The following is a 230686-nucleotide window of genomic DNA, read 5'->3' on the forward strand; positions in this document are numbered from 1 at the left end:
ACCTGGTGGCAGACCGAGACCGGCGCCATCATGATCTCCCCCCTACCCGGCGTCACCACCACCAAACCCGGCGCCGCCATGACCCCACTACCCGGCATCAGCGCCCAAGTCGTCGACGAAGAAGGCAAACCCGTCCACCGCGGAGAAACCGAAGCCAACGGCTACCTCGTCCTCGACCAACCCTGGCCGTCGATGCTGCGCGGCATCTGGGGCGACATGCAACGCTTCCGGGAAACCTACTGGCAACGCTTCGCCGCACAAGGCTGGTACTTCGCCGGCGACGGCGCCAAACTCGACACCGACGGCGACCTCTGGATCCTCGGCCGCGTCGACGACGTCATGAACATCTCCGGCCACCGCATCTCCACCGCCGAAGTCGAATCCGCCCTCGTCGCACACCACACCGTCGCCGAAGCCGCCGTCGTCGGCGCCACCGACCCCACCACCGGCCAAGGCATCGTCGCCTTCGTCATCCTCACAGCCCAAGCCCACAACACCGGAACCACACTCATCGACGACCTCAAAACCGAAGTCGCCCGCCACATCAGCCCCATCGCCCGACCCCGCGAAATCCACATCGTCCCCGAACTCCCCAAAACCCGCAGCGGCAAAATCATGCGCCGCCTCCTGCGAGACGTCGCCGAAGGACGCGAACTCGGCGACACCTCCACCCTCGTCGACCCGAAGGTGTTCGAAGCGATCGCCCGCGGGTAACTATGAGAGCGGCGGACCCGGCCACAAGTGATGAGGGGGTCCGGGTCCGCCGCTGGCGCACTACTCCGACTTCGCCAGGCCGTCGCGCACAGGCCGCAGTGCCGATCGAACCGCCGGATGGCAGACAGCCCCGCCCCCGAACCACTCTCGCACCGAGCAGGGTTCGTGAACGATGATTCGGTTGTCGCCGGATGAGCCGGTCGGCCTCGCTCAGGAGCCGCCGAACATCTCCGCCATCCGGCGGTCCATCTCGTCGGGCGGCACGTCCTCCACGTGGGTGGCCACGGTCCACCGGTGCCCCCACGGATCCTCGAACGAGCCGCTGCGGTCACCGTAGAACTGCGTGGTCATCGGCGTGAGCTCCTTGGCGCCCGCGGCCAGTGCGGCGGCGAAGGCGGCGTCGGCGTCCTCGACGTACACATACAGGTTGACGGGGGTGCCGCCGACCGTCTTCGGATCGAGGAAATCCATATCAGGGGCCGGATCGCCGAGCATGACGACGGAATTACCGAACATCAGCTCGCAATGCGCGATCTTGCCGTCCGGGCCGGGCATGCGCATGCGCTCGGTGGCCCCGAAGATGCTCTTGTAGAACTCGATCGCCGCCGCCGCGCCGTCGATCGCCAGCCCCGGCGAGACCACCGGATATCCATCGGGAACGGGTTTGACATCGGACATGATCAACCTCCGGTCGAGGCATTGTGTCGGACCATGCCGAGCCTATTCCCGCCACCGGCGCGATTGGCCGGATCGTCGGAAATCAGGGGCCTGCGACACCCTGTAGCCGACGCACCTGCGCCGCGGTGAGCGCACTGAGCACACCGGGGTCCACCGACTCCGGCGCGGTCACCGCGACCTGCACCAACGTGCTTCCGACCTGAACGATCGCGACGGACGAGCCGAGGGTGAGACCGTCGCTGGTGGCGCGCACCTGGAAGGCTTTGGCGGCTTGGCCCGCGGCGGGCTGGGCGAGCCCGCCGATCCGGTAATCCACCGGGATATCGGTGGCGTCCGCGCCGGAATAGCGCACGCACCGGCGCAGCGTCTCCTGCACGGCCGAGAACGCGCCGCCGAGCGCGTCGTGCGGATAACTCGCCGCGTCGATATCGATGCTGGAGAAATTCGGACCGGCGTATTGCGTGGACGCCTGGGCAAGGGCGCCGGCGTGTTGCGCGCCGATCGGAGTCAGGACTTTCGCGCATTCCGGCGGATTGGTCGCGGACGCGCCGGACGGTGCGATCCCCGTGTCGGCGCGCGTCGGCAGGGCGGTGAAGCCGGACGGCAGGTTCGCCTCGCCGAGCAGCTGGGCGCCCAACCGGCCGGAGTCGGTCTCAGGGCCGGCCGTCACGGGCGCCGCGGCCACCGCCGGGCCCAGCGGCGGCAGTTCCGGGAGTCCGGGGACAGCACTATCGGAGGACCCGCAGCCCGCGGCGAGAGCGACGGACGCCGCCGCGATCGGCAGGCCGGCCGCACGGATCATTCGGTCCACGACACCTGCGTATCGATCGTCTGCCGCAGCGTGCTGTCGCTGTTCGGATCGCGATAGGCCTGGTGACCGCCGACGGTGATGGACCCGGCCACCGGCAACGGCAATCCGAGATCCACCGTGATGGTGCCCGCGCCCTGCATGACGTAGTCCTGGATGTCCAGGGTGCCCGCGTTGTTCGGCAGGTTCCACACCGGCGACTTCGGCTTCTGGGTCACGTGCAGTTCGATGGTGAGCCGGTCTCCTTCGCGCTTGCTCAGCGTCGCGGTGGTCACCTGGTCCAACAGGACACCGCCGGTGACCTCTTGGCGCACCGTCCAGACCGCGCCCTCGCCGACGGGCTGGTCGGGAAAAGCGATCGACCGGTAGACCGCCTGGTAGAACGCCTGCTCGAGGGCGGCGCGGGCGGTGTTGGACGCGTCCGGCGCCGGCTCGAGCCGCAGGGCGGTGATCGCGCCGAGATCGCTGAGGTCGAAGCCCGCGTGCGAGCCGCCGATCTTGGTGAGCGCCTTGGCCAGCGCCGGGTCGGGCGAGGTGACCGTGCCGAGGGTCAGATCTATCCCTTCCGCGGTGGTCTGCGCGGTCATCGGAATGGTGAGCGCCGGGGTGGAGAAGTCGCGCTTGGGCTGGTGATCGATCTGCTGTTCGATGTGGTGCGCGGTGTAGAGGGTGACCCGCTGCACGGTGCCCGCCGGATACTCCGGCCGCAGCAGCGACCGCGGCTCGGCGCCGGCCGATTCGACCGTGGTCACCGCGGCCGCGATCGGCACGGTGACTTCCTTGCCGAGTCCCAGCGGCTCCGTGCCGTCGGACTCGCCGCGCGACTCGGCGCCGTCGCCGCAACCGACACCGAAGGCCGAGAGCCCGACCGCGAGCACCATGAGCAGCACGCCCGAGCGCGCGATCCGCGGAAGGTGGGGGGAAGACAACACCGTCACGTGCATCAGGGTACGACCGCTTCCTGAGTGTCAGCTGGGACATCCGGCCCGTGCGCCGGTCGGCGTGCCGGGCCGGCGCCGACGGCCGCTCCGGCCGGGGCAATCGGACGCGCGCACCGAGCGTGATCGCGCTCGAGAGATGATGGTGCGTGTGAGTGACGACCGGCCGCCCGAGGACATCCCAGCGCACACCTCCGATCCGACGACCTCGTCGGCCCCGCCGCAGCGCCTGCGCACGCTGCTCGTCCTCGCCGCCGTCGTGCTCGGCCTGGATCTGCTCACCAAGACCATCGCGGTCGCGAATCTGACGCCGGGCGATCCGGTGTCGATCGTCGGTGACTTCGCGCGCCTGAGCCTGGTGCGTAATCCGGGCGCGGCGTTCTCCATGGCCACCGGTATGACCTGGTTGCTGACGCTGGTCGCCGCCGCCGTCGTCGTCGGCGTCGTGCGCATCGGCCGCACCCTGCGCTCACTGGCGTGGACGATCGGACTGGGCATGGTGCTCGGCGGGGCGCTCGGCAATCTGATGGACCGGCTGTTCCGCGCCCCCGGCCCGCTGCAAGGCCACGTGGTGGATTTCGTGGCGGTCGGCTGGTGGCCGGTGTTCAACGTCGCGGACTCGGCCATCGTCTGCGGGGCGATCCTGCTGGTGGTGCTCACCGTGTTCGGCTACGAACCGAACGGCACCCGGGTCGGCCACGGCAAGCCCGACAGCGCGAGCGAGGGCAGCGCGGCATGAGGGAGACCAGGACCATGCCCGTCCCCGACGGGCTCGACGGCATGCGCGTCGACGCGGGCTTGGCCCGGCTGCTCGGCCTGTCGCGCACCGCGGTGGCCGCGCTCGCCGAGGAGGGCTCGGTACAACTCGACGGCATCGCCGCGGGCAAGTCCGACCGGCTCACTGCGGGGGCCTGGCTCGAGGTGATCTTCCCCGAGCCGAAACGCGAGCTGACCATTGAGGCCGAACCGGTCGAGGGCATGAAGATCCTCTACGCCGACGACGACATCGTCGCGGTCGACAAGCCGGTCGGCGTGGCCGCGCACACCGGTGTCGGCTGGAGCGGGCCGACCGTCGTGGGCGGGCTCGCCGCGGCGGGATACCGCATCTCCACCTCTGGCGCCCACGAGCGGCAGGGCATCGTGCACCGCCTCGATGTCGGCACCTCCGGTGTCATGGTGGTCGCGCAGTCCGAGCACGCGTACACCGTGCTCAAGCGCGCGTTCAAGCAGCGCACCGTCGACAAGCGGTATCACGCTCTGGTGCAGGGGCATCCGGACCCGAGCAGCGGCACCATCGATGCCCCGATCGGCCGGGCCAGGGGCAACGACTGGAAGTTCGCCGTCACCGCGGACGGGCGACCGAGCATCACCCACTACGACACCGTCGAGGCGTTCCAATCGGCGAGCCTGCTGGACATCCACCTGGAGACCGGCCGCACCCATCAGATCCGGGTGCACTTCTCCGCGATCCGGCACCCCTGCTGCGGCGATCTGACCTACGGCGCGGACCCGCGCCTCGCCGAGCGGCTCAGGCTGCAACGACAGTGGCTGCATGCCCGGTCGCTGGGCTTCCAGCATCCGGCCGACGGCCGCTACCTGGAGATCACCAGCGAGTACCCGGACGACCTGAAACACGCCCTGGACGTCCTGCGCGATGCCTGATCGCCGGCTGTCGCCGTGGCGTGGGGCCGCCCTCGCCGCGGCGGCGGTCGCGCTGATCGCGCTGGTCTTCGCACTCGGCGCGCTGCGTCCGCCGTACCGCGCCGCGGTGTCCACCGACCGGCTCGGGCCCGACCAGGGCGAGCAGGTCGCGGATTATCTCGCCCGTTCCCGTGATTCGTTGCACGCGGGCGGCGAGGGACAGCACTGGGCGTTGGTGTCGTTCACCGAACCCGCGCTTCCCGAGCAGATTCCCGCCTACAGCGGCGGTATGCGCGTCTCTCGAGTGCTCTACCGGGTACCTGTTCCACGCGTGCAAACGCCGCTGGTGACCGTACCCGTACCGGAAGGCGTTGACGCGGCGGTGGATTCGGCCCACTACGCGGCTTGGTTGCTCCCCCGCCCCATGGACGACCGCTCCGCCCGCGTGATCGCCTTCTCGGCCGCGCGACTGCGGGAGGGCTGCGCCTGCGTCGTCGGGCTCGTCGTCCGTGGAACCTCGGCGCGATTGCGGGAACTGGCCGGCCAGAACGGCGTTCGCGCCGTCCAGGCCCTGCCCGAGGACGCAGTGGCGGGGAGCTTCGCGGTGGCCCCGCTGCTGCCCCACTACCGCGACGTCGTCCTGCCCGGCCCCGACGACGGACCCGTCCCCCCACCGTGAGCGGTCCGGCGCGCCGGGCATCTCAGTCCGGCAGGGTGACCACTCCGTCGAGATAGCGGCGGCATCGCCCGAACAGCACCACGCGGTCGCCCGCCAGTTCGCAGCGCAAACTTCCGCCGCGGCGCGAGAGCTGCCTGGCGTGCAACTCCGTGCGGCCGAGCCGCTCGCTCCACAACGGAACCAGTTGAGCGTGCGCCGAACCGGTCACCGGATCCTCCAGGACCCCCACCGCCGGAGCGAAGAAACGGGAGACGAAATCCACCGACTCACCGGGTGCGGTGACGATCGCGCCGCGCGGCAGCGCGGGGAACGCCGACAGCACGGGCGCGGCATCGCGCACTTCCTGCTCGGTCGCCACGACGATCACCTCGTCGGTGCCGGAATACGCGCGCACCGGACGCACTCCCAGCGCCGCGACGAGCGCTGGATCGGGCTGTACCGGAATGCTCGGCACGACCGGCAGATCGAGGACGAACTCGTCGTCGTCGGTGCGGTCGACGTGCAACCAGCCGCTGAGCGTGTAGAAGCTCACCCGATCCTCGCCGGGATGGATGTCGGCCAGGATCTGCGCGGCGCTGGCCAGGGTGGCGTGCCCGCACAGGGTGACCTCCGTCCTCGGCGTGAACCACCGGAGATGGAAAGCGGGCCACTCGCCCGGCGGCGCGCCCGCCTCCGGAGGTAAGCGCGAGGTGTAGAACGCCGTCTCGGCGAGGTTGTTCTCCTCGGCCAGCTGTTGCAGCAACGCATCCGGCAGCCACGACGGGAGCGGCATCACCGCGGCCGGGTTGCCCGAGAACGGTGCGTCGGCGAACGCGTCGATCTGGTGCAGCAGTACCTCCATAGTCTCCAGAAGGTACTCCAACTCTGAATGGCCGCTTCGCACAAGGCTTCTCGTGGCGCGGCTAGTCAGGCGTCCAGTCTGTCAGGCGGCGCCGCCGGGTGAGCTGGGCAGCAGTTGCCGCTTGTCGCCGAGCAGCACCGCGCTCACCCACCAGGCTGCCTCGACCAGCACAATGCCGACCAGGCCGCAGATCACCGCCGCACCGGTGAGCGCGGCGTCGGAGGGATCGAGTTTGAAGAACTCGCGGGTGAACGGAACGGTGAACAGGACGACGTACGCGCCCACCGACACCGCGATCAGCACCACCTTCCACCAGACATACGGCCGCGCGACGATGGCCAGCACCCACACCGCGATCATGATCAGCGTGATGAGCGCGGTGGTGCCCGCCTGGACCTTCTGCTGCTCGGTGGCCTGCGGCCCGGCGTAGGCGATCAGGTACGCAACGAAGGTGGCCACGCCGATCACGACGCCCGACGGGATGGCCAAACGCATGACACGCCCGACGAAGCCGGTGCGGGCACGCTCGTTGTTGGGCGCGAGCGAGAGGATGAACGCCGGAATGCCGATGGTGAACCAGGCCGCGATCGTGACGTGGCGCGGCAGGAACGGATAGCCGATGGGCTCATAGCCGAAGATCTGCGAGCCGACTCCGGCGACCCCGATCAAGAAGGCCAGCAGCACGGAATAGACGGTCTTGGTGAGAAACAGATTGGAAACGCGCTCGATGTTGCCGATGACCCGCCGCCCCTCGCCGACCACATAGGGCAGCGTGGCGAACTTGTTGTCCAGCAGGACGATCTGCGCCACCGCCCTGGTCGCGGGGCTGCCCGAGCCCATGGCCACGCCGATGTCCGAATCCTTCAGCGCCAGAACGTCGTTGACTCCGTCGCCGGTCATCGCCACGGTGTGCCCGCGCGACTGCAGGGCGGACACCATCGCGCGCTTCTGATCGGGACGGACCCGGCCGAAGGTGGTGTTGTGGTCGAGCGCGTCGGCCAGGCCGTCGCGGTCCTGCGGTAGCTCCCGCGCGTCGATCGGGTGGCCGCCGCCCGGCAGGTCGAGCGAGGAGGCCACCGCGCCGACCGACACGGCGTTGTCGCCGGAGATGACCTTGATCTCGACATCCTGGCTCGCGAAGTATTCGAGCGTGGCGCGGGCGTCGGGCCGGATCTTCTGCTCCAGCACGACCAGGGCGGCCGGCCGCACGAGGCCGGGGGCGTCGGGTGCGTCCACCGGACGGTCGCTACGAGCCAGCAGCAGCACGCGCAGGCCGGAAGCGCCGAGTTCCTCGGCGACCCGCGCCTCCGCGGAGTCCGGGGTGAGCAGCACATCCGGCGCGCCGAGCAGCCAGTCGCCGTGCTCGCCGTAGGAGCAGCCGCTCCACTTCTTGGCCGAGGAGAACGGCGCCACGGCGGTGCGCTGCCAGCCGGGACCGTCCGGCAGCCCCTCGGCGATCGCCTGCACGCTCGCGTTCGGCCGCGGATCGTCGGCCGCGAGCGCGGCCAGCACGGCGCGGACCTCGCCGTCGTCGAAGGCCTCCGACGTCTTGATGTCCGACAGCCGCATGCCGATCTCGGTCAGCGTGCCGGTCTTGTCCGCGCACACCACGTCGACCCTGGCCAGCCCCTCGATCGCAGGCAGTTCCTGGACCAGGCACTTGCGCCGGCCCAGCCGCACCACGCCGACCGCGAACGCGATGGACGTCATCAGCACCAGCCCCTCCGGCACCATCGGCACCAGCGCGGCCACCATGCCGGTGACCGCGGGACGCCACGACTCCTTGCTGGAGACCAGCTGGTTGTAGACGCTCAGCAGGCCCGCGGGAACGAGCAGGTAGGTGATGAACTTCAGGATCTTGTCGATACCGCTGCGCAGCTCGGAGTGCACCAGGGTGAACTTGCTCGCCTCCTCCGCCAACCGCGCGGCGTAGGCGTCCCGACCGACCTTGGTGGCGCGGTAGGCGCCGGACCCGGACACCACGTAGCTGCCCGACATCACCGTCGCGCCGACCGGCTTGTCGATCGGGTCCGCCTCGCCGGTGAGCAACGACTCGTCCACCTCGAGCTGTTCGGACTCCTGGATCGTGCCGTCCACGACGATCTGGTCGCCGGGACCGAGCTCGATGAGGTCGTCGAGCACCACCTCGCGCGGCGCGATCTCGACCGACGTGCCGTCGCGGCGGACGGTCGGCTTGGCCTGGCCGACGATCGCGAGCTGGTCCAGGGTGCGTTTCGCGCGGATCTCCTGGATGATGCCGACCGCGCTGTTGGCGACGATCAGCAGGCCGAATATGCCGTCGATGATCGAGCCGGTGGCCAGCACCAGGACGAACAGGACACCGAGGAGGGCGTTGATCCGGGTGAAGACGTTGGCGCGCACGATGTCACGGACCGATCGGCCCGCGCGATCCGGGACATCGTTGGTCAAACCGTCGCGGCGGCGTTGCTCGACCTCGGCCACTGTGAGCCCGGTGGCGCCCGAGGCCTGCACGGTAATCGACATGACCGCAAGGCTACGTGACAACTACTTTCGTCTTCGTGCGGCGAAGCAGGTCCATCCCCGGTGTGACGTTCGGCACGAGCGCGTTCTTCTTGTGGGGACTTTTCCCCGCCTTCTTCGGTTTGCTGGCGTTCGCCAGCCCCGGCGAGGTGCTGGCGCAGCGGATCGTCTGGACGCTGGTCGTGGTGGTCGCGGTGCTCGCGGTGAGCGGGCGGCTGCGCGAGCTGCGCGGCATCGACGCACGCGTCTGGCGGCTGGCGGGCGTCGCCTCCGCCGCGATCGCGGTCAACTGGGGTGTGTACGTCTACGGCGTCACCTCTGGTCACGTCGTGGAGTGCGCGCTCGGGTACTTCATCAACCCTTTGGTCACCGTCGCGTTCGGCGTGGTGATCTTTCGTGAGCGGCTGAGCAGGGCGCAGTGGGCCGCCCTGACGCTCGGCGCGACCGCGGTGGCCGTGCTCACCGTGGACTACGGCAGACCGCCGATCATCGCACTGGCACTGGCCTGTTCCTTCGCCACCTATGGCCTGGTGAAGAAGGTCATCCCGCTGGACGCGCTGCGCGGCATCGCCGCCGAGGGCATCGTCGCCGCGCCGTTCGCGCTGGCGTTCGCGATCGCCTTGGTGATCACCGGGCACAGCCGATTCACCACCGGCGCCGGGCATACCGCGCTGATGGTGGCCACCGGACCGGTGACCCTCGTGCCGCTGTTGCTGTTCGCCGTCGCCGCCCAGCGGGTTCCGCTGTCCACCATGGGCCTGCTGCAATATCTCACCCCCGCCCTGCAGATGGCCTGGGGCGTCGCCGTCGCGCACGAGCCGATGCCCGCCTCCCGCTGGGCCGGTTTCGCCCTGATCTGGGCCGCGCTGGCGATCTTCACCACCGACGCGCTGCTCCGCGCGCGGCGCGGGCGACGCACACCGCGCCATGTCACCACCGAGCCCGGCCCGCACCCGGACGAGACGCGATCCGCGCCGTGAGAAGAGGCCCTGCTACAGACGTAGCAGTCATGCTACGCTTGTAGCATGACTGCGCTACCCGCTCGCGACTTGCGAAATCACACCGCCGAGGTATTGCGCCGCGTCGAGGCAGGCGAGGAGATCGAGATCCTCAAGGACAATCGGCCCGTCGCGAAGATCATCCCGTTACCTCGGCGTCGACAGTGGGTGCCCGCCCCGGAAATCCTTCGCGAACTGGTTCGCCTCGGCCCGGACACCACAGGCCTGCACCAGGATCTCCGTGAGACGCTGACCGATACGACGGACGACTTGCCGTGGTGAAGGCCGAACGCGCACTCGCGGACACCTCGATATTCATAGGTCTCGAGGCAGAGCGTTTCGACCCGGCACGATTCGACGGATACGAGTGGGGTGTTTCGGTCATCACCCTCGGCGAACTACGTCTCGGTGTGCTGCGGGCCGCGAGCCCGGACGTATCGGCCCGCAGGCTGGCGACCTACCAGCTCGCGAAACAGTTCCAGCCACTGGAACTGGACGAGGCCGTCTCGGAGCACTGGGCGCTGCTGGTCGCGCGTCTGCGAGCCGCCGGGCGCAAGGTGCCGATCAACGACAGTTGGATCGCGGCGACCGCGCTGGCACACGATATTCCGATTGTGACCCAGGATGGCGATTACGACGCGATGCCCGACCTGAAGGTGCTGAAGTTGTAGCAGGTTACGAAGCGCGGCGCACCGGCCACGCAGACCGTATCGACGCCGAGCGAACGTTGCCGCGCCGGGGGATCCGGGGGAAAGAAGGCAGGCCGGTCGCCGGGGCGAACCCCGGCGACCGGTCCGTTCGATCGTGCGGACTAAGCGCAGGCCGCCGACTGCTGGCCGAGGTTGGTCAGCATGGTGCAGGCCCACGCCTTCTGGATCTTCCACTTGCCGTTGTCGGCGACGAACGGCACGTCGACGATGTTCTCCTGGCCGTTCAGGATGAACTTGGCCTTCGCGTTCACGCTGTCGCCGAACGAGGTGACGTCGGTGACCTCGATCTTCACGTCGGCGCCCGCCGCGGCCTGGGACAGGCGGTCCGGCAGCGTCGGATCGGCTTCGGCGCCCTGGACGTTGTCCAGCTTCTCGGAGGCGGGGACCGACGGGTCGAGCGCGCGGGCGAGGGCGGTGTTCAGCTCCGCGGGGGTCGGGACCGGAGGCAGGTTCGCGCTCGCGGTCGCCGACGCCTTGGCGCTGGTCGACGTCTTCGCGGCAGGCTTGCTGTCCTTGTCGTCGCCGCAGGCGGTCAGGCCAAGCGCGGCGACGATGGCCAGCCCGGCGATCGCTGTGCGTCCAGTCTTACGAAGCTTCAACTGCTCGTCCTTTGCGTTCGAGAGGTCCGTGTCTGTTCCACCATGGCAGCCGCCACCCGAACCGGCGGCGCTGCACGAGGTCCCAGGCTACCGGCACCGGGCGGCGCCGCCCGGGTCCACACGGGACCGACGAAGGTGGTCGGCAGCGAACGTACGCGCCCGACCGGGGGATGTCGAGCGTCGGCCGGGTCCGTCAGCGCAGACTGTCCAGCGGATCGGCCCGGGTGAGCGCGGCATCGTCGGCGGCGAAGGTGCGCGCGGGACCCGGACCGGTGGAACGGGTTTCGAAGCGGACGGTCACGACGCCGAGCCCCGCGCCCTGCACCCAGCCGTGGCCGTGCTCGGGGTGCGTCACGTCCATGCCGGGATGCCAGACGGCGACGGGCAAGGTGGGCGCGGCGGTATGCGCTGCCTCGCCGATCGCGGGTGGGGGTGCCGGCTCGGGCTGCGGTTCCGCCACGGCGATTTCGGCGGCGGGGCCGCGATCGAGCTCGGGGAACAGCGACTCCTGACGTACCGTGGACAGCCCCCCGTAGCCGACCCCGACGAGGCGGATCGGACCCAGTTCCCGCGGGTCGAGCGCCGAACGCTGGGCGGCGGCGGCGAGGGTGGCCAGGTCCTCGGTGGCGTAGGGCAGGGTGAAGGAGCGGGTGACGATGCTCATATCGGACTTCTTCAGTTTGAGCACCACCGTGCGCGCCGCGCGGCCGTCCCGGGTCAGGCGCCGGTGCGCCGCGGCGGCCATGTCCTCGATGGCCGGACGAAGCTGCTCGAGGCTGACGATGTCGGTCTCGTAGGTGGTCTCGGCGCTGATCTGCTTCGCCTCGGTGCGTTCGGCCACCGGACGGTCATCGATGCCACGCGCCAGCCGGTGCAGCGCCGCGCCCACGCTGCCGCCGAGAATCGACATCGCCTCCGATTCCGGCAAGGCGGCGAAGGCGCCCACGGTCTCGATGCCCAGCGAACGCAATCTGCTCTCCGCGACCGGACCGATGCCCCACAACTTGCGCACCGGCAGACCAGCGAGCAGATGCTGTTGCTCGACCGGCGAGATCACCCGGATCCCATCGGGTTTGGCCAGACCGGAAGCAATCTTCGCGAGCTGTTTCCCGGTGCCCGCCCCGACCGAGGCGGTCAACCCGGTCCGTTCGCGCACCACCGCGCGCAATTCCGCACAGAACGCGTGCACCTGGGCCACCGTCGCGCCCGCCAACTCGGCGGGCTCGCCGAACGCCTCGTCGAACGACAACGTCTCCAGCACCGGTATCCGGCTGCGCAGCGCGTCGAAGACCTGTCCGCTCACCACGCCGTAGACCGCCCCGCGCGGCGGCACCACCACCGCGGTGACGCCGACCAACCGGCGCGCCTGGTGCATCGGCATCGCCGACCGCGCGCCGAACACCCGCGCCTCGTAGCTGGCTCCGGCAACGACGCCGCGCCCTCCGGTCCCACCGACCAGCACCGGCCTGCCGCGCAAGGTCGGCCGGGTCAGCTGCTCGACCGAGGCGAAGAACGCGTCCATGTCGATGTGCAGCACCCAACGCCGGGCGGCGCTGTCCGCGTCGGCGAGCTCCGGAGGATGCTCCGGACTCACCGGGCTTTCGCCGGGTGTTGTCCCGGACCGGGTCGCCGGCGCGGCCGCGCGCTCCACACTCGGCTTCTCGGTACGCACGGCTGCAATGTACGCCCGCCCACCGACACCTGGAGGCAGCGGTGACGCTGTGCGATGGCTGTGCGCTAGCTGCCGGTTGCCTGCCGGTCTCGGTACCGGCTCCGGATGGCCGCCGTTCCGCCGTGGTGGCCTTGATCTGCCCTTTTCCACCGTCGAACGATGTACTGAAGAGTCTCGAATAACCCGCCGACCTACCGCCGGGACGCCACCTGACTCGCGGTCCGATATGTGATGATCGGACCCATGAATATCCGCAAGGCCGTCATCCCGGCCGCTGGTATCGGCTCTCGCCTGCTTCCGCTGACCAAGGCCATCCCCAAGGAGATGCTGCCGGTCGGCGACAAGCCGGTGATCGAGCACACCGTCCGCGAGCTGGTCGCTTCGGGCATCACCGACATCACCATCGTGGTCAGCGGCGGAAAATCATTGATCCAGGATCACTTCCGCCCCAACCCGGCGCTGGTGGCCCAATTGCGCGCGGACGGCAAGACCGCCTTCGCCGACGCGGTCGAGGAGGTCGGCGAGCTGTCCCGGCTCGGCCACATCACCTACCTCGACCAGCACGGGCCCTACGGCAACGGCACCCCGGTGCTCAACGCCGCGCGCAATCTCGGCGACGAGCCGATGCTGGTGCTGTGGCCGGACGACGTATTCGTCGCCGAGGTGCCGCGCGCCCAGCAACTCATCGACGCCTATGAGGCCACCGGAGCCCCCGTCCTCGCACTGATGCCGATGGACCCGTCCGAGTCGCAGCGCTACGGCGTGCCGGTGGTCGCCGACGACCACGGCAACGGCCTGCTGCGCATCACCGGGCTGCGGGAGAAGCCTAAGCCGAAGGACGCGCCGTCGTCCTTCGCCGCGATCGGCGGCTACGTCGTCACCCCCGGCATCATCGAGGAACTGCGCACGCAGACCGAGGCGTGGTACGAGCACCGCACCGGCGAGGTGTATCTCACCGATGCGATCAACGTGCACGCGGCGAACAACCCGGTCTTCGGGCAGGTGATCCGCGGCCGGTGGTACGACACCGGCAACCCGGCCGACTACTTGGTGGCGCAATTCGCCTCGGCGCTGGCGCATGCGCAGTACGGACCGTTGCTGCGCACCCTCGCCGACGGCCTCGACAACTGATCAGCCCGCACCGCAGCCGACAGCGCTGAGCCGCTGTGCCCAGCCGGCCACGGCACTCGGCACATGACGCCGCCGAACAACCTGCACCCGGCCCAGGGTCGGCGCCGACGGGCGATATCGCGGCCCCGACCACACCTGTTGGTCGGGGCCGTTTTCTCCCAGCAGAAGCAGAAGCCGCGATTCGTGACGCAGGTCCTCGATCGGTGCTCAGAAGCGCCGGATGGCGTAGATGTCGAATTGTTCCAGCGGGGTGTAGCCGACCGGCACACCCCAGTCGTAGGCGTTGAGCACCTGGCCCAAACCGGCGTAGATGCCGACATGGGAGCCGTCACTGTTCAGCACGACGATGTCCCCGGGGGAAAGGGAGGCCCGCGGGACCGGCGTGCCCGCCTTCGCCTGCTGCCAGGTGGTCCGCGGAATGCTCACGCCGACCTGTCGGTACGCCCACTGCACCAAGCCCGAGCAGTCCCAGCTGGAGGGGCCGGTCCCGCCCCATTCGTAGGGCTTGCCGATCTGGGTAGTCGCCGCGGCCAGTGCGCCGAGGCCGAACACACTGGGCACCGGCAGGGCGGCCGAGCCGCTGGCGCTGCCGGAGTCGCCACTGCCCGAGGCCGAACCGGACGACGCGCTGCCCGGCCCGCTGCCGGAAGCGCTGCCCGTATCGGCCCAGGCAGGTCCGACGGGCGAGAGGATTGCGATGATCGATAGCGAGAATCCGAGTGCGATGCGGTGCAACGATTTTCTCGGCACGTACTCGCCCCTTCCATGGGCGCGGTTGACTGGCCACCGATCGGCAGCCTGGCTAATACATGGCATCAGCAGCGGTCACCGATGCGGGACCGCGGCCACCCGCGCCGGACGTGTTTCCGGCACGGCCGAATTCCAAGTAAGACAACCCAGAAAGAGAGACTGCCGCCCCCAGCGATCATCTGGGCAACAGCAGCGACATCGCAGATTGTGCCTGGGTTTTCGGCGAATTGTCGGGAATCAGCTAATTCCCAGCATGTGATCTACATCACTTGAGTGCACGCCGCCGAAGTGCCCGCCACGTGCTCGCACTGTGCGGTCTGATGCCGCACCGTCGACCCGGCTCCTGCGCGGTGCGACTGGACGACGAACGTTGCGCCATTCCCGGCGCAGCCTGCGCGGATCACCGAAGCCGGTGTCCGGCTGCGACAGCCGCCACGAGGACCGCGCGAAACGAGAGCCGGGGCGAGACCTTTCGGTCCCGCCCCGGCTCTCCGGTATCCGCCGCTCAGGCCTTGGTGATCCGCGCGCGCACGCCACCCACCAGCTCGGCGGCCGCCGGACCCGCGTCGCCGAAACTCAGCGTGGTGGCGAGGATCTCGCCCGCGATCAGGTCACGGTGGGCCTGGGCCCAGGCGGCCCGGTCCGCGGGGACGTCCAGGACCACGGTGATGCGGTCGGAAACGTCCAGCCCGGAGGACTTCCTGGTCTCCTGGAGGTCACGGATGAGGTCGCGCGCCCAGCCCTCGGCTTCCAGTTCCTCGGTGACCACCGAGTTCAGCACCACCAGGCCCGCGTTCGCGGGCAGCGCGGCGGTCGACTCGGGCTCGGCGGCGACCAGGCGCTGGGTGTACTCCTCGGGCAGCAGGGCGATTCCGGCCGCTCGGACGGTGCCGTCCGCGTCCTCGGACCACTCCCCGGCCTTCACCGCCTTGATCACCGTCTGCACGTCCTTGCCGAGGCGCGGACCCGCGGCGCGGGCGTTGACCACCAGCTCGAACCGGCCGTGCGCGTCCACGTCGGTGGTCAGGTCCACCTTCTTGACGTTGACCTCGTCGGCGACGATGTCGGCGAACGGCGCCAGCCGCTCGGCGTCGGCCGCGGCGATGGTGACCTCCGCCAGCGGCAGCCGCACCCGCAGGTTCTGCGCCTTCCGCAGGCTCAGCACCGTCGAGCACACCACGCGCACCTCGTCCATGGCGGCGACCAACTCCGGGTCGTCCGGCAGCTCCCCCTCCTTCGGCCAGTCGGCCAGGTGCACCGACTCGCCGCCGGTCAGCCCGCGCCAGATCACCTCGGTGATCAGCGGCAGCAACGGCGCCGCCAGCCGGGTGACCACCTCGAGCACCGTGTGCAGGGTGTCCACCGCGTCGCGGTCCTCACTCCAGAACCGCGACCGCGACCGCCGCACATACCAGTTGGTCAGCGCGTCGGCGAACGAGCGCAGTTCCTCGCAGGCGCCCGCGATGTCGTAGACCTCCAGCGCCTCGGTGATGACGTCCCTGGTCCGCGCGAGCTTCGCCAGGATGTAGCGGTCGAGCACGTGCGGCGAGTCGGTCCGCCACACACCCGGCTTCGAGGCGTACAGCTGCAAGAAGGTCCACGCGTTCCACAGCGGCCGCAGCGCGTGACTCACACCCTCGCGGATGCCGCGCTCGGTGACGATGAGATTGCCGCCGCGCAGGATCGGCGAACTCATCAGGAACCAGCGCATCGCGTCCGAGCCGTCCCGGTCGAACACTTCGTTGACGTCCGGGTAGTTGCCCTTGGACTTGCTCATCTTCAGGCCGTCGTCGCCGAGCACGATGCCGTGCGCGGCCACGGTCTTGAACGCCGGGGCATCGAACAGCGCCGTCGCCAGCACGTGCAGCGTGTAGAACCAGCCGCGGGTCTGCCCGTTGTACTCGACGATGAAATCGCCCGGGAAATGGCTGTCGAACCACTCCTTGTTCTCGAACGGGTAGTGCACCTGGGCATACGGCATCGAGCCGGACTCGAACCAGCAGTCCAGCACTTCGGGCACCCGGCGCATGGTCGACCCGCCGGTCGGGTCGTCGGGATTCGGCCGGGTCAGCTCATCGATCATCGGGCGGTGCAGATCGGCAGGGCGCACGCCGAAGTCGCGCTCGAGCTCGTCCAGCGAGCCGTACACGTCCACGCGCGGATAGGCCGGATCGTCGGACACCCACACCGGGATCGGGCTGCCCCAATAGCGGTTGCGGCTGATGTTCCAGTCGCGCGCGCCCTCGAGCCACTTGCCGAACTGGCCGTCGCGGATGTGCTCGGGCACCCAGGTGATCTGCTTGTTCAGCTCGACCATCCGCTCGCGGAACTTCGTGACCGCGACGAACCAGGACGGCACGGCCATGTAGATCAGCGGCTGCCCGGAGCGCCAGCTGTGCGGGTACGAGTGCTCGATGGTCTCGTGCCGCAACAACTTTCCCGCGGCCTTGAGGTCCTTGATGATCACCGGGTTGGCGTCGAACACCATCAGACCCTCGTACGGCGGGACCATCGAGGTGAACTTGCCGCCCGCATCCAGCGGCTGCACCAGCTCGATGCCGTGGGCCGTGGCGACCTCCATGTCCTCCTCACCGAAGGCGGGCGCGAGATGCACGATGCCGGTGCCGGAGTCGGTGGTCACATAATCGGCGGTGAGCACGCGGTGGGCGTTGGGGTGGCCCAGGAAGAAGTCGAACGGCGGGGCGTAGGAGACCTCGGCCAGCGCGGCGCCGTCGAACTCGCCGAGCACCTGCGCGTCCTCGCCGAACTCCCGCGCATAGTGCGAGACCCGTTCGGCCGCGAGCACATAGCGCTTGCCGTCGGCCGCGCGCAGGTGCACATAGCGGACGTCGGGGTGAACGGCGATCGCCAGGTTGGACGGCAGTGTCCACGGTGTCGTGGTCCAGATCAGCGCGTTGGCGCCGTCGAGTTCGTGCAGCGGGTGTTCCGCGGGCACGCGCAGCGCCATATCGACGGTGACCGCCGGATCCTGACGCATCTTGTACGCGTCGTCGAGGCGGGTTTCCTGATTCGACAGCGGCGTCTGCTCGTACCAGCTGTAGGGCAGCACCCGGAAACCCTGATAGATCAGCCCTTTGTCGTACAGCGACTTGAACGCCCACATCACCGACTCCATGAAGTCGGTATCCAGCGTCTTGTAGTCGTTGTCGAAGTCGACCCAGCGGGCCTGGCGGGTCACGTAGTCGCGCCATTCTCCGGTGTATCGCAGCACCGATGTTTTGCAGGCCGCGTTGAATTCCGCGAGGCCCATCGCATCGATCTGTGATTTGTCCGTTATACCCAGCTGCTTTTCGGCTTCGATTTCCGCGGGCAACCCGTGGCAGTCCCATCCGAATCGCCGATCGACCCGCTTGCCGCGCATGGTCTGGAAACGCGGAACGAGATCCTTGACGTATCCGGTGAGCAAATGTCCGTAATGCGGCAGACCGTTGGCAAAGGGCGGCCCGTCATAGAAGACGAATTCCGCTGCGCCGGAACGGTTTTCGATGCTGGCGCGGAAGGTGTCGGCGGCCGCCCACGCGTCGAGCACGCGGCGCTCCATCTCGGGGAACGACGCCCCGTTGCCGACGCTCAGGTCGACGCGCGGGTATGCGCTGTTGCTGGAAGTGTGGTCCGCCATGGCGGATGCGTCTCCTCGTGCCGTGTTCGTTGGCACGGGGACGATGACGGCGCCCGGTGCGCCGAAACCGCGGTACCACCCCGCTTGTCCGGCGTGACGAACACCGGACCTCTCATTCACGAGCTGTGACGGGCTCACCCGTTCGGTTCTACTGAGCGGCCGCCCCGCAGGCCGTGCCGCCGTTCTTCCGAAGGCTCCCCGGTGATAGCCGGATCGACGCCGTATTCATGTTTGATTCTAGCCGCAGCGGTCAACTCAGTTTGTAAGGCAGGTCGGCGCCGGGCCGGTGCGGCCGCCTTCATCGTTTGGCATGACGACCAGGAGGCGGCGGGGAATCACCATCCGGACTCCGTATGGACAAGGCACTCACCAGCAAGAGCATCGCACCGACGACACACACCACGATGCAGCCCCACGCCCAGATCACCGAGCCGGTGGTGAGCGCGGCCACGAGCAGGGCGAAGCCGATCGCGGCAAGGACGAGTGTCAAGACGAGCATGGTGACCCCCAAGGCATGCCGGGCGGCTCGACAGTTCCTCTAACGGTATGCGAACTGCTGTGCTGGGGCGCCGCGCGCTACTTGCCGCCCTTGGCGAAAGAGGCCGGCGCGAGGTTGTTGGCCGTGTTGGCGTCCGCGAAGGCTTCGCCACCGTCGACCGGCACCGCCGAGCCACGGTTCTCCAACTCCTCGAGCTGCGACTCCAGGTACGACTTCAACCGCACGCGGTACTCGCGCTCGAAGGTCTTGAGCTGCTCGATCCGGCTCTCCAGCACGCTGCGCTGCTGAGTGATGGTCGCCATGATCTCGGTGTGCTTGCGCTCGGCGTCGGCCTGCAGCGCGTCGGCCTTCTCCTTGGCCTGGCGCAGCTGGTTGTCCGAGCGGGTCTGCGCGTCCGACAGCATCGCGTCCGACTTCTGGCGGGCGTCGGCGATCATGGCCTCCGACCGCGTCCTGGCGTCTCCGACCAGTCGCTCGGAATTCGCCCGGGCATTCGACAGCAAGCTCTCCGCCTCGGCCTTGGCGTCGCTGGTCAGCCGATCCGCCATCTCCTGGGCGAGGCTGAGCACCTTGGCGGCCTGCAGGTTCGCGTCCGCGCCGGGAGCGTCCTTGGCCACCGGAGCGGCGGGCATCGGAGCGGGCGGCGCGGCGGGAACCGGCGGCTTGATCGGTTCCGGCTGGGGCGGCGGGACCTGCTGAATCGGCGCCTTCACGGTGTTCGCCATCGCCGGACCGCGGTTCTTCTTGGCATCGGCCAGTTCCGCGTCGAGTTCGGCGACCCGCTGGCGCAGATCGGCGTTCTCCTCGATCAGACGCGAGAGCTCCTGCTCCACGAGATCCAGGAACGCGTCGACTTCATCCTCGTTGTAGCCGCGCTTCCCGATCGGCGGTTTGCTGAACGCGACGTTGTGCACATCGGCTGGGGTCAGCGGCATGGAAGGATCCCTTCACGCGTCTTTTGGAGATCTAGCAGATCTAGCAAGCTGTCTACACGGCCCATTCTGTCACACCGGAGCTACCGGTTGCCCGAGCCTGCCCACGATCGACATCAGGATGAAGACGATGAAAAGCAGGACCATTATCGACAGATCCAGGCGAATTCCGCCCAGTGACACGGGGGGTATCAACCGCCGCAGCAGTTTCACCGGAGGGTCGGTGATCGTGAAGATCACCTCCAGGACGACGACCACGACACCGGTAGGACGCCAGTCTCGGGCAAAGCTACGGATGAACTCGACGATCACCCGGCTGATCAGCAACAGCCAGAAGATGAACAGTACGAAGTACAGCACCGCGAACAAGGCCACGACTTCACTCTGCCGTAAAAATCGCGTCGCGCAAAATGCCCGCGCCGCACAACCTGCATCCGGTCTGCTCCACCCCCCAGATCACGACCTTATTTCTGGTTGTAGAAGCCGGTTTCCGCGATGCGCCTGCGTTCTTCCGCTGATACGTCGACGTCCGCCGGTGAGAGCAGGAACACTTTCGTCGCCACCTTGTCGAACGACCCGCGCAGCGCGAAGGCCAGGCCCGCGGCGAAGTCGACCAGCCGCTTGGCGTCGGCGTTGCTCAGATCCACCAGGTCCATGATCACCGGATTGCCCTCGCGGAAACGTTCGCCGATGATGCGAGCCTCGCTGTAGTCGCGCGGGCGCAGCGTCGTGATCTTGGACAAGGGGCCTCCGTCCTCGAAGATCCCGGGCCGCCGCACCGGGGCGGGCTCGGGACGCACGCGCTCCTCCAGCCTGCGCTCTTCCGCGTCGGGGTCGACGGCGAGCGCGCCACGGGTGGCGCCACGCAGCGTCGGCGCGCTCCCACCTGCCCGGAACCGACCCGACGGGGCGGAGTCGATCCGGGTGGGACGGCGGGGCGCGTCGTAGCGGTCGTCGCCGTAGGGCTCGTCGGCGTAGTCGTCGCGCCGCGACACCGAGTAACCCGCCTTGTACGGCGACTTGTAGGCAGGCTCGGGGTAGTCGACGTCGTCGAAACGGCCTGCGCCGTACCGGTCTTCGCCGTAGCGATCGACGTAGCCGTCGCGGTCGGAGTAGTCACGGGGCCGGGGCCGGCGAGCACCTCGCTCGTCCACGCCTCGGGGGGCGCGATCGTCGACGTAGTCGTCTTCGTAATCCTCGAGCGGAACCATGCCGAAGTACGCCTTGAACTTGTGCAGCGTGCTCATTGGTCGACCTTCCTTCGGCCCCGGTGGCGGCCGGGTGTTGAAGTCTTGCTCAGCCCTCTTCAGTTCCCAGCATATGTGTCGAATGTGACTGATGAGGTTTCTTTGCTAGCCCGAGGTTATCGGTCGTATACCCATCAAGGCGGTACCGACACGCACAACCGTCGAACCGTGTTCGATCGCGGATTCGAGATCACCCGACATTCCCGCCGAAAGCTCCGTAGCGTCCGGATGATCGGCGAGCAACAGCGTGTGCAACATCGCAAGTCGCGCAAATGCGGCATCAGACTCCGCCCCCAAGGGCGGAATGGCCATCAGACCCGACAAACGTAATCCCGGAGCTTCCGCAATCCGTCCGGCGAGGGCGGGGAGATCGCCCGCCGCAACGCCCCCTCGGGTGGGGTCGTCATCCAGGCTCACCTGCAGCAACACGCGGACCGGTTCGGTACGATCCCCCGCCTCCAACGCGGCTGTCGCACCCGCGTCAAGAGCGGTTGCCAGCCGTTCGCTGTCTACCGAGTGAACGGTGTGCGCCCAGCGGGCGACAGCGCGTGCTTTGTTCCGCTGCAACCGCCCGATCATGTGCCAGCGGATGCCGGAGAGGTCTTCGTCACGCAGGGCCGCCACCTTGGCGGCGGCCTCCTGCTCCCGCGACTCGCCGAACTCGCGCCTGCCGATCCGATGCAGAATCGCCACATCCGAGGCGGGGAAGAATTTCGTCACCGGCAGCAGCCGCACCGACTCCGGCGACCGGCCCGCCGCGTGACATGCCGCATCGATGCGGGCGAGCAGACCCGCCAGGTTGTCCGACAGCTCGGCGGTCCGCGCCGCGAGCGCCTCGTCCACCGCGGTCTCCGCCTCGGCGCTCATGCCCGCACCCCGCCGGCGCCCGGCATCGCGCGGACGGCGCTTCGCGCGCTCATGCGGAAGCCTCCATCCAGATCACGCTGCCGATCCGGCCGGTCGGCGCGCCGCGACGATGGCTGAACAGGGTCTGATCCTCGATGGTGCAGCGCGGGTCGACCGCGATCGCGGCGACGCCGGCCTCGGTGAGCTGCCGGGAGATGCCCGCTCGCAGGTCCAGGCCAGGGGTGCCGCGGACGGTGGTGGTCGCGCTGCCGGGCAGATGCGCCTCCACGTCGTCGCGCATCGCGGCCGGAACCTCGTACCGGCGACCGGACGCGGCGGGCCCGAGCAAGGCCCCGACCCGCTCCAGGCGTGCGCCGACCGACACCATCGCCTCCAGCACACGCGGCACGATGCCGATGCGTGCGCCGACCCGCCCGGCGTGCACGGCGGCGATCACGCCCGCCGTGTCGTCGGATAGGAGGATGGGCACGCAGTCGGCGCTGAGCGCGACCAGCGCGAGCCCGGGCACGGTGGTGACGAGGGCGTCGGTGACGGGGACCGGCTCGGCGCGCGGGCCGTCGACGATCTCCACGTTGCGGCCGTGGATCTGTTCCATCCAGACCATGCGCTCGGGCGTCAGGCCGATTCCCTCGGCCAGCCGATCGCGGTTGCGCCGCACCGCCGCCGGATCGTCGCCGACGTGGTCGCCGAGATTGAACGAGTCGTAGGGCGGCGCCGAGAAGCCTCCGGACCTGGTCGTGGTGACCCGTCGGACAGTGATGGTCGGCGCGATAGTCATGGCCCCGAGCCTAGTGGCGCTCGGCGAAGGCCGTCGAAATCCCCAGGTAGAGGCCGGATTTTCACCCGGCCGATCGCGCTCGGCCGCTTCGCGCGCCTGCGCTCCCCCGAAATAGCTTGTCGGTCGTCACACTTCGGGACACCGCTCCCCGTGTCCCGCCCGCGCATCCCGGCGCGGGCCGGGATCGCTGTTCCAGCTCGGTCCCGGCCCGCGCCGGAACCGTACTCCTGCGCTCAGCCCCTCCGCATGAACGAGGGCACGTCCACGTCGTCGTCATCGTCGCCGGCGTCCGGCGGCGTGATGTGGGACCGTGAGTTGGTCGTGACCGTCGGCTCGGCCAGCGTGCGTGCTCGTTCGGTGTCGCGGTAGCTCGGGATCGCGCCGCGGCCGGCCGTACCCGCGGTGGACGTGCTCGGCGTGCTGTCGCTGCTACGCGCGGCGATCTCACTGGCGCGGCTCTGCCCGATCTCGCCCGAGCGCGCGGTGCCGATGGTGCTGCGGCCCGACGTCTCGAAAGTGCGCCGGGCAGGCCCGCCGCCGTCGAAGCCAGCCGCGATCACGGTGACCCGCACCTCGTCCCCGAGCGAGTCATCGATCACGGTGCCGAAGATGATGTTGGCCTCGATGTGCGCGGCTTCCTGCACGAGCGACGCCGCCTCGTTGATCTCGAACAAGCCCAGGTCGGACCCGCCCGCGATCGACAGCAGCACGCCGTGCGCACCGTCCATGGACGCTTCCAGCAGCGGCGAATTGATGGCGGACTCGGCCGCTTTCACCGAGCGGCCCTCGCCGCGCGCCGAACCGATACCCATCAGCGCGCTGCCCGCCCCGGACATCACGCTCTTGACGTCGGCGAAGTCGACGTTGATCAGGCCGGGGGTGGTGATCAGGTCGGTGATGCCCTGCACACCGTTGAGCAGCACCTCGTCGGCGGAACGGAACGCGTCCATCAGGCTCACCGCCGCGTCGCCGAGCTGCAGCAGCCGGTCGTTCGGGATGACGATCAGCGTGTCGCAGGACTCGCGCAGCAGGTTGATGCCGACCTCGGCCTGGTTCCCGCGCCGCTTGCCCTCGAAGGAGAACGGACGGGTGACCACGCCGATGGTGAGCGCGCCGAGCTTGCGCGCGATCTGCGCTACGACGGGGGCGCCACCGGTACCGGTGCCACCGCCCTCACCCGCGGTGACGAAGACCATGTCGGCGCCCTTGAGCACCTCTTCGATCTCGTCCTTGTGGTCCTCGGCGGCCTTGCGCCCGACCTCGGGGTCGGCGCCGGCTCCCAGACCGCGGGTCAGTTCACGGCCGACGTCGAGCTTGACGTCGGCGTCGCTCATCAGCAGCGCCTGGGCGTCGGTGTTGACCGCGATGAACTCGACACCTTTGAGTCCCTGCTCGATCATCCGGTTGACGGCATTCACACCGCCGCCGCCGATACCGACGACCTTGATCACCGCAAGGTAGTTGTGCGGGGGCGTCATGGGCTCTCGCCTTCCTTCGATCTAAAGCCTGTCGTTTTCGGATTCTCGGCACGCCGCTCGGGCCCGTTCCGCGGGTGGGGTCGCTGCGAAGAAGCGAACCGCGGTTCGGCAAACCCTAAAGCTCAACCATAGGGTTAGCGTTATGTCAAGTATCCGACTGGTGCGGAACGCTATTCGCAGCCGACGCGATACGCGCGCAGGCGCGCCGAAACGAGAGCCAGAATCTTGCGTGATCCCGCTCGTCTCGCCGCTCCACACGTCGTATGGTGAACGGTTGCCCCCCGGCCCTCTTCTCGGCGCCGGAACCACTTCCGGGCCGCCGAAAATTCCCTGGACGCAATGGGTGTGGATCACTTTACCGTGACCAGATTGGGACTCGAAACATCGAACACCGTTCCGGGGCGTGTCAACAACGGCAACACGACCGCCGCCTTTCGTTCGGCGTCGTTGGTCCCGCCCCAGAGTACCGTGCGACCGTCCTTGAGATTCAGCGAAATATCCGAAATGGACCGTGCGGCAACCTCCTCCACGAGAACCGCCAGCGCAGCAGGCACGATGGCGAGTATGGAGACCGCCGCCGCGGTCAGCGGATCGGCGCCGCCGGGATGATCGGTGATCAACTTCGGCACGCCGATAGGCGCGGTCTCCACCGCGAATTCCACGCCCTCGGCATCCAGCAGATGCGCGCCTTCCGGGCTGTCGTAGAACAACACCGGAACGCGCTCGACGACCGTCACCCGAACCGTGGACGGAAATACGCGCTGCACCCGTGCGGTGCGCACCTTCGGAATGCCCGCCACCCGCCGGGCGATCGCGCTGGTGTCGATTCGCAGCATCGAGCGCCCGGACGGGATTTCGAGCACATCTCGCACCTGTGGTTCGGGTACTGCCACCGCCCCCTCGATCCGCACGGTGCGCACCGAGAGCACCGGGGTGAACCAGGCGAGGGCACAGACCACCGTAAGAACGCACACGCCCAGCAATCCCCACAAGCGAATTCGGCGCCATTCGAGTGCGCCGAACCGATCACTGGCGCGGCGCCCGGCCGCGCGCGCCGACCCGACCCCGCGCACGCCGGGTCACCGTCCGTGCTGGGGACGCGCCCGTAATCCGTCGAGAATTTGGCTGCCCAGCATCGTCACGTCGCCCGCGCCCATGGTGATCACCACGTCGCCCGGCAACGCCAACCCGGCGACCTGGCGCCCGACCCGGGACATATCCGGTTGATAGTGCACCGGTTTCGTCACCGACTGCGCGACCAGCGCGCCGTTCACGCCGGGCAGCGGCTTCTCCCGCGCGCCGTAGACGTCGAGCACGACGACCTCGTCGGCCAGGCTGAGCGCGGCGCCGAAGTCCGCGGCGAAGGTCGCGGTCCGGCTGTAGAGGTGCGGCTGGAAGACCACGATGACCCGTCCCTGCCTGGAGCGGGCGCCGTCGCGGGCCTCCTGCTGAACCAGTTCGGCGGCGGCGCCGAGCACGGCGCGCACCTCCGTCGGGTGGTGGGCGTAATCGTCGAAGACGCGCACGCCGTTCTCCCGTCCGGCGAACTGGAACCGGCGGTGCACACCCCCGAACCCCTCCAGGCCCTGAATGATCTCACCCATATCGGCGCCGGTGGCGTGGGCGGCCAGCAGCGCTCCGAGCGCGTTCAGCGCCATGTGCCTGCCCGGTACCGACAGGCGCAGCGTGCGCGGCGCGGCCTCGTCGGCGAGCTGGAATTGCACGATCCCGCCGACGTCGCGCGGCTCCCAGCTGTGCAACCGCGCGCCCACCGGGACCGGCGCGTCCGCGAGGTCTCCGGAGCCGTAGCCGAGAACGCGGACCTCGCGCCGCGCCAAACGCTCGCCGACCCGCTCGGCCAGCGCGCGCGAGCCCGGATCGTCCAGGCACACCACCAGCAGGCCCCCCGCGGCGACCCGGTCGGCGAAGTCGTCGAATACCTGCACGTAGGCCTCATCGGATCCGAAGAAATCCAGGTGGTCGGACTCGATATTGGTGACAACGGCGACGTCCGGGTCGTACTGCAGCAGTGAGCCGTCGCTCTCGTCGGCCTCCGCCACGAAGATGTCGCCGGTGCCGTGGTGGGCGTTGGTGCCCGCCTCGTTCAGTTCGCCGCCGACCGCGAACGACGGGTCGAACCCGCAGTGCTGCAACGACACGATGAGCATCGAGGTGGTGGAAGTCTTGCCGTGCGTACCGGAGACCAGCAGCGTCCGATGCCCCCGCATCAGCGACGCCAGCACCGTGGGCCGCAGCAGCACCGGGATGTCGCGACGGTTGGCCTCGACGAGTTCCGGATTGGTCTTCGGGATGGCCGCGTACGTGGTGACCACCGCGGTCGGGCCGCCGGGGAGCAGGTCCAAGGCGGTGGCGTCGTGCCCGATCCGCACCTGCGCGCCCCGAGCCCGCAGGGCGAGCACGCCCCGGCTCTCCTTCGCGTCCGACCCCGACACCGCGCCGCCGCGAGCGAGCAGGATCCGGGCGATGCCGGACATACCGGCCCCGCCGATCCCGACCATGTGCACGCGTTCGAGTTCCGGGGGCAGCCCGCTGTGTTCGGTGTCCGGTCCCGCCTGGTCTGCCGTGGTGTCGCTCATCGGCGCGCCACCGCCGCCGCGATCCGCGCCACCTCGTCGGCGGCGTCACGGTGCCCGGCGCCTGCGGCGGCCCGGCCCATCTCGGTCAGCCGTGCGGAGTCCATGAGCAGCCCAATCACCTCATCGATCACGTATTTCGGCGTCAACTCGGAATCGGGGACAATTCTGCCACCGCCCTGGCGCACCACGGGCCGGGCGTTGAGTTCCTGCTCCCCGTTGCCGTGTGGCAGCGGCACGTAGAAGGCGGGCAGCCCGACCGCGGACACCTCCGCGACGGTCATCGCGCCCGATCGGCAGACCACTGCGTCGGCGGCCGCGTAGGCGAGGTCCATCCGGGACAGGTACGGCACCGCGAGGTAACGAGCGCCGTCCCGGCCGCCCGCGGCGGAGTCGCCCAGGTCGAGGATGTTCTTGGGTCCGTGCGCGTGCAGCACCGAAATCCCGGCGGCGGCGAGCTGGGGTGCGGCTCCCGACACCGCCTCGTTCAGGGTGCGCGCTCCCTGCGACCCGCCGAAGACCAGCAACACCGGCCCTTCGGGTGGGAGGCCGAAGTGCGCCCGCGCCTCGGTGCGCAGTGCGGCGCGGTCCAGTCCGGTGATCGATGCGCGCACCGGAATGCCCACCACCTGCGCGTTCGGCAGGCCCGAGTCCGGGACCGCCGCCAGCACCCGCGCCGCGCGGCGGGCGCCGACCTTGTTCGCGATGCCCGCCTTGGCGTTCGCCTCGTGTACCACCACCGGGACCGGGCGCCTGCGGCGCAGCACGCCCGCCCCCGCGGCGAGATACGCCGGAAGCGCCACGTACCCGCCGAAACCGATGATCACGTCGGCCTCGACCGCATCGATGACGGCGCGGGTGGCGGCCACCGAGGCCCGGACCCGTCCAGGCAGCCGCAGCAGATCCATGGTGGGTTTGCGCGGCAACGGGACCGGAGGGATGAGCTCGAGCGGATAGCCGCGTTCGGGAACCAAGCGGGTCTCCAGCCCGCGCTCGGTGCCCAGCGCCGTCACCCGGATCGAATCGTCGAGCCGCCGCAACGCGTCCGCCACCGCCAGTGCCGGTTCGATGTGGCCCGCCGTGCCGCCGCCCGCGACGATTACCGAGATCACCTAGATCTTCCCCGTTCTCTTGCATGGTTGACCGGATAGCTGGGTTCCCAAGCCCTGGTGGCGCGCGCCGAGCTGGTGCCGCGGCTCTCCGGCGAACGCCGCCGCGGCGGTTCGGCGCCGTAGCGCCCGCGCCTGCCGGGCGGCAGTGCCGACGGTCCACGCTCGCCCGCCCGCGGCGCCCGGCCGCGGCGGCCCGAGCCGGACCGAGCCGGTGCGTACACCTCTGGTTTGGGCAACCGCAACAGCCTACTGAAACGACCGTCCTGTCCGGCGTGCAGCGCCGCGACCGCCTCCGGCTCGTGTCTGGCCGCGCTGGCGATGATGCCGAACATGAACAGCGTGATGGCCAGTGACGATCCGCCCGCGGAGACCAGCGGCAGCTGCAACCCGGTGACCGGGAGCAGGCCGACCACATAGCCGATGTTGATCAGTGCCTGCGCGGTGATCCAGGTCGTCGCGGTCGCGGTGAGCAACCGCAGGAACGGATCCACCGACCGGGCCGCGATCCGCAAGCCGGTGTAGACGAACAGCGCGAACAGGCCGAGCACCAGCGCGCAGCCGAGATAGCCGAGTTCCTCGCCGATGATCGCGAAGATGAAGTCGTTGTGCGAATTCGGCAGATAGCTCCACTTGGCGCGGCTCTGTCCCAGGCCGCGTCCCCAGATACCGCCGTCGGCCAGCGAGTACAGCGCCTGCCGGGCCTGGTAGTTGATGCCCTGCGGGTCATCGCCGGGGTTGAAGAACGCGCGCATCCGGTCGGAGCGATAACCGGCGGACAGCGCTAGCACGCCCGCGGCGATCACGCCGGACAGTGCGATCGTCACGAACAGGCGCACCGGCAGGCCGCCGAACCACAGCAACGCGCCGAGCACGACACCCAGCGCGATGGTGGTGGACAGGTTCGGTTGCAGCACCACGAGCAAGCACACCAGCAGACCGGCGGGGACCAGCGGAACCAGGATGTCCTTGAGGCTCGCGCGCTCGGCGCGGCGGGAGGCCAGCAGGTGCGCGCCCCACACCACCAGCGTCACCTTCACGACCTCCGACGGCTGCACCGAGACCGGCCCGAGCACCAGCCAGCGGCGCGCGCCCTGCACCTGCGAACCGATGCCGGGTATCAGCACCAGCAGCAGCGCCAGCACCGACAGCGCGAACAGCGGGAAAGACCACTGCCGCAGCCTGCGCAGGGGAATGCGCAGCGCCAGATAGAACAGCACGGTGCCGACGGCGGCGAACATGGCCTGCTGGATGAACAGCGAGTATGCCGATCCGCCGTCGGCGTAGGCCTCCACGCTGGAGGCCGACAGGACCATCACCAACCCCAGCACGGTGAGCAGGGTGGCGATGGTGACCACCAGATGGAACGACGCGAGCGGCCGCGCCAGCCAGGCCCAGAACCGAGGGACCGCCTCGCGCTTGCGCCGCGCCGATTCCGTCATAGCCGCCGTCCGATGTCACCGTCTTCCAGGGCGTGCACCGCCGCGGCGAAGCTGCGGCCCCGGTGCGTGTAATCGGTGAACATGTCCAATGACGCGGCGGCCGGCGCCAGCAGCACGGTGTCGCCGCGGCGGGCGAAGCCCGCGGCGGCGCGCACGGCCCGCGCCATGACGGCGTCGGCCGCGGCGGTCGGAGACGCTGCGTCACCCATCCCTGCATCGTCTCCCGCGACCAGCTCGACGACCGGGACATCGGGCGCGTGTCGCGCCAGCGCGGCCGCGAACACCGGCGCGTCGGCGCCGATCAGCACCGCCGCGACCAGACGGTCGGCGACCTCTTCGATCATGTCCTCGACGTGAGCGCCCTTGAGCTGGCCACCGGCCACCCAGACCACCTGTGGATGCGCCAGGATCGATGACCGCGCGGCATGCGGATTGGTGGCCTTGGAGTCGTCGACGAAGTCGACTCCGGCCAGTTCGCGCACGAACGCGGCGCGGTGCGGGCCGACCTTGTGCTCGACCAAGCCTTCCCGAACGAACTGCGGCGCGACATCGATCGCCCTGGTCAGGGCCGACGCGGCCAGCGCGTCCGCGACGCCGGCGGGGCCGGGCGGGCTGATGTCGCCGACCTCGGCCAGGATCGCGGCCTTGGTGAACGCGCGGTCGAGCAGTTTGCCGTCGACCACGCCGAGTTCGCCGTCGGCGGGCACCCCGACCCGGAAACCCACGGTCCGCCGGGCCTTGGACTTGCGCGCCAGCGAGGCCGCGACCGGATCGTCCAGGCCGACCACGCCGACCCGGCCGACCAGCGCCCTGGCCTTGGCCGCGGCGTAGGCGTCCAGGCCGCCGTGCCAATCCAGGTGATCCTCGGCGACGTTGAGGACGACACCGGCCTCCGGGCGCACCGACGGCGCCCAGTGCAGCTGGAACGACGACAGCTCGACCGCGAGTACCTGCGGGCCGGGGTTACGCCGCAGCGCGTCCAGGATGGGTAGGCCGATGTTGCCGCAGGCGACGCTGGCGATACCGGCGGCGCGCAGGATCGCGTGGGTCATCTGGGTCGTGGTGGTCTTGCCGTTGGTGCCGGTGACGACCAGCCATTTGCGGACCGGTCCGTAGATCCTGGCCTGATCCACCCACCAAGCGAACTCGACATCGCCCCACACCGGCGTGCCCTCGGCCACCGCGGACGCCAGCACCGGCGAGTCCGGCCGCCAGCCCGGGCTGGTGATCACCAGCGCGAACCGGCTCCAGTCGGTGTTCTCCAGCTCCGCGCCGGTGGCCACGTCCAGTCCGAGGCCTGCGGCCTCGGCCAGGGCCGCGGCGCCGCCGTCGGTGACCACCGGACGCGCGCCGATGTCGCGCAGCGGTTCGACCAGCGAGCGTCCCGACACGCCCCAGCCCGCGACCAGGACGTCGCGACCGCGGAGGAATTCCAGCATGGGCCCGGGTGAGCGCAGTGCTCGCGGAGAATGTTCGACCATCTCGTTCACCCGACCGCGGAGAGGTATTCGCTGTAGAACAGCCCGAGTCCGACCGCGGAGGCCATCGCGGCCAGCAGCCAGAACCTGATGATCACCGTCGTCTCGGCCCATTTGCTGAGCTCGAAGTGATGGTGGAACGGCGCCATCTTGAACAACCGGTTGCGCGTCGTGCGGAAGACCGCGACCTGCAACACCACCGACGCCGTCTCGGCGACGAACAGCGCGCCGATGACGATCATCAGCAGCTCGGTCCGGGTGGTGATGGACAGGCCCGCCAGCAGGCCGCCCAGCGCCAGCGAGCCGGTGTCGCCCATGAAGATCTTGGCCGGGGCCGCGTTCCACCACAGGAACCCGACGCACGCCGCCGCGCCCGCGGCGCAGACCAGGGCGAGATCCAGCGGATCGCGCACGTTGTAGCAGCCGGCCTCCGGCTTGGTCTCGCAGGCGTGGTAGTACTGCCAGAACGTGATGATCACGTAGCCGCCCAGCACCAGACTCATCGATCCGGCGGCCAGACCGTCGAGTCCGTCGGTGAGGTTCACCGCGTTGGACCAGGCGACGACCACGAAGCAGACGAACACCAGGAACACGACCACACCCATGGTCACCGTGCTGATGTCGCGCACGTAGGACAGGTGCCTGCTGGCGGGCGTGAGCCCGCTCGCGCCACGGAACTGCAAGGCGAGAATGCCGAAGATCACGGCCGCCGACAGCTGGCCGAGATACTTGCCCGCCGCGGTCAGGCCCAGATTGCGTTGCTTGCGGATCTTGATGAAGTCGTCGACGAAACCCACCGCGCCCAGGGCCGTGGCCAGGCCGAGCACGAGCAACGCCGACGCCGACGGCCCGTCGGCGTGGTAGCCGATGCCGATCAGGTGGGAGCCCAGGTAACCGGCCCACATGCCGACCAGGATCGCGACGCCGCCCATCGTCGGGGTGCCGCGCTTGGCCTGGTGGCTGGCGGGACCGTCGACCCGAATCTCCTGCCCGAAACCCTGCTTGGCGAACAACCGGATCAGCAAGGGGGTGAGCAGGATCGAGACCGTCAGCGCGATCGCCGCGGCGAAGAGAATCTGTCTCATCCTGCTGCCTCCGTGTCCTGTCCCGGCCCGCTGTTCGCCGCGCCGCCGCGTGCGGCCACGACTCGCGGGTCGGTCAGATGCTCGGCGACCTCCCATAGGCCGACCGACTTCGATGCCTTGACCAGCACCACGTCGCCAGGGACGACTTCCTTCTCCAGCAGTGCGATCGCCGCCTCGATGTCCGGTACGAGGACCGATTCCTCGCCCCACGACCCTTCCATCACCGCCCCTTGATGCAGCGCGCGGGCCGGTCTTCCCGTACCGACGACCACGACCCGGCTGACGTCCAACCGCACCGCGAGCCGCCCGATGGCGTCGTGTTCGATGACCGATTCCTCGCCGAGTTCGGCCATCTCGCCGAGCACCGCCCAGCTGCGCCGCGGCGCCTCGGCCGCGCGGGCCATGCTGACCAGCGCTTTGAGCGCGGCGCGGACGGAGTCCGGATTGGCGTTGTAGGAGTCGTTGACGACGGTGATCCCGTCCGCGGTGGTCCGCACGTCCATCCGTCGCGCGGACGCGGCGCGCGCACCGGACAGCGCCGCGGTCACGGTCTCGAGGTCGGCGCCGCATTCCAGCGCGACCGCGATCGCCGACAGCGCGTTGCCGACCTGGTGCTCGCCGTGCACGGCCAGCCGCACCGGGGCGCTGCCCGCGGGCGTGTGCACGGTGAACGCGGCCCTGGCCTGGTCGTCGAGCCGGACGTCGGTGGCCCGCACGTCGGCGTTCGCGGCCTGCCCGACCGTCACCACCCGCGCCGACGTGCGCGCGGCCATCGCCGCGACCTGGGGATCGTCGGCGTTGAGCACGGCCAGCCCGGTCGGTGGCAGCGCCTCGACCAGCTCGCCCTTGGTTTTCGCGATGGCCTCGCGGCTGCCGAACTCGCCGAGATGCGCGGTGCCGACGTTGAGCACCACACCGATGCTCGGGGGCGCCACCTCGGCCAGCGCGGCGATGTGTCCCGGCCCGCGCGCCGACAGCTCCAGCACCAGGAAGCGGGTCACCGCGTCGGCGCGCAGCGCGGTCCACGGATGACCGAGTTCGTTGTTGAACGAACCCGGCGGGGCCACCACCGCGCCCAGCGGCGCGAGGACGGCGGCCAGCAGGTCCTTGGTGGAGGTCTTGCCGGACGAGCCGGTGACGCCGACGACGGTGAGTCCGCCGTCCGCGGCGAGACGCGACACGCTGGCGCGGGCCAGCGCGGCGAGCGCGGTCAGCACAGCGGCCCCGGAGCCATCCGTGTCATGGCTCAGGGCAACCGAACTCGACGGCACGGCGCCGCGGCTGGGCGTGACCACGACGGCGGGCACGCCCACCGGCCGCGCCGCGAGCACCGCCGCCGCGCCCGCGGCGATCGCCGCGCCCGCGTAGTCGTGGCCGTCGGAGCGCTCGCCCGGCAGCGCCAGGAACAGATCGCCGGAACCGATTCGGCGCGAGTCGAATTCGACCGCACCGGTCACTCGCACCTCCGGGTCTACGACGTCGTGCAGCGTGCCGCCGACGACCTCCGCGATCTCCCGCAGTGTCATCTCGATCATGAAACCGTCAAGTCCTCCGCGTGGTTACCTTGCGGACTGCGTCTTTCCAATGCGGCCGCGAGTACGTCGCGGTCGTCGAAGGGGTGCTTCACGCCCTGGATCTCCTGCCCTGCCTCATGTCCTTTGCCCGCGATCAGCACCACGTCACCGGGGCGCGCCCACTCCACCGCGGCCGCGATCGCTTCCGCGCGGTCACCGATCTCACGCACCTCGCCGCGTTCGTGCTCCGGCACCTGCGACGCACCGGAGAGCACCGCGGCGCGGATGGCCGCCGGGTCCTCGGTGCGCGGGTTGTCGTCGGTGACGATCAGCAGATCGGCGCCTCGCGCGCCCGCGGCGCCCATCAGCGGCCGCTTCGCCGCGTCCCGGTCACCGCCCGCGCCGACCACCACCGCGAGCCGTCCCGCGGTGTCCGCCGCGAGATGTCCACGCAGCGTGGCGATCACCGACTCCAGCGCCGCGGGCTTGTGCGCGTAGTCGATGATCGCCAGGAAGTCCTGTCCGCGCTCCACGCGCTGCATCCGGCCGGGCACGTCCACGGTCGCCAACGCGGGCGCGGCGACCGAGGGTTCGACGCCCGCCGCCGCGCATACCGCGACCGCGAGCAGTCCGTTGGCGATGTTGTAGTGGCCGGGAAGCCGCAGGCGCACAGGGATTTCCCCGTGCGGCCCGGCCGCGGTGAAGTCTTGTTCGCCGCCGTGCGCCGAGACCGCGCCGGTGACGCTCCATGCGGCGGCCCGGGTGGTCGACACGGTGACGGGGTCCGGGAGACCAGCGGCGAGCCGCCGTCCCCAGTCGTCGTCCACACAGACCACCGCGGTGCGCGCCGCGATCGGCGAATCCGGTTCGAACAGCCTGCGTTTGGCGGCGAAGTAGTCCTCGAAGTCGGCGTGGAAGTCGAGGTGATCCTGGGAGAGGTTGGTGAACGCGCCCACCGCGAAACGAACCCCGTCCACCCGGCCCAGCGCCAGCGCGTGGCTGGAGACCTCCATCACCACCGCGTCCACGCCCTGTTCGACCATCAGCGCGAACATCGCGTGCAACTGCGGCGCCTCGGGCGTGGTCAGGGCGCTCGGCACGCGCCTGCCGCCGATCCTGGTCTCGATGGTGCCGATCAGCGCGGTGGACAGCCCCGCGGCGGCCAGTCCCGCCTCCACCAGATAGGAGGTCGTGGTCTTGCCGGAGGTTCCGGTGATCCCGACGATGCGCAGCCGCTCGGAGGGGTTGCCGTAGATCGTCGCCGACAGCTCCCCGAGCACGGCCCTCGGGTTCTCCCGCACCAGCACCGGCACCTCGAGCGGACCGGCCAGCTCCGCACCCGCCGCGTCGGTCAATACCGCGACCGCGCCTCTGGCGACCGCGTCCCGCGCGAAACGCGCGCCGTGCGAGCGTGCGCCCGGCAGCGCGGCGAACAGATCGCCGGGGAGCACGGCGTGCGAGCGCTGCTCGATGCCGGTGACCGACACGCCGCGCGCAGCCGGTTCAGGGCTCGTCACGGCCCCGATGACGGCGGCCAGCGACGCCAGCGGCGTCGAGGGCGAATGCTCTGGCCGTAATGCGCGCGGTTGACCGGACTGCACAGAAACCAGGCTCCTTTCGGGGGCAGCGATCGACGTGTCAGGTTACCGGCGACCGGTCACGGCGGGACCATGCGCCCCATCGCAAAGCCGGGGAGGTCGCCCACCGCACCCTACGGGTTCGTCCGCCCGGTCCGGAGCGCGCCACGCGGCACCCGGGCACGACCGTGCGAGGCCGGTGCGCGCACGGCCTTCCTCCGCTCGCCGCAGGCCCTCGAATACCGCATTTACCTGCTGTTTCCTCCGGACAGATCCGCTGTCTTCGCTGCCGATCCGCCCCGGTCGTACCGAGCGAGCCGACCGGATCACCCGGCCTGCAGGACGAAGTGCCGGGACGGCTGCGGAGACGGCGGTACGCGGTCGCGCTGCAGTGCCCAGGACGCGATGTTGTGGAACAGCGGAGCCACCGAACCGCCTCCGGAGCCGTCGGAACTGCGAACGGGCGCGTCGAGCATGAGTCCGATCACGTACCGCGGGTTCTCCGCGGGAACCATGCCGGCGAAGGTGATCCAGAACGACGACGTGGAGTAGCACCGGCAATTGCGGTCCACCTTCTGCGCGGTGCCGGTCTTGCCCGCCACCTGGTATCCCGTGATGGCCGCGGGCCAGCCGGTGCCGTTCTGGTTGGCGTTCATCGGGTCACGCTGCACCACCGCCTGGAACATCGTCCGCAGCGTGGCGGCGGTCTGCGGGCTCACCACCCGCACGCCGTCCGGCTGGGTCTCCTCGGTGCGGGTGCCGTCCGGCGCGATCTTCGCCCGGACGATGCGTGGCGGAATGCGCACGCCGTCGTTGGCGATGGCCTGGTACATGCCGGCCATTTGCAGCGTGGTCATCGAAAGCCCCTGGCCGATCGGGAGATTGGCGAAGGTGCCGCCGGACCACTGCTCGCGGTCGGGCATCAGGCCCGCGCTCTCTCCCGGCAGACCGATGCCTGTGCGCTGCCCGAGCCCGAACCGGTGCGCCATATCGGCGAAACGGTCTTCGCCCACGCGCTGCGCGAGCATGAGCGTGCCGACATTGGAGGACCTGCCGAAAATGCCCGTGGTCGTATAGGGCTCGACACCGTGCGACCACGCGTCGTGCACGGTGACGCCGGCCATCTGGATCGCGCCGGGCACCTGATGCACCTCGTCCGGATCGGTCAGGCCGTACTCGACGGCCGCGGCGGCCGTGACGATCTTGTTCACCGAGCCGGGCTCGAACACGTCGGTGACCGACGGGTTGCTCAGCTGGGCGTCGGCCCACTTCTGCGGTCCCAGTTCGGGGTTGAACGTGTTGTCGTTGGCCATCGCAAGGACCTGTCCGGTCTTGGCGTCGAGGACGACGGCCGATGCGGCGCCCGCACCCGACAGGTCTTTGGCCTGCTGTACCTGTTGTTGCACGTAGTACTGCAGATCGGAGTCCAGGGTGAGCTCGACGGCGGAGCCGTTGACCGCGGGCTGCTCGTCCCGCCAGCTTCCGGGTATCACCGCGCCGTCGGAGCCGCGATCGTAGGTGTGCGAGCCGTCGGTACCGGCCAGCACGGAGTCCAGCGACGACTCGAGCCCGACCTGCCCGTGGCCGTCCCACCCGACGGCGCCGACGACGTTCGCCGCCAGCGAGCCGCCGGGGTACACCCGCGGGCTCTGGTGATCGGAGCCGACCTGCGGAAACTTCTCGGTGATCTCGCTGGCGATCCTCGGATCCACGTTGCGGGCCAAGTAGACGAACGTCTCGTCACTGCGCAGCTTCGCCAGCAGGTCCGCTTCCGACGGCGCGTCTTTACCCACCTTTTGATGGATGGTGCGCGCGATGTCGCGCAGCCGCTCGTCCGGGTCGGGCGCCTTGTCGTTCTCGGCCTTGGCGTCCGCTAGATCCTGGCGGACCCGGACCGGTTGGAAGGTCAGCGCTTTCGCGGAGACGGTGAAAGCCAGCGACTTGCCGTAACGGTCGGTGATGGGCCCGCGGGTGGCCGGGTCGGGTTGATGGGTGGTGCGCTGACTGGCCGCTTGCGCGGACAGTCCGGGCGCCGCGACGCTCTGCACCCACAGCAGTTGCAGCGCGACCACGGCGAGCGCCACGAGCATCACCACCCGGCCCACGCCGAGGCGCAACCGGAGCGGACCGTCCGGGACAGCTGCCGCGGCTGGGCGCGGCCTGCCCGTGGGCCGCGCCGCACCAGGGCCGCGGCGCCTGCGCGGCGCGGGCCTGGGATGCGTCACTGCGGCGTCCCGTCGGGGCCCGCCTGCGGTTGCGCCGCTTCCACCTGCGGGGAGGCCGCCTCAGGTGGCTGTGGCACGTCGGCAGGCGGCGCGGACGGTCCCGGCTGCGGCGGGGCGACCGGCGCAGGCGGAGTCGGAACCGGGCTTCCCGGAGCGGGCGTCGCGTTGACCTGGGTGTTGTTCTGCGCGCCGGTGTTCGGCTGCCCCGGCGCCGCAGCGCCGGGCGTGGTGGTGACCGGAACCACTCGCTCACCCCAGGGCGACCGCGCCGAAGGTCCGGCGTTCAGCGGCGGCACGGGGGTGCCTTGCGCCGGGGTGGGCTTGCCGATCACCGTGACCGAGCCGTCGGGGCCGACCAGCAGGCGGGCCGGGTCCTTGGCCGGGATCATGCCGAGTTCGCGTGCTCGCGCGGCCAGCTCCGGTGCCGAATCGGCGGCCTCCACCTCACGTTGCAGCGCGGCGCGCTCGTCGGCCAGCCGCCGGTTCGTCGCCCGCGCGTCGCCGAGCTGGTAGCTGTCCTCGGCGGCGCGGGTGGTCAACAGCAAGGTCAGCGCGAGGCCGCAACCGAGCAGGGCGAGGATGGCGGTGACGAACGGGATGCGCGCGGCCATCGCCGAGCGCCGCACGGTGGGCAGAAACACGGTGTCCGAACCGCCCTCCGCACGCGTGCGCCGCCGCGCGTAGGCGCGCTGCGCCGCGCCCGATTTCACCCGCTCGGCCTCTTGGACCCGCCGGGCGACCCGGCTCGGCGCTGCGACGGTCCGCGTCCGCACACTCATCGATTCCCCTCCTCGTTCCTCCCGGGACGCCGGATCGGCACAGCGCGACACTGTCTCATCCGGCCTCCGATATCGCTGCGGGAAATCCGCACCCGGCCGACGCGATGAGGCGTGGCGAACTGCCGGCTCACCCTGCCTCCTGGATCCGCTCGGCGGCGCGCATGCGTACCGGGGCCGCTCGCGGGTTGTCTTCGATCTCCTGCTCGGTCGCCTTCTCCGCGCCGCGGGTCAGCATCCGGAACTCCGGTCCCATGCCGGGCAGCTCCATCGGCAGGTCCACCGGCGTCCTGGACGCGGTGCGCGCGGCGAGCTGCTGCTTGACCACCTTGTCCTCCAGCGACTGGTAGGACATGACGACGATGCGGCCGCCCACACGCAGCGCGGCGAGCGCGGCGGGCAGCGCGGCGCGCAAGGACTCGAGTTCCCCGTTGACCTCCACCCGCAGCGCCTGGAACGTGCGCTTGGCCGGATGCCCGCCGGTGCGGCGCGTGGCCGCGGGAATCGCGGCATAGAGCAACTCCACCAGCTCGGCACTGGTGCGGAACGGTTTGACCTGGCGACGGCGGATCACCTCGGCGGCGATCCGGCTCGCGAAGCGTTCCTCGCCGTAGGTCTTCAGCACCCGGGCCAGGTCACCGTGGCTGTAGGTGTTGAGCACGTCGGCGGCGGTGAGGCCGCCGGTCGGGTCCATCCGCATGTCCAGCGGCGCGTCGACGGAATAGGCGAAGCCACGATCGGCCTCGTCCAGCTGCATCGAGGAGACGCCCAGATCCATCAGGATGGCCGAGACCGACCCGGTGGAAGACAGGCCCGCCTCGGTCAGCGCGTCGGCGATGCCGTCATAGCGAGTGTGCACCAGGGTGATTCGATCCGCGAACGGCTCGAGCCGCTCACGGGCCAGTTTCAACGCGGTGGTGTCCCGGTCGAGCCCGACCAGATGAATGCCCGGATAGGTGCTCAGGAAATGTTCGGCGTGGCCGCCGAGACCGAGGGTGGCGTCGACGTAGACGGCGCCCGGCTCGGCCAAGGCGGGGCCGAGCAGCGCGTCGGCTCGCTCGAGCAGAACCGGAACATGGCGGGGGCCGCGCTGTTCACGGTTCACCTCGACCTCCCGGAGTCCTACCTCGCGTCGTCGCGCACCGCACACGGGTCGCCTTGATACACAATGCTTTCGATACGGATACGAATGCCCCGTGGTCTCTGACCGAACCTCGGCACCTGGCGTCGGGGAAGTACGTCAGGGTCCGCGTCCGGGCAGAGACCGCGTGGCACTCGTGCGCCCGCGGCTAGAAGATTCCGCCCAGCGACTCGTCTCTGGCTTGCGAGAAGTCCTCCTCGTGCTCGGCGAGGTAGGATTCCCACGCCTGCTTATCCCAAATCTCCAGGAAGTCGACCGAACCGATCACGACGCAATCCCTTTTCAGGTTGGCGTAGCGACGATGGTCGGCGGACAACACGATCCGGCCCTGCGCGTCCGGACGTTGTTCGTCCGTTCCGGCCGCGAGTGCCCGGACGAACGCACGGGCCTGCGGATTGCTTCGAGACGCCGCCGCGGCACGCCGGGCGAGCGCGGTGAACTCTTCTTTCGGGTACACGGCAAGGCTGTGGTCCTGCCCCTTCGTGACCATCAACCCTCCCGCCAGATCGTCTCGAAACTTCGCAGGCAACGTAAGTCGCCCCTTGTCGTCCAAGCGAGGTGTGTAGGTACCGAGAAACAACTCGGATACCTCCCTGGTCGATCACCTCGATGGTCGGCTCTTCAGTACTGCGCGCTCCACATTACCCCACTTTCCCCCACTTTCAATCGAAACAAGCGGTGATCTGGCTCCCGACCCAGACGATTCCGCAGGTCATCCCAGCTATCACCGGCGTGGTGAACTTTCGCGAGTTCTGCCGACACGCGCCACCCCCTCGGACAAACGCCCGAAAACACCCAGCAAACCCCCTGGCGGACCGTGCGCGGGGGTCTGGTGGGGGAAGTTCGTGGGGAGGTGTGGGGAAGTGGGGAGCCTGGTTCGAAGATCATCGTCGCGTCGGCGCCCGCACGCGCGAACCGGCGACGCCGCACCGTTGCGGTGCGGCGTCGCCGGTTGTGCTTGAAGTTGTCAGGCTACGGGCGAGTTACTCTTGCTCGAATCGCCTGCGGAAGCGGTCCTCCATACGCTCGGAGAATCCGCCGGACTTGCGCTGACGCCCTCGTCCGCCCGAGGCGCCGGAGGGGGTCTCGCCGCCTGGCCGATCGGTCTTGGCGACGTTCTTGGAGGTGCCCAGCAGCAAGAGCACGCCGGCGCCGAACATCACGATGAACCCGATCAGGCTGATGATCGGGAAGCCGCCGGGCTTCACGGGCGCTGCGATGCCTGCGACGAGGAGAAAAAGGCCGAGGACGAACAACGCCGCGGCCTGGAGTCTGCGACGACTCGAGGTCGAACGAAGCCGTCCGCCGCGGACGGACGAGGCGAACTTGGGATCCTCAGCATAGAGAGCGCTCTCGATCTGTTCGAGCATGCGCTGCTCGTGCTCGGAGAGTGGCACGGTACCTCCCCCGGCACTAGGACGTGGCTGTCGCCTCCGGGTAGGCGACAGATAGCCGACCTTGGCGGCTATCTGTCACCAATGATACGAGTTCGATCAGGGCCAGACCACCTAATGGGCGCAGTCCGACTCAGTCTGTCTTCAGCCGCGCGGGGACGAAGCGAATTACGCCGACTAAGCGGTCATTCCCCCGCTCAATCCCGGAGCAGGTCGCAACCTGGCCGACGCCGCGAGGAGATCTTCCACGTCATGGAGGAATGCCGCCACCCGCGAGGAGAACTCGTCGGCCTCGTGTTCGTCGACATTGCGGTCCAGCCCGGCCTCGAGCGCGGCGCGGATCTCCGAGCGGGCGCTGAAGTAGTCCGCCCACATCACGAACTCGGGCGCGGCGCGTTGCATCAGTACCCACGCGTTGCGCGAGCGCGCCCGGGGGGCGGCATCGGCGCCCGTGAGCGCGATCACCGCGCCCGCGCCGCGCAGGGCCGCCAGGTAGGCGGTGCGGAACCGCTCCCGTGGATCGCGCTCCCCCGCCGCCTGCATGAGCAACCCGTCCGCGCGCTCCAGCAACTTGCCGGCCCGGCCGGGCCGGCCCGGATGTTCCACTCGACCAGACATCGACATCGCCGTCCCTCCACCATCGCGTACCTTGGCCCGTATCCCGTGCTGGAGGCGGGGTCCCCCACCACTTTCCGGCACCACCCGGACCGAACAGGTATTCGAACGTTTGAATTGAGCTTCAATATAGAGACGCCCACCGACAAACTTCCGCGTCCGCGCGACCGACGAGAGCCATGACCGCCGTCAAGCCCAATCACATCCCCGCACCCGCCGTCATCGATCTGTCGGTGGCGGCCCTGCGCTCCCGGCTGCACGACGCGCTGGCGGTCTACGTGGCCGCCATGGACTATCCGCGTGGCACGGAGAACCATCGCGCTCCGATGTGGACCGAACACACCACCCGGCCCGGCTGGCAAGCGGTCGCCGCGGTGCTGCCCGACGACTCCGGCCGGATCGATCTGCGCCGCGCTCCGATCGTGGCGATCGCCTACGGCTATCGCGGCGGCGCGCACCAGTGGTGGCACCAGCAGGTGCACAGCGGGATGCGGCGCTCGGGCTGGCCGGAACACTCCGCGCGTGAACTGCTCTCGGACTACTTCGAACTCACCGAACTGCATGTGCATCCCACCGCGCAGGGCCGCGGCATCGGCGCCACGCTGCTGGAACGCCTGCTGCGCGACCGCACCGAGCGCGCGGTGCTGCTGTCGACGCCCGAGGTCACCGGTGAGGACAACCGCGCCTGGCGGCTGTACCGCAGGCAGGGATTCACCGACGTGATCCGGAATTTCGTGTTCGCGGGCGACAACCGCCCCTTCGCGATCCTCGGCAGGCGGCTGCCGCTGTGAGGGTCACGTGACGGTAGTCGTCGTCGGCTCGGGCCACAACGCCTTGGTCGCCGCGTGCTATCTCGCCCGCGCCGGACACGAGGTCGAGGTACTCGAACGCGACGACGTCCTCGGCGGCGCGGTGTCGACGGTGGAACGGTTCCCCGGCCATCAGGTCGATCGCGGCTCGTCGGCGCATATCATGATCCGCCACACCGGCATCATCGAGGAACTCGAACTCGATCGCTTCGGGCTGCGGTACATCGACTGCGACCCATGGGGTTTCACGCCCGCCCACGCCGGGCGCCCCGCCCTCGTGTTCCACCGTGACCTGGAATCGACCTGCGCGTCGATCGCCGAGGCTTGCGGCCGCGGGGACGCGGCGGCCTATCGCCGGTTCGTCCAGGTGTGGGGACCGCGCAGCGCCCGCGTGATGCGCGCCTTCGGCGGCGGACCCACGCCGGGGAGGCTGGTCCGGTCGTTCTGGGGACTGGACGCCCGAGACGGCGGCAGCGCCCTCTCGCGGGAGTTCCTCCAGTCCGGAGACGCGCTGCTGGACACCTTCTTCGAGGACGAACGATTGAAGGCGTCGCTGGCCTGGTTCGGCGCGCAGTCCGGACCGCCGATGTCGGAGCCGGGCACGGCGCCGATGGTGGGCTTCGCCGCGCTCATGCACACGCTCCCGCCGGGGCGCGCGGTCGGCGGCAGCGGCGCGCTGACCACCGCACTGGTGGCTCGGCTGCGATCCGACGGTGGGGTGGTGACGGCGGGTGACGCGGTGACCGCCCTGCGCCGCGACGGCGATCGCTGGCGGGTGCGCACCGCGTCGGGCCGAGAGCGGCGCGCCGACATCGTGATCGCGGGCAGCCATGTGCTGACCACGCTGGAGCTGCTGCACGACGGCGGTTTCGACGGCGCGGTGCTCGACGACTGGCACAGGCGCATCCGCGTCGGCCCCGGGATCGGAATGGTCGTGCGGGCCGCCACCTCGGCGCTGCCCCACTACCCCGGCAGCCCGGCCGAGCACTCCGCCCGCGGCCTGCAATTGCTGGTGTCCGATCGCGCGCAGCTGCGTCGCGCGCACGGCGCGGCGCTGGCGGGGGACCTGCCGCCGCGACCGGTCGTGCTGGCGATGAGCTTCAGCGCCCTCGACCCGACCATCGCCCCGGCCGGTGAGCATCAGTTGTCACTGTGGGCGCAGTGGCACCCGTACCGGCTGGCCTCCGGCGCCGACTGGGCCGATCTCGCACAGCGGGAAGCCGACCGCATCATCGCCGAAGTCGATTCCTACGCCCCCGGTTTCGCCGAGACGGTGTCGCGCACCCACGTGCAGACGCCGGTGGACCTGGAGCGCGAACTCGGGCTCGTCGGCGGGAACGTCATGCACGTGGAGATGTCGCTGGACCAGATGATGCTGTGGCGGCCGCTCCCGGAACTGGCCGGGCAGCGGGTGCCCGGCGCGCCGGGGCTGTATCTGACGGGCGCGTCCACCCATCCCGGTGGCGGCGTCTCCGGGGCAAGTGGCCGCACGGCCGCCACCCTCGCCCTGCGCGAGATGAACCGGCGCCGGATTTCGCGGTGGCTGCGACGATGACCGACGCTGGCGACCTATCCCTGACGACGCAACGGAATGTCTCCGTGCGGGAGCACCCCCGGGATCCGGGGTACCGCTCGGCGGGCTCTCTCGTGCCCCTCGTCTTCGTCGCGCTGACCATCGTCGCGCAGATCGGTTATCCGTTGACCACCGGCGGCGCACGCGACCGGATCACTGTCGCGATCGTGCTGCTGTGCGCCGGAGCCGCCGTGGCACACGCGACGGTGACCAGGGGATTCCGCTATGCCGTCGGCTTCCTGGTCATCGTGTCCGGCATCGGGCTCGCGGCCGAGGTGATCGGCACCGCGACGGGAATGCCGTTCGGCTGCTACTCGTACGCGACCGACCGGCTCGGTCCCGCCCTGTTCGACGTTCCGTTGATCATCCCGCTGGCGTGGACCGGCGGAATGTACCCGGTATGGGCGGTGGCCGGGATGTTGTCCCGGCACACGGGCGCGCGAATCATGTGGACAGCGGCCGGCGCGGTGGGCTGGGATCTGTTCCTCGATCCGCAGATGGTGGCCGACGGGCAGTGGACCTGGTGTGACACCAGCTCCGGACTGCCCGGACTGGACTGGATTCCGGTGACCAACTACCTGGGATGGTTCGCCGTCGCGCTCGTGATGGGCGCGTTGCTCGCGATCTGGGAGCGCGCGGCGCCGGATCCCCCACGGGCAGGCGGGCAGGCGGTCGCGCTCACCGTCCCCGTGGCCTTGTTCCTGTGGACCTGGCTCGGGTCGGCGCTGGCCCACGCGGTGTTCCTCGACCTGCTGCCGTCCGCCGGTTACGGCTTCGCGGGCCTGGCTGTGCTGGGCGTTCCCCTGCTGGTGGCCGCGGCCCGCGCGCGCCGCCGACCCGGCGCGCCACGCCCGGTGCGGTAGGCCGACGCGCGCGGAGACCGGCGCGTTTCATTCCGGGCGGATGGACTGGCACGATGTCACCCGTGCAGCCGAGTCCCGTCACCACGAAGCCCGATGCTCCGCAGCCGCCGCAGCGGCGGGGTTCACGCCGCGGCGTGCGCGTCGCGGCGGCCGTTCTGCTCGCGGCGATGCTGGCGCCGATGCTCGCGGGCTGCCTGCGGGTTCAGGTATCGATGGGTGTCTCGTCCAACGACCGGGTGTCCGGACGGATCGTCGCCGCCGTGGTGCCCGCCGACCCCGGTGACAAGGGCCCGCAACTGAAGGCGCCCGAGACGCTGGCCGCGAAGGTGCGGGTGGAGCCCTACGCCCAGGACGGGTACTCCGGCAGCCAGGTCTTCTTCGAGGATCTGTCCTTCGGTGAAGTGCAACAGCTCGGCCAGCTGTCCGAGCAGACCCAGGGCATGTTCCAGTTGCAGTTCCAGCGCACCGGCGACCTGGTCGGCCTGACGGGGCGGGTGGATCTGAAATCCGTCCCGCCGCACGGCTCCGACGTGCAGTTCACTATCGCTTTCCCGGCTCGCGTCGCCAAGACCAACGGCAGCCGCGAGGGCGACAACGTGGTCTCCTGGAAGCTCCCGCCCGGCGATGTCTCCACACTGCGCGCCGAGGTCAGCTACGCCGACCCGAACACCCGCTCGTTCGCGGGCTGGGCAGGCATCGTCGGCGGCATCACGCTCGCGGTGGCCGCCATCATCGCCGCGATGGCGTACATGGACCGCAACCCCGCCCCGCCCGGCGCTCCGGAAGTCGGCTTCTCCCTGAGCCGCTGGTGGCGCACGGTGACGCAGAATCGCTGAGCGGCAGGTCGGTGCGGCGGGATAGCGTGGCGCGCATGGTGAGTGCCGACCTGCCGAAGACGTTGCGCGCGAACTCGATCCTGCCCGCCGGCGCTACCGCCGTGGCGGCGCTCGGCGCGGGCATCGCGCTATACAACCGGATCACCGTGCAGCGGCTGGCGAATACCCCTGCGACGGTGATCGAACCGGTCACCGTCTGCGTCCCGGCGCGCAACGAGGCCGGGCGGCTACCCGATCTGATCGGCGACCTGCGCGCCCAGGTCGGCCTACCGCGCATGGCGGTGCGCATCCTCGACGACGCGTCCACCGACGACACCGGCGCCGCGGCCCGCGCGGCGATCGGCGACGACCCTCGTTTCACCCTGCTGCGCACCGAGTCCGACCCGCCGCCCGGCTGGACCGGGAAGGCCGCCGCCTGCGCGCGGCTGGCCGAGGAGGTGTCCACGCCGGTGCTGATCTTCCTGGACGCCGACGTGCGGCTGGCCCCCGCGGCGCTCGCGGCGGCGGTCGGCGCGCTGCGCAGACGAGGAGCGGCGCTGGTCTCGCCTTGGCCGCTGCAAGAAGCGGATTCGATGGCGGAGGCCCTCGTGCAGCCCCTGCTGTGCTGGTCGTGGGCCTCGACGCTGCCGATCGCCGCGGCCGACCGGAGCCTGCGGCCGTCCACGGCGGTGGCCTGCGGCCAGTTCCTGGTGTTCGACAACGCCGTGTACCGCGCTGCGGGTGGCCACGCGGCAGTGGCCGGGAGCGTCACCGAAGACCTCGACATCGCCCGTACGCTGCGACGGGGCGGGCACTCGACCGTTCTGGCGGCCGCGGGACCGCTGGCTCGAACCAGGATGTATCACGGCGCCGCCGAACTGGACGCCGGCTACACCCGGTGGCTCTGGTCGGCCTACGACGGCACGATCACGGGCGGAGCGGCGGTGGGACTGCTTGCCGCCCTTGCCTATTGGGTGCCGCCCGCGGCGGCCGTGCTGGGCCGGGGCTCGGCCCGGCGGACAGGTGTGATCGGCTGGCTCGCCGCCGTCACCGGGCGGCTGCTGGCCCGCTCGACCGAAACCGGCGGTCCGCTGCGAGGCTCCGATGTGCTGGCCGCCGCGGCGCATCCGGCATCAGTGGCGGCGTATCTGCTGTTGTGGGCGCGTTCGCATCGGGCCCGCCGCCGCGGCACGGCGCGCTGGAAAGGTCGCTCGCTCGCTTGAGCCGACCGTGCCGCGGCGGCCGCGACCTCACGGCACCGCGGTGATTCCGACCGTCGGCAGGAAGAAACAGGGCTTGGCGCCGTTCTGAACCGTGCCGAACACCGCGGCCAGCACGGTGCCCTTGCCGGTGTCCACCGGAATCGCACGCACCCCGCCCATCGGGAGGGCCGCGACGAGGAAGTCCCGGATGGCCTGCTCGGCGCCCGGCCGCAGGTCCGCTGGGACGGCCGCGGGAATCATCGCGCGGGCGATCTCCGACAGCGTCCCCATGGCGGCCGTGCCGCTGCGGCCGGTACTCAGGTTCAGCCAGGCGACCTGCATGCCCGCGGTGTTCGGGCCGTCCGGTCCGAGGCCGTAGGGCACGAAGGTGAACATGGCCTGCCCGGATTTGACCGCACTGAGGTCCAGGCCGGGGATCTGCACGGTGTTCTTCGGCCACGGCCCCGGAATGGCGCCCGCGACAGCGGGCGCCAGACCGGCCGTGGTGTTGTCGAGGCAGAACGCGGACGCGGTCGGGTAGGCGAACGGCTGGATGCCGAGCGCACGCAGCGCGTCGACCGCGGCGTGATAGGCGCCGAGCAGGTCACCGGGGGCGGCGATCGGCACGACTTGGTCGGAGAACGCGGGAATGGTCGCATCCGGGGCCGCGAGCGCGGCGCCGGGCCCGGCGAGCACGAGGGCGATCGAACTGGTCGCGACAGCGGACAACTGGGTCAGACGGCGCAATATGGTCACGAAACCTCCTCATCGGCGGAACGATCGAGGGGCACAGTACTCCGGCAAACGCGCCCAGCAGCCGGGATTGCGCACAGCAATTTTGCGGTGAGTCTCGTTTGCCCGGAACGGGAGACTTGCGGGGCCGACCTGCGTCCCGGCCCCTCGGCGAGAACCGTATGCTGCATCGAGCCGCCGACTTTCGGCTGGACGCCCTCGGTGATCACGCGACCGGCGCGCACCCGCGCTCGACAGAGCAGCGCATGCCTGGTTACTACAAAGACCCGATGCGACCGCGTGGGACAAGATCTACGCTCACGGTGATTAGTTCCCTTGTTCCAGCCTTCGCTTGCTGGGCATCATGATTCGGCTCGACCCTGACACCCGCTGACGGGAGGGTTGACGCCAACCATCCAGAGCGACTGAGAGACCTGGCTCGTCGACGTCGCAGCAACCCCCCGGTCACCGGGTGCGGGTGCTTCCGCCGGGACCGATGGAGGAACCGAAGTGCTCGAACCGCGCCGCCGCATTCCCAGCCGACCGTTGCCGACCGGCGTCGCGGACACCGAGTCGTACCAGGGCGAGCTACTCGCCCGCACCGAAGTATCTGGAGTTGCCTCGTGATCCCAACCCGTCACCGAATCGCCGCGCTGGCCTGTGCGCTCGCCGCGGCCGCCACCGTGGCCGCCTGCGGCAGTGATTCGGCCGCGCCAGGCGCCGACGCGGGACCACCGCAGCCGGGCGGCACCTTGCGCTACGGCCTGTCCCAGGCGCCGACCTGCTCGGATCCGGCGCAGGCCGGTACCAACCAGACGCTGTACGTCGCCCGGCAGATCGTGGATTCGCTGACCGACCAGGAACCGGCGACCGGCGAGCTGAAGCCGTGGCTGGCACAACGCTGGGAAGTGAGCCCCGACGCGAAGGTGTTCACCTTCCACCTGGCCGACGGCGTCACCTTCAGCGACGGCACGCCGCTCACCGCGGACTCGGTGCGCAACACCTTCGACTCGATCGTGCGGCTCGGCTCGGGCAAGGCGCCGCTGGGCAGCAGCTATCTCACCAACTACGTCGGCACGACCGCGGTAGACCGGCGCACCGTCCGGGTGGAGTTCAGCAAGCCCAACGCGCAATTCCTCCAGGCGTCCTCGACCACCCAGCTCGGCATCCTGGCCGACGCGACCACGAGCAAGCCCGCCGAGCAGCGCTGCCTCGGCGACAACGTCGGCAGCGGGCCGTTCACCTACGCCGCCTACCGCCAGGACGCGGCGGTGACGCTGGCCAAGCGCACCGGCTACCACTGGGGCTCGGCGGTGTTCGCCCATCGCGGCGAGGCCTACCTGGACAAGATCGAGTTCACCGTCGTGCCCGAATCCGGGGTGCGCACCGGCAGTCTCGCCTCCGGGCAGCTGGACGCGATCAGCGACGCGCTGCCGCAGGACGCCCCGCAGATCGAGGCGGCGGGCGGACGCGTGCTCAGCATCGCCAACCCGGGAATTCCGTTCGGATTGCAACCCAACGTCACCCGCGGTCCGCTGCGCGATCCGGCGGTGCGGCACGCGCTCTTGCCCGCGATCGATCGCAAGCAACTGGTGGACACCGTGCTCGGCCCGCAGTTCGAACCCGCCACCAGCGCGCTGGCCGGCACCACCCCTGGCTACACCGACCTCTCGGCGCACCTGGCCTACGACCCGGCGAAGGCGCGCACCATCCTCGACCAGGCCGGGTGGGCGCCCGGCGCGGACGGCATCCGGACGAAGAACGATGAGCGGTTGAGCTTCTCGGTGCTCTTCAGCCAGGTGTTCGCGGGCAACCAGGCGATCCTTGAACTGGTCCAGCAGCAGCTGCGGCAGGTCGGCGTCGAGCTGAAACTGGACCTGGTGTCGGTGGCGGAGACCACCGCGCGGCAGAACAGCAAGGATTTCGACACCGCCTACTTCAACACCACCCGCGCCGACGGCGACATCCTGCGCACCTCCTTCGGACTCGACGGGCGCAATCTCAATGTCCGCGGCCCGATCTCGTCGCTGGACGACGCGTTGAACGGCCAGCTCGACACGGTGGACCTCACGGCACGAAACGGGTTCATCCGCACCGCGCAACAGCAGGTCCTCGAGGCGGGGTTGTTCATCCCGACCGTCGAGCTGTCCCAGGCCATCGGAGCGGGCCCGAACACGCGGGATCTGAAGTTCGAAGCGTCGGCGCGCTTGCAGTTCTTCGACACCTGGCTGAGCGGACGATAGTCATGGCGCGCTACTCGGCGCTGCGGGTGCTGCAGGCGATTTGGGTGCTGTGGGCGGCGTTCACGCTGTCGTTCGTGGTGCTGTACCTGCTCCCGGCCGATCCGGTCTCGATCGCGGCCGACGGCGGCGGAGCGGGCACACCGGTGGACAAGGCCGCCATCGCCGAATTGCAGGCCCGTTACGGGCTGGATCGGCCGCTGTGGGAACAGTACTTGACCGCACTCGGGCACGCCGTTCGCGGTGATCTCGGGCATTCCATCGCGACCGGGCAACAGGTCACCGGCGCGATCGGCGACGCGCTGCCCGCCACGCTCGAATTGACCGGCGCCGCCCTGCTCTTCGCGGTCGCCGGTGGCGTCTCGCTGGCGTTCGCGGCGACCCATACCCGTCGACCGTGGCTGCGCAACGCCCTGGCGGCGTTGCCGTCGCTGGGCGTCTCGGTGCCGACGTTCTGGACCGGACTGCTTCTGCTGCAGGTGTTCTCGTTCAAGTTGCGCCTGGCGCCCGCGTTCGGCGGGCACGGTTTCGCGGGCACGGTGCTGCCCGCGATCACCCTGGCCCTGCCGATCGGGGCGGTCATCGCGCAAGTGCTCACCGCCGGGCTCGAAACCACCTGGCGCCAGCCGTTCGTCGACGTGGCGCTGGCCAAGGGCGGGTCGCGCTGGTGGGTGCAACGCACGCACGTGCTGCGCCCGGCCAGTGTGCCCGCGTTCACCATCGCGGGCGTCCTGGTCGGCAACATGCTCGCCGGATCGGTGGTGGTGGAGACGGTCTTCGCCCGTCAGGGCGTCGGCCGGCTGACCCAGACCGCGGTGCTGGCGCAGGACATCCCGGTGGTGCAGGGCATCGTGCTGCTCACCTCGGCGGTGTTCGTCAGCGTGAATCTCGCGGTGGACCTGCTGTATCCGCTGCTCGACCCGCGCATCGCGGCCCGCTCCCGCGGCGCGAGCGGCGAGTCCGAGCAGACCGCCGTCGACGCCGCCGAGGAGGCGATCATTCGTGCCTGACATTGCTCCCGCTCCCAGGGACCGCCGCACGCCCGCTCGGCGCGCCGCTGCCCCAGGGGTGAGATCTCGTGGTTGACGTGACCGAGGAACGGCGCGCAGCGGTACTGTCCGGCATCCGGCGACCGACCGTGAGCTGGAAGACGCTGCGCGGCAATGCCGGACTGCTGATCGCGGGGGCGGTCGCGCTGCTGGCGGTGGGATGGGCGCTGGCGCCGTCGGTATTCGCCGGTGGCGACCCGCTGACCGGCGTGCCCGCGCAGAAGTTCCAGGCCCCCAGCGCCGAGCATTGGTTCGGCACCGACAATCTCGGACGCGATCTCTACACCCGGATGGTGCACGGCGCCGGTCTTTCGCTGACCGCCACCTTGTCCGCGGTGGGCATCGCGCTCGTCGCCGGATCGCTGCTGGGACTGCTGGCGGGTTCGACCGGCGGCGTGATCGACGCCGTCCTCATGCGGCTGGTCGATGTGCTGCTGTCGGTCCCCGCGTTGCTGCTGTCGCTGGCGCTGGTGACCGCTCTCGGTTTCGGCACCCGCAACGTGGCCGTCGCGGTGGGCGTTTCGCTGGTGGCCAACTTCGCGCGCGTGATGCGTTCGGAGGTGCTGCGGGTCCGCCAGGCGGTGTACGTGGAGGCAGCCCACGCCGCGGGCGTGCGCTGGTACACGGTGCTGGCCAGGCACGTGCTGCCCAACTCCTATCAGCCCGTGCTCGCCTTGGCCGCGGTCGAATTCGGCATGGCGGTGCTGGCCGTGTCGGCGCTGAGCTTCCTCGGCTACGGCGCGAAGCCGCCCACCCCGGAATGGGGGACGCTGATCTCCGAGGGCCGCAACTACCTCGCGACCGCGTGGTGGATGACCACCCTGCCTGGTTCGGTCATCATCGCCGTCGTACTCGCCGCCCAGCGCCTCGGACGCGCGATCGGGAAGGGAGAACGCGCGTGAGCGCCACGACATCTGCACTGCTGCACGTCGAGGATCTACGGGTGCGTTATCGGTCCGACTCCGGCCCTGTGGCCGCGCTGGACAGTGTGTCGCTCACCGTGGCACGCGGCGAGGTGGTGGCGCTGGTCGGCGAGTCCGGCTCCGGCAAGTCCACGCTCGCCCACGCCGTGATCGGGCTGCTCGGGGCGAACGCCGAGATCGTGGGCGGAAGCGTGACCTTCGACGGCGAGGTGGTCGACACCGGATCCGAACGCGCCATGCGTCGGCTGCGCGGAGCACGCATCGGCTTCGTCCCGCAGGACCCCGGGTTGTCCCTGAACCCCGTCCGGCGCGTCGGCGATCAAGTGGCCGAGGCGCTGCTGGTGCACGGGCTGGCCGGTCGCGCGGCGGCGCGGGCACGGGCGCTGGAACTGCTGGCCGACGCCGGGCTGGACCGGCCGCGACTGCGGGCGACGCAATTCCCGCACCAGTTGTCCGGCGGGCAGCGCCAGCGGGTGCTCATCGCCGCGGCGCTGGCTTGCGCACCGGATCTGGTCATCGCGGACGAACCGACCAGCGCGCTGGACGCGACCGTAGCGCGCCGGGTGCTGGACCGGCTCGCCGAGCAGATCGCGGCGCGCGGTACGGCGGTGCTGCTGATCACCCATGATCTGGCGGTCGCGGCCGAGCGTGCGGACCGGCTGATCGTGCTGAGCGGCGGCGAGGTGGTCGAAAGCGGCGCCACCGCGCAGCTGCTGGCCGCACCGCGCCACCCGTACACCAAGCGGTTGCTGGCCGCTTCACCCGGTCTCGCTCCGGCCGACGGCGACCGCGAGCCCAGGACCCGCGACGGCGCGCCACTGCTGGTCCTGCGCGAGGTGCACAAGACCTTCCGGGCGCACGGCGGCGACACCGTGACGGCGGTGGCCGGGGTTAGCTTCGAACTCGGCCGCGGCGAGACCCTCTCGCTGGTCGGCGAATCCGGATCGGGCAAGTCGACCACCGCGCGGATCGCGTTGCGGCTCACCGAACCCGACCGCGGGGAGGTCGTCTTCGACGGGCAACCCCTGTCGGCGGCTCGCGGTTCGCGACTGCGCGCGCTGCGCAAGCGCTTCCAGGTGGTGTACCAGAATCCGTACGCCTCACTGGATCCGCGCTGGCGGGTGGGCTCGATCATCGAAGAACCGTTGCGCGCGTTCCGGGTCGGCGATCGCGCGCGACGGCGCGACCGGGTGGCGGAGTTGCTCACACAGGTGGCGTTGCCGGCCGGGTTCGCGCAGCGCAGGCCCGCCGAACTGTCCGGAGGACAGCGCCAGCGCGTCGCCATCGCGCGGGCGCTGGCGCTGCATCCCGAGCTGTTGGTACTCGACGAACCGGTCTCCGCGTTGGACGCCTCCGTGCAGGCGCAGATCCTCGAGCTGCTGGACCGCCTCCAGACGGAGTTGTCGCTGAGCTACCTGTTCATCTCGCATGATCTGGCGGTGGTGCGCCGCATCAGCGACCACGTCGCGGTGCTGCGGCACGGCCGCATCGTCGAATCCGGCCGCACCGCCGAGATCTTCGGCACCCCTCGGCACGAGTACACCCGAGAGCTGTTGTCGGCCATACCCGGCGCCGCCGTCACGAATGGCGTTCTCTGATGCCGAAGCCGACCTACCGCCACAGCCGGGTGCTGAACCGGCAGCAGCACTGGGCGCCGTGCCGCAGCCGCCTCGAACCCGCCGTCCCGTCCTCTGCGACCAACCGCCCCCACTCACCGGAGCCCACCACCGGCCACAAGCCGAACACGTGGTGGCACCGACCGAAAAGGATCGCCCTGATGGTGTACTCCGCCTTCAACCGGAAACCGGCCGACACCGACGCCGAACCCCCCGCACCGGACCTCGCGGCCGAGCCCGCCGCCCCCGAAGCCGGTCCGGCCCGCTGGTGGCGCACCCGTCTGCGCGCCCCGCGTGCGGCCGACACCTCCGGTAACGCGCGGGTACACGCGGTCGCACCCGTCCGCGCCGAGCGGGACCGCCGCCTCATCCGGTCCTCGCGTGGCATGCACGCCGCGCTGTGGCAGCAGGCTCTGCTCCTGGCACCCGATGCCGCCGCAGCGGTGACGCATCCGGCGCTGCGGCGGCAGATCGACACCGAAGGCCCGGCCTGATGGCGCGGCCCGACTTCTTCCGCACCCAGAACACCGAAGCCACCTCGCGCGACCACCTCGGCCCGCGCCCTCCCCATCGCATCACCGCCCACGAAGGAGCCGAAGCGTCATGACCACCAGCATCACCAGCGTTTTCGAGACCGAGTGGGCACATTGGCACCACGCGCGCGAGGACCAGTTGCGCGACCCGCTCGGCTTCCTCAGCCTGACCGGCCTGCACTGGCTCACCGACCGCCCTGAACGGCTGCCGGGCCTGCCGGGTACCTGGTGGGTCACCGACGACAAAGTGTTCATCACCGCCCAGCCCGCCGACCGCCTGGAATACGACGGGCTGGGCATCGCGGGCGTGCAGATCGTCACCCCCGCGGAAGGCGCGCCCGGACTGACCGTGCGGCAGGAGAAACGGGTCCTCGAGGTGATCCGCCGCACCGGCCGCTACGCCGTCCGGGTGCACGACCCGGCCGCGCCGGGCCTGCTGAGCTTCGACGGCATCCCGGCCTACCGGCCCGACCCGCGCTGGGTGGTGCCGGGGCGGTTCACACAGTTCGAGCAACAGCGGACCGTGACCACCGGCGCTGTGGTCGAGGGTCTCGAGCACCACCACAGCGCCGCGGGCATCATCGAATTCCGCATCGGCGAGGTGACCGAACGGGTCGTCGCGTTCGGCGACCGGGACGATCTGCGGGTGCTGTTCACCGACGCGACGAGCGGGGTGACGACCTACCCGGCGGCGCGTTCGCTGTCGGTCAGCCGTCCCGACGCGGACGGCACGGTGGTGCTGGACTTCAACCGGGCCGCGAATCTGCCGTGCGCGTTCACCGACTTCGCGACCTGCCCGGTGGCACCCGCGCAGAACCGGCTGCGCGTGGCCATCGAAGCGGGCGAACAGGATCCGCGGCAGGGACGCGCGGCATGAGCGGTCGAGCCGTACCCCTCTCGATCCTGGACCTGTCGCCGATCAGCGCGGGCTCGACCGCGCAGCAGGCGCTGCGCAACACCGTCGATCTGGCCCGGCACGCCGAACGATGGGGCTACCACCGGTACTGGCTGGCCGAACACCACTTCGTCTCGGTGGCCAGCTCCTCCTCGATCACCCTGATCGGGCTGGTGGCGGCGGCCACCGAGCGCATCCGGGTGGGTTCGGCGGCGGTGCAGGTGGGTCATCACACCTCGGCCTCGATCGTGGAGGCGTTCGGCACGATCGACGCGCTGTACCCGGGCCGCCTGGACCTGGGACTGGGACGGTCGGGGCATCGGCGCGGGCAGTTCGGGGCCGAAGCCGCGCGGCCCAAGGGCGGGAAGCCGGTGGTCGACTCGGTGACCGGGCGCACCGAGATCCGTGACGGCGTGGTGGTTCCGCCGCCGTTCGACCCGGGCCGCGTCGTGGACCGGTCGAAGTTCATCGCCTCGGTGGGCGCGTTGCAGCAGCGCGGGGCGCAGCCGCTGGACTTCGCCGAGCAGGTCGACGAGGTGCGCGCCCTGCTGGCGGGTACCTTCGTCAGCCCCGAAGGCGTCGCGCTGCACGCTGTTCCCGGAGAGGGCGCACAGGTGCGGTTGTGGCTGTTCGGCAGCTCGGCGGGCGAGAGCGCGGCGCTGGCGGGACGCCTGGGGCTGCCGTTCGCCGCGGCCTACCACGTGTCGCCGGGCACCGCGCTGGAGGCCATCGAGGCGTATCGCGCGGCATTCCGCCCGTCCACCGAGCTGGCCGAGCCCTATGTGGTGATCTCCGCGGACGTGGTGGTCGCCCAGGACGACGCGACCGCCCGGCGGTTGGCCGCGGGCTATGGCCACTGGGTCTACAGCATTCGCAGCGGCGCGGGCGCGGCCGACTATCCCGATCCGGCGACCGTCTCGCCGCTCACCGCGCAGCAGCGGCGCCTGGTGGACGATCGACTGGCCACCCAGTTCGTGGGTGCGCCGGGCACCGTCGTGGAGCGGCTCGCCGCGCTGCGACGGGTCGCGGGCGCGGACGAACTGCTGGTCACCACGATCACCCATCGGCACGCCGACCGCCTGGAATCGCACCGGCTGCTCGCGGAGGCGTGGGGACTGCGGGCGGCGAGGGCGGCCTGATCCTGTTCCGGCCGGTATGCCCGCGAGCGCACCGGCCGGAGCCGCGCGGCAGGTACGAAGCCGGAGTCAGACGCTGACCGGCGCGGCCGTGACGCCGTAACCGAGGTTGGTCAGCACCTCGCTGGTCGCCTTGGCGAAATTGAGCGTGATGAAGTGCAGGCAGGGCGCGCCCTCGTCGATCAGCCGCTGCGCGATCTCGGTGGCGATCTCGATGCCGACCGCGCGCACCGCCGCGGCGTTCTCCTCGCCGCCTTCGCCCGCCGCCTCGCGCAGCCGGCCCATGACCGAGGCGGGCAGCGGCCTGCCGCACAGTTCCTCGGCGCGCTGCACCGTACGCAGCGAGGTGATCGGCATCAGCTCCGGGATGATCGGCTTGGCGCCTTCGATCGGGTCGAGTTTCACCAGACGATCCCGCAGCCGCAGGTAGTGCTCGACGTCGAAGAACATCTGCGTGATCGAATACTCCGCGCCCGCACGCAGTTTCGCGGCCAGGAACGCGGTGTCGGTCGCCAGGTCGGGCGAACGGTGGTGGCCCTGCGGGAACGAGGCGACGCCGACGTGGAAATCACCGAGGTCGCGCACGATGCGCACCAGCTCCTCGGCATAGGAGACGCCGTCGGGATGCTTGTGCCACTCGCCGAGCGGGTCACCGGGCGGGTCTCCGCGCAAGACCAGGATGTTGCGGATCCCGCAGTCGGCGTACGCGCCGACCAGCGAGCGCAGCTCGGCGACGCTGTGCTCCACCGCGGTCAGGTGCGCGACAGGCAGCAGTGTGGTCTCCTGCGCGAGCTGCCCGGTCACGCGGACGGTGCGGTCGCGGGTGGAGCCGCCCGCGCCGTAGGTCATCGACACGAACGCGGGATGCATGCGCTCGAACTGCCGCACGGCACGCCACAGCCGCGCCTCGGCGGCGGCGTCACGGGGCGGATTGAACTCCACGGAGAACGGCACCGCGCGCTCCCCGTGAGCCCGCAGACTCTGTACGACCGAGGGTGTTCCAGAGACGTTCGGGTGCGTCCGGGACGGCCGGCCAGGGGTCGAGCTGCCCCGCACGTTGTCGAAAGTCACCGGTTCAGTGTAGAGGTGGCCGATGGCGGCCCCGTCGGGTCGCTCGGACGCCCCGCGTATTCTTCGCATCGGGCGGCAAATTCGCCACGCCGAGCGACACGCGCGACCGTTACCGTCCGGCCCCGAATCACCCGCAGCGCCCGGGCACCCTCCGCGACCCCGTGCGTCCACCATCCGCACGACCTTGGAGGCTCCTCTGTCCGCCGCAACAGGGACTCAGACGCCGCGGCCCGCAGTGCCGCAGCCGGGCACGCCCGCCTTCGTCACCGCCGTGGAAGACGCGCTGGCCAGTTTCTTCGCCACCCGACGCCCGACGACCGAACGACTCGGCCCGGTCTTCGTCGAAGCCACCGACACGCTCGAGCAGTTCGTGTTACGCGGCGGGAAACGCACCAGGCCCGCGTTCGCGTGGACCGGATGGCTCGGCGCGGGCGGCGACCCGCACGCCCCCGAGGCCGCCGCGGTGCTCACCACCTGCTCGGCGCTCGAGCTCGTGCAGGCCTGCGCGCTGATCCACGACGACATCATCGATTCCTCCCGCACCCGCCGCCGCTTCCCCACCGTTCACGTCGACTTCGAGCAGCGCCACCGCGACCGCGGGTGGGCGGGCGACTCGGCGCACTTCGGAACCAGCGTCGCCATCCTGGTCGGGGATCTGGCGCTGTCCTGGGCCGACGACATGGTGCACGCTTCCGGCCTCGAGCCCGCGGCCGTCGCCCGATTCGCGCCGGTGTGGGCCGACATGCGCACCGAGGTGCTCGGCGGCCAGCTGCTCGACGTCAACGGCGAGGCGGGCGGCGACGAATCGGTCGAGGCCGCGCTGCGGATCAACCGCTACAAGACCGCCGCCTACACCGTCGAACGCCCGCTGCACCTCGGCGCGGCGATCGCCGCCGCCGACCAAGGACTGATCGACGCCTACCGCACGTTCGGCACCGCCATCGGCATCGCCTTCCAGTTGCGCGACGACCTGCTGGGCGTGTTCGGCGACCCGGCGGTGACCGGCAAGCCCTCCGGTGACGACCTGCGCGAAGGCAAGCGCACCGTGCTGCTGGCCGACGCGCTGCGCCGCGCCGACGAGTCCGACACCGGCGCGGCCGCGTTGCTGCGCTCGAGCATCGGCACCGACCTGAGCGCCGAACAGGTGCAGCGGCTACGCGCGCTGCTCGTCGAGCTCGGCGCGGTCGAGGAGGTGGAACGCCGGATCGCCGAACTGACCGACAGCGGTCTGGCGGCCATCGAGTCCAGCTCGGCGACGTCCGCGGCGAAGGAACGGCTGCGCGCGATGGCGCTGGCCGCTACCAAACGCGCCGCGTGAGCACGTCCGATCGCGCGACGGCAAGGAGACGAACCGAATGAGAACCGTTGCGGGACCTACCGAGCGAGTCGTGGTGGTCGGCGCGGGACTGGCCGGCCTCTCGGCCGCCCTGCATCTCACCGGTGCGGCTCGCACGGTCACGCTGCTCGAGCGAGCCGACCACCCCGGCGGACGGGTCGGACGCTACCGGGGCGGTGACTACGACATCGATTCCGGCGCCACCGTGCTCACCCTGCCCGAGCTGATCACCGACGCGCTCGCCGCCGTCGGCCGGTCCCCGGAGAACTGCGTGCCGCCATTGCGCATCCACCGGCTGGCGCCGGGCTATCACGCACGGTTCGCCGACGGCGCCGAGATCAGGGTGTTCGCCGAGGCCGACGCCATGGCCGCGGAGGTCGAGCGGACTTGCGGCCCGGCCGAGGCTCGGGGATACCGGCGGCTGCGCACCTGGCTGGCCCGGGTGTACGCGGCCGAGTTCACGGAGTTCATGGACACGAACTTCGACTCGCCGCTGGATATGGTGCGAATTCCCGAAAAGCGCCGCGCGCTGGTCGAATTGGCGCGACTCGGCGGCTTCGGCAGGCTCGGCCCGCAGGTCCGCCGGTTCCTGCGTGATCCGCGCCTGGCACGGCTGTTCACCTTCCAGGCCCTGTACGCGGGTCTGCCGCCCGCCCGGGCGCTGGCCGTCTACGGCGCTATTCCGCACATGGACACCTCCCTGGGCGTCTACTTCCCCGAAGGCGGTATGCGGGCGATCGCCGTGGCGCTGGCGCAAGCGTTCACCGAAGCCGGCGGCACGCTGGAACTCGGCGCCGAAGTGGTGGGCATCGACTACGCGGGCCGGCGGGCCCGCCGCGCCCGCACCGCCGACGGCCGCTCGTTCGACTGCGACGCGCTCGTGCTCACCGCCGACCTCGGCTCGCTCGACCGTTTCGGTGTGCGGCCCCGGCGCGGGCTGCGCGCCTCGCCGTCGGCGGTCGTCGCGCACGGCACCGTGCCCGCCGCGGTCGCGGCAGGCTGGCCGGTGCAGGCGCACCACACCATCGAGTTCGGGCAGGCCTGGGACAGCACGTTCGCCGAGATCGCCGCCCGCGGTGGACGCGGCAGGCTGATGAAGGATCCCTCGCTGCTGCTGACCCGGCCCGCCCTGACCGATCCGAGCCTGTTCATCGAACGCGGCGACGGACGGTACGAGCCGTTCTCGTTGCTCGCGCCGTGCCCGAACCTGTCGGCCGCGCCGCTGGACTGGCCGCGGCTCGGGCCCGCCTACCTCCGGGAGCTGCTCACCGTGCTGGAAGCACGCGGCTACCGGGGCATCGCCGAGCACTTCGCCGTCGACCGGCTCGACACGCCTCGCACGTGGTTCGATCACGGAATGCTCGCGGGCACACCGTTCTCCGCGGCCCACCTTTTCCGGCAAACCGGTCCGTTTCGGCCGAGTAATTTCCCCCGTTACCGCGACAACGTGGTCCTTGCCGGTTGTGGCACCACTCCGGGCGTGGGCGTACCGACCGCTCTGCTCTCGGGAAAACTGGCGGCAAACCGCATCGCCCGCGAGATCGGGCGCACTTCGCGTGGAACGCCGCGCACCAGCCGGATAGTGTTCGAGGCGACGCCGTAAACTAAGCGCCGACCTATTCGCTCGCGGTTGCGACCGCCGACCACTCGGGGGGACCGACACCAGATGGCATCCCCCGAAACGCGCACCGCAGAGGCCGCCTCCACCGGTGGCACCCGCCCCTCGCCCGCCTCGGCACGTCGCGAATCGGCCGCCCCCCGTGGTTTCCTGTGGTCGATGCGCGCCTCCGCCGACTTCGCCAGAAGCCCGGAGGGCCATGCCGCCCTGCTCGGGTTCTTCGGCGCGATCATGATCACCTTCGGCGGGTTCGGGGCGGGCAGCGTCCGCAAGCGGGATCCGCTGCTGGAGGCCATGCACCTGTCCTGGCTGCGGTTCGGGCACGGCTACGCGCTGTCGACCATCTGCATCTGGGTCGGCGTGCTGCTCATGGTCACCGCCTGGGTACGGCTCGGGCGCGCCACGATCGGCACGGGCGACCGGACCGGCGCCGGGGTGACGCTCAACGAACTGCGCGCCATCGTCGGCATCTGGATCGCGCCGCTGCTGTTCGCCGTGCCGATGTTCAGCCGCGACGCCTACTCCTACCTCGCCCAGGGCGCGCTGCTGCGCGACGGCTTCGACCCCTATCAGGTAGGACCGGTCGCGAATCCCGGCGTGCTGCTGGACAACGTCAGTCCCGTATGGACCACGACCACCGCGCCCTACGGCCCGGTCTTCCTGCTGCTCGGACGCGCGATCACCGCCGTGACCGGCGACAACGTGGTGGCAGGCACCATCGCGATGCGGCTGGTCATGCTGCCCGGCTTGGCGCTGATGATGTGGGCGGTGCCGTATCTGACCAAGCACCTCGGCGGCAAGCCGACCGTGGCGTTGTGGCTGGCGGTACTCAACCCCCTGGTGCTGATCCACCTGATCGGCGGCGTGCACAACGAGATGCTGATGGTCGGCCTGATGTGCGCGGGCATCGCGCTGGTGCTGGAACGCCACCACGTGGCGGGCATCGTGGTCGTCGCCATCGGCGTGGCCATCAAGGCGACCGCGGGCGTGGCGCTGCCGTTCCTGGTCTGGATCTGGATGCTGCACGAACGCGAACGCCGCGCGGCGCAGCGGGTCGGGCGCGATCCCGAGCACCTGCCCGCGAGCGAGCAACCCGGCGACGCCGCGGAGCCCACCGAGGACATGCCGCATCCGGCGCTGATGTTCGCCAAGATCGCTGGGCTTGGCCTGAGCGTGTTCGCGGTGGTGTTCGTCGCCGCCTCGGCCATCGCCGGCGTCGGTATCGGCTGGCTGACCGCGCTGTCCGGGTCGAAGAAGATCATCAACTGGCTGTCGCTGCCGACCGTGATGGCGCACGCGATCACCTGGATCACGCCGCTGCGGCTGGAGTTGGTACTCGAAGTCACCCGCGCGATGTGCGCGCTGGCCTTGGTCGCCGTGCTGGCCTGGACCTGGTGGCGGTTCCGGCACAGCGAGCGAGAGGCCGTGCTGGGCATCCTGATCGCGTTCGTCGCGATCGTCATCCTCTCCCCCGCCGCGCTGCCCTGGTACTACTCGTGGCCGCTGGCACTGGCCGCCGGGTTCGCGCTGTCCACGACGACGCTGATGACGCTGGTCGGCGTGTGCACCTGGCTCATGCTGGTCTTCCAGCCGGACGGTTCGATCGGCCTGTACAACTTCTGGCACGTCGTCGCCGCCACCTTCGCCGCGGGTGTGGCGGCAATGTCGCTGCGCACGGTGGACCCGCTGCGGCTGCGCGCCGCGCCGCCGGGCAACGTCACGGCCACGCCCGGCGAAGCCACCGCTTCGGCCGCCACCCCATGACCGAAGGCCGCCTACCGGGTTCCGTCCTGCTCCCGCTCGCCTACCGCGAGTGCAGGCAGATCGCCGCCACCCACGGGCGCACCTACTTCCTGGCCACCCGGCTGCTGTCGGCCGAGCGGCGGCCCGCCGTGCACGCGCTGTACGCGTTCGCGCGCATGGTCGACGACGTCGTCGACCGCGCGGGCAGGCCTGCCGTGGCGCCCGAGCGCTCGCCCGCCGCGGAGATCGATCTCATCGAGCGGGATCTGCGAGCGGCGCTCGAGGCGGGCACCGACGAAACGGGCAGCGCCGGCGGTGCGCCGCTGTCTTCTGCCGAGCACTGGTGGACATGGGAAGCCGACCAACGGCCGCGCACTCTCATCCTGGCCGCCGTCATCCACACCATCCACCGGTACGGCATCGCCGCCCAGCACTTCTGGACGTTCCTGGATTCCATGCGGATGGACGCGCCGGGGTCCCCGACCTTCCGCAACCGCTACGCCGGCCTGGGCGAGCTGCGCGAATACATGCGCGGCTCGGCGGCCGCGATCGGTTTGCAACTACTGCCCGTGCTCGGCACGGTCGTCCCGGTGCCGGAGGCCGAGCCGGCCGCCGCCGCGCTGGGCGAAGCGTTCCAGCTGACGAACTTCCTGCGCGATGTCGCGGAGGATCTCGACCGCGACCGGGTCTATCTGCCCGCCGACGCCCTCGCCGCGTTCGGCGTTCACGACGACCTGCTGCGCGAGTGCCGTCGCACCGGGCTGACCGACCCGCGCGTCCGCCGCGCTCTCGCCCACCTCGTCGCGGTCAACCGGGATCTCTACCGCCGCGCCGAACCCGGCATCGACTTGCTCGAACCACGCGTCCGCCCCGCCATCCGCACCGCGGCCACCCTCTACGCCGACATTTTGCACCACATCGAACGCAGCGACTACGCCGTCTTCGACCACCGTGCCGTAGTCCCCCGCCACCACCGCCTCCGCGTCGCCGCCGCCGAATTCACCACAGCCGCCTTGCGCGGCAGATTCGAGCGCTGACCGCTCGGTTCCAGCGCATCCCGCCTATCCGGCGACGACTGCGCGAATCGCCTCCACCACCGTGCTGGACTCCCTGCCCGGGATTCCACCAGAGCCTCTCGAACCGCCCCGAAAACTCGGCTGACCACCGACCAGGAACCTGGTCGCACGGTCACACGCCGCAACGACCACGTCCAGTTCGAATCACGCCAGACCGCTCATTGGCGCGCCGCCCGGCTCGCTTCCGAGCAACCGCGCGCGAGCGACGGGGGGACACGGCTGCGCCGCCAGGGCACGGTCGGCGGCCGGGCTGGTTCGACCGCGAATAAGGAAGCGGTCGCGTCCGGCGCCACCTGCTGCGACTGATTCCGCCGCGTTCGGCCCGGCCGCACGGTCGCGTGCGGTCCGGTCTCACCCGACGCCGAGGCACCGTTCGGCCGGCTTCGCCACCGCCCGAAAACATTCAACCCGGATCCCACGATCACTGCCCACGCAACCACACCAGCGCAAGCACAGGTTTTCGAGCGAAGAGGACCGAGCATTGCCCGTTCGCGGCCCGGCTCCATGGGGGGCCGGGAACACGCCGCGCCCGCGCGGCCGAGAATTCAGATCGGTTCGGCGGCCGCCCGGCGCAGGACTTCGCGGGCCAGTGGGCCGTGCAGGGCATCGATCGGCTTACCGGGGAGGGTGTCGTCTTCGGTGAAGATCCACTCCAGGATCTCCTCGTCGGTGTACTTGGCGTCGCGCATCACGGTGATCAGTCCGGGGAGGGGCTTCACGACCGCGCCGGTGTCGTCGAAGAACCGTTCCGGCACGCCCGCCACGCCGTCTCTGCGGACGGCGATCAGTTGGTGGTCGCGCAGCATCTGGTGCACCCGGGTCACCACCAGCCCGAGTCGGTCGGCCACCTCCGGCAGCGACACCAAGGTCACCGACTGCGGAAGGACGTCGTCACTGCAGGGAAATGCACTCACCCGGACAACGGTAGACGGTCCCCCGCCGCACGTCGTGAGACACCCGGGGTGGTGGGAGTCGATACCATCGTGGGGGCCGCACGGAGCGGCTGATCGCTTTGTGAAAGCCGGAGGACTTCTCTTGATCGGCCAGATGCTGGAAGGGCGCTATCGGATCGATGCGCCGATCGCCCGCGGCGGAATGTCGATGGTCTTCCGCGGGGTCGACACCCGCCTGGACCGGCCGGTCGCCATCAAGGTGATGGATCCGAAGTTCGCCGGCGACCCGCAGTTCCTGTCCCGATTCGAGTTCGAGGCGCGCGCGGTCGCCAAGCTCAAGCATCCGTCGCTGGTCGCGGTGTACGACCAGGGCGTCGACGGCGACCATCCCTTCTTGATCATGGAGCTCGTCGAGGGCGGCACACTGCGCGAACTGCTGCGCGAACGCGGCCCGATGCCGCCACACGCGGTGCGCGCCGTCGCCGAGCCGGTGCTCGCGGCGATCGGCGTCGCGCATTCGGCGGGGCTGGTGCACCGCGACATCAAGCCGGAGAACGTGCTGATCTCCGACGCGGGCGAGGTGAAGATCGCCGATTTCGGCTTGGTGCGCGCGGTGGCCGCTGCGAACACCACGTCGGCGAGCGTCATCCTCGGCACCGCGGCCTATCTGTCTCCCGAGCAGGTCACCAGCGGCTCCGCCGATTCCCGCAGCGACGTCTACTCCTTCGGCGTGCTGATCTTCGAGATGCTCACCGGCCGGGTCCCGTTCACCGGTGACACGTCGATCTCGGTGGCCTACCAGCGCATCGAGAACGACGTGCCGAGCCCGAGCGGATTCATCTCCGGGGTGCCGCCGGAATTCGACGAGCTGGTGGCCAAGGCCACGGCGCGGGAGCCCGCGCACCGGTTCGCGGACGCGAACGAGATGGCGGCCGCGCTGCGGCGGATCGGCGCCGCGCTGCGATTGCCCGCCTATCGGGTGCCCGCGCCGCAGGAGTCCGCCGAACATCTCAGCGCCACCTATCGAGCCGTGTCACCGGATCGCGACGACCAACCGGGTTTCGCCGGAGCGTCGCCACAGGAGCCCCATGCGCCGCAGCCGGTGCAGCACACCAGAGTGGTGACCGCTCAGCGTCCGCGCCTCGACTACAGCCCGCCCGACGACTACGACCGGCCGCAGCCTGTGCGGCAAGCCCAACCCGCACCGCCGTATTCGCCCTACGCCGGCGACCTCAGCCGATCCCGGCGCACGGTGTGGCTGTGGGTGGCCATCGTCGCGATTCTCACGCTGGTGGTCGGTATCGGCGGCTGGTGGCTGGGTTTCGGCCGCTATTCACCGGTCCCGCCGATCGCCGGACTGGAAACCGACAAGGCGGTCGCGACGCTCCAGAACGCGGGGTTCGAGACCGAGATCCGGCAGCGGGCGTCGGACACCATCCCGGTCGGCGGTGTGGTCGGCAGCGACCCGTCGGCCGGATCCAAGATCACCAAAGGGTCCACGGTCGCGGTCCTGATCTCCAATGGCAAGCCCAAGGTGCCGGACGTCAAGCCGGGCGACCAGGCGTCGAAGGTCAACCAGTTGATCCGGGACAACGGGCTGCAACCGGTCGATGCCGGGGAGGAGTCCAGCACCGCACCCAAAGGGTCGGTCTCCAGGGTGGAGCCGAGACCGGGAACCGTGCTGCCGCTCGGCGCGCAGGTGAAGGTCTACCGCAGCAAGGGGTCTCAGCCGGTGAAGGTCCCCGACGTGCGCGGCAAACCGGCCGCCGAGGCCACCAAGATCCTCACCGACGCCGGGATCACCGTCCGGGAGACCCAGATCCAGTTCGACCGCGGCGTCGATGCGGACAAGGCCATCGGCACCCAGCCGGGGGCGGGCGCCACCATCCAATCCGGCGACGGCGTGGTGCTGCTGGTGTCCAATGCGTTGAAGATGCCCGATGTGCGCGGGTGGACCGTCGCCAACGCCCGCGCCAAGCTGGAAAGCCTCGGGTTACAGGTCGAGGTGAAGCAATTGGCGCGGGCCGACAGCTCGCTGGTGGTCTCGCAGACCCCGGCCATCGGAGTCAACATCGAGGCGGGCGACACCGTCACGATCGTGGCGCTGCCCTAGCCGGAAGGCTGCCGCGGTGGTTCAGCGCAGCATCTCGGCGACGAGGAACGCCAGCTCCAGCGACTGCTGGGTGTTCAGCCGGGGGTCGCAGGCGGTCTCGTAGCGACCGGACAGATCGAGGTCGGAGATGTCCTGGGCGCCGCCGAGGCATTCGGTGACGTCCTCTCCGGTGAGCTCGATGTGCATGCCGCCGGGGTGCGTGCCGAGCGCGTGGTGCACCTCGAAGAAGCCCTGCACCTCGTCGACGATGCGGTCGAAGTGGCGGGTCTTGAAGCCGGTGGACGCCTCGTGGGTGTTGCCGTGCATCGGGTCGCACTGCCAGATCACCTGGTGGCCCGTGGCCTGCACCTTCTCGATGATGGGCGGCAGCACGTCGCGAACCTTGCTGTGGCCCATGCGGGACACGATGGTCAGCCTTCCCGGCTCGTTGTTCGGATCCAGCCGCTGCACATATTCCACTGCCTGCTCGGGGGTGGTCGACGGGCCGATCTTCAGGCCGATCGGGTTGGCGACCAGTTCCGCGAACGCGATGTGCGCGCCGTCGAGCTGGCGGGTGCGCTCGCCGATCCACAGGAAGTGCGCGGACAGGTCGTAGAGCACCGGTTCGCCGATCGCGTTCTCGCTCAGGCGCAGCATGGCGCGCTCGTAGTCCAGCACGAGCGCCTCGTGGCTGGCGTAGATGCGGGCCGCCTTCAAGCTCGGGTCGTTGACCCGGCACGCGGTCATGAAGGCCAGGCCGCGGTCGATCTCCTCGGCCAGCGCCTCGTAGCGCGCGCCTGCGGGCGACTTGGCCACGAAATCGCGGTTCCAATCGTGCACCTTGTGCAGGTCGGCCATCCCCGCCCCGGTGAGCGCGCGCACGAGGTTCATCGCGGCGCTGGCGTTGGCGTAGGCCCGGACCAGGCGCGAGGGGTCGTGCTGGCGCAGCGCCTCGTCGGCGATCAGCGAGTTCACCATGTCGCCGCGGTAGGACTTGAGGCCGAGCGCGTCGGTATCCGACGATCGTGGTTTGGCGTACTGGCCCGCGATCCGCGCCACCTTCACCACCGGCAGGCTCGCGCCATAGGTGAGCACGACCGCCATCTGCAGGAGGGTGCGGATGTTGCCGCGAATGTGCGGCTCGGTGTTGTCCGCGAAGGTCTCCGCGCAGTCGCCGCCCTGCATGAGGAACGCCTCGCCCCGGGCGACCTCGGCCAGCTGCCCGCGCAGCTCCTCCACTTCGGCGGGCACGCAGATAGGCGGCACGCTCTCCAGTACGGTGCGCATTTTGGCCGCCTGCTCCGGATCCCAGGACGGCTGCTGCAGCGCAGGTCGCGCCAGCGCGTCGTCCAACCGCCTGCGCAGCTCGACGGGCAGCGGCGGCAGTTCCGGCAGGCGATCGATGGGTACGTCGACGGTCCAGTTCACCAGTCCAGAATACGGACCATCGGCCCTGTGGGGATACCCGGTGGTGGTGGTGGAGTGCCGCACCAAGGTGGCGAAGTTCTCCACCTCATGGGCCCTTGCGGGCGTGGCGGCGCACGTCACCATAGGGTTGCCGGGAACCCGTCACCTGCCGCAACGGCACCGGAAGCCGAGGAGAGACCGATTTCGCTGCGATATTTCTACGACTGCGAATTCATCGAGGACGGAGTGACCATCGATTTGGTCTCCATCGGCGTCGTCTGCGAGGACGGCCGGGAGTTCTACGCGGTGTCCACCGAATTCGATGCCGGACGTGCGGGGCCGTGGGTGCGCAAATTCGTGCTGCCCCGATTGCCTTCGCCGTCTTCTCCGCTCTGGCGCAGCCGGGCCCGGATCCGCGACGAGCTGTACGCGTTCCTGGTGCCACGGCCGACCGTGCAGCCCGAGCTGTGGGCTTGGGTTTCCGCGTACGACCATGTCGCCTTGTGCCAGCTGTGGGGCTCCATGGTCGATCTGCCCAACACGCTTCCGCGCTACACCAACGAGTTGCGCCAGCATTGGGAGGCGTACGGCCGCCCCGAGCTGCCGCCGATCCCGTCGGACGCGCATGACGCGCTGGCCGACGCCCGGCACAATCTGGCCAAGTTCGAAGCCATCGAGGCCGCACGCCGCGCGACGCCACGCCTGTGACACCCGCGGCATGACGCACCACGGCCCCGAGTCGCTTCGACTCGGGGCCGTGGTTCGGGGCGGGCGTCAGTGGCCGTGCTTGCCGTTCGCCGCCTCTTGAGCCCGCTGCAGCACCTTCAGCTGCTTGTGCTCTTCTTCGTGATCGATCTCGAAGTGCCGGTCGCTCTCCTCCTGCGGGTCCGGCCGCAGGAAGCTGCCCGTGCCCGGCCGGCCGGCCGAGCCGAGCTGGTTCATCTTCTTCGGTACCGGCGCGCCCTGGTACTCCAGCGGGATCGGGTGACCGTGCTCGTCCACCGGGCCGAGCGGCTGGTGCACCTCGATGTACTCGCCGTGCGGCAAGCGCTTGATCACGCCGGTCTCGATGCCGTGCTCGAGCACCGCGCGGTCGCTGCGCTGCAAGCCGAGGCAGAACCGGTAAGCGATGTAGTACGCCGCAGGCGGGGCGACGAGCAGACCGATTCGACCGATCCAGGTGGTCGCGTTCAGCGAGATGTCGAACTTCAGCGCGATGATGTCGTTGACGCACGACAAGGTCAGGACCACATAGAACGCGATCGCCATCGAACCGATCGCGGTCCGGACGGGTACGTCACGCGGACGCTGCAACAGGTTGTGATGCGCGCTGCTGTCGCCGGTGAGCCGCTTCTCGATCCACGGGTAGGCGATCAGGACGGCGAACACCAAGCCCATGATCAACGCGACCCAGAACACCGCGGGCACGGTGTAGTTGCCGATGTACAGCTCCCACGGCGGCATCAACCGGGCCATGCCGTCGGTCCACATCATGTAGAAGTCCGGCTGCGAACCCGCCGACACCTGCGAGGGGTTGTAGGGACCCAGGTTCCAGATCGGGTTGATCTGGAACACCCCGCCCATGATGCCCACGATGCCGAGGGTGAAGGCGAAGAACGCGCCCTGGTCGGCGGCGAACACCGGCACGATCCGCGCGCCCACCACGTTGTTCTCCGTGCGCCCCGGGCCGGGGAACTGGGTGTGCTTCTGATACCACACCAGCGCCACGTGCGCGGCGATCAACGCCAGGATGATGCCCGGGAACAGCAGCACGTGCGCGATGTACAAGCGCGGGATGATGATGTCGCCGGGGAAGTCGCCGCCGAACATCAGCCAGTGCATCCACGTGCCGATGATCGGGATCGAGATCGTGATCCCGGAGAACGCCGCCCGCAGACCCGTGCCCGAGAGCAGGTCGTCCGGCAGCGAGTACCCGAAGAAGCCCTCGAACATCGCCAGGATCAGCAGCAGCGAACCGATCACCCAGTTCGCCTCCCGCGGCTTGCGGAACGCGCCGGTGAAGAAGATCCGGAACAGATGCACGATGATCGACGCCGCGAACAGCAGCGCCGCCCAGTGATGCACCTGCCGCACGAACAGGCCGCCACGCACCTCGAACGAGATGTTCAGCGCCGTCTCATACGCCCGTGACATGGTCACACCGCGCAACGGCTGATACGCGCCGTCGTACACGACATGGCTCATCGAAGGATCGAAGAACAGCGTCAGGTAGACGCCCGACAGCAGCAGGATGATGAAGCTGTAGAGCGCGATCTCGCCGAGCAGAAACGACCAATGCGTGGGGAAGACCTTGTTGATCGATCGCTTCATGAACGCCGCGGCGCGATACCGCTCGTCCGCCTCGTTGGCTTGGGCTGCGACAGAAGGACTCATGAACGGCGCTCCCAGTAGGCCGGGCCGAGCGGCTCGATGAAGTCGCCGTTGGCGACCAGGAAGCCCTCAGCGTTGACGGTGATCGGCAGCTGCGGCAGCGCGCGAGCGGCGGGACCGAAGATCGGCTTGCCCCACTCGGTCGCGGAGAACTGCGACTGGTGGCAGGGGCACAGGATCCGGTTGGTCTGCTGCTCGAACAGCGAGGTCGGGCAGCCGAGATGGGTGCAGATCTTCGAGTAGGCGAAGTAGTCGCCGTAGTTGAAGCTCTCCTGCCCCTTACGCTTGATCGCCTTCTGCGCGTCTTCGGTGCGCAGGCGGATCAGCATGACGGCGTTGCGGATACCGCGCAGGGAGTCCAGCGTGGCGTGCTCGTCGCCGCGCCACTTCTCCTTCCACGGGAACACCGTCTCCATCGCGCCCGCGTCCAGATCCTCCGGACGCACCAGCACCACGTCGTCGGGCCGACCGGTGTCGCGGCGGATGTAGATGGTCTCGCCCGGGAAGTCCGGAGTCCAGCCCGAGACCCACAGCGGCGACTTGTCGCCCTTGGCCCAAGGATTCTTGATCAGGCCGCCGACGAACACCAGCAGCGCACCGACGCCGAGCACACCGACGCCCGCGCCCGCGGTGCGGGTGATCATCTTGCGACGACCCAGGGTGGAGGTGTCCAGCGCGTCCTGCAGCTCGGCGACCAGGGTGCGGCGCTCGACCTCCGGCGACGGACCGTCGTGCCGCTGCTGGATGGACAGCTCGGCGGGGATGAACAGCTTGCGGATCAGCACCACCGCGACGCCGATGACCAGTACCGAGATGCCGAAGGTCAGGCCGACCAGCGGGGTGAACAGCGAGTAGGCCACGTGGCCGTCTTCGTTCTTGCCCTTGAACTCCCACGGCCAGAACAGGAACACGCCGACCAGCGCCGCGGCCGCGATGCCCGACACGGCGAACCAGAAGCTCACCGCGCGCTCGGCGCGCTTCTCCGCCCGGGTGCCCGGGATCGGGAAGCGCTCGCGGCGGTAGGCGACGTCGACGCCGTCGCGCTCGGTACCGAGCTTGACCAGCTCCGCGCGCGTCATCTTGTCGAGGTCCGCCTCGGTGGGCTCCGCCGGAGTGGCGTTCACCGGCTGCTCCTTCGACTGCTGCGCGTGGCCCTCATCCGGGCGACCCATGTCGTCTCGCTCCTTATTGCTCATGACCTGTGTCCTTTCGGCATGACCGGGGCGCCCTCCGTGGTCACGCGAGCTGCCTGCTCCGGGCGCTGACCGGTCATGACCGGGATCCGATCCACATCGCGGCGCCGACCACGAGCGTGATACCGACCACCCAGATGGCCAGGCCTTCGGTCGCGGGACCGAAACCACCGAGATCCCAGCCGCCCGGGCTGTGCTCCTCGGTGGCGTTCTTGACGTAGGCGACGATGTCGCGCTTTTCCTCCGGGCTCAGCTGACGGTCGGAGAACTTCGGCATGTTCTGCGGGCCGGTGAGCATGGCGGTGTAGATCTGCTGTTCGCTCGCGGGTCCCAGCGGCGGTGCGAACTTGCCGGAGGACAGCGCGCCGCCGCGTCCGGTGAAGTTGTGGCAGGACGCGCAGTTCATCCGGAACAGCTCCGAGCCGCGGGCGATGTCCTCACCGCGCAGCGACTCCTGGGCGATCTCGCCGTTGGCGTCGCGGATCACGGTCGGGCCGCCACCGTTGGCCGCCACGTACGCGCTCAGCGCGTCGGTCTGGTGGGCGTCGAACTTCGGTGGCTTGCGCTCCGCCTGGGCCTCTTGGGCGGCCATCGGCATGCGGCCGGAGGACACCTGGAAGTAGACGGCGGCCTCGCCGACGCCGATCAGGCTGGGACCGCGGTCGACGACACCCTGCAGGTTCGCGCCGTGGCAGGTGATGCAGGACGTGTCGTAGAGCTGCCTGCCCTCGCGGATCAGCGCGGACTGGTCCTCGTTCGCTGTGGCGCGCTGCGGGTCCGGCGTGAAGGCCGATGCCAGGAAGCCTGCTCCGACGAGGCCCACCAGCAGCGCAAGCCCGCCCGCGATGCGACGGCGAACGCGGCGCTGCCTGCGCGTCTTGCTGGCCTGGCCGTTCCCGTGCGTGGCGGGCTCTGGCGCTGACGGGGGAGATGAACTCATCTGTGTCCCTTTGGAGTAGACGGAACCGACTTGTGCGAAAGATCTTGGGTTCAGCCGCACCCGCTCGGCGGCGCGGCGTCCACGATCAGCGGACGAAGTAGATCGTGGCGAACAACCCGATCCACACGATGTCGACGAAGTGCCAGTAGTAGGAGACGACGATCGCCGCGGTGGCCTGCGCTGGGGTGAACTTGCTCACCTTGGTGCGGGCCAGCAGGAACACGAAGGCGATCAGACCGCCGATGACGTGCAGACCGTGGAAGCCGGTGGTGATGTAGAACACCGAGCCGTAGGAACTGCTGGAGATCGACGTCCCCTCGTGCACCAGGTTCATGTACTCGTAACCCTGGCCGAGGACGAAGAACGTGCCCATCGCCAGCGTGACGACGTACCAACGGCGCAGGCCGAACACGTCACCCTTCTCCGCGGCGAAGACGCCCATCTGGCAGGTGAACGACGACGCGACCAGCACGGCCGTGACCGGCACGGCGAGCTTGAGGTTCAGCTCGGTCGGCTCCGGCGGCCAGTTACCGTTCGCCTGGGCGCGCGCGACGAAATACATCGCGAACAGGCCTGCGAAGAACATCAGCTCGCTCGACAGCCAGATGATGGTACCGACGCTGACCATGTTGGGCCGGTTCAGCGAATGCACACGCTGGGTAATGGCCGATCCTGGGGTCCCTACTGCGGTCGTCACGGGGGTAAGTATGACTCGTCGTAGTACGACGCCAGTACCCGGGTACGAAACTCGTTCCTCCGTGTCGAAAAACGCAGGGAAGGGCGGGTGATCGACCAGGCGGGGCGCAGGCTGAGCTGCGCGGCGGACCCTGGAACCGGTCGCACCCGCGACCGAACGCCCGGTCAGCATGACAGGCCCGGGTAAGGAAAACCTGAGATGGAGACGAATGTGGCAGCACGATTCTGGCGACGGCTGCGGCGGCGGGACCGGAGCACAGCCCTCGAGCTTCACCAGGCTGATCTGGTCGTCGTCGCGTCGAGCTTCGACGACGCGGAGGCGTGTTCGACCGCGCTGGCGCGCGCGACCGACCTGACACCGGACGCACCAGCGGTGCTGCGGCACCACCTGCGCATCCCACCACGGCACATCGAGACCGTCTGCGCGATCGCCGCGCAGGACGGATACACCCCCGCCCCGCACGTCGGCGGACCGGGCACCGACGCACTCGAGACGGTCATCCTGCAGCGGGTCCAACTCCTCGACGCCCTGCACTGCTCGCAGGAGCGCTCGCGCATGGCCGGTCTCGCCCAACGCCACGACGGCACCGCCGACGGTTGGGACGCCTTGCAACCGGGGCCACATCAGCAGGAGCCGTAAGCAGACGGCGGCGCCGTCACCGCCGACGGCGAAACCCGGATCGTGCGATTGCCGACCCGACCACCCACCCCGACCCCCGTTTCCAGCGAAGCGAAACCGAGCGTGTGCCGTTCGCGGCCCGGCTCGCGTCCGATCGGCCGTCGCGTGGGCGACGAAGAAGCAAGTGGCGACCACTCCGGCGCGAGCCACCAAAGCCGCGAACACCCAGCGACCCAGCCTCCGGACAAACCAGCACTGTCCAGCACCCGCCCGAGTGGCGACCGCACACGCCACAGACACCGCCGCCACCCACCCAACAGCCGAACCCACGTCGTGCGCTTACCCCCTCACGGGACCACACCAGCTCGACTCCAGGTTTCGAGCGAAGCGAGACCGAGCATTGTCCGTTCGCGGCCCGGCTCGCGTCCGAGTGGCCGCCGCGTAGGCGACGAAGGAGCAAGCGGCGGTCGCTCGGACGCGAGCCATAAGGGGGCCGCGAACACGCCGCGACGCAGTCGCGGCAAATACAACCCAGCTAGGCTGCTTGCGGACGAAACTGGTGCGCGAACCAGTGTGACGGGAGATGTGTGGAATGAGCGTGCGCAGCTGGCCCCAGGTGCTCGGAATCCTCGCCGACGGTGGCGACCTGGCCGCGGACGACACGGCGTGGGCGATGAACGAGATCATGTCCGACAACGCCACCCCCGCGCAGATCGCCGCGTTCGGCGTCGCGATGAAGATCAAGGGCCCTACGCCCGCCGAGCTGACCGGTCTGGCCGCGGGCATGCTCGACCACGCCCGGCTGGTCCGGATCGATGGCGACGCGGTCGACATCGTAGGCACCGGTGGTGACCGGTCCGGCTCGGTGAACATCTCCACCATGTCCTCGATCGTCGTGGCAGCGGCGGGCATTCCCGTGGTCAAGCACGGCAACCGGGCCGCGTCGTCGAAGAGCGGCGGTGCGGACGTGCTGGAGGCGCTGGGCGTGAAGCTCGCCCTCGGCCCCGAGGCGGTGGCGCGGTGTGTGCGGGAGGTCGGTATCGGCTTCTGCTTCGCGGCGGTGTTCCACCCCGCTCTCCGGTACGCCGGGGCGGCGCGCAGCCAGATCGGCATTCCAACGGTCTTCAACGTGCTCGGGCCGCTGACCAACCCCGCGCAGCCGCGTGCCGGGCTGGTCGGCTGCGCGTTCCCCGAACTGCTGCCGGTGATGGCGGGCGTGTTCGCCGAACGCGGTGCGAGCGCGCTGGTGGTGCGCGGCAACGACGGGCTCGACGAGATCACCACCTCGGACACCACCGAGGCGTGGATCGTCTCGGGCGGCCGGACGCGCCGGACCACCATCGATCCCACTCGCATCGGCGTCCCCCGCGTGGATCTGGACGCGCTGCGCGGCGGTGATGCCGAGGTCAACGCGGGTGTGGCCCGCGATGTGTTCGCCGGTCGCGCCGGCGCGGTACGGGACGCGGTACTGCTGAATTCGGCCGCCGCGATCGTGACCTACGACTGGTCGCGCGGCGCGGGCGATCCGGAGGCGGACCTGCATACCGCGCTCGCCGCCGGCATCGACCGCGCCGCCGAGGCGATCGACACGGGCAGCGCCGCCGCGCTGCTGGAGCGCTGGGCGAAGCTGACGCAGACGCTCGGCGAGGCCTGAACCGGCGCACGGAGCGAGCCGTCACCCGCCGGGCTACTCGCCCAGCGAGAACCCGGCTTCGACTTCGGCGCGCGAGTACGACTTGAACGCGATGTGCGTCGTGGTGCGCACGACGCCCGGCGTCTTGTCGATCCGGCCGGTCACCACCTCGGCTATCTGCTCGTGGTCGCGCACCCGCACGATCGCGATCAAGTCCACGTCACCCGCGCAGGAGTAGACCTCGGCGACGCCCTCGGTGTCCGCGACCGCTTGCGCGGTCTCGGGGATGCGGCCGTTGTCGGCGTGAATCAAGACGATCGCGGTAATCATGGTGCTCAGCCTAAGCGGTCGAGGTAGGCCTGTTCGGTCGGTTGGGCGCGTACCGCCGCATCGGCGAGATCCGCCCAGCCGAGCCACCGCGCCGCGCCGAATATCGGCTCGCGGTATCCCTCGGTGGTCCGCACGATCCGCACCCCGGGCCGCGCCAGCCAGCGCGCGACCAGCGCCACCTCTTCCGGCGAGGCGCCGCGCAACGGTGGGGCGTCGTCCAGGTACGCGGCGGCCTGATCCGAAGCATCGGGGCGCGATCCGACGAGCATCGACGACTCCGACAGCGGCGCCATCTCTCGGGTCGAGCGCGCCGATGCGGCCGGTGTCGAATTCTCTTGCCGCTGTGCGTGCGTCGGGTCGGCGGTGGGCGGATGCGGCGCTGTGGTGCGGTGCGAAGCCTCCGCCCCGGCTGTCACAAGGGGTTCCGTAGTCGGCTCGGCATGGACGTGTCCTAGCGTCGTCTCCCCGGCCGGATGTGCCTCGACGAAAACCCCTGCCGGAACCACGGTCTCGGCGGACGCGACGATCTGTTCCACGATCGGCATCGGCGGCACGCCGCGCGGGGCGGTGCCCGCGCCGGCCAGACGGCCGTACCGGATGACCGCGAACTCCCATCCGCCGTTATCGTCGGGATGCGCGGCGACCAGTTCGGCTATGCGTGCCACCGCGGCCAGTCGCTGTGTACGGCGCAGCGCGCGCACCACCCGGGCCGCGCGGTCGCGCACGCGCGCGGCCGCTTCGAAGTGCTGTGCCCGCGAATGGGTTTCGATGCGATCGAGCATGGAACGGATCGGCGCGTCGCTGCGCCCGGCGAACAGCGCGCGCACGAGCGCGGGCGCGGGGGCGTACTCCGCCATATCCGGCACCCTTCCCCTAGATCCCGCCGGACACCCGCCGACGAGCGTGGGCGGACATTCGTGCACCGCCCTCCGGGACAATCGCGTCGTGCAGGTGCGCAGCCCGGTGAACTCCGCGATGATCAGGCCGAGGTCGGCCGCGTCGTTACGAGAGTTGAACGGTCCCAAGGCGTCCCGCGTGGGTTCCCGCACCACCGAGAACCGGGGGAACGGCTCGTCGGTGAGGGTGAGCCACCAGGCCCGCTTCGGGAACTTGGACCGGCGATTGTAGGGCGGGGTGTGCGCCACCAGCAGCCGCAGTTCGCGCACCCCCGCCTCGAGCGCGTGCGCGCACACCACATGGTCGACCCGGGTCGCCAGCGACACCATTTCCTTCATTCGGCCCCGGGTCTCCGAACCGGTGAAGTAGTTACGGACGCGTCGGCGCAAGTTCACGGCCGTCCCTATATATAGGACTTCATCGGAAGGACCGCGGAACAGATACACGCCCGGACCGGCGGGGAGATCGGCCGCGAGGACGCGTTTGGATCGCTGCCGGGGGGTGACGTCGGGCAGATAGTCGAGCAGCTCGGTGAGACTGTGGACGCCCTGGTTCCCGACTCGTCCGATGAGCGCGTGCAAGACGTCGACGGTCGCACGGGCGTCTTCGAGGGCGCGGTGGGTGGGCTGTGTGGCGGCGCCGAGCAACCGGGCCAGCGAGCTCAATCGCACCGAGGGCGCTTCGTCTCGGCCGAGCACCCGCCGGGCCAGTTTCACGGTGCACAGCACCTGCGCGGCCGGCCACGCGGTGTCGCACTGCGCCGCGGCGGCGCGCAGGAACGCCATGTCGAACCGGGCGTTGTGCGCGACCAGCACCGCGCCCGACGCGAATTCCAGGAAGCCGGGCAGCACCGCCTCGATCCGCGGGGCGGCGTACACCATCGCGGTGGTGATACCGGTGACGTGCACGACGGCGGGCGGTATCGAGCGTCCCGGGTTGACCAACGTCGCGAACTCGCCGAGCACCTCCCCGCCTCGCACCTTGACCGCGCCGATCTCGGTGATGCCGTCCGCCCCGGGACTGGTGCCGGTGGTCTCCAGGTCCACGACCACGAACGTGGTGTCGTAGAGCGGGGTGTCGAGCTCGTCGAAGGCCAGTTGCTGGGCAGCGGCGGGGCGCGGCGCGGGGTCGGACACGGCGTGCAGCGTAGGGCCACGGTCCGACAGGAACGGGGCGTCCCAGCGCGCCCTGATATGCCCGAATGACATCGGGGGGATTCGAGCGCGATACCCGGGAAATGATCTAGAAATGCGCAAATGAGATCTAGATCACAAATCAGAGAAATCTGTATCAAACATTGCGGCGAGTCCATCGAAATGAGAGTGATCCAGGCCGGGCGTGTCGGCCGCCGGTGGCCCTACAGCGTACAAACCGGCGACCATAGTGCGATTTACGGCCAATTTTCCTCTGCGACCTGCCTAAACGCTCGCCAGACCACCGCGCGGCGACCAGCCGGTTCCACCCACTGCATCCGGCTGCGGAGCGGGCCTACTTCTCGCGATTTCGCAGTCGTTATCTTTTCGTGATGCGCTGGGACGCATCTCACACCGAATCGACCGCCAATTGTTGAGCGACTCCTTTTCGCATTCCCTCTGCCTTTACAAATCACCGTGATGTGTTCGTAACCTTTTCGAGACCTCACGGAGTCCGCCGCGCCCACTGGTGCGGCGCCGACGAAGTCCGCGGCACCACCGGGTGCGGCGTCGTGAGGCAGATTGGGAGTACCGCATCATGACGACCAACGCCGTCAAGCGTCACGCACAGCGCGCTGTTGCCGCCGGGGCCGTCGGCGCTGCCACCCTCGGGGCGTTCCTGCTTCCGGCAGCGCCCGCGTCTGCCCAGCCGGTGACCATCCCCGGTGTGGGAACCTTCGAAGTCCCGAACGAACTCCCGGTTCCGCCGGCGCTCCCGGGCGTCGAGCTGCCGGGTCCCGCTCCGCTTCCCTTCGCCGCGCCCAAGAGCTCCGGCGAAGTCGCCCTCGACGCCGCTCTGAGCAAGGTCGGCTCGCCGTACGTCTACGGCGCCGCGGGCCCCAACTCGTTCGACTGCTCCGGCCTGGTCCAGTGGTCCTACCGGCAGGCGGGCGTCGAACTGCCGCGCACCAGCGGCGCGCAGCTCGCCGCGGGCAGCCCCGTCTCGGTGGACGACCTACAGCCCGGCGACCTCGTCTCCTTCTACGGCGGCGGCCACTCCGGCCTGTACGCCGGTGACGGCAACGTGGTGCACGCGGCCACCTCCGGTACGCCCGTGCAGGTGGCGCCGATCTCCTCGATGCCGATCGCGGGCGCTCGCCGCTTCTGAGAACGGGCGCTCGCCGCTTCTGAGAAGCAGCTGGTCGGGCCGCACCCGCGCGGCCCGGCCGCACCACGGCCCTGTGATCGTTTCGTGCTCTACTGGACACCGACGAGGACCGTTCCGTAACCTAACCGAGACCTTCGATTGATTACCCCGGTTCGCGGCTCGCAAACCACGGGTTCGAACGAAGGCCGATGCGTCGGTTTCACGAGAGATCGCTTCACGAGAGAACGGGGCACTGCGGGCTGTGGCTGAACATCACCGGAGACAGCGAACCAAACGTCTCATGGGAGGAGGGCTGGCAGCCGGGATGCTCGCCGCCGCTCTCTACAGCGGCGCTCCGGCCGGCGCGGATCCGGTCGCCCTCCCAGCGACGGCCTCCGAAGCCGTGCAGCGGATGATCGATCTGTCTCGTCAGTCCGAACAGCTCAACCAGCAAGCGCTGGGAGCGGAAGCCGAACTCGAGGCCAAGCTCGCCGTACAGCGTGACGCCGATGCCCGGCTGGCCGCGAGCACCGACATGGTCGATCGCGCCCGCGACGAAGTCCGGCGGTATCAGCCGGTCATCGACCGCACCGCGATCGCCGCCTATCAAGGCGCCCGCACCAACCGCCTGTTCGCCGTGCTGGTCAGCGACTCACCGCAACAACTGCTCGACCAGATGTCCACACTGGACGTCGTCTCGGCGCAGACCTCCGAACAGCTCGACCGGTACGACAAGGCCACCGACGCCGCGACCGCGGCCGAATCGGCGGCCCGCGCCGCCGCCGACGCCGCCCGTTCCGCTGCGCAGAAGGCCGAGGCCGTGCGCATCGATCTGGAACACAAGCGCAGCGATCTCGGCGGCGCCATCGCCGAGGTGGTGCACGCTTGGGGCGCGCTGTCGGCGAAGGACAAGTCGGCCCTGGCCGGCTCGCCGTTCCCACCCGGGTTCGACCGGGACACCCTCCTGCAGGGCCTCGTTCCCGGCAGCGGCACCAGCGCGCTGGCGGCGGGCCTCACCCGCGTCGGCGACCCCTACGTCTGGGGCGCCACCGGCCCGGACAAGTTCGACTGCTCCGGCCTGGTGCAGTGGGCGTTCAAGCAGGTCGGCAAGAACGTGCCCCGCACGAGCTCGCAGCAGGCCGGTTACGGCACGCCCGTCGCCCAGAAGGATTTGCAACCCGGCGACGTCGTCTTCTTCTACTCGGACATGTCGCACGTCGGCATCTACGCGGGCAACGGTCTCATGCTGCACGCCTCCACCTTCGGCGTCCCCGTCGCGGTCGCGCCCATGGGCTCGACGCCGTTCCATTCGGCTCGGCGATACTAGACGCCGTGAGCGAGCCAATCAGCGGCATTGCACTACCCGCGGCACAACCGACCGGCGACGGGCGACCGTGACCGACCCGCGCGGTCGATACGGCACCCTGGGCCTCGACACCGTGACGGCGGCGGTGACGTGCCGATGACCGGTTTGCGCAGCTTGCGCGCATGGTGGTCGGCGCGACGGCGCTTCGAGTTCTGCCTCACCGTCGCGATGGTGATGGCGCTCACCGGCGTATGTGTCGCGTTGATCATGTTGCCCAACACGGTGCTTCCGAAACCGCGGGCCGCCGAACCCGGCACCGCCGAGGCCGTCGGCCAAGCGGCGGCCGCCGATCCGCGACTGGCCGAGGTGCGGCGCCTCATCGAACCGTTCGGACCGATCATCGCCCGCGAGGTGGCGACCGGCGACGGACGGCGGTCGGTGGTCGTCGGGCACCCCGACCAGCGGAGCGACATCGAGGTTCTGGAGAGTGCGCTCGCCGACGCCATCGCCGCGGTGACCGACGTGTGGGGTCCGAGCTGGGCGCAGTCCGCGCTCGTCGTCGTCGCCTCCTCCCCGTCCGAGTTCGCCGCCCTGGTGCGCTCGGCCGGCCTCCTGCCCGCCGAAGTCGCCGCCGCCTCGGTCGCCGACCCGTTCACGCCGGGTACTCGACCCACCGGCCAGCGCGTCGTCTTCGGTCCCGACGCGGGGCGCCGCCTCGATCCCGAGGGCATGGCCACCCTGCTGCGGCACGAACTCACCCACATCGCGGCCCGCGCCGACACCGTCGACGGCGCCCCGCTGTGGATGCTGGAGGGTTTCGCCGACTACATCGCGCATCACGGCCAGGGCGAGCGGTTCACCGATATCGCCCCCACGCTCACCGCCCATGCCCACGTCGGCCGGATCCCCGAGGTTCTGCCCGCCGACGCCGACTTCTCCGGCCCCGACGCCGCGCTCACCTATGAAATCGCCTGGTCGATCTGCGCTTTCGTCGCCGAGAAATACGATCAACCCCGCCTCGTCCAGCTCTATCACCGCATCGCGGCTGGCAAGCAGGACCCGGCTGGCGAAGAGCTCGTCCTCGGCGAAGTACTCGGCACCACCCGCACCGCTTTCCTCGACGACTGGCGTTCCTGGCTCCGAGCAGTCGCGTAGGCCGAGACAGAGCGAGCGGCGATCGCTCGGACGCGAGCCACAAGGGGCCACGAACACGCCGCGACGCAGTCGCGCAGATCCGACACAGTATTTTGTTGCGCATGGCCCGAACTTTGCTGGTTACCAATGATTTCCCGCCGCGGCCGGGCGGTATCCAGTCGTATCTGCAGGCGTTGGCCGGTGAGCTGCCGCCGGATGACCTGGTTGTCTACGCTCCGCGCTGGCGTGGCGACAGTCATCTGAAGTTCGATGCCGAACAGAAATTCCAGGTCGTTCGTCATCCCACGACGCTGATGCTGCCGACTCCGCTCGTGCTGCGCCGGGCCACGCGTCTGCTGCGGAGCGAGAACTGCGACACGGTGTGGTTCGGGGCGGCGGCGCCGCTGGCGCTGATGTCGCCGGCGCTGCGCCGTGCGGGCGCCGAACGCATCCTGGCCAGTACCCACGGTCACGAAGTCGGCTGGTCGATGGTGCCGGGGGCCAGGCAGGCGCTGCGAGCCATCGGCGAGCACACCGACGTGGTCACCTACGTCAGCCGCTACACCCGTCGCCGATTCGCCTCCGCGTTCGGTGCGAACGCGGCGATGGAGTATCTGCCGCCCGGGGTGGACACCGATGTGTTCCGTCCGGATCCGGCGGCGCGGGCGGAGCTGCGCGAACGTTACGGCCTGGGCGACCGTCCGACCGTCTTGTGCCTGTCCCGGCTGGTGCCGAGGAAGGGCCAGGACGCGCTGATCCTGGCGATGCGCGAGATCCGCGAGCGGGTCGAGGGCGCGGTGCTGGTGATCGCGGGCGGTGGCCCCTTCGCGGACAAGCTGCGCGCCCTCGCGGTCGCCGCGGGCGTCGACGACGACGTGGTGTTCACCGGCCGCGTCCCGTCCGGCGAACTGGCCGCGCATCACACGCTGGCCGACGTCTTCGCGATGCCCTGCCGGACCCGGGGCGCCGGCCTGGACGTGGAGGGTCTCGGCATCGTCTACCTGGAAGCGTCCGCGTCGGGCGTTCCGGTAGTGGCGGGCAATTCCGGCGGTGCGCCGGAAACCGTGATCGAGGGCGAGACCGGGCGCGTGGTGGACGGCCGCTCCGTGCGGCAGATCGCCGACGCGGTGGTGGAGATCCTGTCGGATCGGGATGCCGCCGCACGGATGGGCGCGGCGGGGCGCGCGTTCGTCGAGCAGCAGTGGCGCTGGGACAACCTGGGCGCGCGCCTGCGACAGCTGCTGCGGTGATCCGCGTCGCATCTACTACGCTCAGCGGAGTGAGCAGTATCCAGGTCGCAGATCAGACCTTCGTCGCCGCATCGGGGGCCGCCGTGGCCGAGCTGCTGGCGGGACCGAACACGTGGCGCCGCTGGTGGCCGGACCTGGACTTGGAGGTCCGGGAGGACCGGGGTGAGAAGGGCATCCGCTGGTCGGTGGCCGGGGCGCTGACCGGGACCATGGAGGTGTGGCTGCAGCCCGCACTCGACGGCGTGATCCTGCACTATTTCCTGCACGCCGAACCGCGGCCCGCGCTGCCCGTTGGCAAGCTCGCCGCGGCCAACCGGGCACGCCGGGTCGCCGGCAAGAACATGTCGTTCGAACTGAAGTCCCGGCTGGAGGCGGGTCGTCCGGCGGGCGTCGCTCCCGCGCCGCTTTCTTGATCCACCAGCACCGACGCTGAAAGGAATCGCTGTCCGCATGGCCGACAGGACCCAGAGATCGATCGTCATCGAGGCCCCGTCGCAGCAGGTGATGTCCGTCATCGCCGATCTGGAGTCCTACCCGGAATGGGTCTCGGCGGCGAAATCGGTCGAGGTGCTGGAAGCGGGGCCGGACGGTCTGGCCAGGACCGCGCGATTCGTGCTGGACGCCGGGGTGGTCAAGGACACCTATGTCCTGTCCTACGACTGGCGCGCCGATCGCAAGGCGGTCAGTTGGCGGCTGCTCAGCGGTGAGCTGCAGAAGGCGCAGAACGGCACCTACGAGCTGATCGATCGGCCGGGCGGCGGCACCGAGGTCGTGTACACGCTGACCGTCGACCTGAACATCCCAATGATCGGCATGTTCAAGCGCAAGGCCGAGAAAGTGATCACCGACACCGCGCTGAAGGAACTGAAGAAACGGGTCGAAGGCTGACCGCGCACCAGACCCGGGTCGAACTGTTCATCGGCAAGGGTGGGGTAGGCAAGACCACGCTCGCGTGCGCCACCGCCATGGCCGAGGCTGGAGCGGGCCATCGCGTGCTGGTCGCCTCGCTCGACCAGGCGCACTCACTGGGCGACGCGCTCGGCTTCCGTTTCCCGCACGACCCGGGCACCGTGACCGGTATCGCCACCGTGCTGCCCGGACTGGACGTGATCGAGGTGGACTCCCTCGCGCTGCTCGAGGACCGGTTCCGCGACGTAGTCCGGATGATCTCGACCGGCCGCGGGCACGAGCACGGTATCGATCTCGCCGCGCTGAACCCGGCGGAGCTGACCGGATTGCCCGGCGTGCAGGAACTGCTGATGCTGGTGGAGATCGCCCAGTTCGCCGCCGAGGACGACTGGGATCTGATCGTCCTCGACTGCCCGCCGTCGGCGGACATGCTGCGCATCGTCACCGCGCCCGGCACCCTGCTCGGCTACGTCGAGCGGATGTGGCCACCGCATGCCAGGGCGATGAGCGCCACCGGCACCGACCTGCGCCGCGCCGTGCTCGCGGCCACGGTCGAGCGGATCGTCATGGCCGTCACGGAGGTTCGCGATCTGCTCGCCGACCACCGGCGCACCGGAGCGCGGCTGGTCACGGTGCCCGAGCGGGTCGCGGTGGCCGAATCGGAGCGGGTTCGTTCCGCCGCGGCGCTGCTTGGCCTGCGGCTGGACGCCGTACTGGTCAACAAGGTGCTGCCCGACCTCCCCCCGCCCACCGATCCGGCCGGAGCCGAACATCCGGCCGTGCAGTGGTATTCGCACCGGCGGGCCGAGCAATCGGAGGTCATCGCGGATTTGCGGAGCAAGATGCCGGGTATTCCGGTGGTGATCGCGCAGCACACCGGTCCCGAGCCGATCGGGCTGAATTCGCTGGCCGCGCTGTCACGGGCGATGGAGTCGGCGGGCGATACCGGCGACGCTGCGCTTATGCTGAGCGACAATCAGACGGAGGTCGACGCGAGTTCCGGCGAACCGCTGGTTCTCCGGGAATCCGGCACCGGATTGCAGTCGGTGTACGCGCTGCGCATGCACCTGCCGGTGGTCGACGCCGCCACGTTGCGCCTTGGCCGAGTGGAGGACGATTTGATCGTGGGAGCGGACGGGGTCCGGCGCCGGGTGCGCCTGGCGCCGGTATTGCGGCGGTGCACGGTCGACAGCGCCGAACTCGATGACGAGTTCCTGGTGATCCGCTTCCGGCCCGATCCGCGGGTCTGGGCGCACGCGTCCGAAAGTGACGGACATGACCGGTGATCCGCATTCGCCCGAGGGCGACGGGCCCGACGGCCGCACCGCGCCGGACGGCGTCGCCGAATTCGCCGAGGAATTGAAACTGCTGGCCGAGGCGGTGCTGGAACGGGTCGAGCCGGTGCTGCGCCGCGCCGCCGACGGTCAGGTCGAGTGGTCCAGCTGCAGCTGGTGTCCGGTGTGCGCCGCCGCGGCGCTCGTGCGCGGTGAGCACCACGACGTGCTGGCCGCGCTGGCCGATCACGGCACCGCGATCGTCACCGTGCTGCGCGAGGCGCTGGCGGGGGTGCCGGTCGAACCGGTGATGCCCACCGACGCCGACCCGGAAACCGGTGCGCCGCATCGCCACGGTCGACGCGAGGACGCCGAGGACGGCGAAGGCCCCGGTTACGTCGACATTCCCGTGACGATCAAGGTATGACGCAGCAGATGGCCGATACGCGACCGCTGACCGTCGGAATCGATGTCGGCGGCACCAACATCCGGGCGTCGGTGATCGACGACAGTGGCGAGGTGCTCGACACCGTCCAGGCTCCGACGCCGCATTCCGCGCGGGCGCTGGAGGACGCGCTGGACCATGCCGTGCGCGACCTGTCCGGCAGGCACCCTATCGGGGCGGTCGGCCTCGCGGTCGCCGGGTTCATCAGCGGTGATCGCTCCACGGTGCGCTTCGCCCCGCATCTGCCCTGGCAGGACGCGCCGGTCGCCCAGCGCCTCACCGAACGACTGGAACTGCCGGTGATCCTGGAGCACGACGCCAACGCGGCGATGTGGGCCGAATACCGGTTCGGCGCCGCCGCGGGCGGACACAACGTGGTCCTCATCGCGATCGGCACCGGCATCGGCGCCGCCCTGCTGATCGACGGCCAGCTGTATCGCGGCTCGCACGGCGTCGCGCCGGAACTCGGTCACCTGCAAGTGGTTCCGCAGGGTCGGGCCTGTCCGTGCGGCAAGCGTGGGTGCTGGGAGCGGTATTGCAGCGGAACCGCACTGGCCGAAACCGCGATCGAGATGCTGGCCAGCGACCCGGTGCGGTCGGTGCTGGCCAGGGATGTAGCACGCGATCCCGGCTCGCTGACCGGACGGCGGGTCGCGGGCGCGGCGCAGGACGGTGACCCGCTCGCGGCACGGGTGATGGCCGACTTCGCGCGCTGGCTCGGGCTCGGACTGGCGTTCGTCAGCGACATCTTCGATCCGGATCTGGTGGTCATCGCGGGCGGCGTCAGCAGTTCGGCGCCGCTTTTCCTCGACGAGGCACGCGAGGAGTACGCGCGCGCGATCACCGGCGCCGGGCACCGGCCGCTGGCCCGCATCCGGACCACCCAGCTCGGGGAGGCCGCGGGCATGATCGGTGCCGCCGATCTCGCCAGGGCGGCCCTGCCCACTGAAGCGCACAAGCCCGCGCGGATCGCGCGGACCCACCGTTGACGCCGGAGCGCACGACCTCGCGGCGTGGCGCGACACGCCGGTGTCCACCATCGGTCGGCGTGGGGGCCGAAGTGTGGTGAGATTCGCCGCTGCGGTTGGATGTGATCTTGCACCAACGGTAAAGTCGGGATTTGACGCAGGTGCCCGCTACTATCCCGGTCCCGGGGGAAGGACGTCATGTTCTACTGGCTGCTGAAGTTCGTGCTGCTGGGACCGTTCATTCATCTCTACAATCGGCCTACGGTCGAGGGTGTGGAGAACATTCCGGCGGACGGGCCGGCCATTATGGCGGGTAACCACCTCTCCTTCGCCGATTGGTTGTTCGCTCCGTTGCTGAGTCCGCGGCGGATCAACTACCTCGCCAAGGCCGAGTACTTCAACACCCCCGGCATCAAGGGCCGGTTCCAGAAGTTCTTCTTCAGCGCCTCGGGCCAGTACCCGATCGACCGCAGCGGCGCCGACGCCGCCGAGGACGCGCTGAACGCCGCCCGCAAGCTGCTCGACCAGGGCCGCTTGGTCGGCCTCTACCCGGAGGGCACCCGCTCCCCCGATGGCCGCCTGTACAAGGGCAAGACGGGCCTGGCCCGCCTGGCGCTGGAGACCGGCGTTCCCGTCATCCCGGTCGCCGTCATCGGCACCGACCAGGTCAGCCCGCCCGGGCCGTTCCGCTGGCGCCGCAGGAAGGTCACCGTCAAGTTCGGCGAGCCCATCGATTTCTCCCGCTACGAGGGCATGGGCGGCAACCGCTTCGTCGAACGCGCCGTCACCGACGAGGTCATGTACGAACTCATGCGGCTCACCGGTCAGGAGTACGTCGACGTCTACGCGCACAGCTTGAAGGAGGGCGTACCCAGCGGCAGCCGCCCCGCGGCCGTGTCCGTCCGCATTCCCGACACCGCCGCGGGCTGATCCAGTTCGTCTCCGGCCCCGAGACCGCACGGTCTCGGGGCCGTTTCGTGTCCGGCCCCGGGCGATACGCTGAGCGAGCGATAACGCGACAGCGAGAAGCACTGAGGCCGAGCGCCTATTGGCCGCACGGACCCAGCCCGTTCACGTGGCGTTGACGTAGTTGCGCCAAGGTGTCCCACATGACTGGCTCAGGACCATCCCGGCGCACCGTCTTACGGGCCTCCGCGCTCGGACTCGTCGCAGCCCCGGCGCTGGCGGCATGCGCAGCGGACAGCGGCCCCGGGCTGGTCCGGCCGCGACCGGTGCTCACGCACGGCGTAGCGGTGGGCGACCCACGCGCGGACGGCGCACTGATCTGGGCCCGCGCCGATCGTCCCGCCACGTTGATCGTGGAAACCGCCGCCACGGAATCGTTCACCGACGCCAAGCGTTTCACCGGTCCGTTGCTCACACCGGATTCCGACGGCACCGGCCGGGTGCGGGTCGACGGGCTGCCCGCGGGACAGCTGGTGCACTACCGGGTGACCCTGCGAGGCGAGGACGGCGCCACCTCCGAACCGGTCACCGGCGTCTTCCGCACCGCGCCCACCGCCGCGGCGGACATCAGGCTCCAGTGGTCCGGCGACGTCGCGGGCCAGGGCTACGGCATCAACCCCGACCTGGGCGGTATGACGATCTTCGCCGCCATGGTCGCCCGCGACCCGCACCTGTTCCTGCACTCCGGCGACTCCATCTACGCCGACGGACCGCTGAAGGAATCGGTGGCCCTGCCCGACGGACGGATCTGGCGCAATATCGTGAGCGAGGCGAAAAGCGCTGTCGCGCAGACATTGGACCAATTCCGCGGTAACTACGCCTACAACCTGACCGACGAGAACTACCGCCGCTTCAACAACTCGGTCGCCCAAGTGGTGCAGTGGGACGACCATGAGACGGTGAACAACTGGTACCCCGGCGGACTCGTCGCCGAATCCAAGGGCTACACCGAACGCGGCATGGACACCCTCGCCGCCAGCTCGTGGCAAGCCTTTCACGAGTGGATGCCGCTGGAGCCGAGAGAAGCGGTGGACGGTCGCCTGTATCGCAAGATCGCCTACGGTCCGCTGCTCGACGTCTTCGTGCTGGACATGCGCACGAACAAGGACGCCAACGACGCCAACAACGGACCCAACGGCCGCATTCTCGGCCCGGCGCAGACGCAATGGCTGATCGACGGCCTGCGCGTGTCCACCGCCACCTGGAAGATCATCGCCAACGACTTGCCCCTCGGCGTGATCGTCCCGGACGGCGAACAGAAGAACACCACCGCCTACGAAGGCTCCGCCAACGGCGACCCCGGTGCGCCGTCGGGCCGGGAACGCGAGATCGCGCAGGTGCTGTCGTCGATCAAGGCGAACGAAGTGACCGGCGTCGTGTGGCTCACCGCCGACGTGCACTACACGGCGGCGCACCGCTATTCGCCCGAGCGCGCGGCCTTCACCGACTTCGACGAGTTCTGGGAGTTCGTCTCCGGTCCGCTGAACGCGGGCGCGTTCGGCCCGAACCAGCTGGACGGGACATTCGGCCCGGAAGCGGTCTACGTCCACGCGCCGCCGGCGCAGAACAGTTCGCCGCTGGACGGCTTTCAGCATTTCGGCGAGGTGCGCATCGACGGAAAGTCGAGGGAACTGACCGTCGACCTGTGCGATGCCGCCGGATCCGTCCTGTTCAGCAAGAGCCTTGCGCCCGCCTCGCGATAGCCCCCGAGTTCGGGGAAGCGGCGCGGGCCGCGCTGTGGTTAGCTTTTGGGCCATGAGCACGCCGCAAACTGTCTCCAACGCCGAGGAATACCTCCCCCGGGACACCGCCGATGTCGTTCGCACGGTACGGGATTCACGCGGCCGATCGGAACGGCTGATGGTGCGCGGTGGAGAGCTGCTCGACGAGGGGCTCACGCTGCCCGCCCAGCCGACCGTGGTGTCGCTGCGCCGGATGAATCAGGTGCTGGACATCAACCTGGGCCGGCGCACCGTCCGGGTGCAGGCGGGCGCCAAACTGTCCGACATCGACCGCAGGCTCGGTGCGCACGGTCTGGGCCTGCCCGTCGTCGGCGACCACCGAGACATCACCGCGGGCGGCTTCGCCTCGGTCGGCGGCGTCAGCGCGGCCTCGCACAAGCACGGCCTGTTCATCGACCAGATCGTCGATCTGGAGTACGTGGACACCGACGGGCGCATCGGCACCTGCGGGCGCACCCACCACACCGAGCGCTTCGGGCGCATCCTCGGCGCGGGCGGGCGCGCCGGCATCATCACCGCGCTCACGCTGGACGCGATCGAGATCGACAAGGACCGCACCTGGCTGACCACCGACGCCGACCGGTTCCTCGACTTCGACTCCTTCGTCGAACACGCCTACGCGGAGATCGCCCGGCCCGGCAACGCCGAGCTGCAAGTCGGCCGCTGGGTCGACACCGCGCCGCTGAAGGTGGCGCGTCCGGTCGGCACCGGCCACGTGCAGCTGGGCACCGTGCGCTTCGGACAGTGGTCGAGCCTGTACCCCACCGCGCCGACCCGAGGACTGCGCGCTCGGCGCGAGGTCGGGTCGCGGGCGCGGAAATCCCTCGGTGCCATCGCCTCCGCCGCACCCGGAAAGGCGGGCATGCCGGTGCGCAACGCGGCCGCCGGCGCGGTGTTGTTCGCGCCGAAGGTCCAGACCCTGCGCGATGCCGAATATCTGGCCGACACAGCCCTCAGCTCGTCCGAGCGTGGTCCCGCCTACCGGGTAGGCGTTTTCGCGCCCCTGTCGAGCTATACGTCGGTGTTCTACCGCCTCCACGATCTGTTCGCCGGGCACCGGGAACGCACGGGCTGCTTCACCGTCATCTCGGCGATGACCTACGGCGTGCGCTCGCGCTACCTGCGCGCGGAATCCGCCGCCCGCGGCCTGCCCCCCGAAGACCACGGCCTGATCACCTTCACCTGCCGCCTGCGCCCCGCCGCACTGCCCTCCGAACTGCTGCGCGACATCATGTCCGGAATCGAGGAGATCTGCCGCTCGGAGAACGCGCTGCGGTACGAGGCCGAATAGTTTTTCCAGCGCCTTCGGCGCTGGGTGTTCGCGGCCCCCTTGTGGCTCGCGTCCGAGCGACCGCCGCTGGCGACTTCGTCGCGGACGCGGCGGCCGCTCGGACGCGAGCCGGGCCGCGAACGAACCGATGCTCGGTCTCGCTTCGCTCGAAACCGGGAGTTTAGCTGGTGTGGGCGCGTTGGGCGGTGACGGCGCGACCTGAGAGTCGCCGTTGTCGGTGCTGGGGATGTCCTTCCCGGACGCGGCGGCCACTCGGACGCGAGCCGGGCCACGAACGGACAATGCTCGGTCTCGCTTCGCTCGGAACCTGTGGTTGAGCTGGTGTGGTTGCGACCAGCGGTGAGCTCGCTACCTGAGCGCGCAGACGTGTGAACGGGTGGCAGCCTGCGGATTCGATCCAGACCGGCCCGCCGACCCGCGACCGCGAGCCAGGCCGCACCGCGACCGTTCTCGAGGTGAGCGGCCGACCTACTCGGCTCGAGCGGCGGATCTCGGCTCTGTGCTTCTTCGGCACGGATGAGTCGCCGCGCACCCTGGTTGGGGTTGCGCACGCACGCTGCTGACCCGTGAAATACGAGCAGAGCGCCCCACCGGAATTCCGATGGGGCGCTCTGCGAGTCTTCAGCTCAGTGCTTTTCCGGCCCGAGGTAGTACTCGAACACCAGACCGGCGGCGGCGGCCAGGACGCAGACGACGCCGATGCCGATCAGCCAGAACTGGAAGAACGCCAGGCCGAGAGCCGTCACCGAACCGGCGGCGGCCAAGGTGATCGGCCAGAAGCTGCCGGGCGAGAAGAAGCCCAGGTCACCGGCGCCGTCCACGATCTCGGCGTCCTCGTAGTCCTCCGGGCGCAGGTCGACACGACGTGCGACGAACCGGAAGTAGGTGCCGATGATCAGCGACAGGCCCGCGGTCAGCACGGTGGCCGTGGTGCCCGCCCACTCGACGCCGGTGCGCGACTGGCCGGTGAAGAAGCCGTAGACCACCGCCACGATGACGAAGAACACCGTGAGCAGTTCGAAAATCCGCGCTTCGATCTTCATGTCAGATCAAATCCTCACTTGCTCTCGGCCGAGGCCGCGCTCTTGACGTCGCGCCTGGTGTTGAACGGCGTGGTGGAGGTGGCGACGGGGGACTCGCCGATGGACTCGAGCGCCTCGGCGTTGGTCTTGCCCGCCTGGCGCGCGTCCAGGTACTTGGTGAACTTCTCCGGCGTAACCGCGCGGACCTCGAAGTTCATCATCGAGTGGTAGGTGCCGCACATCTCGGCGCAGCGGCCGACGAACGCCCCCTCCTTCTCGATCTTCGTGATCTGGAAGACGTTGTCGGACTGGTTTTCCTTCGGGTTCGGCATCACGTCGCGCTTGAACAGGAACTCCGGCACCCAGAAGGCGTGGATCACGTCGGCGGCGGCGAGCTGGAACTCGATGACCTTGCCGGTCGGCAGCACCAGCACCGGGATCTCGCTGCTGGAGCCGATCGTCTCGACCTTGTCGTAGTGCAGGTAGGAGAGGATGTCGTTCTCCGGCTTGCCGTGCACCGGGCCCGGCTGCGGGTGACCGTTCTTGGTCCGCTCCTCGTACTCGTCGAGCTGTTCCTGGCTCAGCGCCTCACGCGTGGTGTCGATGCCGTCGAACTTGTAGCCGTCCTTGAAGTCGACGTTGCGGTAGCCGAACTTCCAGTTCCACTGGAACGCGGTGACATCGACCGTGACATCGGGGTCGGCCACCTTCTCGTGCACGTAGTTCTGCACGACCACGGTGAAGTAGAACAGCACCGCGATGATGACGAACGGGATCGCCGTGTAGGTCAGCTCCAGCGGCACGTTGTAGCCGGTCTGGCGCGGGAACTCCGGGGAGTCCGCCTTCTTGCGGTGGAAGGCGACGGTCCAGAAGGTCAGGCCCCAGACCAGCACGCCCATCGCCAGCGCGGCGACGACCGACCAGGTCCACAGTTCCCGCATCCGGGTGGCCTGCGGCGTGACACCCGAGGGCCAGCCGAACCGCAGCCAGACATTGTCGATCGAGCAGCCCGAGACGAGCAGCGCGGTGATCCCCAAGGACACCGCCAGCCCGGCCCGCCGGAGGATGCGGCCCTGGGGACGGTAGGCCCGCGGAGCCGGCGGGGCGGGTGAATACCGCCGACCCCGGGCGGGTCGTGCCCCGATCTCTTCGCTCGCCTTGTGCGCCACGCTCACGCCTTCCTGGTCGCCACACATTTCGACAGTGCATCCTCAGGGCTGCGATCGGCCCCGACGATACGTTCAAAGCTCATTTCAGGGCACTCCCAGGGCCAGCGCGTTCGCGCGGGTCGCCTGAGAGAGACCTGAGTACTACGCAGCGTAGACCAAACGCGCCTCCCCTTTGTCGTCGGGTCGGCTTCGACATCCCACCAGGCGCGCACGGGTCACCGTCACCAGCGATTCCGGCCGGGACGTGATGCGCACGACGCGCGGATCCCGTGGGTGCGGCATACTCGGACACTAGATTTCGTCCCCTTGCGTTCCATCCGGTGAACGCGTATCCCGACTGCGAGAAATGAGGTTGCCGACGCCGTGTGTGGACTGCTCGGATTCCTGGCATCTGACGAGGCGGCACCTGGCACGGTGGAGCAGGTCTACGAGGCCTTGCACTGCGTGCGTCACCGCGGCCCGGACGAGCGCGGTACCTGGCACGACGACCGCGTGATCTTCGGTTTCAACCGCCTGTCGATCATCGACATCGAGCACTCGCACCAGCCGCTGCGCTGGGGCCCGCCGGAGCAGCCCGAGCGCTACGCGCTCACCTTCAACGGCGAGATCTACAACTACCTGGAGCTGCGGGCGGAACTCACGGACGCGCACGCCGCCGAATTCCCCGACGGCAAGATCTTCCGGACCGAAGGCGACAGCGAGGCCATCGTCGCGGCGTTCCACTACTGGGGTCCGGAGGCGGTGCGGCGGCTGCGCGGCATGTTCGCCTTCGCGATCTGGGACACCGTGACCCAGGAGTTGTTCCTGGCCCGCGACCCGTTCGGCATCAAGCCGCTGTTCCTGGCCACCGGGCCGGGCGGCACCGCCTTCGGCAGCGAGAAGAAGAGCCTGCTGGAACTGCTGCCCGCGCTGGGGTTGAGCGACGCGCTGGACCCGCGGGCGCTCGAGCACTACACGGTGCTGCAGTACGTGCCGGAACCGGAGACGCTGCACAAAGACGTGCGAAGGCTGGAATCGGGCAGTTACGCCACCGTGCGACCTGGCGCGGCTCCGGCCGTCACCCGCTACTTCACGCCGAGGTTCTCCGTGCGGCCGTTCACCTCCGGTTCGGCGGCGGCGCGCTACCGGGAGATCGCCGCGGCGCTCGAGGACTCCGTCGCCAAGCACATGCGCGCCGATGTGACGGTGGGCTCGTTCCTCTCCGGCGGCATCGACTCCACCGCGGTCGCCGCGCTGGCCATGCGGCACAACCCGAAGCTGATCACCTTCACCACCGGGTTCGAGCGCGAGGGCTACTCGGAGGTGGACGTGGCCGCCGAGAGCGCCGAGGCGATCGGCGCGCGCCACATCGTGAAGGTGGTCTCCCCCGCCGAGTTCGCCGAGGCGATCCCGGAGATCGTCTGGTACCTCGACGACCCGGTGGCCGATCCGGCGCTGGTCCCGCTGTACTTCGTCGCCAAGGAGGCGCGCAAGCACGTCAAGGTGGTCCTCTCCGGTGAGGGCGCCGACGAACTGTTCGGCGGATACACCATCTACCGCGAGCCGTTGTCGCTGAAACCCTTCGAGAAGCTGCCCCGTGGCTTGCGCAGGCTGGCGGGCAAGCTGTCGGACCGTATTCCGGAGGGCACCAGGGGCAAGAGCCTGCTGCATCGCGGTTCACTCACCTTGGAGGAGCGTTACTACGGCAACGCGCGCAGCTTCAACGACGCCCAACTGCGGGCCGTGCTGCGCGAGTTCCGGCCGGAGTGGACGCACCAGGACGTCACCGCGCCGCTGTATGCCCAGTCGCGTGGCTGGGACCCGGTGGCCCGGATGCAGCACCTGGACCTGTTCACCTGGCTGCGCGGCGACATCCTGGTCAAGGCCGACAAGATGACCATGGCCAACTCGCTGGAACTGCGCGTGCCGTTCCTGGACGCCGAGGTGCTGAAGGTCGCCGAGGGTCTGCCGTTCGACCAGAAGATCACCAAGGAGACCACGAAGTACGCGCTGCGTCAGGCGCTGGAGGGCATCGTGCCGCCGCACGTGCTGCACCGCGCCAAGCTCGGCTTCCCGGTTCCGCTGCGGCACTGGCTGCGCGGCACCGAACTCTACGACTGGGCGCAGCAGCAGATCGCCGAGTCGCAGACCGACCACCTGCTGAACAAGGCCGCGATCAGCGAGATGCTGGTCGCGCACCGGGCCGGGACCGCCGACCACAGCCGCAGGCTGTGGACGCTGCTGGTGTTCATGGTGTGGCACGGCATCTTCGTCGAGAACCGGATCAAGCCGGACATCCAGGAGCCGGTCTACCCCGTCTCGCTCTGACCCGGGAACAGACGAAGGCGCGCACCCGGCTGGGGTGCGCGCCTTCGGCGTCTCTACAAGGTCACAGCAGGGGCTTGAGGTCGGCAGCGGCCTCCGGACCGTAGGCCAGGGTGAGACGCTCCAGAGCCGACTCCTTGTTCAGCGTCCACTCCTGCGTGCCCATGGTCTCCAGCACCAGCACGGCGATCAGCGAACCCAGTTGAGCGGAACGCTCCAGGCTGAGCCCGGCGGTGTGGGCGGTGAGGAAGCCGGCGCGGAAGGCGTCGCCGACGCCGGTCGGCTCGACCTTCTCGATCTCGGGCACCACGCCGACGGTCACCTCGGTGCCGTCGCGGTCGACGATCTGCACACCTTCCGGGCCGAGGGTGGTGACGCGGATGCCGACCTTCGACGCGACCTCTTCCTCGCTCAGGCCCGTCTTCTGCAACAGCAGCGCCCACTCGTACTTGTTGGTGAACAGGTAGGTGGCGCCGTCGATCAGCTGCACGGACTGGTCACCGTCCAAGCGAGCCAGCTGCTGGGAGGGATCGGCGGCGAACGGGATGCCGAGCTCACGGCACTCGGCGGTGTGGCGAAGCATCGCCTCCGGGTCGTTGGCCCCGACCAGGACCAGATCCAGTTCCCGGGTCTCGGCGAGCTCGGCGATGGAGATGTCGCGGGCCTCACTCATCGCGCCGGGGTAGAACGACGCGATCTGGGCCATGTCGTCGTCGGTGGTGCAGACGAAACGGGCGGTGTGGGCGCGATCGGACACCAGCACGGTGGAGCAGTCGACGCCGTGCTTCTCCAACCAGGCGCGGTACTCGCCGAAATCGGCCCCCACGGCGCCGACGAGCAGGGGCGCGCGGTTGAGCAGGCCCATGGCGTAAACGATGTTGCCGCCGACACCGCCCCGACGGATCTGCAGATCATCGACGAGGAAGCTCAGCGAGACATGGTCGAGCTGATCGGCCAGCAGTACGTCGGCGAACCGTCCGGGAAAACGCATGAGATGGTCGGTCGCGATGGACGCGGAAACGGCGATGGACACGTGGCTGGGCCCCTTCAACGGTAGGCGGCAAGCGGTGCAGACCGGGACGCGAGTCCCGGTCTCACCGTAGCTGATCCGCCTCGCCGGGTCTGCAGGCCGTACGGGTCCCGTGACGCGAAATGCGCGCTCAGGTCCCGCTTTCGGCGCCCCTCAGGTTGGGTGTACTCGGCGAGTTACCCATGTCCTCGCGGCATCAGTCGTCGCGTTCGGCCACACTCACGCGCGGCCGCGGGCGCTCAGTTGAAGGAGTCGCCGCAGGCGCAGGAGCCGGTGGCGTTCGGGTTGTCGATGGTGAAGCCCTGCTTCTCGATGGTGTCGACGAAGTCGATCGAGGCGCCCTGCACGTACGGCGCGCTCATCCGGTCGACGGCCAGCGTGACGCCACCGAAGTCGACGGTCAGGTCGCCGTCGAGCGAGCGGTCGTCGAAGAACAGCTGGTAGCGCAGGCCGGCACAACCACCCGGCTGCACCGCGATCCGCAGCGCCAGGTCGTCGCGACCCTCCTGGTCCAGCAGCGCCTTCGCCTTCGCGGCGGCGGCGTCGGTCAGAGTCACACCGTGGGTGGCGGTCTCGTTCTGCACAGTCATGAACTCTCCTCGAGGAACCTTTGGTGAACCCGTGAACAGCGCACGGGTCGTGTCGGTCAACACCACTCGGCCGGCTGCTATTCCTCCATCTTGCCACCACCTGATCCGCTCTGACACGCAACCTCCGTGACCCCGCACACTCCCGGCGAATCGGACCGCATTTCTCGCCGCGACACCCATCGAATAGCCTGGTCGGTGTGAAATTGTTCCGTCGCGGCGAGTCCAGCACCACCGACGAGACCGCCGAATCGACGGTGGTCACGGACGGCGACTCGGCCGCGGGCACCACCCGCACGACAACCACGTCCACCGCGGGCAAGGGCCGCCCCACCCCGAAACGCCGTGAGGCGCAAGGCAAGCGCCGCGGCCCGGTAGCACCCGCTCCGCTCACCGCGAAGGAAGCTCGCGCCCGGCGCAAGGCCGCGCGGGGCACCAAGCAAGACCGCAAGGCCGCGGCCGCCAAACGGCGCGAAGCCGCCGCGGATCGCCGCGAGCGCATGCTCGCAGGCGAGGACAAGTACCTGCCGCATCGCGACCAAGGCCCGGTCCGGGCGTTCGTCCGGGACATCGTCGACGCCAGGCGCAACCTGGTCGGCCTGTTCATGCCGATGGCGCTGGTGCTGATCCTGTCGATGTTCGTCGCGCCCGCGCTGCAGACCATCGTCACGCTCGCCATGCTGGTCATGATGCTGTTCATGGCCATCGAAGGCTTCTTGCTCGGGCGGGTCGTGAACAACCGGGTCAGGGAGCGTTTCCCGGAGACCACCGACATCGGGTACCGGCTCGGCTGGTACGCCTTCGTCCGCGCCTCCCAGATCCGCAAGATGCGCGCTCCCAAGCCGCGCGTCAACCCGGGCGACGCTGTGTAGTTTTTCCAGCGCCTGCGCGCGCATATGCGCGCGTGGGACTGGTCAGCGATGGTGGGCGCTTCGCCCCAGCATCGCCGTCAGCTCGGACCGTACGCGGTCGGCGTCGCGATCGATGACATCCGACGAGCCCGCGCGGCCGGTGCCGTAGGCGACGAGAGTGGCGAAAGCCACGATGACTGCCAGGGAGATGAGAAAAGTAACCATGGCAGTAATTTTGCGGACGCTGCTTTAGTGCCGAAAGTGGCGGCACTGACATTGTTCGTAAAGATACGGCCAGTAGACTGACCACATGCTGTCGAAGGTCGCCGTGGTGCTGTCCGACCGGATGGCCATGTTCGAGTTCGGCGTCGTCTGTGAGGTTTTCGGCCTCGACCGCACGGCCGACGGATTGCCCGCCTTCGATTTCCGGGTATGCGGGGCCGAGCCGGGCGTCCCGCTGCGCTCGACAACCCCCGGACTCACGGTCACACCCGAGTACGGGCTCGCGGAGTTGGCGGCGGCCGATCTGGTGGCCATTCCGGCCGCCGCCAGCGACAGCGGATTCGATCCGCGGGTCGTCACCGCCGTCCGCGACGCGGCGGCAGCCGGAGCGACGGTGCTCACCGTGTGTTCCGGCGTCTTCCTGGCCGGGGCGGCCGGGCTGCTCGACGGCCGCAAATGCACCACACACTGGCGTTATGTCGAAAAGCTCGCCGCCGAGTACCCCGCGGCGACCGTCGACCCGGACGTGCTGTTCGTCGACGAAGGGGATCTGATCACCAGCGCGGGCACCGCCGCCGGAATCGACGCCTGCCTGCACCTGGTGCGGCGTGAGCTCGGCAGCGGCGTGGCCAACGCGATCGCGCGGCGCATGGTGGTCCCGCCGCAGCGCGACGGGGGGCAGCGCCAGTTCATCGAACGTCCCGTCGCCGCCTGTACCTCCGACAGTCTCATCCCGACCCTGGAGTGGATGAACGAGCATCTCGACCTACCCCACACGGTCGAGAACCTGGCCATGCGCGCCAACATGTCCACCCGCACCTTCGCGCGCCGCTTCGCCGCCGAGACCGGGACCACCCCGGTGAAATGGCTTACCAACCAGCGCGTACTGCTGGCCAAGCAACTCCTCGAGGAAACCGATCTCGGGCTGGAACGCATCGCCGCCCGCTCCGGCTTCGGCTCCGGCGCCCTCCTGCGCCACCACTTCCAACGTCTGGTCGGCATCGCCCCCACCGAATACCGGCGACGCTTCGGCCGAAGCCCGGAGACGTCCGCCTGATCGCGGAACGAGACATCGGTCCGCGCGCCTGGCTTCGTCGATGGTCGGCACGCCGCGCTGCTGCCGTGAGATGTGTGTCCGAATAGGGCACCGGGAGCGCGGCGTGGTTCCGGAGACGCGCGGCAGGCCGCCGTTCGATTGATACCGTGCACCCGTGTCAGACAGTCCCCCGTCGTCCGCGGCGCCGCGCAGCACCTTCGTCCTCGGGGGCGCGCGGTCCGGGAAGTCGGCGTTCGCCGAGGACCTCGCGGTCCAGGCGCGCGGCCCCGTGCGCTATCTCGCCACCGCGGTGCCCGACCCCGCCGACCGTGATTTCGCCGAGCGCATCGCCAAGCACCGCGGCCGAAGGCCTGCGGGCTGGGCGACCGTCGAAAACGCCGATCCGGCGGAAATCCTCACCGAACCCACGCCGCCCCGGCCACCCTTCACCCTGATCGATGACATCGGTACTTGGCTGACCGCCCGGATCGACGCGCGCGACGCCTGGAACGCCCCACGGGGCACGATCTCGCCCGATACCGACGCACTGGTCGCGGCCGTCGCCGCCTACACCGGCGACCTCGTCATCGTCAGCCCCGAGGTGGGCATGGGCGTCATTCCCGCCACACGCTCCGGCCGCCTCTTCCGCGACGAGATCGGCACCCTCAACCAGCGCCTGGCGCAAGTCTGCGACGAGGCATTCTTCGTCGTAGCAGGCCTCCCGCTCCGTCTCAAATAGCTCGTTCACGGACCCGCCTCCTCGTGCGTCGAACGGCGCGTTCACGGACCGGCTTCCGCTCCCGTGGTGCGGCACATGCCAGGACCGGGCGAGATTTCGCCCGTCCGGCGACCAGGGTGGCGAGTTCAGGTCACGGGGCCGACGGCACGAGAGGGCAATGGCAAGATTGGGCGGCGTAGTCGGCGGGATCCGCCATGACCGAAAGGCTCGACAGTGACGCACGGATTCGGACCGGTAGCGCCTCCGGACGCACAGTTTCGTGTGACGGCCGAGCAGCGGCAGGCGCAACTGACCAAACCCGGTGGGGCACTGGGACGATTGGAGGAACTAGGCAACTGGGTTGCCTCCTGTCAGGGCACCTGCCCGCCGAAACAGTTCGAGCGCGCGCGGGTCGTGGTCTTCGCCGGGGATCACGGAATCGCGCGGCACGGGGTCTCGGCGTATCCGAGCGAAGTCACCGCGCAAATGGTCGCGAACTTCCTCGGCGGCGGAGCCGCGGTGAACGCGCTCGCGGCGGTGGCAGGCGCGACGGTCCGGGTCGTGGACATCTCCGTCGACGCCGAGACCGACCCGCAGGTGTCCAAGCACAAGGTGCGCCGCTCGAGCGGGGCGATCGATCGCGAGGACGCGCTCACCGCCGAGGAGGTCGAGTCCGCGATCAGCGCGGGCCGCGCCATCGCCGACGAGGAGATCGACGGGGGCGCCGACCTGCTGATCGCGGGGGACATGGGTATCGGCAACACGACCCCGGCCACCGTGCTCGTCGCGAACCTCACCAATACCGAACCGGTCGCGGCGGTCGGCCGCGGCACCGGCGTCGACGACGCCGGATGGATCCGCAAGGTCGCCGCCATCCGCGATGCCATGCGCCGCGCCCGCCCGGTGCTCAAGGACCCGGTGGAACTCCTGCGAGTCGCCGGAGGCGCCGATTTCGCCGCGCTGGCCGCGTTCCTCGCCCAGGCCGCCACCCGGCGCACACCCGTCATCCTCGACGGTGTCGTCGTCACGGCCGCCGCGCTGGTCGCCGAAGACCTCGCCGCGGGCGCGAGCGCCTGGTGGCTGGCCGGGCACCGCTCCACCGAACCGGCGCACGACCTCGCACTGAAACAGTTGCGCCTCGAGCCGCTGGTCGACCTGAGCATGCGCCTCGGCGAAGGCTCCGGCGCCCTCACCGCCCTCCCGATCCTCCGCTCGGCGGTGGCGACCCTCGCCGAGATGTCCACCTTCGCCGAAGCGGGCGTCAGCACCGCCGACCCCGAACCGGCAAGCCCCGCGCCGAACCTGCGCAAGTGAAGTCTTCCCGTTCCGGTGACACCTTCCCCCACCCGCCGGGCGGGGCGCAGGCGCTCGACGGGAACTCCGGCCTCGCGACGCACCAGCCGACAGCTTCGTGCGCGAACCAACGCGCCTGGTCAGATCCCTGCCCGGCACCGCAGCCGGTCATCGACCAGGCACCTGGCAACGCGGTCGAAGCACGGCCCGCCGCACGGGGCTCGAGATGAACGGGGTTCGCTTGGCGATCTCCTGGCTGACGGTGCTGCCCGTCCGCGGGCCGGATGACGTCGATCGGTCGGCGGCCGCACGCGCGATCCTGCTGGCGCCGCTGGTCGGTGCGCTGCTGGGTGCGGGCGCCGCAGGACTGCTCTGGGCTCTGAGCTGGGCCGGGGCGAGCGCTCCGCTGGCCGGCCTGCTGGTGGTCGGCGCGCTGGCGTTGATCACAAGGGGCATGCATCTCGACGGTCTGGCCGACACCTTGGACGGGCTCGGCAGTTACGGGCCGCCGGAGCGGGCCAGGCAGATCATGAAGAGCGGCGGGGCCGGACCCTTCGGGGTGGCGGGACTCGCGTTCGCCATCGGCGTGCAGGCCTTCTCGTTCGCGGCCTTGGCCGATTCCGGCAGATGGGTCGCGGTGGCCCTCGCCGTGGCGACCGGCCGCGTCGCGGTGATCCTCGCCTGCCGCGGCGTCCCGGCCGCACCCGGCACCGGGTTCGGCATCCTGGTCGCGGGTACGCAGTCGGCCGTCGCGGCGGCGTCCTGGTCGGTGGCCGCGCTCGCCCTCGCCGTCTTCGCCGTCCCGGGCCGCCCGTGGCTCGGCCCGCTGGCCGTGGCGCTCGGCCTGGCCGCCTCGACGGTTCTGGTCCGCCACTGCGCAAGGCGCTTCGGCGGACTCTCCGGTGACGTCCTCGGCGCCGCGGTCGAGACCACCGTGGCGCTCACGGCGGCCGTGCTGTCCCTCGCCGTCCAGCCGGGCTGACCCGCCACCGGCGTTGCCGTTCCATGCCCGAATTGAACGTCGGTCCAGTTCAAATCGAGCTCAGAGTCTGGGTCACTGGAATTTTTCCGGCCGTGGCGCGCGGATCGTCTGGGTCGGGCAATAAGGTGGGCGGTATGTCTTCTGAGCGACTGTATTTTCGCCAGCTCTTGTCGGGACGCGACTACGCCGTGGGCGATCCGATCGCGACGCAGATGCGCAACTTCGCATATCTGATCGGCGACCGGGAAACGGGCGAGTGCGTGGTGATCGATCCGGCCTACGCGGCAGGTGATCTGGTGGACATCGCAGAGGGAGACGGTCTACGGCTCAGCGGCGTGCTGGCCACGCACCACCACCCCGATCACGTGGGCGGAACGATGCTCGGCTTCACCCTACGCGGAGTGCGCGAGCTGCTCGAAAAGACAAGTGTCCCAGTACATGTCAACGCCAAAGAGCTGCCATGGGTGGCCAACGTCACCGGGATCGCCGAGAGCGAACTGACCGGCCACGAGCACGGCGACAAGGTCACTGTCGGAGCCTTCGACATCGAATTACTCCACACGCCCGGCCACACCCCGGGCAGCCAATGCTTCCTGTTCGACAACCGCCTGATCGCCGGTGACACCTTGTTCGTCGACGGCTGCGGCCGCACCGATTTCCCGGGTGGCGATTCCGACGAAATGTTCCGCAGCCTGCGCTACCTGGCCGGTCTTTCCGGCGACCCGGTCGTCTACCCGGGCCACTGGTATTCGCAGGAACCCAGCGCCGCGCTGTCGACTGTCCGGGACAAGAACTACGTCATGCGTCCGCAGACGCTCGAGCAGTGGCACATGCTGATGCCGGGCTGAGTGACATCCGGCGTCACATCCGACGCATCCACCCGTGGGTGTCGGCGAAGGTGCCGCGCTGGATGCCGGTGAGGGTGTCGCGCAGAGCCATGGTGACCGTGCCGGGCTCTCCGCCTCCGATGGTGAATTCGCCCGCCTCGGAACGCACCCAACCGACCGGGGTGATCACCGCGGCGGTGCCGCAGGCGAAAACCTCGGTGATCTCACCGGATTCGGCGCCCTTGCGCCATTCCTCGACCGAGATCTTGCGCTCCTCGACCGGGAAGCCGGAGTCGGCTGCGAGGGTCAGCAGCGAGTCGCGGGTGATGCCCGGCAGCAACGAGCCGGACAGTTCCGGTGTGACCAGCCGCGCCTCGGAGCCGGAACCGTAGACGAAGAACAGGTTGTTGGTGCCCATTTCCTCGACATAGCGCCGCTCGCACGCGTCCAGCCACACCACCTGGTCGCATCCCTTGGCCGACGCTTCGGCCTGGGCGAGCAGCGACGCGGCGTAGTTGCCCGCGACCTTCGCCTCGCCGGTGCCGCCCGGCGCGGCGCGCACGTACTCCGTGGACAGCCAGACCCGCACCGGCTTCACGCCACGCGGGAAATACGCTCCCGCCGGGGAGCCCAGCAGCAGGTACTTGTACGCCGCGGCGGGCTTCACACCGAGCCCGGCCTCGGTGGCGAACATGAACGGCCGCAGGTACAGCGATTCCTCGCCGCCCGCCGCGGGGACCCAGTCCCGGTCCACCTCGAGCAGTTGCCGCACCGACTCGATGAACAGCTCGTCCGGCAGCTCGGCCATCGCCATACGACGAGCGGACCTGCGGAAACGTGCGGCGTTGGCGTCGATGCGGAAACAGGACACGCTGCCGTCGCTCTGGCGGTAGGCCTTGAGTCCCTCGAAGATGGCCTGGCCGTAGTGGAACACCATGGTCGCGGGATCCAACGCCAAAGGGGCGTACGGCTCCACCCGCGCGTTCGTCCACGTGCCGTCGAGGTAATCGATCGAGACCATGTGATCGGTGAAGTATCGCCCGAACCCTGGCTCCGTCAGTACCTCTTGGCGCCGCTGCGCCGCGAGGGGCGCGGGATGCGGAACACGGGTGAACTGTGCGGCAGCGGTCATGCCGACGATCCTATCCGGCCCGATTCCGGCCATACCGCCATGGTCCACGCCCCTTTTCCCGCCGCACGTCACGAAGGACAGCCGGTCTTCGCAACCCGTTACCGGGCGGGAGAAAGCGGGCGGGAATCACTTGGTGTTGGAGGGGACGAACGGGGGGCGGACGATTTCGCAACGCAGGCGGCGTCCGCGGACGTCGACCTCGACCTCGGCGCCGGGTTCGATGGCGGCCGCGGTATCCAGCAGAGCCAGCGCGATTCCGACCTTCAGGGTGGGCGAGAAGGTGCCGGACGTGGTCGAGCCGACCGGCTCGCCGTCACGCAGCACGGTTTGCCCTTGCCGGAGCACACCGCGGTCGAGCGCTCTGAGCCCCAGCAGGATTCGGCGCGGACCGTCCGACTTCTCCTGTTCCAGAGCGGCCTTGCCCCAGAACTCCGGCTTCTTCCAGCCGACCGCCCACCCGCAGCGCGCCTGCACCGGGGAGATGTCCGGCGAGAGTTCGTGTCCGTGCAAGGGGTAGCCCATCTCGGTGCGCAGGGTGTCGCGGGCGCCGAGCCCGGCCACCTGGCCCTCGGCGGCGCGCACCCGCTCGGCCAGAGCACGGAACAGCGCCTCGGCGTCGTCCCAGCGCGGCAGCAACTCGTAACCGTGCTCGCCGGTGTAGCCGGTGCGGCAGACGCGCACGGGGCGGCCGTCCCATGCGGCGTCGGCGTAGGCCATGTACTCGAGGTCGGCGGGCAGCCCGAGCGCGGTCAGCACCTCGGCCGAACGCGGACCCTGCACGGCGAACACGGCGTAGTCGCGGTGCTCGTCGGTGACCGTGACGCCCTCGGGGGCGGACTCACGCAACGCGGCGACGACCGCCGCGGTATTGGCGGCGTTCGGTACCAGGAAGATCTCCTCGTCGCCCACGTAGTAGGCGATCAAGTCGTCGATCACTCCCCCGTTCGGGGCGCAGCACAGGGTGTATTGCGCCTTGCCCGCCCCGATTCGGCCGAGGTCGTTGGTGAACGCCGAGTTCACGAACGCCGCGGCGCCCGGGCCGCGTACCGTCGCCTTGCCGAGATGGCTGACGTCGAACAGTCCCACCGTGGCGCGAACCGCTTGGTGCTCGGTCACGGTGCCCGCGTAGGACACCGGCATCTCCCACCCGCCGAACGGCGCGAAGGTGGCGCCCAGCTCGACGTGCACGGCGTGAATGGGTCCCTGCAGGAGGCTCGTCTCGGTCACCAGCCGAGCTTATCGGGGACCGATCCGCGAAGTTCCGGCTCGCCGCGCTAGGGCCGGAACCACATGGGGATGAGGGTCGGACCTTTCTCCGGCAGAGTGTGGGTCGTCCCGGTCGGCGCGAACCCGCAGCGGCTGTAGAGCCGAGCGGACCGTTCGGTGCTCGCCTCGAGGAACGCGGGAACAGCCGCTTCGGAAGCGGCCTTCAAGCGGTCGGCGAGGATCACCGCACCGACCCCTTTGCCGCGGTGCTCCGGCCTGGTGACGATCACTTGCAGGTACCGATGCGGAAATTCCCGGGGATGCTCGCGGGCGAGCAGGTCGGTCAGATACGCCACCCGCCGCAGCACGCCCATGTCGGGAGCCTGTTCGGCCATGGTCCGCATCTCGGCGGCTTCCTCGGCGAATCGCTCGACCGAGGTGACGTGCTGCCAGATCGAGACCGACCATATCTCCTCGCCCGCTCCTGCGACCCAGATCTCGTCGTCGCGCAACGCCCGATCGATGACGCCCGGCACGAAGGCCGTGCGGATGCCCGGGTCGGATTGACCTTCCAGTACCCAAGCCGTCACCACCTCGTCGGCGCCGGCCGCGCCGAACGCCTCGATCAGTGCGTCCCGGTCCCGGGCTCCTGCCCGGCGAGCGGCGATTTCCATCCGCCATCCCCTTCCACTGAACATCGTGTTTCGACTCTCAATCTAGGCAGGTCAGCACGATCTCGGTATTATTTCGTCACACTCGTTCGTGTGTCGAAATGGAGCCCCGCATGACGTGCGCGCTCTGCCGCAACGACCTGGCGCAGCCCGCCCGTGGCCGACGGCGCAAGTACTGCTCCCGCTCCTGCCAGGCACGCGCCTACCGCGCCCGCCGCGCCGCGATCCCGATGCGCCGCGCCACCCGCCCAGCGCGGCTCACCGCCGTCGGCATCGCCCGCGTGGCGGTGGAGTTGGCCGACCGCGACGGGATCGACGGCCTCACCATGCGCCGCCTGGCCGGCGCACTCGGCGTCGCGACGGCCACCCTCTACCGTCACTTCCCCGACCGCGAAGCGCTGCTGGCGAGCATGGCCGAGCTGGTGCTCGACGAGATCCCGCCGCCGGCCGCCGAGTGCACCGGCTGGCGCCCTCGGCTACGGCACGAGTCGCACGAGGAGTGGCGCCTCTACCGCAGGCATCCGTGGATGTTGCCGCTGCTCGCGCGCACCCGCCCGCCGCTGGGTCCCGCGCTGCTGGACATCCTGGAACGAAACTTCGCCGCCCTCGACCACCCCGGCCTGACCGGGCGAACCGGACTCACGATCTATCTCGCGCTGTCGGGCCTGGTCCAGGGCCTGGCGCTGCTGTGGAGTTCCGATCGCGCCGATCGGCTCGGCGATCCGCGCCGCGCCGCCGAGGCGGCCGCGCCGCACCACGATTTCGCCGAGTTGCTCGACCCGGCGATCCGCCCCGTGCTGCACCGCGTGCTCACCGAGCTGGACTCCGATTTCGAGATGGACTTCGACGACCTGCTCGCCACCGCGGTGGAACTCCTGCTCGACGGCGTCGCGGTGCGACATCGGGAACGCACCGAATAACCTGTGCCAATGACCGCTGTTGCAGATCGCTCGCTCGGACCGGAACTGGCACGCACCGAGACCATCGGCGCGGACACCGATGTGCTCGTCATCGGGTTGACCTCCTCGGAGGACGGCCCCGTCATCGTGCCCGAGGACATGTTCGGCGACGTGCTCACCGCCGAGGTGCGCGGCGAGTTGCTCGATCAGCTCGGAGTGGTGGGAGCGAAGGGTAAGGCCGAGGAGCTGACCCGCATCCCGGCGCCGGCGGGGCTGGACGGAGTGGCCAGCGTCCTCGCCGTCGGCCTGGGTTCCGCCGACAAACTCGACGCCGAGCAGATCCGCCGCTCGGCCGGTGTCGCCGCCCGCGCGCTCTCCGGCACCGAACTGGTGGTGACCACGCTGTCCGGGCTCGACATCGCCGCCGCGGCGGAAGGCTTCTACCTGGGCGCCTACTCGTTCACGCCGTTCCGATCGGGCAAGTCCGCGCCCAAGCCGGACGAGCGGCCCGTCGCCCGGGTCGAGCTGCTGGTCCCCGAGCCGGGATTCGGCGAAGAGGCGCTGTTCCGGGCGCAGCTCACCGCCGAGGCGGTCGCCACCGCACGGGATTTCGTGAACACCCCGCCCAGCCACCTGTTCCCCGCCGAGTTCGCCTCCCGTGCGCGTGAACTCGCCGAGGCCGCGGGCCTCACCGTGGAGGTGCTCGACGAGAAGGCGCTGGAAGCAGGCGGTTACGGCGGCGTGCTCGGCGTGGGCAAGGGTTCCTCGCGACCGCCGCGCCTGATCCGGATCACCTACGCGGGTGGCCCGAAGAAGGTGGCGCTGGTCGGCAAGGGCATCACCTTCGACACCGGCGGCATCTCCATCAAGCCCGCGCAGAACATGGAGAACATGACCTCCGATATGGCGGGCGCGGCGGCCGTGATCGCCACGACGCTGCTCGCCGCGCGGCTGAGCCTGCCGATCACCGTCACGGCCACGGTGCCGATGGCGGAGAACATGCCGTCGGCCACCGCCCAGCGCCCCGGCGACGTGCTCACCCAGTACGGCGGCACCACCGTCGAGGTGCTCAACACCGATGCCGAGGGCCGTCTGATCCTCGCCGACGCGATCGTGCGCGCGAGCGAGGACGAGCCGGAGTACCTGATCGACGTGGCCACCCTGACCGGAGCGCAGATGGTCGCGCTCGGCACCCGCACGCCCGGCGTGATGGGCACCGACGACTTCCGCGACCGGGTGGCCCGCATCTCCCGCGCGGTCGGCGAGAACGGCTGGTCGATGCCGCTTCCCGCCGAACTGCGCGCCGACCTGAACTCCAAGATCGCCGACCTGGCCAATGTCGCACCGCACCGCTGGGGCGGCATGCTCTCGGCCGGACTGTTTCTCGAGGAGTTCGTCCCGGAGAACGTGCAGTGGGCCCACCTCGATGTCGCCGGTCCGGCCTACAACACCGGCGGCCCGTTCGGCTACATCGGCAAAGGCGGCACCGGCGTCCCGGTCCGCACGCTGATCGCCGTGCTCCAGGACATCGCCGCGGAGTGAAGTCGGAGTGCGTCGTCCGGGGCGTCCCGGGCGACGCACTCGAGCGCACCCGGGAGTCTTCGGACACGCCCGCGGAAACCGGGCGGAACGGACGATCCGACGCCTCAGAGGTCGTACAGATCTCGCTCCAGTTCGCGCTGCCGCTCCACCCGCTTGCGGGCGTCGTAGTCGCGCATCCGCTGCGGATAGCCGGTCTTGTGGACGTCGTAGACGGGGATGTGCAAATCCTTGGCAAGTCGTCGCGCCCCGCGCTCGCCGACGATCCGGCGCGTCCATTCACCATCAGCGGCAACAAGGACGACTGTGACATCTGTCACCGTGGTCTTGGGTTCGATATAGCCCTCGACGCCCACATGCGTGCGCACCCAGTCGGCCAGATACCGGGCATCCTCCCCGGCCACCGAACCCCCACGTAGAGCGCGGCCACCCCGAGTAGCGCCGCGGCGGAAACGATCTAGCAAACCCACCGACGCCGACCTCCTTTCCTGCACCGGAGAATGTTCACCGCCGGTCTTCCCATACTGCCAGCTCTGTGCAGTTGGCCGCCCTGTGCTACATGGCTTGCGAGCGAGTGCAAGGATGGACCGCGGTACAAGAACCACACACGGATCTCCGGTGCCACGCACAATGATCGGTGGCTTCCGGACTACCGTCGCGACCCGCGGCGGGCGTCCGCAGCGAGATCAACTGTTGTAGAACCCCGTCGAGCAGTCAGAGGAGTCAACGGACATGGCCTTCTCCGTCCAGATGCCCGCTCTTGGTGAGAGCGTCACCGAGGGAACGGTGACCAGGTGGCTGAAGCAGGAAGGAGACACGGTCGAGGTCGACGAGCCGCTGCTCGAAGTCTCCACCGACAAGGTCGATACCGAAATCCCGTCCCCCGCGGCGGGTGTGCTGTCGAAGATCGTCGCGAACGAAGACGACGTGGTCGAGGTCGGCGGCGAACTGGGTGTCATCAGCGAGCCCGGCGAGGCGGCATCGTCGGCCCCCGCACCTGCTCCGGAAGCCGCGGCGCCCGCCCAGGAGGCTCCCGCCCCTGCTCAGGAGGAGCCCGCGCCGCAACCCCAGGCCACTCCCGCCCAGGAGGCCGCGCCCGCCGCCCAGGCCGCGCCCGCGTCGTCCGGTGACGGCACCGCGGTGAAGATGCCGGAGCTCGGCGAGTCGGTCACCGAGGGCACCGTCACCCGCTGGCTGAAGTCGGTCGGTGACGAGGTCGCCGTCGACGAGCCGCTGCTCGAGGTCTCCACCGACAAGGTCGACACCGAGATCCCCTCGCCCGTGGCGGGCACCCTGCTGGAGATCACCGCGCAGGAAGACGACGTCGTGGCCGTCGGTGGACAGCTCGGCGTGATCGGCAGCGGTTCCCCGGCGGCCGCCGCCCCGGCTCCCGCACCGGCCCCGGCTCCCGCACCGGCCCCGAAGCCCGAACCGGCCCCGGCTGCCGCCGCGCCCGCTCCGGCTCCGGCTCCGGCCCCCGCTCCGGCTCCGGCCCCCGCTCCGGCTCCGGCTCCCAAGCCCGAACCGGCCCCCGCGCCCGCCGCCGCGGGTGCCGAATCCTCCAACGGCGCAACCCCCTACGTCACGCCGCTGGTCCGCAAGCTGGCCGAAGAGAACAACGTCGACCTGTCCTCGCTCACCGGTTCCGGTGTCGGCGGGCGTATCCGCAAGCAGGACGTGCTCGCCGCCGCCGAGGCGAAGAAGGCTCCGGCTGCCACGGCGACCGCGACCGCTCCCGCCCCGGCGAAAGCGCCCTCCGCGCCCGTCGTGGCGAGCCCGGAGCTGGCCCACCTGCGCGGCACCGTGCAGAAGGCCAACCGCATCCGCCAGATCACCGCGACCAAGACCCGCGAGTCGTTGCAAACCACCGCGCAGCTGACCCAGGTGCACGAGGCCGACGTCACCAAGATCGCGGCGCTGCGCAAGCTGGCCAAGGCGGCGTTCAAGGAGCGGGAGGGCGTCAACCTGACGTTCCTGCCCTTCTTCGCCAAGGCCGTGGTCGAGGCGCTGGGCGTGCACCCGAACGTCAACGCCAGCTACGACGAGTCCAGCAAGGAGATCACCTACCACGCCTCGGTGCACCTCGGCATCGCCGTCGACACCGAGCAGGGTCTGCTGTCCCCGGTGATCCACAACGCCAGCGACCTGTCGCTGGCCGGACTGGCGCGCGCCATCGCCGACATCGCCAACCGGGCCCGCAACGGCGGACTCAAGCCCGACGAGCTGGCCGGCGGCACCTTCACCATCACCAACATCGGCAGCCAGGGCGCGCTGTTCGACACGCCGATCCTGGTTCCGCCGCAGGCGGGCATGCTCGGCACGGGTGCGATCGTCAAGCGCCCGGTCGTGGTGACCGACGAGACCGGTAACGAGTCCATCGGCGTCCGCTCGATGTGCTACCTGCCGCTCACCTACGACCACCGCCTGATCGACGGCGCCGACGCGGGCCGCTTCCTGACCACGATCCGCCACCGGCTCGAGGAAGCGGCGTTCGAGGCCGATCTCGGGCTGTGAGGAAGGTTCCGCGGCACGTATGAAGGTCGTGATCGCCGGCTCGTCGGGGTTGATCGGGACAGCGCTCGTCGCGGCTCTGCGCCGCGACGGGCACGACGTCGCCCGGCTGGTGCGCAGAACAGCGGCGGGCCCGGACGAATTCGCCTGGAACCCGGCCCGCGCCCAGCTGGACGAGCGGGCGTTGCGCGGCGCGGACGCCGTGGTCAACCTGTGCGGCGCGGGCGTCGGCAGGCGGCGCTGGACCGGCAGCTTCAAACAGGAGTTGCGCGACAGCCGGATCACACCGACCGACGTGCTGGCCGGCGCGGTCGCCGCCGCGGGAGTGCCGGTGCTGCTCAACGCCAGCGGCGTGCACTATTACGGTGGCGACACCGGCGATCGAGTGGTGGACGAAACCTCCCCCGCCGGTTCCGGCTTCCTGGCGACGCTGTGCCGGGACTGGGAGAAAGCTACCGAGCCCGCCACCGCCGCCGGTGTGCGCACGGTGCTGCTGCGCAGCGCCGTGGTGCTGTCGGGTGCCGGAGGCATGCTCGGGATGCTGCAACCGCTGTACGCGCTCGGGTTGGGCGGGCGGCTGGGCAGTGGCCGTCAGTACGTGCCGTGGATCTCGATGGCCGACGAGATCGGCGCCGTGCTCTTCGCGCTCACCCACGACACGGTGTCCGGTCCGATCAACGTGGTCGGCCCCGCTCCGGTCACCAACGCCGAGTTCAGCCGCGCGCTGGGTCGTGCGCTGCGGCGTCCCACTCCGCTGGTGGTGCCCGCGTTCGCGCTGCGTGCGGTGGTCGGCGAGATGGCGCAGGAGGCGATCCTGCGCGGGCCAAGGGCGATTCCGACTGCCCTCGAGGAGGCGGGCTACCGGTTCGACCACCCCACCATCGGCGCAGCGCTGGCCGACGCGGTAGGACGATCCGGAGACGCTCGATGACCGATCGACTCGACACCGGGCTCGCCACCGTCATCCGCGACGCGACCACCGATGACCTTCCGGCGATTCTCGACATCCACAACGCGAATATCGCCGCGTCCACCGCGATCTGGGACACCGAGCGGGTCGGCCTGGACGAGCGCCTCGGCTGGTTCCGCGCCCGCACCGGCGCGGGGTTGCCCGTGCTGGTCGCCGAGTTCGACCGCGAGTTGGCGGGTTACGCGAGCTACGGGCCGTGGCGCACCAAGTCGGGATACCGCTACACGGTCGAGAACTCCGTCTACGTCGACGAGCGCTTCCACCGTCGCGGCATCGCCACGGCGCTGCTCACCGAGCTGATCGAACATGCGCGCCGGGCGGGCGCCGTGCACGCCATGATCGCGGCCATCGAATCCGGCAACACCGGTTCGATCCTCCTGCACGAGCGCTTCGGCTTCCGGACCGTCGGGGTCCTGCCCGAAGTAGGCCACAAGTTCGGCCGCTGGATGGACCTGACCCTCATGCAATTGACTCTGCCCGTCGACGTGCCCTGAATCGGCAGCCGCAGGACCCTCGCATACCGCGTTCACACTTCGCAGATGCACCAGGCGGCGTGCGGCGCTATGCGCCCGATCCGAGATCGCGTGGGGCACGGCCGTGCTCGGCATAGGTCACCCAAGTGGTGCAACCCGATTCGACACGTGACGTTCAGGCCTGTTCCAAGACTTGGCCGAAGCGCGGACACTTCTCGGCCACCCCTGAACCGAGCGGATCGACGCGCTGTGCGAGCGCCTGGATTCGGATCGGGACGCGCAGTTCGACCCCACCCGCCCGCAGCTCTCCGATGGAACTGCCGGGAATCGGCGCTACCGATCGGTATGAGCTTGCTTCGAGCAAGAAAGCCGGACACTCCACGCTCCCGCAATACTCACGTTCGGGATGCGAGATCATCCGGTCGGATCCCTCGGCCGCTGGACCACGGCGTGGCAGGCACAGCAGCAATCTCTCAGCGCTGCCCTGGCAACCCACTGCCGCTGTGGCCGTTCCCACATCGAGGTGCTGGAACCGGCTGACCCCTGGGCGTACCGTCATGCTGTGACCCACACGCGCACCACCCTGTCCGCCCGGTCCGACACGACTCCGATCGTCGTCGAGGATCTCGGACTCATCGACTACCACGCCGCCTGGGACCTGCAACGCAGCATCGCCGAGCAGCGGGCCGAGGGCAGCGGATCCGATCATCTGCTGCTGCTCGAACACCCCTCGGTCTACACCGCGGGCCGCCGCACCGAGGACGAGGACCTGCCGATCGACGGCAGCCCGGTGGTGCAGGTCGACCGCGGCGGCAAGATCACCTGGCATGGCCCCGGTCAACTCGTCGGCTACCCGATAGTGCGGCTGGCCGAGCCGATCGACGTCGTCGACTATGTGCGCCGCCTCGAGGAGGCGTTGATCACCGTCTGCACCGGCCTCGGCCTCGTCTGCGGGCGGGTCGAGGGCCGCTCCGGCGTCTGGCTGCCCGCCACCGAGTTCTACGCCGAACGCAAGATCGCCGCGGTGGGCGTGCGCGTGCAGCGGGGCGTCGCCTTGCACGGCGTCTCGTTCAACTGCAACGCCGCCATGGACGGGTTCCAGGCCATCGTCCCGTGCGGCATTCGCGATGCGGGCGTCACCACCCTGACTCGTGAACTCGGTCGCGAGGTGACCGTGGCCGAGGTCAAGCCGCTGGTGGCCGACGCCATCATCCGCGCACTCGACGGCGAGCTGCCGGTCAGCGCGCACGATATCGCGCGCGTCACCCCTGGCGACACCCCTCCGCAGTCTCGAGCCGCGACGGCGTAAGGTCGATCGAGTGACCTCAGTCGACACCCCGACACCACACAACGCGGCCACGGCAGCCGAACCTGCTGCGGCACTCCCGGGTCCCGCCGTGGCTACGCAGGCCACCTCCTCCGGGCCCGACGCTCGCGCCGCGAACGGCCGCAAGCTCCTGCGCATCGAAGCCCGCAACGCGGAAACCCCCATCGAGCGCAAGCCCAAGTGGATCCGTACCCGCGCCACCATGGGCCCGGAGTACTCCGAGCTCAAAGGCTTGGTCAAGCGCGAGGGCCTGCACACCGTCTGCGAGGAAGCGGGCTGCCCCAACATCTTCGAATGCTGGGAAGACCGCGAGGCCACGTTCCTGATCGGCGGCGAACAGTGCACCCGCCGCTGCGACTTCTGCCAGATCGACACCGGCAAGCCCGCCGCCCTGGACCGCGACGAGCCCCGCCGCGTCGCCGAAAGCGTCCAGGCCATGGGCCTGCGCTACTCCACCATCACCGGCGTGGCCCGCGACGACCTGGACGACGGCGGCGCCTGGCTCTACGCCGAAACCGTCCGCGCCATCAAGCGTTCGAATCCCCACACCGGCGTGGAGCTGTTGATTCCCGACTTCAACGCCGACCCCGACCAGCTCGCCGAGGTGTTCTCCTCGCGCCCGGAAGTGCTGGCGCACAACCTCGAAACGGTCCCCCGCATCTTCAAACGCATCCGCCCGGCCTTCCGCTACGAGCGCTCCCTCGCGGTCCTGACCGCCGCCCGCGAAGCCGGTCTGGTCACCAAATCCAACCTCATCCTCGGCATGGGCGAAACGCCGGAGGAAGTCACCCAGGCCATGCGCGACCTGCACGAGGCAGGCTGCGACATCCTCACCATCACCCAGTACCTGCGCCCGTCCCCGCGTCACCACCCCGTCGACCGCTGGGTGAAGCCGGAGGAATTCGTGGAGCACTCGAAGGCGGCCGAGGAAATGGGCTTCGCAGGCGTGATGGCCGGTCCCCTGGTCCGCTCCTCCTACCGGGCGGGTCGGCTGTACGCCCAGGCGATGGCGCATCACGGTCGCGAAATCGCGCCGGAGATGGCACATCTCGCCGAGGAAGGCACAGCGTCGCAGGAAGCCAGCTCCGTGCTGGCCCGCTTCGGCAGCTGACTGCGTGGGAGGTCGAGTCCGAGGTGGAACCGACCTCTTCCAGCGTATCTTCGTCCAATTACATCTCGCCTGCGAGCGTCATACCGAGTTCGGTCTCCTCGACGACCCCTCGCTCGATCAAATTGTCGAGATCTGCGGTCAACGTCGCCCGAATATCTGATCGAACACGTGTCCAGCCGAAAACAGCGGCCACCTCGGACAGGAGTTCTTCGCGCCGAACTCCCAGACAGTCGGCGATGACGTTGCGTATGGCAAGCTGTCGCTCAATTATCGGTATCTGCCGGACCAAGCGGCCGCCGCGGGAAGCCGCTGTCCGCACAGACTGCAGCTCACGAGCAGGCAAATCGTATGCAGCGCCGAGACGGACAACTGCCTCTTTCCTATCGAGCCAACGCAGAACTTCCCGGATCCGCACTTGGATGACCGGACCCGACCTACCTACGCCCCAGGCCGTTCGCACACGTGTGAATAACAGCTCCTCCTCAACCGGCCGGCGTTGGATATAGCGCATCGCTGCGCTTCGCGCACCTTGTCACGTCTCGCGAAGAACTCCCGCAGCAGATCCGCCACGACCCGGACCGCCGCGCCGACCGCTTCGACCGCACCCGACTGCGTCAGCCACTGTTCCAGCGACCTATGTGAAACATCGGCCAATGCAATCACTCGGCAGACATCGCGCGCAGTGGCTAGTGTCCGCGGTCTATCGAGACCGAGTTCATCTGCGATCTCGATAGCTGCTCGATAGGTGGACTCCAGCTGATTTGCTGCAGCCTTGAAGTCCCGGCTGATCCGCCTCGCGGCAGACTCAGTCCAATTCCCAGGATCGAGTCCGGGCGGCGACAGCTCGGCCAGCGACTGTTCCGCATCGCTGATCTCCGCAGTAAGCCGTGTCGACATCTCGTACCAATGCTTGCCTGCGACCTCTTCCGCCGCAGCCTGGGCGCGTCGCACCAATCGCAAGTCGGCAACGAAGGTTTTCTGCCCGAGGGCATTTCGTTACCTCCGATCAGTCACGGACGCCGGCAATGCTCCGACGCCTGATCGACCAATGTCCGCAAAGCGCTCCGCTAGACCGAACGTTGAAGTACATGGCCAGGCCCGGTTCGATGCGCAAGTCAACAGGCATCGAGGCGATCGCCGCCATCCAGATCCCTGCGGGCTCGAACACCGTCACGCAGGAGGACTACCAACCCGCCCGCGACGCCTTCCTGAGCGTCGCGCAGCTCCTTGTAAGCCACTTAATCTAAAGCAATGCTTCTGCTATTATACTTTTCGCAGTATTAGATATAGTAAAGTTAGATTTGGTTGCACTTTCGTCCAGAGGAGACGCCATGGGCTGGCCGCCGCACCGCACCGAGAGCCGCCCCTGGCACCCTCGCCACCGCCAGGGGTCGCGCGCCGACCGAACTCTCACCGAGATCGAAGTCTCGATACCACCCCGGATCGCCGATCTCACGTACTCGGTCGGGGGCACCGTCGCACGAGCGCACGAGGACGCCGTGATCGCGGTCGTTCGCCTCGAGGCGGGCTACGGTCAACATCTGGCGCCGTTGGCCGACTTCTTGCTCCGTAGCGAATCCGTGGCGTCATCGAAGATCGAGCACATCGACGCGGGCTGGCGAGCATTCGGCCGAGCCGTCGCCGGCGGAAAGGCGAGCGAGGAGGCGAAGTCACAGCTGGCTGCGGTACGAACGTTGGCCGCACTGGTCACCGCGGCCGGCGATGGTCCGATCACACTTGCCTCCTTGCTCGAGGCACACCGTCTGCTGATGGCTCCCGATTACTACACCGCGCAGGACTCGGGCAGGCTGCGGACGGTGCAGAACTGGATCGGAGGCAGCGACTACACACCGATCGACGCGCTGTTCGTTCCGCCCCCGCCGGAGCTCGTCACGGAACTGATGGACGATTTGGTCACTTTTGTCGGCCGTAGCGATCTGCCGATCCTTGCGCAGGCCGCTATCGCGCACGCCCAGTTCGAATCCATCCATCCGTTCACCGATGGCAACGGCCGGATCGGGCGTGCCCTCATCAGCGCGATCCTCCGCCGCCGCGGGCTGACTCAGCGGGTTACGGTTCCGTTGGCCTCAGCGATGCTCGCCGACACCGGCCGCTACTTCGCGCAACTGAACGGCTATCGCGAAGGGCACGTCGACGAGTTCGTCGAGTACGTCTCCACGGCGACGATTCATTCCTGTGAGGCCGCCCAAGAATCGGCCCGTGCGCTCGCCGATCTCCCAGCCCGGTGGCGCGCAATCGCCAGACCACGAGCGAATTCCGCCGACGAATCAGTACTGGCAGCCTTGCTCGACACACCGATATTCAACGCCGACACCGCGCAGAAGATGACCGGCACTACCGAAGCCAGCGTGTATCGGGCCCTCGGCAGGCTGACGGAAGCCGGTGTCCTCGAGGTGCTGTCGGAGAACAAGCGCAATCGCATCTGGGCGGCATCCGACGTCCTGGCCGAACTCGACGCACTCTCCGCCGCCATCGGCAAACGAACCACGCGGATATAGTCACCGCCACGGCGTCGACGCCCAGGTGATGGCGCGCTAACAGCACGAAATCCTCGCCATCACAGCACATCTCTCTCAAGAGAGCGCTGCATCCCAAGAAGCGAGCACCATCCTCCCACGCTTCGGCTACTGAGTCGCCGTGACCAGTTGCCGGCCACCGGACTCCACGGTATCGACGAAGCACCGCTTGCGTAGGCCAATCCACGTGGGTGACCTGCCGTGACCCGTCCGCCGAGCAGCAGAACCCGTCGGCCCGTCGTCTCTTCGGCGGCCAGCGCCGCACGCCTGTGTTCAGCCCGTAGACTGACCTGTTCGGCGAGATCCTGCCAGACGCTCTGCTTACGATCTCGGACAACCGCTTTGATGATAAGTCGCTGCTAGATCTGCTCGACGACAAAGTCGGGATCTGGCGGGGAAGGTATGGTGTGGACGCATTCGGTGTGCTCGACAGGATTCTCGATGACTACCAGGCTTTCGTCTCCGGCTTCCTGAACATCAGGGACGCGGAGGTCAAGCACAAGGTCGAGACGGAGATTGCCAACGGGCTGTTGTGGCCAGAACCCTGGCTGGCGCTGAATCCGGCGTTCGAACCGGGCGGAACTGTCTCCGAGCTCGTCGACCACGACCTACTACACCCGGGCGCACGCGAAATTTTTCGCATCAGGACCGAGGAGGATCGGTTCGGGCGCGAGATTCCATTCCACCGGCACCAGACCGACGCGTTCGCCGTCGCCCGTCGCGGCGAATCGTATGTGCTCACCACCGGCACTGGTTCCGGCAAGTCGATGTCCTACATCGTGCCGATCGTAGACCGGGTGCTGCGGGACGGTTCCGGTCATGGGATCAGGGCGATCGTCGTGTATCCGATGAATGCCCTTGCGAACAGTCAGCTCGGTGAGCTGGAGAAGTTCCTCGGCCGCGATAACCCGGAGGTCACCTTCGGTCGTTACACCGGCCAGGAAACCCGCGCGGAGCGCGACGACATGTTGCAGAACCCGCCGGACATCCTGTTGACGAACTACGTGATGCTCGAGTTGCTGCTCATCAGGCCCCGGGAACGGACGGGGCTGATCGCAAGCGCGGCGGATCTGGCCTTCCTGGTGCTCGATGAGCTGCACACATATCGGGGTCGTCAAGGTGCCGATGTGGCTATGCTCATACGACGATTGCGGGGAGCGGTAGGGGGACGACGGCTACAGTGCATCGGCACGAGCGCCACGCTCGCGGGTCCTGGAACGAGAGCCGAGCAGCGTCACCAGGTCGCTGAACTGGCTACTCGGATCTTCGGTACCCGGATTCCCGCGCACAACGTCATCGGCGAGACTCTGCGCCGCGCGACATCGGGCGAGGTCGACACTCCAGCGTTGTCTGCTCGGCTCCACGCACCGACGCCGTCGACGTGGGAGGAGCTGCACTGTGACCCGCTGTCGGTCTGGACCGAACGGACCTTCGGACTGCGCGAGGACGAAGGCGAACTCGTTCGGCAGGTTCCGACTCGACTCAGGACTGCCGCCGAGAAGCTGGCAGAACAGACCGGAGCCGACCAAGGCATCTGCGAGCAGAAGCTGCGCGAACTGCTGCTCGCAGGCTCCAGGGCGCGCGACGACAAGGGCCGCCCGCTGTTCGCGTTCAAGTTGCACCAATTCATCGGCAAAGGCGACACCGCATACGCGACCCTCGAGCCGCCCGGAAACCGCTATCTGACTACCCAGTATCAGCGCAGCTCTCCCGTGGGCGCGAAGGGACAACCCCTGTTTCCCCTCGCGTTCTGCCGCGAATGCGGCCAGGACTATCTCGTCGTCAGTCTTGACAGTGGCGCGGAAAAGTTCAGTCCTCGAATCCTCAGCGGTGGTCGTGGGGAGCAGGCAGAGGCGACCGGTCTGTTATTCCTCACAGACCAGCCGTGGCCTGCGGCGAACGACCCGGCCATTGCCGATTTCGTGCCCGATGATTGGGTGGTCGAGTCCGGCAGCCACCGCGTGCTCGACAAAGCAAGGCGAAACCGGTTGCCCGAGATCTATCGGGTCGATTCCTTCGGCACGATCACCGACGACGGCCTTCCCGTCGCCTTCTTTGAGACGCTGCATTTCTGCCCCACCTGCAAGACCAGCTACGAAAGCGCCCAGCAGTCCGAATTCTCGCGGGTCGCGAGCCTGGGCACGGAAGGACGTGCCAGCGCGGTCACCGTGTTGTCGCAGGCAGTCGTGCGTACGTTGCGCACAGGGGAGGATCTCGACGCGGATGCCCGCAAGTTTCTGGCCTTCTCCGACAACCGGCAAGATGCCAGCCTGCAAGCGGGTCATTTCAACGATTTCGTTCTCGTCGGCCTGGTGCGCTCCGCCCTCTATCGCGCCGCTCTCACCCAACAGGAAAGGCAGGCCGACGAGCCTCTGACCGACGAGAACCTCGGATCGCGAGTGGTCGCCGCGCTCGGTGGCGAGCCCGCCGACTTCGCCAAGGACGCGTCCACTGCGAATGAGCGAATCCCGCGCACCAGGATCACTCGCGCATTACGCGACGCCGTCACCTATCGTCTGTGGGCCGACCTGAAGCGTGGTTGGCGAATTACCATGCCCAACCTGGAGCAGACGGGGCAGTTGCGGCTGACCTACTTCGGCCTCGAGGAACTCGCCGAAGACGATTCGGTGTGGGCGGCTTGCGGCGAGCCGCTTGCCGGTGCGGAACCGTCGACGCGCCATCAACTGATGCAAGTTCTGCTCGATGAACTGCGCCGCAAGCTGTGCATCGAATCGGAGTTCCTCACCGAGGAGAAGTACGACAGCATCAAGCGCGCCAGTCAGGAGTGGCTCCGCGCGCCATGGGCGTTGTCCGACGAGACCGGTGTGTACGCGGGCACCGCCTACCCCGGAAGCCGTCCGAAATTCGAACCCGGCTCCGGAGCCGACCACTACCTGTCCGGGCTCGGCGCGTATGGACGCTGGCTGCGCCGACCCGACCGCTTCCCGCTGTATGATCATCCGCTCAAACCCGCCGACGCGGACATCGTCATCGAGTCGCTGCTGAAAGTCATGGCTCGTGAGGGCGTTCTCGCCAGAATCGAGGAGCGCAACCGTCGCACCGGATACCGAATCCGCGCCGATCTCATCGAGTGGCGCGCGGGCTCAGGGGAATTCCGGGTGCCTGATCCGATCCGCGGGAACCAAGTCGAGGGGCGTGTCAACCCGTTCTTCCGCCGCTTCTACGCCGAAACCGCCGCGCGGCTGGTCGGGCTGGAAGCTCGTGAGCACACCGCCCAGGTGGACTCGATCAAGCGTAAAGAGCGTGAAAAGTTGTTCGGGGCGGCGAAGCTGCCGGTTTTGTACTGCTCGCCCACTATGGAACTCGGCGTAGACATCAAAAGCCTCAATGTCGTCGGTATGCGCAACGTTCCCCCTACCCCGGCGAACTATGCTCAACGTTCCGGGCGCGCTGGACGATCCGGCCAGCCCGCTGTCGTGCTGACCTACTGCGCCACCGGAAATGCCCACGACGCTTATTACTTCGGACGCAGCCAGGACATGGTCGCCGGAGCGGTCGCGCCACCGCGGCTCGAGCTCGGGAACCAGGACCTCGTACGCGCCCATGCGCACTCGATCTGGCTGGTGATCTGCGATCTCGACCTCAAAGCCAGCATGGTGGATCTCCTCGAGATCGACGAACCAGGCCAGCCGCTGCGCGCTGAGGTGCGTGCGGCCATCGAATCTCCGGCCAATCGAGCGCGTGCTGTGCGCGCGATCGCCGCGGTCCTCGAGACAACCGAGGAAGTCACCTGGGCGGAGTGGTGGACCGACAGGTGGGTTGCCGACACGGTGGACAACGCAGCTCGGCGATTCGATATGGCCGCCGACAGGTGGCGCGACCTCTACCGAGAAGCACTGGTGGAACTCGATGCCGCCAATGACGTCCTCAAAACGATCGGCGCGTCCGAGGCCGACAAACGTCAAGCGCGAGGTCGCATTTCGGAGGCTCGCGCGGCGCTGGACCTGCTGCGGGGGCAAGTCGACGACATCGCCCAGGGGGATTTCTATCCCTACCGGTATTTCGCCTCCGAGGGATTCCTGCCCGGCTACTCGTTCCCGCGACTTCCCTTGGCCGCTTTCATTCCGGCGGAGCGACGCACCAGGAACGGCCAAGGCGACTATGTCCAACGGCCGAGATTCCTCGCGATCAGCGAGTTCGGTCCCGGCGCCTTCATTTACCACGAAGGCGCCCGCTACGAAGTGAACCGGGTGAGTCTGCCGGCGCGTGAAGACGGCACCGGAGTGAACATCACAGAGATCAAACGCTGCAATGCTTGCGGCTACTTACATGAGATGAACGGCCCGACCAGTGTGGAGATCTGCGACCACTGCGGCGCGGATTCGCTCGAAACCCTCGACCGGATGATGCGCCTGATTTCGGTCAAGACTCGTCGCCGTGACCGCATCAGCGCCGACGAGGACGAGCGCCAGCGCGCCGGTCATGAAGTGGTCACGACCCTGCGGTTCGTCCCACACGGTGAGCGCGCCGGGCAGCTCACCAGCACAGTGCTTGTCGACGGCGCCACCGTGGGCACCATGACCTATGGCGACACCGCATTGATCCGGCGGATGAACATCGGGCTGCGTCGCCGCAAGGACAAACACATCAAGGGGTATCTACTCGACACTCTGGAAGGCCGGTGGGCGCGGGAAGCGGACCTCGGCAAGAACACCGATGGTGAGGTGCCACGGATCCGGCGGGTCGTGCCCTATGTGGAGGACCACCGCAATGCACTGGTGCTGCACCTCGACCCGGCCATCCCGAACGACGTGCGAGTGGCGGCCATGTATGCCCTCAAACGCGCCATCGAAGCCGTTTACCAACTCGAGAGCAACGAACTGGCAGCCGAGCCCCTGCCTGGCGGCACCGGCGATCATGCCTGGTCCCGTCTGCTGTTCTTCGAGGCCGCCGAGGGCGGAGCCGGAGTACTGCGCCGGCTGGCGACAGAGGACGGGCATATCCGTGAGGTGGCCCGCAAAGCACTCGAGATCCTGCATTTCGACCCTGATACCGGAGCCGACCTCGGCCACGCCGAGCACGCCGCGGAGGACTGCGCCCAAGCGTGCTACGACTGTCTGCTGTCCTACAGCAACCAATGGGATCACCAGCGGCTCGACCGGCACTGTGTCACGGAGCTGTTGCGGGATCTGATGCGCGCCGACATCGAGGTCGGCGCGGGCGGGGAAGATCGTGCCGCGCAATTGCGACGTCTCGCGGCGCAGAGCAACACCCTCGAGCGACGGTTGCTCGCGCTGCTCGACGAGCATGGCTATCGGCTCCCGGATGCGGCCCAGCAACTTGTCGAGGGCTACTACGTTCGCCCCGACTTCGCGTTTCATACCAGCAGCGCGGATGTCGCGGTGTTCATCGACGGACCTGTGCACGATTCGGCGCATCGAGCCGAGAAGGATACGCAGGCCCGGACGAAGCTCGTTGATGAAGCCGGGTGGATGGTTTTGCGGTTCCGTTACACAGACGACGATGCCGAATGGCTCCAGACCATCAAGGACAATCCTGACGTGTTCGGTACCGGAAGGGTCGGCGCGTGACCACCACTGAATTTCCGCCCGGCGCTTTGGTACACGCGCGCGGCAGGGACTGGCTCGTACTCCCCGGCGGTCCCGAAGGGCTGGTGCTTGCCCGCCCCCTTGGCGGCCGGGAGGACGAAACCACAGTCCTACTACCAGAATTCGACGTCCCGGCCCTCGCCACGTTCCCCCCGCCGAAGGTCGGCGACCGGGGTGACGCCGCCCGGGCTCGGCTGTTGCGTGACGCCCTGCGCCTGTCCTTCCGGGCCACCGGCGGACCGTTTCGCTCCTTTGCGAACTTGGCGGTGACGCCGCGGAATTACCAGCTGGATCCGCTCATCATGGCCACCGCGCAGGACACCACCCGACTGCTCATCGCCGACGGTGTCGGCGTAGGCAAGACAGTCGAAGCGGGTCTGATCGCCGCCGAACTGCTCGCCACCGGGGACGCGCAACGCCTGGCCGTGCTGTGCTCGCCGCAACTCGCACCGCAGTGGCAAGCCGAGCTGCGCGGCAAGTTCGGCATCGAGGCACAACTGTTGCTGCCGTCGACGGTGAACCGGCTGAAGGTCCCCTGGGGCTCCACCATCTATGAGCACTACCCCTACCTGGTGGTCTCCACCGACTTCATCAAGCAGCGCAGCCGACGCGACGAATTCGTGCTCCACTGCCCCGAACTCGTCATCGTGGATGAAGCGCACACAGCGGTGGCCGCCGGCACTGTCGGCAACACACAGGCGCATTTGCGTTACACCGTGCTGCGCAAGATCGCCGACGATCCGGCCCGGCATCTTCTGCTGCTCACGGCCACCCCGCACAGCGGCGACGATCATGCCTGGCAGTCGCTTATCGGACTACTAGATCCCCGGCTCGCGCAGCTTCCGGCCGATTTGTCCGGGCGAGACCGGGAGGAGGACCGCAAGCTACTGGCGAAGTTCATGATCCAACGCCAGCGCGGCGACGTCCGCAAGTATGTCGACGGTGAAAACACCCCGTTCCCGAAGCGCGAATCCACTGAACTCAGCTACACGCTCGCCCCCGCCTACCGCGCCCTGTTCGATGACGTCATGGCGTTCGCGCGCCAGCAGGTAAGCGATCCGGGGCTGAACACGGTGCGGCAACGAGTGCGGTGGTGGTCGGCGATCGCGCTACTGCGCTGTCTCGCGTCGAGTCCTGCCGCGGCGGAGCAAACATTGCTCAAGCGCTCAGCGCTCGCGTCCGTCGACAAAGCGGACGACGCCGATGCCCTGGCCGTCCCACGGGTGCTCGATGGCGACTTGGACGAAGCGCTGGAAGGCGAGGACGCCGCGCTCGGCGCCGACACCACCGATCCCGATGCGCCGGACCGTTCGACACGTCGCCGACTGCGCGAGCTCGCGGCCGCCGCCGCGGCGCTGAAAGGTCCGGCAGCGGACGCGAAGCTGGGACGGCTGATACCTATACTTCGGGATCTGATCGAAGACGGCTATCACCCGATCGTGTTCTGCCGCTATATCCCTACCGCCGAATACCTCGCCGACCACCTGCGCACCGCGCTTTCCAAGAAACATCGCGACCTGCGTGTCGAAGCGGTCACCGGCCTTCTTCCCCCGGAGGAGCGAGAGGACCGGATCGCGGGATTGACCGAGCACGACGGTGCGCGGCTGCTCGTCGCGACGGACTGTCTGTCGGAAGGCATCAACCTCCAGGACGGCTTCACCGCGGTCGTGCACTATGACCTTGCCTGGAACCCGACCCGTCATGAGCAGCGCGAGGGTCGCGTCGACCGGTTCGGCCAACGCGCGGGCACCGTCCGCACCGTCACCTACTACGGCGAGGACAACGGCATCGACGGCGTTGTCCTCCAGGTGCTGATCCGGCGGCATGAGAACATTCGGCGCAGCACCGGGATCTCGGTACCGGTCCCGGTCGACTCGACCACCGTGATGAAAGCGATCTGGGAGTCGTTGTTGTTGCGGGGCACCGCCACCGACCAACTCGCCTTGGACTTCGGCGGTGCGACCTCCGATTCGCTGGCCGCCGCGGTGGATGTGCGGTGGAGCGACGCCGCGCAGCGCGAGAAAGCCTCCCGCTCACGGTTCCGCCAGGTCGGACTGCCCCGTGAGGAGGTCGTCGACGTCCTCACCGCGGTACGGCGCTCGCTGGGCGGCCCCGCCGACGCCGAAACCTTCACCCGCGATGCCTTGTCTTTGTTGTCCGCGCAGATCAGCCCCACCGACGAGGGATTCACCGCTCGTATCGACACACTGCCGCCCGCGGTGCGTGATCAGCTTCCTCCGGTCAAGGATCACCGCCTGTTCTTCCACCGGTCCTTCCCCGTACCACCGGGCCACAGTGTGCTGACTCGCACCGATCCGACAGTGGAAGCGCTGGCTCGGTATGTGCTCGATGCCGCGCTCGACGCCGACCTCGACCCGCAACTGCGCCCCACTCGACGCACCGGAGTGCTGCGCTGCGCCGGTGTCGACAAGGTGACCACGCTGCTTGTCGTCCGCTTCCGGCTCGAAGTGGTGATTCCGGGTTCCCGCGCCACCATCACACAGATGGCCGAAGAGGCACGGTTTCTCGCTTTCACCGTCGCCGCCGACGCCGTGACGTGGTTGCCCGACGACGCCGTCGAAACGCTGCTGGGGCACCGACCCAGCGGCAACGTCGCTGATGCGCTGGCCAGAACCCAGCTAGAGCGCGCGCTCGGCCGGCTCGATTCCGTGGCTGATCAACTGCTCGACTGCGGCGAACGGGTCGCGGAGACCGTCGCCGACGACCACCGCAAGGTGCGCGCCGCGCGCAAAAGCGGCGGACGCGCGGTCAAGGTCCGGCTGCTGCCGCCGCCCGACGTGCTCGGCGTGTATGTCTACCTTCCCGATAGGAGTGGCTCGTGAGCGGGCTGTCGTCGTTCCGGTCCGTCCGCGCCATCGGCACCGTCCTGCCCAGCGAAGCACTCTCGCGTGGCGCCGAGCTGCGGATGCCCGGCCAGAGCGCCGCCGCCTACGTCCTGCCTCCCGGCATGACGATCAACGCGGCCATTGCCCGTGCCTGGGAAGCGATGCTCGCCACGCATCGCGAGTGGCAACACACCCTGGACCGTCTGCCGTCGGGCGACCCGGCCATCAAGGTGACGCGCGAGAAATGGCTGCTGCCACTGCTGTACGAACTCGGCTGGGGACGTCCCGAAGTCCTCGCCGCCGGCCTGGATGTCGCACCTGGCCTGGGCGAGACGACCGGGCGACACTTTCCGATCTCCCATCGCCTGTCTTGGCCGGATGCGGCGAACCCGGCAGTGTGGACACCGGTTCACCTGACCGGCGCCGGAGTTTCGCTGGACACCAAGACGGCGGGTGTCGTCGCCCGCGCGCCTCAGTCGATGATGCAGGACTATCTCAACCGCGAGGACAACGCGCTGTGGGGTTTGTTGTCCAACGGCCACACACTGCGTCTGCTGCGTGACGCCTCCACGCTGTCGAAACAGTCCTATGTCGAATTCGACCTCGGTGATATCTTCACCAACCAGCGCTACGCCGACTTCCGGCTCCTGTTCCTCACGGCCCATGCCAGCCGCTTCGCGCCGCAGGAGCAAGCACCCGCACCGGCGTCCGACGACGCCGAAGCAGCGCCGGTCACGCTCACCGCGGAGAGTTGCTGGCTGGAGAAATGGCGCACCACCGCTATCGATGACGGTGCTCGGGCTCTGCTCACCTTGCAACAGGGAGTGGCACGAGCGCTGCAACACTTGGGCACCGGCTTCCTCGGCCATCGGGCCAATTCCGCCCTGCGCGACACGCTGGCCGCCGCGCCGGACGCCGATCGAGACCTACAACGCGCTCTGCTGCGCATCGCCTACCGGCTGATCGTGCTGTTCGTCGCCGAAGACCGCGACCTGCTGCACACCTCCACCGTCGATCCGCAAGCCCGCCGGATCTACGCGGAACACTTCTCCACCGCCCGGCTGCGCCGCATGGCGAACGCGCACGCCGGTAGCAGACATACCGACCTCTGGGACGCCCACCAGATCGTCACCGACGCTCTCGCCGGAGAAGGACTGGCCGTACTCGGATTGAGTGGCCTCGAGGCCTCGCTCTTCTCCCGCGACGCGCTGGGCATCCTTATCGGCGCCCGGCTACCCAACCACGCATTCCTCGCCGCGATTCGGGCGCTTTCCCAGATCGACGATCCGGTGACAGGCACACCGCGCCCGGTGGATTACCGCAACCTCGACAGCGAGGAACTCGGCGGCATGTACGAGGGATTGCTCGCCTACACTCCCCGCTACGACGCCACCGCGCGCACATTCACCCTCGACACCGCCGCCGGCCACGAACGCAAGAAATCCGGTTCCTACTACACCCCCTCCGAACTGATCGACCTCGTCCTCGATGAAGCCCTCGACCCGCTCATCGACGAGTCCCTGCGCACTTCGCACGCCGAACAGTCCCTGCTCGGCCTGACCGTTATCGATCCGGCTTGCGGCAGTGGACATTTCGTCGTCGCGGCGGCACGGCGCATAGCCTCGGCGCTGGCGACCGTCCGTACCGGAGACACCGAACCGAACCCGGCCGCGCTGCGCGCCGCGACCGCCGATGTCATCGAAAGCTGTGTCTACGGTGTCGACCTGAACGATCTCGCCATCGAGATCACCAAAGTCGCGCTGTGGCTGGAAGCGTTCGACGCCGAACGTCCCTTTCCGTTCCTGGACGCCCACTTCCGCGTCGGCAACGCGCTGCTCGGGACCACCCCGGCGCTGTTGCGCGACAATATCCCCGACTCGGCCTTCGTGGTGCTCGGTGACGACGATCGGGACTGGACCAGCAAACTCAAGGCCCGCAACAAGGCCGAGCGCCACGCCGACCTCGACCAACTCGCGTTCAGCTTCGGCCCGGAGACCCTCGACGTCGAAACCACCGCTTTCACCAAGAAGGCGCGGGACGCCGATACCGGCCACGCGGGATCTCTCCGTGCGATACGAGCCCGGGCCGACGCCTGGCGCGCCCTGGAAAGCGATCCTGATCTGCTCGCCGCGAAGCTCGTCGCCGACGCGTGGTGCGCGGCCTTCGTGCAGCCCAAGACCGAGCACTCCGGCCAGGGCATCACCCACGATACGCTCCGGCGTCTCGCCGAGGATCCCCGATCGGTGCCCGATACCGTCATCGCTCAGATCAACTCGTTGGCTCGCCGGTATCGGTTCTTTCACTGGCACCTCGAATTTCCCGGCATATTCACCGTCCCGGCCGAAGGCGGCGGCGACACCGCGACCGGTTGGACCGGCGGCTTCTCCTGTGTGCTCGGGAACCCGCCGTGGGAGCGGGTGAAGATCCAGGACAAAGAGTTCTTCGCGAACAACGGCCGCACCGACATCGAGGCCGCCAAGACCGCCGCGATCCGCAAGGCGATGATCGATGATCTGGCGCTGTCGGATCCCGACCTGTACCAGGCGTACCGGCAAGCGATCCACCGATCCGACGGCACCGCGCATATCCTGCTGCGCAGCGGCCGATACCCGTTGACCGGGCAAGGTGACGTCAATACCTACAGCGTATTCGCCGAAACCATGCGCACGGTGGTCGCGCCGACCGGTGCCGCTGGGATCATCACACCCACGGGCTTGGCCACGGACAAGACCACCGCCCCCTTCTTCGCCGATACGCTCCGCGCCAACCGCCTGCTCGCGTTCTACGACTTCGAGAACGAGGGGAAGATATTCCGGGATGTGGATCATCGTGTTCGATTCTCCATAACATGCATGACCGGGCCCGGCAGAGCAGTCGAGCGGACCCAGTTCGCGTTTCTCTCCCGCCGCATCGCCGACGTTCCCTCGCGACGGTTCGAACTCGCTCCGGGAGAAGTCCTGGCGATGAACCCGAACACCGGCACCCTGCCCATGTTCCGCAGCCGCGTCGACGCCGACATCACCCTCGGCATCTACCGTCGCCACCCCGTTCTCATCCGCGACGACGATCCCGATGGCAATCCTTGGAAACTCCGCTTCGCTCGGCTCTTCGACATCACAAATGACTCGCACTTCTTTTACCAGCCCAAAGATCTTGAGTTCGCTCGTTTCAATGGCTGGTCCTTCGAGGTCGAGAGCGGGGAAGAGTATGTACCACTGTATGAAGCAAAGATGCTCGGCCACTTCGACCATCGCTTCTCCACCTATCGTGGTGCCACGCAAGCTCAGCTCAACGTTGGCTCACTTCCACGACTGTCCTTGGAGCAGCACGACGACCCCCACTGCGAGTCGATCGCTCGCGTCTGGGTAGACCGAACCGAGGTGGCTGCAAGACTGGCTGGGAAATGGGAAAACGGCTGGCTGCTTGGCTGGCGAGACATTACAAATAAAGGAAACGAGCGCACGTTTGTTCCAGTTGTCCTTCCTCGCTCAGCCGTTGGAAACTCTTTCTACATTGCACTTCCGCAGAACCCGAAAAGCGTGGCGAATCTACATGCCACGTGGTCGTCGCTAGCGTTCGACTACGTCGCGAGACAGAAACTTAGCGGTTCGCATATGAATTACTTCGCGGCGAAACAGATTGCGTGCCCAGCACCGTCAACGTTTACTATGTCAGCGCCGTGGCAACGGGAGGTCACCATCACCCAATGGATTCAGCCATACATAGTCGAATTGTCCTACACGTCATGGCGATTGAAGCCCTACGCACTTGACTTGGGAGACGACGGCCCACCTTTCCACTGGGATCCCGACCGCCGAACCTTGCTCCGCGCCGATCTCGACGCCGCGTTCCTCCACATCTTTGGGCTCACCCGCGCCGAAGCCGAGCACGTCCTGGACTCCTTTCCTGTCATCCGCAAGTACGAGGAGCGAGACCTCGGCGAATACCGCACCCGCCGTCTCGTGCTCGAGGCCTACGACCGCATGGCGACCGCCATCGCGCGGGGCGGCTCGGGCTGGCTTCCGCTGTCGGGCACTCCGGCGGGAAGGGGACGCCGCCACCATCCCTCGTAGAGCGCGCCTCCGTTGCCGGCCATCCGGCTAAAGCTTCGATCCTGCCCGGAGCAGCCACGAGCCGGTGGCAGCAGTATGGCACTGCGCAGCTCACCACCGTCGGATCTCAGCGGACAGGGTAGCCGAACCTGCCCGCCAGTGAGATCGGCCTGCTTAGATCGAGCCTGCTCTCACGAAAACTAGTGCATCGCAACGCTGTTCCTGGTTCCATTGGATGGCGGTAGATTGTGCCGAGGTGGGGGTTTTCATGGCTGAGGATGGATCGCAGGCCGAGCTGGTGATCGATGGACCGGTCCGTCCGGCGTCCGCCCTACGTGGGTCCCCCTCCCGGAGAACAGACTTGATGGAGGCATTCCAGGAGGCTTACGTGCGCGCTGTCGCCGCCGCGGCGGGTTGTGTCGTCGTCGGACGTCCGGAGATAGACGAGGGCGTCGACATCGTTCTGAGCCATACCTCGAATCGGCATCGCGCGGGAAGAGCCCGGCTCGAGATCCAGATGAAGGCGACGGCGACGGCGCTGGCGGCCGACGGCGCGAGCATCAACGCCCGGATCACCCGAAACCGCTACGACTATTTCAGGACCGATGACCCAGCGGTGGCCAAAATCGTCGTGATCATGCACGTACCCAAGCTGCAAGACGATTGGGTGTACCTCTCCGACGACGCCCTCGTGGTCCGGCATTGCGCCTACTGGGTAAGTCTGCGTGGCTTTCCGGCGACCTCGTCCGCCGACATCACCGTGTCCGCGCCGTGCTCGAATACGTTCGACGATATCGCCCTCTGCGAGATAATGGAGAGAGTGGGCAAAGGAGATCGGCCATGAGTTCGGCGGCCGATCGAGCGGTGGATGACTACAACAAAGCCACCGTTGCCTATTTACTGCGCAGATTCGGGTGGCGTTTATCGTATTCGATCCCGCAATCATACGAAGTCTGGTCGAACGAGACGGTCCCCGAACAGGAAATACTGCTTCCGATCAATCCGGCCAAGGGGGACTACGCGCAACTACTCCGGCGAGCGTTCAAGATGCTCATCTATGAGCACGGCGCTGAGGTCGAGCACACGAGCCGGCTGCTGATGTTCCAGCAACGATCCGACCTGGAATCGACGAAGTGGACCAAGGAGACACCGGTCGACGCGGGGATGATCGCCTGGGAGGAGGGCGAGCGTCTGTTCGCGGCGGCAAGGCTGAGCCTGGTCGCCGCCGCGAAGGCCACCAAGGAATCGCGACGCTACTTCGGGAACACCGCCGCCTACGTCGCCCGCAGATTCCTCGAAAGCACCTTCATGGGGCAAACGGAAGTGGGCAGCTTCGTGGTCACCGCCTACACCCCGTCCGATCGGTACTTCTACTTCAGCAAAGCCATTGAGGACGGGGCCCCGGGAAAGCTTTTCGAGACCCGCAATAGATGCCGCACCGGGGCCGAGATACTCGACAAGTTCGATGAGATAACGGCCGCTACGCGCTCGGCCTTGGATGAGTACCAAAGCAGGCCTCGTGTCGAGATATTCGACGACCTGGTTCAGACCGGGATGTCCTATGAGATGTCCAGCGCCCTCTCCTCGCTGTGCATGAACGGAGACGGTGCGGTGACCATCATCCGAAAGCCCACCCACTCCGGACGCGAGGTGCGGTACGAATACTGCTTCGACGCAGTGGAGTCCCCCATCCTGCGCAAGGTCGCCGACCGGTTCGCCGAGACTCGCGAGCCGGAACAAGTGAACTTGACCGGCGAGGTCACCTTGCTCGCGCATGAGTCGGCCACGGAGAGACGCCTGATCCGGTTGCACGTCTACAACCGCCCCGATATCCGGATCGTCCGAGTCGAACTGTCGGAGGAACAGTATGAACTCGCCCTCGAGGCCCATCGCCAAGACAAACCACTCAAGTTGTCCGGCACCGTCCACAGAGTCGGCCGATACCAATGGCTGACCGATCCGGTCAACGTCGAATTGTTCCCCGAAGGCAGCAATGACGACCCCTTGTCGGGACAGCATTGATGACATTGCGGGCAGCCAACGGCTTCGGTGCCGGGCCACCGATCGTCGGGGAGTAGACGCAGCAACCATTCGCGGATCAGAGGTTCGATCGCCCGTCCACGCCAAGTCGTCCACGAGCGTTCTATCCGAGCCAGCGCGGGGTCGCCGCAACCGCGTTCGATGAGTGGAATGCTCACCCGCTTCTCCCCTTCGCTCCCACTTGATCGTGTCGCGACCGACTAGAAGAGAGCGCCGTATGACGGATCGGTTCCACCGAAGCACAGCCGACTCAGCGAATCTCGCGCATTTCAGCGTCGATTCAATCGGCCACGCCGGCCCACTTCGGCGACACAGCGGATGTCCGCCTTTTTCGGAGGCCGCCGAGGGCCCCGACATGATCCGATAAGGACGCCGACGATGCTCCTCGAGAAGCCAGCGGGTTATCGGGTCGGGGCGTGACGGCGGCCGGAGATCGGCGAGTCGCTGATTCGCCATTTGCAGCGGGACGGAATGACCGAGAGGGCGCTCTCTATCCGAATCCGGCATGTTTCAGTGATCAGATCGAGACATAGTTGATCTCGTTATGGCGAAATTTGGTATTTGTGATACAAATCACGTTTAGTCGTGAAATGCCTGGTAGTCGAGCCACTACCACCAACGTGTGGAGCGTTCCAAGATCAGGAAATCGAATCATTAACTAGTTGTTTGCCGTAAGTTCACCAGCCGTGATCAAGCTGAGATCAGGTCCGGAAGAGACCTGAGAAACCAGCTCCACAGCCTACGGCTTGTTTCTCCTTCGGGTACGGCAGCGGCACCGGCGGGCACAGCCCCGAGTAGTTCACCGCGTCGTGCGGCCAGGAATTCGAATCCTGGCTTTCACAACGAAATCCGAAAACAGCACACGAGCCGAGACGGCGAAACCCACATCTGGTGCCCGCCGTGGATCCGCGCTGCCTCCTCGAGCCGGATCGCCGCACGATCAAGGAACTGATTTCTCGATGACTGACGCACGCCGTTTTCCTTTCCGCCGCCTGTCGCTTCGTAAGGATGCCGTCCTCGCGGCCACCATCGGCGTGATCGCCGTGGGCTTCTCCACCGGGGTCGCGGTGGCCGACGACAGCGCTCCGGTGCCTGTCACGCCGGTCGCCGATGCCACGCCGATCGACACCCCGGCCTTCGCGCTGCCCGGACTGCCCGCACTGCCTGCGTTGCCTGCGTTGCCCGGGCTGCCGCCGCAAGGTTTCCTGCCCGCGCCGCCCCCCGTGTATGAGGACAACCTCGACGGCTGGATTCGCCAGTCCCTCGACGTCATGCGCGTACACGGCATCCCGGGGAGCTACGAGGGCATCCACCGCAACATCATGCGTGAATCGGGCGGTAATCCCAAGGCCATCAACCTGTCGGACTCCAACGCCGCCAAAGGCACCCCCTCCAAGGGTCTCCTCCAGGTGATCGATCCGACCTTCAACGCCTACCACGTCGACGGCACTCCCTTCGACATCTGGGACCCGGTCGCCAACATCACCGCCGCCTGCAACTACGCGGCCCATCGGTACGGCTCGATGGACAACGTCAACGGGGCCTACTGAGTCCCGGACTCGAATCCGAGCAAGCGCCTCCCGTCTTCTCGACGCGGAGGCGCTGCCGTTTCCCGGCGACTCGAGTACACCTCGATCGGCCACTGCCCTGCGACACCACCATCGGCCAGCAGCACGTTGATAATCGCGGTCCAGGACACCGACTCCGGGTCTCCATAGGGGCGTGAAATGCGTGCGGCGGTTGATCGACGCGGCGGCGGCGATCTCGCCGAACCCAGCACGGCGAACGAAAGCGAGCACATGGGGCTGCCTTCCGCAGGACACGGAAGGGAACGCAGGGCAAGAGCGGTCGCCCACTCTAGGGCCAGCAGGTCCGGACGGACGACGGCGCAGCTCGCCAAGACCCGCCTTCGATTCAGATTGGAATGCGGCGAGTCTTGATCGCGATTCCCCGAGCCGCCGATGCTGACGAACGCATACGGATCAGTTGGACGTCCGGGTATTGCCAAAGCTGCTCCCGAGCTCGACGTTCGGCGTTCGCATCGAGGTGACTGCCTGGCACATTCCGCTGTCTTCGGCGAAGCGCTTGTTGGTGCGGAGAAGAGTTTCGTGCTGTCGCCGCAGAGCCTCGACGGCGAAGCGAGCCACGCACCCGGTACAGCAGGAGCCGGGTGCTCTCCGATCCAGATGACGGAGCATCCTTCTACTCCGCGCAGGCTAGACCTGCGCGGCGCGTCTGCCCAGGAATTCCCGCACCTCTGGAACCGCGGCATGCGTGCGAACCAGGTTGGCGATGGCATCAATGCGCTGGTGCAGGCGCGTGGACGCGAGCCCGGCGATGGTGTCGTAGTTGTCGGCCAGCAGTGAGCATGCTTGTGCGACGTCACCAGCGTTCACGAAGTTACGTGCGAGACTGAGCTGCCACGCAGCCCGCTCTCTCGGCCAGGCCGACGAGCCATCGATGGCAGCTTGCATGTATGTGGTTGCTGCCTCGTGCTCCCCGACCCACATTTGGGCTTTGCCGGTGATGAAGTTCAGCTCAGCCTGGGGCAGGAACACCCAGGCCGGGTCATGCCCCCGAGTGGACTCATACGCGCGGAAGGATCGGCTTATCGCAGCCGTCATGGCGGTCTTGTCTCCACGTGCGCCGTGCGCTTCAGCTTCTCGAATCGCCATCAGTGCCCGCATTTTCGGCCCGCCCTCCCGAAGAGATACCTGGGACGCAGCTTGCGCATACTGCACCGCCAAGGGATTTCTCCGCATCTCCCCGGGCAAGCTGATCATTAGACAGCTGGCATTCCCCAGCGCATGCGCCGCAGCGATCCCGTCGCCCGCCGCATTCGCGGCGTTCGCCGCGTCCGCGTAATACCGCCGAGCATCATCGAGACGCCCGGCGTCGTAGTGCACCCACCCGGCGGCGGTCATCATCTCGGCGGCGGCGCTGGTGAGCGCCCGACCGACCGCCTCGGTGTAGCTGCCCTGGTCGAGAAGCTGCTCGACATAGCGGACTTGATTGGCCGACACCCGGCACAATCGGTCACCACCGACCACCAGATCCAGTTCGTGGATCTGGTTCACGCTGTCGACGATGGCTTCCACGTCGCTCGCGCCGACTTTCCCGCTGGACGCCGACGCGGCGTTCGCGGGGGCGGGAACCGACATCATGGCGGCCCCCGCGCTTACCGATGCCCCTGCTCTGAAGAAGTTGCGACGGTCCACATCTGCCTCCTGGTCCGACTCCACTACCAGTATGGCAAGCGGAACCTGAAGCGCACGGGCTACGAGCCGAAGAACGCGAACATCATGGGAGGCGGGGCCGCCGCGTTCGAGGTGCGAGACGGCAGGCTGAGAGAAATTGATCAGTGCGCCCAGCTCGGTCTGGGTCATGCCGACCGATTTACGGATTCGCCGGATCACTTCACCGGTCGTCATATACATGGCCCAGCACCCCCCGATTGTCAATTGTCATTCCCCTGAGCATTCACCCCAGAAACGGGTGCCTGCGCAGAATATACGGCTCCTCGCATAGTCGGAACGGAAACCGAAATCCGCGCTCCCACTTGGCCGAATGCCGCGCTTACGTTCGCCGCAGGTGCCCGGTACCGGGCCGACGCCGGACTGTCCGCGGCGCACCGGTCGGCCAGAGTGGCGGACCGGTGGCGAGAGCCCCCGGTACCGGGCGCCGGCCGATCCTCGAAGCAGAGAGGTTTCCCGTGTCCCCACATTCCCTCGCCATGTACCAACTCATCGCCCTGTGTGACGCAGCCGCCCACCGAGCACCGATGTTGCCGTTCAGCATCGCCCAAGCCCATGACGTGATGCAGATCCACGTGGCCTGCCGCGCGAAACATTGCGCACGCAAGGCGGCGGCACGACAGGTGCTGATCGACAGCGGACGAATGGTGCCGGACCCGAGCAGGCCGCAGTGAAGGAAGCCGCTCCCGGATCGCCGCACCGACGCCGCCACATCCAGATCGAAACCGGTCAGCTGCGCTTGGACTACCAGGCGAGCGCCGAACAGGCCGAAAGCGTCGCACGCGCACTGGCACAACGGTTCCCGGACATCACCGTGACCGTCGACGACAACCTGGACGACGACCTCCCGCACCTCCCCTGCGCGCGGCTGTGGGACTGAACGCTTCCCCGCCATTCATCTTCCGAATCCGAACGGAGAGTTCATCGGTGCAATCCGCCTACCCCCGAACAGAGCCGAGTCGTTCCCGACCAGTTCTGACGGAGCGGCCATGAATACAGATCCCGCCGCCGACCCGACACTCACCCGCTGCCAGCGCTACCGGCACGTCTACGGGCTCCCGTGTTACGTCCACGAGGAAACCCGACGAATCACTCTGCGCGCAGGAGATGTAGGCGCGGTGACGGTACCCGAACAACTCGGCAGAATGGTCCACAGCGACCTCGCCAGGCAATACTTGCTCGGCCCAGTCATCGCACACGGCTCCGGCCGCTGGACGATCCTCGTCCGTCCCGACGAGACCCACCAGCTCGCCGACGACAGCGACATCTTCATCGCGCTACTGCGCGCCCGCGCGACGGTCGTCCCCGACGGCGGCGAGATATTGCTGCCCTCCCCCACTGACGAACGGACCGGATACCGCTGGTGGGTCGTCGCACCACGCGATGCGTTCCGGCCACACATCAGCACCGTCGTGCAGTCGATCATCATCTGCGCGGACCGAGCACCGCACCATCACCCGGGTTTTCAGGGACCTGACCGGCCCCGACACCACTCGTAGCAGCGATCACCGAGCTGCGCTCCCGGTCGATGGCTGATGCAAGGGTCCGAGGTTCCTGATCCGCACAACCGAATCCGATGGAACCGGAGGCCCCCTGAGTGCGTCATAGACTTCAGGGACGACTTTGACGGCCCGGCTCGGGAGGCTTCGTGGGACGACGGACGACGGCGACAGTTGCGGCGCTCGCTGGGGTGGTGCTGGTCGCTTCAGGGTGCGAATCGGGCACGAACGGGACTGCCACGCCCAGCACGACCGTCGACACGTCGGCGGCCACGGCCGCGCTGTGGGATCCGTGCACGCAGGTGCCGAACAGCACGTTGCAGCAAATCGGCGTCCGACCGGACACCAAAAGGTCGGGGGTTGCGGGCGTCGAGGAGCCCGGATGGAAGGTGTGTTCGTGGAACAACGATGATTTCAACCTCGGAGTGTCCACGACGATTCACACAGTCGATGTTTTCAGGGCTAAGCCGGACAACATCGACTTCTCTGACATCTCGATCGCCGGGCGCGATGGTGTCCAGCATCGCAGAACATCCGACCGGTTCAACGAGCTTTGCGATCTCATCTTTCCTGCAAACTCTGGATCGTACGGAGTGACGATTTCCAATCGCGCGTCAGCAAAGAATCCTGCGGAGCCGTGTTCGCGTGCGCGGGCTGCGGCGGTAATTCTTGTACCGACGTTTCCACGCTGAGCAGAGGGGCAGCAAGTGGCATTGGGCGAAGACTTAACACGGTGGCGGTATCTCGCTGGCGAGGCCGAGGCAGGTCGGCTGTATCTCGATCAGTCAGTCGCACAGGCATGCCGTGACGCGTGCAACCGTCAGATCGACCTCTACAACCAGCTTCGCGACGACCTGCAGTGGGTGAGCAAGGTAACCGGCCTCGGCCGCTTCGACTGCTCCGACGAACTGGCGAACATGCTGGGTGCCAAGGCAATCGGCGGCGACGGCGATGTGGACTCCGCCCTCAAAGAGCACATCGAGGTACTGACCCTGATGCGTGATACGATCCAGATTTCCGTGGACCGCATCGGCGCACAGGACGACTCCAATGCGCAAGACACGAGCAATTTGCTGAATTGACCGGGGGATAGTCATGGGTCTGCCGTTCTTGGTAGCGATTGGTGCCGCGCTGTTCGAGCAGTCGAAATCGGGCCCGCCGGACAGTGGTTCGCGCGACGAGAGCGCCGACGCGGCCATCGCACGCAACCGCATCGCCGAAATCATGCGCGCCGGCACCGATGTTCAGACCCAGTCGCCGAAAGTTCCGGAGAGCGCGTACAAGAACCCGGACGGCATCGATGATCTGTATCAACGTGTGCAAGCGATGTCGATCACCGATGTCGTCGCGCTGCACCAGCGTTGGGAGTCCATTCGCAATCGGCTCGAGCAGGGTTTGCAGGGTTTCGGCCCGGAGATCGGCAAGGCCATGGAAGGTAAATGGGAGGGAGCGGCGGCGAAGGCGGCGAGCGACGGGATCAAGGACTACGTCGACAAATCCAGCGGACTGATCAGTTCGGTGCAGATCGTCGCCGAGAAGGTGAAGATCATCCGATCGGGCATCGAGGTCACCCGGCCTGCCGTGCAGGAAACGCCGACTCATACGTGGACCAGCAACGTCGCGAGCTGGGTGCCGGGCCCCACCTGGAAGTTGAACCAGCATCGCGACGACTCCGCACACGATGCGTCGGTGAACGTCGTCAAGAACGTCTTCTACCCTGCCGTCCGGGAGGCCGACACCGGCGTTCCTTTGGTACCTAAGCCGTACAACCCGGTGCACAATTCGGGCGATCAGTCGTCCGCGCCGAACAACGGCTGGCAGCCATCGTCGTCCGGTGCCGACACCGGCGATAAGGCCACCACGGTTGACCCGGCACAGCTGCCGGGTACTGAGAACACACCGGAGAGCACCGTTCCGTCCGGCACAAATCCGGTTGCCGAGCAAGAAAGCACGCCCGAGCAGACCACGACCACGCCCGCAGGCACGAACCCGTCGACCCAACCGGGGAGCACCAATCCCAGCACCGATCCATCGCTGACCCGCCCCGGAACACCGAGTCCCGGATCTCCCAGCACGCCGAGCCCGGGCACACCCAGCCCGGGCGTGCCCGGCCTCGGTACGCCCGCGCCGGGTCGCAGCATCAACGGTGTGCCCGCCGTTCCAGGCAGCGTTCCCGCCGCCGCGTCCGCGCGTCCCGGGACCGGTCGGCCAGGAACGAGCGGCATGCCGGGCATGATGGCGCCGGGCGCTCGCGGCAAGGGCGACGACGACAAGGAACATCAGACGAAGGACTATCTGGTCAACCAGCGCAACGGCGAGGAACTCACCGGCCTCGGTGCGGAGAACAGGGTGAAGTCGGTGCCCCCGGTGATCGGCGAATGAGCGAGCCGAGAATCGACACCACGCCGAAACGCACGACACGGCCGTGTTGCACGACGAAGGCGTCGGCTTCATGAGCCGACGGGACTGGTCGTTCACCGCGCTCGGCTTCACGGTGCTGTGGCGGGCCGTCGAGCGCGACGTACTGCCATACCCGTTGCAGTACCGATCCACCGCCGAAACCGTCGCCGATTACGAGGCGGAGTGGAAATCCGAAGCCGCCGGGCTGCACCGTCGCCTCGACGAGTCCCTGTACAGCGCACTGCGTGTGCTGGCCGAACCCGAGGCGCGCATCGAGATGGCGGGCTTCAGCGGAAAGGACAAACTGCGCGTGCACGCGGCTGTGCACTATCGGCATGCTGTACTGCTGGTACAGGAACCCACCTCGTCTCCGGATTGCGGTGGGGCCGTGCACATGTCACTGATCGATGGGCAGGGCGTGAGCCGTCGGGTCATCGACCACCTGCCCGACGCCGCACCCGGCAGCGGACCCGGCATCGATATCTCGCGGCACGAACTCGACACCGAGGACGAGGAACCGTACCGCGTGGGCGCGCCCGCCCCGCCCCGCATCCGAGCCGAGCAGTTCTTCGAACGCCCCCGCACCACGATCGCCCACGTCGCGGTGTACGCGGGCCCGGCCTGGGACAACCGCCCGGCACCCGCCCGCGGCTTCCACGTGATGGACTATCCCGACGGCCGCTATCTCGTCCGCAGCGGACCCACCATCAAGGCAGTCCCCGCTGACACCACGGAAGTACGAACCCAACTCGACCGGGCCATACACGCAACAGTCGCGGCCTTCCGCGAGGAAAACGATCCCAGCTACACCTGACGCGTCGGAATCATGCCCGCGCAACCGGGATCGCCCGGGCCAAGAAGTCAGCCGGCACCAGCGCCGGAACTGCACCGGAGTCAGACCAGTGGACCTACTCCTGTCGCCGTGGTTTACCGGGTCAGCGTACTTCGAATTCGTCCTTGTACAGCCGGTTCGGCGGCGGTGCGGCACGCTCACCGACCTCGACGAGGTGATCACACGCGCGCAATACTTGCGGGCGGTAGCTCCCCTCGAAGGTCACCATCACCGATCCCCCGACGCCGTTGCGGCCGCGCGTCTGATTCGCCTCCCGGCCGACGTTGAAAACGCTCGCGAGATCGCGGCCGTCGTTGCCGACCGCAATGCTGCCGTCGTGGAAGAACTGGACGAACGTCCCGTTATCCGCGCCAACCGTCGCGGCGACAGTTCGACCGCCTTCCGGATCGAGCGAGATCTCGACGTCACACCGTTGCTGCCCTGCGGTCGGGCCAGGTATCGACAGAGCGCGGCCGATACCGAGGAAAACGGTTTCGCCGAGCGCGTTGTGGCGTTCACGCCCCTCGATAGTCCACAGATGCGTGGTCGACCAGACCTTCACCCGGCCGTCATCGAAGATCGACACTCGATCGCCCGCGTCGTTCCCGACCAAGTACTTGGCATTATTCGCTGTCACAGTGTTCCTCTCACGCGGGCAGCAGGTCCCGTCCGTCCCAGGTGAACCGCGCCGTCGTCACCGCGTCATCGCCGTCGCCGCCCACGATCTGATGAATTCCGATCCCACTCAGCTCCGCATACGTGCACCACTCATGATCCGAGGTCAGCATCAGGTCCAAATCCAATGCCGACAGCAGGGCGAAGATCTGCCCCCGGTTCACGGTGTCGACGCCGACGAACACCTCATCCAGCAGAATGATCCGCGGGGCCTGTGGCGCTGCGTGGTAGTGGGCCGCAACCGCGGCGAACAATGGCAGGTGCAGCGCGATGGCCTTTTCGCCGCCGGACAGCGCGCCGTGCAGTTTCTTGGTCAGCTCCTGGAAGCCATCGCCGTTGCCTCGATCGATCTTGACCACGAACCGGTGCCACGCCGTGTAGTCGAAGACCTGCGCGAGCTGCTGCTCCCAGCTGGTGGCTGTGTCGTCGGCCTTGGCCTCTTCGATGCGATCACGCAAGAAGCGATGCAAGGATTCACGGTCGGCATCGCTGAGCCGGACGGGATCTTTGAGTAGCAGGTCGCGAGCGGCCTTGGTACCGGTCGGAAGGTCTTTACCTACCTGCCAAACCAATTGAACCGCGAGGTTGGAGGCAGTACGCACGCGCTGAAGTCGCGCATTCATGTTGTCGACGAGATCGTTGGCCTGACGAATGCGGGCGGCGAGGTGACGGCGGGTATCGCCGGTCAACGTCTGGTCGAACAGCCGCCTTTCCTGTTCGGTGATCTCGTTCTTGCTCTGTTCGGCTTCCGTGCCGAGTATCCGCAGCAATTCCGCGCAGCCGACCCGGACGCCGTCGACCACAGCGGTGAATACTTGCACGTCGTCGTCGGTTTCCAGATCGAGGTCGGCGCGGGAGCTGAGCGCGGCGCGGCATTCGTGCACAGCTTCGTTGAGTCGGCGCACCGCGTCGTTCAGGTTGCTCGTGGCGTACGGGATGGTCGGCCAGGCCGCGGCGACGAACCGTGCCGCGTCGAGTGCGGCGCGAACGCCATCCGAAGCTGCCAACGTCTCGCGGAACGTCGACAGGTCGGGCAGGGAGCTGTCCGCTGGGAAGGTTCCGGCCGACAGCTGCCGGAAGCGCAGCGCGACACGATCTCGGGTCACGGTGGCAGCGTCCCGGGCAGCGGCATCCGAAGCGAGCTGGGCCGCGAGACCACCGACCTTCGTGGCGAGTTCGGTGAGTGTGATGCCGTCGCGTTCGAGGTCACCCCCGCGCTCCTCCTTGCGGATCCGCAGAGCTTCGATTTCGGCCAGGACTTCCCGGTAGTCGCGGCCGACTGACTCCTCGATGGCATCGAGTTCGGTCGCCAGCCGCTGATGCTCGGCGATCGCCTCGGCGGCGTCGTCGGCTCGTTCCGCGGCATCGGCGGCGGACCCCTCGGCGCGGTCGGCGCGGTCAGCGGTGGCGGCCCGTGCCTGCCGCAAGTCGCGGCAAGCGTCGAGCCACACGTCGGCTTGACCCGCGAAATCATCGATTGCCCTATTCAGAGCCGCGAGGCCGGTCCGGTCGGTCGGAAGCCCGGTTTCAGCGGCGAGCGCGGACAACGCGTACAGAGAGCTCTTCACCGCGGCTTCCTTGGTGGAGACGTTCTCGAGCGCTTTGCGTACTTGGCGATCGGCCGCGTCCAGGTTCGATTCCATTCTGGTGAGGTGATCTTCGGCAGCTGAGAGCGCGCTACGGTCCGGTCGATCGTCGTATTCGGACTCGATGAGGTCGCGGTGGGCGATCAGTTGCCGCAGTCGCGTGCCGAGCTCGTCGAGCCCCCGGTCATACTTCGCGATCTCGGCATCGAGTTCGCGGACACGACGCTGCCTGGCGCGTTCGCGGGTGGAGGCGCCGATGTAGGCGGGCTGCTCTTTGCGCCAGCTTCCGGTGAGGTTGCCGACACGCCAGCCCCCGTCGGCGCCGACAGCGGCCACCGATCCGGTGGGCAGCCGGTCACCGAAGGCGATCGTGCCCAGCAGCCGACGCACCACGTCCGGCGATACCTCGGCGTCTGGAACGACAGTGAGAATGTCCGCCAGAGAGCGGCCCGCCACCGTCTCCAAGGCCGTGTGGTCGGCGAACACATCGTGGCCGTCGACCTCGCCGTGTTGCCCGATCCAGGCATCCAGCAGTCCAGCGGATTCGAGGGCGGCCTCCGTCGCCGCCGCGACGGCGCCGGGCACCCCTTCGGCGAAATCGACCAGACGCCATAGCGGCGCTCCGGACATTCGGCTTCGATCGGCAGTCCGCCAAGCCGGCCGGATCGGCGGTATGTCATGGTGGTCGTCGAGCCGATCCCGTTCGGCGACCAGCTCGCCGCGCTCGGTCTCGGCGGCGGTGACTGCCCGTCGGCAATCGTTCTCTCGACAGGCCACATCCTCCAGGGCCGCGGTGACCGCCTTGTTCACCGTATCCATCAGCGCTGATTGGCTCTCGGCGAGATCGGCGATGGCATCGGGCGCCTCGAAGATCAGGGCGCGACATCCGGTGGCCCACTCGTGCAGCCGCTCGCGCAGCGCATCGAGTGTGCGCGCGCGTTCCTCGACGGCCTGCACGTGAGCGTCCTCGGCCTGCGTGAACTCGGCTCTGGACAGCTCCAGTGCGGACTCGGCGTCGGTGCGCGCGTCAACCGTACGTTGGTGCTTGTTGAGCGCATCGGTCATATCGCTCGAGCGGTCCCTTTTGGCGCGTACCGCACCGCGCAGGAGGGTCCGTGATCGGTTCGACTCCGGGGCGTCGGCCAGTTCGTCGTACACGCTCGTGAGTCCAGCACGGTGCGCGGCCTGCCGGGCTTCGATACCGCTGACGTCGGCGATCCGTTCCAGTCCCGCTTCGGCTCGGACAGCGGCGTCATGAAGTTGCGCGGCGCTCGCTGCGGCTCGCTGCAAACGCTGCGCGTCAACGTCGAGCCGGTCGGCACGCGACTTGGCGCTTCGAACCTGTTTGCGCAGGTCGTCGAGTTTCAAACCCTGCTTGTAGGCGTCTGTCTTCGTCAGCCCTTCGAGCCTCGATTCGGCATGCGCGAGTTCGGCTTTCGTTGCATCGATCCGTTGCTCGACCTCCCGCTTGCGCTGTTGCGTGCGTTCATGCTCATCGGCGGATTTCTTCGCTTCACTGGAGAGTTTCTCCAGCTCCGTGGTGGCCGAGATGAGCGCGGCGGCGCCCGCACGCAGCACACGCTGGGCGTAGGTGCGCTGATGACGCGCCAGCTTGCCGGTGGCCTGGACCTCGGCATCCAAACGGGCCAGGCGCTCGCGCTGGGCGTCCAGCCGCTCGAAACCCTCCGCGAGATCCGCGATCTCCTCGTGGCTCAGCGGCGGCAGGGCACGCGACAGCAGCGTGGACAGCAAGGCCGGATCGAGTCGCTGTGACAATTTCGGCGTCCGCAATTGCAGCAATGCGGTGATCAAGGCGTCGTAGCGTTGCTCGTTCAATGTCGGGAACAGCGCTGCGCGCACCGCCGCGCGATAGTCGGCGGCGCTGTCGTACACCGTGCCGGAACTGCCGAGCCGCTCGGCAAGCGTCGCGCGGGTCAGCGGGCGGCCGACATCGGTCAGGACCAGCCTGTCCTCGCAGCCTGCCGCACCGACCCGCGACACCGTGGTGAAGTAGTCGGCGTGCACCGCGTTGGTGCGACTCGTGGCCTGGAGGCGAGCACCGCAGGTGAACCAGCGGCTGGTCTCTCCCTGGAGCCGGAATTCCAGCCAGACGTAACCCACCCGGGTCGCGCCGGAGGCTCCTTCCCCCATCAGGTTCCAGTGCATGGTCCGCTCGCTGGTGCCGAAGGTCGACAACCGGTTGGCCCGCAAACTCGCGTCGAACAGGAACGGCAGCAACAACTCCAATGCCTTGGACTTGCCGCTACCGTTCGGACCACGCAGCAGCAAGCGGCCGTCATGGAATTCGAATACCTCGTCGTAGTAGCGCCAGACGTTGAGAATTCCCGCACGAGTCGGCATCCACCGGTCGCCTTCACGCGTCTGCGGTCGTTGCGGAAACTCGGTCACGGTCATGACGGTTCCTTCGCGGTATCGGCTGTGCGAATCTCGTTGACGCGATAGCGGAAGGCGGCCGGCAGCGGAGTCACCAAACCCGATGCCGACGTGCGGACGAGCCCGAACTCCTTCAGCACCGCGAGCGCGTCGGAAACTATCTCTCGAACGCCACCTTCACCTTGATATTTTCGGGCCCAGCGCGGAAAGCGTTCCAGCATTCCGGCAGTGCTGCGCTGCAACTGCTCGACGGTGGTCGGACCCGGCATGGCATCCAGGAGCAGCAGGGCGGCTACCTTCGCCGTGCTCGCGTCATCGGGGAACTTGTTGTCGGTCGCGATGCCGTCCGGATCGATCAGAAGTAGACCTTCGGCCCGTTCCTCCAGGATGAAACCGCCCTGTTCGGCGGCGCGACGCAGCAGCTGCCTGCCGGTGGGAGACTCGAGGTAGGCGCGCTCGTCCGCACTGAGTTCGTCGAGGTAGACCACGGGGTCGTCGACAAGCCGGCGAAATACGCTGTGCCGCAACCATAGATTTCGCTGAGCGTCGGAAACGCCGGTGCGGTCCGCATGCCTGCCCGCCGGTGCGCCCGCCAGTCCATAGCGACGCTCCCTGGTGAGTTCCGCCAGGACATCGGCGAGTCGCAGCGGCACCTCTTCCACGGGCATTCCCAGCTGCGATGGCCCCGAGGGGGTCGCCAGTAGTCGCAACAACAGCGTGGTGTCGACTCGGAACAGCACCTTCGCCGCGTCCGAATCCACAAACGAGTCGGCCACCCCATCGACCGCTTCGAGTACGCCGAACGATTCCAGGAGCCGCAGCGCGTCCACGAATGCCATCCGTTCACCGCGGCTGGCCGAATCGAAGGTCTCCACCACCGGTTCTTCTGCGGTGGCGGCCCGCACCCGTCCCGCGAGCAGGCCGATGGTCGTCACGGGAGCAGCGAAAAGTTCCGCCGCCACCACGCACAGCAGCACATACCGCCTGCGATCGAACGCCGATCTACCGGAACGCAGCCGGCGCGCAGGCCGGGTCGGGTCGGTGGCCGGCCGCACCTTGACCAGACGGGCATAGCCGAGCCGAGGCTCGACGATCAGCGTCCACCCGCAGTAATAGTCGAACCACTTCGCGATCGGATCGCGCCGCCTTCTGATCACGTCGAACACGTCCGGCGCGGCGCGTTCGGTGATCAGCGGATCAGCAAGTAGATGCCGCACGCCCCGGGCGATCTGCTCCCGTTCGGCGATCACCAATTGATTCGCTAGTTCGCTCACTACGGACTCCCGGAAGCTGCCTGAGTTTCGACCATGCGAATGCTGCTGGGGCGGCGCCTCTCAGGTCCGGGTGCGGTGATTTCCACAATGTAGTCGGGTCCGCGAAACACTCCGCGCCGTGTCTTCAGCTCGGCAGTTCCGCCGTCAGGCGAAGGCCGTAAGACGATTTCGACTCGTCCGTCCGCGGTGCTACCCCGGCGGGTGCCATTCGGCTCCTGCGCGCCGCCGAGCGCGCGGCCGAGCAATTCGAGCAGTCGTTCGAACACCTCGTGATCCAGTTCGCCGAAGGCTGAAAGCCGGATGCTGCCTCCGGTGTCGAGCATGTCCCACGCGGCCTGGAGTTCCGCCCGTTCCAGTGCGGCACGTGCCGCGCGGGCCTCCTTGATCGCCGCGACATCGGGAATCGCACCGGTTCGGCCGAATCGCTCGGTGCGACCAGACGATCGTAGAAGCGGCGAGACCTCGACTGCGGGCGCCTCCTGCCAGGACGCCGTATGGCTCACCAACTCCGGGTCGGAGTGGGCCAGGTGTGGATGCCGCGCGGAGTTGAGCCCGAAGGCGGTGGACCACAACCGGTGCAGATCGTCCTGCTCCGGCAGGACCGAGAACCACCGTGCCAACTCCCGGAAATCCGCCACGGCGCTGCTCGAGCGCCTGCGTGACTCGGTGATCCGATCGAGCACCTGGAGCAATGTGACGATGGCCCGCCGACCGACCTGGCGCAGTTGGTCGATGCGCGGCTGCGTGCCGTCCGCAGGCAGGAACCACGCGCGCAGGCCATCCCAGCGGGCTCTGCGGTGTTCCAGCCACGCCACCCCGGGATCGATGCCACTCAGTTGCGGCAGTTCGGCTCCGCGTAGGGCACGTTGATGCATGCGCGTGACACCGAAGTCCTCGATCGCCTGGATGCGGGAGCCGATCACATGAGCGCGGTACTCGAGATCGGTGAGGAAGTCGTGGAGGTAGGCCACCGTCGCGGCTTTGACCTCGTAAAATACTGTGAGGTCCACGCCATCGGCGCGCAGCAGACGCTGCAATTCGCCGTTGAACTGCTTGGTGTTGCCCCGTAGCGCCTCGAGATGGGACTCGAGCTCGCTCAACGCCGTGAACACTCGGCGATCCGTTCCCGACTCCAGTTCGTGCACCAGGTCGGCGAGCCGGTCGGAGATCGCGTCGAGCACCGCGGTTTGCAGAGCACCGGTCGACGCCAGAACCGTCATCGCGTGCAGGACGCCGGCGAAGGCGGCCTCACCCTGCCGGGTGAGCGAGTACTGCAGATTGCGACGTTCGTATTCCGTCGCGGTGCGGTAGTTCTCGGAGTGGTTCTGGATGACGTCGACCAGATTCCAGGTGTGCAGTTGGTCCAGCGCCGCGGTCAAATCGTCGTCCTCGATAGCTTCCAACCATCCGACCGACCGCAACCGGGCCCGAAGTTCGTCGATGCCGAGCGCTGTTTCCAGGCGTTCGTTCGCCTCACCGAACGCGTGCAGCACCGAAACATAGAGACCGGCGCGTTCACCGCTGGTGAAACGGAACATCTCGGGCGGAACACGAATCGGATCCATCAGTGGCTCCCCCTGGCTGGCGACTCGAATGCCCACCATAGACCCAAGGGCCGACATTCACGGCTGGATATCCGTGAGCAATAGATCGACGACCCGCTCTTCAGGGACCGCCAGGCCGGTCCGGCGCAGGTGCTCTGACAGGTCACCATCCCACGGCACAGGGGTCACCCGCCCGACAGCGGGTCCGCTCGCCCCAACCGCCGAGAGGTAATCAGCGCTGGTCATTCGCCAAGGCATCGCACCGAACCTGGCGACAATGTTGGCGGCGATCCGCAAACCCTCCCCGTCGAGATCACCGTGATAGCGAAGTTCGGAGCCGGCACCTGCCAGCCGTTCCAGCAGCTGCACACAGGCACTGCTCGGCCACCCCGCCGTGCAGATCATCGGCGGGCAACGATCGCCGAAACGGCCCAACGCCATCGCGAGGATGCTGGGGTTCTCGACTATCCACACGAGTCCAGCCGCCTCGGCTGGTTGCGGCTGGCATCGGATTTGCTGCAGCGTCACAACCGCGGCCAGTCCACGGCTCGCGCAGGTGCGCAGGATCTCGCCGACCACTCCGTCGGTACTTCCCGTCGGCGATCCAGCGACAAGCACGGTGGACGATAGTTCGTCGTCAGCCAGCCCGGCACGCTCCCACAGGGCTCGCAACTGAATGGCGTCGGTCGGCGGCTCGCTGTCGTAGAGGGTGGCGAGAGCGCGAACAACCGTCGCCTGCAACCGTGTTCCGTCGTCGAGTGCGTGCGGATCGCCGAGCACTCGTGCGGCGAACACCGGCAGAGGCACCCCGGCTCCGGGCAGTTCGCGCAGGACGCGCAACGCCCGCTCGAGTTCGGATCTCGTGTACTCGACCGACCTCGCCATCAATCCCGTGCGCCGCATCGAGGTCACCCATTCCTCGAGGACAGGTTGTGCGCGAACGACGTCGTGGGCGGACAACCAAGCCCACAACTGCTGTCGAGCGGCGGCCTCGGCCGCACGATCCGCTGCCCTATTGCCCACCGGCCCGACAAGATGCTCGACGACAGTGTAGGAATCCGTCCCGGCCACTTCGGATAGCACCGCATCCACGTCGGCCACGCTGACCGTCCGGTACTCGCCCGGCAACCTGGGCAAACCGAACAAGTCGGCGAATGCCGTCTGCTGGCGGATGTCCAGTGGGCCGACCTTGACCCGAAGCACCGGCCTGCCGGTCGACAGACGCCGATGCAACGCCTGCCACAGCGGCGCCAAGTCCGCGAAGAGGCGCGCTACTGCCTGTTCGTCACGCATTGGTCGTTCGGGCAACGAAGCGGTACATCAGAACGGCCATCCGGTTATTCATACCCAATCGACCTGCATCGCCGCGAGCAATTCGATGGGCTCATCACCGTTGCTCCCACGACTGTGCGAGCCACGCCCCAACCTGATCATGGTGATCCCCCACGTCGATTCGTCGATCCGCCGGAACCGATGGCGATGTCTGTGCAGCTAGAACGGTAGACATCGCGATGTCGGCCTCGAGACCCGCCTGCCACGTCGTGCTCATGTCGGCCAGCTCTTTGGCGATTCGGTTCCAGCTCTCGGAGTACGCCCCCACCATCTTGTCGTTTCCGGCGAGCGCGTCCAGCACCTTGCGGTATGGCTCGACGTGCGTGAGCATCCATCCGGCGATCTGATCGCCCACGAATCCGAACGGGTCTAACCCGGCATCCGCTACGGTCGCGCCTACCGCGATGCCGCGGGTGATCGCCTCGAACGTCTTCGCGTTTAGGAAATTTGCGTAAGCCTCCCATGCGTCTCCCGCTATCGTGCCAGACAAGATTCCGGGCAACCTGGTCTCTTGATCCTGCTTCAGACCGATGTCGTGCATCCAGAAGACGGTCTCCTGGAAGTACTCCTCCCGGTAGTCGGTCCTCTCGGCGATCAGTGGTGTGTTCTCGGCTTTCTTCCGGTCGTCGAAGCCGGGAGTGTTCTCGTTCAGCCAGTCGCCGATTGTCGTGCTCACTGTGGCCCTCCCGGTGCGTCGGCGATGGTCTCGCGCAGTTCGGTCACCGACCTGCCGAAGGCGCCGACCTTGTCTTCGAATGCCGCAGCGACGGTGTCGAGTTTGCCGGGCAGGGCCGCGACGTCCTCGGCGAGCTTGCGGATCACGTCGATGGTGTTGCGATGTTTGTCCTCGAGCACCAGTTGCACGGGAGGTCGGGGTATCTCGCCGAATCGTCATTCGCGGCACCGAGATAGCTGGCGGCTTCCAGCGACAACGTCAAGCTCTGCGTGAGCTTTTGCAGCTTTCCGGCATGACTGCGCACTTCGTCTGTATCTACGGAGATTGCATCAGGATTCGTCACGGTCACACCAGCCAGAAATGGTTGTAGTACTCGATCTCCGGATCCGGTTCGTCCGGGACGACGATCTGGTCACGGTCGGGCTTGCGGCTGCGCGGGGTGGCCGTATCCGAGGGGGCCGGTCCCGGCTGCGGCGGGAAGTAAGGGGCCGCCATCGAGAGGTTGTCACTGGACGGATGCGAAGTGCGGTGTTCGGACGGTTCGACCGTGGGCGGATCGGGATCAGGGAAGCGCTGTGCGTACTGTTCGATGATCGCGGCGCCCGCCGGGTCTTCTCCGACGGTGTTCCCCACCAGCCCGGTGACCTCCGCGCGCAATGTCGAATGTGCTTGCCGCAGACAGGACATGATCTCCGCGGACAGCACCGCCGGATCCATCCCGCGCGAACTCGGCGACAGGGTGATCGCCGTGGGCACACCGCTGCTTGTCAACGGTGACTACGACGCGACGATCTTTGCCCGACTCGGTGACCGTCAGCTCCCGCATCCGGCCCTCCAACTCCTGAAACCTTCCGGCCCGGCGCTCGAAATCCGCTGCCCCCTGCGCAAAGTCCTCCGCAACGCGGCTCACGTCGAATGCGGCCACTCACACCTCCCACTTCGCAGCTACCTATTGACTGACAACCCCGCCGCACGCATCGCGGATTCGACTTGTCTTTACACCTGACTCTGACGCAGCTCGCGGCCGATCGGTTCCATCTATTCCTGGAGCGTCACCGACCCGGGAAGCGACCCGATCGACCGGAATCCTTTCGTGCAGCCGCCCGGCTCGGAGCGACCTGCCACTGTGCGACTTCGGAACAATATCTGTTGCGCACAGTGATGTTCGACTCAGACGGCGATGGCGCCCCGGCTGCCGCCAATGCACAATCGACCGATTGCGCTGATGATCACCGGTTCGCCCTGGTCACATCGGTACTCCCGCCAGTGACAACAAACACACACATAGCGACACCTACGCTTGCCCTATGCCTCGCTGGAGCACGCACGATCGGAAATCAGCGAGCGTAGGTCGGCTGGCACGACTCGGAGTCGATCCCGAAACTCTCTCAGCGACAACACTTTCGAGTGCTAGAACAAGGTCGGTCAGCTCCCCCGTGAGCAGACCGGATGCGCAGTCGGATGCCGACAGCGAAGCAACAGGACCAACGTCTCCCACCGTGCGCCCGGGCTCGATCACGCCGAAGACAGAATCCGTCTCGCCGACAACGGCAATGGCGATGCCCCCGCTTCCGCCACCACGGCGGCGGGACGACGAGCCGCATCGACCGCACAACTTCGGCGCGGCCGCGCTCGTCGGGCTCTGCATCGGACTGGTGCTCGTCGTGGTGTCCGGTTGTCTACTCGTCGACCGCTCCACCGGAACGACGGCCTCGGCCACGCCGATCCGTGCCAGCGCGCCGACCACCACGACACCTTCGCCTACCGTCCGCACGACACCTCCACCTACCGTCCGCACGCCTCCCCGAGCCGCTCCACCTGTTTCCCGCCTCGGAATCGGGATGACCTTCGGGAAAGTCACCGCCAACGACGGCACGACCCTGGTGGTCCGAAACGCGTTCACCACCGGCACCGCCAAGGTCCGCACCGACGCCGATACAAAGGTGCACGTCCTGGCCGCCAAACAAGCATCCGACATACGCATCGGCGCCATCGTCGCCGTCTACGGTCGGCGATATGTCGATGACGCGATCCTCGCCGATGTCATCACCGGCATCTCCGTCGGCTCACCCCCCAAGTAATTCTCGTTCGTGCGCTTGCCGCCGAGTCAAGCCCGCCCGCGTAACGCGGCTTCCACCTCCACCTCATCGACGGGCTCTCGCTGTCCCCACACATTCCGTGCCAGGCGCAGCTTCCCGGCCATGCTGACCACCAACGCCGCCTCCGCGGCCACATCTCCGGCTCCCTCCCGGAGCAGTTTGCTGTAACGGACCGCATCGACGACGACCGATTTGACCCGCTCGTGGTCGAGGTATGTCCGCAGGTCACGACGCCACTCGCCGGTCGCGGCCTCGGGCTCGGCGGCGATCCACGCGGCGAGGAACGCCTCCTGTTCTTCCGGGAGATAACCCATCTTGTGCAGATGGGTGGCCACGTCGTAAACCGGGTCGCCGTACAGGGCGAATTCCCAGTCGAGGAACACGACCCGGCCGTCACGCACGATCATGTTCTTGCGATGCACGTCGGCATGCACCATCCGAAAGGGTCTCGGCTCGAGCATGTTCCACGAGGCGATGACATCCTCGAGCGGCCGATCGGGAACGCCCAACCGGCGGTAGAGGTCGCCGAAATCCGCGCTGCTCTCGCGGTACACCCGGGTGGTGACAGCCGACAGTCGCCCGGCGAACCCGGCGGGATCGTCGGTCCAATCGGTATCGACCGGTGGCAGCAACTCTCGTGGGATGCGCCGGAGTTCCGCGAAGAGCGCCGCCACATCCGCCGGAACATGAGCCGGAACCGGCACGCCGCGCGGCGCGAGGCCATCCAGCACGTCGCCATCGATGTAGTCGTGGATCTGGTAGGCGGGGCGGGCCGATTCCCAGCGCAACTTCGGTGCCGACGCGACGAAGGGTTCGATCGCGATCAAGACCGCCGCTTCCGGCCACTGCCGCAGATCCATCACGTCGGCGCCTTCGACGGGAATCCGCACGTTCACCGCGCCGGACACGCCGTCGACCCGCACATTGTGGTTGTAGTACCCGGCGGCCGATTGTGAGCGGGAAAGCGCGTCGTCGTACATCGCCGCGGCGTCGACGTCGAGTACCCGCGCGATCACCCGTGCGGCCTCGCGGTCCATGTTCGTTCCGGGCGTCGGCGGCTGGATTCGCGACCGCGCGCCCGCGGCGGCTTTCGAGATGTCGGGTTCGGTCCAGCCATACAGTGCCAGGACCGCTCGCGCCACGAGTACGAGACCGGGGTAGACGTTGGTGCCCTCGAACTCCGAGATAGCCCATCGCGCACTGCGTACCGCGTCGTCGCGTTGTCCTCGGCGCGCGAAGACCCCTGCGCGGAACAGCTCGGCCCTGGCCCGGCCCGATCGGTACCCGGCCTGTTCGAGGATCTCGCACGCTTCGGCGAGCGCGTGCTCGGCGGCGTCCAGCTCCCCGAGCGCCAATCGCGCCAAACCGAGTGCCGTGTAGGCCTTTCCGAGCTCGTGCAGGGCGCCGAGTTCCCGCTGCCGCACGATCGCGGTCCCGGCGGCCTCGATCGCCCGCGACGGGTCGGTGAGCGCCAAGAGTTCGGCCACATTCGTCGCGATGTTGGCCTGCCCGACGACGCTCCCCGCGGCCAGGTAATGGGTATCGGCCTCGGCCAGATACTGTGCGGCGCGCTCGGTGTCGAACGCCAGCCGGTAGGCGAGATGACGCAGCCGCGCCACATCTCCCAGGAACTCCCGGTCGTCGCCGTCCGTCATGGCCACGAGTTCCTCGCACATGGTCAACGCCTGACGGAATCGCCCCTGGCACATGTGCAGGTCGGCGGCCCACTGACCGGCGACGAGCCGTGCTCGCCCCGATCCCCGCGACCACGCACTCTGGTAGATGGCCAGCGCGTCGTCGGTGTCACCGAGTATGCGGCGGGCGTTCGCCGCGGCGACGGCCAACCGCTCCGCGATCGGTCCGGTCCTATCCAGAGCGACGTCCCTGGTGAGCCGATCGGCTTGCTTGGCGTCGCCGAGCAGCACCGCCGCTTCCGCTTCCAGGCACCGCGTCAGTTCCGACAGTTCCGCCATACCTGCCAGGTTCTCATGTGGATCGTTCAGGTAGCGGTCCAGATCGCTGATCACTCCGCCGATCCCCTGGCTGCCGCCCGCCGCTTCGATCCGATCGACGTAGTGCAGCAACGTCACCGCGGACAGCATGCCCGAACGAACACCGTGATATCCCGCCTCCCGCAGGGCGGTGACCCGGCCGGTCGGCCGTTCCGCACGCACGAACCAGAGGTTGTGCAGCATCGCGTGCAGGGTGCGCCGAACATCCGGATCCAAGCGCCGCTGCAACGCGTCCACCATCAACTGGTGCAGCTGGAAGCGCGGGCCTTCGTCGCTTTCGTCCGCCGCGTACACGAACGAGTACGCGATCAGGGACTTCCACGCCGCGATGTGATGAGGCAACTCGAACTGCTCGGCCACCGCCGTGAAGATCTCTCGATCGAAGGTGCGAGGTAGCCCCAGCAGCTCCAGCATCCGGACCTCGTCGGGGCGCACGTGCTGGAGGAAACGCTCGAGAATCGTGTCGGGGGATACCAATTCGGCAGGGGTCACCCAACCCGCGCGGGTGCGGGCGTCGATGGCCAGATGCAGATAGAACGGGACACCGGCACTCGAAGCGGCGATTGCCGCGCGCTCGGCGGGTTCCTCGATTCCCGACGAATTCAGCAATTCGAAGCGGGCATCCATCGGCAGGTCGTCGACCGCGACCGCCCGAACTCGGGTGGACCACTCCGGATCGTGCCGCTCCCAGCCCAGTGGCTCGCGGCTGGCGATCACCACCAACCCGGTGTCCAATTGCGCCACCACATCGCGGAGCCAAGCATCGGACGCCGCGGCGCGGCCTTCGCGGTCGGTGCCGCCCATCAAGGCTTCGTAGGCGTCCAGGAAGACCACATAGGGCCTACCTTCCGTCCCGCTTTTGAGATCTTCGGCGAACAGGTAGGAAACGGCTTCCTCCAAGCTCGCCAGGCTCAGCCGGTCGAGTTCCTGGAGGATCGGATCGTGCCGTATCCGATGTGTGCGGATAGCGCGGCGCGCACCGAGGTCGAGCAGCCGGGTCGCGGTGCCGAAGACCGGTATCCCGGTCGCGTCGTTGAGGATCTCGGTCAGGATCTCACTGTGCTCGGCGAGCGCCAGCGAATCAGAGGTAAGACGCAGATGCGGATGCATGCGCTGCCACAACACGGCGCAGGCGATGTCGAAGCGGTGGAATTTGATCTTCTGCGCACCGAACTGGACCCGCAGCACCGCGAGCCCGTCCGCGGCCTGACGATGACTCGGCACTTGCAGATCGAGCACCGCCGCCGGATGTTTGCGCTCGACCCGCGCTCGCAGCTCGGTGACCAACCGGGACTTACCGATTCCGCCGATGCCACTGAGCAGCATGACCCGGGGGTGGTCGGCGGCTTCGGTCAGTAGTTCGTCGAACCGGCTCAGCACCTGCTCACGATCGACGAATGGACGGCTGGCCGATCCCGGCTGAAAACGCGCGGTCAACACCATGGTGTGTTCCCCCTCGTGACGAGCACGCAACGATTCTGCCAGAGCGGGTCGCGTTCGGACCCGCCCTTCAGTTGCGGCGCCCGCGGGACGGGTGATGGAATCTGACATTCGATGGAACCGAACGTCGGGCCGCTACGTCAGATTCAGCAACGGACCGAATTCTCGAAGTGGGGGTTTGCAGGTGCAGGACAGTGGGCGCGACGCGACACAGCCATCCACCGACGCGCTGCGTGATCAGGTCGATTCGCTGCTGGAGGTTTTCGAGCAACAGCGCAGAGACCTGGCCGACGCTCAGTCCGCGATAGCGAGCACCACGGTCACGGCGTGGTCCTCGGACAATCTGATCCGGGTGGTCAGCAACGCCGCCGGTGTTCCGGTGGAAGTCCACGTCGAGCCGGAGGCGTTCAAGCGCTCCACACCGGACAAGCTCGGGCACTCCATCACCGAGGCCGTCCAGGCCGCCGCCCGGCTGGCGCTGGAGGCGACCCGACAGGCCGTGGCCCCGATCGAAGCGTCAGGAGAGGGTATTCCCGATCTCTCGGATCTGGTGCCCGGCGCCCCGAGCATCCGTGATCTGGTCCGCACGATGTTCCCGGAACCTCCCACGCCACAGAACGAGCCCGCAACGCTGGACGAGGAATCCGAGGACGAGTACTACCGCAACCGCTCCTACCTGCGGGACCGCCCGTGAGTTGTTTCCAGTCGGTCCGGATTGGCTGCGAGCCAATGCCTTCGGATTGCCGGGGCAACTGCGTCCCGCCATCCGATCGGACCGATGAGAACACAGCCGGGCCGATGGCTACGGCCATCGGAAGTCACTGATCTGGTGATGACAACAAGCGGGCGCTCCTACCTGCTTGTGCTGCACGTTACTTGCTTTCGAGAGGTGGGATTCTGAGTTGAGCCCGTCGAGCTGCTCATGGATGTCGGTCGCTGTCCGAAACCGCGACGGGGAGCGGTGATGGCAAAGCACAGTATTTCGGACTTCATGGAGCCGTATTTCCGGCGCCGGATCTTGCCCGAGCCAACGGATTCGGACTATGCCTGGGCGCGAGCGAACCCCGGCAAGTGGAAGTACCTCACGGACCCGAGGGCCGACAAGTCGGCGATCCGGAAGGAGAACGTGCTCGGCGGGTGGTTGGCCGACGACAACGGCGGGATCGCCGAGTACTGGGTGAACCCTGAATTCGTGCCGGTCCCGGAGTCGGCCGGCGTGGAACTCGCGAACGAGTTCGAGCTGGTGCTATGGCGAGCGACGTGGGGGTTCAACACCATCGCCTGGCTCATCGAGGCGTTCAGCCGCAGCGAGTTCACCGTGGTACTGGCCGCGGACGATCCGCAGGCTCAGCGTGGGTGGCCGTTCCGCGTCCTCGATACGATGACCTCTTCCAGTCCGATGATGATGTTGGATATCTACACCTCGCCGGGCAGGTTGCCGAAGGACGTGAACCCCTGGCTGCGGCGAGTTGTCTCGGGCCGGGAGTTGCTCGAGCAAGTGTGTCCGCAGGAATCGGTTTGGCTGTCGGTCAACCCCGTTCCATCCCTCAACTCGGCCGACGACTTCCTTTCCGCCACCATTCCCGGTTCGGATCTGACCGATTGGTGGCGTGAGTGGTCGGACGGCCAACGTACCCGTCCCGCAGCAGAATCCGATGCAACGTAAACGCCTGGAACGGCCCTCCGAGTACTACCGCGACCGCTCCTACTCACAGGATCGCCCGTGACCAACTTCCGTGTCGACCCGGATTCGCTGCGCGCCACCCGGCCAGGCTTCACCGACGTCGCCGACAAGATCGCCGCTGCCGCCGCCGACCTGCGGCGGGTCATCGAGACCGAGGGCGAGTGCTGGGGTTCGGACAAGATCGGCCAGAGCTTCGCCAAGAACTACACACCCGATGTCCCCAAAGCGTTGACCAGCGTCGACAACCTCGGCAAGACGATGACCAACCTCGGCGACAGCATGGTCGCCATCGCGAACACGGTGCAAAACCGTGACCAGGCCTACGCCGCCCAGATCGACCGGATCACCACCTGATGGGTATCGAAATCCCGGAGTGGCTGCAATGGGTCGCCAAATGGGTGGTCGGCGCGGGTGATTGGCCCGAGGGCGACGAAACCGCGATGCGGCGAGTAGCCGACGCATGGTCGGGGATGTCGGCCGCGCTGAACGAGCTCGACGACGACGCCGCGCACACGATGCAGCAGGCGTTGGCGGCGATCGACGGACAAACCCATGACGCGATCGCCGCACACTGGGACACCTTGGCAGGCAAAGAAGGTGCCTGGCAGGCGCTGGCCGGATATATCGACAAATTGGCCGACCAAATCGGTGACGGTGCAGCCGATATCGAGCACACCAAGCTGGTCATCATCGGCGCGATGGTCATCTTCTCGATCGAGGTGGCGCCCTTGCTGCTGACCGCCTGGACCGGGTTCAGCGCCGGAGGCGCCGTCGTCCTGCGAATAGCCACACAGGTCACCATCCGCATGGCGATCAAACAGCTGATCGCCCGCCTGCTCACCCGCGCCGCCGCCAAAGCCGCCGCCCGGGTGGCCCTACTCGGCGCGATCAACGAGGCACTGGAGGAAGGCGGCCTGGAACTCGGCGTCAAAGTCTTCCAAGCCGCCACCGGGCGCCGCGACGAAATCACACTTCAGGACGTGAAGGCCGCTGGAATCGCCGCCGCCGCGGGCGCGGCGGGCGGCGCGGTCGGTGGCGGACTCGGCCGCAGCGGACTGTTGTCCGGTGTCGACGACGTCGCCGCCAGCCGCCTCGGCCGAGCCACCGTCGCCGCCACCACCGAAACCGCCACCGGCATCGCCGGCGAAACCGCCGCCGCAGCGACAGTCGCCGCGCTCACCGACCAACCCTTCAACCTCACCCTCGAAAGCATCACATCCTCCGCCGCACAGGGCGTTCCGCACGGCCTCCACTCCGCTGCCAACGACACGGACACAACGTCGTCCCCACCCGACCTGAGCGATTCGGGCCCGGACCTACCTGCACCCAGCGACAACCAGCCACCCGAACGCACTCAACCCGCACCCGGCGACACCGGAGACCGAACACAGCCGAGCAGCTCTCAGCCGCAACCCGAAGCGACCCAGCCCGCGAGCACCCCCGCCGACGCCGACGGGACCGACAGCGACTCCGTCACGTCGAATCCCCCGGAGAACGCCACGCCTGCCTCGACGAGCTCGGCACAGCCGCAGAACACGACGGCTCACACGAGCGAGGTCGGCAACGAGAACTCCGGCCCCACCCCGGCCGGCAGTACCGATTCGACCTCGAACAACCCACAACCACAGACTCCGGCCGCAACGCCTGTCAGCGCCGAGGGAACCTCGACTCCGTCACATGCCGACAGCCCATCCGATAGCAGCACCAGCACGGTGATTCCGGATCCGGGCCCACCCACGCTCAGCGGCACCCAGACGACGTCTATCGACGACACAGCACACAGCAACTCCGACGAGCAAGACCCGACCGGAACCACGACTTCGCCCGCCCCTGCGGCTTCAGCACACATTTCGAGCGAAATAGGCGGACAACCGACCGCCCCATCGAATCCTGCGCCCGCTGCCTACGATGCGGCTGATCAATCCGGCTCCCAACCCAGCATCCAGAACCGGTCGACCGCCGACGATTCGCCGCCCCTCGCCGACCGCGCCGCCCCGGCACCTGGCCAGCGCGTAGACGCGTCGACCGCACCGCACAACGCGACACCGAGCACGACCGGCCCCCTCGCCGCGACACCGCCCGCGACGCCTACATCCAGATCGGATGCCCAGGCCGATTCGCCATCGGACACCGTCACCTCGAGCGCTGTGGCAACAGCATCTCCAGCGGCCGTGCCGCCCAACACGCTCGCCGGACCTTCCGCGCCCGCCATCGACCTGGGCCAGCGCTCGACCGTTTCCACTCCAGACCCCGCTGCATCCGTCGGTCCAGCACAGTCTGCGACCGCCGCCACACCTCGGCCCGATCACACCGCGCGCCCGACGACTCCCCCGCAACCGGTCTCGCCGCCGACCGCGACCAGCGAGCCCGGCAGCACCGGCGCCCCACCAGCCGACCTGGCCCACCGCGCGAGCCCAGCCGACCGTGCCTCATCGGGCGGTACTGCGCGCACGGCACCTTTCTCCGACGGCACCGCGGCCACCGATATGCCTAGACGGGACGACACGTCGGAGGCGGCACAGCCCAATCGACGAGCCGACCCGAGTACTCGGCGGCAGTCGAACACGAACGATCCAGGCGCCACCGATTCCGAGGCGATGTCGTATTCCGGTGGCGCCGTGCGTCCACGCGACGACTTCGCGGCGTTCGAATGGGCGGAGGACGCCTACGACCATTTCCGCCGCGACGACGGTGACATCGATGACATCGCGCGCACACTCGGTGAACATCCGCGCACCGACGGCTCACATTTCACCCGCGACGATGTGGAGCAGATCAAGAACCATCTGTTCCGCGAAGAACACCCCATCATCGACTATGACGGCAACCTGATTCGACGCAGGTTCGACGCCGATCCGGCCATCGCCGAGGCATGGATCCGGTTGCGCGCCGGACATCCGCTGCCCGCCGATATCGTCTTACTCGAACACGAGCTGGCCGAGTCCACCTACCTGCGTGCTCATCCCGGCTCGACGTATCAGGACGCACACGCCCACGCGAATCTCGACCATCACTGGTCCAACGACATACCGCCACGAACTGGCGAACGCTACGACACACTGTGGGGACGACACGATGGCACTGCTGATCTACTACAACCAGACCAAGGACAACCCGAGCGAAGTGGAGTACCGGTTCGGGGAGACGAGGGACAACCTCGATCGCACACTGATCATCGACAAGACGAGCAACACCGCCCGCACGGACCAACCGGAGGACGGGATCTTCCGGGCGGCGGCAGGACAGATCATGATCCGGGCCAGACGCGAGAAGCAGTGGCCTCGCAACGGCGTGATCGCCTCGTAACCGAGGACAACCGTCCGCGCCCGGCACACTCGCAAGCGGACACTCCACGCCCGCAGGAGTCCGACCGTGGACCCCAGGGGACGACGGACCGTGTGGCGGCGGTGCCACCTCGTGACGTTCCGGATTCTCCGGGCACCGCGCCGCATCGACCTTCGTCGCCGCGCGGGCCGGTCGAACTCAGCTACAACGACCTTCGGGTGATCGAGGATCACGCCACCAGGCACGGTCTGGTGGCCGCCGACATCGTCCGCGGGGTCCAAGACGGCACGCTGCGTGTCGGACAGTACGGCGTCTACAAGAACCCGGAACAACCGCCACTCCACGAGACTCCCGACAAGCTCGACCCGGAGTACCTCACCGAGGTCGTGGATCACGACCTGCGCGATCCCGTGCGACGGCGCTACGCGAGCGTCGAACCCGACGCATTCGAACCCGGCTGCGCCGACAACCTGCTGCCCGATCACCTGACCCGGTCCATGCCCGGCCAGGCGCTCGACGACGCGACTGCGCCGATCGACCCCACGAGGTTGGTGGTCAACTATCCCGGCGATGGCCTGTCGCCGGTATGGCGGGACAGGAGCGCTGAAGACGCGTTCCTGGACGCCCGCAACGCCCTGTTCCGCATGGATTCGCGGGGGCCGGAGATCTTCGACCTCGGCTTCTCGCCACGCGATCCCGGCAACCTCAACATCGGTGCGCACGTCGGCCACACCGGCCCCGGCCAAGCAGACGGCTTCGTGTCGCTGTCGAGGAGTCCGGAGCACACCATCGCCCGGGAAACGGACATCGCGGGCAACGACCTCAACCGGCTCGCCGATGAGGGGCAGCTGACACGTCTGCCCGACGGCACCTTCCGGCAGACGATGTATATGCACGAGCTGTACCACCCGCACGGCATCGACGTAGACGCCACCTTCCACGACGCCACTGCCCATAGCCGATACAACGCGGGCAGCCACAGGGAAGCCGAGATACTGGCCCCTGGCGGGATATCCGGCGACACCGTCTACCGCGTCTGGCCGCGGCAGATCATCGTCGACGCCAACGGGAACCTGGTATCCGTCAGGGTCGGCGAGCCCGTCTACAACCCGCGCTTCGCCCACCTGGACAACCCCCGCTTCGCCCACACCCACGATATTCCCGCTGTCGACCGAGGACGACAAGCGGGAGAGCACGCTCAGCAGCAGGATGCGCACTCCGGGCAGCACAGTCCCCCAACGGAACACGCGCCACCGCACACGCAGGTTCCCCGCCCGGAACCTCCACCGCACCGGTCGGGTTTCGATCCGAACGTTCACAGGTACGTCGCGCATTTCAACGACGGTCGTGTCATCCCGCACGATCCCTTCTACTACGGCCGATACAACCCGCACATCGGCCGCTACCAGCCGACACCGCAGGAGACCGAGGCCGCCTACGCCCACCCGCTGGGGCAGAGCCCATACGACATCCAGGTGCGCAACTGGCTCGACGGCCACCAACAGCACACCGACTACCGGGCTCCCGAATCCCAGCCTCCGACACAGCAGGACCCGTGGCGGTCGATGCGGGCGCCGGAATCGCTCCCGCCGACTACTCACGAGCCGAGACAGCGCGCACAAGAGAACCCTCGTTCCCATGGCGAGACGCAACGCCTGAGCACACAGCGCACGCAGAATCCGTATACCGAGCGCCCGCACCCGGACGCTCCGCACGTGCGGGAATCCGATCGTGGCCGGGTGCCGCCACGCGCGCCCGAAACACGCGCACCCGTAGCCGATCTGTCATCGATGCGAGCCCCCGAATCGCTGCCACCACAGCCGCGTGTCCCATCACCACCAAGACACGTAGCGGAACCACACTCACCCGTCGCTCCCCATCGGTCGGGCCCCTCCACGTCTGCGCCACATAATCCGAGACGACCTGCCAACCGCGAGCCCAGACAACACCTCGACCCGCGCATAGAGCGGCACATGGGATCGGGACCACAGCGTCAGGACCCTCATGTCACTGTGCCACTGCATGATCCGCACAGCTCCGCACCCCCTACCGAGGTGCCCGATCGTCGCCGTCCGATAGACCCGGAAACACAACGGGCACTCGAAGCGCGCAATGCGCGCGAGAACTACCGACGACGAGCACCCGATCGAGTCATCGCGGTTCGGCCGGACCGAACGCCCGGCATCCCCGCATACGAGATGCGGCGGTACGCGGAAGGACCCGAGCATGTTGCCGTGGTCAGCGTGCGGATCCACCTCGAAGCCGGTCCGCACGTCTCCCCGCAGGAGATGCGGAATCTGATCGAAAACGCTCACTTGGCGACAGACCGTGCCTTCAACTACGGTCACCGATTGCTCAGTGGTGACTGGCTGCTGGTCGACGTCGTCTTCACCGACGACCCGTCCACCGCCCACCTGTCCGTCAACGTCGACCGTGAAACGGCCGACCCGAGGAGCTGGCATCCACACGACAGCTCCGAAACGCTCACCAACCACCTGCGCGAGCATCTCGGACTGGCGGCAGACAGCCGGAATCAGCCGACCGTCCGTCCGGAAGACCTGCGACAGATCAGCAACGACATCGCCGCAGCAAACACCCCCACCAGATTCACCGGTCTGCCCGAGACTCGCGTCATCGACCACAACCGGCTGACCAACCTCGAAAATCGCTCCTACCAGCAGATTGTCGAGGACTCGCTGCGCGACGGCGACCGCTTCACAGTAGGTGCCGACCCACGTACCCACCCGTACGGGCGACTGATCAACGACGGCGGTCCCGGATTCCCCGGACGCGGCAACAACTGCCTGGACAGTGCGCTGGCAGCGCTGTCATCGTTCTTCGGCAGGCCGCAAGTGTCGCTACCCCGCTACCCGGACCGGCTTGCCGACGGGACCATCGACCAGACAAGCGGCGAGCGCAATGGCCCGCAGCGCGCAGCCGACTGGCTCGGCAGCAGCTTGCGAAACCACGCCGGTACGCCCGTGCCGGATCAATTCATGGCGCTGCACGATCAGATCAGCGCCCACGGGCCTGGATCGGCCGCCTTGGTCATCAACGAGTGGCATGCCCGTGACCCCCGAACCAACGCCTTGCTTTACCACCAGGACGGGACACCGGTCATCGACGGCAGCCATGCCACCGTCATCGTCTACCCGCTCGGCGCGAGCGGCCCGGTCTGGTGGGACCCCCAGCAAAGCACCTTCTCGGACCGGCCTCCAGCCGACATGATCCACAACTCCGCTGGCTTGTGGTCGATACCGATCCCACCGAATCAAGGAGTGAACAGTGCCGGAATTTCGAACCAGAGAGCAAGTGGAGCAGTATCTGGCACAAATCTTCAGCCCCGACCAGGAGTATCGGATCTACCAGTTCGAGCACTGCTGGGTCTGTCGGCCGATCTCGACTCCCGAGCAGATCGCGAACGGTCAGAGGCTGGGCTTGGGGAACTACGTGGTGAACGCCGAGACGGGAGTGGTGACAGCTCACGCGAGCCTCGCGCCGACCATGATCGGGGAGAGGTACGACGAGGCGATCCGCACGGGCCAACCGGTACAGGGCTACCAGGTGTATCCGCCGACTTGGCGGGTGTCTATCGAGCGGACACGGGAAGACGCGAAGGAGATCGAGTACCTGCTCCGAGCGACGTCACTGACCGATCCACCGGAACCGAGCAGCGAACACCAACTCGTGATCGACAAGGACACCCTGTCGTTCAGTCCGACGGACAGCACGTCGGCGAACGCGGTTTCCTGGGCCGAGATGCGCAACCGGACGGATGGGACCTGGCCGCGACAGGGGACGTTCGACTTCTAGACGGCGCCGCTGAGCACGACGGCCCAGCAGCCTCCGTACCAACCTCCACGCAAGCCACCTCACCGAATACAAACACGCAGGTACTACCGATCCCAGCCCGTCCATCGGCGCCTGCCGACCCAGGACGCTCACGGGATCGTTCCGACGAACCCGCTGACCGCCGACATCCGCCGAATCCTGCTCCGGGCCCGAGCGCCGAAGATGCACGACGCTACGACCCCGCGTTCATCGAAAACCTACGAATCAGCAACTCCACCCCTGCCGACCGGCCCGACACACGGCCCGTCGAGCGAAGCGCCGACCCCAACGCCGCCACGATATTCGCCGAAAACCAACGCATCACCAACCCCACACCCGACAACCGCCCTGAGACGCCGCACGTCGAGCGGAGTGCCGAGCCCCATCCCCGAGATCTCGGCATGCGCGGTGCGCAAGGGCAGATCCCTATCGAGAGGCTCGTCGACAGCGTTCGCGACCGTGTTGCCCAGGACCCCAAATTCGAACTCAGCTACAGCGAAAGGGATCTCAACAACCTGATCGAGCACGGACGTCGACTGGGAATCGACGATCGCGGCATCGCCGACCTCATCCATATCGGTTCCCGCCTTGCGAAGCCCATCACCGCTGACGTGCTCGCACAGCACATGGAGAACTGGGCCGATGTGGTTTCCGATCGCGGCTACCCATACCGCTTCGAAGACGCCGGTCACTTCAACGCGTTCGCCAGGGATCTCGATCGAATCCTCCACGATGCCGGATTCGGTGACCACGGCATCTTCGTCCAAGGATCGGCGCTGCGGAGCCCCCAAGCGAACGACATCGACATCGCTGTCGTCATCGACCGTGACAGGTTCCATGAAATCCTCGTGGAGCGCTACGACGGACGGATAGCGACCAAGGCCACCGATGCGGCACCAGGCGGTCCTCTGACCCTGAGAGGGCTCACGCGGTCCGAACTTCAGGCGCTGGCCCAACGGATCCACGAAAATCCGAAGGCTTACAACAACCAGGCGCTTACATTCGCCAATGCAGTTCGAAAGGGCGTGATCCGATCGACGCACGACATTTCGAAATCACTCAAGGCGGCAGGCAAGGAGATTCAGAACAAATATCCGGAGCTGAACATCGAGGATATTTCACTGATCGTCCCGGGCAGCGACTTCGATTCCAGTCCCGAGTTGCCCGTTGTCGAAACCACCGACAAGGATCGCGCGCACGAACTCACTCGCAGACTGGAGGCCGCTCGGGAACTCGAATTCCAGCGTGACCTGGCCGACGGCCAACGCGGGAAGTTGCTGGCGCAGCTGAACCCGCATATACGGGAAATCGTGCAACTGTCGAGAGATCTCGCCGAGACGAATCGAGTGCAGAGCGCGGCGGAGTCGCTAGGGTATATCCAGGCTCGCGAGGCGCTCGATCGGATCCGCGAGGCACTCGAACGCGGCGCTCCGCTGACCGACGTGAGTAAAGATGTCGCACTCGCGAAGGAGCGCATGGCCGCAGCGCAGCAACTCGAACTCCATAGCCGCCTCGACGCGCTGCGTGAACTTCAACTAGGCGAGCACAGACAGGTTGTCGCACAAATCATCGAACTCGATGTGCGCGAGCGGAACCTCTCGACCACGACCCAGCTGGAGATCACTGAGCGAGCACTCGTCGAGGTAGCCACCCGAGAAGTACTGGAATTCCGCAACCAGCAGCCGGACGTGCGTACCCCCTCCCTCCAGCTCGAACTGAATACTGCACGCGAATACGAGCAGGCCCTCGCGCGCGGCCAGGCGCAGGACCTCGGCGAGATGACCCGGAATTTCGACGCAATACAGCGCGCCATCCGGCACGAGCAGGCAATAGAGGCGCGCCGGATCGAAGAGCTGGGGCTGGATCCAGCGCATCGGCAAATTGTGACCCAGGCGCTCGACACGGACCGCGCTCGCACACTCGGCAAAGCAGCGGAAACGTTGGGCAAGGAAATCGTGCGACAGCACCACAACGAGATCGTCGGGCCGAGCAGAGTTCTGCAATTGACTCCGGACCAGGCAAGGCGCCTAGATATACAGACTTATTCGCTGTGCCTGGACCTCACACCGACAAATTACGATCATGAAAGGAGTGTGTACGTGTACGAGCCGCCAGGGCGACCTCCCGTCCATGTTCCCTACGATTCGCCGGAGCGCCGATACGCGCAGGCTGTCAAAGCCATACGAGACGGGCTTTCCCCACAGGTGGTCGAGGTCGATTACCTACGGTCGATCGGCCACGCTACGGCAGCGGAGGAAGCTGTCCGCCGAAATCCCGAGGTGTCACCGCGAGTAACCAGAGCGCGGGCGCTCGAACTCGAACGTGCACGGCAGCTCCGTATCGAACGTGACCGTTGAACGCGGCGAAACACGCTACGGCAGATGCGATTGTGGTGATCATATGACGGAGTGGCAGACGACGACCACTGCCGAGCGGAGGGAAGTGAACCTCCTGAAGCGACAACTGACACTCATCCTCCATGGCCCGCTCGACCAAGTCCATCTCGACCGGTTGCGAGACGAACTCGGCATGACCTCGACTGGCTCCGCCACCGACCCGGTCGGCACCCGATTCGGACAGCGCCTCCGACATCACCCGAAGTATCAGACGATCACAATGATGGTGCTGACCGTGCTGCGCACCGATATAAACGAATGGTCGGTTACGCTCGACGCCATACCGGGCACCGACTTCTCCGAATGGAAGCGCCTCGCTGAAATCAGCGCCCAGAAAACAGGACTCACCATCGCCGAACGGCAGCTGCCGTCATCGACGCCCCTCTCCGATATCGGTGATCCAGAGCCGGCGACTCGCATCGGCCGATCCACCGATGAACGGTCAACGGCTGGCGCCGCGAGCTCCGCCGCCCCGCATCCGATGCCAACCCCCCTGCTCGGTCTCAGTACGATGTCGCCTACCGGCCCCCCAAGCTGGGTGGACTTGCCTGCATACGATGCCGACCTCATGGACAGAACGATCCGGCAGCTCGAAGCCGTGCCGCGCTACACTCCACCGCAGCCACCAGTCCATCGACCGGAGCTGGACGACGCAGAGTTGGTTGACCTCGTCACCGGACTTCGCAATCTGATCTGGTCATGGCGAATGGATGACCTGGTGACCGTCAGCGCGCGAGCCGGGCTCTGGACGATAGAAAGACGCGAAACCGATCGGGTGGTATTCACCAGCAGATATGTGGCCGGTGAGTGTTATGTGAACGGAAATGCCCTCGATGTCCATTCCATAGATTTGCCGGTCGCGACCATCATGCCTGATAGCGACGACTGCCGGACACCACCACGCGACGCCTTCACCCGAATGACCGCAGCACTCATAGACACATATGGTGAACCCACCGCACGCTCGTCGGGGACGACTTCACAGATCGAATGGACGGGAACGGAAAATGCACTGATCCTCGCCTACCGACATCCTTCCGTCCGGATCATCGTACGCCTCAACCCGAGAATCACCACTATTTATGGAGAAGCCGAGAGCACGCGCCGCAAGCGAAATGAAGAGCGGCGCTAGTATCGACCGCTTCACTCTCGACGAGTGATCGGCGTATGATCTCGTGTCGAGCCACATCGAGATTACACCGAAAAAGGATACTCATGACCATTACCTCGTACCACGGAACCTTTTATACCGATAGACCGGAGGTGATGGAACAGATTCTGAGAGCGTGGGTAGCGAAACAAGATCTGCAGATGAAGCCGCATCGCGGGTTTCAGGTGCACTATGAGACCGACGGATTCGAACTATATTGTTACGATGCGGGTGGGCCGGAAGCGCCTATCTACTTCCTTCTCGAGGGCCGCATCGAGGACGCGGCCGACTCTGCTGCTGATCGGCTTCGGAACCTTGCAGAACACTCCAGAAACGCAGGCCTGGAATTCAGTATCGACTACGAAGAAGTCGATGCCGAAGGGAATCCGTTGAGCGCCGAAAAAACACTGAGCTGATCCGCTCGGGTTTGCTCTGTGTGGCCGCCGTCGTCGGTGACGCCGCGCGTTACCGCCCCTGCCCGACCGGTGGTCGGAGCCGGCCTGGCAACCCTCCGAGGTCACGCACTCAGTCGCGCCTGGACGAACTGCTGTGCGTGCGGCGGCATGAGCTCGACAGGCATCAGATACCACCCCCGACGCGGAACTTCCACTCCACGACGTCGCCACGGAGTCTGAAACGCCGGATATTCCGGTAGGCGATGCGCGAATCCTCGACGGGCGTGCGCAGGGCGAAACCCTCACCGTCGTACTCGGCATGCATCAGTGCGCCCGGAAAAGCGTAGGTCGCAATCCGTTTGCGGGTCAGATTCCATCCTCGGAAGGAACCGATGACCATGAAGAACAGGATGAAGCCGAGCACGAACGCGATGCCGCCGCCCGCACCGTCGCCGAATCCCTCGGTGCCCTCGCGGATGACATTCACGACTACCTGCAAGCTGAACAGCCCGGTGATCACACCGAGGAACAGCAGAAACCGAGTCGGATCGAAGCTGGCGAAGAAGGCCGCGCGATCGAGACGTCCCGCGGTCTGCGCGTCGGCGGCATATTCGAACACGAGCCGCTGGTCCCCGGCCGCCGGGACGGGCTGGTGGGGCTGCGCGTTCGACGGCGAGTACTGGCCGCAGCCTGCTGCGGCGCCGGATATTGCCGCGATGGCCGCGGATCGGGTGGTGTGGCATTCACGTGCGACGGCCGCGGATGTGCCCACGGCGCTTGCGGTGGCGTTGCCTGCGGATATGGTTGCTGTGCCTGGGGTTCGGGCTGCGATTCATACAGATGCTGTGGTGGCACTGGTGGATACGGTGCCCCCTGCGGCGGATGCCCGCCGTACGCGCCTGACATCGTGTTCGGATACGGCTGCCCAGCCGGATGCGGTTTCACGTCGTTCGAGTTCCTTCCCCTGCCGAGACAGGCTAACGCTCGGCCCTCCGGTTCTCATAATGACAAGGCCTCCGACGCGAGGCACGCCGAGTGTCGGTGCCCCTTGCTAACTTTCGTCCTGTTCTGATCTGACGAAACCAGGCGAGGCGCTATGACTATCGGGGGAACCACCTATCTCGAGCTGTCCGAGGACAGCGGTTCCGCGCACAAGTTCTACGAGGTGATCGTCGCGGGCACCCAGGTGAGTGTTCGTTTCGGTCGCATCGGGGAGCAAGGGCAGACGAAGGTGAGTTCGTTCGCCACCGAGGAGAAGGCGCAGGCCGCCGCGGCCAAGAAGGTCGGCGAGAAGGTGCGCAAGGGCTATGCGCCCGCGGTGATGGGGGCGCGGGGCAGGCGCCCGGTGACCCGGCGGGCGATCAGCAGCGGCCGCTCGACCGCGAAGGCCGCGCCCGTGCTGTGGAGTTTCGACTCCGGCGCCGCCGCATTCGGCATCTTCGTCGACGAGCGTCGCTGCTGGGTGGGCAACGAGAGCGGTGACGTGTTCACTCTGACCCCGGACGGGGTGGTCACCGGTCGTTACCGCTTGCCGGACGCCGTCAAATGCATTGTGGCCGATGATTTCTGGATTTACGCCGGATGCGATGACGGTCGCGTCTACGACTTGTCCGGCAAGGTGCCGCGCGCGGCGTACGACATCGCGGCCGATGTCGACATCTACTGGCTCGACATCCACGACGGCATCCTCGGCGTCTCCGACCGTCAAGGCGGCATCACCGTCATCGACTACGAGGAGGAGTCGCTGTGGACCCGGCGCAGCACCGGCGATTCGGGCTGGATGGTGCGTATCGACGCGGACGGCGTCTACCACGGGCATTCCGCAGGCGTCACCAAGTACGACCTGGACAGCGGCAACCCTCTGTGGCAGGCGGGCACCGGCGGCGACGTGCTGTTCGGTTGGCAGGAATCCGACGCCGTCTACGCGGGCACCTCCCGTAACCAGGTGCGCATGGTGACCAAGAGCGGCCGGGCCGAGCGCACCTACCAGTGCGATGCCGCTGTCTTCTCCTGCGCGACCTCGCCCGACGGCCGCTACGTCTTCGCCGGCGACAATTACTCGTCGGTGTACTGCTTCGATGCCGCCGGGAACCGCGTATGGAAGTTGGCCACCGGCTGCGGCTCCGCCTACTCCATGCAGTATCACGACGACAAGCTGTACCTGGTCACCACCACCGGCACGCTGGCCTGTCTCGATGTCAGCGAGGCCGCCATTCGCGATGCCGAGCAGGGCGTGCTGCCCCAGACCGTTTCGGTGAAGGCTCCCGAGATCTCCGCCGTGGTGCCCAGCAATACCGTCGAAGTCACCTCCGACGCCGGAACGGGCGTCATCGTGGAGTGCGTGAACCACGGCAGTTCGCTGCGCGTGCGGGTCGTCTCGCCCGGATACCAGCGCGGCTGGAATGTGCAGTTCCCCAAAGACATCCGGCGCGCGGGGGCTCGTTACGTGGTCGACGGCGTTGCCGAGTCGGCGCGCGGTGGTTTCTACCGCGTCCGCGGGGACATCCGGCAGCTGACCTGAGCGCACCGACAGCGCTCACCCGAGGAGCGTTGCTCGCACGTCCTGCGTGACATGCGAGGAACGCTCCTCGGAGAAACCGGCTCGCCGACACACTGGATGCGGAGCCTCCGCCCGGGAGGCGGATACGCGCACTTCGACAATTTTTCGCCAACGCCCCGCTCGTACCAGCCCGGCGCTCTTCGGCGGGGTAGGCGCGATTGGCGTCCCCGATCTCCGGCTCGCCTGATACCTCCGCCTGCTCGCACGGCGATCAACTGAAGCCGTAGATCCTTCACGCCAGGACTCAGCTCTCCGGCGACCTGAGCTACAGCTCGGGAATGATGGCGTTCGGCCGATGGCTCGGGCCACGACGGGGCGCGGTTGGGCTACTCCACTCATATCCCGGCACGGCGACTCCCGCGGATCGAGGACGATTACAACGATCGAGAATGTTGGTCGCTTCGGCGCCCAAGCGTTCACCCCGGTCACCGCGACGGCCACCGGGTGACAGATGTCGGCCCGGTCAGCTCCCCCGCCCGCTGTTGCCCGCCCGCACACCCTGATCTGCCGATTCGTCGGCGGAACGCCTCGCCCGGTGGGAAGGTGGACGTACGGCAGGTGTCAGCAGAGGAGCGAGACACATGGTGGACAAGACCAACGGAGCTGCCGCGGGCGACGGCGGCGTGGTGACGGCGGACCGGCCCGAGCAGATCCGCAACGTGGTCCTGGTCGGGCACAGCGGGTCGGGAAAGACCACGCTCGTCGATGCCATGGCGCTCACCGCGCGGGCGGTCAATCGCGCAGGGCGGGTCGAGGACGGCACCTCGCTGTCGGACTACGACGAGATCGAGCATCGCCAGCACCGATCGGTGCAGCTGTCGGTGGTGCCGGTGGCATGGGACGGCATGAAAGTCAATCTGGTCGACACGCCGGGTTACTTGGACTTCGTCGGCGAGTTGCGGGCGGGTCTGCGCGCGGCCGATGCTGCGCTGTTCGTCATCTCGGCGGCCGAGGGCGCGGCGGGGATCGCGGGGGCGACCAGGGCGCTGTGGGAGGAATGCGCCGCGGTCGGGATGCCGCGCGCGATCGTCATCACCCACCTGGACACGGCGCGCGACGAGTACGACGTGATGACCGACGCCTGCCGGACCGTGCTGGGCGGCGGGTCGTCGGAGACCATCCTCCCGCTGCATCTCCCCGTGTACGGCCCGAAGAATCCGGATGGGCACCGGCCGGTCACCGGCATGGTGGAGCTGCTGCCGCACTGCGTGGGCGACTATTCCTCCGGCGTGGAGGTGCAAGGCGACCCATCGCCCGATCAGGTGCCCGAGCTGGAAGAAGCTCGCAACCGCCTGATCGAGGGCATCATCGCCGAGAGCGAGGACGAGACCCTCATGGAACGCTACTTGGAGGGCGAGGAGATCAGCCTGGCGACGCTGATCGCCGACCTGGAGCGCGCGGTCGCCCGCGGGAGCTTCCATCCGGTGTTGTTCGCCGCCCCAGCGCCCGAAGGAGCCAAGCAGGGCCTGGGCACGGTCGAGCTGCTCGACCTCATCACCGGCGGCTTCCCGACGCCGGCCGAGCACCCCATCACCGCCACCAACGGCGCCGAACCGCATCCGCTGCGCTGCGACCCGGACGCGGAACTGGCCGCGGAGGTCATCCGCACCGCTTCCGACCCGTACGTCGGGCGGGTCTGCATGGTCCGCGTCTTCTCCGGCACCCTGCACGCCGACGATACGGTGCACGTCAGCGGCCACGGCTTGGAGGACCGCGGCCACGAGAGCCACGAGCTGGACGAGCGGGTCGGCGCGATCTCGGCTCCCTTCGGCAAGCAGCAACGCCCGCTGCGCCAGGCGATCGCGGGCGATATCGCCTATGTCACCAAGCTCGGTCACGCCGAAACCGGCGACACGCTGTCGTCCACCGACAATCCGCTCCGGATCGAGCCGTGGCCGATGCCCGATCCGCTGCTGCCCATCGCCATCCGCGCGCACAGCAAAGCCGACGAGGACAAGCTCTCCCAGAGCCTCGCCAGGCTGGCCGCCGAAGACCCGGCGCTGCGCCTGGAACACAACGCGCAGACGCATCAGCTGGTGCTCTGGTGTCTGGGTGAAGCCCATCGCGACGTCGCCTTGGAGCGGTTGCGGACCCGGTTCGGCGTGCAGGTCGACGTGATAGAGCATCAGGTGGCGCTGCGAGAGACGTTCGCGGGCAAGGCGTCCGGGCGCGGCAGGCATGTGAAGCAGTCCGGCGGGCACGGCCAGTACGCCGTGTGCGAGATCGAGGTCGAACCCCTGCCCGAAGGGTCGGGCATCGAGTTCGTGGACAAGGTGGTCGGCGGAGTCGTTCCGCGCCAGTTCATTCCGTCGGTGGAGAAAGGCGTGCGTGCCCAGGCCTCCCGCGGGCTGACCGCCGGATATCCCCTCGTGGACGTGCGGGTCACCTTGTTCGACGGCAAAGCCCATTCCGTCGACTCCTCCGACGCCGCGTTCCAGACCGCCGGTGCGCTCGCCTTGCGCGAGGCCGCGGCAGCCGCGGGAATCCGGGTGCTCGAGCCGCTCGCCGAAGTATGGGCGCTGGTCTCCGACGAATTCGTCGGCCCGGTACTGAGCGATCTGTCCAGTCGCCGCGGGCGCGTCCTCGGCACCGAGCCGCACGGCAGCGGACGCACCCGCATCCACGCCGAGGTCCCGGAACTCGAACTCAGCCGCTACGCCATCGACCTGCGCTCGATCTCCCACGGCACCGGCGATTTCACCCGCGCCTACGCGCGGCACGAGCCGATGCCGAACCAACTGGCCGCCTCGGTGCGTGGGGAGAAGACGCGCGCGTAGAGGACTCGCCATCCGAGCCGCGACTCGCGTCGTACCCGCGAGCATCTGTCGGCGCCATCAACCGCAGCGAACGATTCCGGCCGGGTCAGACCCCCTGCGGTGGTGGTGAAACGGGTGGCGGCGCGGCAGGCTGCGGCGCCGCGGCCACGGCCGGCGGAGGTGGCGCCGCGATTCCAGGAGCGCTACCGGCCGCCGTGTCCAAACCGGTCGGGTGAATGAAGCCCGCGAAATTGCCGTACTTTTCCTTCAACGGAGGATTGTTGGGATCCAAGGGAACGAGCTGGCCATTGTCGAGGACGAACAGGCCGTTCTCGTTCTTGACAACCAGCGCACTATGCTTCTCCCACTGCAGAATATCGCCGGTCTTCAGCTCACCGGGGCCATTGACCACCGCAGGCGGATGCTCCGCTGTGATCTCCCCCGCTGTTCCCTTATATGCCGATACCGCATCGAGAGCGACGTTCTGCGTCTGCTTCTGCAAAGCCTCCGCCACCGGCGGCGACGCGTTCACGGTCGTATCCCCGATCTGGACCGCGGGCGTCGTTCCAGGTGCCGTTATCGGCGGCGGAGTACCCGCGTAGGTCGGCGGCGTCACGCCGGCAGGGCCGGTTTGCTGAACGGCTTGTTGCGCGGTGGTCGTCTGAGCGTTGCGGTTGCGCTCTCGTTCCTCGCGCTTCTCCCGCTCCTGTTCTCGCTCCCGCTCCGCGTAGGCCCGCTCGAGTCGCTCGTCTTCGGGCTGACGCCCTTGGTTCATCATTCCGCTCATGGCGCTCATCATCGCCATCTGCTGCATCGCATTTGCCATACCGTTGTCGCCGCTGTTGGCGGCGGGCGCAACATTGCCGGAGTTTGTGTTCGCACCGGGCCCCGTACCAGTCGCGGATCCGGTTCCGCCCTGCAGTGCCGAACGAATGGCGGCAAGCGGATCCGAATCCGAGGACGTATCACCGGTTCCGGTGGCCGAGATGGGTTGCGTACCTGTAGTCGGATCGGTCAGCGAACCATCGGTGTCGGTAGGGCCGCCCAGCAAGTCGTCGAAGGTAGATCCCCAGTTATCGTTCGCGGTAGTGCCGGACGGTAGCGTGGAAGCATCCTGGGTCGGCATTGGAGGAGTACCGGTGTAGACAGGCGGCGGAGTACCGGTGTTCGTAGGGGTTTTGGTCGTACCGGTAGGGGTGTGTTGAGTGGCGGGCTTTTCGTTCGGGTCTTTACCAGGCTGTTCTTTAGTGGGAAATCCCGGGAACTCACCGAACTTCTTCCCTGCACTCTCGGCTCGATTCGCGTATGCGGTGACCTCCTCCACGCAGAACTGAACAGTGTCGCGAATTATTCCATATATCGGCTCCTCTTCCACGACGTTCTGAATACCGGGAGCCGTAAAGTTGTCTTTACTGAAAGTGCTTCCGCCGAAGTATCCCGCGTGAGGTTTCATCAGCGTCGCCCAGATATCCTCATGCGCAGACTGGACTTTGTCCCACATTTTCCGATATGTACGGTCATTGTCGGCAGTGAGCTTCAGGTTCTCCGTCTTGAATTGGTCGTCTCTGGCCGCCCACTGGGCATCCAACTCGTCGAGCAACTTGGAAGTCGAATTGTATGCTTCAATAGACTCGCCCTTGCCCCCGGCTTGAGCCTCTGCACCGTTTCCCATTGCATCTGTGAAGGATTTACTCAGGTTATTGTCCCAGATAACGGTGTCGTCACCCTTCTCCGGAGACGCCAGGGCGATCGGCTTCTTTTTGTCCCCCATCTGTTTCTTGAGGTACTTGAGCTGATGGTTCGCCAGACTGACGTATGTCGTCAGGTCTTCCGAAGGACTACCCGGGGGCAGCTTGATCTTCAGCGGAAAGTCATCGACCGAGTCCCCCTCTTTCGGATCCTTGTCCAGACCCTCCATATATTTTTTCTTCTGCTCCGACTCGGTCGGAGGAGGAGGAGGGGGCGCTTTGCGATCATGTTCCGGGAGGCGCTTGTCCGGGTCGACTCGCGTTGTGTTATCGACCTCCCTCGCTTTGTATGCCTGCCCATCCGTAGTGACGAGGTAATCCAGGCGGTTGTAGGGCCACGAGTCCAATTTCTTGGGGTCCCCACCCGGGTTCGCCTCATACAGCGTTACTTCGCCCCCGGGCTTTTCCTGCGCGTAGTAGTAGCCGGACTCCGGACGGCTCTCTGATTTTGTATAATTGCCGTGCTTGTCGTGAGTGAAGTAGTTGGTCATGCGTCCTCCTAGACGGGCAGTTCATCGCGGCGCCTGTCGCGAGAGCCCTGTCCTGATGCCGTTGCCTCGATCGCCCGACTGCGGGAAATACCGCCACTTACCCGCGCGTGGGAGTTCCGCTCGATAGTTCGCATCCCTTCAACACAACCCACGATCAGATCAATGATTCCGAGCGATTCGCGAGCGGATTGCAGCCATTCGAGATCCTCCCGCCGGCTACGTGGCGGCCGCTGAGGATCAGGCCTCCGGCGACTTGCCTCGAATCGTTGCGCCACCCGCGCCGTCGGTGTCCTCGATCGCACCTGCCGTCGAGTGGGAAGTATCGGCAGTATCCTGACGACCATCCGCCACCGAGGTCCAGCCGACCACACGATCACGCAGGTGCGGACGTCCGGCGATTTGCAGAAACGCATAGGCCGCATAGCCGTTCGTCGCGATGAAATTCGCTTCGTAATCAGGATCGTTCTTCGCGCGCTCCCGGGCTGCCGGGACCATGTCATGGTTTACGCCGCGAAGTCGGCGCCACTCTTGTGGATCCTGATAGAACTCGGTGGTCATATCGACGAACCCTCTCCACTCCGACCGACCTCCCCATTCTTCAGCATCCCCATACCTGGGGATAAAGAGAGGAAGCCGAGAGCTGGAGTTCAGTAGCCTGAGCCGAACTCCGCCTTCTCCATGAGGTTGTACTCGGCCTCGGTGGGCAGCCCCAGCGAGTCGGCCAGGCGCGGCAACGCGCCGTTGTACAGCAGCTCCGCGCGCCTCCCCACCCGGGACTTCTGGTAGGCCAGCCGGGCGACCCGAAGAATCTCGGCGGCGAGCCAGCTGTCGGTGTTCTCCCACACCTCGTCGCCGAGGTGCAGACCGACGATCATGCCGCTTCGATCACAGGCAACTCCGACGGAGTAGTCGGGATTGAACACCTCGTAGATCAGATTCAGCCAATCGGGCGGCGTTTCGGCCTCGGTGGCGCCCGACACGCCCAGCTCTGTCACAGCATCACTCCTGGGTATGGGGCCGACCACAGCGGCAAGTTACGGTTCGGGCCATGACACCTTTGGTGGCCACGTCGTCTGCTGGATGGCAAGCCGGTGTTGCCGTAGGGCGTCTTCGGTGCTGTCCCGAATCGCCGCCATGATGTCGGCCACCAGCTCCTGACTACTCGACGAATGCGCAATCGTCCCGTCGGCGATGTACAGATCGACGAGACGGCCCATCCCGTCGACCTCCGGAATCACCCGGGCGCTTGGCGAGGGCCGCCGAGCGCGGACTCCCTTGATCCGCTCCATCATGTCATCGACGGCGTGCACGAACTCACGGCCGGATTCCAGCGCTGCCGCCGTAAATGGATGCATCATGAGTGTCTTGTCCTCCGCAACGATCGCCGCACGCCGCGCGAGTGAGGGGCCTTCATCCCGGCTACAGGACAGAGACCCGGCAGCGTCCGAACAAGCATGCCGGATCGCACGGTCATCCGACACTCGATCGAGTCGGCGCCCAGCACTTTCCGCATGCCACCTCCTGCTCTGGATGATACGGATCCATTCTTCACGCTCGGCGCGAGCTTCCCATGCATGAGAACGGAGCCACATAACTCGCGATGACAGCCCGGTGTGCGTTCTGGTCAGGAACGCAGACAAGCCCATCTACCCGGCGACCACAAGGTGATCACAAAGCAGATGGGCTTCGTCGGCTCGCACGCACAGCTGCGAACGAAGCACCTGGTTGCCGGTGCTCCGATCACAGGGTGGCGACCTTACGACTTACACGTCGAAGTACAGCTCGAACTCGTACGGGTGCGGCCGCAGGTTCACCGGGGCGATTTCGCCTTCGCGCTTGAGGGTGATCCAGGTCTCGATCAGGTCCTCGGTGAAGACGTTGCCTTCGGTGAGGTAGTCGTGGTCGGCCTCGAGGCGGTCGATGACCGACGCCAGGCTGGTGGGGGCCTGCGGGATGTTCTTGGCCTCCTCCGGCGGGAGCTCGTAGAGGTCCTTGTCGACCGGGGCCAGCGGCTCGATCTTCTTCTTGATGCCGTCCAGGCCGGCCATCATCATGGCGGCGAAGGCCAGGTACGGGTTGCCCGAGGAGTCCGGTGCGCGGAACTCGAGGCGCTTGGCCTTCGGGTTGTTGCCGGTGACCGGGATGCGGACCGCGGCGGAGCGGTTGCGCTGCGAGTACACCAGGTTGATCGGGGCCTCGTAGCCGGGGACCAGGCGGTGGTAGGAGTTCACCGTCGGGTTGGTGAACGCCAGCAGCGACGGCGCGTGGTGCAGGATGCCGCCGATGTAGTGACGCGCCAGGTCGGACAGGCCGCCGTAGCCGGCCTCGTCGTGGAACAGCGGCTTGCCGTCCTTCCACAGCGACTGGTGCACGTGCATGCCCGAGCCGTTGTCACCGAAGAGCGGCTTCGGCATGAAGGTGACGGTCTTGCCTTCCTGCCACGCGGTGTTCTTGACGATGTACTTGAACAGCTGCAGGTCGTCGGCCGCGGCGAGCAGGGTGTTGAACTTGTAGTTGATCTCGGCCTGGCCCGCGGTGCCGACCTCGTGGTGGCCGCGCTCCAGCTCGAAGCCGGAGTTCTGCAGGTTGGTCGAGATCTTGTCGCGCAGGTCGACGTAGTGGTCGTAGGGCGCGACCGGGAAGTAGCCGCCCTTGTTGCGGACCTTGTAGCCGCGGTTGCGGCCGCCGTCCGGGTCGAACTCCGCGCCGGTGTTCCAGGAACCGGAGACCGACTCGATCTCGTAGAAAGCGCCGTTCATGGCCGAGTCGTAGCGGATCGAGTCGAAGATGTAGAACTCCGCCTCGGGGCCGAAGTACGCGGTGTCTGCGATGCCGGTGGATCGCAGGTACTCCTCCGCCTTGCGCGCGACGTTACGCGGGTCGCGGCTGTATGCCTCGCGGGTGAACGGGTCGTGCACGAAGAAGTTGAGATTCAGCGTCTTGGCGGCGCGGAACGGGTCGATGCGCGCGGTGGAGAAGTCGGGCAGCAACAGCATGTCCGACTCATCGATGGACTGGAACCCACGGACGGAGGAGCCGTCGAACGCTAGCCCTTCCTCGGCGAGGTCGGTGGTGAAAGCCTTCCCCGGGATCGAGAAGTGCTGCTGCACACCGGGAAGGTCGCTGAAACGGATGTCGACGTACTCGATGTCCTCATCAGCGATGAATTTGATGACCTCGTCGGCCGTGCTGAACGTCACTTGTTCTCCTTACGGATCGGTTCCCAGCCAGTGTCGCCTTGCGTGGGTTCGTCGCGACCCGACGCTATGGATGCCGTGTTTCCCTGCAGTCAAGGATGTGTTTCGCCGGTGTTACACGTGCGTCAGGCAGCGTGGTGCTGACCACCCGGACTCGATTGAATGGTAGTCCTGCCCCCGGCACGGCGCGCCCCGACGCTGAACTCCGCTTATGCGGTACCGGGCTCCGGTCCGCGCGCGCCTATCCTGGGGTGCATGGCACGCATCACCGGCTCTTGGCTCTCCGGCCCTCCGGCCGACTCCGGCGGTCCGGCAACTCCTGAGTTCCCCGGTGAACACCTCGGCCTGCCGCAGACCGGGGCGGGCTCGCTGGCCGGCATGGGGCGCCGCATAGCCGCCCTCTTCGTGGACTGGATGATCGCGCTCGGCATCGCGGCGCTGCTCGCCCGCAGCGCTTCGGCGTCGAGTCTCACGCTGCTGATCTGGTTCGTGATCGGCGTCGGCGCGGTCACGCTGTTCGGGTTCACGCCGGGGCAGTATTTCCTGCGGCTGCGGACGGTGCGCATCGACGCGCCCGCGCCGGTCGGCTTCGTGCGGGCGCTGGCCAGGCAGGTCCTGTTGCTGTTCGTGGTGCCCGCGTTGTTCACCGACGCCGACGGGCGCGGCATGCACGACCGCGCCACCGGCACGGCGCTGGTGCATGCACGCTGAACCCGGGAACAACTGACGGGACGCCCCCTCCACCGAGATCGAGCACGAACAAAGGCCCGTCTCCCAACAGGGACGCGGGCCTTGTGCACAGCGGTCAGCGCCGGCGGATGGTCCGCTGCACGCCGCGCATCTTCGCGCCGGCGGGCATGGGCCCCTTCGGCAGGGCGGGCCCGCCGCGCGCGCTGAGAGCGGACAGCCGGCCTTCGATGAGGTCCATCCGCTTGGTATCGATGTTGCGCGGCAGCTTGGTGAGGTAGCGCTGGAGATCCTTGAGCGGCACCTGGCCTTCGTCGTTGCCGATGACGATGTCGTAGATCGGGGTGTCGCCGATCAGCCGGGCCGTGCGCTTCTTCTCCTGAGCGAGCAGCGACTTGACCCTCTGCGGGGCCCCTTCGGCGACCAGCACCACGCCGGGCAGGCCGATCACCCGGTGCACGGCGTCCAGCTGCGTGGTCGCGGCGATGCCGTTGCTCACCCGCCACTTGCCCTGGAGGTTGTCCAGCACCCAGGCTGCGGCGCCCGCCTGGCCCTCGGCCTTGCGGTAGACGCTCTTCTGCACCCGCCTGCCGAAGATGATGAACGCCAGCAGCGCACCGAGCACCACGCCCAGCGGGACGAGGAACCAGGTCAGCCCGAAGATCAAGCCGATCACGACGAAGACGGCGGTGCTGCCGACCAAGGCGCCGATCATCAGCGGCAGCAGCAGCTTGTCTTCCTTGCGCTGCATCTGGAACGCCTGCCACAACTGCTTGCGGCGTTCTCTCGACTGCTGCTTGCGGGCCGCTTTCGCCGCGGCCTTCGCTTCCTTGGTGGGCTTGCCTGCTGCCATGACTCTCAGGATAGTGCCCAGGTAGTCGCGGCTTTGCCGTGCCCAGCCGGTCTCAGCCGCGGTGGGCGATCGAGCCGAGTGCGGTGAGATCCAGATCACCCGATGCTTCGGTCCATCCCATGGCGCGCAAATCGGCCGGGGCAGCCACACCGAGAGCGTCGCGCAAACCGACAGCGACCGAACTGGCGAACTCCACCAGGCTGTTGGGGGCGATAGGCCAGAAAAGGGTCCGGGTCCAGTTGTCGGCGTCATGCCGCACCGCGGGCTCGTGCCAGCCCTGCGCGCGCAGTTCCTGTGCGGCGGTCTCCGGAATCGGGTTGCTCAGGTAGTGGTTTCCGGCCAGTTCAGCAGACAGTTTGATGTCATATTGGACGAACTGGACGTAACGATTCCCTGGAGCGGCGATGATCAGGGTCGCTCGTGAAGGCAGCTCCGAGAGGCAAAGCGCCAGCGCTTGCACGAACCGTTCCCAGTCCGCGGTCGCCAGCTCACGCATTATCAATCCCCCAAGCATTCGCACTGGGCTGATCATACGCCGACCGAGACACCGGACGAAGTATCTGCGACATCGCGGCGTTCATCCAGTCGGTACCGTTCGCCGTATCCTTCGTGGTCCGCGCCGCAGGGCCATAACCTGTGGCAGCTCCGGCGCGACCTACCCTGCGCAAACACCGGCTCGCGGCCGGGCGTCCGCGGCGGCCGGGACGCGGCGGCATGCCGCGAAGCGAAATTCGGATCGGAATCGAGAATGTCGATCGGTTCCCGTTTTCGCGCCGACCCTTCGGGCCGTCACCTCCTGACCGGGATCACCCCCGGAAGGTGACACCGCGCCGCAGCTCACCGCCATGTGGACGTGGCAGCGTGCGATTCGGACGGCGGCTCGACGACCCATGGTTCCGGGGGCTGGACATCCACGCGGGAAGACTCGATAGTCCAATGGTGAGCGAACGAGCCGTTCTGTTGCGCGCCCTGGGCGGGCTGCTGCTCCTGCTGGGAGCCGTCACCCCCGTGACCGCGGTCGCCGAGCCCCTGCCCGTGCCGTACCAGTGGAAGCAAACGTTCATCGACGGCACGGACGGCACCCGACTGCACGCCGATATCCTGCGCCCGGCCGGAATCTCCGAGGAGACCCGCACTCCCGTCATTCTCACCGTCAGCCCGTATCGCGCGCACCTGGCGTATTTGACCGAGCCGCGCCTCACCGGGGGGCCGTCCACCGACAACCTCACCGCCGAGATGTTCCTCAACGCGGGCTACACCTACGTCATCGTCGACCTTCGCGGGTTCGGCGGCTCGAACGGCTGCCCCGACTATGGTGGCCCCGGGGAGCAAGCGGATGCTGCCGCGGCCGTGGAGTGGGCGGCGAGCCAGCCATGGTCTACCGGCAAGGTCGGGATGTTCGGCACATCGTACGAAGCCTGGACCGGCCTCATGGGGCTGGCGGGCGCACCGAAAGGCCTCGCCGCTGTGGGCGCGTTCGCGCCCGTCGGCGACCCGTACTCTTACCTTTACATGCAGGGCATCTCCTGGAAGTTCGCCGGCAAGCCGATCACCGAGAGCGGTGTGCGGCCCGCCGACTTAGCGGGGTTGGAACACCTGCTCATCGCCTCTACCCCACCGCATCCGGAGGACTCCGGCGAATATCAGGCGAATGCGACACAGTTGCCGTGGCAGTGCTACCGGCGGTACCTGGCCGAGATCGGCGATCACAATCCGGACACTGCCTTCTGGCGCGACCGCGACCTCGTCGCTCGATTGCGCGGCAATACGATTCCGCTTTTCCTCGGTCAGGGCTTCGTCGACTACAACACCCGGGCCGACCGGGTGTTCGACCTGTGGAACGGCCTCGGGCCCGGCGAGCACCGGGCCTGGTTCGGCCAGTGGGGACACCGCACCTGCCATGACAAATGCGGCACACCGCACTTCGACACCGAGTTGCTCGCGTTCTTCGACAAGCACGTCGCAGGCCGCGACGTGGTGGTTCCCGGACCGCGAATCACCGTCGGCCAGTTCGACGGACGCTGGCGCGCCGAGACCGCGTGGCCGCCCGCCGACGTGCGGCGGGTCCCGGTGGGACTGCGCACCGGCGAGTACACCGACCGGGGCCTGGTCCCCGGGCCCGACCGTGAACTCTGGTCGGTCTCCGCGCCGCTGGCCGGCGACCAGCACCTGTCCGGCATCCCCACCGCCACCCTCCGGCTGAGCGGCCCGGCGAGCGCGACGGTCGCGGTCGAACTCTACGACATCGCACCCGACCTGCGCGCCACCGTCATCACCCGCGGGATCGCACCCGTCCGCGACGTCGCCGAAGTCCGGCTGCTCGCCCAGGATTGGCCGATCGCGGCCGGTCACCGGATCGGCGTGCGAGTCACCGACGTGGTCGACGACGTGTGGTCGCACTCCCCCGCCTTCGCCTCGGTCACAGTGACGTCCGCGAGCATCGAATTGCCCCTGCTGACCGCAACTCGTCACCCGGATCTGCCGGGAGGGCTCACCGAAGGCATCGTGAAGTGGCGAAACGAGAAGACGATCGCCTTGGACCCGAGCATGCTGAACAATGCAACCGTGTCGATGAACCTGCCCGACCGCACCGGTGACCGATGACGGAACCGGTCGACGACCTGACCGCCGAACGCCTCGCCGCCGCGCTGCGCTGTGCGACGGTGTCCACCGACGACCCGCGCGATGCCGACAGCGCCGCGTTCGACCGCCTCGACGCTCACCTGCGGGCGTCGTTCCCCCGCGTGCACGCCGAGCTCGAACTGCGGCGGTTCGAACACAGCAGGCTCTACCGCTGGCCGGGTACCGAGCCGGACCGGGTGGCCGCGATCCTGCTCGCGCACCAGGACGTGGTGCCCGCGGACGATCCGAAGCGCTGGACTCACCCTCCCTTCGCCGGAGTGGTCGACGACGAATACATCTGGGGCCGCGGCGCGATCGATGACAAGAGCCGCGTGCTCGCCATCCTGGAGGCGGTCGAGGCGGCGCTCGTCGCAGGCGTACGGCCGCGGCACACCGTGTACCTGGCCTTCGGGCACGACGAGGAGGTCTTCGGCGGCGACGGGGCCGAGCGGATGGCCGATCATCTGCGGCAGGCGGGCGTGCGCGCGGATCTGCTGCTCGACGAGGGCGGAGTGATCACCGCGGGCATCGTCGAGGGCGTGCGGCAGCCGGTGGCCACGATCATGCTCGGTGAGAAAGGCTACGCGACGGTGCGGTTGTCGGTCACCGAGGTGGGCGGGCACTCGTCCATGCCGGGCAAGCAGACGGCGGTCGGCCGGATCGCGCGGGCGGTGGCCCGCGTCCAGGACCATCCGATGCCGCTGCGCCTGACGCCGGTGATCGCGGACATGCTGGCCAGGTTGCGCGACGTCATGCCGGGACCGCGACGGCGTCTGCTCGGCCTCGCCGGCATCGCCGGACCGGTGATCACCCGCGTGATGGCGACCCAGCCGCAGACCGAGGCCATGGTGCGCACCACCACGGCGCCGACGGTGATCCGCGGCGGTGTGCGGGCCAACGTGCTGCCGCAGCGCGCCGAGGCCATGGTGAACTTCCGCATCCTGCCGGGGGACACGGTCGCCTCGGTGCTGGCGCACTGCCGGAAAGTCGTGCGCGACAAGGGCATCGAATTCGAGCTGGTCGGCATGTCGTCGGAACCGTCGCGGATCACGGAGCCGGGCCCCACCTTCGAGCTGATCGCCGATCTCGCCCGCGCCGTCGTCCCCGGTATCGCGGTGACCACCGGCATCGTGCCCGGCGCGACCGACTCCAGGCACTACGACGATCTGGCGCGGACCCGGTGCAATTTCGCGCCGATCGTGCTGGACAACCGTGATCTGGCCTCGATCCACGGAACCGACGAACGCCTCTCCCGGGTCAACTACGCTCGACTCATCGAGTTCAACCGGCGGCTGATCGAGCATTTCGCGACGGTCGGCGCGCCATCGACGTCAGGAGCGCAGGCATGACGACCGAGCCGACGGCGGGCGACAGCGCGCCCGCCGAGCCGCCCGCCATCCGTACCGCGTCCGGGGAGTTCGACGGGATCGGCAGCGGAGTCGCGTGGCGCGCGTGGCTGCCGGAGGGCGCCGCGCGGGCCGTGGTCGTGCTGGTGCACGGTGTGGCCGAGCATTCCGGCCGCTACACCCACGTCGGACAGCGCTTGATCGCAGCGGGTTTCGCGGTGTACGCGCTCGATCACATCGGGCACGGGAAGTCCGCGGGCGGCAAAGCCAACATCGGCTCCATGGAAGGCGCCGCCGACAACGTGGCCGCCATGCTGGCCATCGCGAGCCGTGAACAACCCGGGGTGCCGCGCTTCCTGGTCGCGCACTCGATGGGCAGCCTGATCACCCTGTATCTGGCCACCCGCGCGCCGATCGACATCGCGGGCCTCGTGCTGTCCGCCCCGCCGTTGGACATCCCGGTGGGCAATCCGGTGCAGCGCGCGCTCGCACCGGTGTTGAGCCGGTTCGCCCCGAATCTGGGTGTGCTGAAACTGGATTCGTCGCAGATCAGCCGCGACCCCGCGGTGGTCACGGCCTACGACAACGATCCGCTGGTCTACCGGGGCAAGCTGCCCGCCCGCACCGGCGCCGAGATGCTGAGCGCGACGGATACGGTCAAGCAGCGGCTGGCGCAGCTCACCGTGCCGGTGCTGGTGCTGCACGGCACGGCCGACGCGATCGCCGCGCCGTCGAGTTCTGATCTCATCGAGCGGGGCGCGGGGTCGAAGGATCTCACGGTGATCCGCTACGAAGGCCTCTACCACGAGGTGTTCAACGAGCCCGAGCAGCAGAAAGTGCTCGACGACGTCGTCGGCTGGCTGGAAGCGCACCTTACCGAACAGTAGTATCCCGGCATGAGAACTACCGGATCCATCGCGTTCATCCGCGCCAGCTGGCACAGCTCGATCGTGGGCAAGGCGTACGAGGGCTTCCGCACCGAATACGCCGACCTCGGTTTCGATCCCGCCACCATCGACGTCTACGAGGTGCCGGGCGCGTTCGAGATCCCCCTGCACGCCAAGCGCTTGGCGCACTCCGGCCGGTACGCGGCGATCGTCGCGTCCGCGCTGGTGGTGGACGGCGGAATCTACCGGCACGACTTCGTGGCGTCGGCGGTGATCGACGGGCTGATGCGCGTCCAGCTCGATACGGACGTGCCGGTGTTCTCGGTCGTGCTCACCCCCCACCACTTCCACGAGCACAGCGAGCACGTCACGTTCTTCACCGAGCACTTCGTGACCAAAGGCGCCGAAGCGGCCCGTGCGCTGGCGGGCACGCTGAGCTCGCTGCGGTCGCTGCCGGTGTAGCCGCGGGCAGGCGCTCTCGCCGTCCACGACCGACGAGAGCGGGTCGTCGCCCGCCATCGGTCCGCTACGTCGGGCCAGGGCGGATACGTCGGGCCAGGGCGGATACGTCGGTGCCGATCTGGTCGACCCTCGGCGATACGACACCCGCCGGGCGACGGTGGTCCCCGAGCAGTCGCGACCGACCCCGTCGTAGTCGAACCGCGGCGGCCGCGACACCTGGACGATCCTCGTCAGCGCGGCGCTCGGACCAGTCGGCGCGGCGACTTCCGCCCGGGTCAGTGCAAGCGGATGCGGGCGATCAGCGCTCGGTGGTCGGAGCCCGGAACGGAGAGGGTGTGCAACTGTTCGGCGGTGGCGTCGGCGAGCAGGATGTGGTCGATACCGATCACCGGACCCCAGCTGCGGTCGTCGGGAAAGGTGGGCAGCAATCCGGCGCCGGTCTGGTCGGCCGCCGAGGCGAAGCGACCGCGCACGAGGTCACGGTAGGCCGTGTGGTCCCGGGTCGCGTTGAAGTCGGCGCCCACGATGGCGGGACCCCGTTGCGCCTCGAGGATTTCCCGGGTCCTGCGCATCTCCGCCTGCCACGCGGGGAAATCGAACGGCGGCGGGACCGGGTGGAACGCGAAGACCGCGATCGGCCCGCGCTCGGGGTGATCCATAGTCGCGGAGACGTTGTTCAGGATGTATCCGTCGTACTTCCTGTTCTCCCGCAACGGGTGCCGACTGTAGATGCCGGTGCCGCCACCGCCGTCGCGGGTGGGCTCGAGGTACTGATACGGCAGTTCGTCGAGCAGGCCCGCGCCCGCCAGCCGTTCGAGCGCGGCGTCGGTCAGTTCGTCGACGGTCAGCACGTCGACCCGGTTGTCCCGCACCGCACGCACCACCGCAGCCGGATCGGCCCGGCCGAACAGCAGATTCGATTGCATGACGGTGAGCGTCGGACCGCTCGCCGCCCGCCCTTCCGGCACGAACGCCGGCACCAGCGTCCACAGCACCGCCACGGCCAACACCCCGGCGAGTGCCGCGCTGCGCCACCCGCGTGCGACCAGCAGCAGCACCAAGCCTGCGAGGGCGCCGAACATCAAGTACGACGCCCCCGACGCGAGCAGTACCAGTCCACGCTGTTCCCACGCCCCGAAATGCAGCACGATCCCGACGGCGCCCACGACCACAGCGCACCACCCCGCCCCGAGCAAGGCTCGGTCCATCCATTTACGCATGCGGTCGAGCCTAGGCAATGTCTGTGGGGACTCGGTGTGCGCCGAGTGTGGATTACAGGTGCGGGACACTTCGGCGGCTTCACCGTGTGGCGCGACCCGGCCCTCCTGAGCTGGCCGCGGAGCGTAGGCGCCACGGCGAGGGCAAGGAATGTACGTCGAGGAATTTCGAGCGACGGGACCGCTGACGGCCGAGAGCGCCGAAGACCTGGCGGCGGTGGCGGGTGGGTACCGTCCATCGGCTCGATCGCAAGCACTACACCAAGGCTCGCGTGGTGCGCATCGAAGCCGCCGGACGCCCCCCGCAACCTGAGGGTTCGACGGGACACACCGCGACCGACCGCGTCACGACACGCGCCGCCTCATCAGCTCGCTCAATTCCGTCGTCTCGGTGGTGAGTGATCCGCCGGTGAATTGCAGCGTGGCACAAGCTCTCTCGGCCGCCTCCGGATGCCCGGCGCCGCATGCGTCGGTCACGATGATCGGCAGATAGCCCAGGTCCAGGCTGTGCCGGACGGTCGGCTCGATGCCCACTTCCATGGCGATGCCTGCCACGGCATAGGCGTCGATGCCGCAGTCGCGCAGCGCGAAATCCAACGGCGTCGCGGCGAACGCCGACATGGTGATCTTGTCGAACACCACCTCGTCCGGTCCGGGCGTCAACTCGGGCACCAGCTGGAACTGCGCAGAGCCCTGCGGGAAGCTCGATCGCAGGGCGGCCGGGTCGTCCACCTGCTGCCAGGACATAGCGGTGCGCAGCTGCGCGACACCTGACGCCGCGACCGGCAGCGACATGTGCCGGGTGTAGAACACCCGGAAGCCACCCGCCCGTGCGGCGTCGCGCAATCGGACGCAGGCGCGCACGATCCGCTCCCCCTCGGGAATCTGCCGCACGATGCCCACCTGCATGTCGTAGATGAGCAGCGCCATCCGCGCGGGGTCGCAGGCGTCGGGCACGGTCTGCGGGATGCTCAGGCCGAAGGCGTGCCGCATGCTCACGCCGTCCGGTCGTAGGGCTCGGCGACGTCGACGGCCGGATCCATCAACGCTTCCAGCGGCAAGGGCGCCTGAACCGGCACGAATGTCCACTCCAAGTATCCGGCCTTGGTGAGCGGAAAGTCCGCGACGTACTTGCGCGCCTCCTCGACGCTGTCGACCTCGAAGACGATGACTACGCCGGGCTCGTCGGCGCGCGCGTAGTTCTCCCGGACGATGCCCGCCTTCCACAGCCGCCACACATTGGCGACCTCCTCGGGCAGGTACGGATTGATCGTCTCCAGGGTGACCCCGGGCTTGAATCGGTCGAAAACAATGACCTTCATAGGATTTCGCTCCATGTCTGCGGTGATGTGCTACGAACGGCATCCATGGAATCGCGATGATTACAGTGTTACAAGAACGCACTTTTCGGTGCGTAGGGTGAGCAGCCAGGAGGTCCGACGCGTGCCCGACAAGCGCTACCACTGCGCCGTGGAGGTGACCGTCGACCTGATCGGCGGCAAATGGAAGCCGGTGATCCTCGCCCACCTGAAAGAGGGGGTGCACCGCTATGGCGAGCTGCGCAGGCGGATGCCGACCACCAGCGAGAAGATGCTGATCCAGCAATTGCGCGAACTGGAATCCGACGGCCTGGTCCGCCGCACCGTCTTCGACACGGTGCCTCCGCAGGTCGAATACACGCTCACCGACGAAGGCCGCACCCTCGTCCCCGTCCTCACCGCCCTCTACGACTGGGGCGAGCAGCGGGCGGCCCGCAGGGGTCTCGCCCTGGGAACGTGAGTCCGGCTTCGCGGACACGCTTCGTGCGGCCGCGCGCGGAGAGCGGCGAATCGCTACGGCACAGCCTCAGGCGCCGAAGACTCGTTCGACGACGGCTTTGGCGCGCCGCGTGACGCGCATGTAGTGGTCGAGGAATTCGCTCCCGTCGTCGTTGGGCCAGCCCGCGACGCGCGCCACAGCGGACAGGAGCCGGCCCGGCCCGGGGAGCTGGTCGGTGGGCTTGCCGCGCACCAGGACCAAGGCGTTGCGCGCGTTGGTCGCGGTCAGCCAGGCGTCGCGCAACAGCGCCACGTCCTGCGCGTCCAGCAGTTCGGTCTGCTCGATCACGTCCAGCGCTTCCAAGGTGGAGGTGTTGTGCAGGCCGGGCACCTCGTGGGCGTGCCGCAGCTGCGTCAGCTGGACCGTCCACTCGATGTCGGCCAGGCCGCCGCGCCCCAGTTTGGTGTGCGTGGCCGGGTCGGCGCCGCGGGGCAGCCGCTCCGCGTCCACCCTGGCCTTGATCCGCCGGATCTCGCGCACCGCCTCGGCCGACACCCCGCCCTCCGGGTACCGCACCTTATCGATGACGTGCAGGAAGCGCACCCCGAGTTCCTGGTCACCGGCCACCTGGTTGGCGCGCAGCAGCGCCTGCACCTCCCAGGGTTGCGCCCACTGCTCGTAGTACGCGGCATAGGCGGCCAGCGTGCGAACGAGCGAGCCGTTGCGACCCTCCGGGCGCAGCCCGGCGTCGACGTGCAGCGGCGGGTCCGTACTCGGCGCCCCGAGCAACTGCTGTACCCGGTCGGCCACCCCGATGGCCCATTTGACGGCCTTGGTCTCGTCGGTGCCCGGCCGTGGGTCGCACACGAACAGCACGTCCGCGTCGGAGCCGTAGCCGAGTTCCATGCCACCGAGCCGGCCCATGCCGATCACCGCGATGTCGGCGGGCGCGGGCTCGCCCCGCTCGGCCTCACTCGCCCGGATCACCGCGCGTAACGACGCTTCCAGTACCGCCACCCACACCGACGACAGCGCCCGGCACACCTGCGGCACTTCGAGCATGCCGAGCAGATCGGCCGACGCCACCCGCGCCAGTTCGTGCCTGCGCAACGAACGCGCCGCGGCCACAGCGCGTTTCGAGTCCTCGTACCGAGCGGCGGCGGTGAGGATGCCGCGGGCCACCTCGTCGGGCTGCGGACCGAGCAGCAGCGGGCCGCCGGGCCCGTCGGCGTACATCCGGATCGTTTCCGGCGCGTTGATGAGCAGGTCGGGCAGATACTCCGAGGAGCCGAGCACGATCATCAGCCGCTGCGCGATCGCCCCCTCGTCGCGCAGTTCGCGCAAGAACCAGATCTGGTCGGCCAGGCCCTCCGACACCCGGCGGTAGGCCAGCAGGCCCGCATCGGGATTCGGCGTGTCGCCCAGCCATTCGAGCAGCGTCGGCAACAGCAGGGCTTGGATGCGGCCTTTGCGGGACACGCCGCCGGTCAGGGCCTTCAGGTGGCCGAGGGCGTGTTCGGGCGCCGCGTAACCGAGGGCCGCCAGCTGCCGGATCGCGGCCTCGGGGCTCAGGCGCAGCGCATCGGAATCCAGGCGCACCACCGAGTCCAGCAGCGGCCGGTAGAACAACTTGGCGTGCAGCCGCCGTACACGCACCGCGTTCCGGCGGATCTCGCTGCCCAGCACACCCACCGCGTCCTGCCTGCCGTCGGGCCGGATATGGGCGGCGCGCGCCAGCCAGCGCATGCCCTCCTCGTCGTCGTCGGCGGGCAGCGTGTGAGTGCGACGCAGCCGCTGGAGTTGCAGCCGGTGTTCCAGCAGACGCAGGAACTCGTAGGACGCGGTGAGATTGGCCGCGTCGTCGCGACCCACGTACCCGCCCGCGGCCAGCGCGGTCAGCGCCTCGACGGTGCCCTGCACGTGCAACGTGTCGTCCACCCGCCCGTGCACCAACTGCAGCAGTTGCACGGCGAACTCGACATCCCGCAGGCTGCCGTGCCCGAGCTTCAACTCGCGTTCGCGCAGATCGGCGGGCACCAGATCCTCCACCCGGCGGCGCATCGCCTGGACGTCGGCGACGAAGTCGGGACGCTCCGAGGCCGACCAGACCATCGGCATCAGCGCGGCGCGGTACTGCTCGCCGAGCGCGAGATCACCGGTGGCCGGGCGGTTCTTCAACAGCGCTTGGAATTCCCAGGTCCGGGCCCACCGCTTGTAGTAGGCGATATGCGAATCCAGCGTCCGTACCAGCGCACCGGCTTTGCCCTCCGGCCGCAGTGCCGCATCCACCTCGAAGAACGCCTGGCTCGCCACGCTCATCATCTCCGCGGCCAAGCGCGTGGCGGTGGCGTCGGCGGGCTCGGCGACGAACACCACGTCGACGTCGCTGACATAGTTCAACTCGCGCGCGCCGCACTTGCCCATCGCGATCACGCCCAACCGCACCGGCACCGGCTCGTCCTTGCAGACCCGCGCCACCGCGACGGCCAGCGCCGCGGTCAGGGCGGCATCGGCCAGGTCGGTGAGATGCCTGCCGACCACCTGGTACGGCAACACCGGCTCGTTCTCCACCGTGGCCGCCAGATCCAGCGCGGCCAGCAGCATCAGCTGGTCGCGGTACCTCTTGCGCAGCGACGCCACCACAGCGGGCTCGGAGATGCCGGCCCGGTAGAGCATCGGGGCCGCGTTCGGGCCTTGCTCGGGTTGCGCCTCGACCACCGTGAGCAGATCGGCGATCAGCTCGTCGCGGCCGGGCAACTCCTTGCGGCGCAGGACTTCCCAGGCGGACGGCGCGGCGACGAGGTGATCGCCCAACGCGCTGGAGGAGCCCAGCAGCGCGAACAGCCTGCCGCGCAGCGACGTATCCGTGCGGATCGCCGAATCGATGGCGTCCCAGCCGCTTCCGCTGCTCTCCCGCAGCCGCATGAGCGTGCTCAACGCGAGGTCGGCGTCCGGCGCGCGGGACAGCGCCCACAGCACGGGGATGCTCTCGACGTTGTCCCACCCCAGTTCGCGCAGCGACGCGGCGGCGGAGGGCTCGAGCAATCCGAGCCGACCGACACCGGGGACAGCGGAGCGGGCAGACGGGGGCCGGACCATGGTTCTCAAATTACAGGGCGGAGCGCGCGCGCACGCCGACCCGGGCGTCCCTCCGGCTTACAGCCCCAGGTATTCCTTCAGCTCGAACGGCGTGACCTGGCTGCGGTAGTCCGCCCATTCCCGGCGCTTGTTGCGCAGAAAGAAGTCGAACACGTGCTCGCCGAGGGTCTCGGCGACCAGTTCGGAGCGCTCCATCGCCTGCAGCGCCTCGTCCAGGGTGCCCGGCAGCTCGCGGAAGCCCATCGCGCGACGCTCGGCCACGGTCAGCGACCACACGTCGTCCTCGGCCTCCGGCGGCAGCGTGTAGCCCTTCTCGATGCCCCGCAAACCGGCCGCGAGCAGCACGGCGAAGGTCAGGTAGGGATTGCACGCGGAATCTGGGCTGCGGATCTCGACGCGGCGCGAGGACGACTTGTTCGGCGTGTACATCGGCACGCGCACCAAGGCGGAGCGGTTGGAACGGCCCCACGAGGCCGCGGTGGGCGCCTCGCCGCCGTGGATGAGGCGCTTGTAGGAGTTCACCCACTGGTTGGTGACCGCGCTGATCTCCGGGGCGTGCTCGAGGATGCCCGCGATGAACGCCCGCGCCGTCTCCGACAGGTTCATCGGGTCGTCGGGATCGTGGAAGGCGTTGGTCTCGCCCTCGAACAGGCTCATGTGCGTGTGCATCGCCGAGCCCGGGTACTCGGCGAACGGCTTGGGCATGAACGTCGCGCGCACGCCCTCGTCGATGGCCACTTCCTTGATCAGGTAACGGAAGGTCATCACGTTGTCGGCCATGGACAGCGCGTCGGCGTAGCGCAGGTCGATCTCCTGCTGGCCCGGAGCGCCCTCGTGGTGGCTGAACTCCACGGAGATGCCCATGGACTCCAGCGCGTCGATGGCGTGGCGGCGGAAGTTCGGCGCCGAATCGTGCACGGCCTGGTCGAAGAAGCCGCCGCTGTCGGCGGGGACCGGCACGCCGCCCTGCGGACCGTTCTCCAGCAGGAAGAACTCGATCTCGGGGTGCACGTAGCAGCTGAAGCCGACGTCGCCCGCCTTGTTGAGCTGGCGGCGCAGCACGTGGCGCGGGTCGGCCCAGGACGGCGAACCGTCCGGCATGGTGATGTCGCAGAACATGCGCGCGGAGTGCTGGTGGCCCTTGCTGGTGGCCCACGGCAGCACCTGGAAGGTCGACGGATCCGGCCGGGCGACCATATCGGCCTCCGAGACGCGGGCGAAGCCCTCGATGGCCGAGCCGTCGAAACCGATACCCTCCTCGAAGGCGCCCTCCAGCTCGGCGGGTGCGATCGCGACGGACTTCAGATAACCCAAGACGTCGGTGAACCAGAGACGTACGAAGCGGATGTCCCGCTCTTCGAGCGTCCGCAGCACGAATTCCTTCTGGCGATCCATGCCCGCGAGCGTAAGCACCTGGCGTTAAATCTGTGTTACATACACGCTTAAGATTGCTGACCTGGATGTTTTCGGGAGACTCCGCACAGTCGAATCGTCCGGTTTGTGAGCTTTTGCCCCGGTGTGCAACGACGGCGCCGCCGGTCGGCAACCGAGCCGCCTCAGCAGGTGAGGCCCGGAGCGGGTTCGGTCAGGTCGACCAGATAGGCGATGACCGCGTCGTCCACGCAGGACACGCCGCCCGCCAGCGCCACAGTGTGCCGGTTGCCCTGGTAGGTGATCAAGGCGGCGCCCAGTTGCCCGGCCAGGTCCACTCCGGCCTGGTACGGCGTCGCCGGGTCCTCGGTCGTGGACACCACCACCGTCTTCGGCAGACCGGTCACGGAGATGCGGTGCGGCTCGCTGGTGTTCGGTACCGGCCAGGCGGTGCACAGTTCCAGCGGCGCGGCGCCGGTGCTCCGACGGTCGTCCAGGAACGGCGCGGCCTTGCGGTATTCCGCGTCCTGGCGCGCGGTGACCTCGCGGTCGGCGATACGCGGATCGTCCACGCAGCGGATCGCGTTGAACGCGTCGGTGGTGTTGGAGTAGCTGCCGTCGTCGCGGCGGCCGTCGTACAGATCGGCCAGCGCGAGCAACGTGTCGCCGCGCCCGTCGCGCAGCTCGGACAACCCGAGCGTGAGTACTTTCCACAGCTCGTCGGTATAGAGCGCCTGGCGCACGCCGGTGAGCGCGTCACCGTAGCTCAGTCCGCGCGGATCGGTGGTGGGCAGAGGCTTGTCCCACAGCGGGTCCACCAGCGCGCGGAAACGCGGCACCGCCTGCGCCGGATCGGTGCCCAACGGGCAGTCCGGCTGCTGGGCGCAGTCCGCGGCGTAGGCGTCGAACACCTTCTGGAAGCCCGCCGCCTGGCGCAACGACTCCTGCACCGGATCCTGCGAAGAGTCGACGGCGCCGTCGAGCACCATGGCGCGCACGTGCGCCGGGAACTTCTCCGCGTACGCCGACCCGATCTTGGTGCCGTAGGAGTACCCGACATAGGTCAGCTGCGCGTCACCCAGCGCGGCGCGCATCACGTCGAGGTCCTGCACCACTTCGCGGGTACCGACGTGGGCGAGGAAATCCTTCCCGGTCCGCTCGGCGCAGCGGTCGGCGTACCGGCGGTTGTCGGCCTCGGCGTCGGCGATGCCTTCGGGGGTGTAGTCCTCCTGCGGCTCGGCACGCTCGGCGTCCTGCTCCTGCGGGGTCTGGCAGACGATCACCGGAATGGAGGAGCCGACGCCGCGCGGGTCGAAGCCGACCCGGTCGAAACGCTCGGCCAACGCCGTCTTGTTGCCGAGTGAGGACATGCCCAGACCGGACTCGCCCGGCCCGCCCGGGTTCATCACCAGCGAACCGATGCGCCGCCCGGTGGCCTGGATCCGGGACACCGCGATCTGCGCGGTGGGCCCCTCGGGCGCCGCGTAGTCCACCGGCACCGTGATCCGCGCGCACTCCGTGCTGGGCGGGAACCGGTCATCCGGCCCGCCGAATCCGGTGCAGTCGCCCCACTGCACCCGCTGGTCGTAGAACTTCTCCAGCCCGGTGGGCGGCGTCGGCATCGGCTGCCCCGATTCGGTGCGGGTGACGGCGCACCCCGAGATCAGCACAGCGGCCGAGGCCAGCACCGCCACCACCAGCGCACCGCGCCCACTCCGCACCGTCGACATGCTGACGATATTGCCATCGGGCAGGCGTGGGCGCCGCGCCGGGCGACCCAGTCGGCGCTGTGACCAATTGCACCGGTCATCGGCCTTAATCCGCCCGGGTGGCGGGTGGCACACTGAAATTCGTCAGACAATCCCGGGGACCCGGACGGGCCCTGAGGCGACACAGACGAAAGGGACGATGATGTCCGTATCCGATTCGGAAACCCCTGCCTACGGTGCGGCGCCCGCCGAGCCCGAGAAGGTCGTCCGCAAGACCCGGGTGCACCACCTGCGGCAGATGAAGGCCGACGGCGAGCGCTGGGCGATGCTGACCGCCTACGACTACTCCTCGGCGCGGCTGTTCGAACAGGCAGGCATTCCCGTGCTGCTGGTCGGCGACTCCGCGGCCAACGTGGTGTACGGCTACGACACCACCGTGCCCATCACGGTGGACGAGCTCATCCCGCTGGTGCGCGGCGTGGTGCGCGGCGCGCCGCACGCGCTGGTCGTTGCCGACCTGCCATTCGGCACCTACGAGTCCTCCCCGCAGCAGGCGCTGGCCACCGCCACCCGGTTCATGAAGGAGGGCGGTGCGCACGCGGTCAAGCTGGAGGGCGGCGAGCGGGTCGCCGAGCAGATCGCGGTGATCACCGCGGCGGGCATCCCGGTCATGGCGCACATCGGCTTCACTCCGCAGAGCGTGAACACCCTCGGCGGATTCCGGGTGCAAGGTCGCGGCGACGGCGCCGAGCAGCTGATCGCCGACGCCATCGCGGTTCAGGAGGCGGGCGCGTTCGCCGTGGTCATGGAGATGGTGCCCGCCGAGCTGGCCGCGCAGGTCACCCGCAAGCTGACCATTCCGACCGTCGGCATCGGCGCAGGCGCGGACACCGACGCGCAGGTGCTGGTCTGGCAGGACATGGCGGGCTACACCAGCGGCAAGACCGCGAAGTTCGTCAAGCGCTTCGGCAACGTCGGTGACGAATTGCGCGCCGCCGCCGCGGCTTATGCCGACGAAGTGCGCCGGGGCACCTTCCCGGGCCCGGAACACAGCTTCTGACCCCAGTTCCAGGAAGACGACCGGCTGGGCGGCGCGCGCTGGTCGCGCCGCTCGGTATCTCAGCGGCTCTTCCCAGCGGAAACGGCCGGTTCGGGCCGGTCGGCGAAATCAATGGCAGACTCGATGCCGACAATGCCGACACGACCAGAGGTACCGATGCCGTACAGCCGTTGGATTTCACGCAGCACCCTGCTGGTGGCAGGCGTTCTCGCCGCCGCGGCGTTGACCGCTTGCGGCAGCGAGTCGAGCCCGGCCCCCACCGGCAGCTCGAGTTCGACCACGGCCTCGGCCACCGCCGCGCCGGGCACGACCTCCGGCAGCGGCACGCCGGCGAGCCCGGAGATCTCCGACGCGGCCGCGGCCCAGCTGTGCGACATGATGCGGCCGGAACTGACCAACTGGCGTATCCAGGGCGGCACCCTGGGCAAGATCGGGCTGAACGCGCTGGTGCACGAGTGGGCGCTGCGCAACGGCGGCATCAACGCCGCGGTGCTGTCGGACAAGCCGATCGTCGACCGCGCCACCACCAAGAGCTGCCCGGACGTGCGCCAGCAGGCCGTGGAGGCGCTCGGCATCCCGGATCTGGCCTCCGGTCTGGCTTTCTGAGCCGGGCCGCCCTATGCGCACCCGTTACCCCGCGATCGAGCCTTATGTCTCCGGCATGCTGGCGGTCGGCGACGGCCAGTCGGTGTATTGGGAAGTCAGCGGGAATCCGGACGGCAAGCCGGTGGTGTTCCTGCACGGCGGACCCGGCGGCGCCACCGCGCCGTTCCATCGGGAGTTCTTCGATCCGGCCGCCTACCGGATCGTGCTGTTGGACCAGCGTGGTTGCGGCCGCTCCACCCCGCACCTGGCCGACGGGGCGAGTCTGGAGCACAACACCACCTGGCGCCTGATCTCCGACATCGAGACGTTGCGCGAGCACCTGGGTATCGAACGCTGGCAGGTGTTCGGCGGCTCCTGGGGTTCCACGCTCGCGCTGGCCTACGCGCAGCGCCACCCCGAACGGGTGACCGAATTGGTGCTGCGTGGCATCTTCCTGTTGCGCCGCAGGGAAATCGACTGGTATTACAACGGCGCCGCAGGTTACGTCTATCCGGACGAGTGGGAAAAGTTCCTCGCACCGGTGCCCGAGGACGAACGCGACCAGGATCTGGTCGAGGTCTATCACCGCCTGCTGCATTCGCCCGACGAACACCTCGCCCGCACGGCCGCGATCGCCTGGTCCACGTGGGAGAGCGCGACGAGTTCGCTGCTGCCGCGATCGGATCGGGTGGCCGAAGCGGCCGAGCCCCGCTTCGCGCTGGCCTTCGCCAGAATAGAGAACCATTACTTCCGCCACGCGGGATTCCTCGACGAGGGACAGCTGCTGCGCGACGTCGGGACCATCGCGCACATCCCCGCCGTGATCGTGCAGGGCCGCCACGACATCGTCTGCCCGGCGGTCAGCGCATGGGAATTGCATCGCGCCTGGCCCGGTTCGGTTCTGCACATCGTCGACGACGCGGGCCACGCGGCGAGCGAGCCCGGCATCACCCATCACTTGGTGGAAGCGACCGACCGATTCGCGAAAGCGCGGTGAGCATGGTGACCATGGCTGGGGAAGCACTCATCGGCGCTTTGCGCGACGACGTCGACCGCCTGCTGGCCGCCGAGCCGGAAGTCCGCGCGGACGCACCGGATTCGGTCCATCAGATGCGGGTGGCCACCCGGCGGCTGCGCAGCGTGCTGCGGTCCTACGGCAAGTTGCTCGTCAAGAAACCGGCCACCACGATGGGAGCGGAACTGAAGTGGCTGGCCGGATTGCTCGGCGAGGCGCGGGACGCCGAGGTGCGCGCCGATCGATTCGCCGCACTGCTGGCCGAGCACGCCGAGCGGGCCCGCCGAGCCGACATCGACGCCGTCACCGCGCGCTTGGTGGACGCCGAGCGGGAACGCTACCGCGCGGCGCACGACGAGGTCTTGGCCGCTCTGGACGGCGCGCGCTACCGCGAGTTGCGCGAAGAGCTGTCCGGGTGGCGCACCGATCCGCCGCTGCGTCACTCCCGCGCCGAGACATCCGCCACGGAAGTCTTCGAGGAAGTGCTGCGGCGCGATCTCGACCGGCTGCAGTCCCTCGTCCGCGCCGAGCCTACCGTCGACCCGCACGAACGGGTCGAGGTGCTGCACGAGATCCGCAAGAGTGCCAAGCGTTTACGGTATTCGTGCGAGGCCGCGGAACAGGTGCTCGGCGACGATGCCGCCGAGCGCGGCCGCCACGCGAAGAAGCTTCAGACCGTGCTCGGCGATCACCGGGACGCGGTGGAGTCGCACGAGGCGATCCTCCACCGGGCAGCCGAGGCCGCCGCGTCGGGTGAGGACGCCGGGCTCTACGAGATTCTCGCGGCCGCGGAGGACGTGGCGGCCGGTCGTGAGTTGAGCCGCTATCCGGCCACGGCGGCGGCGCTGTTCGGATAGGTCCCGCTGCCGTTCAGGCGGGGTATGCGAAGGCTACTTTCCGCTCCCTGGGGTCTGCCGACACCAACCGCACCCGCACCGTCTCCCCTTCCGGTGGTTCGCCCACGCACGGCCCGAGCACCGGCGGGTTGGCGATGAAGACCACGGCAGGCCGGTTGCCGTTGGCCTCGCGCAGCACCACGGCGTCGAACTGCGCGCCGATGCGCCGCGCCAGCAGGGTCGACTCGGTCAGGTCGATGCAGGCGCGCTCGATCTTGCTCGCGACGCCGTCGCTGCGCCGCATGGCGTCGGCCGCGCTCGCCAGCCCTTCCCGCACCCAGCGCGGCACCTCGGCGCCCGCGCATCGAGCCAGGCAGATCTCGGTCGCGAACCGGTCCGACAGCCGCCGCAGCGGTGCGGTGACGTGCGCGTACGGAGCGCCGATCGCACTGTGCCGCAGCGCGGGCGGCGCGGGCGGCTCTGCCGCGACGCCGTCGACGATGGTGTAGGAGGCGCCGCGCAGCAGGGTTGTCGCCTCGGACATCAGCACCAGCGCCGCTGGTGTGCGGGTGTCCAGCCGGGCCAGCATCCGCCCGACCGCTTCGCCCGCGGGCCAGGCCACGCCCAGCGCCTGCGCGGTCCGGCGCATCGAATCGATCGCGGATCCGGATGGGGGCGGCATGGTGCGCAGCAACGCGACCCGCTCCTGGGCGGGCGCGTCCGAGTCCAGCATGATCCGCGCCGCGCACATGCCGGTCAGCAGCGAGACCTGCTCGTTCCAGTCGTCGGCGGCGGTACGCGGTTCCACCACCAGCCGCCAGTGCCCGTCGGCGCGCTCGTCCTTGACGACGGTCTGCGCGGGCAACCGCAACCCGATCGCGCCGCGCGCCACCCCCGCCTGGATGCGCCGCGCGCCGAATTCCGGCAGGGCCGCGATCGAGGGATGCAGCCGACCGGCCTCCGCGTCGGCCTGCACCTGGACGTAGTCGAGCCGGGCCCGCGAGCGCACCAGAGCACGGATCACCGAGTAGTGCACCGGTTCGGCTTGCTCGTCGAGTTCGATGGTCCACAGCGCGGCCGGACGCGTCCGCTCGGGAAGCAGGCTCGCCGACCCCTCCGACAGGGCGGGCGGGTGCAGCGGCACGGTGCCGTCGGGAAGATAGAAGGTCTGGCCCCTGGCGCCGGACTCTTCGGCCAGCGCGCCGCCGGGGGCGATCACGGCGCCCACGTCGGCGATCGCGTAGTGCACGGCGAAGCCGCCGGGGGTGCGTTCGATATGCAGGGCTTGATCCAGGTCCATGGCCCCGGGCGGGTCGATCGTCACGAACGGGATGTCCGTGCGATCGACGCGGTCGCCCGCGAACGCGTCCACCGCGTCGCGGGCCTCCGCACTGGCCTCGGCGGGATACGCCGAGGCCAGACCGAACTCCGACCGTATGGCACCGAAATCGACGGGCGCCGAGACGATCCGCTGGTGGAGTTCCACGCTGAGGCGCCGGTACTACTGGAGCGCCAGCATGGTGCCGTTCAACTGGTCGAACGGACCGTAGACGGTGAAGGTGACCCGGCCACCCGGCACCGAGGACGACACCTCGGCCGCGGCGTCCAGCGCCTGACCGAACGAGGCGGCGGACGGATGGGGCAGCCCGGCGATGGCCAGGCCCACATTGTTCTGGTGCACGAATACCGTGTCGGCGGGACTGAGGTCGACCTGGACCCCGCCCTGCAGCGGAGTCACCGCGACAGCGCCGGCGGAACCCGCACCCAGCACCGCGAAAACCGAAGCGGCGCCTGCGACCAATGCGCCGGCGACCATGGAGCGAACTACTCGCATATGTCTCGAGACCTGCTTTCCCGCGATCGAAGTATGAATCGCCCGATGCTGCCCCGCACCGGGCTTTACCAACGGCGACTACTTTATGACGTCGATCACGATCAGGGCCAGTTCCGTACGAATCGGGCACACGGAATTCTCGCCCGACGGCACGAGCACGCCCGCGCTGCTAACGTGGCCCGCCGTGACGGGCGTCGCGTTCGCCCGCGCATTCGGAAATGTCCCGCACGTCGACAATTGGGAGCCCCCTACCTATGTCATCGATTTTGTTCGACTACCTGTTGCCTCTGCTCGGCCCCGAGCAGGCCGCGTACTGGGCTCAGGTTTTCGTCATCAACCCGGTCTGACCGCGCGATTCTTTCTTCACTACTCGTCGCCTCCCGTTCACCTGACGGGAGGCGGCGGTGGTTGTCGGCCGCTAGCATCCCGCTGCGTGACCAGAACTACCGCCGCGATCGCGGCCAGCGCCACCCTCCTCGCCCTGCTCCTCACCGGTTGCGGCGACGACAAGACCAGCAGTGCCACCTCCACCACCACGACGGCGGCGCAGGCCGCGACCCAGGTCGACAACGTGAAGGCGGGCGCTTTCGTCGTCAGCTTCCGCGGCGCGTTCCCGAAGCTGGCCGACGGCAAGGACGACGCGAAGATCGCGACGATCCTGTCCGAGACGTGCTCGGACCTCGGGGCAGGCAAATCCGAGGACGACGTCGTCGGCAACATCACCAAGCGGGCGGGCGGCGCCACCCAGCCCAGCTCCGAGGAGGCGAAGGCTATTTACCAAATGGCCAAACTCATGTGCTGACCCGCTCCTGAAGAGGGCGTGCTTCGCACACCCGCTCGATTCCTCGCCAGGGATCGGGCCGGTGTGCGAAGCAGGCCGGGCGGGCGGACGAGTTGGTCTGTAAGCCGGATCCTGTCCCCGGCCGTGTGGCCGGGGGGCGGCCATCCATCTGGGCACTCCGTCGCCGGGTGCCTCGAGCGGTCCACCCGCAGGCTCGGGCGAGCAGCCCTCGAACACCTGCGCAGCCGCACCGCGAGCGGTGCGACCTTCGACCTTGCTCCGGGCGGGGTTTACCTAGCCGCCCCGGTCACCCGGGGCGCTGGTGCGCTCTTACCGCACCGTTTCACCCTCACCGCACGGCCGCGAGGCCGTGGGCGGTCTGTTTTCTGTGGCACTTTCCCGCGGGTCACCCCGGGTTGCCGTTAGCAACCGCCCTGCTCTGTGGAGTCCGGACTTTCCTCGGCGCCGGGCGGCGGCACAACCGTGCCCGTTCCCAGCGCCGCGGCCGCCCGACCAACTCGTCCGCGAGAACAGGATACTGGGTACGGTTGGTGGCCATGGAACGTGTCGAGGTCGGCTTCCCATCCGGAAGCGAGCAGTGCGCGGCGTGGCTCTATCGCCCGGACGGCGCACCCAAGCCCCGCCCGCTAGTGGTGATGGGACACGGCCTGGGGGCCAATCGGGAAATGGGACTGGATCGCTACGCGCGGCGTTTCGCGGCCGCGGGAATGGCGGTCCTGGTATTCGACTATCGGCATTTCGGCGCCAGCCAGGGCACGCCCCGCCAATTGCTGAGCATCGCGCGCCAGCGCGCCGACTGGCATGCCGCCATCGCGTACGCGCGCACACTGCGTGGCATCGACGCGACCCGGATCGCGTTGTGGGGCACCTCGTTCGGCGGCGGGCACGTGCTGTCGGTCGCGCCGGACGATGCCTACCTCGCGGCCGTGGTCGCGCAGGTCCCGTTCACCAGCGGCCTGTCCTCGGCGTTGGCCAAGGGACCGATCAGCCTGATCAAGGTGGCCACCATCGCGGCCGCCGACCTGCTGCTCAGCCCGATCCTGCGCAGGCCGGTCCGCATCCGGCTCGCCGGACGCAAGCGTGCCGCGGCGCTGATGAGCGCGCCGGACGTGCCGGACGGCTTCCGTAGGCTGACCGACGAGAGCGAGACCTACGAGCCCAAAGTGGCGGCACGTGTGGCATTCTCCGCATTGTTCGACGCGCCTGGGCGACGCGCGAAGGCGCTCAAGATGCCGGTGCTGTACGCACTGTGCGACAACGATTCCGTGGCTCCGGTGAAATCGGCGCTGCGCGCCGCCGAACGCACCAAGCACGCCGTGGTCAAGCGTTATCCCGCCGGCCATTTCGATATCTACTTCGATGAGGTCTTCGAGAAGACCGTGTACGACCAAACCGAGTTCTTGGTGTCGGTGCTGCGGCCATGAGGCGTTCGCGGCCCGTGCGACAGCCGGGCCGCGAATTCGAGAACGTACTGGTGTGCCGGGCAGGTGAAGCGGCTCGAGTCGACGGAGTCGGCCGATGCTGTCACGATGGCCCGGATGATTGTCAGGCTTGCGCGAGAGGACGACCTCGCCGCAATACTCGAACTGGCGGGGCAGGTCGAGCACTGGTTCGGCGCGATGGTCGACGACGCCGGGTTCCGTGCCACGGTGCTGCGGCACGTCCGGCGCGGCACGGCGCTGGTCGCCCGGTCCGCCGGGGCGGAGGTGCTCGGCGGACTCATGTTCGGATCGCACCCGCCGGTCTACCGGGTGCACTGGCTGGTGGTCGCCGAACAAGCCCGCGGGCACGGCATCGGCCGGGCGTTGACCACGGACGCGATCCGCCGGTACGTGCTCGCGCCGGGCACCCTGGAAGCGGTCACTTTCGGGCCCGATCATCCCGGCGCGGTCTCCAGCGGTGCGCGAGCGTTCTACGCGCGCATGGGCTTCCATCCCGCGGAGGACGCGGCTCCCGGGCCGGAGGGCGGCTCCCGGCAGGTCTACCGGCGGCGCGTTTGAGGCAGGTCAGCGGCCACGGAACGCGCGCCAGAGGATGAAGGCGAGGGTGGAGGCCGGTATCGCGGCCAAGATGGGCTTGTCGCGAAGCGTCTCCAGGAGCGTGCGCCCCGGGCGGCTGACCGGTCCTGGGATTCCCGCCGCGCCGCGTTCGGCCGCGGCGGCGGTGTCCGCCTCGATCTGTTCGGCGCGCTCGGCGGCCCGGCGGACGGACTCCGCTATCGGCGCGGCCTGACTGCTGCCGTCCTCGGCCGAGCGCCGCGTGTCGTATTCCGGCTCCGGTGTCCCTACCGCGCCGCCGGTGTCGCCCGACGTCGCGGCCGCGTCCGCCGAAATCGGCGTCGAAGTCACTGTCTCCGGCTCCGGCTCCCCTTCCGCACCAGCGGCACCGAGGGTCTCCACGGCGGCATCCTCCAGGCCCTGCGCCGAAGTCACCGGTTCCGGCTGCCCCGCCGACTCCAGGACAGCGTTCTCCAAGTCTTGCGCCGAAGTCACGGTCTCGGGCTCCGGTTCTCCTGCGGCACCGGCCGCGTCCGCCGAGACCTGCGCCGAAGTGACCGTCTCCCCCGCCGCACCAGCGGTACCCCGTGCCTGCGCGGCGGCGTTCTGCGCCGTGCTCCCCGGCTCGAGCTTCCGTCCTCCGGCAGCGTCAGCGTCACCGCTCGCCTCGGTGGGCGTGTCCGCGGCTCGCGGTGGAACGGCCTGCCGCGGCTTCCGGCTTGTCCGGGCCGCGCCGCCCACACCGGCCGCCGTACCGTTGGACGGCTGCTCGGTACCGCCCGGCCCGCCGGCCGGGACATCGGTGGCACGCTGAGCGCTGGTCTCCTTGTCCGTGGGTTCGCGGTCGTTCATCGCTGTCTCCTGTGTTCGGCGTCGCGGTGGGGACGGACGTCCCGGCTGCCGTCGAGGCCCGGATACCCTACGGATCGGCAGGCAAACCGGGCTTCGGCGGCCGCCATTCCATCTCGAATTCCCATCGTGGATCGCCCGGAGCCACGGGTCCGCTCACCCCGGTGCGGACGAAGCCGTTGCGCAGGTACAGGCGCTCGGCATAGGCATTGTGCTCGGCGAACTCCAAACGGACCACGGCATGACCGCCCACGACCGCCCAGTCGAGCACCGCGCGGACGAGCCGGTCCGACACGCCGGTGCCCCGAGCCCGGGGCGTCACCCACATCGAGATCAAGTCTACGCCACCGCGTTCCCGGTCGGGCATGCCCGCGACGGTACCCACCGCGGCCCCGCCCGCCTCGGCCAGGAACTGCGCCCGATCCGACAGCGCACCCCGCCAGTCGCTTTCGGTCTTTGCCCGCGCTTCGGCCCAGGTGGTGCCGAAGAATTGCGGCGCGTCGGCCAGCGCCTCGAGCCGGATGCGCCGGAACACCGCCCAGTCATCCGGGACGAGCAGTCTGATCTCGGGTGTTGGGAGGCCCATTCGCATTTCTCTACTCGACAGGCGACGCCGTACGCAAAGGATTTCCCCGTAGATCGCCCGGACGCGCGATCCACTCGCCGCGTGGCGGGATCACCATCACCGCCACGTTCGGCGCCGGGAAGCGGACCGCGGTGACCTCGGGCTCGGAAAGCCGGGTGCCTTTCATGAAGCCGTCGAATCCCTCCCGCATCACCTCGACGAGTTCGGCGGCCCCATGGACGAATTCGCCGATCACCGGGACGAAATAGGCGTCAGCCGTGCACGTCGCGGCGAAGGCCGCACCGTCACCGGGCGCCCAGGCCGCGACTCGCGCGGCGAGCAACCGGGCCATGGGCGGCCTCGTCGGCTCGGCGGGATCGGTGCCGTACACGGTCACCGCCGTTCACCGAGTTCGCGAAGGCCGGCGCATTCCAGCCCGGCGAAGGTGGCGACCGTCGCCGCGCCGATGAGCAGGAAGACGACGCCCAGACCGGTCAGCGCGAGGACGCCCGAGCCCGCCAGCCCGATCATCCCGACCGCGGACAGGGCGTTCACGGTGACCACCGCCCGCGCGTGGCGCGCGCGGATCACCGGGCGCCGGGCGATCGACAGCAGCGCGAGCGCGCCGCCGAGCATGACGACGCCGAACGGAATGCTCCAGCCGATCGGCAACCCGAGGGGGTCGCGCAACGATCCGGCCCCGGCGAGCAGCACCCCACCGAAGATCCCGGTGCTCCAGCCGTCCACGCGCAGCGCGGAGCGCAGGAACGCGGCGCTACGGCCGGGCCCGGCCAGGGTCGTGGGGGTCATGTCGTACTCCTGTCGGTCGATCCGAGGGCGCCGATCGGCTCCCGGCACCAACCCTGGCGGCCGGAGGTGGGCGTCTCAATGACCTCGCAGGTCATGGCCGCACCGCGCGACGGCTGCTTAGCTGGACGGGTGGCATCGGTTCAGACACCGTCGAGAGTGGGCGCCCTCCTGCGCGAATGGCGGCAACGGCGCAGATTGAGCCAGCTCGACCTGGCACTCGCGGCGGACACCTCGGCACGTCACCTGTCCTGCGTGGAGACCGGCCGGGCCGCACCCAGCCGCGCGATGGTCCTGCGGCTGTGCGACACACTGGAGGTGCCGCTGCGCGAACGCAACACGCTGCTGGTGGCAGCCGGTTTCGCGCCCGCCTACCGGGAGAGCAGCCTCGACGACGCGCACCTCATCTCGGTGCGGGCCGCGCTGGACACCATGCTGAGCGCGCACGAACCGTACCCGGCGGTGGTCATCGATCGGCTGTGGAACGTCGTGGTGGGCAATGCGGCGATGAGCGTGCTGATGGACGGCGTCCCCGAGCACCTGCGTGCGCCTCGTCCCAACGTGTACCGGCTGGTACTGCACCCGGAGGGGCTCTCGGCCCGGCTGGCCAACCTCGCCCAGGTGCGCGAACTGTTCCTGGAGCGGCTGGCCAGGCAGGTCGCAGCGAGCGGCGACGCGGAGCTGGCGGCGCTGTACGAGGAGGTATCCGGTTATCCCGATCCCCCCGAGGCGGATGCCGCGCAGGCACAAGTTGACGCGCCGCCGAGCCCGTTCGAGGTGCCGATCCGGATCCGCACACCCGCCGGTGAACTGTCCATGTTCAGCACCATGGCCACCTTCGGCGCACCGGCCGACGTCACACTGTCGGAACTGGCCATCGAATTGTTCTACCCCCTCGATGATTTCACCGCGGCCATGCTGCGCGCGGCGGCCGCGGCGAAGTCGTGAGCGGGCCTCAGGCGTCCAGCATGGATTCGTCCCACTCGCGGTCCAGGTCCGGGTCGGCCGCCGACAGTATTTCGTCCAGCCGCAACCCCACCTCGCCGATGTTCGGCTCGGTCATCATGTTCAGGTGATCGCCCGGCACGTCGATCACCGTGAACCGGCGCGCCGCGTACTGTTTCCAGCCGTTGTCGGCGCTGTCGAACATGCTGCCGACGGTCTGGTGGGCCAGGTCGACGCCCGGCGGCAGGCCCTCGGTGGCGCGCAGCAGCGTGATGTCGCGCTCGTACGGTTCGAGCTTGTAGTCCAGCATCGCCGAGTAATTCGCGAAGAACACCTCGTAGAGCCGCCGGATCGCCTGCGGCGAGCTGTCGGCGGGCAGGATGCCCGACCGCACCGACTCCTCGAGCATCGCCGCGAACAACTCCTCGGAATTGTGCACGTCGGGTTCGAAATCGACCAGGGCGGACTGGCTTCCACGCGCATACCACAGCAGCTCGAGGAAGAACCACCGGATGAGTTTCTCTTCCGGGATCGGCGTGCGGGTGCGGGGGCGCAGCGCCATCGTGTCCAGCAGCGTCACGCTGGACACCTCGTGCTCGGGGAGCCTGCGGGCCATCTCCAAGGCGACGTAGCCGCCGAACGACCAGCCCGCCAAGTGATAGGGACCGACCGGATGCACCCGCCGCACCGCCTCCAGGTACGACTCCGTCATCGCCGGAATGGATTTCTCCGGCGCGCTACCGGAGTCCGCGCCGGCCGCCTGCAACCCGTACACCGGACGGTCCGGATCCAGGTGCCGCGCCAGAGCCAGGTAGCACAGCACGTTTCCGCCGATCGGGTGCACCAGGAACAGCGGCGGCTTGGCGCCGCCGACGCTGATCGGCACCAGCGGGTCGAACGTGCGCTGGACCGCACCCGCCCGCACCAGCGTGGCGAGCCCGGCGGCGGTGGGCGCGCCGATGAACGCGTCCAGCGGCACCTCGACGCCCCACCGGCGTGACAGGGCCATCACCACGCGCATCGCGCCGATAGAGGTGCCACCCGACGCGAAGAAGTCGTCGTCCACGCCGATCGCACGCAACCCCGCGTACTCGGCAAGCAGGCCGACCGCCGAACGCTCGTATTCGTCGGCAGGCTCGCGCCGCGCCACCACCGAATCAGTGACGTCTTCCCCGTAGGCGCGCAGCGTCGCGTCGTCACGCTTGCCGCTGGGCGTGCGGGGCAGTTCATCGAGCCAGACGAACCGCGACGGCACCATGTGCGCGGGCAGCACCGAACGCAAATCGTGCCGCAGCGCGGCGAGGTCGGTCTGCTCGGCCGCGCCGACCAGGAACGCGACCAGCGAACCATCGATGCCGCCGAAGCCTCGGGCCACCACGGCGGCCTCGGTGATGCCGGGGAACTTCTCGACCAGGCTCAGGATGCACAACTCGACTTCGGCCGGCTCCACCCGGAATCCGCGGATCTTGACCTGGCTGTCGCTGCGGCCCAGGCAGACGATATCGCCGGAGAACAGGCGGACACCCAGATCGCCGGTGCGGTAGCGGATTCCGCCCGCGTGCGTGGCCACGAAACGCTGCGCGGTGAGCGCGGGCCTGCCCTCGTAGCCGCAGGCGATGGTGCGGCCGCCGAGATAGATCTCGCCGATCACGCCGTCGGGCACCGGGCGCAGCGCGCTGTCGAGCAGTTCCACGGTGTCGCCGTCGACGGCGCGGCCGATGGGCGGCAGCGCGGGGAACTCGTCGGCGGGACCCTCGAGCGTGAATTTGGTCGCGACGTGGGATTCGGTGGGGCCGTACTGGTTCTCCAGCACCAGGCCGGGGACCACCTTGCACAGAGCGCGGATCTCGTCGGTGATACGCAGTTGTTCCCCGGAGGAGATCAGCACCTTCAACTCGGTCGGGAACATCCGCCGGCCCACGGCGGCCTCGGCGAACGCCTGCAGGGCCACGTACGGCAGAAACAGCCGTTCGATGCCCTCCTCCACCACCGTGTTCAGCAGTTGCTCGACATTCGAGCGCAGGTCGGCCGAACTCACCCGCAGGGTGGACCCCGCCGCGAGGGTGGTGAAGATCTCCTGGAACGACACGTCGAAACTCAACGGCGCCAACTGCAGGGTGCTGAGCAGCCCGGTGCCGGTGGCCGCGCGATTCTGCCAGTCCACCAGGGAGGTCAAGCCGCGGTGCGGCATCGCGACGCCCTTGGGTTCGCCGGTCGACCCGGAGGTGAACAGCACGTAGGCCACCGCGTCGGGCGGAATGTGATCGGGCAGCTCCACCTCCGCCTCGGGTGCGGAGTCGTCGAAGAGCGTGACGGCGTCCAGCACCAAGGCGGCGTCGTCGACGATGTCGCGATAGGCGGCGTCGGCGATCACCCGGTGCGGGCGGGCGCGGTCGATCATCAGGTTCAGCCGGGCCCGCGGGTAGCTGACGTCCAGCGGAACACACGCGGCGCCGATTCTGGTCAGTGCGAGCACGAGCAGCACCAGCTGGGGACGCCGGCCCATCAGGATGCCGACGCGGTCGCCCGGCGACACCCCGTGACCGAGCAGGCGTCGCGCCAGCCGGTCGGAGCGTTCGATCATCTCGTCGTAGGTGACCGACTCGTCGTCCCCGGCCAGGGCGACGCGGGCGGGAGCGAGCGCGGCGGCCTCGGCCACCAGCGTGCCCACGTCGCGGGCGGTCGCGGGGCCGACGCCACGGTCGATCGGCGCGTCGGGGTCGGCGACGATGCCCGCCAGCATGCGCAACTGGGTGAGCGCGACGGTTTCGCACTGCTCGGCGGTCAGCGTGTGATCGCCGTCGACCCGCAACCACATCCGGCCGTCGCGCGGATCGGTCGCCGCGGTCACCAGCAGCTGGAAGTTGGTCTCCTCCCGGGCGTCGAAGCCCAGCAGGCGCACGCCGTCGAGGACGAGCATGGGCTGGAAGACGTGGTAGTTGACGAAGTTGAACGCCGTCTCGAAGACCGGCCCGCCGTCGGCGAGGATCGACCGCAGCGGGTAACGGCGGAACGGATAGGCCTCGCGTTCCCGGCGCGCGATCTGCTCCACCGCCGCGCGCCAGGTGGACGCGGTGGCGTCCAATCGGATCGGCAGCGTGTTGAGGAACAGCCCCGCCACCCGCTCGGCGCCCGCACGGTCCGGGCGACCGTGGCTGACCACGCCGGTGGTGATGTCCGTGCGCCCGGTGAGCGCCCGCAACGCCAGGCAGTGCGCGGCCAGATAGACCGACTTCTCCGGAATCTGGTGGCGCGAGGCGAACGCCGAGACCCGCTCGGCCACCCTGCGCGGCACCAGCGCACGCGCCTGCGGCACGCCCGCGACGACCGGCTGGTGCACCCCGAGCGCGGTGAGCGCGGTGGGTTCGGCCCCGGCGAGGGCGGTGCGCCAATACTCGCGGGCCGCGGTGTCGTGCGCCGTGCCCTGCTCGGCCCGCGCGTACTCGGCGAGCACGGTGGCCGGGTGCGGTGTTGCCTCGATCCGGGTCTGGGTCATGCCGAGGTGGTTCAGGTAGTCCAGCAGCAGTTCCAGCACCGACGTGGCGACACTCCAGCCGTCCAGGATCGCGTGGTGGAAGCTCAGCACCAGGTCCACCGTGCCGACCGGCTCCTGTGGCCCGGGACGGACGAACACCCGGATGGCGAACAGCGCGGCGACCGAGAAGTCGTAGGGGGCGTGCGTGCGCTCGTGGAGATATATCTCGATCAAGTCTTCGCCGTCCGCCTCGCCGATATCACCGAGGTCGACGATCTCCAGCTCGTAGGGCGGCGCGGGGTGCACGACCTGCAACGGGATCGAGTACCTGCTCAGTTCGAACGACGAGCGCAGCGCGGGTTGGCGCCGCACCAGCCGGTCCACGGCCTCCCGGAACTGCGCGGCGTCCCAGGGTATTTCGAGCCGGTAGCGGAACGCGTCCTTGTAGGTGACCGAGTCGGCGCGCTCGATGCTGTGATACAGCATGCCCAGCTGTAGGGCCGTAGCCGGAAAAGCGTCCTCGACCCGGTACAGCGCCGCGCGGTCGATCAGCGGCACCGTCTCCAAGGGGGCCACGACGCGCGCGCGGCCCGCGTGCCGATCGTCGCGCACGACACGGGCCAGCTCGGCGATGGTCGGCGCCTGGTAGAAGGCGTCCACGTCGAAGTAGAGCCCGGCGCGTTCGGCGGCGGTGCGCACGGCCAGCGCGAGGATGGAATCGCCGCCGTTGGTGAAGAAGTTGTCGTGCACGCCGATCGACTCGACGCCCAGCACCGTGCGCCAGACCTGCGCGAGCCGGGCCTCCACCTCGGTACGCGGCGCACCGCCCATGACCTGCCCGGCGCCGTGGCCGAGAACGAGTTGCTCGGCGAGTGCGCGCCGGTCCAGCTTCCCGTTGCGAGTCAGCGGGATCCGGTCCACCCGGATCAACCGGGACGGCACCATGTAGCGGGGCAACCTGGCCGCGAGCTGCTCGGCGATCTCCTCGCCGGAGACGTCACTCCCGACGAAATAGCCGACCAATTGCACGCCGTGCGCCTCTGAGACCTCGTCCACCACCGCCGCCGCGCGCACCCCGGAGCAGCCGAGCATGGTGTTCTGCACTTCTCCGAGCGTGATTCGGTTGCCGCGGATCTTCACCTGGTCATCGAAGCGACCAAGGTACTCGAGATTGCCGTCCGGTAGCCAGCGCGCCAGATCGCCGGTGCGGTACCGGCGTCGCCCGGGCACCGCGCGATCGTCGACGAACGCCGCCGCGGTCAGCTCGGGCCTGCCGCGGTAGCCGCGGGCCACGCCCACGCCCGCGATGTTCAACTCCCCCGGCACGCCGACCGGCACTCGGCGACCGAGGTGGTCGAGCACGAGCAGGTCGATGTTGTCGATGGGACGGCCGATCGGCACCACGTCGAGCGGGTCGTCGGGAGGGCAGTCGAAGTAGGAGACGTCGACGGTGGCCTCGGTCGGGCCGTAGAGGTTGACCAGTTGCGGCGCTGTGACCCCGGCCGCGGCGAAGACCGCGTGAAACCGGCGCACCAGCGCCGGCGGTAACGCCTCACCGCTGCAGAACACCCGCCGCACGCTGCCGATCCGCGCGACCGTCGATGGGTCGGCCGTCAGCTCGGCGACGAACGCGGTCAACATGGACGGCACGAAGTGCAGCACGGTCACGCTGTGCACGGCGATCGCGTCGGCGATGCGGCGCGGATCGCGCTCGCCACCCGGTTCCAGCAACGCCACCCGGGCGCCGGTGATCGCCCACCAGAACAGTTCCCACACCGACACGTCGAAGGTGACCGGCGTCTTCTGCAGGATCACGTCCGACGCGTGCAGTGGGTAGCGCCGCTGCATCCAGGTCAGTCGGTTCACCACCGACCGGTGCTCGATCATCACGCCCTTGGGCACGCCCGTGGAACCCGAGGTGTAGATGAGATAGCTGAGGTCGGCTGGGTGCGAGACATTTTCGACACCGCGCGCCGGAACCGTGTCGGCCACCCCGATCCTGGTGACGCCTAGTTTGTCGAAGACCGCTCGATGCTGCGGCCCGGCCACCACGAAGCGAGCCCCGCAGTCGGCGAGCACGGCTTCGATGCGCGCGGACGGGAAGTCCGGATCCAGCGGCACGTACGCGCAGCCGGCCCGCAGTATGCCGAAGATCGCGACGAGCATCTCCGTCGAGCGGGGCAGCACGACCGGGACGCATTCGTTGCCGGTCGCGCCCAGCGTGCGCAGCCGGGCGGCGAATCCGTCTGCCAGAGCGAATAGTTCGGCGTAGCGCACCGGTTGCTCGCCCGAGCCGACGACCGGTTCGATCGCCACCCGATCCGGATGGCACGCGGCCATGTCGGCGAACAGCCGGTCGAGGGTGGTGTACGGGAACTGTTCGCGCGGACCGGATTCGAACGCGGCGATCGCGGCCAGCTCGCGCGCGGGCATCAGCGGCAATGCCGAGATCGGCACGCCGGGCTGTTCCAGCGCCGCCACCAGCAGCGCGCCGATGCCGCGCACGACCGACTCGAACGGGAAGTTCTCGTCGAAGACGTCCCGGTCGTAGTAGAGCTGGAGGTTGAGCGACCCGTCGCGCGCGTGCTCCACGCCGAGGATGTTCAGCGCCTCGAGCACGGTGCCCGGGTTGACGATGTCGAGCGAGCCGAGGATCTTGTCGAGGTGATCCGACGGCGGCATCTTGATGTAGGAGTACGCCACGTCGAACAGCGGCGGCGCGGTCGGATCGCTGCTGAGGGCGCGGGCCAGGTCGCCGTACGGGAAACGCTCGTAGCGCTTCAGCTCCCGGATCTGCGCGGCCACCTCGGACGCGACCGCCGACAGCGGCTGCGCCGGGTCCACCCGGATGCGCAGGGGCACCACGTTCGTCCGGTGCCCGGCGGTGCGGAAGGTCTCCGCGCTGTGCCGGTTGAGCATCGGGACCCCGATCACCACCTCCTCGGAGCGGTGGATGGTGGTCAGGTAAGCGGCCAGCGCCGAAGCCGTGAACGCGAAGACGGAGAAGCCGGTCGCGCGAATCCGGTCGAGGAAAGCCGGTTCCACCACCACGCGCCGCCGTCCCCGGTTCACGTTCGGAGTACTCGCCCGGCCGGAGAACAGAGCGGGGACCACTCCCTCGAAACGGCGGACCAGCGCGTCACGATCGGCCACCCACTGCGGAGAGGACAGATACTCCTCGTGCTCGGCGGCGATCTTCCGGTAGGTCGCCACACCGCGGTCGGTCTGCTCGGTGACCGGATCCGGTTCGGCGAGCAGTTCCAGCGGCAGATCCGTGCGGCTGTAGTCGTCCACCAGGGCGCTCCACAGCGCGTTCACGCCCCAGCCGTCGATCATCGCGTGGTGCATCGCCACGTAGAGATGGAAATGGTCGGGACCGTCGACCAGCGCGGCGATCCGGAACGGCTGCCGCGGCGGCGACGGCGTCACGTTGGCCCGGTTCACCCAGTCCCTGCGGGCCGCGGCGGGATCCGACGCCCAGCTCAGATCGACCAGCTCCACCTCGGGTAGTTCGTCGCAGACCCACTGCCAGAAGCGGCCTTCGGAGAACTCGAACCGCAAGCGCAGCGCGTCGTCACCGAGCAGCGTCCTGCGCACCACAGCCCGCAACCTGGCCATATCGAACGGCTCGTCCAGAAACGCGCAGTAGGCGTTTCTGGTGACCGGCGCCGGGGCATACCTGTAGGCAACCGACAACACATCTCGCTGATACGCGCTGACGGGCCAGGCTTCGGGAGGTCTTTGGGAAGTAGCACTCGGTTCGGATGTCACAGTCACTCCTATCGCGACAGTCGCGGCACCGGCCGTGCGCGGATCTAACCAAGCCCACCCTGATCACTGAAACGCAAAGCTGCTACCACACTTATCCAGTTATCGATATCGCGAATCACGGCATCGGCTTCGCCGATGCCGCGACTCTGCTGTTGTTTCGTCGTGTATGCGGGCCGGTCAGCAGGCCGACAGCAGCGCGCGCACGCTCTCGTCGGCGAGACGATCGGCTCGCGCACGCGATACCGCGGGCTCGACGTAGCCGATGTTGAACGACAGCTCGTTGTGCGTCGCGTTGGCGGTGGCCATGATGAAACCGCTGACGGACATGCCGGAGACGAACTGCGCGCCCTCCAGCTGCCAGGAGCCGATCTTGTCCGGGAAGGGGTAGTCGCCCAGGTAGGTCATACAGAGGTGGCCCGGGCCGCGGGTGTCCATGAGTTTCACCGTGGACGCGCTGGCGGCCACCGACTTCGGCGCGGCCACCTTCAGCAGGTTCAACGCGGACAGATGATCGCGCCGGTCCATCCGCGCGCCGTACTCGCGCTCGATCTCGGCGGCGATCTCCCACAGCGAGGCCCACGGCGCGTACTTCGCCGGGGTGGCGATCATGCCTTGGTAGGTGCCGACTTCGGTGTCGCCGGCGGCGCCGTCGAGATGCTCGCGGAAGTTGACCGAGCTGCCCACGGTGTACCAGGCGGCCTTCTCGGTGCCCGCTTCCCTGGCCGCCGCGATCAGCAGCGCGGCCGAGAGGACGGACTGCAAGCCGACGCCGTGCCGGGCGCAGCCCGCGGTGAGCGCGTCGAGCCGGTCGGCGTCGAGGCTGCGGTGCACCACCCGGCTGCGCCGCTGCGCGGGCGGCGCCACCGAGGTGGGCTCCAGTCGGCGCGGCTTGCGCAGCTGCGACTTCTGGTCGCGCAGAAACGAACTCGCGGTGCGCAGCGCACCGCCCGCGCCCTGGAAGCGCGCCGGGAACAGCTCCTCCGGTCCTGGCCGCACCGGCGCGGGCGAGAAGTCGCCCGTGTCCCCGGCGGCTACCTGGAGCACCTGCTTGGCTACCGACAGCGCGCTCTCGCCATCGGCGATGGCATAGTGCAGCGTGACGATCAGCTCGTTGGTGCCATCGGTCTCCTTGATCAGCACGGCCCTCGCCAGCGGGCCGGTGCGCCAGTCGAACGGCTCGCGCAGTTCCACCGCGTCGGCCTCGGTCAGCCAGTTCGTGCTGTCCTCGGATTCGATGACGCGCAGCGGAATCGGCGCCCCCACCGGCACGAAACGCGGTGCGGTGCCGTCGGCTTCGGCGGCGACGGCGACCCGCAGGAGCGGATGTCGGCGCTGCACCTCGTCCAACCCGGCGCGGATCTGCTCGGTCTCGACGTGCCCACGGATCCGCACGCGCGACAGGATGTGCAGCGGCGCGAGCTGATCGGCGATCCAGTGCCAGCGCTCGACCGGCGACAGCGGGCGCGGCAGCCGGGCGGTCGGCCCCTCCGGCGCCGGGAAGGACATCGGTTTGCCGAGCTCGCGCAGGAAGAATTCGGTAGGCACGTGCCGGAAGTAGGTGTCGCGCACCCGCACCAGGCGCGGGTCGGTGGTCTGCTCGATCTTGGCGAGCGAAGCCGACCCGTTGACGAACATGGCGGTGCGGTCGGCGCGCAGCTTCTCGTAACGGCGCAGGGCCGCCACCGGATCCAGGGAGTTGCGCAGCACGCTCGCCAGCACCACCGCGTCCTCGATGGCGGCGTTGGCGCCCTGGCCGAGGCTGGGCAGCATCGGGTGCGCCGCGTCGCCGAGCAGCGTCACCCGACCGCGGCCCCACTGCGGCAGCGGCGGGCGGTCCTGCGCGGGCACGGCCAGGATCGCCGCCTCGTCGGTCTGCTCGATGCAGGCGCGCACCTCCGGCGCCCAGTCCGCGTACAGGCGCAGCAGGTCTTCCTTGCCACCCTGCCAGTTCGCGGCCTCGCCGGCGGGCAGCGTCTTGGTGCCCCACCAGTACACGCGGCCGTGCCCGATGTCGTGGATGCCGAAACGCATTCCGGTGCCCCAGAAGTGCGCCGACAGCCCGCGCGCGACATTGGGATGCTCGAACGGGATGCAGGCCAGCCAGCAGACGAAATTGCCGGGGCGCGGCTCGGCGCGGCCGTGCAACTGCGCGCGTACCACCGAGTGGATACCGTCGGCGCCGACGAGCAGATCGCCCTGGGCGACCCGGCCGTCGGCGAACTCGACGCGCACGTGCTCGCCGTCGTCGACGAAGCCGGTGGCCTGCGCGCCGACGAAAGTCGGCGTGTCGCCGATCGCGCGCAGCAGCACGTCGTGCAGGTCGGTGCGGTGCAGCGCCACGGCGGGGGCGCCTAGCTGGGCGTCGAGCCGGTGCACCGGAAGCACGCGGATGGGACTGCCGTCGGGGTTGCAGAAACGGAAAGTCTCGACCCGGCCGCCGCGTTCGAGCAGTTGCTCATCGATGCCGAGGCCGAGGGTGCGCAGTGCGTTCATGCCGTTGGCCTGCACGGAAAGTCCGAAGCCCTGGGCCCGCAATTCGGGACCCGCTTCGTAAAGTTCGACGCCGAAACCCGCGTGCCGCAGGGCGGCCGCGGTGGTGAGTCCTCCGATCCCCGCCCCGAGAACGACAACCTTGATCGGACTGCTCATCGAACCTGCACTCTCATCGAACCACTCGACGGCACAGGTGCTTCCAACCGCGACGCGGCCGACGGGCGGCGCTGCCCGCGAGAAACCGTCCCACTGAGCAGCACTGACCGAGGTCACTGCGTCGACCCCGACCAGGCAGGCAGCTAGGACGCCTGTGCCTGACCGTCCGGAAGCCTACCGCTACTGGGCGCGCAAGGCAGAGTTGAAGTGAGATTCACCGCATCACGCGATTGTGAAACGCAAATGTGTTGCAATGGGGCATAATTCGCCCTCCGCGCACCGTGTTCGCCCTCGATTCGGGCCGGGCGGCACTCTCAGAGGTAGGACGTATCGTTCACCAAGCGCACCGAGGACCCGCCGTCGAGATAGAACTCCGCTATCGATAGCGACGCCAGATCCAGATGCAATCGGTACAGCAGTGAGGGGCCGACATCGAGCGCCAGCCGCAGCAGGGTCTTGATCGGGGTCACATGACTGACCACCACCACGTTGGCGCCGGGATACCGCTCGAGCAGGTCGCGACGAACCGCGTCGACCCGCACGCGGACCTCTTCGAAGCTCTCCCCGCCGGGCGCGGCGACGGTGGGGTCGCCGATCCAGCGAGCATGCAGTTCGGGGTCGCGTTGCGTGGCCTCGGCGAAGGTCAGTCCCTCCCACTCGCCGAAGTCGGTCTCGATCAACCCGTCGTGGATCTCGGCCGGTACTCCGAGAGCGGCGGCCGCCGCCTCGGCGGTCTCCCTGGCCCGGCCGAGCGGAGAACTGACCACCGCGGCGATACCGCCCTTGACGGCGAGCATTTTCGCGGCGCGAGCGGCCTGCTCCCGGCCCAGCGGTGTGAGCGGTGGGTTGCCACGACCGGAATAGCGCCGCTGCACCGACAACTCGGTCTGGCCGTGGCGCAGCAGCAGCAACCGGGTGGGACGGCCGACCGCGCCGGTCCAGCCGGGGCCCTGCCCGGCGGCCTCGGACTGCTCGGCGCTGGTGTCCCTGACTTCATCGATCCAGCTCGGCCGGTCGTGCTCGGCGACCGCGAGAGCCGGATCGGCGGCCTCGGTCGGCCGCGTGTCCACGGTCGCGGCACGGCCCGTGCCCTCGTCCATGGCCTCGTTCGCCAGCCGGTCGGCGTGCGAGTTCTCCGCGCGCGGGATCCAGGTGTAGCCGACCCGCGCGAACCCGGAGGCCAGCCTGCGGGCTCGGTCGGCGAGCGGGATCAACGCCGCGTGCTTGATCTTCCAGCGACCGGACATCTGCTCGACGACCAGCTTGGAATCCATGCGCACCACGATCGACTCGGCGCCCAGCTCCGCCGCCGCTTCCAATCCGGCGATGAGCCCCCGGTATTCGGCGACGTTGTTGGTGGCTGTGCCGAGGAACTCACGACGCTCGGCGAGCACCCGGACGTGTCCGGCGTCGTAGACCACCGCGCCGTAGCCGGCCGGACCGGGGTTGCCCCGCGAACCGCCGTCGGCTTCGACGATCACCTCCGAGAAACTCATCGCACGTCCTGATCACCCGATCCCGGCGAGCTCACAGCCCCGATTCCTTGGTCCGGACCAGGATCGCCCCGCACTCCGGGCACCGCACGACCGCGTCGGGGGCGGCCTTGGCGATGCGCGCGATCTCCCCCCGATCGAGCTCGATGCGGCACGCGCCACAGCGGCGCGCCTGCAACAGCGCCGCGCCGACGCCGTGCTGTTCCCGCTGCCGGTCGTAGATCGCGAGCAGGTCGGCAGGCAGCTTGGCCACCAAGCCCGCGCGATCGGTCTCGCAGCGTGTCTGTGCCACGTCCAGATCGGCGAGCGCTTCGTCCCGATGCCTGCGCGCGGTGGCGAGCTCCTCGTCGGTCTTGCTCAACCGCGCGCCCGCGTGCTCGTGGTCGGCAGCGGAGGCCTCACGCCGTTCCATCACCTCGAGCAACTCGTCCTCCAGCACGGAGCGGCGGCGCTCCAGGCTGCCGAGCTCGTGCTGGATCTCCGAAAGTTGCTTGGCGCTCACCGTTCCCGCGGTGAGCATGTCCTTGTCGCGGTCCTCGCGCTTGCGCACCGCGTCGACCTCGCCCTCCAGCTTGCGGATGTCGCGGTCGAGGTCGTCCAGCACGATCTCCACGGCCACCGCGGCGTCGGAGTGCGCGTTGCGCTCGGCCTCCAGCCGGGCCACCTCCTGCTGCTCGGGCAGCACGGTGCGACGGTGCGCGATCCGGGTCAGCTCGGCGTCGACGGCGGCGAGCCGGAGCAGCTCGGCCTGGATCGGGGGTTCGACATTCAATGCGGACAAACTCCTGGACGGGGTGGACGAGACTGGTGTTCAACCGTACCCCGCCGGATCGGCGGACCGCCGTCAGCCGCCGACGGTGCGAGTCTTGATGGCGTCCCGGGAGATGTAGACGTCGTATTCGCCGGGCACCGCGATCACCGCGTTGCCGTACGCGGAGCGCACGAACGGCTGGGTCCACCAGCGGCCCTCGCGCATGTCGGCGAAGAAGTCGCGGTCGCCGTCGTTGAGGAAGATCTGGTTCTGCGTGGTCGCGACGCCGTCGAGGCGCTGGCCGTACAGGCGGCTGATCCGGTAGCCGGAGTGGAAACCGAGGGCGTTCACCCACGGCTCCAGCTCGACGATGCCCGCTTGCAGCACCCACATGTCGCCCTCGACCCGGTAGGTCAGGCGCTGCTCCGGGTGGTTGTCGTCGCCGTACAAGGTGAGGTCGACGTCGAGCTGGTGTTCCTGCCCGGCCACCGGCTGGGCCACCACGTGCGCCGCCTTGATCTCGCCGGTCAGCCCGAGGTAGGTCTGCACCAGGGTCGCGATCCACAGCAGCACCGCCGCCACCAGCAGGAGCGCGAGCCCGCCCGTACCGCGCGCGAGCGATGCCCGCATCCCGACCCGGCGCGCGGCGATCAGGCCGGAGACGATCAACGCTACACCGACGACCAGCAGCAGGATCAGCCCGATCTGCACGAGCCCGAAATCAACCGGGAAGTTCATGCGGTAGTTGTACCCCGCGCGAACTACTCGATTCACGCAATCCGCCAACCTGTCCCGGTCCGGCTCGGACACGCCCCGACACGCCGTCGCCAGTTCGCCGCCGGGACAACGGCATCGGACGCTCGGCGGTCAGCTCGGGGCGTGTACCGTCCACGGGTCGGTGCGCAGTGTGGACACCCTGGTCTCCAGATCCGGCAGGGCAGTCCGGACGAATGCTTCCGCCTGTGCGCACCACGGGAACTCGGTCGCCCAGTGTGCCGCGTCGACCACCGCGGGACCGCCCTTGCGCAGGTGCTCATCGATGGGATGGTGGCGCAGGTCGGAGGTGACGTAGACATCGACGCCGAGCCCGGCGGCACGGCTCAGGTAGGAGTCGCCCGCTCCCCCGCACACCGCGACGGTGCGGACGGTGCGGTCCGGATCACCCGCGGCGCGCACGCCCCACGCGGTGTGCGGGAGTGCACGAGCCACGCGATCGGTGAAGGCGCGCAACGATTCCGGTCCCGGCAGGGTGCCGACCCGGCCGATGCCGCGCGCCGAGGGCAGCTGGGCGCGTTCGCTGATGTGGTAGGCCGGGTCCTCGTAGGGATGGGCGGCGCGCAGGGCGGCGAGCACGGCCGAGCGCGCCGAGGGCGGGGCGATCACCTCTATCCGGTCCTGCTCCACGTGCTGGAGTTCGCCCGCGGTGCCGTGCGCCGGGTTCGCTTCGGCCATCGGCCGGAACTGCCCCGTCCCGGGCACTCGCAGCGCGCAGTCTCGGTAGTTCCCGCTCCCGCCCGCACCGGCGGCGAAGAGTGCGGCGAGCACTGCGTCGGCGTGGGTATGTGGCACCTGAATCGCCCAGTTGTCCACGGCTTCTTCTGGTTTCGCGTCCAGCGGACCGGTCACCGTGAGGCCGAGTGCCGCGGCGAGCGCGTCGGAGACGCCGGGGTCGGCGGAGTCGGCGTTGGTGTGCGCGGTGAACAGCGCGCAACCGGAGCGGATCAGCCGGTGCAGCAGCGCGCCTTTCGGCGTGCTCGCCGCGACGGTGTCGACGCCGCGCAGCAGCAGCGGGTGGTGTACCACCAGAGCTTGCGCGCGCCAATCGATCGCCTCGTCGACGACCGCCTCGGTCGCGTCGACCGCGAACAGCACCCGGGTCAACTCCTCGGCGGGGTCACCGCAGACCAGGCCGACCGAGTCCCACGGCTCGGCCAGCGCGGGCGGGTAGGCCGCGTCCAGCACCCCGATGAGATCCGCGAGCGTGGTCATCGTCCACCTTCCTTCGCTTCGGTCCTGCACTGATTCGTTCGGTACCGGCCCGAGGCCGGGTTCCGGAACCGCCCGCGGTCCGCTCCCGCGACTTCGCTGCGCAGGACACGCCCCCGCCCGCACAGCATGCGCATCGCGACCCCGGCGCGCAGTTCGCCCCACGCCCCCAGCTCGGAGGTTCGCACAACGGCCCACCGGCGCGAACGATTCCCCGCGCTCACCGCGCATCCGCCGACCGGATCGCGGCGACCAGCCGATCGACCTCCTCGGCGCCGCGAACGGCGACGCGCAGATGGTCCGGGCCGAGACCGGGGAAGGTGTCCGCGCGGCGGATCGCGATGCCCTGGACGGCCAGGTGCTTGCGCAGCAGTTCACCGTCCGCGACGCGCAGCAGCAGGAACGGTCCGTCCGCGGGCGTGTGGACGTCGACGCCGAGGGCGGTCAGGCGCTCGATCATCGCGGTCCGAGCCACGGCGAGAGCCTCGGCGCGTCGCTCGGCCTCGGCCACGGCGGCCGGGCTCGCGGTGGCGGTGATCGCTTCCAGTTGCAGGGTGCCCAGCGGCCAGTGCGGCCGCCCGTGGTCGAGGCGCGCGAGCACGTCGGGTGCGCCGAGGAAGTAGCCGCAGCGCAGACCCGCCAGCGCCCAGGTCTTGGTCAAGCTGCGCAGCACGAGCAGGTCGGGGGCGGGATCGGCGGCGAGGGAGTGCGGCTCGCCCACCACCGCGTCGGCGAAGGCCTCGTCGACCACGATCAGGCGGCCCGGCTTCCGCAGTGCCCGGATGGCCTCGGCGGAGTGCAGCACGGAGGTCGGGTTGGTCGGGTTGCCGAGCACCACCAAGTCGGCCCCGGTAGGCACCGCGGCGGGATCCAGCCGGTAGGGCGGTCCCAGCACCACCCTGGTCACGGGGACGCCCGCCTCGCGCAGCGCGAGTTCCGGCTCGGTGAACGACGGGTGCAGCACCACGGCCGAGCGCGGCGCGAGGCGGGGCAGCATCGCGAAGCCTTCCGCGGCGCCCGCCAGCAGCAGCACCTCGCCGGGCGCGCGGCCGTGCCGGGCCGCGACCGCGCGGCGGGCGGCGTCGGCGTCCTCGGCGCTCGGATAGCGGCCCAGCTCGGACAACCGCGCGGCCAGCCGCCGCAGCAGCCACTGCGGCGGCGCGGCGCCTTGGACGTTCACCGCGAAATCGAGCATGCCCGCACGTGCGTCCACGTCGCCGTGGTGACGCAGTTTCGCGCGATCGACGGTGTGCTCGGCCACGAGACCACACCCTACGTGGCGGTCCGGTAGCCGGACCGGCCAGAATGGCAGGCGTGGGCCAGCTGCACGTCTCGTTCGTCTGTACCGGCAACATCTGCCGCTCTCCGATGGCGGAGAAGATCTTCGCGTCGCACCTGTACCGGGCCGGACTGGCCAACCGGGTGCGGGTGAGCAGCGCGGGCACCGGTTCGTGGCACGTCGGGGCCGACGCCGACCCGAGAACCAGCGCCACCCTGCGTAGATACGGATACCCGACCGGCCACGTCGCCGCGTTGTTCGGCGCCGAGCACCGCGACGCCGACCTGGTCATCGCCCTGGACCGCTCGCATCATCGCGACCTCGCCCGCCTCGGCATCCCCGCCGAACGGCTGCGGTTGCTGCGCGCATTCGACCCGGACGCCGACGGTCACGACGTGGCCGACCCCTACTACGGCGACGCGGCGGACTTCGAACTCGTGCGCGCCCAGATCGAGGCCGCCGTCCCCGGCCTGCTCGACTGGGTGCGCGCCGAACTGAGCGCCGCCGCCGAACCGCCCGATCCGCGCCTGGTCCCCGACGAGCGACCGTGATGCGCAGGCTCGCTTTCCTGTTGCGCCCCAGCTGGCTGATCCTGGCCGTGCTGGTCGCCGCGTTCGCCTACCTGTGCTTCACCGTGCTCGCGCCGTGGCAACTCGGCAAGAACACGGCCACCTCGCATCGCAACGAGCTGATCGCCGAGTCGGTGAAGGCCGATCCCGTGGACGTCACCACCGTGCTGTCCGATCCGGGCAGCGCCGCGCACACCGAGTGGCGACGTGTCACCGCTTCCGGCAGCTACGTGCCGGACTCGACGGTGCTGGTGCGGCTGCGCCACCTCGACGGCTCTCCGGGATACGCGGTGCTCGCGACCTTCCGGTTGGACGACGGCCGCGTGCTGCTGGTCGACCGCGGGCTGGTGTCAGCTGTCGACGGGACGCGCCCGCCGCAGATTCCCGAGCCACCCGCCGGGCCGCAGCGCGTCGAGGCCCGGATCCGGATGTCCGAGGGCGTCACGCCGGGTAAGGACCCCAGCGTCCAGGACGGCTATCGCCAGGTGTACTCCATCGACGTCACCCAGGAATCGACGGTTCTGCAACAGCCCCTCACCCCCGTTCCCACCGGCGGCGAGCGTGGCGGCTACCTGCAACTGAGCGAGAACCAGCCGGGCGCGTTCACACCCACCCCACTCCCCCGGCTCGACGCGGGCCCCTACCTTTCCTACGGCCTGCAATGGCTCGCCTTCGGCATCATGGCTCCCCTCGGTCTCGGCTACTTCGTCTACGCCGAGATCCGGGAACGAAGGAAAGAGAAGGCCTCCACCGCGCAGCAGCCCGGCGCGTCCGCCGCCGAACCAGCCCGATCGGCCCCGGCTTCGGCGACCACGCCGAGCGCACCCGCCGCACCGACCACGGAAGCTCGCCTCGCCGACCGCTACGGCCGCGGCCGGGGATGATCCGGCGCGACTTCTCGCCGCGAACACTGTCGACAGGCGGTGGCTCCACGCTGGAGAAGCACTACGGCTGATCCGGACCGAGCAGATCCCACCGATTCCCCGCGATGTCGAGGAAGACCGCCACCCGCCCATACGATTCGCCGCGGGGCACGCTCACGAACTCGACACCCCGCGAAACCATCCGGTCATACGCAGCCTGGAAGTCGTCGACCCGCAGGAAGAACCCGACCCTGCCCGCCACCTGCTGTCCGATCACGGCGGCTTGCGACCCACCGTCGGCCCGGGCCAGCAGGATGCCCGTTTGCGCACCGGGCGGCCTTACGACGACCCACCGTTTCGAGCGGCCGTCATTGGTGAGCGCGGGCGAGTCCTCGAGCAGCTCGAATCCCAGCGAGTCGACGAAGAAGCTGATCGCCGGGTCGTACTCCGCCACAACGATGGCCATGAGCTCGATGCGCACCCAGGAAGCCTATTGGGGTCCGCATCGCGCGGCGAGCGCTTACCGCGACGAACGCTCAGCGCCTCGTCGCGGCTACGACGGCGGCGAGCAGGGTGGCCGCGAGCTGCACGGCCTCGGAAAGGCGGACGGCGCGGCGCAGGTCGTCGACGGTAGGAGCCGGACCGTCGCCGAGCAGCGGGCGCATTTCCACGCCGTGCGGATACTCGGTGCGGCCACCCAGCCGGACGCCGAGCGCCCCGGCCATCGACGCTTCGACCACCCCCGCGTTGGGGCTGGGATGCCCGGCCGCATCGCGGCGCCAAGCGCGCAGAGCCGCTGCGGGGCGGCCGCCGATCAGCGGGGCGAGCGCGGCCGTGAGCAGCCCGGTGACGCGCGCCGGGAGCAAATTGGCCGCGTCGTCGACGCGCGCGGCGGCCCAGCCGAAACGCCGGTAGCGCGCGTTGCGGTAGCCGATCATCGCGTCGAGCGTGTTGACCGCGCGGTACCCGAGCAACCCCGGGACGCCCGCCACGGCCCCCCAGAGGACCGGGGCAACGGCCGCGTCGGAGGTGTTCTCGGCGATGGACTCCAGGGCCGCGCGGGCGAGCCCGTCCGCGTCGAGCGCTTGTGGATCGCGGCCGCACAGCGAAGGCAGCAGCGTGCGAGCGCCGTCCAGATCACCGGCGGACAACCGGTCGGCCATGACGCGCCCGGTCCGCGCGAGGCTGTGTCCGCCCAGCACGGTCCAGGTCGCGGCGGCGGTCGCGGTCACCCCGCCGCGCCGCACGGCCAGGCCGAGCCCGACCACCGCGCCGACGGCAAGCGCCTCGTGCGCCAGCCCCGCCGCCCGCCGGTCGGCGTAGGTCACCGACTCCAAAGCCGCCACCGCCGTGCCGAATCCGGCGACCGGATGCCACCGTCGCGGGTCACCGAACACCCGGTCGAGTGCGAATCCGAGCAGCAACCCGACCGCGATGGAGGTCCCCTTCTGCACCCGGCGAGGTTAACGGGTGCCCGCCCGCGGCCGTGCACACGGCTCGCGCTGTCGGCGCCGTGTCACACTCGGTGCCCCTGCGTCGTCGACCTGGTGACGCATCCATGAACTCGCCCCGGCGGGGGCCGAACGACGAACGGCGAACAGCAGTGACTTCCGAGCAGCCCTCCTCCGAGCCCATCGACCAGGCCGAGCTGGCCAGGCGTTTCGAGGAGCACCGGCCGTATCTGCGCAGGCTCGCCTACAGCACCTTGGGCAGCCTCAGCGACGCCGACGACGTGGTGCAGGAGGCGTGGTTGCGGTTGCAGCGCCAGTACGAGGCGGGCGCCGCCGGTGAGATCGACAACCTGCGGGCGTGGCTGTCCACGGTGACCGGCCGTCTCGCCCTCGACCATCTCGGCTCCGCGCGCGTGCGCCGCGAACAGTACGTGGGCGAATGGCTGCCGGAGCCGGAGGTGACCAGCTGGGAGGACCCCGCCGACCGGATCACCCAGGACGAGCGGGTCACCACAGCCCTGCTGGTCGTGCTCGAGTCGCTCTCCCCTGCCGAGCGCACCGCGTTCGTGCTCCAGGACGTCTTCGGCATGAGCGGCCCGGAGGTCGCCGAAGTGGTCGGCCGCACCCCGGCCGCCGTCCGCCAGCTCGCTTCGCGGGCGCGCAAGCACGTCGAGAACGGCACCCCGCGTTTCCCCGCGTCCCCCGACGAGCAGAAGAGGGTGGTGTCGGCCTTCGCGCTGGCCTGGCGCTCCGGCGATCTCGGCGCTCTGCTCGGCGTCCTCGACTCGGACGTGAGCCTGACCGCCGACGGCGGCGGCAAGGTGCCCGCGATCCGGCAGCCCGTGCACGGCGCCGAACTCGTGGCCAAGCTGCTGCTCGGCTGGTACCACGCGCCGTCGGCTGTGGGCGGGTGGGGCCGCGCGGTGCTGGTCAACGGCCAGCCGGGGCTGGTGGTCTTCGACGGCACCCACACCGGCGTCTTCTCCTTCACCGTCGACGACGGCCACATCGTCGCCATCGACGTGGTCCGTAACCCGGACAAGTTGCGCGACCTGCCCACCACCGGTGAGCCCGACTGGTATCTGGGCGAGGGACGCACCGAACAGGAGTAGTCAGCCCGCGACGCCGAGCGGCCTGGAATAGCCGTGCGCGGCGGCTACTTCGCCGGAAAGCAGTCGCCCGGCGTCCGCGGTGAGCCCGTGGGCGAGATCGGGGCGCGCGGCGCACGCCTCCTGCCAGCCGAGACCAGCGATCGCCCGCACGTAGGGAAGGGTCGCGTTGGTGAGCGCGATCGTCGAGGTGTGCGGTACCGCGCCCGGCATATTGGCGACGCAGTAGAACAGCGCGTCCGCCACCCGGAAAGTCGGATTCGCGTGCGTCGTCGGGTGCGCGGAGGCGAAGCAGCCACCCTGGTCGATGGAGATGTCCACCAGCACCGCGCCGGGGCGCATGCCCGCGACGAGCTCGTCGGAGACCAGTTTCGGCGCTCGCGCGCCCGGTACCAGCACCGCGCCGATCACCAGGTCGGCCGACAGCACCGCGCGCCGGATCTCCGTGGTGTTCGACGCGACGGTGGTGACCCGACCGTCGAAGCGGGCGTCGAGTTCGCGTAACCGGCGAAGGTCGGTGTCCAGCACGCTGACGCGCGCGCCCATGCCCACGGCCACCGCGGCCGCGTTCGAGCCCGCGACGCCGCCGCCGAGCACGACCACCTCCGCCGGGCGCACGCCGGGGACGCCACCGGGCAGCAGTCCGGCGCCGCCGAGCGGAGCCATCAGGTGATAGGCGCCGACCTGGGCGCCCAGCTTGCCCGCGATCTCGCTCATGGGGGCCAGCAGCGGCAGCGACCCGTCGGCCGCACGGACCATCTCGTAGGCGATGGCGGTGATCCCCGACCGCAACACGGCATCGGTGCATTCGCGCGAAGCCGCCAAGTGCAGGAAGGTGAACAGCACCTGCCCATGGCGCATCCGCGGATACTCCTGCGCGATCGGTTCCTTCACCTTCAACACCAGCTCCGCTTCCCGCCACACCTGGTCGGCGTCCGGGACCAAGCGGGCCCCCACCGCGGCGTAATCGACGTCGGGAAACCCCGATCCGATGCCCGCGCCCGCCTGTACCACAACCTCGTGTCCGTGCCCGGCCAGCTCCCCGGCGCCCGCCGGAGTCAGGGCTACCCGGAACTCTTGCTCCTTGACCTCCCGTGGTACTCCGATCCTCATACCGCCATCGTGGCCCCGCCGACGTGCCGACGCCACGAGCGACGCGCCGGTCGCGCATGACGACCATCCGCGTCCGCTCTTCGAGCCGGTTTCTCGGCACGTTGCTCAGCTGAGCGTGGCACCGCGCTCGGCCGACTGCGGTCTCACGGCGGCCGCCCGTCCCAAGGGCGGGATGTGCAGTTGATCCCCGCGACCGGCGTAGCGGAATATCCGGCTGAGATGGTCGAGCGACTCACTGAAGTGCGCCCAGCCCTCGCCGTGCACCGGCACGATCAGGGCGTCGCCGAGCACCTCGGCGGCCAGCAGCGCGGTGCGCGCGTTCAACGTGAGGTCGGCGTCGCCGAAGTGGCCGATGTTCGCGGCGCCCACGTTGAGCACCGCGACATCGATGCGCCCGATTCGCTCGGCGATCCGCCGCACCACGTCGACAGAGGCGTTGTCACCCGAGACGTACACCGTCGGCTCTCCTTCGGCCCGCAGCACGAACCCGGTGACGAATCCGGTGAACGGTTCGCAGCCCTCGGGGCCGTGCAGGGCGGGCACGCCGGTCACCTGCACTCCGTGCACCGTCACGGTCTCCCAGTTCTGCAGTCCGCGCACGCCCTCGATGCGAGTCGCGGCGCCGGGCGTGGACAGTACGGTCGGCACCGTCCGGAGGAATTCCCGGCCGGACATGTCCAGGTTGTCGGGGTGTTCGTCGTGGGAGAGCAGCACGACGTCCACCGGGCCGAGTTCTCGCGGCGACACTGCGGGGCCGACAAGTTTGTGCAGCGTGACGCGCCCCGGGTAGTCGCCGGGTTCGTCGAAGGTGGGGTCGGTCAGCCAAGTGCGCCCCGCGTAGCGCAACCGCAGCGTCGGCCCGCCGACGTGCAGGACTTCGAGGGCGGTGGTTTCGATCGTGTCGCTCATGTCGTCGATCCTGTCCGGCCCGCGCACCGGTCAACAGTGGCCCGGGAGCCGCTTATCGTTAAGATCGGGCCATGCGCACGGTAGCCGTCTTCGCGTTCGACGGGATCAGTCCCTTCCATTTGTCGGTGCCCAGCCTGGTTTTCGGGCGGATAGGAATCGACGGGTCCGCGCCGTATCAGGTAGACGTGTGCGCCGAGCGGCCCGGGAATTACAGCACTCCAGCCGGTTTCGACATCAATGTCCGGCACGGACTCGACACGCTGGCCCGCGCCGACACGATCGTGATCCCGAGCTGGCGGCCCGGAACGCGACTGTCCGCCGAAGTGCGCGCCGCGCTGCGCACCGCCCACGCCGGCGGCGCCAGGATCGTCGGGCTGTGCCTCGGCTCGTGGGCGGTGGCCGCCAGCGGGCTGGCCGACGGGCGCGAGGTGACAACGCACTGGGCCGCCGCCGCCGAACTGGCCCGCGCGTTTCCGGCGGTCCGCGTCCGCGCCGACACGCTGTGGACGGACCTGGGCGATGTCGTGACGTCGGCGGGCGTGGCCGCGGCCCTGGACTGCTGCCTGCACTTGGTCCGCGGCGATCTGGGCAGCAAAGCGGCCACCGAGCTGGCCCGAGCGCTGGTCACCGCACCGCACCGCAGCGGATCGCAAGCACAGTACATCCCGGTCGCGGTCCCCGACGCCGCCGAGGACGATCCGATCGAACGCGCCATGGTGTGGGCGCGAACCCGTCTCGGCGATCCGATCGACCTGGACAGCTGGGCGCGGGTCGCGCTCATGTCGCGGCGCACGTTCACCCGCCGCTTCCGCGACCGCACCGGCAGCAGCCCGCAGCAGTGGCTGCTGCTCCAGCGCACCGACCGGGCGCGGCTATTGCTCGAATCCACCGCCGACACCGTGGAACGCATCGCCGTCGACACCGGGTTCGGCACGGCGGTGAGCCTGCGCCACCACTTCCACCGCCTCCTCGGCACCAGCCCCGCCGCCCACCGCGCCGGCTTCCAGGGGGCGCGGTTAAGTTCGTGACCATGCGGATTCAGCTGGGCGACTATGCGCCGGATATCGAGGACAGCGCGTGGCTCGCGCCGAACGCCACCGTGATCGGCCGCGTGCGGCTCGGGGCCGAGGTCAGCGTCTGGTACAGCGCCGTACTGCGCGGTGACCTGGAGACGATCGAGGTCGGCGCGCGCAGCAATATCCAGGACGGCTGCGTGCTGCATGCCGACCCCGGCTTCCCCCTGACCGTTGGCGCGGGAGTCTCGGTAGGACACAACGCGATCCTGCACGGGTGCACCATCGGCGACGACGTGCTCGTCGGCATGGGCGCCACCGTCCTCAACGGCGCCGTGGTCGGGCCGGGCAGCCTGATCGCGGCCAACGCACTGATCCCGGAGGGCGCGCGGATTCCGCCCGGCTCACTCGTGGCGGGCGTACCGGGCAAGGTACGCCGAGAGCTGCGCGCCGAGGAACAAGATCGCATTCGCCTGAATGCGTCTGTCTACCTAGCAAATACAGCTCAACATCGCACGGCAAATGAGGTGTGATACCGGACACACTGATCAAGTGTCCAGTAAGGTTCGCTGATAGCATTCAGCCAGCGTGCCCGGCGACCCGGGCTCTCCTGTCGACACGGTTGTCGTGCGACTTGTAGCGCAGTGGTGAACCCACCCGGGTCGGTGGGCGGGTGAGCGTGCAGGCAGGAGGTATCACGGTGTCGTACGTGCAGTCGGGTGTGCATCGGCCCAAGGGCCGGATCAGCGTGGCCGACATCGCGGCCCAACCCGGTGGAGTCGAGGCACTCCAGCGCCGGGTACATGAATTACGTTCCCGCGGCGTGGATTTCGCCGCGAACGCGATCGAGAAGGAAATGGCCGAGCTGGATCTGCCGCGCCAATGACTTCGCCTGCCACGGTCACGGCGGTTCACTCCGCGGTGACCGTGGCCAATCCGGCCGTGGTGTGCTGATCCAGCGCCATCAACGCGGCCCGTATTCGTACCGGTTGCCAACCACCGTCGATCCGGCGCAGGCGCACCGTTCCCTCGGTGCGATGCCGCGCCAGCTCTCGCGACATGGCCTTCGCGGCCTCCAGATCGTCCGGGTGGATCTGCGGTCTCGGCTGCTGCGGCAGATCCTCCCAGGCGATGTCCGGCATCGGCGCGCCGATCCACCGGATCAACCGCAACGACCGCAGATTGACGATCGCGCGGTACTCGCCGGGTTCGGTGGCGGCTTCCAGCACCGTGTACTCCAGGATCGTCGGCGGCGGCGCGGCGGCGACCGCGGTGGCCGCGCCGATGTCCTGCGTCACGCCGCGCAGCAGCACGTGACGCACGCCGGTGTCATCCGGCTCGACGACGATCCGGCAGGCGAAATGCCCGGCGCGCAGCGCGGCGTCGTCCCGACGGATGGTCCAGACCGCCTGGTGCTCGGTGCCCGGCGCCGAGTTGACGATCTTGGCCAGCGCCTCGCTCTCGTCGCGGTTGGTGACCAGCCGGGTGAACGCACTGGCGATGGCCAGCTCGGCGGCCCGGTTCTCGGGCGCGACACCGTACAGGTCCAGCAGGTCGACGCTGCGCACCGAGCGGTTGGTCGTGAGGTCGAAATACCACGCGCCCATCGGGTCCGCGGCCACGACGGGCTCCCGCACCGGACCCACCCACAGTCGTACGGCATGCGCCTGCCGCGGCGTGATGAGCAGCGGCTCGGCCCGCACCGTGCGCCGCCCGTCGTCGGAGACCTGTGCGACCGGCACACCGGTCGCACACGCCTGCCACAGCGCCGACTCCGCGTCGGCGAGCGACCGCGGGTTGCGCAGGATGTTGGTCAGCGGCACGAACGACTTCGGTGTGGACCCCAAGGCGATCACGCGTCCGGGACTACCGGAGAAACACTCGAGCAGAATCCATTTCGTCACCGAGCGGGCCTCCACGGCCCGCCGCCGGTGCGGCGCGACGCCTCACCCGTCCGCCATAACGTGAGATACGTTCTGCCAGTTCTCATTTCGCCATTTCCCATCTCTGACCGCGTACCCTGAGAGCGGTCAGGACCGGAATACCATGTCCAGCACCTTCTCGTGGTACGACCCGGCGATTCTTGTGACCAGATCCACAACGACGGCGTCCAGTCCGACGAGGACCTTCGCCTCGCCGCGTGCGGCGCCGCGCAGAATGGTCCGCGCCGCCGCGGCCGGGCTCATCCGCGCCACCTGTCCTTCGAACCGGCGCACCACCTGCGCCGCGTCGACGCCCGGCGCGACCCTCGCCGACCGGGCGATCCCGGTGAGCACCCCGCCGGGATACACCCCGGTGACCCGCACGGTGCCGCCCGCCGCCCGCATGTCCTGGCGCAGCGAGTCGGTGAAGCCGCGCACGGCGAACTTGGCCGCGGTGTAGGGTGCGTGCCGCGCCACGGCCACCAACCCGAACGCCGACGAGATGTTGACGACATGCGCGCGTTCGGCAGCCAGCAGATGCGGCAGGAACGCCTTCGTTCCGTTGACCACACCCCAGAAGTCGACGGCCATCACCTCTTCGAAGTCGCTGAACGGCGACTCCAGCACGCTGCCGACGTGCAGGATGCCCGCGTTGTTGAACAGCGCCTCGACCCGCCCGAACCGCGCGACGGTCCGCTCCGCGTACGCGAACACGGCCGCGCGGTCGGTGACGTCCACCGCGCTCACCGCGGGCTCCCGGCCCGCGGCCGCGCACAGCCTCCCGGTCTCGGCGACGGCCTCCGCCGACTTGTCCGACAGCGCCAGCCACGCCCCCGCGCCGGCCAGCGCCACTGCCAATTCCCGGCCGATACCCGACCCCGCTCCGGTGACCGCCACGACGCGATCCGCGAAATATCCCATGGCTCAACCCCTTTCCGCATCGGCCGACGATGCGGCCGACACCGACCACAGGCTGCCCAGTCTATTCTGGACACGCGACCTACTGTGCGGGATCACGCGGTCGGGCGATGCCCGGTCACGCTCGGCCTACCCAATGAAATAATGAACGTCCCGTCCGCACCCGTCGCGATGCCGCGCCCACCGGCCACGGCCCGGCCACCGCGCCGAAACCACTGGAGATCCTGTGCCTTCCATCTCGCCCATGCTGCAACGCATCCTGGAGAAACCGGTCGCCGACGGCGAGAAGCTCCTGGAAAGCGCACTCTCGGCCTTCCTCGACTTCGGTATCAAGCGGACCAGTATGGGCGAGATCGCGCGCCGCGCGGGGATCAGCCCCGCCACGCTGTACCGGCGCTACGAATCCAAGAACGACCTCGTCGAGGCGGTCAGCGTCCGGGAGGCCCAGCGTTTCGTCGCCGCGATCGAGAAGCAGGTGCACACCGTCTCCGGCAACGACGATCAGCTGGTCGAGATCTTCGTCGCGTTCATCAGCGCCATCGCGGGCAACGAACTGCTGCGCAGGCTGCTGCGCACCGAGCCGGACCTGATCCTGCCCCGGCTGACCACCGAAGCGGGGCCGATCCTCGCCGTCGGCCGCGACTACCTGGCCGAGAAGCTGCGCGAGCTACGAGATGCCGGTGGCACGCACGATTTCGACGCCGACCTGGTCGCCGAGATCATGGCCCGGCTGGCGCTGTCGCTCGCGCTCACGCCCGACGGGCTGATCCCGGTGAGCGATCGAAGCGCCGCCCGCGACTTCGCCCGCCGCACCCTGCTGCCGATGGTCGGCGTCCAGGTCAGCGCGTAATCGGACGCCGAACGCCGCGGCCACGCGGTCGTCCAGCTCGGCTTGCGCCGCCGGATCGGGCATACGACCCTCGACGAACTCGCCCACCAAGTCGATCACGGCCCCCGACCGGGCTGCCGCGGGGTCGGGCACCGGCAGCCGCGACACGTACTGAGTGATCCAGCGCCGCCTGCCCGAGTACAACCGATTGCCGCAGACCACGTCGTAGAACCGCAAACCGAGCGCCGAATTCGCCACGCCCATCAGCAGATACGCCAAGCGTGTGGCCTCGGCCGGCACACCGGCCAGGTCCGGTAGCGAGATCCAATAGCAGTCGCCGTTGACCACGGCCCCCGAACTGTCCAGCGCGAAACGCGGACGGTCGCTGATGTCCGGAAAGACCAGCTTCGGCTCGCGCCACAGGTGCGGGCGCTGCGGAACCCAGATCTCGTACCAATCGCGACCGCTCTCCACGACGTAGCGTCGTCCGGCCAGCGTCTCCCGATGCGACAGCAGGTACGCGGCGGCGGCGGGAAATTCGGCGAGGTCGATGGGCGTGCGGCGCGTCCTGTCCAGGTCGTAGGGATACAGCACGCGAACGTCGCGGGCGCGGTTGGCCCGCCACGGCGTCAGATCGTGGTGGGTGATCAGATCGAGCAGCAATTCCGGTTCGGGGCACGGATCGGCGTCGGCCCAGCCGTCGGAGATGAACACGCGGTCGGCGGTGGTCTTGATGCCGACCCGGATGCGCGCCACGTCACCGAAGTCGCGCCAGGTCGCCGCCGCGATCCGCGTCAACCAGGAATCGATCGCCTCGTGCGACATCCGCCACGCGATGTCCGGTTCGCGCGCCACGCCCCGCTGTGTCCGGCGTTCCGCGGCTGACCCCGGCTGTCCGTCGTGCGCT

The 230686-nt window shown here is 68.5% G+C and carries 197 protein-coding genes, 1 other RNA gene and 1 riboswitch (1 of these 199 cut by a window edge); of the genes, 100 read left to right on the forward strand and 98 right to left on the reverse strand.

The genetic code is table 11. The features are described 5' to 3' along the window. Positions 1-714: the end of an acetate--CoA ligase gene (gene acs / locus K8O92_31975; protein ID UAK32260.1), read on the forward strand. It extends 1242 nt beyond the left edge of the window; the window shows 714 of its 1956 coding nt (coding positions 1243-1956); the start codon falls outside the window, past its left edge; the stop codon is at positions 712-714. Between the two features lie 210 nt (positions 715-924). Here acs and K8O92_31980 read toward each other — a convergent pair whose 3' ends face one another. The 3 genes from K8O92_31980 to K8O92_31990 form a co-directional block, all read right to left on the reverse strand. Continuing rightward, positions 925-1392 carry a VOC family protein gene (locus tag K8O92_31980; GenBank protein ID UAK32261.1) on the reverse strand — a complete coding sequence of 156 codons (468 nt, stop codon included), beginning with the start codon at positions 1390-1392 and terminating at the stop codon, positions 925-927. An 82-nt stretch (positions 1393-1474) separates the two neighbouring features. Continuing rightward, positions 1475-2194, reverse strand: coding sequence for a hypothetical protein (locus K8O92_31985; protein UAK36069.1), 720 nt, complete (start codon positions 2192-2194; stop codon positions 1475-1477). Next, a complete protein-coding gene (locus K8O92_31990) occupies positions 2191-3144 on the reverse strand; it encodes a hypothetical protein (protein UAK32262.1) in 954 nt (317 codons plus the stop codon). Before K8O92_31990 ends, K8O92_31985 begins: the two co-directional genes overlap by 4 nt. 133 nt (positions 3145-3277) lie before the next feature. Here K8O92_31990 and lspA point away from each other — a divergent pair, with 133 nt between their 5' ends. The 3 genes from lspA to K8O92_32005 are packed head-to-tail and all read left to right on the forward strand — an operon-like array spanning position 3278 to position 5458. Continuing rightward, the gene (gene lspA / locus K8O92_31995) at positions 3278-3877 is read left to right on the forward strand and encodes a signal peptidase II (protein UAK32263.1); all 600 of its coding nucleotides are present in this window, start codon (positions 3278-3280) and stop codon (positions 3875-3877) included. Then, positions 3874-4800: an RluA family pseudouridine synthase gene (locus K8O92_32000; protein UAK32264.1), complete on the forward strand. Its 927-nt coding sequence runs from the start codon at positions 3874-3876 to the stop codon at positions 4798-4800. The genes lspA and K8O92_32000 overlap by 4 nt, the downstream gene beginning before the upstream one ends. Beyond that, positions 4793-5458: a hypothetical protein gene (locus K8O92_32005; GenBank protein UAK32265.1), complete on the forward strand. Its 666-nt coding sequence runs from the start codon at positions 4793-4795 to the stop codon at positions 5456-5458. Before K8O92_32000 ends, K8O92_32005 begins: the two co-directional genes overlap by 8 nt. 22 nt (positions 5459-5480) lie before the next feature. Here K8O92_32005 and K8O92_32010 read toward each other — a convergent pair whose 3' ends face one another. Together K8O92_32010 and K8O92_32015 are read right to left on the reverse strand one after the other, a co-directional pair. Then, complete coding sequence (locus K8O92_32010; protein UAK32266.1) at positions 5481-6299, reverse strand: PhzF family phenazine biosynthesis protein; 819 nt, start codon at positions 6297-6299, stop codon at positions 5481-5483. An 81-nt stretch (positions 6300-6380) separates the two neighbouring features. Then, positions 6381-8804 carry an HAD-IC family P-type ATPase gene (locus K8O92_32015; GenBank protein ID UAK32267.1) on the reverse strand — a complete coding sequence of 808 codons (2424 nt, stop codon included), beginning with the start codon at positions 8802-8804 and terminating at the stop codon, positions 6381-6383. A 35-nt stretch (positions 8805-8839) separates the two neighbouring features. Between K8O92_32015 and rarD the strand changes: the two genes are divergently transcribed. From rarD to K8O92_32030, 3 genes are read left to right on the forward strand one after another with little or no spacing between them, the layout of a single operon-like run. Then, positions 8840-9781: an EamA family transporter RarD gene (gene rarD / locus K8O92_32020; GenBank protein ID UAK32268.1), complete on the forward strand. Its 942-nt coding sequence runs from the start codon at positions 8840-8842 to the stop codon at positions 9779-9781. 45 nt (positions 9782-9826) lie between these two features. Next, on the forward strand, positions 9827-10081 hold the full coding sequence (locus K8O92_32025) for a type II toxin-antitoxin system Phd/YefM family antitoxin (protein UAK32269.1): 255 nt from the start codon (positions 9827-9829) through the stop codon (positions 10079-10081). Then, positions 10078-10470 carry a type II toxin-antitoxin system VapC family toxin gene (locus K8O92_32030; GenBank protein UAK36070.1) on the forward strand — a complete coding sequence of 131 codons (393 nt, stop codon included), beginning with the start codon at positions 10078-10080 and terminating at the stop codon, positions 10468-10470. Before K8O92_32025 ends, K8O92_32030 begins: the two co-directional genes overlap by 4 nt. A gap of 140 nt (positions 10471-10610) precedes the next feature. Here the strand turns inward: K8O92_32030 and K8O92_32035 are convergent, their stop codons facing one another. Then, positions 10611-11108 carry a hypothetical protein gene (locus K8O92_32035; protein UAK32270.1) on the reverse strand — a complete coding sequence of 166 codons (498 nt, stop codon included), beginning with the start codon at positions 11106-11108 and terminating at the stop codon, positions 10611-10613. A 193-nt stretch (positions 11109-11301) separates the two neighbouring features. Further along, on the reverse strand, positions 11302-12645 hold the full coding sequence (locus K8O92_32040; protein ID UAK36071.1) for a DNA polymerase IV: 1344 nt from the start codon (positions 12643-12645) through the stop codon (positions 11302-11304). A 378-nt stretch (positions 12646-13023) separates the two neighbouring features. Between K8O92_32040 and K8O92_32045 the strand changes: the two genes are divergently transcribed. Beyond that, complete coding sequence (locus K8O92_32045; protein ID UAK32271.1) at positions 13024-13911, forward strand: UTP--glucose-1-phosphate uridylyltransferase; 888 nt, start codon at positions 13024-13026, stop codon at positions 13909-13911. 207 nt (positions 13912-14118) lie between these two features. Here the strand turns inward: K8O92_32045 and K8O92_32050 are convergent, their stop codons facing one another. The 23 genes from K8O92_32050 to K8O92_32160 form a co-directional block, all read right to left on the reverse strand. Next, complete coding sequence (locus K8O92_32050; GenBank protein UAK32272.1) at positions 14119-14727, reverse strand: C40 family peptidase; 609 nt, start codon at positions 14725-14727, stop codon at positions 14119-14121. A gap of 439 nt (positions 14728-15166) precedes the next feature. Beyond that, positions 15167-18301, reverse strand: a complete 3135-nt coding sequence (ileS, locus tag K8O92_32055; protein UAK32273.1) for an isoleucine--tRNA ligase — start codon at positions 18299-18301, stop codon at positions 15167-15169. Positions 18302-18599: 298 nt separating this feature from the next. Beyond that, complete coding sequence (locus K8O92_32060) at positions 18600-18800, reverse strand: hypothetical protein (GenBank protein ID UAK32274.1); 201 nt, start codon at positions 18798-18800, stop codon at positions 18600-18602. Positions 18801-18877: 77 nt separating this feature from the next. Continuing rightward, on the reverse strand, positions 18878-19735 hold the full coding sequence (locus K8O92_32065) for a DivIVA domain-containing protein (protein UAK32275.1): 858 nt from the start codon (positions 19733-19735) through the stop codon (positions 18878-18880). 69 nt (positions 19736-19804) lie between these two features. Next, the gene (locus tag K8O92_32070; GenBank protein ID UAK32276.1) at positions 19805-20107 is read right to left on the reverse strand and encodes a YggT family protein; all 303 of its coding nucleotides are present in this window, start codon (positions 20105-20107) and stop codon (positions 19805-19807) included. Positions 20108-20196: 89 nt separating this feature from the next. Next, positions 20197-20979: a cell division protein SepF gene (locus K8O92_32075; GenBank protein UAK32277.1), complete on the reverse strand. Its 783-nt coding sequence runs from the start codon at positions 20977-20979 to the stop codon at positions 20197-20199. 105 nt (positions 20980-21084) lie between these two features. After that, positions 21085-21846, reverse strand: a complete 762-nt coding sequence (locus K8O92_32080; GenBank protein ID UAK32278.1) for a YggS family pyridoxal phosphate-dependent enzyme — start codon at positions 21844-21846, stop codon at positions 21085-21087. Between the two features lie 49 nt (positions 21847-21895). Then, entirely contained in the window at positions 21896-22624 is a 729-nt protein-coding gene (gene pgeF, locus K8O92_32085; GenBank protein ID UAK32279.1) for a peptidoglycan editing factor PgeF, read from the reverse strand. 233 nt (positions 22625-22857) lie between these two features. Further along, positions 22858-24102: a cell division protein FtsZ gene (gene ftsZ / locus K8O92_32090; protein UAK32280.1), complete on the reverse strand. Its 1245-nt coding sequence runs from the start codon at positions 24100-24102 to the stop codon at positions 22858-22860. 350 nt (positions 24103-24452) lie between these two features. After that, on the reverse strand, positions 24453-25094 hold the full coding sequence (locus tag K8O92_32095) for an FtsQ-type POTRA domain-containing protein (protein ID UAK36072.1): 642 nt from the start codon (positions 25092-25094) through the stop codon (positions 24453-24455). 87 nt (positions 25095-25181) lie between these two features. Beyond that, positions 25182-26621, reverse strand: a complete 1440-nt coding sequence (murC, locus tag K8O92_32100) for a UDP-N-acetylmuramate--L-alanine ligase (GenBank protein UAK36073.1) — start codon at positions 26619-26621, stop codon at positions 25182-25184. Between the two features lie 74 nt (positions 26622-26695). Continuing rightward, positions 26696-27808, reverse strand: a complete 1113-nt coding sequence (murG, locus tag K8O92_32105) for an undecaprenyldiphospho-muramoylpentapeptide beta-N-acetylglucosaminyltransferase (GenBank protein UAK32281.1) — start codon at positions 27806-27808, stop codon at positions 26696-26698. Next, entirely contained in the window at positions 27805-29247 is a 1443-nt protein-coding gene (gene ftsW / locus K8O92_32110; protein UAK32282.1) for a putative lipid II flippase FtsW, read from the reverse strand. The genes murG and ftsW overlap by 4 nt, the downstream gene beginning before the upstream one ends. Next, entirely contained in the window at positions 29244-30686 is a 1443-nt protein-coding gene (gene murD / locus K8O92_32115; protein ID UAK36074.1) for a UDP-N-acetylmuramoyl-L-alanine--D-glutamate ligase, read from the reverse strand. The genes ftsW and murD overlap by 4 nt, the downstream gene beginning before the upstream one ends. A 47-nt stretch (positions 30687-30733) precedes the next feature. Next, a complete protein-coding gene (gene mraY, locus K8O92_32120; protein ID UAK32283.1) occupies positions 30734-31810 on the reverse strand; it encodes a phospho-N-acetylmuramoyl-pentapeptide-transferase in 1077 nt (358 codons plus the stop codon). Further along, positions 31807-33345 carry a UDP-N-acetylmuramoyl-tripeptide--D-alanyl-D-alanine ligase gene (locus K8O92_32125; protein UAK32284.1) on the reverse strand — a complete coding sequence of 513 codons (1539 nt, stop codon included), beginning with the start codon at positions 33343-33345 and terminating at the stop codon, positions 31807-31809. The genes mraY and K8O92_32125 overlap by 4 nt, the downstream gene beginning before the upstream one ends. Then, positions 33342-34925: a UDP-N-acetylmuramoyl-L-alanyl-D-glutamate--2,6-diaminopimelate ligase gene (locus K8O92_32130; protein ID UAK32285.1), complete on the reverse strand. Its 1584-nt coding sequence runs from the start codon at positions 34923-34925 to the stop codon at positions 33342-33344. The genes K8O92_32125 and K8O92_32130 overlap by 4 nt, the downstream gene beginning before the upstream one ends. A 302-nt stretch (positions 34926-35227) precedes the next feature. Continuing rightward, on the reverse strand, positions 35228-36991 hold the full coding sequence (locus tag K8O92_32135) for a penicillin-binding protein 2 (protein UAK36075.1): 1764 nt from the start codon (positions 36989-36991) through the stop codon (positions 35228-35230). A gap of 131 nt (positions 36992-37122) precedes the next feature. Next, positions 37123-37905, reverse strand: coding sequence for a hypothetical protein (locus tag K8O92_32140; protein ID UAK32286.1), 783 nt, complete (start codon positions 37903-37905; stop codon positions 37123-37125). Between the two features lie 127 nt (positions 37906-38032). Continuing rightward, a complete protein-coding gene (gene rsmH, locus K8O92_32145) occupies positions 38033-39007 on the reverse strand; it encodes a 16S rRNA (cytosine(1402)-N(4))-methyltransferase RsmH (protein UAK32287.1) in 975 nt (324 codons plus the stop codon). Positions 39008-39191: 184 nt separating this feature from the next. Then, positions 39192-39623, reverse strand: a complete 432-nt coding sequence (gene mraZ / locus K8O92_32150) for a division/cell wall cluster transcriptional repressor MraZ (protein UAK32288.1) — start codon at positions 39621-39623, stop codon at positions 39192-39194. A 403-nt stretch (positions 39624-40026) separates the two neighbouring features. Beyond that, the gene (locus tag K8O92_32155) at positions 40027-40440 is read right to left on the reverse strand and encodes a DUF3040 domain-containing protein (GenBank protein UAK32289.1); all 414 of its coding nucleotides are present in this window, start codon (positions 40438-40440) and stop codon (positions 40027-40029) included. Positions 40441-40614: 174 nt separating this feature from the next. Next, positions 40615-41055 carry a hypothetical protein gene (locus K8O92_32160; protein UAK36076.1) on the reverse strand — a complete coding sequence of 147 codons (441 nt, stop codon included), beginning with the start codon at positions 41053-41055 and terminating at the stop codon, positions 40615-40617. 176 nt (positions 41056-41231) lie between these two features. Between K8O92_32160 and K8O92_32165 the strand changes: the two genes are divergently transcribed. The 5 genes from K8O92_32165 (at position 41232) to K8O92_32185 (ending at position 46335) form a co-directional block, all read left to right on the forward strand. Next, on the forward strand, positions 41232-41843 hold the full coding sequence (locus K8O92_32165) for a GNAT family N-acetyltransferase (GenBank protein ID UAK32290.1): 612 nt from the start codon (positions 41232-41234) through the stop codon (positions 41841-41843). 7 nt (positions 41844-41850) lie between these two features. After that, positions 41851-43416, forward strand: a complete 1566-nt coding sequence (locus K8O92_32170; protein UAK32291.1) for an NAD(P)/FAD-dependent oxidoreductase — start codon at positions 41851-41853, stop codon at positions 43414-43416. Then, positions 43413-44297, forward strand: coding sequence for a carotenoid biosynthesis protein (locus K8O92_32175; GenBank protein UAK32292.1), 885 nt, complete (start codon positions 43413-43415; stop codon positions 44295-44297). Before K8O92_32170 ends, K8O92_32175 begins: the two co-directional genes overlap by 4 nt. Before the next feature lie 62 nt (positions 44298-44359). After that, entirely contained in the window at positions 44360-45133 is a 774-nt protein-coding gene (locus K8O92_32180; GenBank protein ID UAK32293.1) for a DUF3153 domain-containing protein, read from the forward strand. A 35-nt stretch (positions 45134-45168) separates the two neighbouring features. Next, entirely contained in the window at positions 45169-46335 is a 1167-nt protein-coding gene (locus tag K8O92_32185) for a glycosyltransferase (protein UAK32294.1), read from the forward strand. Positions 46336-46362: 27 nt separating this feature from the next. Here the strand turns inward: K8O92_32185 and K8O92_32190 are convergent, their stop codons facing one another. Beyond that, a complete protein-coding gene (locus K8O92_32190; GenBank protein ID UAK32295.1) occupies positions 46363-47070 on the reverse strand; it encodes a hypothetical protein in 708 nt (235 codons plus the stop codon). A gap of 385 nt (positions 47071-47455) precedes the next feature. Then, positions 47456-47549: riboswitch (SAM riboswitch) on the forward strand. Positions 47550-47669: 120 nt separating this feature from the next. On the opposite strand from K8O92_32190, the gene K8O92_32195 reads away from it, so the two are divergent. From K8O92_32195 to K8O92_32225, 7 genes are all read left to right on the forward strand, one after another. Further along, positions 47670-49289: an ABC transporter substrate-binding protein gene (locus K8O92_32195; GenBank protein UAK32296.1), complete on the forward strand. Its 1620-nt coding sequence runs from the start codon at positions 47670-47672 to the stop codon at positions 49287-49289. Positions 49290-49291: 2 nt separating this feature from the next. Beyond that, positions 49292-50296 carry an ABC transporter permease gene (locus K8O92_32200; protein ID UAK32297.1) on the forward strand — a complete coding sequence of 335 codons (1005 nt, stop codon included), beginning with the start codon at positions 49292-49294 and terminating at the stop codon, positions 50294-50296. 68 nt (positions 50297-50364) lie between these two features. Further along, entirely contained in the window at positions 50365-51237 is an 873-nt protein-coding gene (locus tag K8O92_32205; GenBank protein ID UAK32298.1) for an ABC transporter permease, read from the forward strand. Continuing rightward, complete coding sequence (locus K8O92_32210; protein UAK32299.1) at positions 51234-52856, forward strand: ABC transporter ATP-binding protein; 1623 nt, start codon at positions 51234-51236, stop codon at positions 52854-52856. The genes K8O92_32205 and K8O92_32210 overlap by 4 nt, the downstream gene beginning before the upstream one ends. Then, positions 52856-53368 carry a hypothetical protein gene (locus K8O92_32215; GenBank protein UAK32300.1) on the forward strand — a complete coding sequence of 171 codons (513 nt, stop codon included), beginning with the start codon at positions 52856-52858 and terminating at the stop codon, positions 53366-53368. Before K8O92_32210 ends, K8O92_32215 begins: the two co-directional genes overlap by 1 nt. Positions 53369-53477: 109 nt before the next feature. After that, positions 53478-54284 (forward strand): DUF1684 domain-containing protein, encoded by an 807-nt coding sequence (locus K8O92_32220; GenBank protein UAK32301.1) that lies wholly within the window; start codon positions 53478-53480, stop codon positions 54282-54284. After that, complete coding sequence (locus tag K8O92_32225) at positions 54281-55441, forward strand: LLM class flavin-dependent oxidoreductase (protein UAK32302.1); 1161 nt, start codon at positions 54281-54283, stop codon at positions 55439-55441. The genes K8O92_32220 and K8O92_32225 overlap by 4 nt, the downstream gene beginning before the upstream one ends. Positions 55442-55507: 66 nt before the next feature. Here the strand turns inward: K8O92_32225 and K8O92_32230 are convergent, their stop codons facing one another. Further along, a complete protein-coding gene (locus K8O92_32230) occupies positions 55508-56509 on the reverse strand; it encodes a methylenetetrahydrofolate reductase (GenBank protein ID UAK32303.1) in 1002 nt (333 codons plus the stop codon). Positions 56510-56693: 184 nt separating this feature from the next. On the opposite strand from K8O92_32230, the gene K8O92_32235 reads away from it, so the two are divergent. The 4 genes from K8O92_32235 to K8O92_32250 all read left to right on the forward strand — a co-directional run bounded on the left by K8O92_32235 (position 56694) and on the right by K8O92_32250 (position 62243). After that, positions 56694-57827 carry a polyprenyl synthetase family protein gene (locus K8O92_32235; GenBank protein ID UAK32304.1) on the forward strand — a complete coding sequence of 378 codons (1134 nt, stop codon included), beginning with the start codon at positions 56694-56696 and terminating at the stop codon, positions 57825-57827. A 37-nt stretch (positions 57828-57864) separates the two neighbouring features. Continuing rightward, positions 57865-59448, forward strand: a complete 1584-nt coding sequence (crtI, locus tag K8O92_32240) for a phytoene desaturase (GenBank protein UAK32305.1) — start codon at positions 57865-57867, stop codon at positions 59446-59448. A gap of 63 nt (positions 59449-59511) precedes the next feature. Further along, the gene (locus tag K8O92_32245; protein ID UAK32306.1) at positions 59512-61227 is read left to right on the forward strand and encodes an alpha-(1->6)-mannopyranosyltransferase A; all 1716 of its coding nucleotides are present in this window, start codon (positions 59512-59514) and stop codon (positions 61225-61227) included. After that, complete coding sequence (locus K8O92_32250; GenBank protein ID UAK32307.1) at positions 61224-62243, forward strand: phytoene/squalene synthase family protein; 1020 nt, start codon at positions 61224-61226, stop codon at positions 62241-62243. Before K8O92_32245 ends, K8O92_32250 begins: the two co-directional genes overlap by 4 nt. Before the next feature lie 584 nt (positions 62244-62827). On the opposite strand, the gene K8O92_32255 is transcribed toward K8O92_32250, so the two are convergent. Next, positions 62828-63196: a DNA-binding protein gene (locus K8O92_32255; GenBank protein ID UAK32308.1), complete on the reverse strand. Its 369-nt coding sequence runs from the start codon at positions 63194-63196 to the stop codon at positions 62828-62830. A 133-nt stretch (positions 63197-63329) separates the two neighbouring features. Between K8O92_32255 and pknB the strand changes: the two genes are divergently transcribed. After that, complete coding sequence (pknB, locus tag K8O92_32260) at positions 63330-65288, forward strand: Stk1 family PASTA domain-containing Ser/Thr kinase (protein UAK36077.1); 1959 nt, start codon at positions 63330-63332, stop codon at positions 65286-65288. A gap of 21 nt (positions 65289-65309) precedes the next feature. On the opposite strand, the gene K8O92_32265 is transcribed toward pknB, so the two are convergent. Next, complete coding sequence (locus K8O92_32265) at positions 65310-66695, reverse strand: 3-deoxy-7-phosphoheptulonate synthase class II (GenBank protein ID UAK32309.1); 1386 nt, start codon at positions 66693-66695, stop codon at positions 65310-65312. A 186-nt stretch (positions 66696-66881) separates the two neighbouring features. Between K8O92_32265 and K8O92_32270 the strand changes: the two genes are divergently transcribed. Beyond that, complete coding sequence (locus tag K8O92_32270) at positions 66882-67382, forward strand: polyadenylate-specific 3'-exoribonuclease AS (protein UAK36078.1); 501 nt, start codon at positions 66882-66884, stop codon at positions 67380-67382. 66 nt (positions 67383-67448) lie between these two features. On the opposite strand, the gene K8O92_32275 is transcribed toward K8O92_32270, so the two are convergent. The 4 genes from K8O92_32275 to K8O92_32290 form a co-directional block, all read right to left on the reverse strand. After that, on the reverse strand, positions 67449-69068 hold the full coding sequence (locus K8O92_32275) for a ubiquinol-cytochrome c reductase cytochrome b subunit (GenBank protein UAK32310.1): 1620 nt from the start codon (positions 69066-69068) through the stop codon (positions 67449-67451). Beyond that, positions 69065-70237, reverse strand: coding sequence for a ubiquinol-cytochrome c reductase iron-sulfur subunit (locus K8O92_32280; protein UAK36079.1), 1173 nt, complete (start codon positions 70235-70237; stop codon positions 69065-69067). Before K8O92_32280 ends, K8O92_32275 begins: the two co-directional genes overlap by 4 nt. Before the next feature lie 97 nt (positions 70238-70334). Then, entirely contained in the window at positions 70335-71198 is an 864-nt protein-coding gene (locus K8O92_32285; GenBank protein UAK32311.1) for a c-type cytochrome, read from the reverse strand. An 85-nt stretch (positions 71199-71283) separates the two neighbouring features. Then, positions 71284-71895 (reverse strand): heme-copper oxidase subunit III, encoded by a 612-nt coding sequence (locus tag K8O92_32290; GenBank protein ID UAK32312.1) that lies wholly within the window; start codon positions 71893-71895, stop codon positions 71284-71286. Positions 71896-72105: 210 nt separating this feature from the next. Here K8O92_32290 and K8O92_32295 point away from each other — a divergent pair, with 210 nt between their 5' ends. Further along, on the forward strand, positions 72106-72534 hold the full coding sequence (locus K8O92_32295; GenBank protein UAK32313.1) for a hypothetical protein: 429 nt from the start codon (positions 72106-72108) through the stop codon (positions 72532-72534). 571 nt (positions 72535-73105) lie between these two features. Further along, positions 73106-74167: an anthranilate phosphoribosyltransferase gene (trpD, locus tag K8O92_32300; protein ID UAK32314.1), complete on the forward strand. Its 1062-nt coding sequence runs from the start codon at positions 73106-73108 to the stop codon at positions 74165-74167. A gap of 33 nt (positions 74168-74200) precedes the next feature. Here the strand turns inward: trpD and K8O92_32305 are convergent, their stop codons facing one another. Further along, positions 74201-74476, reverse strand: coding sequence for an Lrp/AsnC ligand binding domain-containing protein (locus K8O92_32305; protein ID UAK32315.1), 276 nt, complete (start codon positions 74474-74476; stop codon positions 74201-74203). Positions 74477-74481: 5 nt separating this feature from the next. Then, positions 74482-76509, reverse strand: coding sequence for a DEDD exonuclease domain-containing protein (locus K8O92_32310; protein UAK36080.1), 2028 nt, complete (start codon positions 76507-76509; stop codon positions 74482-74484). Positions 76510-77104: 595 nt separating this feature from the next. Here K8O92_32310 and K8O92_32315 point away from each other — a divergent pair. The 12 genes from K8O92_32315 (at position 77105) to K8O92_32370 (ending at position 88938) form a co-directional block, all read left to right on the forward strand. Further along, positions 77105-77674: a C40 family peptidase gene (locus K8O92_32315; protein ID UAK32316.1), complete on the forward strand. Its 570-nt coding sequence runs from the start codon at positions 77105-77107 to the stop codon at positions 77672-77674. Positions 77675-77954: 280 nt separating this feature from the next. Next, on the forward strand, positions 77955-78980 hold the full coding sequence (locus tag K8O92_32320; GenBank protein ID UAK32317.1) for a C40 family peptidase: 1026 nt from the start codon (positions 77955-77957) through the stop codon (positions 78978-78980). 135 nt (positions 78981-79115) lie between these two features. Continuing rightward, entirely contained in the window at positions 79116-80114 is a 999-nt protein-coding gene (locus K8O92_32325) for a hypothetical protein (GenBank protein ID UAK32318.1), read from the forward strand. 101 nt (positions 80115-80215) lie between these two features. Beyond that, positions 80216-81343, forward strand: coding sequence for a glycosyltransferase family 4 protein (locus K8O92_32330; GenBank protein ID UAK32319.1), 1128 nt, complete (start codon positions 80216-80218; stop codon positions 81341-81343). Between the two features lie 29 nt (positions 81344-81372). After that, positions 81373-81756, forward strand: coding sequence for a polyketide cyclase / dehydrase and lipid transport (locus tag K8O92_32335; GenBank protein UAK32320.1), 384 nt, complete (start codon positions 81373-81375; stop codon positions 81754-81756). A gap of 37 nt (positions 81757-81793) precedes the next feature. Beyond that, the gene (locus K8O92_32340; protein UAK32321.1) at positions 81794-82231 is read left to right on the forward strand and encodes an SRPBCC family protein; all 438 of its coding nucleotides are present in this window, start codon (positions 81794-81796) and stop codon (positions 82229-82231) included. Between the two features lie 23 nt (positions 82232-82254). Continuing rightward, complete coding sequence (locus K8O92_32345; protein ID UAK36081.1) at positions 82255-83538, forward strand: ArsA family ATPase; 1284 nt, start codon at positions 82255-82257, stop codon at positions 83536-83538. Then, positions 83528-83953, forward strand: a complete 426-nt coding sequence (locus K8O92_32350; GenBank protein UAK32322.1) for a hypothetical protein — start codon at positions 83528-83530, stop codon at positions 83951-83953. Before K8O92_32345 ends, K8O92_32350 begins: the two co-directional genes overlap by 11 nt. Then, a complete protein-coding gene (locus K8O92_32355; protein ID UAK32323.1) occupies positions 83950-84960 on the forward strand; it encodes an ROK family protein in 1011 nt (336 codons plus the stop codon). The genes K8O92_32350 and K8O92_32355 overlap by 4 nt, the downstream gene beginning before the upstream one ends. 177 nt (positions 84961-85137) lie before the next feature. Next, complete coding sequence (locus tag K8O92_32360) at positions 85138-85869, forward strand: 1-acyl-sn-glycerol-3-phosphate acyltransferase (GenBank protein ID UAK32324.1); 732 nt, start codon at positions 85138-85140, stop codon at positions 85867-85869. Positions 85870-86048: 179 nt separating this feature from the next. Then, entirely contained in the window at positions 86049-87608 is a 1560-nt protein-coding gene (locus K8O92_32365) for an alkaline phosphatase D family protein (GenBank protein ID UAK32325.1), read from the forward strand. Between the two features lie 52 nt (positions 87609-87660). Then, the gene (locus K8O92_32370; protein UAK32326.1) at positions 87661-88938 is read left to right on the forward strand and encodes an FAD-binding oxidoreductase; all 1278 of its coding nucleotides are present in this window, start codon (positions 87661-87663) and stop codon (positions 88936-88938) included. Between the two features lie 626 nt (positions 88939-89564). Here the strand turns inward: K8O92_32370 and K8O92_32375 are convergent. Both K8O92_32375 and K8O92_32380 read right to left on the reverse strand, forming a co-directional pair. Next, a complete protein-coding gene (locus tag K8O92_32375; GenBank protein UAK32327.1) occupies positions 89565-89981 on the reverse strand; it encodes a cytochrome c oxidase subunit 4 in 417 nt (138 codons plus the stop codon). Between the two features lie 14 nt (positions 89982-89995). After that, complete coding sequence (locus tag K8O92_32380) at positions 89996-91027, reverse strand: cytochrome c oxidase subunit II (protein ID UAK36082.1); 1032 nt, start codon at positions 91025-91027, stop codon at positions 89996-89998. A 465-nt stretch (positions 91028-91492) separates the two neighbouring features. Between K8O92_32380 and asnB the strand changes: the two genes are divergently transcribed. Beyond that, positions 91493-93436: an asparagine synthase (glutamine-hydrolyzing) gene (gene asnB, locus K8O92_32385; GenBank protein ID UAK32328.1), complete on the forward strand. Its 1944-nt coding sequence runs from the start codon at positions 91493-91495 to the stop codon at positions 93434-93436. A 61-nt stretch (positions 93437-93497) separates the two neighbouring features. Here asnB and K8O92_32390 read toward each other — a convergent pair whose 3' ends face one another. Then, a complete protein-coding gene (locus K8O92_32390) occupies positions 93498-94466 on the reverse strand; it encodes a carbohydrate kinase family protein (protein ID UAK32329.1) in 969 nt (322 codons plus the stop codon). A 236-nt stretch (positions 94467-94702) separates the two neighbouring features. After that, positions 94703-95053, reverse strand: a complete 351-nt coding sequence (locus K8O92_32395; protein ID UAK32330.1) for an iron-sulfur cluster assembly accessory protein — start codon at positions 95051-95053, stop codon at positions 94703-94705. A gap of 197 nt (positions 95054-95250) precedes the next feature. Between K8O92_32395 and K8O92_32400 the strand changes: the two genes are divergently transcribed. Then, positions 95251-95922 carry a DUF3043 domain-containing protein gene (locus tag K8O92_32400; protein ID UAK32331.1) on the forward strand — a complete coding sequence of 224 codons (672 nt, stop codon included), beginning with the start codon at positions 95251-95253 and terminating at the stop codon, positions 95920-95922. A gap of 42 nt (positions 95923-95964) precedes the next feature. Here K8O92_32400 and K8O92_32405 read toward each other — a convergent pair whose 3' ends face one another. After that, positions 95965-96126, reverse strand: coding sequence for a hypothetical protein (locus tag K8O92_32405; protein UAK32332.1), 162 nt, complete (start codon positions 96124-96126; stop codon positions 95965-95967). 85 nt (positions 96127-96211) lie between these two features. Between K8O92_32405 and K8O92_32410 the strand changes: the two genes are divergently transcribed. The 5 genes from K8O92_32410 (at position 96212) to K8O92_32430 (ending at position 101000) form a co-directional block, all read left to right on the forward strand. Further along, positions 96212-97180, forward strand: coding sequence for a helix-turn-helix domain-containing protein (locus tag K8O92_32410; protein UAK32333.1), 969 nt, complete (start codon positions 96212-96214; stop codon positions 97178-97180). 154 nt (positions 97181-97334) lie between these two features. Continuing rightward, on the forward strand, positions 97335-97898 hold the full coding sequence (gene cobU, locus K8O92_32415; protein ID UAK32334.1) for a bifunctional adenosylcobinamide kinase/adenosylcobinamide-phosphate guanylyltransferase: 564 nt from the start codon (positions 97335-97337) through the stop codon (positions 97896-97898). Between the two features lie 213 nt (positions 97899-98111). Next, a complete protein-coding gene (cobT, locus tag K8O92_32420) occupies positions 98112-99191 on the forward strand; it encodes a nicotinate-nucleotide--dimethylbenzimidazole phosphoribosyltransferase (GenBank protein ID UAK32335.1) in 1080 nt (359 codons plus the stop codon). A 205-nt stretch (positions 99192-99396) separates the two neighbouring features. Further along, positions 99397-100152 carry an adenosylcobinamide-GDP ribazoletransferase gene (locus K8O92_32425; protein ID UAK32336.1) on the forward strand — a complete coding sequence of 252 codons (756 nt, stop codon included), beginning with the start codon at positions 99397-99399 and terminating at the stop codon, positions 100150-100152. 134 nt (positions 100153-100286) lie between these two features. Further along, positions 100287-101000, forward strand: coding sequence for an MBL fold metallo-hydrolase (locus tag K8O92_32430; GenBank protein UAK36083.1), 714 nt, complete (start codon positions 100287-100289; stop codon positions 100998-101000). Between the two features lie 13 nt (positions 101001-101013). Here the strand turns inward: K8O92_32430 and K8O92_32435 are convergent, their stop codons facing one another. The 3 genes from K8O92_32435 to K8O92_32445 all read right to left on the reverse strand — a co-directional run bounded on the left by K8O92_32435 (position 101014) and on the right by K8O92_32445 (position 103991). Next, the gene (locus tag K8O92_32435) at positions 101014-102111 is read right to left on the reverse strand and encodes a branched-chain amino acid aminotransferase (GenBank protein ID UAK32337.1); all 1098 of its coding nucleotides are present in this window, start codon (positions 102109-102111) and stop codon (positions 101014-101016) included. A gap of 126 nt (positions 102112-102237) precedes the next feature. Further along, the gene (gcvT, locus tag K8O92_32440) at positions 102238-103338 is read right to left on the reverse strand and encodes a glycine cleavage system aminomethyltransferase GcvT (GenBank protein ID UAK32338.1); all 1101 of its coding nucleotides are present in this window, start codon (positions 103336-103338) and stop codon (positions 102238-102240) included. A gap of 47 nt (positions 103339-103385) precedes the next feature. Beyond that, positions 103386-103991, reverse strand: a complete 606-nt coding sequence (locus K8O92_32445) for a GNAT family N-acetyltransferase (protein ID UAK32339.1) — start codon at positions 103989-103991, stop codon at positions 103386-103388. Between the two features lie 110 nt (positions 103992-104101). On the opposite strand from K8O92_32445, the gene K8O92_32450 reads away from it, so the two are divergent. Continuing rightward, entirely contained in the window at positions 104102-104908 is an 807-nt protein-coding gene (locus tag K8O92_32450; protein UAK32340.1) for a TetR/AcrR family transcriptional regulator, read from the forward strand. Positions 104909-104917: 9 nt separating this feature from the next. Next, on the forward strand, positions 104918-106429 hold the full coding sequence (locus K8O92_32455; protein UAK32341.1) for a leucyl aminopeptidase: 1512 nt from the start codon (positions 104918-104920) through the stop codon (positions 106427-106429). 104 nt (positions 106430-106533) lie between these two features. Here K8O92_32455 and K8O92_32460 read toward each other — a convergent pair whose 3' ends face one another. Then, a complete protein-coding gene (locus K8O92_32460) occupies positions 106534-106896 on the reverse strand; it encodes an oxidoreductase (GenBank protein UAK32342.1) in 363 nt (120 codons plus the stop codon). 262 nt (positions 106897-107158) lie between these two features. Between K8O92_32460 and sucB the strand changes: the two genes are divergently transcribed. From sucB to K8O92_32525, 13 genes are all read left to right on the forward strand, one after another. Further along, on the forward strand, positions 107159-108940 hold the full coding sequence (gene sucB, locus K8O92_32465; protein UAK32343.1) for a 2-oxoglutarate dehydrogenase, E2 component, dihydrolipoamide succinyltransferase: 1782 nt from the start codon (positions 107159-107161) through the stop codon (positions 108938-108940). Between the two features lie 19 nt (positions 108941-108959). After that, complete coding sequence (locus tag K8O92_32470; protein UAK32344.1) at positions 108960-109868, forward strand: TIGR01777 family oxidoreductase; 909 nt, start codon at positions 108960-108962, stop codon at positions 109866-109868. Then, positions 109865-110401, forward strand: a complete 537-nt coding sequence (locus K8O92_32475) for a GNAT family N-acetyltransferase (GenBank protein UAK32345.1) — start codon at positions 109865-109867, stop codon at positions 110399-110401. Before K8O92_32470 ends, K8O92_32475 begins: the two co-directional genes overlap by 4 nt. A gap of 385 nt (positions 110402-110786) precedes the next feature. Beyond that, positions 110787-111689: a lipoyl(octanoyl) transferase LipB gene (gene lipB, locus K8O92_32480; GenBank protein ID UAK32346.1), complete on the forward strand. Its 903-nt coding sequence runs from the start codon at positions 110787-110789 to the stop codon at positions 111687-111689. Positions 111690-111777: 88 nt separating this feature from the next. Further along, the gene (gene lipA, locus K8O92_32485; protein UAK36084.1) at positions 111778-112818 is read left to right on the forward strand and encodes a lipoyl synthase; all 1041 of its coding nucleotides are present in this window, start codon (positions 111778-111780) and stop codon (positions 112816-112818) included. A 1088-nt stretch (positions 112819-113906) separates the two neighbouring features. Then, positions 113907-114065: a hypothetical protein gene (locus K8O92_32490; GenBank protein UAK32347.1), complete on the forward strand. Its 159-nt coding sequence runs from the start codon at positions 113907-113909 to the stop codon at positions 114063-114065. A gap of 84 nt (positions 114066-114149) precedes the next feature. Further along, positions 114150-115337, forward strand: a complete 1188-nt coding sequence (locus tag K8O92_32495) for a Fic family protein (GenBank protein ID UAK32348.1) — start codon at positions 114150-114152, stop codon at positions 115335-115337. 425 nt (positions 115338-115762) lie between these two features. Next, the gene (locus K8O92_32500; protein UAK32349.1) at positions 115763-120907 is read left to right on the forward strand and encodes a DEAD/DEAH box helicase; all 5145 of its coding nucleotides are present in this window, start codon (positions 115763-115765) and stop codon (positions 120905-120907) included. Beyond that, positions 120904-123768, forward strand: a complete 2865-nt coding sequence (locus tag K8O92_32505) for a DEAD/DEAH box helicase (protein ID UAK32350.1) — start codon at positions 120904-120906, stop codon at positions 123766-123768. The genes K8O92_32500 and K8O92_32505 overlap by 4 nt, the downstream gene beginning before the upstream one ends. Then, entirely contained in the window at positions 123765-127844 is a 4080-nt protein-coding gene (locus tag K8O92_32510; GenBank protein ID UAK32351.1) for an N-6 DNA methylase, read from the forward strand. Before K8O92_32505 ends, K8O92_32510 begins: the two co-directional genes overlap by 4 nt. A gap of 247 nt (positions 127845-128091) precedes the next feature. Further along, positions 128092-128667: a DUF4365 domain-containing protein gene (locus K8O92_32515; GenBank protein ID UAK32352.1), complete on the forward strand. Its 576-nt coding sequence runs from the start codon at positions 128092-128094 to the stop codon at positions 128665-128667. Next, entirely contained in the window at positions 128664-129845 is a 1182-nt protein-coding gene (locus K8O92_32520) for a hypothetical protein (GenBank protein UAK32353.1), read from the forward strand. The genes K8O92_32515 and K8O92_32520 overlap by 4 nt, the downstream gene beginning before the upstream one ends. A 977-nt stretch (positions 129846-130822) precedes the next feature. After that, positions 130823-131413 (forward strand): transglycosylase SLT domain-containing protein, encoded by a 591-nt coding sequence (locus tag K8O92_32525; protein UAK32354.1) that lies wholly within the window; start codon positions 130823-130825, stop codon positions 131411-131413. Between the two features lie 666 nt (positions 131414-132079). Here the strand turns inward: K8O92_32525 and K8O92_32530 are convergent. Then, entirely contained in the window at positions 132080-133300 is a 1221-nt protein-coding gene (locus K8O92_32530; GenBank protein ID UAK32355.1) for a helix-turn-helix domain-containing protein, read from the reverse strand. Positions 133301-133575: 275 nt separating this feature from the next. Here K8O92_32530 and K8O92_32535 point away from each other — a divergent pair, with 275 nt between their 5' ends. From K8O92_32535 to K8O92_32565, 7 genes are all read left to right on the forward strand, one after another. Beyond that, the gene (locus tag K8O92_32535; GenBank protein ID UAK32356.1) at positions 133576-133791 is read left to right on the forward strand and encodes a hypothetical protein; all 216 of its coding nucleotides are present in this window, start codon (positions 133576-133578) and stop codon (positions 133789-133791) included. Further along, complete coding sequence (locus tag K8O92_32540; protein UAK32357.1) at positions 133788-133997, forward strand: hypothetical protein; 210 nt, start codon at positions 133788-133790, stop codon at positions 133995-133997. Before K8O92_32535 ends, K8O92_32540 begins: the two co-directional genes overlap by 4 nt. Before the next feature lie 109 nt (positions 133998-134106). Further along, positions 134107-134616, forward strand: coding sequence for a DNA-directed RNA polymerase subunit beta (locus K8O92_32545; protein ID UAK32358.1), 510 nt, complete (start codon positions 134107-134109; stop codon positions 134614-134616). 149 nt (positions 134617-134765) lie between these two features. Beyond that, positions 134766-135308, forward strand: coding sequence for a DUF3558 domain-containing protein (locus tag K8O92_32550; protein ID UAK32359.1), 543 nt, complete (start codon positions 134766-134768; stop codon positions 135306-135308). A gap of 15 nt (positions 135309-135323) precedes the next feature. Continuing rightward, on the forward strand, positions 135324-135698 hold the full coding sequence (locus K8O92_32555; protein UAK32360.1) for a hypothetical protein: 375 nt from the start codon (positions 135324-135326) through the stop codon (positions 135696-135698). Positions 135699-135711: 13 nt separating this feature from the next. Further along, the gene (locus tag K8O92_32560; protein UAK32361.1) at positions 135712-136998 is read left to right on the forward strand and encodes a hypothetical protein; all 1287 of its coding nucleotides are present in this window, start codon (positions 135712-135714) and stop codon (positions 136996-136998) included. A gap of 70 nt (positions 136999-137068) precedes the next feature. After that, positions 137069-137830, forward strand: coding sequence for an ESX secretion-associated protein EspG (locus tag K8O92_32565; GenBank protein UAK32362.1), 762 nt, complete (start codon positions 137069-137071; stop codon positions 137828-137830). A 121-nt stretch (positions 137831-137951) separates the two neighbouring features. On the opposite strand, the gene K8O92_32570 is transcribed toward K8O92_32565, so the two are convergent. The 8 genes from K8O92_32570 to K8O92_32605 all read right to left on the reverse strand — a co-directional run bounded on the left by K8O92_32570 (position 137952) and on the right by K8O92_32605 (position 148085). Next, positions 137952-138485 (reverse strand): hypothetical protein, encoded by a 534-nt coding sequence (locus K8O92_32570; protein ID UAK32363.1) that lies wholly within the window; start codon positions 138483-138485, stop codon positions 137952-137954. A 10-nt stretch (positions 138486-138495) separates the two neighbouring features. Beyond that, the gene (locus K8O92_32575) at positions 138496-142524 is read right to left on the reverse strand and encodes a TIGR02680 family protein (GenBank protein UAK32364.1); all 4029 of its coding nucleotides are present in this window, start codon (positions 142522-142524) and stop codon (positions 138496-138498) included. Beyond that, a complete protein-coding gene (locus K8O92_32580) occupies positions 142521-143777 on the reverse strand; it encodes a TIGR02678 family protein (protein ID UAK32365.1) in 1257 nt (418 codons plus the stop codon). The genes K8O92_32575 and K8O92_32580 overlap by 4 nt, the downstream gene beginning before the upstream one ends. Continuing rightward, positions 143777-145342, reverse strand: a complete 1566-nt coding sequence (locus tag K8O92_32585; protein UAK32366.1) for a TIGR02677 family protein — start codon at positions 145340-145342, stop codon at positions 143777-143779. The genes K8O92_32580 and K8O92_32585 overlap by 1 nt, the downstream gene beginning before the upstream one ends. A gap of 57 nt (positions 145343-145399) precedes the next feature. Further along, on the reverse strand, positions 145400-146614 hold the full coding sequence (locus K8O92_32590) for a TIGR02679 family protein (protein UAK32367.1): 1215 nt from the start codon (positions 146612-146614) through the stop codon (positions 145400-145402). 94 nt (positions 146615-146708) lie between these two features. Then, positions 146709-147329, reverse strand: a complete 621-nt coding sequence (locus K8O92_32595) for a hypothetical protein (GenBank protein ID UAK32368.1) — start codon at positions 147327-147329, stop codon at positions 146709-146711. Then, positions 147326-147517 carry a hypothetical protein gene (locus tag K8O92_32600; protein ID UAK32369.1) on the reverse strand — a complete coding sequence of 64 codons (192 nt, stop codon included), beginning with the start codon at positions 147515-147517 and terminating at the stop codon, positions 147326-147328. The genes K8O92_32595 and K8O92_32600 overlap by 4 nt, the downstream gene beginning before the upstream one ends. A 157-nt stretch (positions 147518-147674) precedes the next feature. Continuing rightward, entirely contained in the window at positions 147675-148085 is a 411-nt protein-coding gene (locus K8O92_32605) for a hypothetical protein (GenBank protein UAK32370.1), read from the reverse strand. 1085 nt (positions 148086-149170) lie between these two features. On the opposite strand from K8O92_32605, the gene K8O92_32610 reads away from it, so the two are divergent. After that, on the forward strand, positions 149171-149410 hold the full coding sequence (locus K8O92_32610) for a hypothetical protein (protein UAK32371.1): 240 nt from the start codon (positions 149171-149173) through the stop codon (positions 149408-149410). Between the two features lie 26 nt (positions 149411-149436). Here K8O92_32610 and K8O92_32615 read toward each other — a convergent pair whose 3' ends face one another. After that, positions 149437-152883, reverse strand: coding sequence for a phosphotransferase (locus K8O92_32615; protein ID UAK32372.1), 3447 nt, complete (start codon positions 152881-152883; stop codon positions 149437-149439). Between the two features lie 94 nt (positions 152884-152977). Between K8O92_32615 and K8O92_32620 the strand changes: the two genes are divergently transcribed. The 3 genes from K8O92_32620 (at position 152978) to K8O92_32630 (ending at position 154918) form a co-directional block, all read left to right on the forward strand. After that, complete coding sequence (locus K8O92_32620; GenBank protein UAK32373.1) at positions 152978-153574, forward strand: YbaB/EbfC family nucleoid-associated protein; 597 nt, start codon at positions 152978-152980, stop codon at positions 153572-153574. 270 nt (positions 153575-153844) lie between these two features. Further along, a complete protein-coding gene (locus K8O92_32625) occupies positions 153845-154546 on the forward strand; it encodes a hypothetical protein (protein ID UAK32374.1) in 702 nt (233 codons plus the stop codon). A 57-nt stretch (positions 154547-154603) separates the two neighbouring features. Next, entirely contained in the window at positions 154604-154918 is a 315-nt protein-coding gene (locus K8O92_32630) for a hypothetical protein (protein UAK32375.1), read from the forward strand. Here the strand turns inward: K8O92_32630 and K8O92_32635 are convergent. The 5 genes from K8O92_32635 to K8O92_32655 all read right to left on the reverse strand — a co-directional run bounded on the left by K8O92_32635 (position 154885) and on the right by K8O92_32655 (position 157461). After that, on the reverse strand, positions 154885-155238 hold the full coding sequence (locus K8O92_32635) for a hypothetical protein (protein UAK32376.1): 354 nt from the start codon (positions 155236-155238) through the stop codon (positions 154885-154887). The genes K8O92_32630 and K8O92_32635 overlap by 34 nt on opposite strands. Before the next feature lie 201 nt (positions 155239-155439). Further along, on the reverse strand, positions 155440-155751 hold the full coding sequence (locus tag K8O92_32640; protein UAK32377.1) for a hypothetical protein: 312 nt from the start codon (positions 155749-155751) through the stop codon (positions 155440-155442). A gap of 731 nt (positions 155752-156482) precedes the next feature. Next, entirely contained in the window at positions 156483-156701 is a 219-nt protein-coding gene (locus K8O92_32645; GenBank protein UAK32378.1) for a hypothetical protein, read from the reverse strand. A 168-nt stretch (positions 156702-156869) separates the two neighbouring features. Further along, positions 156870-157016, reverse strand: a complete 147-nt coding sequence (locus K8O92_32650) for a hypothetical protein (GenBank protein ID UAK32379.1) — start codon at positions 157014-157016, stop codon at positions 156870-156872. 292 nt (positions 157017-157308) lie between these two features. Continuing rightward, positions 157309-157461, reverse strand: coding sequence for a hypothetical protein (locus K8O92_32655; GenBank protein ID UAK32380.1), 153 nt, complete (start codon positions 157459-157461; stop codon positions 157309-157311). Positions 157462-157639: 178 nt separating this feature from the next. Between K8O92_32655 and K8O92_32660 the strand changes: the two genes are divergently transcribed. The 4 genes from K8O92_32660 to K8O92_32675 all read left to right on the forward strand — a co-directional run bounded on the left by K8O92_32660 (position 157640) and on the right by K8O92_32675 (position 165642). Then, positions 157640-157870, forward strand: a complete 231-nt coding sequence (locus tag K8O92_32660) for a hypothetical protein (GenBank protein ID UAK32381.1) — start codon at positions 157640-157642, stop codon at positions 157868-157870. 2033 nt (positions 157871-159903) lie between these two features. After that, positions 159904-164037 (forward strand): hypothetical protein, encoded by a 4134-nt coding sequence (locus tag K8O92_32665; protein ID UAK32382.1) that lies wholly within the window; start codon positions 159904-159906, stop codon positions 164035-164037. Positions 164038-164080: 43 nt separating this feature from the next. Further along, complete coding sequence (locus K8O92_32670; GenBank protein UAK32383.1) at positions 164081-165208, forward strand: DUF6301 family protein; 1128 nt, start codon at positions 164081-164083, stop codon at positions 165206-165208. Positions 165209-165291: 83 nt separating this feature from the next. Further along, on the forward strand, positions 165292-165642 hold the full coding sequence (locus K8O92_32675; GenBank protein ID UAK32384.1) for a hypothetical protein: 351 nt from the start codon (positions 165292-165294) through the stop codon (positions 165640-165642). Positions 165643-165805: 163 nt separating this feature from the next. Here the strand turns inward: K8O92_32675 and K8O92_32680 are convergent, their stop codons facing one another. After that, entirely contained in the window at positions 165806-166393 is a 588-nt protein-coding gene (locus K8O92_32680) for a hypothetical protein (protein ID UAK32385.1), read from the reverse strand. Positions 166394-166717: 324 nt separating this feature from the next. Here K8O92_32680 and K8O92_32685 point away from each other — a divergent pair, with 324 nt between their 5' ends. Both K8O92_32685 and K8O92_32690 read left to right on the forward strand, forming a co-directional pair. Beyond that, a complete protein-coding gene (locus K8O92_32685) occupies positions 166718-168142 on the forward strand; it encodes a WGR domain-containing protein (protein UAK32386.1) in 1425 nt (474 codons plus the stop codon). A gap of 620 nt (positions 168143-168762) precedes the next feature. Next, positions 168763-170958 carry an elongation factor G-like protein EF-G2 gene (locus tag K8O92_32690; protein ID UAK32387.1) on the forward strand — a complete coding sequence of 732 codons (2196 nt, stop codon included), beginning with the start codon at positions 168763-168765 and terminating at the stop codon, positions 170956-170958. Positions 170959-171043: 85 nt separating this feature from the next. On the opposite strand, the gene K8O92_32695 is transcribed toward K8O92_32690, so the two are convergent. From K8O92_32695 to glnA, 5 genes are all read right to left on the reverse strand, one after another. Further along, positions 171044-173176, reverse strand: coding sequence for a hypothetical protein (locus K8O92_32695; GenBank protein ID UAK32388.1), 2133 nt, complete (start codon positions 173174-173176; stop codon positions 171044-171046). Positions 173177-173413: 237 nt separating this feature from the next. After that, entirely contained in the window at positions 173414-173734 is a 321-nt protein-coding gene (locus K8O92_32700; protein UAK32389.1) for a hypothetical protein, read from the reverse strand. A gap of 89 nt (positions 173735-173823) precedes the next feature. After that, entirely contained in the window at positions 173824-174171 is a 348-nt protein-coding gene (locus K8O92_32705; GenBank protein ID UAK32390.1) for a hypothetical protein, read from the reverse strand. 39 nt (positions 174172-174210) lie between these two features. Continuing rightward, complete coding sequence (locus K8O92_32710; protein UAK32391.1) at positions 174211-174534, reverse strand: hypothetical protein; 324 nt, start codon at positions 174532-174534, stop codon at positions 174211-174213. 405 nt (positions 174535-174939) lie between these two features. Next, positions 174940-176376, reverse strand: a complete 1437-nt coding sequence (gene glnA / locus K8O92_32715) for a type I glutamate--ammonia ligase (GenBank protein UAK32392.1) — start codon at positions 176374-176376, stop codon at positions 174940-174942. Between the two features lie 252 nt (positions 176377-176628). Here glnA and K8O92_32720 point away from each other — a divergent pair, with 252 nt between their 5' ends. After that, positions 176629-177084 carry an RDD family protein gene (locus K8O92_32720; GenBank protein UAK32393.1) on the forward strand — a complete coding sequence of 152 codons (456 nt, stop codon included), beginning with the start codon at positions 176629-176631 and terminating at the stop codon, positions 177082-177084. 94 nt (positions 177085-177178) lie between these two features. Here the strand turns inward: K8O92_32720 and K8O92_32725 are convergent, their stop codons facing one another. Together K8O92_32725 and K8O92_32730 are read right to left on the reverse strand one after the other, a co-directional pair. Then, complete coding sequence (locus K8O92_32725; GenBank protein UAK32394.1) at positions 177179-177913, reverse strand: DUF4191 domain-containing protein; 735 nt, start codon at positions 177911-177913, stop codon at positions 177179-177181. Between the two features lie 52 nt (positions 177914-177965). Then, the gene (locus tag K8O92_32730; protein ID UAK32395.1) at positions 177966-178409 is read right to left on the reverse strand and encodes a hypothetical protein; all 444 of its coding nucleotides are present in this window, start codon (positions 178407-178409) and stop codon (positions 177966-177968) included. A 440-nt stretch (positions 178410-178849) separates the two neighbouring features. Between K8O92_32730 and K8O92_32735 the strand changes: the two genes are divergently transcribed. Genes K8O92_32735 through K8O92_32750 form a run of 4 tightly spaced genes read left to right on the forward strand, consistent with a single transcriptional unit; the run spans position 178850 to position 183230 of the window. Next, positions 178850-180517 carry a CocE/NonD family hydrolase gene (locus K8O92_32735; GenBank protein UAK32396.1) on the forward strand — a complete coding sequence of 556 codons (1668 nt, stop codon included), beginning with the start codon at positions 178850-178852 and terminating at the stop codon, positions 180515-180517. Continuing rightward, positions 180514-181884 (forward strand): M20 family peptidase, encoded by a 1371-nt coding sequence (locus tag K8O92_32740; protein UAK32397.1) that lies wholly within the window; start codon positions 180514-180516, stop codon positions 181882-181884. The genes K8O92_32735 and K8O92_32740 overlap by 4 nt, the downstream gene beginning before the upstream one ends. Beyond that, the gene (locus K8O92_32745) at positions 181881-182768 is read left to right on the forward strand and encodes a lysophospholipase (protein UAK32398.1); all 888 of its coding nucleotides are present in this window, start codon (positions 181881-181883) and stop codon (positions 182766-182768) included. Before K8O92_32740 ends, K8O92_32745 begins: the two co-directional genes overlap by 4 nt. Positions 182769-182777: 9 nt before the next feature. Beyond that, complete coding sequence (locus K8O92_32750; GenBank protein ID UAK32399.1) at positions 182778-183230, forward strand: 6,7-dimethyl-8-ribityllumazine synthase; 453 nt, start codon at positions 182778-182780, stop codon at positions 183228-183230. A 275-nt stretch (positions 183231-183505) separates the two neighbouring features. Here the strand turns inward: K8O92_32750 and K8O92_32755 are convergent, their stop codons facing one another. The 3 genes from K8O92_32755 to K8O92_32765 form a co-directional block, all read right to left on the reverse strand. Continuing rightward, positions 183506-184450, reverse strand: coding sequence for an endonuclease/exonuclease/phosphatase family protein (locus K8O92_32755; protein ID UAK32400.1), 945 nt, complete (start codon positions 184448-184450; stop codon positions 183506-183508). Between the two features lie 342 nt (positions 184451-184792). Next, positions 184793-185440 (reverse strand): cysteine hydrolase, encoded by a 648-nt coding sequence (locus K8O92_32760; GenBank protein UAK36085.1) that lies wholly within the window; start codon positions 185438-185440, stop codon positions 184793-184795. Positions 185441-185442: 2 nt separating this feature from the next. After that, a complete protein-coding gene (locus K8O92_32765) occupies positions 185443-185769 on the reverse strand; it encodes a hypothetical protein (protein UAK32401.1) in 327 nt (108 codons plus the stop codon). Between the two features lie 25 nt (positions 185770-185794). On the opposite strand from K8O92_32765, the gene K8O92_32770 reads away from it, so the two are divergent. Then, entirely contained in the window at positions 185795-186226 is a 432-nt protein-coding gene (locus K8O92_32770; protein ID UAK36086.1) for a helix-turn-helix transcriptional regulator, read from the forward strand. Positions 186227-186292: 66 nt separating this feature from the next. Here K8O92_32770 and K8O92_32775 read toward each other — a convergent pair whose 3' ends face one another. The 3 genes from K8O92_32775 to K8O92_32785 form a co-directional block, all read right to left on the reverse strand. Further along, complete coding sequence (locus K8O92_32775) at positions 186293-189304, reverse strand: bifunctional [glutamine synthetase] adenylyltransferase/[glutamine synthetase]-adenylyl-L-tyrosine phosphorylase (GenBank protein UAK32402.1); 3012 nt, start codon at positions 189302-189304, stop codon at positions 186293-186295. 57 nt (positions 189305-189361) lie between these two features. Further along, positions 189362-190699, reverse strand: a complete 1338-nt coding sequence (locus tag K8O92_32780) for a glutamine synthetase family protein (GenBank protein UAK32403.1) — start codon at positions 190697-190699, stop codon at positions 189362-189364. Positions 190700-190860: 161 nt separating this feature from the next. Next, a complete protein-coding gene (locus tag K8O92_32785) occupies positions 190861-192405 on the reverse strand; it encodes an alpha/beta hydrolase (protein ID UAK32404.1) in 1545 nt (514 codons plus the stop codon). Between the two features lie 181 nt (positions 192406-192586). Between K8O92_32785 and panB the strand changes: the two genes are divergently transcribed. From panB to K8O92_32805, 4 genes are all read left to right on the forward strand, one after another. Continuing rightward, on the forward strand, positions 192587-193444 hold the full coding sequence (gene panB, locus K8O92_32790) for a 3-methyl-2-oxobutanoate hydroxymethyltransferase (protein UAK36087.1): 858 nt from the start codon (positions 192587-192589) through the stop codon (positions 193442-193444). Positions 193445-193600: 156 nt separating this feature from the next. Beyond that, a complete protein-coding gene (locus K8O92_32795) occupies positions 193601-194050 on the forward strand; it encodes a hypothetical protein (GenBank protein ID UAK32405.1) in 450 nt (149 codons plus the stop codon). A gap of 13 nt (positions 194051-194063) precedes the next feature. Further along, on the forward strand, positions 194064-195026 hold the full coding sequence (pip, locus tag K8O92_32800; GenBank protein UAK32406.1) for a prolyl aminopeptidase: 963 nt from the start codon (positions 194064-194066) through the stop codon (positions 195024-195026). Between the two features lie 2 nt (positions 195027-195028). Then, positions 195029-195901 carry a CHAD domain-containing protein gene (locus tag K8O92_32805; GenBank protein UAK32407.1) on the forward strand — a complete coding sequence of 291 codons (873 nt, stop codon included), beginning with the start codon at positions 195029-195031 and terminating at the stop codon, positions 195899-195901. Between the two features lie 13 nt (positions 195902-195914). Here the strand turns inward: K8O92_32805 and K8O92_32810 are convergent, their stop codons facing one another. After that, a complete protein-coding gene (locus K8O92_32810) occupies positions 195915-197366 on the reverse strand; it encodes an RNB domain-containing ribonuclease (protein UAK32408.1) in 1452 nt (483 codons plus the stop codon). A 15-nt stretch (positions 197367-197381) separates the two neighbouring features. Beyond that, positions 197382-197714, reverse strand: a complete 333-nt coding sequence (locus K8O92_32815) for a hypothetical protein (protein ID UAK32409.1) — start codon at positions 197712-197714, stop codon at positions 197382-197384. Positions 197715-198147: 433 nt separating this feature from the next. Between K8O92_32815 and K8O92_32820 the strand changes: the two genes are divergently transcribed. Next, positions 198148-198516 carry a hypothetical protein gene (locus K8O92_32820; protein ID UAK32410.1) on the forward strand — a complete coding sequence of 123 codons (369 nt, stop codon included), beginning with the start codon at positions 198148-198150 and terminating at the stop codon, positions 198514-198516. Positions 198517-198600: 84 nt separating this feature from the next. Here the strand turns inward: K8O92_32820 and rnpB are convergent. Next, an RNA gene (gene rnpB, locus K8O92_32825) (RNase P RNA component class A) lies at positions 198601-199016 on the reverse strand. A 36-nt stretch (positions 199017-199052) separates the two neighbouring features. Here rnpB and K8O92_32830 point away from each other — a divergent pair. Together K8O92_32830 and K8O92_32835 are read left to right on the forward strand one after the other, a co-directional pair. After that, entirely contained in the window at positions 199053-199940 is an 888-nt protein-coding gene (locus K8O92_32830; protein ID UAK32411.1) for an alpha/beta fold hydrolase, read from the forward strand. Positions 199941-200045: 105 nt separating this feature from the next. Further along, positions 200046-200516 carry a GNAT family N-acetyltransferase gene (locus K8O92_32835; protein ID UAK32412.1) on the forward strand — a complete coding sequence of 157 codons (471 nt, stop codon included), beginning with the start codon at positions 200046-200048 and terminating at the stop codon, positions 200514-200516. Positions 200517-200522: 6 nt separating this feature from the next. Here K8O92_32835 and K8O92_32840 read toward each other — a convergent pair whose 3' ends face one another. The 4 genes from K8O92_32840 to K8O92_32855 all read right to left on the reverse strand — a co-directional run bounded on the left by K8O92_32840 (position 200523) and on the right by K8O92_32855 (position 202737). Further along, complete coding sequence (locus tag K8O92_32840) at positions 200523-201365, reverse strand: hypothetical protein (protein ID UAK32413.1); 843 nt, start codon at positions 201363-201365, stop codon at positions 200523-200525. Between the two features lie 67 nt (positions 201366-201432). Then, positions 201433-201948 (reverse strand): GNAT family N-acetyltransferase, encoded by a 516-nt coding sequence (locus tag K8O92_32845; GenBank protein UAK32414.1) that lies wholly within the window; start codon positions 201946-201948, stop codon positions 201433-201435. 10 nt (positions 201949-201958) lie between these two features. Next, entirely contained in the window at positions 201959-202279 is a 321-nt protein-coding gene (locus tag K8O92_32850) for an SgcJ/EcaC family oxidoreductase (GenBank protein UAK36088.1), read from the reverse strand. Positions 202280-202320: 41 nt separating this feature from the next. Continuing rightward, positions 202321-202737: a hypothetical protein gene (locus K8O92_32855; protein UAK32415.1), complete on the reverse strand. Its 417-nt coding sequence runs from the start codon at positions 202735-202737 to the stop codon at positions 202321-202323. Between the two features lie 93 nt (positions 202738-202830). On the opposite strand from K8O92_32855, the gene K8O92_32860 reads away from it, so the two are divergent. Then, entirely contained in the window at positions 202831-203682 is an 852-nt protein-coding gene (locus tag K8O92_32860) for a helix-turn-helix transcriptional regulator (protein ID UAK36089.1), read from the forward strand. A gap of 7 nt (positions 203683-203689) precedes the next feature. Here K8O92_32860 and K8O92_32865 read toward each other — a convergent pair whose 3' ends face one another. From K8O92_32865 to cobC, 7 genes are all read right to left on the reverse strand, one after another. Then, positions 203690-210931 (reverse strand): amino acid adenylation domain-containing protein, encoded by a 7242-nt coding sequence (locus tag K8O92_32865; GenBank protein ID UAK32416.1) that lies wholly within the window; start codon positions 210929-210931, stop codon positions 203690-203692. 171 nt (positions 210932-211102) lie between these two features. Next, positions 211103-213574: an FAD-dependent monooxygenase gene (locus K8O92_32870; protein UAK32417.1), complete on the reverse strand. Its 2472-nt coding sequence runs from the start codon at positions 213572-213574 to the stop codon at positions 211103-211105. A gap of 314 nt (positions 213575-213888) precedes the next feature. Further along, a complete protein-coding gene (locus K8O92_32875; GenBank protein UAK32418.1) occupies positions 213889-215070 on the reverse strand; it encodes a bifunctional RNase H/acid phosphatase in 1182 nt (393 codons plus the stop codon). A gap of 31 nt (positions 215071-215101) precedes the next feature. Next, positions 215102-215839: a hypothetical protein gene (locus K8O92_32880; protein UAK32419.1), complete on the reverse strand. Its 738-nt coding sequence runs from the start codon at positions 215837-215839 to the stop codon at positions 215102-215104. Positions 215840-215911: 72 nt separating this feature from the next. Beyond that, a complete protein-coding gene (locus tag K8O92_32885) occupies positions 215912-216556 on the reverse strand; it encodes a hypothetical protein (GenBank protein UAK32420.1) in 645 nt (214 codons plus the stop codon). Between the two features lie 129 nt (positions 216557-216685). After that, positions 216686-217807, reverse strand: a complete 1122-nt coding sequence (locus K8O92_32890; protein ID UAK32421.1) for a Nif3-like dinuclear metal center hexameric protein — start codon at positions 217805-217807, stop codon at positions 216686-216688. A gap of 217 nt (positions 217808-218024) precedes the next feature. Further along, on the reverse strand, positions 218025-219065 hold the full coding sequence (cobC, locus tag K8O92_32895; protein UAK32422.1) for an Rv2231c family pyridoxal phosphate-dependent protein CobC: 1041 nt from the start codon (positions 219063-219065) through the stop codon (positions 218025-218027). Positions 219066-219109: 44 nt separating this feature from the next. On the opposite strand from cobC, the gene K8O92_32900 reads away from it, so the two are divergent. Further along, on the forward strand, positions 219110-219634 hold the full coding sequence (locus K8O92_32900) for a low molecular weight phosphotyrosine protein phosphatase (protein UAK32423.1): 525 nt from the start codon (positions 219110-219112) through the stop codon (positions 219632-219634). After that, positions 219634-220536 (forward strand): SURF1 family protein, encoded by a 903-nt coding sequence (locus K8O92_32905; protein UAK36090.1) that lies wholly within the window; start codon positions 219634-219636, stop codon positions 220534-220536. The genes K8O92_32900 and K8O92_32905 overlap by 1 nt, the downstream gene beginning before the upstream one ends. Positions 220537-220597: 61 nt before the next feature. Here the strand turns inward: K8O92_32905 and K8O92_32910 are convergent, their stop codons facing one another. Both K8O92_32910 and K8O92_32915 read right to left on the reverse strand, forming a co-directional pair. Beyond that, positions 220598-220981: a VOC family protein gene (locus K8O92_32910; GenBank protein ID UAK36091.1), complete on the reverse strand. Its 384-nt coding sequence runs from the start codon at positions 220979-220981 to the stop codon at positions 220598-220600. 70 nt (positions 220982-221051) lie between these two features. Next, positions 221052-221969, reverse strand: coding sequence for a cobalamin biosynthesis protein (locus tag K8O92_32915; protein UAK32424.1), 918 nt, complete (start codon positions 221967-221969; stop codon positions 221052-221054). Positions 221970-222073: 104 nt separating this feature from the next. Here K8O92_32915 and sigJ point away from each other — a divergent pair, with 104 nt between their 5' ends. Then, positions 222074-223078, forward strand: coding sequence for an RNA polymerase sigma factor SigJ (gene sigJ, locus K8O92_32920; protein UAK32425.1), 1005 nt, complete (start codon positions 222074-222076; stop codon positions 223076-223078). Here the strand turns inward: sigJ and ald are convergent, their stop codons facing one another. Together ald and K8O92_32930 are read right to left on the reverse strand one after the other, a co-directional pair. Continuing rightward, entirely contained in the window at positions 223079-224188 is a 1110-nt protein-coding gene (gene ald, locus K8O92_32925) for an alanine dehydrogenase (protein UAK32426.1), read from the reverse strand. Positions 224189-224293: 105 nt separating this feature from the next. Next, positions 224294-225097: an MBL fold metallo-hydrolase gene (locus tag K8O92_32930; protein ID UAK32427.1), complete on the reverse strand. Its 804-nt coding sequence runs from the start codon at positions 225095-225097 to the stop codon at positions 224294-224296. Positions 225098-225168: 71 nt separating this feature from the next. On the opposite strand from K8O92_32930, the gene K8O92_32935 reads away from it, so the two are divergent. The 3 genes from K8O92_32935 (at position 225169) to K8O92_32945 (ending at position 226996) form a co-directional block, all read left to right on the forward strand. After that, a complete protein-coding gene (locus tag K8O92_32935; GenBank protein ID UAK32428.1) occupies positions 225169-226125 on the forward strand; it encodes a helix-turn-helix domain-containing protein in 957 nt (318 codons plus the stop codon). Positions 226126-226127: 2 nt separating this feature from the next. After that, positions 226128-226643, forward strand: a complete 516-nt coding sequence (locus tag K8O92_32940) for a gamma carbonic anhydrase family protein (protein ID UAK32429.1) — start codon at positions 226128-226130, stop codon at positions 226641-226643. Between the two features lie 167 nt (positions 226644-226810). Beyond that, on the forward strand, positions 226811-226996 hold the full coding sequence (locus K8O92_32945; protein UAK32430.1) for a hypothetical protein: 186 nt from the start codon (positions 226811-226813) through the stop codon (positions 226994-226996). Between the two features lie 25 nt (positions 226997-227021). Here K8O92_32945 and K8O92_32950 read toward each other — a convergent pair whose 3' ends face one another. Further along, positions 227022-228029, reverse strand: coding sequence for a DUF5593 domain-containing protein (locus K8O92_32950; protein ID UAK32431.1), 1008 nt, complete (start codon positions 228027-228029; stop codon positions 227022-227024). A gap of 111 nt (positions 228030-228140) precedes the next feature. Beyond that, the gene (locus tag K8O92_32955) at positions 228141-228953 is read right to left on the reverse strand and encodes an SDR family oxidoreductase (protein UAK32432.1); all 813 of its coding nucleotides are present in this window, start codon (positions 228951-228953) and stop codon (positions 228141-228143) included. A gap of 241 nt (positions 228954-229194) precedes the next feature. Here K8O92_32955 and K8O92_32960 point away from each other — a divergent pair, with 241 nt between their 5' ends. Further along, complete coding sequence (locus K8O92_32960) at positions 229195-229800, forward strand: TetR/AcrR family transcriptional regulator (protein UAK32433.1); 606 nt, start codon at positions 229195-229197, stop codon at positions 229798-229800. Positions 229801-230686 lie beyond the last annotated feature (886 nt).

Origin of the sequence: Nocardia asteroides, assembly GCA_019930625.1 — a bacterium.
GTDB classification, from domain to species: Bacteria; Actinomycetota; Actinomycetes; order Mycobacteriales; family Mycobacteriaceae; genus Nocardia; species Nocardia sputi.

Excerpts from the sequence above, each read along its gene's own strand:
- K8O92_31980 (UAK32261.1), bottom strand. The coding sequence starts at position 1,392 with ATGTCCGATGTCAAACCCGTTCCCGATGGATATCCGGTGGTCTCGCCG.
- K8O92_31985 (UAK36069.1), bottom strand. The coding sequence starts at position 2,194 with ATGATCCGTGCGGCCGGCCTGCCGATCGCGGCGGCGTCCGTCGCTCTC.
- K8O92_31990 (UAK32262.1), bottom strand. The coding sequence starts at position 3,144 with ATGCACGTGACGGTGTTGTCTTCCCCCCACCTTCCGCGGATCGCGCGC.
- lspA (UAK32263.1), top strand. The coding sequence starts at position 3,278 with ATGATGGTGCGTGTGAGTGACGACCGGCCGCCCGAGGACATCCCAGCG.
- K8O92_32000 (UAK32264.1), top strand. The coding sequence starts at position 3,874 with ATGAGGGAGACCAGGACCATGCCCGTCCCCGACGGGCTCGACGGCATG.
- K8O92_32005 (UAK32265.1), top strand. The coding sequence starts at position 4,793 with ATGCCTGATCGCCGGCTGTCGCCGTGGCGTGGGGCCGCCCTCGCCGCG.
- K8O92_32010 (UAK32266.1), bottom strand. The coding sequence starts at position 6,299 with ATGGAGGTACTGCTGCACCAGATCGACGCGTTCGCCGACGCACCGTTC.
- K8O92_32015 (UAK32267.1), bottom strand. The coding sequence starts at position 8,804 with ATGTCGATTACCGTGCAGGCCTCGGGCGCCACCGGGCTCACAGTGGCC.
- K8O92_32025 (UAK32269.1), top strand. The coding sequence starts at position 9,827 with ATGACTGCGCTACCCGCTCGCGACTTGCGAAATCACACCGCCGAGGTA.
- K8O92_32045 (UAK32271.1), top strand. The coding sequence starts at position 13,024 with ATGAATATCCGCAAGGCCGTCATCCCGGCCGCTGGTATCGGCTCTCGC.
- K8O92_32050 (UAK32272.1), bottom strand. The coding sequence starts at position 14,727 with ATGCCATGTATTAGCCAGGCTGCCGATCGGTGGCCAGTCAACCGCGCC.
- ileS (UAK32273.1), bottom strand. The coding sequence starts at position 18,301 with ATGGCGGACCACACTTCCAGCAACAGCGCATACCCGCGCGTCGACCTG.
- K8O92_32060 (UAK32274.1), bottom strand. The coding sequence starts at position 18,800 with ATGCTCGTCTTGACACTCGTCCTTGCCGCGATCGGCTTCGCCCTGCTC.
- K8O92_32065 (UAK32275.1), bottom strand. The coding sequence starts at position 19,735 with ATGCCGCTGACCCCAGCCGATGTGCACAACGTCGCGTTCAGCAAACCG.
- K8O92_32075 (UAK32277.1), bottom strand. The coding sequence starts at position 20,979 with ATGAGCACGCTGCACAAGTTCAAGGCGTACTTCGGCATGGTTCCGCTC.
- K8O92_32080 (UAK32278.1), bottom strand. The coding sequence starts at position 21,846 with ATGAGCGCCGAGGCGGAGACCGCGGTGGACGAGGCGCTCGCGGCGCGG.
- pgeF (UAK32279.1), bottom strand. The coding sequence starts at position 22,624 with ATGACTATCGCGCCGACCATCACTGTCCGACGGGTCACCACGACCAGG.
- ftsZ (UAK32280.1), bottom strand. The coding sequence starts at position 24,102 with ATGACGCCCCCGCACAACTACCTTGCGGTGATCAAGGTCGTCGGTATC.
- murC (UAK36073.1), bottom strand. The coding sequence starts at position 26,621 with ATGGTCGGGATCGGCGGGGCCGGTATGTCCGGCATCGCCCGGATCCTG.
- ftsW (UAK32282.1), bottom strand. The coding sequence starts at position 29,247 with ATGACGGAATCGGCGCGGCGCAAGCGCGAGGCGGTCCCTCGGTTCTGG.
- murD (UAK36074.1), bottom strand. The coding sequence starts at position 30,686 with ATGCTGGAATTCCTCCGCGGTCGCGACGTCCTGGTCGCGGGCTGGGGC.
- mraY (UAK32283.1), bottom strand. The coding sequence starts at position 31,810 with ATGAGACAGATTCTCTTCGCCGCGGCGATCGCGCTGACGGTCTCGATC.
- K8O92_32125 (UAK32284.1), bottom strand. The coding sequence starts at position 33,345 with ATGATCGAGATGACACTGCGGGAGATCGCGGAGGTCGTCGGCGGCACG.
- K8O92_32135 (UAK36075.1), bottom strand. The coding sequence starts at position 36,991 with ATGCTCGTGGCGCTCGCCGTGGTCGCGCTGCAACTGCTGTGGGTGCAG.
- K8O92_32140 (UAK32286.1), bottom strand. The coding sequence starts at position 37,905 with ATGAGTGTGCGGACGCGGACCGTCGCAGCGCCGAGCCGGGTCGCCCGG.
- K8O92_32160 (UAK36076.1), bottom strand. The coding sequence starts at position 41,055 with ATGTCTGGTCGAGTGGAACATCCGGGCCGGCCCGGCCGGGCCGGCAAG.
- K8O92_32165 (UAK32290.1), top strand. The coding sequence starts at position 41,232 with ATGACCGCCGTCAAGCCCAATCACATCCCCGCACCCGCCGTCATCGAT.
- K8O92_32175 (UAK32292.1), top strand. The coding sequence starts at position 43,413 with ATGACCGACGCTGGCGACCTATCCCTGACGACGCAACGGAATGTCTCC.
- K8O92_32185 (UAK32294.1), top strand. The coding sequence starts at position 45,169 with ATGGTGAGTGCCGACCTGCCGAAGACGTTGCGCGCGAACTCGATCCTG.
- K8O92_32200 (UAK32297.1), top strand. The coding sequence starts at position 49,292 with ATGGCGCGCTACTCGGCGCTGCGGGTGCTGCAGGCGATTTGGGTGCTG.
- K8O92_32215 (UAK32300.1), top strand. The coding sequence starts at position 52,856 with ATGCCGAAGCCGACCTACCGCCACAGCCGGGTGCTGAACCGGCAGCAG.
- K8O92_32220 (UAK32301.1), top strand. The coding sequence starts at position 53,478 with ATGACCACCAGCATCACCAGCGTTTTCGAGACCGAGTGGGCACATTGG.
- K8O92_32225 (UAK32302.1), top strand. The coding sequence starts at position 54,281 with ATGAGCGGTCGAGCCGTACCCCTCTCGATCCTGGACCTGTCGCCGATC.
- crtI (UAK32305.1), top strand. The coding sequence starts at position 57,865 with ATGAGAACCGTTGCGGGACCTACCGAGCGAGTCGTGGTGGTCGGCGCG.
- K8O92_32245 (UAK32306.1), top strand. The coding sequence starts at position 59,512 with ATGGCATCCCCCGAAACGCGCACCGCAGAGGCCGCCTCCACCGGTGGC.
- K8O92_32250 (UAK32307.1), top strand. The coding sequence starts at position 61,224 with ATGACCGAAGGCCGCCTACCGGGTTCCGTCCTGCTCCCGCTCGCCTAC.
- pknB (UAK36077.1), top strand. The coding sequence starts at position 63,330 with ATGCTGGAAGGGCGCTATCGGATCGATGCGCCGATCGCCCGCGGCGGA.
- K8O92_32275 (UAK32310.1), bottom strand. The coding sequence starts at position 69,068 with ATGAGTCCTTCTGTCGCAGCCCAAGCCAACGAGGCGGACGAGCGGTAT.
- K8O92_32280 (UAK36079.1), bottom strand. The coding sequence starts at position 70,237 with ATGGGTCGCCCGGATGAGGGCCACGCGCAGCAGTCGAAGGAGCAGCCG.
- K8O92_32285 (UAK32311.1), bottom strand. The coding sequence starts at position 71,198 with ATGAGTTCATCTCCCCCGTCAGCGCCAGAGCCCGCCACGCACGGGAAC.
- trpD (UAK32314.1), top strand. The coding sequence starts at position 73,106 with ATGAGCGTGCGCAGCTGGCCCCAGGTGCTCGGAATCCTCGCCGACGGT.
- K8O92_32305 (UAK32315.1), bottom strand. The coding sequence starts at position 74,476 with ATGATTACCGCGATCGTCTTGATTCACGCCGACAACGGCCGCATCCCC.
- K8O92_32315 (UAK32316.1), top strand. The coding sequence starts at position 77,105 with ATGACGACCAACGCCGTCAAGCGTCACGCACAGCGCGCTGTTGCCGCC.
- K8O92_32320 (UAK32317.1), top strand. The coding sequence starts at position 77,955 with ATGGGAGGAGGGCTGGCAGCCGGGATGCTCGCCGCCGCTCTCTACAGC.
- K8O92_32325 (UAK32318.1), top strand. The coding sequence starts at position 79,116 with ATGACCGGTTTGCGCAGCTTGCGCGCATGGTGGTCGGCGCGACGGCGC.
- K8O92_32330 (UAK32319.1), top strand. The coding sequence starts at position 80,216 with ATGGCCCGAACTTTGCTGGTTACCAATGATTTCCCGCCGCGGCCGGGC.
- K8O92_32340 (UAK32321.1), top strand. The coding sequence starts at position 81,794 with ATGGCCGACAGGACCCAGAGATCGATCGTCATCGAGGCCCCGTCGCAG.
- K8O92_32350 (UAK32322.1), top strand. The coding sequence starts at position 83,528 with ATGACCGGTGATCCGCATTCGCCCGAGGGCGACGGGCCCGACGGCCGC.
- K8O92_32355 (UAK32323.1), top strand. The coding sequence starts at position 83,950 with ATGACGCAGCAGATGGCCGATACGCGACCGCTGACCGTCGGAATCGAT.
- K8O92_32360 (UAK32324.1), top strand. The coding sequence starts at position 85,138 with ATGTTCTACTGGCTGCTGAAGTTCGTGCTGCTGGGACCGTTCATTCAT.
- K8O92_32365 (UAK32325.1), top strand. The coding sequence starts at position 86,049 with ATGACTGGCTCAGGACCATCCCGGCGCACCGTCTTACGGGCCTCCGCG.
- K8O92_32370 (UAK32326.1), top strand. The coding sequence starts at position 87,661 with ATGAGCACGCCGCAAACTGTCTCCAACGCCGAGGAATACCTCCCCCGG.
- K8O92_32375 (UAK32327.1), bottom strand. The coding sequence starts at position 89,981 with ATGAAGATCGAAGCGCGGATTTTCGAACTGCTCACGGTGTTCTTCGTC.
- K8O92_32395 (UAK32330.1), bottom strand. The coding sequence starts at position 95,053 with ATGACTGTGCAGAACGAGACCGCCACCCACGGTGTGACTCTGACCGAC.
- K8O92_32405 (UAK32332.1), bottom strand. The coding sequence starts at position 96,126 with ATGGTTACTTTTCTCATCTCCCTGGCAGTCATCGTGGCTTTCGCCACT.
- K8O92_32410 (UAK32333.1), top strand. The coding sequence starts at position 96,212 with ATGCTGTCGAAGGTCGCCGTGGTGCTGTCCGACCGGATGGCCATGTTC.
- K8O92_32425 (UAK32336.1), top strand. The coding sequence starts at position 99,397 with ATGAACGGGGTTCGCTTGGCGATCTCCTGGCTGACGGTGCTGCCCGTC.
- K8O92_32430 (UAK36083.1), top strand. The coding sequence starts at position 100,287 with ATGTCTTCTGAGCGACTGTATTTTCGCCAGCTCTTGTCGGGACGCGAC.
- K8O92_32435 (UAK32337.1), bottom strand. The coding sequence starts at position 102,111 with ATGACCGCTGCCGCACAGTTCACCCGTGTTCCGCATCCCGCGCCCCTC.
- K8O92_32445 (UAK32339.1), bottom strand. The coding sequence starts at position 103,991 with ATGGAAATCGCCGCTCGCCGGGCAGGAGCCCGGGACCGGGACGCACTG.
- K8O92_32450 (UAK32340.1), top strand. The coding sequence starts at position 104,102 with ATGACGTGCGCGCTCTGCCGCAACGACCTGGCGCAGCCCGCCCGTGGC.
- K8O92_32455 (UAK32341.1), top strand. The coding sequence starts at position 104,918 with ATGACCGCTGTTGCAGATCGCTCGCTCGGACCGGAACTGGCACGCACC.
- sucB (UAK32343.1), top strand. The coding sequence starts at position 107,159 with ATGGCCTTCTCCGTCCAGATGCCCGCTCTTGGTGAGAGCGTCACCGAG.
- K8O92_32470 (UAK32344.1), top strand. The coding sequence starts at position 108,960 with ATGAAGGTCGTGATCGCCGGCTCGTCGGGGTTGATCGGGACAGCGCTC.
- K8O92_32475 (UAK32345.1), top strand. The coding sequence starts at position 109,865 with ATGACCGATCGACTCGACACCGGGCTCGCCACCGTCATCCGCGACGCG.
- lipB (UAK32346.1), top strand. The coding sequence starts at position 110,787 with ATGCGAGATCATCCGGTCGGATCCCTCGGCCGCTGGACCACGGCGTGG.
- K8O92_32490 (UAK32347.1), top strand. The coding sequence starts at position 113,907 with ATGGCCAGGCCCGGTTCGATGCGCAAGTCAACAGGCATCGAGGCGATC.
- K8O92_32495 (UAK32348.1), top strand. The coding sequence starts at position 114,150 with ATGGGCTGGCCGCCGCACCGCACCGAGAGCCGCCCCTGGCACCCTCGC.
- K8O92_32515 (UAK32352.1), top strand. The coding sequence starts at position 128,092 with ATGGCTGAGGATGGATCGCAGGCCGAGCTGGTGATCGATGGACCGGTC.
- K8O92_32520 (UAK32353.1), top strand. The coding sequence starts at position 128,664 with ATGAGTTCGGCGGCCGATCGAGCGGTGGATGACTACAACAAAGCCACC.
- K8O92_32525 (UAK32354.1), top strand. The coding sequence starts at position 130,823 with ATGACTGACGCACGCCGTTTTCCTTTCCGCCGCCTGTCGCTTCGTAAG.
- K8O92_32530 (UAK32355.1), bottom strand. The coding sequence starts at position 133,300 with ATGTATATGACGACCGGTGAAGTGATCCGGCGAATCCGTAAATCGGTC.
- K8O92_32545 (UAK32358.1), top strand. The coding sequence starts at position 134,107 with ATGAATACAGATCCCGCCGCCGACCCGACACTCACCCGCTGCCAGCGC.
- K8O92_32560 (UAK32361.1), top strand. The coding sequence starts at position 135,712 with ATGGGTCTGCCGTTCTTGGTAGCGATTGGTGCCGCGCTGTTCGAGCAG.
- K8O92_32565 (UAK32362.1), top strand. The coding sequence starts at position 137,069 with ATGAGCCGACGGGACTGGTCGTTCACCGCGCTCGGCTTCACGGTGCTG.
- K8O92_32575 (UAK32364.1), bottom strand. The coding sequence starts at position 142,524 with ATGACCGTGACCGAGTTTCCGCAACGACCGCAGACGCGTGAAGGCGAC.
- K8O92_32585 (UAK32366.1), bottom strand. The coding sequence starts at position 145,342 with ATGGATCCGATTCGTGTTCCGCCCGAGATGTTCCGTTTCACCAGCGGT.
- K8O92_32590 (UAK32367.1), bottom strand. The coding sequence starts at position 146,614 with ATGCGTGACGAACAGGCAGTAGCGCGCCTCTTCGCGGACTTGGCGCCG.
- K8O92_32610 (UAK32371.1), top strand. The coding sequence starts at position 149,171 with ATGACCTTCGGGAAAGTCACCGCCAACGACGGCACGACCCTGGTGGTC.
- K8O92_32615 (UAK32372.1), bottom strand. The coding sequence starts at position 152,883 with ATGGTGTTGACCGCGCGTTTTCAGCCGGGATCGGCCAGCCGTCCATTC.
- K8O92_32620 (UAK32373.1), top strand. The coding sequence starts at position 152,978 with ATGGAATCTGACATTCGATGGAACCGAACGTCGGGCCGCTACGTCAGA.
- K8O92_32625 (UAK32374.1), top strand. The coding sequence starts at position 153,845 with ATGGCAAAGCACAGTATTTCGGACTTCATGGAGCCGTATTTCCGGCGC.
- K8O92_32655 (UAK32380.1), bottom strand. The coding sequence starts at position 157,461 with ATGTCCGGCGCGCAACCGGATCCATGCCTCGGCGATGGCCGGATCGGC.
- K8O92_32660 (UAK32381.1), top strand. The coding sequence starts at position 157,640 with ATGGCACTGCTGATCTACTACAACCAGACCAAGGACAACCCGAGCGAA.
- K8O92_32670 (UAK32383.1), top strand. The coding sequence starts at position 164,081 with ATGACGGAGTGGCAGACGACGACCACTGCCGAGCGGAGGGAAGTGAAC.
- K8O92_32675 (UAK32384.1), top strand. The coding sequence starts at position 165,292 with ATGACCATTACCTCGTACCACGGAACCTTTTATACCGATAGACCGGAG.
- K8O92_32685 (UAK32386.1), top strand. The coding sequence starts at position 166,718 with ATGACTATCGGGGGAACCACCTATCTCGAGCTGTCCGAGGACAGCGGT.
- K8O92_32690 (UAK32387.1), top strand. The coding sequence starts at position 168,763 with ATGGTGGACAAGACCAACGGAGCTGCCGCGGGCGACGGCGGCGTGGTG.
- K8O92_32695 (UAK32388.1), bottom strand. The coding sequence starts at position 173,176 with ATGACCAACTACTTCACTCACGACAAGCACGGCAATTATACAAAATCA.
- K8O92_32700 (UAK32389.1), bottom strand. The coding sequence starts at position 173,734 with ATGACCACCGAGTTCTATCAGGATCCACAAGAGTGGCGCCGACTTCGC.
- K8O92_32710 (UAK32391.1), bottom strand. The coding sequence starts at position 174,534 with ATGATGCATCCATTTACGGCGGCAGCGCTGGAATCCGGCCGTGAGTTC.
- K8O92_32720 (UAK32393.1), top strand. The coding sequence starts at position 176,629 with ATGGCACGCATCACCGGCTCTTGGCTCTCCGGCCCTCCGGCCGACTCC.
- K8O92_32725 (UAK32394.1), bottom strand. The coding sequence starts at position 177,913 with ATGGCAGCAGGCAAGCCCACCAAGGAAGCGAAGGCCGCGGCGAAAGCG.
- K8O92_32730 (UAK32395.1), bottom strand. The coding sequence starts at position 178,409 with ATGCGTGAGCTGGCGACCGCGGACTGGGAACGGTTCGTGCAAGCGCTG.
- K8O92_32735 (UAK32396.1), top strand. The coding sequence starts at position 178,850 with ATGGTGAGCGAACGAGCCGTTCTGTTGCGCGCCCTGGGCGGGCTGCTG.
- K8O92_32740 (UAK32397.1), top strand. The coding sequence starts at position 180,514 with ATGACGGAACCGGTCGACGACCTGACCGCCGAACGCCTCGCCGCCGCG.
- K8O92_32745 (UAK32398.1), top strand. The coding sequence starts at position 181,881 with ATGACGACCGAGCCGACGGCGGGCGACAGCGCGCCCGCCGAGCCGCCC.
- K8O92_32750 (UAK32399.1), top strand. The coding sequence starts at position 182,778 with ATGAGAACTACCGGATCCATCGCGTTCATCCGCGCCAGCTGGCACAGC.
- K8O92_32755 (UAK32400.1), bottom strand. The coding sequence starts at position 184,450 with ATGCGTAAATGGATGGACCGAGCCTTGCTCGGGGCGGGGTGGTGCGCT.
- K8O92_32760 (UAK36085.1), bottom strand. The coding sequence starts at position 185,440 with ATGCGGCACGCCTTCGGCCTGAGCATCCCGCAGACCGTGCCCGACGCC.
- K8O92_32765 (UAK32401.1), bottom strand. The coding sequence starts at position 185,769 with ATGAAGGTCATTGTTTTCGACCGATTCAAGCCCGGGGTCACCCTGGAG.
- K8O92_32770 (UAK36086.1), top strand. The coding sequence starts at position 185,795 with ATGTGCTACGAACGGCATCCATGGAATCGCGATGATTACAGTGTTACA.
- K8O92_32775 (UAK32402.1), bottom strand. The coding sequence starts at position 189,304 with ATGGTCCGGCCCCCGTCTGCCCGCTCCGCTGTCCCCGGTGTCGGTCGG.
- K8O92_32780 (UAK32403.1), bottom strand. The coding sequence starts at position 190,699 with ATGGATCGCCAGAAGGAATTCGTGCTGCGGACGCTCGAAGAGCGGGAC.
- K8O92_32785 (UAK32404.1), bottom strand. The coding sequence starts at position 192,405 with ATGTCGACGGTGCGGAGTGGGCGCGGTGCGCTGGTGGTGGCGGTGCTG.
- panB (UAK36087.1), top strand. The coding sequence starts at position 192,587 with ATGTCCGTATCCGATTCGGAAACCCCTGCCTACGGTGCGGCGCCCGCC.
- K8O92_32795 (UAK32405.1), top strand. The coding sequence starts at position 193,601 with ATGCCGTACAGCCGTTGGATTTCACGCAGCACCCTGCTGGTGGCAGGC.
- pip (UAK32406.1), top strand. The coding sequence starts at position 194,064 with ATGCGCACCCGTTACCCCGCGATCGAGCCTTATGTCTCCGGCATGCTG.
- K8O92_32805 (UAK32407.1), top strand. The coding sequence starts at position 195,029 with ATGGTGACCATGGCTGGGGAAGCACTCATCGGCGCTTTGCGCGACGAC.
- K8O92_32815 (UAK32409.1), bottom strand. The coding sequence starts at position 197,714 with ATGCGAGTAGTTCGCTCCATGGTCGCCGGCGCATTGGTCGCAGGCGCC.
- K8O92_32830 (UAK32411.1), top strand. The coding sequence starts at position 199,053 with ATGGAACGTGTCGAGGTCGGCTTCCCATCCGGAAGCGAGCAGTGCGCG.
- K8O92_32835 (UAK32412.1), top strand. The coding sequence starts at position 200,046 with ATGGCCCGGATGATTGTCAGGCTTGCGCGAGAGGACGACCTCGCCGCA.
- K8O92_32840 (UAK32413.1), bottom strand. The coding sequence starts at position 201,365 with ATGAACGACCGCGAACCCACGGACAAGGAGACCAGCGCTCAGCGTGCC.
- K8O92_32845 (UAK32414.1), bottom strand. The coding sequence starts at position 201,948 with ATGGGCCTCCCAACACCCGAGATCAGACTGCTCGTCCCGGATGACTGG.
- K8O92_32850 (UAK36088.1), bottom strand. The coding sequence starts at position 202,279 with ATGGCCCGGTTGCTCGCCGCGCGAGTCGCGGCCTGGGCGCCCGGTGAC.
- K8O92_32855 (UAK32415.1), bottom strand. The coding sequence starts at position 202,737 with ATGACCCCCACGACCCTGGCCGGGCCCGGCCGTAGCGCCGCGTTCCTG.
- K8O92_32860 (UAK36089.1), top strand. The coding sequence starts at position 202,831 with ATGGCCGCACCGCGCGACGGCTGCTTAGCTGGACGGGTGGCATCGGTT.
- K8O92_32870 (UAK32417.1), bottom strand. The coding sequence starts at position 213,574 with ATGAGCAGTCCGATCAAGGTTGTCGTTCTCGGGGCGGGGATCGGAGGA.
- K8O92_32875 (UAK32418.1), bottom strand. The coding sequence starts at position 215,070 with ATGAGTTTCTCGGAGGTGATCGTCGAAGCCGACGGCGGTTCGCGGGGC.
- K8O92_32885 (UAK32420.1), bottom strand. The coding sequence starts at position 216,556 with ATGAACTTCCCGGTTGATTTCGGGCTCGTGCAGATCGGGCTGATCCTG.
- K8O92_32890 (UAK32421.1), bottom strand. The coding sequence starts at position 217,807 with ATGACCACGCTCGCGGATCTCATCGGGGTGCTGGACGCGGCCTACCCG.
- K8O92_32900 (UAK32423.1), top strand. The coding sequence starts at position 219,110 with ATGGCAGGCGTGGGCCAGCTGCACGTCTCGTTCGTCTGTACCGGCAAC.
- K8O92_32905 (UAK36090.1), top strand. The coding sequence starts at position 219,634 with ATGCGCAGGCTCGCTTTCCTGTTGCGCCCCAGCTGGCTGATCCTGGCC.
- K8O92_32910 (UAK36091.1), bottom strand. The coding sequence starts at position 220,981 with ATGGCCATCGTTGTGGCGGAGTACGACCCGGCGATCAGCTTCTTCGTC.
- sigJ (UAK32425.1), top strand. The coding sequence starts at position 222,074 with ATGAACTCGCCCCGGCGGGGGCCGAACGACGAACGGCGAACAGCAGTG.
- ald (UAK32426.1), bottom strand. The coding sequence starts at position 224,188 with ATGAGGATCGGAGTACCACGGGAGGTCAAGGAGCAAGAGTTCCGGGTA.
- K8O92_32930 (UAK32427.1), bottom strand. The coding sequence starts at position 225,097 with ATGAGCGACACGATCGAAACCACCGCCCTCGAAGTCCTGCACGTCGGC.
- K8O92_32935 (UAK32428.1), top strand. The coding sequence starts at position 225,169 with ATGCGCACGGTAGCCGTCTTCGCGTTCGACGGGATCAGTCCCTTCCAT.
- K8O92_32940 (UAK32429.1), top strand. The coding sequence starts at position 226,128 with ATGCGGATTCAGCTGGGCGACTATGCGCCGGATATCGAGGACAGCGCG.
- K8O92_32955 (UAK32432.1), bottom strand. The coding sequence starts at position 228,953 with ATGGGATATTTCGCGGATCGCGTCGTGGCGGTCACCGGAGCGGGGTCG.
- K8O92_32960 (UAK32433.1), top strand. The coding sequence starts at position 229,195 with ATGCTGCAACGCATCCTGGAGAAACCGGTCGCCGACGGCGAGAAGCTC.